The 230,686-nt window shown below is 40.4% G+C and carries 196 protein-coding genes, 1 tRNA gene, 1 other RNA gene and 5 pseudogenes (2 of these 203 running past the window's edge); 101 read left to right on the top strand and 102 right to left on the bottom strand.

Annotated elements, in window-relative coordinates:
- A protein-coding gene (locus IPJ09_04825) for a hypothetical protein (GenBank protein MBK7370756.1) crosses the window boundary here: on the top strand, positions 1 to 545 show its 3' portion. It extends 10 nt beyond the left edge of the window; only the last 545 of its 555 coding nucleotides appear in the window; the start codon falls outside the window, past its left edge; it ends in the stop codon at positions 543 to 545.
- Positions 546 to 553: 8 nt separating this feature from the next.
- Here the strand turns inward: IPJ09_04825 and IPJ09_04820 are convergent, their stop codons facing one another.
- Entirely contained in the window at positions 554 to 1,984 is a 1,431-nt protein-coding gene (locus IPJ09_04820; GenBank protein ID MBK7370755.1) for an amino acid decarboxylase, read from the bottom strand.
- Between the two features lie 106 nt (positions 1,985 to 2,090).
- Between IPJ09_04820 and coaD the strand changes: the two genes are divergently transcribed.
- Genes coaD through IPJ09_04800 form a run of 4 tightly spaced genes read left to right on the top strand, consistent with a single transcriptional unit; the run spans position 2,091 to position 5,544 of the window.
- Positions 2,091 to 2,555 carry a pantetheine-phosphate adenylyltransferase gene (gene coaD, locus IPJ09_04815; protein MBK7370754.1) on the top strand — a complete coding sequence of 155 codons (465 nt, stop codon included), beginning with the start codon at positions 2,091 to 2,093 and terminating at the stop codon, positions 2,553 to 2,555.
- Between the two features lie 4 nt (positions 2,556 to 2,559).
- Positions 2,560 to 4,188, top strand: coding sequence for an L-glutamate gamma-semialdehyde dehydrogenase (pruA, locus tag IPJ09_04810; GenBank protein ID MBK7370753.1), 1,629 nt, complete (start codon positions 2,560 to 2,562; stop codon positions 4,186 to 4,188).
- Positions 4,189 to 4,195: 7 nt separating this feature from the next.
- Positions 4,196 to 4,744 (top strand): cob(I)yrinic acid a,c-diamide adenosyltransferase, encoded by a 549-nt coding sequence (locus tag IPJ09_04805; GenBank protein MBK7370752.1) that lies wholly within the window; start codon positions 4,196 to 4,198, stop codon positions 4,742 to 4,744.
- Positions 4,723 to 5,544, top strand: a complete 822-nt coding sequence (locus IPJ09_04800) for a GNAT family N-acetyltransferase (GenBank protein ID MBK7370751.1) — start codon at positions 4,723 to 4,725, stop codon at positions 5,542 to 5,544. Before IPJ09_04805 ends, IPJ09_04800 begins: the two co-directional genes overlap by 22 nt.
- 217 nt (positions 5,545 to 5,761) lie before the next feature.
- On the opposite strand, the gene IPJ09_04795 is transcribed toward IPJ09_04800, so the two are convergent.
- Positions 5,762 to 6,337, bottom strand: a complete 576-nt coding sequence (locus IPJ09_04795) for a hypothetical protein (protein ID MBK7370750.1) — start codon at positions 6,335 to 6,337, stop codon at positions 5,762 to 5,764.
- A gap of 56 nt (positions 6,338 to 6,393) precedes the next feature.
- Between IPJ09_04795 and IPJ09_04790 the strand changes: the two genes are divergently transcribed.
- A complete protein-coding gene (locus tag IPJ09_04790) occupies positions 6,394 to 6,909 on the top strand; it encodes a GNAT family N-acetyltransferase (GenBank protein MBK7370749.1) in 516 nt (171 codons plus the stop codon).
- 82 nt (positions 6,910 to 6,991) lie between these two features.
- Entirely contained in the window at positions 6,992 to 8,836 is a 1,845-nt protein-coding gene (locus tag IPJ09_04785) for a M1 family metallopeptidase (protein MBK7370748.1), read from the top strand.
- Positions 8,837 to 9,228: 392 nt separating this feature from the next.
- On the opposite strand, the gene IPJ09_04780 is transcribed toward IPJ09_04785, so the two are convergent.
- The 3 genes from IPJ09_04780 to IPJ09_04770 form a co-directional block, all read right to left on the bottom strand.
- The gene (locus tag IPJ09_04780; GenBank protein ID MBK7370747.1) at positions 9,229 to 10,074 is read right to left on the bottom strand and encodes a cyclase family protein; all 846 of its coding nucleotides are present in this window, start codon (positions 10,072 to 10,074) and stop codon (positions 9,229 to 9,231) included.
- A gap of 115 nt (positions 10,075 to 10,189) precedes the next feature.
- Positions 10,190 to 11,392, bottom strand: a complete 1,203-nt coding sequence (locus IPJ09_04775) for a redoxin domain-containing protein (GenBank protein MBK7370746.1) — start codon at positions 11,390 to 11,392, stop codon at positions 10,190 to 10,192.
- Between the two features lie 131 nt (positions 11,393 to 11,523).
- A complete protein-coding gene (locus tag IPJ09_04770) occupies positions 11,524 to 11,889 on the bottom strand; it encodes a T9SS type A sorting domain-containing protein (protein ID MBK7370745.1) in 366 nt (121 codons plus the stop codon).
- Between the two features lie 146 nt (positions 11,890 to 12,035).
- Between IPJ09_04770 and lipB the strand changes: the two genes are divergently transcribed.
- Positions 12,036 to 12,746: a lipoyl(octanoyl) transferase LipB gene (lipB, locus tag IPJ09_04765; protein MBK7370744.1), complete on the top strand. Its 711-nt coding sequence runs from the start codon at positions 12,036 to 12,038 to the stop codon at positions 12,744 to 12,746.
- Complete coding sequence (locus tag IPJ09_04760) at positions 12,739 to 13,272, top strand: acyl-CoA thioesterase (protein MBK7370743.1); 534 nt, start codon at positions 12,739 to 12,741, stop codon at positions 13,270 to 13,272. Before lipB ends, IPJ09_04760 begins: the two co-directional genes overlap by 8 nt.
- 16 nt (positions 13,273 to 13,288) lie before the next feature.
- Here the strand turns inward: IPJ09_04760 and IPJ09_04755 are convergent, their stop codons facing one another.
- Positions 13,289 to 13,696 (bottom strand): rhodanese-like domain-containing protein, encoded by a 408-nt coding sequence (locus tag IPJ09_04755; protein ID MBK7370742.1) that lies wholly within the window; start codon positions 13,694 to 13,696, stop codon positions 13,289 to 13,291.
- 1 nt (position 13,697) lies between these two features.
- Positions 13,698 to 14,228, bottom strand: a complete 531-nt coding sequence (locus IPJ09_04750; GenBank protein MBK7370741.1) for a putative metal-dependent hydrolase — start codon at positions 14,226 to 14,228, stop codon at positions 13,698 to 13,700.
- A gap of 110 nt (positions 14,229 to 14,338) precedes the next feature.
- Here IPJ09_04750 and IPJ09_04745 point away from each other — a divergent pair, with 110 nt between their 5' ends.
- Positions 14,339 to 15,016 carry a metal-dependent hydrolase gene (locus IPJ09_04745; protein ID MBK7370740.1) on the top strand — a complete coding sequence of 226 codons (678 nt, stop codon included), beginning with the start codon at positions 14,339 to 14,341 and terminating at the stop codon, positions 15,014 to 15,016.
- A gap of 168 nt (positions 15,017 to 15,184) precedes the next feature.
- A complete protein-coding gene (locus IPJ09_04740) occupies positions 15,185 to 15,526 on the top strand; it encodes a cytochrome C (GenBank protein MBK7370739.1) in 342 nt (113 codons plus the stop codon).
- 72 nt (positions 15,527 to 15,598) lie between these two features.
- On the opposite strand, the gene IPJ09_04735 is transcribed toward IPJ09_04740, so the two are convergent.
- From IPJ09_04735 to IPJ09_04725, 3 genes are all read right to left on the bottom strand, one after another.
- Positions 15,599 to 17,440, bottom strand: a complete 1,842-nt coding sequence (locus IPJ09_04735) for a M1 family metallopeptidase (GenBank protein ID MBK7370738.1) — start codon at positions 17,438 to 17,440, stop codon at positions 15,599 to 15,601.
- 82 nt (positions 17,441 to 17,522) lie between these two features.
- Positions 17,523 to 18,818: a Gfo/Idh/MocA family oxidoreductase gene (locus tag IPJ09_04730; GenBank protein MBK7370737.1), complete on the bottom strand. Its 1,296-nt coding sequence runs from the start codon at positions 18,816 to 18,818 to the stop codon at positions 17,523 to 17,525.
- A gap of 34 nt (positions 18,819 to 18,852) precedes the next feature.
- The gene (locus tag IPJ09_04725) at positions 18,853 to 19,623 is read right to left on the bottom strand and encodes a 3-ketoacyl-ACP reductase (protein ID MBK7370736.1); all 771 of its coding nucleotides are present in this window, start codon (positions 19,621 to 19,623) and stop codon (positions 18,853 to 18,855) included.
- Between the two features lie 177 nt (positions 19,624 to 19,800).
- Between IPJ09_04725 and IPJ09_04720 the strand changes: the two genes are divergently transcribed.
- Positions 19,801 to 25,836, top strand: coding sequence for a hypothetical protein (locus IPJ09_04720; protein MBK7370735.1), 6,036 nt, complete (start codon positions 19,801 to 19,803; stop codon positions 25,834 to 25,836).
- 11 nt (positions 25,837 to 25,847) lie between these two features.
- Here the strand turns inward: IPJ09_04720 and IPJ09_04715 are convergent, their stop codons facing one another.
- On the bottom strand, positions 25,848 to 26,558 hold the full coding sequence (locus IPJ09_04715) for a pirin family protein (protein MBK7370734.1): 711 nt from the start codon (positions 26,556 to 26,558) through the stop codon (positions 25,848 to 25,850).
- 212 nt (positions 26,559 to 26,770) lie between these two features.
- Here IPJ09_04715 and IPJ09_04710 point away from each other — a divergent pair, with 212 nt between their 5' ends.
- Positions 26,771 to 27,397: a DUF697 domain-containing protein gene (locus tag IPJ09_04710; protein MBK7370733.1), complete on the top strand. Its 627-nt coding sequence runs from the start codon at positions 26,771 to 26,773 to the stop codon at positions 27,395 to 27,397.
- 5 nt (positions 27,398 to 27,402) lie between these two features.
- Here IPJ09_04710 and IPJ09_04705 read toward each other — a convergent pair whose 3' ends face one another.
- The 6 genes from IPJ09_04705 to ppk1 are packed head-to-tail and all read right to left on the bottom strand — an operon-like array spanning position 27,403 to position 34,127.
- A complete protein-coding gene (locus tag IPJ09_04705; protein ID MBK7370732.1) occupies positions 27,403 to 27,867 on the bottom strand; it encodes a sterol desaturase family protein in 465 nt (154 codons plus the stop codon).
- On the bottom strand, positions 27,864 to 28,322 hold the full coding sequence (locus IPJ09_04700; protein ID MBK7370731.1) for an SRPBCC family protein: 459 nt from the start codon (positions 28,320 to 28,322) through the stop codon (positions 27,864 to 27,866). Before IPJ09_04700 ends, IPJ09_04705 begins: the two co-directional genes overlap by 4 nt.
- Positions 28,319 to 29,164 (bottom strand): phytoene/squalene synthase family protein, encoded by an 846-nt coding sequence (locus IPJ09_04695; protein ID MBK7370730.1) that lies wholly within the window; start codon positions 29,162 to 29,164, stop codon positions 28,319 to 28,321. Before IPJ09_04695 ends, IPJ09_04700 begins: the two co-directional genes overlap by 4 nt.
- The gene (gene crtI, locus IPJ09_04690; GenBank protein MBK7370729.1) at positions 29,161 to 30,639 is read right to left on the bottom strand and encodes a phytoene desaturase; all 1,479 of its coding nucleotides are present in this window, start codon (positions 30,637 to 30,639) and stop codon (positions 29,161 to 29,163) included. The genes IPJ09_04695 and crtI overlap by 4 nt, the downstream gene beginning before the upstream one ends.
- A 50-nt stretch (positions 30,640 to 30,689) precedes the next feature.
- Positions 30,690 to 32,021, bottom strand: a complete 1,332-nt coding sequence (gene purB, locus IPJ09_04685; GenBank protein MBK7370728.1) for an adenylosuccinate lyase — start codon at positions 32,019 to 32,021, stop codon at positions 30,690 to 30,692.
- A gap of 27 nt (positions 32,022 to 32,048) precedes the next feature.
- Positions 32,049 to 34,127, bottom strand: a complete 2,079-nt coding sequence (ppk1, locus tag IPJ09_04680; protein ID MBK7370727.1) for a polyphosphate kinase 1 — start codon at positions 34,125 to 34,127, stop codon at positions 32,049 to 32,051.
- 217 nt (positions 34,128 to 34,344) lie between these two features.
- Here ppk1 and IPJ09_04675 point away from each other — a divergent pair, with 217 nt between their 5' ends.
- On the top strand, positions 34,345 to 35,097 hold the full coding sequence (locus tag IPJ09_04675) for a triose-phosphate isomerase (protein MBK7370726.1): 753 nt from the start codon (positions 34,345 to 34,347) through the stop codon (positions 35,095 to 35,097).
- A 55-nt stretch (positions 35,098 to 35,152) separates the two neighbouring features.
- Here IPJ09_04675 and trxA read toward each other — a convergent pair whose 3' ends face one another.
- A complete protein-coding gene (trxA, locus tag IPJ09_04670) occupies positions 35,153 to 35,473 on the bottom strand; it encodes a thioredoxin (protein MBK7370725.1) in 321 nt (106 codons plus the stop codon).
- Between the two features lie 83 nt (positions 35,474 to 35,556).
- Here trxA and IPJ09_04665 point away from each other — a divergent pair, with 83 nt between their 5' ends.
- On the top strand, positions 35,557 to 36,600 hold the full coding sequence (locus IPJ09_04665) for a DUF3810 family protein (GenBank protein ID MBK7370724.1): 1,044 nt from the start codon (positions 35,557 to 35,559) through the stop codon (positions 36,598 to 36,600).
- Here the strand turns inward: IPJ09_04665 and IPJ09_04660 are convergent.
- From IPJ09_04660 to IPJ09_04650, 3 genes are read right to left on the bottom strand one after another with little or no spacing between them, the layout of a single operon-like run.
- Complete coding sequence (locus IPJ09_04660; GenBank protein MBK7370723.1) at positions 36,594 to 37,583, bottom strand: D-alanine--D-alanine ligase; 990 nt, start codon at positions 37,581 to 37,583, stop codon at positions 36,594 to 36,596. The two genes, IPJ09_04665 and IPJ09_04660, sit on opposite strands and share 7 nt — an antisense overlap.
- 45 nt (positions 37,584 to 37,628) lie before the next feature.
- Complete coding sequence (gene mqnB, locus IPJ09_04655; protein MBK7370722.1) at positions 37,629 to 38,258, bottom strand: futalosine hydrolase; 630 nt, start codon at positions 38,256 to 38,258, stop codon at positions 37,629 to 37,631.
- Positions 38,255 to 39,109, bottom strand: coding sequence for a hypothetical protein (locus IPJ09_04650; GenBank protein MBK7370721.1), 855 nt, complete (start codon positions 39,107 to 39,109; stop codon positions 38,255 to 38,257). Before IPJ09_04650 ends, mqnB begins: the two co-directional genes overlap by 4 nt.
- Positions 39,110 to 39,229: 120 nt before the next feature.
- Between IPJ09_04650 and IPJ09_04645 the strand changes: the two genes are divergently transcribed.
- Positions 39,230 to 40,183: a DNA/RNA non-specific endonuclease gene (locus IPJ09_04645; protein ID MBK7370720.1), complete on the top strand. Its 954-nt coding sequence runs from the start codon at positions 39,230 to 39,232 to the stop codon at positions 40,181 to 40,183.
- Positions 40,184 to 40,792: 609 nt separating this feature from the next.
- Positions 40,793 to 42,361 carry a DUF853 family protein gene (locus IPJ09_04640; protein ID MBK7370719.1) on the top strand — a complete coding sequence of 523 codons (1,569 nt, stop codon included), beginning with the start codon at positions 40,793 to 40,795 and terminating at the stop codon, positions 42,359 to 42,361.
- Positions 42,362 to 42,377: 16 nt separating this feature from the next.
- Here IPJ09_04640 and IPJ09_04635 read toward each other — a convergent pair whose 3' ends face one another.
- From IPJ09_04635 to glmM, 4 genes are all read right to left on the bottom strand, one after another.
- Positions 42,378 to 42,995: a thioredoxin family protein gene (locus IPJ09_04635; GenBank protein ID MBK7370718.1), complete on the bottom strand. Its 618-nt coding sequence runs from the start codon at positions 42,993 to 42,995 to the stop codon at positions 42,378 to 42,380.
- A 175-nt stretch (positions 42,996 to 43,170) separates the two neighbouring features.
- Positions 43,171 to 44,193, bottom strand: a complete 1,023-nt coding sequence (gene ribD / locus IPJ09_04630) for a bifunctional diaminohydroxyphosphoribosylaminopyrimidine deaminase/5-amino-6-(5-phosphoribosylamino)uracil reductase RibD (protein ID MBK7370717.1) — start codon at positions 44,191 to 44,193, stop codon at positions 43,171 to 43,173.
- 14 nt (positions 44,194 to 44,207) lie between these two features.
- Complete coding sequence (locus tag IPJ09_04625; GenBank protein ID MBK7370716.1) at positions 44,208 to 45,344, bottom strand: cysteine desulfurase; 1,137 nt, start codon at positions 45,342 to 45,344, stop codon at positions 44,208 to 44,210.
- A gap of 22 nt (positions 45,345 to 45,366) precedes the next feature.
- Positions 45,367 to 46,755 (bottom strand): phosphoglucosamine mutase, encoded by a 1,389-nt coding sequence (gene glmM, locus IPJ09_04620; GenBank protein ID MBK7370715.1) that lies wholly within the window; start codon positions 46,753 to 46,755, stop codon positions 45,367 to 45,369.
- 133 nt (positions 46,756 to 46,888) lie between these two features.
- On the opposite strand from glmM, the gene IPJ09_04615 reads away from it, so the two are divergent.
- Together IPJ09_04615 and IPJ09_04610 are read left to right on the top strand one after the other, a co-directional pair.
- Positions 46,889 to 48,040, top strand: a complete 1,152-nt coding sequence (locus IPJ09_04615) for a hypothetical protein (GenBank protein ID MBK7370714.1) — start codon at positions 46,889 to 46,891, stop codon at positions 48,038 to 48,040.
- Positions 48,037 to 49,284, top strand: a complete 1,248-nt coding sequence (locus tag IPJ09_04610) for a hypothetical protein (protein MBK7370713.1) — start codon at positions 48,037 to 48,039, stop codon at positions 49,282 to 49,284. The genes IPJ09_04615 and IPJ09_04610 overlap by 4 nt, the downstream gene beginning before the upstream one ends.
- 61 nt (positions 49,285 to 49,345) lie before the next feature.
- Here IPJ09_04610 and mazG read toward each other — a convergent pair whose 3' ends face one another.
- Positions 49,346 to 50,152 (bottom strand): nucleoside triphosphate pyrophosphohydrolase, encoded by an 807-nt coding sequence (gene mazG / locus IPJ09_04605; GenBank protein ID MBK7370712.1) that lies wholly within the window; start codon positions 50,150 to 50,152, stop codon positions 49,346 to 49,348.
- A 46-nt stretch (positions 50,153 to 50,198) separates the two neighbouring features.
- Between mazG and IPJ09_04600 the strand changes: the two genes are divergently transcribed.
- Together IPJ09_04600 and IPJ09_04595 are read left to right on the top strand one after the other, a co-directional pair.
- Positions 50,199 to 50,405 (top strand): hypothetical protein, encoded by a 207-nt coding sequence (locus IPJ09_04600; protein ID MBK7370711.1) that lies wholly within the window; start codon positions 50,199 to 50,201, stop codon positions 50,403 to 50,405.
- 405 nt (positions 50,406 to 50,810) lie between these two features.
- Positions 50,811 to 52,532, top strand: a complete 1,722-nt coding sequence (locus IPJ09_04595; protein MBK7370710.1) for a CocE/NonD family hydrolase — start codon at positions 50,811 to 50,813, stop codon at positions 52,530 to 52,532.
- Between the two features lie 10 nt (positions 52,533 to 52,542).
- Here the strand turns inward: IPJ09_04595 and IPJ09_04590 are convergent, their stop codons facing one another.
- From IPJ09_04590 to IPJ09_04570, 5 genes are all read right to left on the bottom strand, one after another.
- The gene (locus tag IPJ09_04590; GenBank protein ID MBK7370709.1) at positions 52,543 to 55,209 is read right to left on the bottom strand and encodes a glucosidase; all 2,667 of its coding nucleotides are present in this window, start codon (positions 55,207 to 55,209) and stop codon (positions 52,543 to 52,545) included.
- A 226-nt stretch (positions 55,210 to 55,435) separates the two neighbouring features.
- Positions 55,436 to 56,086, bottom strand: a complete 651-nt coding sequence (locus IPJ09_04585) for a hypothetical protein (GenBank protein ID MBK7370708.1) — start codon at positions 56,084 to 56,086, stop codon at positions 55,436 to 55,438.
- Between the two features lie 3 nt (positions 56,087 to 56,089).
- The gene (locus tag IPJ09_04580; GenBank protein MBK7370707.1) at positions 56,090 to 56,605 is read right to left on the bottom strand and encodes a sigma-70 family RNA polymerase sigma factor; all 516 of its coding nucleotides are present in this window, start codon (positions 56,603 to 56,605) and stop codon (positions 56,090 to 56,092) included.
- A 189-nt stretch (positions 56,606 to 56,794) separates the two neighbouring features.
- Positions 56,795 to 58,327, bottom strand: coding sequence for an arylsulfatase (locus tag IPJ09_04575; protein ID MBK7370706.1), 1,533 nt, complete (start codon positions 58,325 to 58,327; stop codon positions 56,795 to 56,797).
- 168 nt (positions 58,328 to 58,495) lie between these two features.
- A complete protein-coding gene (locus tag IPJ09_04570) occupies positions 58,496 to 60,130 on the bottom strand; it encodes a sulfatase (protein MBK7370705.1) in 1,635 nt (544 codons plus the stop codon).
- Between the two features lie 293 nt (positions 60,131 to 60,423).
- Between IPJ09_04570 and IPJ09_04565 the strand changes: the two genes are divergently transcribed.
- Positions 60,424 to 61,971, top strand: coding sequence for a sialate O-acetylesterase (locus IPJ09_04565; protein MBK7370704.1), 1,548 nt, complete (start codon positions 60,424 to 60,426; stop codon positions 61,969 to 61,971).
- A 33-nt stretch (positions 61,972 to 62,004) separates the two neighbouring features.
- On the opposite strand, the gene IPJ09_04560 is transcribed toward IPJ09_04565, so the two are convergent.
- The gene (locus IPJ09_04560; GenBank protein MBK7370703.1) at positions 62,005 to 63,246 is read right to left on the bottom strand and encodes an aminopeptidase P N-terminal domain-containing protein; all 1,242 of its coding nucleotides are present in this window, start codon (positions 63,244 to 63,246) and stop codon (positions 62,005 to 62,007) included.
- 56 nt (positions 63,247 to 63,302) lie between these two features.
- Positions 63,303 to 64,892: an amidohydrolase family protein gene (locus IPJ09_04555; GenBank protein ID MBK7370702.1), complete on the bottom strand. Its 1,590-nt coding sequence runs from the start codon at positions 64,890 to 64,892 to the stop codon at positions 63,303 to 63,305.
- Positions 64,893 to 65,158: 266 nt separating this feature from the next.
- Here IPJ09_04555 and IPJ09_04550 point away from each other — a divergent pair, with 266 nt between their 5' ends.
- Both IPJ09_04550 and IPJ09_04545 read left to right on the top strand, forming a co-directional pair.
- Entirely contained in the window at positions 65,159 to 65,533 is a 375-nt protein-coding gene (locus tag IPJ09_04550; GenBank protein MBK7370701.1) for a hypothetical protein, read from the top strand.
- Between the two features lie 56 nt (positions 65,534 to 65,589).
- Complete coding sequence (locus tag IPJ09_04545; GenBank protein MBK7370700.1) at positions 65,590 to 66,027, top strand: hypothetical protein; 438 nt, start codon at positions 65,590 to 65,592, stop codon at positions 66,025 to 66,027.
- 9 nt (positions 66,028 to 66,036) lie between these two features.
- Here IPJ09_04545 and IPJ09_04540 read toward each other — a convergent pair whose 3' ends face one another.
- Positions 66,037 to 67,263: a nucleoside permease gene (locus IPJ09_04540; protein MBK7370699.1), complete on the bottom strand. Its 1,227-nt coding sequence runs from the start codon at positions 67,261 to 67,263 to the stop codon at positions 66,037 to 66,039.
- A 121-nt stretch (positions 67,264 to 67,384) separates the two neighbouring features.
- Between IPJ09_04540 and IPJ09_04535 the strand changes: the two genes are divergently transcribed.
- The 5 genes from IPJ09_04535 to IPJ09_04515 all read left to right on the top strand — a co-directional run bounded on the left by IPJ09_04535 (position 67,385) and on the right by IPJ09_04515 (position 71,441).
- The gene (locus IPJ09_04535) at positions 67,385 to 68,011 is read left to right on the top strand and encodes a zeta toxin family protein (protein ID MBK7370698.1); all 627 of its coding nucleotides are present in this window, start codon (positions 67,385 to 67,387) and stop codon (positions 68,009 to 68,011) included.
- Between the two features lie 60 nt (positions 68,012 to 68,071).
- Positions 68,072 to 69,280 (top strand): NAD(P)/FAD-dependent oxidoreductase, encoded by a 1,209-nt coding sequence (locus tag IPJ09_04530; protein MBK7370697.1) that lies wholly within the window; start codon positions 68,072 to 68,074, stop codon positions 69,278 to 69,280.
- A 147-nt stretch (positions 69,281 to 69,427) separates the two neighbouring features.
- Positions 69,428 to 70,771: an MATE family efflux transporter gene (locus tag IPJ09_04525; GenBank protein ID MBK7370696.1), complete on the top strand. Its 1,344-nt coding sequence runs from the start codon at positions 69,428 to 69,430 to the stop codon at positions 70,769 to 70,771.
- 79 nt (positions 70,772 to 70,850) lie between these two features.
- Positions 70,851 to 71,234: a transfer-messenger RNA gene (gene ssrA, locus IPJ09_04520) on the top strand.
- A gap of 45 nt (positions 71,235 to 71,279) precedes the next feature.
- On the top strand, positions 71,280 to 71,441 hold the full coding sequence (locus IPJ09_04515; GenBank protein ID MBK7370695.1) for a Txe/YoeB family addiction module toxin: 162 nt from the start codon (positions 71,280 to 71,282) through the stop codon (positions 71,439 to 71,441).
- An 8-nt stretch (positions 71,442 to 71,449) separates the two neighbouring features.
- Here the strand turns inward: IPJ09_04515 and IPJ09_04510 are convergent, their stop codons facing one another.
- Genes IPJ09_04510 through IPJ09_04500 form a run of 3 tightly spaced genes read right to left on the bottom strand, consistent with a single transcriptional unit; the run spans position 71,450 to position 73,421 of the window.
- Entirely contained in the window at positions 71,450 to 71,608 is a 159-nt protein-coding gene (locus tag IPJ09_04510; GenBank protein MBK7370694.1) for a hypothetical protein, read from the bottom strand.
- Entirely contained in the window at positions 71,593 to 72,129 is a 537-nt protein-coding gene (locus IPJ09_04505) for a PD40 domain-containing protein (protein MBK7370693.1), read from the bottom strand. The genes IPJ09_04510 and IPJ09_04505 overlap by 16 nt, the downstream gene beginning before the upstream one ends.
- 2 nt (positions 72,130 to 72,131) lie before the next feature.
- The gene (locus IPJ09_04500; protein ID MBK7370692.1) at positions 72,132 to 73,421 is read right to left on the bottom strand and encodes a sugar MFS transporter; all 1,290 of its coding nucleotides are present in this window, start codon (positions 73,419 to 73,421) and stop codon (positions 72,132 to 72,134) included.
- Between the two features lie 93 nt (positions 73,422 to 73,514).
- On the opposite strand from IPJ09_04500, the gene IPJ09_04495 reads away from it, so the two are divergent.
- Together IPJ09_04495 and IPJ09_04490 are read left to right on the top strand one after the other, a co-directional pair.
- Positions 73,515 to 74,426 carry a nucleotidyltransferase gene (locus IPJ09_04495; protein MBK7370691.1) on the top strand — a complete coding sequence of 304 codons (912 nt, stop codon included), beginning with the start codon at positions 73,515 to 73,517 and terminating at the stop codon, positions 74,424 to 74,426.
- Positions 74,423 to 75,472 (top strand): aminoglycoside phosphotransferase family protein, encoded by a 1,050-nt coding sequence (locus IPJ09_04490; protein ID MBK7370690.1) that lies wholly within the window; start codon positions 74,423 to 74,425, stop codon positions 75,470 to 75,472. The genes IPJ09_04495 and IPJ09_04490 overlap by 4 nt, the downstream gene beginning before the upstream one ends.
- Here IPJ09_04490 and IPJ09_04485 read toward each other — a convergent pair.
- Complete coding sequence (locus IPJ09_04485; GenBank protein ID MBK7370689.1) at positions 75,469 to 76,794, bottom strand: Nramp family divalent metal transporter; 1,326 nt, start codon at positions 76,792 to 76,794, stop codon at positions 75,469 to 75,471. The two genes, IPJ09_04490 and IPJ09_04485, sit on opposite strands and share 4 nt — an antisense overlap.
- A 31-nt stretch (positions 76,795 to 76,825) precedes the next feature.
- Positions 76,826 to 80,539, bottom strand: coding sequence for a hydantoinase B/oxoprolinase family protein (locus tag IPJ09_04480; protein ID MBK7370688.1), 3,714 nt, complete (start codon positions 80,537 to 80,539; stop codon positions 76,826 to 76,828).
- A gap of 24 nt (positions 80,540 to 80,563) precedes the next feature.
- Between IPJ09_04480 and IPJ09_04475 the strand changes: the two genes are divergently transcribed.
- The 7 genes and pseudogenes from IPJ09_04475 to IPJ09_04445 all read left to right on the top strand — a co-directional run bounded on the left by IPJ09_04475 (position 80,564) and on the right by IPJ09_04445 (position 88,255).
- Entirely contained in the window at positions 80,564 to 80,794 is a 231-nt protein-coding gene (locus tag IPJ09_04475) for a DUF2905 domain-containing protein (protein MBK7370687.1), read from the top strand.
- 120 nt (positions 80,795 to 80,914) lie between these two features.
- On the top strand, positions 80,915 to 81,640 hold the full coding sequence (locus IPJ09_04470; GenBank protein ID MBK7370686.1) for a class I SAM-dependent methyltransferase: 726 nt from the start codon (positions 80,915 to 80,917) through the stop codon (positions 81,638 to 81,640).
- Positions 81,641 to 81,858: 218 nt separating this feature from the next.
- Positions 81,859 to 82,515, top strand: coding sequence for an FkbM family methyltransferase (locus IPJ09_04465; GenBank protein MBK7370685.1), 657 nt, complete (start codon positions 81,859 to 81,861; stop codon positions 82,513 to 82,515).
- Positions 82,516 to 82,541: 26 nt separating this feature from the next.
- Entirely contained in the window at positions 82,542 to 84,035 is a 1,494-nt protein-coding gene (locus IPJ09_04460) for a polysaccharide biosynthesis C-terminal domain-containing protein (protein MBK7370684.1), read from the top strand.
- Between the two features lie 85 nt (positions 84,036 to 84,120).
- Entirely contained in the window at positions 84,121 to 86,604 is a 2,484-nt protein-coding gene (locus IPJ09_04455) for a hypothetical protein (protein MBK7370683.1), read from the top strand.
- A gap of 230 nt (positions 86,605 to 86,834) precedes the next feature.
- Positions 86,835 to 87,886, top strand: a pseudogene (locus IPJ09_04450) (NAD-dependent epimerase/dehydratase family protein).
- 87 nt (positions 87,887 to 87,973) lie between these two features.
- A complete protein-coding gene (locus IPJ09_04445) occupies positions 87,974 to 88,255 on the top strand; it encodes a glycosyltransferase family 2 protein (GenBank protein MBK7370682.1) in 282 nt (93 codons plus the stop codon).
- A gap of 2,427 nt (positions 88,256 to 90,682) precedes the next feature.
- On the opposite strand, the gene IPJ09_04440 is transcribed toward IPJ09_04445, so the two are convergent.
- The 5 genes from IPJ09_04440 to IPJ09_04420 all read right to left on the bottom strand — a co-directional run bounded on the left by IPJ09_04440 (position 90,683) and on the right by IPJ09_04420 (position 93,943).
- Entirely contained in the window at positions 90,683 to 91,600 is a 918-nt protein-coding gene (locus tag IPJ09_04440) for a transposase (protein ID MBK7370681.1), read from the bottom strand.
- On the bottom strand, positions 91,582 to 91,908 hold the full coding sequence (locus tag IPJ09_04435) for a transposase (GenBank protein ID MBK7370680.1): 327 nt from the start codon (positions 91,906 to 91,908) through the stop codon (positions 91,582 to 91,584). The genes IPJ09_04440 and IPJ09_04435 overlap by 19 nt, the downstream gene beginning before the upstream one ends.
- Before the next feature lie 177 nt (positions 91,909 to 92,085).
- Positions 92,086 to 92,865 (bottom strand): class I SAM-dependent methyltransferase, encoded by a 780-nt coding sequence (locus IPJ09_04430; protein MBK7370679.1) that lies wholly within the window; start codon positions 92,863 to 92,865, stop codon positions 92,086 to 92,088.
- A 124-nt stretch (positions 92,866 to 92,989) separates the two neighbouring features.
- Positions 92,990 to 93,424 carry a hypothetical protein gene (locus IPJ09_04425; GenBank protein MBK7370678.1) on the bottom strand — a complete coding sequence of 145 codons (435 nt, stop codon included), beginning with the start codon at positions 93,422 to 93,424 and terminating at the stop codon, positions 92,990 to 92,992.
- A gap of 126 nt (positions 93,425 to 93,550) precedes the next feature.
- On the bottom strand, positions 93,551 to 93,943 hold the full coding sequence (locus tag IPJ09_04420; protein MBK7370677.1) for a hypothetical protein: 393 nt from the start codon (positions 93,941 to 93,943) through the stop codon (positions 93,551 to 93,553).
- A 557-nt stretch (positions 93,944 to 94,500) separates the two neighbouring features.
- Between IPJ09_04420 and IPJ09_04415 the strand changes: the two genes are divergently transcribed.
- Together IPJ09_04415 and IPJ09_04410 are read left to right on the top strand one after the other, a co-directional pair.
- Entirely contained in the window at positions 94,501 to 94,767 is a 267-nt protein-coding gene (locus tag IPJ09_04415) for a hypothetical protein (protein ID MBK7370676.1), read from the top strand.
- 833 nt (positions 94,768 to 95,600) lie between these two features.
- Positions 95,601 to 95,759 (top strand): hypothetical protein, encoded by a 159-nt coding sequence (locus IPJ09_04410; GenBank protein ID MBK7370675.1) that lies wholly within the window; start codon positions 95,601 to 95,603, stop codon positions 95,757 to 95,759.
- Between the two features lie 602 nt (positions 95,760 to 96,361).
- On the opposite strand, the gene IPJ09_04405 is transcribed toward IPJ09_04410, so the two are convergent.
- Genes IPJ09_04405 through IPJ09_04385 form a run of 5 tightly spaced genes read right to left on the bottom strand, consistent with a single transcriptional unit; the run spans position 96,362 to position 99,985 of the window.
- Complete coding sequence (locus IPJ09_04405; GenBank protein MBK7370674.1) at positions 96,362 to 96,649, bottom strand: T9SS type A sorting domain-containing protein; 288 nt, start codon at positions 96,647 to 96,649, stop codon at positions 96,362 to 96,364.
- A gap of 51 nt (positions 96,650 to 96,700) precedes the next feature.
- Positions 96,701 to 97,579 carry a discoidin domain-containing protein gene (locus IPJ09_04400; GenBank protein MBK7370673.1) on the bottom strand — a complete coding sequence of 293 codons (879 nt, stop codon included), beginning with the start codon at positions 97,577 to 97,579 and terminating at the stop codon, positions 96,701 to 96,703.
- Positions 97,536 to 97,940, bottom strand: coding sequence for a discoidin domain-containing protein (locus IPJ09_04395; protein MBK7370672.1), 405 nt, complete (start codon positions 97,938 to 97,940; stop codon positions 97,536 to 97,538). Before IPJ09_04395 ends, IPJ09_04400 begins: the two co-directional genes overlap by 44 nt.
- Positions 97,941 to 97,968: 28 nt before the next feature.
- Positions 97,969 to 98,367: a hypothetical protein gene (locus IPJ09_04390; GenBank protein MBK7370671.1), complete on the bottom strand. Its 399-nt coding sequence runs from the start codon at positions 98,365 to 98,367 to the stop codon at positions 97,969 to 97,971.
- A 10-nt stretch (positions 98,368 to 98,377) separates the two neighbouring features.
- On the bottom strand, positions 98,378 to 99,985 hold the full coding sequence (locus IPJ09_04385; protein ID MBK7370670.1) for a hypothetical protein: 1,608 nt from the start codon (positions 99,983 to 99,985) through the stop codon (positions 98,378 to 98,380).
- A 294-nt stretch (positions 99,986 to 100,279) separates the two neighbouring features.
- Here IPJ09_04385 and IPJ09_04380 point away from each other — a divergent pair, with 294 nt between their 5' ends.
- From IPJ09_04380 to IPJ09_04355, 6 genes and pseudogenes are all read left to right on the top strand, one after another.
- On the top strand, positions 100,280 to 101,284 hold the full coding sequence (locus IPJ09_04380) for an NAD(P)/FAD-dependent oxidoreductase (protein MBK7370669.1): 1,005 nt from the start codon (positions 100,280 to 100,282) through the stop codon (positions 101,282 to 101,284).
- Positions 101,285 to 101,290: 6 nt separating this feature from the next.
- Entirely contained in the window at positions 101,291 to 101,986 is a 696-nt protein-coding gene (locus IPJ09_04375; protein MBK7370668.1) for a glycosyltransferase, read from the top strand.
- A 253-nt stretch (positions 101,987 to 102,239) separates the two neighbouring features.
- Positions 102,240 to 102,758 carry a glycosyltransferase family 2 protein gene (locus IPJ09_04370; protein ID MBK7370667.1) on the top strand — a complete coding sequence of 173 codons (519 nt, stop codon included), beginning with the start codon at positions 102,240 to 102,242 and terminating at the stop codon, positions 102,756 to 102,758.
- Entirely contained in the window at positions 102,695 to 103,156 is a 462-nt protein-coding gene (locus IPJ09_04365) for a hypothetical protein (GenBank protein ID MBK7370666.1), read from the top strand. Before IPJ09_04370 ends, IPJ09_04365 begins: the two co-directional genes overlap by 64 nt.
- Before the next feature lie 65 nt (positions 103,157 to 103,221).
- Positions 103,222 to 104,166 carry an SDR family NAD(P)-dependent oxidoreductase gene (locus tag IPJ09_04360; GenBank protein ID MBK7370665.1) on the top strand — a complete coding sequence of 315 codons (945 nt, stop codon included), beginning with the start codon at positions 103,222 to 103,224 and terminating at the stop codon, positions 104,164 to 104,166.
- A 22-nt stretch (positions 104,167 to 104,188) separates the two neighbouring features.
- Positions 104,189 to 104,841 (top strand): annotated as a pseudogene (locus IPJ09_04355) (NDP-sugar synthase).
- 57 nt (positions 104,842 to 104,898) lie between these two features.
- On the opposite strand, the gene IPJ09_04350 reads toward IPJ09_04355, so the two are convergent.
- The 3 genes from IPJ09_04350 to IPJ09_04340 all read right to left on the bottom strand — a co-directional run bounded on the left by IPJ09_04350 (position 104,899) and on the right by IPJ09_04340 (position 106,280).
- Positions 104,899 to 105,795 carry a tetratricopeptide repeat protein gene (locus IPJ09_04350; protein ID MBK7370664.1) on the bottom strand — a complete coding sequence of 299 codons (897 nt, stop codon included), beginning with the start codon at positions 105,793 to 105,795 and terminating at the stop codon, positions 104,899 to 104,901.
- An 83-nt stretch (positions 105,796 to 105,878) separates the two neighbouring features.
- Positions 105,879 to 105,952: transfer RNA gene (locus tag IPJ09_04345), tRNA-Arg, on the bottom strand.
- Positions 105,953 to 106,010: 58 nt separating this feature from the next.
- Positions 106,011 to 106,280, bottom strand: coding sequence for a GIY-YIG nuclease family protein (locus IPJ09_04340; GenBank protein MBK7370663.1), 270 nt, complete (start codon positions 106,278 to 106,280; stop codon positions 106,011 to 106,013).
- A 634-nt stretch (positions 106,281 to 106,914) separates the two neighbouring features.
- On the opposite strand from IPJ09_04340, the gene IPJ09_04335 reads away from it, so the two are divergent.
- The 11 genes from IPJ09_04335 to IPJ09_04285 all read left to right on the top strand — a co-directional run bounded on the left by IPJ09_04335 (position 106,915) and on the right by IPJ09_04285 (position 116,656).
- Positions 106,915 to 107,652 (top strand): hypothetical protein, encoded by a 738-nt coding sequence (locus IPJ09_04335; GenBank protein ID MBK7370662.1) that lies wholly within the window; start codon positions 106,915 to 106,917, stop codon positions 107,650 to 107,652.
- An 11-nt stretch (positions 107,653 to 107,663) separates the two neighbouring features.
- Positions 107,664 to 108,056 carry a hypothetical protein gene (locus IPJ09_04330; GenBank protein ID MBK7370661.1) on the top strand — a complete coding sequence of 131 codons (393 nt, stop codon included), beginning with the start codon at positions 107,664 to 107,666 and terminating at the stop codon, positions 108,054 to 108,056.
- A gap of 10 nt (positions 108,057 to 108,066) precedes the next feature.
- Positions 108,067 to 108,480, top strand: coding sequence for a hypothetical protein (locus IPJ09_04325; GenBank protein MBK7370660.1), 414 nt, complete (start codon positions 108,067 to 108,069; stop codon positions 108,478 to 108,480).
- Between the two features lie 9 nt (positions 108,481 to 108,489).
- Entirely contained in the window at positions 108,490 to 109,053 is a 564-nt protein-coding gene (locus IPJ09_04320) for a YceI family protein (protein ID MBK7370659.1), read from the top strand.
- Positions 109,054 to 109,086: 33 nt separating this feature from the next.
- The gene (locus IPJ09_04315) at positions 109,087 to 109,971 is read left to right on the top strand and encodes a porin (GenBank protein ID MBK7370658.1); all 885 of its coding nucleotides are present in this window, start codon (positions 109,087 to 109,089) and stop codon (positions 109,969 to 109,971) included.
- Positions 109,972 to 110,033: 62 nt separating this feature from the next.
- Positions 110,034 to 110,591, top strand: a complete 558-nt coding sequence (locus IPJ09_04310; protein MBK7370657.1) for a DUF1599 domain-containing protein — start codon at positions 110,034 to 110,036, stop codon at positions 110,589 to 110,591.
- Positions 110,591 to 112,066 carry a DoxX family protein gene (locus tag IPJ09_04305; protein MBK7370656.1) on the top strand — a complete coding sequence of 492 codons (1,476 nt, stop codon included), beginning with the start codon at positions 110,591 to 110,593 and terminating at the stop codon, positions 112,064 to 112,066. The genes IPJ09_04310 and IPJ09_04305 overlap by 1 nt, the downstream gene beginning before the upstream one ends.
- 162 nt (positions 112,067 to 112,228) lie before the next feature.
- The gene (gene nusB / locus IPJ09_04300; protein ID MBK7370655.1) at positions 112,229 to 113,131 is read left to right on the top strand and encodes a transcription antitermination factor NusB; all 903 of its coding nucleotides are present in this window, start codon (positions 112,229 to 112,231) and stop codon (positions 113,129 to 113,131) included.
- 1 nt (position 113,132) lies between these two features.
- Entirely contained in the window at positions 113,133 to 114,665 is a 1,533-nt protein-coding gene (gene guaA, locus IPJ09_04295) for a glutamine-hydrolyzing GMP synthase (GenBank protein ID MBK7370654.1), read from the top strand.
- Complete coding sequence (locus tag IPJ09_04290) at positions 114,622 to 116,010, top strand: hypothetical protein (protein ID MBK7370653.1); 1,389 nt, start codon at positions 114,622 to 114,624, stop codon at positions 116,008 to 116,010. Before guaA ends, IPJ09_04290 begins: the two co-directional genes overlap by 44 nt.
- A 7-nt stretch (positions 116,011 to 116,017) precedes the next feature.
- Entirely contained in the window at positions 116,018 to 116,656 is a 639-nt protein-coding gene (locus IPJ09_04285) for an RNA methyltransferase (GenBank protein ID MBK7370652.1), read from the top strand.
- Here the strand turns inward: IPJ09_04285 and IPJ09_04280 are convergent.
- The 6 genes from IPJ09_04280 to ligD all read right to left on the bottom strand — a co-directional run bounded on the left by IPJ09_04280 (position 116,653) and on the right by ligD (position 123,448).
- On the bottom strand, positions 116,653 to 117,489 hold the full coding sequence (locus IPJ09_04280; GenBank protein ID MBK7370651.1) for an MBL fold metallo-hydrolase: 837 nt from the start codon (positions 117,487 to 117,489) through the stop codon (positions 116,653 to 116,655). The two genes, IPJ09_04285 and IPJ09_04280, sit on opposite strands and share 4 nt — an antisense overlap.
- A 2-nt stretch (positions 117,490 to 117,491) precedes the next feature.
- Positions 117,492 to 117,884, bottom strand: a complete 393-nt coding sequence (locus tag IPJ09_04275) for a PAS domain-containing protein (protein MBK7370650.1) — start codon at positions 117,882 to 117,884, stop codon at positions 117,492 to 117,494.
- A gap of 178 nt (positions 117,885 to 118,062) precedes the next feature.
- Positions 118,063 to 118,665, bottom strand: a complete 603-nt coding sequence (locus tag IPJ09_04270) for a tetratricopeptide repeat protein (GenBank protein MBK7370649.1) — start codon at positions 118,663 to 118,665, stop codon at positions 118,063 to 118,065.
- Between the two features lie 82 nt (positions 118,666 to 118,747).
- Positions 118,748 to 120,097, bottom strand: a complete 1,350-nt coding sequence (locus tag IPJ09_04265; GenBank protein ID MBK7370648.1) for a hypothetical protein — start codon at positions 120,095 to 120,097, stop codon at positions 118,748 to 118,750.
- A gap of 99 nt (positions 120,098 to 120,196) precedes the next feature.
- Positions 120,197 to 121,045, bottom strand: coding sequence for a Ku protein (locus tag IPJ09_04260; protein ID MBK7370647.1), 849 nt, complete (start codon positions 121,043 to 121,045; stop codon positions 120,197 to 120,199).
- Between the two features lie 63 nt (positions 121,046 to 121,108).
- Positions 121,109 to 123,448, bottom strand: coding sequence for a non-homologous end-joining DNA ligase (ligD, locus tag IPJ09_04255; GenBank protein MBK7370646.1), 2,340 nt, complete (start codon positions 123,446 to 123,448; stop codon positions 121,109 to 121,111).
- 201 nt (positions 123,449 to 123,649) lie between these two features.
- Between ligD and IPJ09_04250 the strand changes: the two genes are divergently transcribed.
- The 5 genes from IPJ09_04250 to nth all read left to right on the top strand — a co-directional run bounded on the left by IPJ09_04250 (position 123,650) and on the right by nth (position 128,821).
- Positions 123,650 to 125,479, top strand: a complete 1,830-nt coding sequence (locus tag IPJ09_04250) for an ABC transporter ATP-binding protein (protein ID MBK7370645.1) — start codon at positions 123,650 to 123,652, stop codon at positions 125,477 to 125,479.
- A 90-nt stretch (positions 125,480 to 125,569) separates the two neighbouring features.
- Positions 125,570 to 126,073: a metallophosphoesterase family protein gene (locus IPJ09_04245; protein MBK7370644.1), complete on the top strand. Its 504-nt coding sequence runs from the start codon at positions 125,570 to 125,572 to the stop codon at positions 126,071 to 126,073.
- A 47-nt stretch (positions 126,074 to 126,120) separates the two neighbouring features.
- Positions 126,121 to 127,182 (top strand): RluA family pseudouridine synthase, encoded by a 1,062-nt coding sequence (locus IPJ09_04240; protein MBK7370643.1) that lies wholly within the window; start codon positions 126,121 to 126,123, stop codon positions 127,180 to 127,182.
- A complete protein-coding gene (locus IPJ09_04235; GenBank protein MBK7370642.1) occupies positions 127,179 to 128,192 on the top strand; it encodes an acyl-CoA reductase in 1,014 nt (337 codons plus the stop codon). Before IPJ09_04240 ends, IPJ09_04235 begins: the two co-directional genes overlap by 4 nt.
- Positions 128,189 to 128,821, top strand: coding sequence for an endonuclease III (gene nth, locus IPJ09_04230; GenBank protein MBK7370641.1), 633 nt, complete (start codon positions 128,189 to 128,191; stop codon positions 128,819 to 128,821). The genes IPJ09_04235 and nth overlap by 4 nt, the downstream gene beginning before the upstream one ends.
- 97 nt (positions 128,822 to 128,918) lie before the next feature.
- Here nth and IPJ09_04225 read toward each other — a convergent pair whose 3' ends face one another.
- Complete coding sequence (locus IPJ09_04225; GenBank protein MBK7370640.1) at positions 128,919 to 131,354, bottom strand: BamA/TamA family outer membrane protein; 2,436 nt, start codon at positions 131,352 to 131,354, stop codon at positions 128,919 to 128,921.
- Here IPJ09_04225 and IPJ09_04220 point away from each other — a divergent pair.
- Positions 131,353 to 132,009 carry an RNA methyltransferase gene (locus IPJ09_04220; GenBank protein ID MBK7370639.1) on the top strand — a complete coding sequence of 219 codons (657 nt, stop codon included), beginning with the start codon at positions 131,353 to 131,355 and terminating at the stop codon, positions 132,007 to 132,009. The two genes, IPJ09_04225 and IPJ09_04220, sit on opposite strands and share 2 nt — an antisense overlap.
- A 117-nt stretch (positions 132,010 to 132,126) precedes the next feature.
- Here the strand turns inward: IPJ09_04220 and IPJ09_04215 are convergent, their stop codons facing one another.
- The 7 genes from IPJ09_04215 to IPJ09_04185 all read right to left on the bottom strand — a co-directional run bounded on the left by IPJ09_04215 (position 132,127) and on the right by IPJ09_04185 (position 143,280).
- On the bottom strand, positions 132,127 to 133,218 hold the full coding sequence (locus IPJ09_04215; protein ID MBK7370638.1) for a bifunctional 3-deoxy-7-phosphoheptulonate synthase/chorismate mutase type II: 1,092 nt from the start codon (positions 133,216 to 133,218) through the stop codon (positions 132,127 to 132,129).
- Positions 133,219 to 133,253: 35 nt separating this feature from the next.
- Positions 133,254 to 134,099: a prephenate dehydrogenase gene (locus tag IPJ09_04210; GenBank protein ID MBK7370637.1), complete on the bottom strand. Its 846-nt coding sequence runs from the start codon at positions 134,097 to 134,099 to the stop codon at positions 133,254 to 133,256.
- Between the two features lie 8 nt (positions 134,100 to 134,107).
- A complete protein-coding gene (locus tag IPJ09_04205; GenBank protein ID MBK7370636.1) occupies positions 134,108 to 135,277 on the bottom strand; it encodes an aminotransferase class I/II-fold pyridoxal phosphate-dependent enzyme in 1,170 nt (389 codons plus the stop codon).
- Complete coding sequence (locus IPJ09_04200) at positions 135,267 to 136,157, bottom strand: prephenate dehydratase (GenBank protein ID MBK7370635.1); 891 nt, start codon at positions 136,155 to 136,157, stop codon at positions 135,267 to 135,269. The genes IPJ09_04205 and IPJ09_04200 overlap by 11 nt, the downstream gene beginning before the upstream one ends.
- 280 nt (positions 136,158 to 136,437) lie before the next feature.
- Complete coding sequence (locus IPJ09_04195; protein ID MBK7370634.1) at positions 136,438 to 137,304, bottom strand: transglutaminase family protein; 867 nt, start codon at positions 137,302 to 137,304, stop codon at positions 136,438 to 136,440.
- Entirely contained in the window at positions 137,294 to 139,861 is a 2,568-nt protein-coding gene (locus IPJ09_04190) for a circularly permuted type 2 ATP-grasp protein (GenBank protein ID MBK7370633.1), read from the bottom strand. Before IPJ09_04190 ends, IPJ09_04195 begins: the two co-directional genes overlap by 11 nt.
- A gap of 56 nt (positions 139,862 to 139,917) precedes the next feature.
- Complete coding sequence (locus tag IPJ09_04185; protein ID MBK7370632.1) at positions 139,918 to 143,280, bottom strand: transglutaminase family protein; 3,363 nt, start codon at positions 143,278 to 143,280, stop codon at positions 139,918 to 139,920.
- Between the two features lie 250 nt (positions 143,281 to 143,530).
- Between IPJ09_04185 and IPJ09_04180 the strand changes: the two genes are divergently transcribed.
- On the top strand, positions 143,531 to 143,713 hold the full coding sequence (locus IPJ09_04180) for a hypothetical protein (protein MBK7370631.1): 183 nt from the start codon (positions 143,531 to 143,533) through the stop codon (positions 143,711 to 143,713).
- 23 nt (positions 143,714 to 143,736) lie between these two features.
- Here IPJ09_04180 and IPJ09_04175 read toward each other — a convergent pair whose 3' ends face one another.
- A complete protein-coding gene (locus tag IPJ09_04175) occupies positions 143,737 to 145,899 on the bottom strand; it encodes a S9 family peptidase (GenBank protein MBK7370630.1) in 2,163 nt (720 codons plus the stop codon).
- Between the two features lie 18 nt (positions 145,900 to 145,917).
- Positions 145,918 to 146,547 carry a deoxynucleoside kinase gene (locus IPJ09_04170; protein ID MBK7370629.1) on the bottom strand — a complete coding sequence of 210 codons (630 nt, stop codon included), beginning with the start codon at positions 146,545 to 146,547 and terminating at the stop codon, positions 145,918 to 145,920.
- A gap of 161 nt (positions 146,548 to 146,708) precedes the next feature.
- Between IPJ09_04170 and gatC the strand changes: the two genes are divergently transcribed.
- Entirely contained in the window at positions 146,709 to 146,999 is a 291-nt protein-coding gene (gene gatC / locus IPJ09_04165; protein MBK7370628.1) for an Asp-tRNA(Asn)/Glu-tRNA(Gln) amidotransferase subunit GatC, read from the top strand.
- A complete protein-coding gene (locus IPJ09_04160) occupies positions 146,996 to 147,718 on the top strand; it encodes an ABC transporter ATP-binding protein (GenBank protein MBK7370627.1) in 723 nt (240 codons plus the stop codon). The genes gatC and IPJ09_04160 overlap by 4 nt, the downstream gene beginning before the upstream one ends.
- Before the next feature lie 11 nt (positions 147,719 to 147,729).
- Here the strand turns inward: IPJ09_04160 and IPJ09_04155 are convergent, their stop codons facing one another.
- From IPJ09_04155 to IPJ09_04135, 5 genes are all read right to left on the bottom strand, one after another.
- A complete protein-coding gene (locus IPJ09_04155) occupies positions 147,730 to 148,347 on the bottom strand; it encodes a rhomboid family intramembrane serine protease (GenBank protein MBK7370626.1) in 618 nt (205 codons plus the stop codon).
- Positions 148,348 to 148,369: 22 nt separating this feature from the next.
- Complete coding sequence (locus IPJ09_04150) at positions 148,370 to 148,843, bottom strand: 23S rRNA (pseudouridine(1915)-N(3))-methyltransferase RlmH (GenBank protein ID MBK7370625.1); 474 nt, start codon at positions 148,841 to 148,843, stop codon at positions 148,370 to 148,372.
- 2 nt (positions 148,844 to 148,845) lie between these two features.
- Entirely contained in the window at positions 148,846 to 150,237 is a 1,392-nt protein-coding gene (locus tag IPJ09_04145) for an alpha-amylase (GenBank protein ID MBK7370624.1), read from the bottom strand.
- A 72-nt stretch (positions 150,238 to 150,309) separates the two neighbouring features.
- Positions 150,310 to 151,944 (bottom strand): hypothetical protein, encoded by a 1,635-nt coding sequence (locus tag IPJ09_04140; protein MBK7370623.1) that lies wholly within the window; start codon positions 151,942 to 151,944, stop codon positions 150,310 to 150,312.
- A gap of 86 nt (positions 151,945 to 152,030) precedes the next feature.
- Positions 152,031 to 153,704, bottom strand: a complete 1,674-nt coding sequence (locus IPJ09_04135; GenBank protein ID MBK7370622.1) for a S8 family serine peptidase — start codon at positions 153,702 to 153,704, stop codon at positions 152,031 to 152,033.
- Between the two features lie 135 nt (positions 153,705 to 153,839).
- Here IPJ09_04135 and IPJ09_04130 point away from each other — a divergent pair, with 135 nt between their 5' ends.
- Genes IPJ09_04130 through IPJ09_04120 form a run of 3 tightly spaced genes read left to right on the top strand, consistent with a single transcriptional unit; the run spans position 153,840 to position 157,613 of the window.
- The gene (locus IPJ09_04130) at positions 153,840 to 154,508 is read left to right on the top strand and encodes an outer membrane beta-barrel protein (protein MBK7370621.1); all 669 of its coding nucleotides are present in this window, start codon (positions 153,840 to 153,842) and stop codon (positions 154,506 to 154,508) included.
- A gap of 41 nt (positions 154,509 to 154,549) precedes the next feature.
- The gene (locus IPJ09_04125) at positions 154,550 to 156,457 is read left to right on the top strand and encodes a RecQ family ATP-dependent DNA helicase (protein ID MBK7370620.1); all 1,908 of its coding nucleotides are present in this window, start codon (positions 154,550 to 154,552) and stop codon (positions 156,455 to 156,457) included.
- A gap of 52 nt (positions 156,458 to 156,509) precedes the next feature.
- Positions 156,510 to 157,613, top strand: coding sequence for a glycosyltransferase (locus tag IPJ09_04120; GenBank protein ID MBK7370619.1), 1,104 nt, complete (start codon positions 156,510 to 156,512; stop codon positions 157,611 to 157,613).
- Here the strand turns inward: IPJ09_04120 and IPJ09_04115 are convergent.
- The 3 genes from IPJ09_04115 to IPJ09_04105 are packed head-to-tail and all read right to left on the bottom strand — an operon-like array spanning position 157,600 to position 160,235.
- Entirely contained in the window at positions 157,600 to 158,397 is a 798-nt protein-coding gene (locus tag IPJ09_04115) for a PhzF family phenazine biosynthesis protein (protein MBK7370618.1), read from the bottom strand. The genes IPJ09_04120 and IPJ09_04115 overlap by 14 nt on opposite strands.
- Positions 158,394 to 159,815 (bottom strand): pyridoxal-dependent decarboxylase, encoded by a 1,422-nt coding sequence (locus tag IPJ09_04110; GenBank protein MBK7370617.1) that lies wholly within the window; start codon positions 159,813 to 159,815, stop codon positions 158,394 to 158,396. Before IPJ09_04110 ends, IPJ09_04115 begins: the two co-directional genes overlap by 4 nt.
- 30 nt (positions 159,816 to 159,845) lie before the next feature.
- Positions 159,846 to 160,235, bottom strand: coding sequence for a hypothetical protein (locus IPJ09_04105; protein ID MBK7370616.1), 390 nt, complete (start codon positions 160,233 to 160,235; stop codon positions 159,846 to 159,848).
- 178 nt (positions 160,236 to 160,413) lie between these two features.
- On the opposite strand from IPJ09_04105, the gene IPJ09_04100 reads away from it, so the two are divergent.
- On the top strand, positions 160,414 to 161,751 hold the full coding sequence (locus IPJ09_04100) for an MATE family efflux transporter (protein ID MBK7370615.1): 1,338 nt from the start codon (positions 160,414 to 160,416) through the stop codon (positions 161,749 to 161,751).
- Positions 161,752 to 161,783: 32 nt separating this feature from the next.
- Positions 161,784 to 162,968 (top strand): phosphoribosylformylglycinamidine cyclo-ligase, encoded by a 1,185-nt coding sequence (locus IPJ09_04095; GenBank protein MBK7370614.1) that lies wholly within the window; start codon positions 161,784 to 161,786, stop codon positions 162,966 to 162,968.
- A 12-nt stretch (positions 162,969 to 162,980) separates the two neighbouring features.
- Here IPJ09_04095 and IPJ09_04090 read toward each other — a convergent pair whose 3' ends face one another.
- A complete protein-coding gene (locus tag IPJ09_04090; GenBank protein ID MBK7370613.1) occupies positions 162,981 to 163,586 on the bottom strand; it encodes a hypothetical protein in 606 nt (201 codons plus the stop codon).
- Between the two features lie 138 nt (positions 163,587 to 163,724).
- Between IPJ09_04090 and IPJ09_04085 the strand changes: the two genes are divergently transcribed.
- On the top strand, positions 163,725 to 165,371 hold the full coding sequence (locus tag IPJ09_04085) for a DNA polymerase/3'-5' exonuclease PolX (GenBank protein MBK7370612.1): 1,647 nt from the start codon (positions 163,725 to 163,727) through the stop codon (positions 165,369 to 165,371).
- A 12-nt stretch (positions 165,372 to 165,383) separates the two neighbouring features.
- Here IPJ09_04085 and IPJ09_04080 read toward each other — a convergent pair whose 3' ends face one another.
- Positions 165,384 to 165,791 (bottom strand): hypothetical protein, encoded by a 408-nt coding sequence (locus tag IPJ09_04080; GenBank protein MBK7370611.1) that lies wholly within the window; start codon positions 165,789 to 165,791, stop codon positions 165,384 to 165,386.
- Between the two features lie 73 nt (positions 165,792 to 165,864).
- Positions 165,865 to 167,250, bottom strand: a complete 1,386-nt coding sequence (locus IPJ09_04075) for an amidohydrolase (protein MBK7370610.1) — start codon at positions 167,248 to 167,250, stop codon at positions 165,865 to 165,867.
- Positions 167,251 to 167,282: 32 nt separating this feature from the next.
- Here IPJ09_04075 and IPJ09_04070 point away from each other — a divergent pair, with 32 nt between their 5' ends.
- Both IPJ09_04070 and IPJ09_04065 read left to right on the top strand, forming a co-directional pair.
- The gene (locus IPJ09_04070; protein MBK7370609.1) at positions 167,283 to 167,720 is read left to right on the top strand and encodes a GNAT family N-acetyltransferase; all 438 of its coding nucleotides are present in this window, start codon (positions 167,283 to 167,285) and stop codon (positions 167,718 to 167,720) included.
- Between the two features lie 94 nt (positions 167,721 to 167,814).
- A complete protein-coding gene (locus IPJ09_04065; GenBank protein ID MBK7370608.1) occupies positions 167,815 to 169,512 on the top strand; it encodes a GMC family oxidoreductase in 1,698 nt (565 codons plus the stop codon).
- 51 nt (positions 169,513 to 169,563) lie between these two features.
- Here IPJ09_04065 and IPJ09_04060 read toward each other — a convergent pair whose 3' ends face one another.
- Positions 169,564 to 171,219 carry a dynamin family protein gene (locus IPJ09_04060; protein ID MBK7370607.1) on the bottom strand — a complete coding sequence of 552 codons (1,656 nt, stop codon included), beginning with the start codon at positions 171,217 to 171,219 and terminating at the stop codon, positions 169,564 to 169,566.
- 126 nt (positions 171,220 to 171,345) lie between these two features.
- Entirely contained in the window at positions 171,346 to 171,948 is a 603-nt protein-coding gene (locus IPJ09_04055; GenBank protein ID MBK7370606.1) for a WbqC family protein, read from the bottom strand.
- Between the two features lie 92 nt (positions 171,949 to 172,040).
- Between IPJ09_04055 and IPJ09_04050 the strand changes: the two genes are divergently transcribed.
- From IPJ09_04050 to IPJ09_04035, 4 genes are all read left to right on the top strand, one after another.
- A complete protein-coding gene (locus IPJ09_04050) occupies positions 172,041 to 173,303 on the top strand; it encodes a HAMP domain-containing histidine kinase (GenBank protein MBK7370605.1) in 1,263 nt (420 codons plus the stop codon).
- Positions 173,304 to 173,308: 5 nt separating this feature from the next.
- Positions 173,309 to 173,998 (top strand): response regulator transcription factor, encoded by a 690-nt coding sequence (locus IPJ09_04045; protein ID MBK7370604.1) that lies wholly within the window; start codon positions 173,309 to 173,311, stop codon positions 173,996 to 173,998.
- Entirely contained in the window at positions 173,995 to 175,233 is a 1,239-nt protein-coding gene (locus IPJ09_04040) for a hypothetical protein (protein ID MBK7370603.1), read from the top strand. Before IPJ09_04045 ends, IPJ09_04040 begins: the two co-directional genes overlap by 4 nt.
- Positions 175,234 to 175,491: 258 nt before the next feature.
- Entirely contained in the window at positions 175,492 to 175,899 is a 408-nt protein-coding gene (locus IPJ09_04035) for a hypothetical protein (protein MBK7370602.1), read from the top strand.
- On the opposite strand, the gene IPJ09_04030 is transcribed toward IPJ09_04035, so the two are convergent.
- Positions 175,883 to 176,293, bottom strand: coding sequence for a hypothetical protein (locus tag IPJ09_04030; protein ID MBK7370601.1), 411 nt, complete (start codon positions 176,291 to 176,293; stop codon positions 175,883 to 175,885). The genes IPJ09_04035 and IPJ09_04030 overlap by 17 nt on opposite strands.
- Before the next feature lie 308 nt (positions 176,294 to 176,601).
- Positions 176,602 to 177,357 (bottom strand): hypothetical protein, encoded by a 756-nt coding sequence (locus IPJ09_04025; GenBank protein MBK7370600.1) that lies wholly within the window; start codon positions 177,355 to 177,357, stop codon positions 176,602 to 176,604.
- A gap of 53 nt (positions 177,358 to 177,410) precedes the next feature.
- Here IPJ09_04025 and IPJ09_04020 point away from each other — a divergent pair, with 53 nt between their 5' ends.
- From IPJ09_04020 to IPJ09_04010, 3 genes are read left to right on the top strand one after another with little or no spacing between them, the layout of a single operon-like run.
- A complete protein-coding gene (locus tag IPJ09_04020) occupies positions 177,411 to 177,950 on the top strand; it encodes a TrmH family RNA methyltransferase (GenBank protein MBK7370599.1) in 540 nt (179 codons plus the stop codon).
- Positions 177,947 to 178,771: a ThuA domain-containing protein gene (locus tag IPJ09_04015; protein ID MBK7370598.1), complete on the top strand. Its 825-nt coding sequence runs from the start codon at positions 177,947 to 177,949 to the stop codon at positions 178,769 to 178,771. Before IPJ09_04020 ends, IPJ09_04015 begins: the two co-directional genes overlap by 4 nt.
- 11 nt (positions 178,772 to 178,782) lie before the next feature.
- Positions 178,783 to 180,609 carry a family 16 glycosylhydrolase gene (locus IPJ09_04010; protein MBK7370597.1) on the top strand — a complete coding sequence of 609 codons (1,827 nt, stop codon included), beginning with the start codon at positions 178,783 to 178,785 and terminating at the stop codon, positions 180,607 to 180,609.
- Positions 180,610 to 180,633: 24 nt separating this feature from the next.
- Here IPJ09_04010 and IPJ09_04005 read toward each other — a convergent pair.
- A pseudogene (locus IPJ09_04005) lies at positions 180,634 to 182,720 on the bottom strand (S9 family peptidase).
- A 217-nt stretch (positions 182,721 to 182,937) separates the two neighbouring features.
- Here IPJ09_04005 and IPJ09_04000 point away from each other — a divergent pair.
- The 4 genes and pseudogenes from IPJ09_04000 to IPJ09_03985 all read left to right on the top strand — a co-directional run bounded on the left by IPJ09_04000 (position 182,938) and on the right by IPJ09_03985 (position 186,626).
- Entirely contained in the window at positions 182,938 to 183,321 is a 384-nt protein-coding gene (locus tag IPJ09_04000; GenBank protein ID MBK7370596.1) for a DUF2461 family protein, read from the top strand.
- A 279-nt stretch (positions 183,322 to 183,600) separates the two neighbouring features.
- Positions 183,601 to 183,987: a DUF1573 domain-containing protein gene (locus IPJ09_03995; GenBank protein MBK7370595.1), complete on the top strand. Its 387-nt coding sequence runs from the start codon at positions 183,601 to 183,603 to the stop codon at positions 183,985 to 183,987.
- A gap of 216 nt (positions 183,988 to 184,203) precedes the next feature.
- Positions 184,204 to 185,063 (top strand): annotated as a pseudogene (locus IPJ09_03990) (UbiA family prenyltransferase).
- A 45-nt stretch (positions 185,064 to 185,108) separates the two neighbouring features.
- Complete coding sequence (locus IPJ09_03985) at positions 185,109 to 186,626, top strand: amidohydrolase family protein (protein MBK7370594.1); 1,518 nt, start codon at positions 185,109 to 185,111, stop codon at positions 186,624 to 186,626.
- On the opposite strand, the gene rdgB is transcribed toward IPJ09_03985, so the two are convergent.
- The 3 genes and pseudogenes from rdgB to IPJ09_03970 all read right to left on the bottom strand — a co-directional run bounded on the left by rdgB (position 186,617) and on the right by IPJ09_03970 (position 190,074).
- Positions 186,617 to 187,198 (bottom strand): RdgB/HAM1 family non-canonical purine NTP pyrophosphatase, encoded by a 582-nt coding sequence (gene rdgB, locus IPJ09_03980; GenBank protein MBK7370593.1) that lies wholly within the window; start codon positions 187,196 to 187,198, stop codon positions 186,617 to 186,619. The genes IPJ09_03985 and rdgB overlap by 10 nt on opposite strands.
- A 33-nt stretch (positions 187,199 to 187,231) precedes the next feature.
- Positions 187,232 to 188,014, bottom strand: a pseudogene (locus IPJ09_03975) (class I tRNA ligase family protein).
- Complete coding sequence (locus IPJ09_03970) at positions 187,933 to 190,074, bottom strand: leucine--tRNA ligase (GenBank protein MBK7370592.1); 2,142 nt, start codon at positions 190,072 to 190,074, stop codon at positions 187,933 to 187,935. The pseudogene IPJ09_03975 and the gene IPJ09_03970 overlap by 82 nt, the downstream one beginning before the upstream one ends.
- A gap of 203 nt (positions 190,075 to 190,277) precedes the next feature.
- Here IPJ09_03970 and IPJ09_03965 point away from each other — a divergent pair, with 203 nt between their 5' ends.
- Both IPJ09_03965 and IPJ09_03960 read left to right on the top strand, forming a co-directional pair.
- Positions 190,278 to 190,925 carry a hypothetical protein gene (locus tag IPJ09_03965; protein MBK7370591.1) on the top strand — a complete coding sequence of 216 codons (648 nt, stop codon included), beginning with the start codon at positions 190,278 to 190,280 and terminating at the stop codon, positions 190,923 to 190,925.
- A 157-nt stretch (positions 190,926 to 191,082) separates the two neighbouring features.
- Positions 191,083 to 191,403, top strand: a complete 321-nt coding sequence (locus IPJ09_03960) for a hypothetical protein (protein MBK7370590.1) — start codon at positions 191,083 to 191,085, stop codon at positions 191,401 to 191,403.
- A 44-nt stretch (positions 191,404 to 191,447) separates the two neighbouring features.
- On the opposite strand, the gene IPJ09_03955 is transcribed toward IPJ09_03960, so the two are convergent.
- The 5 genes from IPJ09_03955 to mutS all read right to left on the bottom strand — a co-directional run bounded on the left by IPJ09_03955 (position 191,448) and on the right by mutS (position 198,064).
- Positions 191,448 to 191,807 carry a hypothetical protein gene (locus tag IPJ09_03955; protein MBK7370589.1) on the bottom strand — a complete coding sequence of 120 codons (360 nt, stop codon included), beginning with the start codon at positions 191,805 to 191,807 and terminating at the stop codon, positions 191,448 to 191,450.
- Between the two features lie 487 nt (positions 191,808 to 192,294).
- Positions 192,295 to 193,098: a sterol desaturase family protein gene (locus IPJ09_03950; GenBank protein MBK7370588.1), complete on the bottom strand. Its 804-nt coding sequence runs from the start codon at positions 193,096 to 193,098 to the stop codon at positions 192,295 to 192,297.
- Positions 193,099 to 193,168: 70 nt separating this feature from the next.
- Positions 193,169 to 194,212, bottom strand: coding sequence for a nucleoside hydrolase (locus tag IPJ09_03945; GenBank protein ID MBK7370587.1), 1,044 nt, complete (start codon positions 194,210 to 194,212; stop codon positions 193,169 to 193,171).
- 160 nt (positions 194,213 to 194,372) lie between these two features.
- Complete coding sequence (locus tag IPJ09_03940) at positions 194,373 to 195,293, bottom strand: RNA polymerase sigma factor (protein MBK7370586.1); 921 nt, start codon at positions 195,291 to 195,293, stop codon at positions 194,373 to 194,375.
- A gap of 197 nt (positions 195,294 to 195,490) precedes the next feature.
- Entirely contained in the window at positions 195,491 to 198,064 is a 2,574-nt protein-coding gene (gene mutS / locus IPJ09_03935) for a DNA mismatch repair protein MutS (protein MBK7370585.1), read from the bottom strand.
- 545 nt (positions 198,065 to 198,609) lie between these two features.
- Here mutS and IPJ09_03930 point away from each other — a divergent pair.
- Positions 198,610 to 200,097, top strand: coding sequence for a pyruvate kinase (locus IPJ09_03930; protein ID MBK7370584.1), 1,488 nt, complete (start codon positions 198,610 to 198,612; stop codon positions 200,095 to 200,097).
- A 31-nt stretch (positions 200,098 to 200,128) separates the two neighbouring features.
- Here the strand turns inward: IPJ09_03930 and IPJ09_03925 are convergent, their stop codons facing one another.
- Positions 200,129 to 201,541, bottom strand: coding sequence for a sulfatase-like hydrolase/transferase (locus tag IPJ09_03925; GenBank protein ID MBK7370583.1), 1,413 nt, complete (start codon positions 201,539 to 201,541; stop codon positions 200,129 to 200,131).
- A gap of 119 nt (positions 201,542 to 201,660) precedes the next feature.
- On the opposite strand from IPJ09_03925, the gene IPJ09_03920 reads away from it, so the two are divergent.
- Positions 201,661 to 202,515 (top strand): hydroxymethylglutaryl-CoA lyase, encoded by an 855-nt coding sequence (locus tag IPJ09_03920; GenBank protein ID MBK7370582.1) that lies wholly within the window; start codon positions 201,661 to 201,663, stop codon positions 202,513 to 202,515.
- Here the strand turns inward: IPJ09_03920 and IPJ09_03915 are convergent.
- Positions 202,503 to 203,360 carry an aminotransferase class IV gene (locus IPJ09_03915; GenBank protein ID MBK7370581.1) on the bottom strand — a complete coding sequence of 286 codons (858 nt, stop codon included), beginning with the start codon at positions 203,358 to 203,360 and terminating at the stop codon, positions 202,503 to 202,505. The two genes, IPJ09_03920 and IPJ09_03915, sit on opposite strands and share 13 nt — an antisense overlap.
- Positions 203,361 to 203,362: 2 nt before the next feature.
- On the bottom strand, positions 203,363 to 204,808 hold the full coding sequence (locus IPJ09_03910; protein MBK7370580.1) for an ATP-grasp domain-containing protein: 1,446 nt from the start codon (positions 204,806 to 204,808) through the stop codon (positions 203,363 to 203,365).
- A gap of 33 nt (positions 204,809 to 204,841) precedes the next feature.
- Here IPJ09_03910 and IPJ09_03905 point away from each other — a divergent pair, with 33 nt between their 5' ends.
- Positions 204,842 to 206,731, top strand: coding sequence for an acetoacetate--CoA ligase (locus IPJ09_03905; protein MBK7370579.1), 1,890 nt, complete (start codon positions 204,842 to 204,844; stop codon positions 206,729 to 206,731).
- 249 nt (positions 206,732 to 206,980) lie between these two features.
- Here the strand turns inward: IPJ09_03905 and IPJ09_03900 are convergent, their stop codons facing one another.
- Positions 206,981 to 207,616 carry a hypothetical protein gene (locus tag IPJ09_03900; GenBank protein MBK7370578.1) on the bottom strand — a complete coding sequence of 212 codons (636 nt, stop codon included), beginning with the start codon at positions 207,614 to 207,616 and terminating at the stop codon, positions 206,981 to 206,983.
- Between the two features lie 115 nt (positions 207,617 to 207,731).
- Here IPJ09_03900 and IPJ09_03895 point away from each other — a divergent pair, with 115 nt between their 5' ends.
- From IPJ09_03895 to IPJ09_03865, 7 genes are all read left to right on the top strand, one after another.
- Positions 207,732 to 208,346 carry a YihA family ribosome biogenesis GTP-binding protein gene (locus IPJ09_03895; protein MBK7370577.1) on the top strand — a complete coding sequence of 205 codons (615 nt, stop codon included), beginning with the start codon at positions 207,732 to 207,734 and terminating at the stop codon, positions 208,344 to 208,346.
- A gap of 30 nt (positions 208,347 to 208,376) precedes the next feature.
- Complete coding sequence (locus IPJ09_03890) at positions 208,377 to 210,086, top strand: 1-acyl-sn-glycerol-3-phosphate acyltransferase (protein ID MBK7370576.1); 1,710 nt, start codon at positions 208,377 to 208,379, stop codon at positions 210,084 to 210,086.
- 256 nt (positions 210,087 to 210,342) lie between these two features.
- Entirely contained in the window at positions 210,343 to 212,931 is a 2,589-nt protein-coding gene (locus IPJ09_03885) for a hypothetical protein (GenBank protein ID MBK7370575.1), read from the top strand.
- A 71-nt stretch (positions 212,932 to 213,002) separates the two neighbouring features.
- Entirely contained in the window at positions 213,003 to 215,789 is a 2,787-nt protein-coding gene (locus IPJ09_03880; protein ID MBK7370574.1) for a T9SS type A sorting domain-containing protein, read from the top strand.
- Between the two features lie 226 nt (positions 215,790 to 216,015).
- Positions 216,016 to 217,137 (top strand): DUF5009 domain-containing protein, encoded by a 1,122-nt coding sequence (locus IPJ09_03875; GenBank protein ID MBK7370573.1) that lies wholly within the window; start codon positions 216,016 to 216,018, stop codon positions 217,135 to 217,137.
- A 79-nt stretch (positions 217,138 to 217,216) separates the two neighbouring features.
- Positions 217,217 to 217,771: an exonuclease domain-containing protein gene (locus IPJ09_03870; GenBank protein MBK7370572.1), complete on the top strand. Its 555-nt coding sequence runs from the start codon at positions 217,217 to 217,219 to the stop codon at positions 217,769 to 217,771.
- A gap of 112 nt (positions 217,772 to 217,883) precedes the next feature.
- A complete protein-coding gene (locus tag IPJ09_03865; protein MBK7370571.1) occupies positions 217,884 to 218,669 on the top strand; it encodes a hypothetical protein in 786 nt (261 codons plus the stop codon).
- A 4-nt stretch (positions 218,670 to 218,673) separates the two neighbouring features.
- Here IPJ09_03865 and IPJ09_03860 read toward each other — a convergent pair whose 3' ends face one another.
- Positions 218,674 to 222,255: a tetratricopeptide repeat protein gene (locus tag IPJ09_03860; GenBank protein MBK7370570.1), complete on the bottom strand. Its 3,582-nt coding sequence runs from the start codon at positions 222,253 to 222,255 to the stop codon at positions 218,674 to 218,676.
- A gap of 233 nt (positions 222,256 to 222,488) precedes the next feature.
- Between IPJ09_03860 and IPJ09_03855 the strand changes: the two genes are divergently transcribed.
- On the top strand, positions 222,489 to 225,596 hold the full coding sequence (locus tag IPJ09_03855) for a hypothetical protein (GenBank protein ID MBK7370569.1): 3,108 nt from the start codon (positions 222,489 to 222,491) through the stop codon (positions 225,594 to 225,596).
- 10 nt (positions 225,597 to 225,606) lie between these two features.
- Positions 225,607 to 226,263 carry a M23 family metallopeptidase gene (locus IPJ09_03850; GenBank protein ID MBK7370568.1) on the top strand — a complete coding sequence of 219 codons (657 nt, stop codon included), beginning with the start codon at positions 225,607 to 225,609 and terminating at the stop codon, positions 226,261 to 226,263.
- Here IPJ09_03850 and IPJ09_03845 read toward each other — a convergent pair.
- The 3 genes from IPJ09_03845 to IPJ09_03835 are packed head-to-tail and all read right to left on the bottom strand — an operon-like array spanning position 226,260 to position 229,260.
- Positions 226,260 to 227,333 (bottom strand): dipeptidase, encoded by a 1,074-nt coding sequence (locus tag IPJ09_03845; protein ID MBK7370567.1) that lies wholly within the window; start codon positions 227,331 to 227,333, stop codon positions 226,260 to 226,262. The two genes, IPJ09_03850 and IPJ09_03845, sit on opposite strands and share 4 nt — an antisense overlap.
- 18 nt (positions 227,334 to 227,351) lie before the next feature.
- Positions 227,352 to 228,452: a D-TA family PLP-dependent enzyme gene (locus tag IPJ09_03840; GenBank protein MBK7370566.1), complete on the bottom strand. Its 1,101-nt coding sequence runs from the start codon at positions 228,450 to 228,452 to the stop codon at positions 227,352 to 227,354.
- Between the two features lie 19 nt (positions 228,453 to 228,471).
- The gene (locus IPJ09_03835; GenBank protein ID MBK7370565.1) at positions 228,472 to 229,260 is read right to left on the bottom strand and encodes an enoyl-CoA hydratase/isomerase family protein; all 789 of its coding nucleotides are present in this window, start codon (positions 229,258 to 229,260) and stop codon (positions 228,472 to 228,474) included.
- 22 nt (positions 229,261 to 229,282) lie between these two features.
- On the opposite strand from IPJ09_03835, the gene IPJ09_03830 reads away from it, so the two are divergent.
- Positions 229,283 to 229,477 carry a hypothetical protein gene (locus IPJ09_03830; GenBank protein ID MBK7370564.1) on the top strand — a complete coding sequence of 65 codons (195 nt, stop codon included), beginning with the start codon at positions 229,283 to 229,285 and terminating at the stop codon, positions 229,475 to 229,477.
- A gap of 124 nt (positions 229,478 to 229,601) precedes the next feature.
- Positions 229,602 to 229,919 carry an SCP2 sterol-binding domain-containing protein gene (locus IPJ09_03825; protein ID MBK7370563.1) on the top strand — a complete coding sequence of 106 codons (318 nt, stop codon included), beginning with the start codon at positions 229,602 to 229,604 and terminating at the stop codon, positions 229,917 to 229,919.
- Here IPJ09_03825 and IPJ09_03820 read toward each other — a convergent pair.
- Together IPJ09_03820 and IPJ09_03815 are read right to left on the bottom strand one after the other, a co-directional pair.
- Positions 229,911 to 230,489: a hypothetical protein gene (locus tag IPJ09_03820; protein MBK7370562.1), complete on the bottom strand. Its 579-nt coding sequence runs from the start codon at positions 230,487 to 230,489 to the stop codon at positions 229,911 to 229,913. The genes IPJ09_03825 and IPJ09_03820 overlap by 9 nt on opposite strands.
- A protein-coding gene (locus IPJ09_03815; GenBank protein ID MBK7370561.1) for a ParB/RepB/Spo0J family partition protein crosses the window boundary here: on the bottom strand, positions 230,486 to 230,686 show its 3' portion. Its footprint extends 684 nt past the window's final position; the window shows 201 of its 885 coding nt (coding positions 685-885); its start codon lies beyond the right edge, outside the window; its stop codon occupies positions 230,486 to 230,488. Before IPJ09_03815 ends, IPJ09_03820 begins: the two co-directional genes overlap by 4 nt.

Below are 230,686 nucleotides of genomic sequence, written 5' to 3'. Positions count from 1 at the left end.
AGACAAAAATATTAGCAATCCTGATATTATCCGGAATAAGCTCAAGTTTCCTCCCATTAGCTTTGTATGCTCAATCCGGGGTCATCGTCAGTGAAGGCAATTTTAAAGTATTGATGCCGGAAGATTACCTTTCAACTATAGACACCATCTCCACAGAAATAGGTCCGGTGATGTACCATACTCTCCATGCGAGAGACAGCTTCATGACCTATCAAATATCTTTTTGTGATTATCCTGAAGGCACGGTGCATTCGGATTCCGCTGACTTGTTAAAAGAATTTTTCCAATCGACCATCGAAGAGTCTGTGGCCAGCGTCCATGGAACCAAAAAATATGAATCGGAGATCACACAGTTTGGGTATCCGGGCTGGTTTTGGAAGATCGAATTTGGAAAAAATAAATTCCTCAAAACCAAAGCTTTCGTGGCGGGCAATCGATTTTACAGTCTTATTGTAGCAGGTGATCTTCGAAAAGATGACGATCTCAGGACTTTTGCTTTTTTGGACTCATTCCAATTTTTAGAATTGAGTAGGGTGAGGAAGTGAGGTAAGTTTTACTTCAGTTTAAGTAAGATATCCTGCAACATAGCCAAGCCTTTGTCCATCGTTATTTTGTGAGTTCTGAATCCCAGCACAGCGCATCGAATCCACACCTGGTCATTGATCCACGTGGAGGAAAAGAATACTCTCCCATCCGCTCGCACAGCTTCCATCAATCTTTCATTAAATTCATTGGGGTCTTTGTCTTTAGGGTTAAATCTGAAAATGACGATACTCAACATGGGCGGAGGGCCTACTTCAAACCCTAATTCCTGCACCCGATCATAAAAATATTGGGCTAAGAGTATTTTTTCTTCCAGCGCAGCTTTGAATGGGGCCAGGCCGTGTAAATGGAGTGGCACCCACATGCGTGGACCCCTAAAGTGTTTGGTAAGTTCTGGTGAAAGATCACAGGGATTCCATTCATCAAAATCAGTATCAAATGCGTCCTTCATATAATTCGCACGGTAATGGTGGCTCTGCAGGACCGCCTGAGGATTTTTAAACAATACTGTACCGATACCATATGGCAAAAACAGTCCTTTATGCGGGTCTATGGCGATAGACTGGCTACGCTCGATGCCTTTCAAAAGTGGTTTGCATTGGTCCAACAAATTAAAAAATCCACCATAGGCTGCATCTATATGAAACCAGATATCATGTTGATCGCAAAGGTCGGCGATGGCATCCAAAGGATCGATGGACCCGGTATCTGTAGTTCCGGCCGAAGCTATGACCATAAATGGAGTTAATCCTGCCTGAATATCAGACAGGATCAGACTTTTTAAAGCGGTTATATCCATTTTATATTGATCATCCATAGGGACGGTGCGGGCTATTGATTCTCTTAAGCCTGCGATTCTCACCGCTTTATGAACACAATGGTGTATCTGTCCTGTAGTGTATATGACCGCCTGATGCAGATTGAGCCGGTGTAGTCCCTTAGAGTCCCTGGCACTCACTATACCGATCAGGTTGGCAATAGATCCCCCGGAAGTGATATTGCCATGAGCTGTCTCTGGGTAACCCATCACCTCGCACATCCATCGTATGAGTTGGTTTTCCATAATCACTGCTCCGGGATTAGAAAAAAATATTCCGGCATATCGATTGCTGACAGCAGCCATCATATCTCCCAGGCTACTGGCATAGATCCCTCCTCCTGGAATATACCCAAGGTGTCCTCCGGAGGCTGGGTTGATACCAAAGTGATTCACTTCGGTTTTGAAGATATTCAATAATGTATGAAGGGACTTAGGCGCTTCAGATACCTTAAATTCTTTGAGTTGGGAGATTTGGCCTTCGACGAAGGTGGGCTTGTCTTCCATTTCATCCATAAAATCATTTAAATAATTATGCCAGGAATCTAACCATTCATTGCGCAACTCGCGCGAAGGCTCCAGAGCAGCTGATGCAAGCTCTAATTGATGCAATCTTTCTAACATGCCGATAAATATAGATTTTACTTCTGAATCCAGGTCCGGAAAGAGATTGGATGAATAATAATTATTTTTGGGTTATCATTGAGGTTGAATAAAACTTGATTTAAGTATGCGAATAGCTGTATTTCCGGGTTCTTTCGACCCTATCACGATAGGTCATGTAGATATTGTCTATAAAGCATTACCGCTTTTTGACCGGTTTATCATAGCCATCGGCACCAACACGCAGAAAAAATCGCTGTACAGCCTGGAAGATCGTATGCAGTGGATCAGAGATGTTTTTGAGGGGGAACCCAAGATTGTAGTAGATTTTTTTGATGGACTGACTGCGGAATATGCTCAAAAGATTTCTGCAGACTATTTGGTCAGAGGACTGAGGAATGGAAGCGATTTTGATTACGAGAAAACCATCTCTCAAGTCAATCAGACCCTGGCAAAAGGATTGGAAACAATATTCTTTATCAGTAGCCCGGAAGTAGCCCATATCAGCAGTACTATCGTGCGTGAAATCATCAGTGGAGGCGGAGATGCCAGTCCATTCATTCCTAAGGAAGTTCATTTAAAAATACGTTAATCTTATGCAAGGCAATTATATTTTACCCCCGGTCACTAATGAGCCAATCCTGGCTTATACCCCTGGATCAAAGGAAAGAGAAGATATCAAATCTGCCCTCGACCTGGCTTTGTCTACTACTAAAGAAGTTAAGATGAGCATTGGTACTCAAAAACTGGCTTATGGGACGCCTGTTCCAATGCGATCGCCTCATGACCATCAGCAAATCCTTGGATACCACTACCTGGGGACCAAAGACCATGTATCAAAAGCAATCAAATCAGCTTTGCAAGCAAAAAACGATTGGGAACGCATGCCCTGGTATGATCGGGCAGCCATATTTCTCAAAGCTGCTGACCTACTCAGTGGCCCATACCGCCAAAAAATGAATGCAGCCACCATGCTGTGTCAATCCAAAAACATCTATCAGTCGGAGATCGATGCTGTAGCGGAACTCGCTGATTTTCTTCGTTTTAACGTTAGGTACATGAAGGAAATTTATGAGGTACAACCTTCCAGTGCCCCTGGCATTTGGAACAGGCTGGAATATCGACCATTGGAGGGTTTTGTAGTAGCCATCACCCCTTTCAATTTTACTTCTATAGCAGGCAATCTGCCTTGTGCCCCGGCGCTCCTGGGTAATACAGTCGTCTGGAAACCGGCGGAAACTCAACTGTATTCGGCCAGCATTATCATGGAAGTTTTAGAAGCAGCAGGCTTGCCTCCGGGAGTTATCAATATGGTGACTGTTGATGGCCCTTCGCTGGGTGCTGTAGTTTTTGCCCATCCTGATTTTGCAGGGCTTCATTTTACAGGAAGTACCCAGGTATTCCAATATTTGTGGAAAACTATTGGGGCCAATATCTCTAATTACAGATCTTATCCGCGGATTGTGGGAGAGACCGGAGGTAAAGATTTTGTACTGGCACACCCTTCTGCTGACCCAAGAGCGGTAGCAGTGGCCCTGGCTCGTGGTGCGTTTGAGTACCAGGGTCAAAAATGTTCAGCCGCCTCCAGGGCTTATCTACCAGCTTCGCTGTGGAAATCAATCAAAAAATATTTATTGGAAGATGTGGAGAGTATGATGATGGGTTCGCCGCTGGATTTTTCCAATTTTGTCAATGCCGTGATTGATGAAAAAGCTTTTGACAAGATCACCGGCTATATCAAACATGCGAAGCGCTCTTCGCAAGCTTCCATCATATCTGGAGGTACCTTTGACAAAACTGAAGGTTATTTTATCAAGCCTACTATCATTCAAACCACTGCCCCCCAGTACAAAACCATGGTCGAAGAGATCTTCGGACCTGTGCTTACAATATATGTATATGAGGATAAAGCCTACGATCAGACCCTGGAACTGGTAGACAAAACATCACCTTATGCTTTGACAGGGGCTGTCTTTGCCAGGGACAAAAATGTCATCATCGACGCCACTCACAGGCTACGCCATGCCGCAGGTAATTTTTATTTAAATGACAAGCCTACCGGTGCTGTTGTGGATCAACAACCATTTGGAGGAGCACGAGCCAGTGGCACCAATGATAAGGCAGGTTCTATCCTCAATCTGCTGCGATGGGTGTCACCGCGTACTATCAAGGAAAATTTCAACCCGCCTCACGATTATCGATATCCCTGGATGGCCAAAGATTAGCAAAACCATGAAAATTTATACCAAGACCGGAGATCAGGGCATGACCTCACTCTATGGTGGAGCCAGGCTACCCAAACACCATATCCGCATAGAAGCCTATGGTACCGTAGACGAGCTCAATGCCTGGGTCGGGCTCTTGAGGGACGGCTTGATGGTCGAAAATCATCGCACCATGTTGAAAGAAATTCAGGATAGATTATTTACGATTGGAGCCAATCTCGCTTCAGAGCCCGGCCAAAACATGCCTACTCCGGATATTACTCCTGCAGATATATCCAGACTCGAATTGGAGATCGATCTGCTGACCAATGAATTGGAGCCCTTAAAACATTTTGTATTGCCTGGAGGTCATAGACTGGTCAGTGAGGCGCATATCACCAGGACCATATGCCGTAGGGCCGAGCGCCGGATAATGGCTTTGCATGAGCAGGAGGCCGTAGAAATATTGATCATCACCTATATCAACAGGCTCTCTGATTATTTCTTTGTACTGAGTCGCTGGATAGCTAAAGATCAGGTAGTAAAAGAAATAAAATGGCAGCCCAGGAGCAGCTAGGAGGGGCTGTAATAGTGCCCATGACGGATGCAGATTTGGTTTGGGTGGCTGACTTTCAACCAACAGATTGGCCTGACATAAAGACTGCATATAAGCTTTACACAACATGGTGGTTTAGTCATCCTATGAAATTAGTCCTCCAAAACCAGGTCATTGGGATTGGCAATGTCATTTTATTTCAAAATTCTGCCTGGTTAACTCAAATTATCATTAGGTCCACCCATCAAAATCAAGGCTTTGGGACCGCGCTTACCCAGGCGCTGATAGATTTGGTCCGGGATAAAGTCACAGGTATTTCATTGCTGGCCACGGAGATGGGTTTTCCGGTTTATAAAAAGTTGGGATTTAAGATTCAGGGAGAGTACTCTTTTTATAAATGGGATGACTTTATGGCGGAGGCATCTTCATTACTATTATCACCATATCACACTGATTATCATTGCGCTATGTTGGATTTTGACAGACAAGTTACAGGGGAAAACCGCGCCAGGTTATTGCAAAATTATTTGCCCGAGGCGCAGATCATGGTAGAAAAAAATAAATTAATAGCGATGTCCATACCTTCATTAGGTGATGGGTGGATCATCAGCAAATCCTCAGCCATTGGACTGGAATTGATGAATAATCATATTCAGAAAAATAATCGGCTTGTGCTTCCAGATGATAATACCTTCGCTCATGATTATCTCTCGAAAATAAATAAATCGCCTTACAGAAAAGCATACAGGATGGTTCTGGGAAAACCACCAGCGTATAGGCCGGAGTGGATATTTGGAAGAGTTGGGGGTAATTTGGGGTAAAGATCTTCCGCCTAGTTAAAAATTTCTTTGCTGCTCCCGAGGCTTTGGGAGCTCGCCCACACCACGTGAGCATAGTTCGGAGTGGATAAAAATTTCTTTGCGCCTTCCTGCCATTAAGCAAGTATTAGCGTCTCCCGAGGCTTCGGGAGCGCCTGTGTACTCCTCAAACCACTTTAGTAAAATACGGGATGAATAAAAATCCTTTGCTTGCCCCTTATCAACTCTCAGCTACAAGATTTGTCCCCCTTTCAGATACATACGCATAAACCCCAAATATCAGACCACTAAAAATCAAATCCCCGGCCAGCGTATTCCAAAAATAAGGCACTGCAAAAGCATAACATCCTACTAATCCCGCACCGGTCTGTGGCCATACAAGGCTATGATACCAAACACCAAAATTAGAGAGCAGGAAAAAAACGACAGAAGAGAGTAAGCTGCCAACAAATATATTTTGAAAACCGATTTTTTTGATCGATAATCTACCAATCCCAACGATCAAAGCAAACCCAATATAAACCCAGATATTGCCCATCCACACCCAACCGGTATAAGACTCAGGATACATATTTTTATACATCCCGTTATTGAGAAAAAGATCAGACAACCAAAGAATCATTAAGGGTAAGGCCATTGACAACCATCCTGGTCTCAACATGGCTCCGGCAAATAAAGCTGTAGCGCCAACTGCCGTAAAGTTGGGTACGTGTGGGATCATCCTGCTAAAAATGCCTGCGAGCAAGAGGCCGGTGATCAGATTGAGCGAAGAAATATTTTTAAGCTGTGTTTTCAATGAATTAAATATTAAATATTGTGTAAAATTACTTTAAAATTAGCATTTAACCACAGATGGACTATTCTATCATCAAGGCATCCATGACCGATTATGAATCCATTCTGCATTTGTATAAAAAATGCACTCGCCATTTAGAGAGCATCGGCATTCACCAATGGGATGATAATTATCCTTCGCCAGGGATGTTGCGAAATAATATTAGAGATGGCGTGACCTGGGTCATCCGGGTCCAAGAGGTCGTCATCGCTACGGTCACGCTCGATAGTGATCAGGATGAAAAGTTCAATGCTATTCACTGGGCGTATCCATCCGATAGGGTATTGGTCATCCACCGACTCTGTGTGGATCCGGATCATCAGGGTCGGGGCTTGGCCAGGTACATGATTGCTTTTTCAGAAAAGTATGCTGAAGATCATGGCTATGAAGTCATCCGGCTGGATGCTTTTTTAGGCAATACTTATTCACAAAAATTGTATCGAAAACTTCATTATCACGAAGCGATAGGCTATTGTTATTATCCTCCTGATGATATCATGTGCAATTGTTTTGAGAAAAAAATTTGTCTCTGATTTCCGCATGGACAACACGATTTTCTGGACAGATTTATAGAGGGGGATATATTATTTTGCAATGATTGGTATATTTGAATCCATGACTAGACTTTTAATTGTTTTTTTTACGGCAATGAATGTAATTTCTATTGCTCAGCCTGATCGGTGGCAGCAACGCATCAGCTACCAAATGGAGATTGACTTTGATGCGAATCTGCATCAGTTTACCGGCACTCAGAAAATAGTGTATTATAATAATTCGCCGGAGACCCTGGACAAAATCTATTACCACTTATATTACAATGCATTCCAGCCTGGTAGCAGTATGGATGTACGATCTTTAAATCTGCCCGATCCTGATGGTCGCGTGAGAGACCGGATATCCAAACTCAAGCCGGATGAAATAGGCTACCAGCAGATCCTTTCACTCACACAAAACGGAATCCCGTTAAAATACCAGGTCGAAGGTACCATCCTTGAAGTCCAACTGGCAGCCCCTATCAAAGGCAAGTCAAAAACCAGGCTTGACATGAAGTTTAAAGCCCAGGTCCCCATCCAAATCAGAAGGACCGGTAGAAACAACCGTGAAGGCATCGCTTATTCCATGAGTCAATGGTATCCCAAGCTGTGTGAATATGATTACCAGGGATGGCACGCCAATCCCTATGTAGCCCGCGAATTTTATGGTGTCTGGGGTGATTTCGATGTCAAGATCCATATGGACAAAAAATATCTCATAGCGGCAGGTGGATACATTCAAAATGCCAAAGAAGTCGGGTATGGTTACGAAAACCCTGGTGACAAACTCAAACTCCCGTCTGGTGAAAAGCTCCTATGGCATTTTAAAGCGCCCAATGTGCATGATTTTATGTGGGCTGCCGATCCAGAATACAAGCACACCAAACTAGTCAATGATGGTGGCATCGAGATGAATTTTTTCTTCCAGGAAAATGACAAGACCAGGGATACCTGGGCTCAGCTGCCCCAGGTCATGAACCAGGTTTTCAAAATTGCGGATAGGTCTTTTGGCCAATACCCTTATAAATATTATGCTTTCGTACAGGGAGGCGATGGAGGAATGGAATATCCTATGGCCACGCTCATCATGGGTGAAGGCACCTTGGGTGGCCTGGTAGGAGTAGCCACCCATGAGCTTATGCATAGCTGGTACCAGATGGTGTTGGGTACCAATGAAAGTCTTTATCCATGGATGGATGAAGGATTTACCAGCTACGCTGAAGACAAAATCACTGCTGAATTGAATGCCCCCGGAAGTACAGAGCTCTACGGCACAGATGCCTATGCAGGAGGCGGGTATGCAGGATATTTTGGCCTGGCCAAAAGTGGTAAAGAAGAACCCCTCAGCACCCATTCAGACCACTATGCGACCAATTTTGCCTATGGCAGAGCTGCTTATTCTAAAGGCGAAGTCTTCTTGCACCAACTGGAGTACATTATTGGTAAGCCGGTGTTTGAAAAATGCCTGCTGGACTATTTTAATACCTGGAAATTCAAACATCCCAATGTCAACGACTTTATCCGGATTTTCGAGAAGGGTAGTGGCCTAGAGCTCGACTGGTACAAAGAATATTATGTCAATAGTACCAAGCAAATAGATCTGGCTATTGACTCTGTATACCAGGATGGTAATCAAACCAAAATCAGGATCAATAAAGTCCAGCCCTTTATCATGCCTGTAGACCTCACAGTCACGTATACGGATGGTACCAGGGCCTATGAGTATATACCCCTGGATTTGATGCGCGGGGAGAAAAAATCGGAATGGCCAGGGATGAGCCTTCATGTACAACCTGACTGGACCTGGACTTATCCAAAATATACGATGACCCTGGACAAACCTCTGAGCATGATCCAATCCATTGCGATCGATCCTAGCAAAAGATTAGCCGATGTAAATGGGGCTAATAATGTGTGGTCAAGGTAGTTTCCCTTAGTAGGTAAGTGATTTAAAAACGACATTCTGATAAGCTCAACCGGGCAGGTTTGGTTCACCCCAGGCTTTGTTCGATAAAGAGGTTTCGTTCACCGCAGGTTGACCAATAATGCGATCAAATCCACCAATGAGCCAAAATGTAACTTCTATGAGTAGAATTTGATATTGGACACACTAGTAAGTTCGATTTTTTTAACTAATAGGGTCAACTGGCAGCATTATTATCTCGATTCCCATTAAAAAAGCATCCTCATTACTTAAGAGTCACTACGAACAAATTTTCGGAACTCATAAGTATCTACGATATTTAGATTGCACCATTAATTGAAAGCGGAACTATAGGTTTCATTAACTAAGTCGGAGTATATCTACTGCCCTGCATTTTACATGCCAGCTACAATACGAAGCGGCCCACCACTTCCACCTCCTATCTTCATCGGCAATGCGATTACCAGTAGTCCAGTGGCAGGCAAAAGTTCAAGTTGATTCAGATTTTCAAATCCTGGCAAATTTTCTGCCATTAGAATTCGATGGGTCAGAAAATCCTTTGACTGTCCATAATCAAGGCTGGGAGTGTCTAAACCTACCGCCTTTACTTTACGATTTGATATCAGCCATTTTGCTGCTGCCGGATCTATCCCGGGAAAATGCAATAAAGGGATCGCATCCGGACCTTTTTGATCGGTGCCAAAATATTCTTTTCGATTTGGATAGAATTTTCCATACCCGGTTTGAAATAAAACAATGGTGTGATCAGGGATTTGGCCAAAAGTATTCTCCCATGATTCAATATCGCTTATAGAGATCAAATAATCACGATTGGCTAGTGCGTGGGCAGAGATATCGATTTTTACAGCAGGGCCTATCAAAGAAGTTAAAGGGATTTGGTCCACAGTATATTTATTCTCTGCAAAATGCACCGGTGCATCTATATGGGTACCCCCGTGCTCTGGAGTACATATCGAATAACTTGAGTAAAAATATCCACCTTCAGTAGTCCCTTTGGATTCTGTGGTGAGTTTAAAATTGTTGACATTATTAGGCCAATACAAGGTGGAACTATCAAATGAGTGCGTAAGATCTATCCAATGTATACCGGATAGATCCGGCAAGGCTGTAGGTGAGTCTATTGGCCCAGGAGGTTTAGATCCAATATTGTTACAGCCTCCTAAGATAAAAACGAGCACGACAACAGTCGCCAAAGTTGGAGACACCTTTGAGAAGACCATGCTCAGAAAAATATTAATTTTTTGGTAAGTCATCCCATAAATATAATAAACACCAGGTTTTTGCCTGTTTCAAGGTCTTATATTTAAGCTTTTGACAAAAGAATGGTCTACTATATTAATTTACATTTCCAATCTTGACTACCTGAATGTCAAATGACTTTCCACTCAATGATTTTAAGTCAGAATAAGAAATTGGTCCAGAACTATTGCGAATTAAGTTGTTAGGGCTCTGCCAGATAAACTGTACTGATGGTGAATTAGGTAGTTTGTCGGTCAGCCCCAGGATGAGCTTACGAAGCTCAAGCAAATCGATCACATTGATATCCCCATTGGAGTCGACATCTGCAGCTAGCAATTGTTTGTAGTCTGAAAACCTGAGCACTCCCAGGATATGTTTTTGTATCAATATCAGGTCACTGGTAGATACGCCTGCAGTATAATCCTGGTTATAAGCAATAGTCAACATTGCAGATCCTGAATTTTTAAAAGTATCCACAAGGTCAATTTTAAATTTTCCGATGATATCGGTTGAAAAATTATAACTTTTTTCATTCCAGATTAAGTTCATTTTGACAAGGCCGAGAGTGGTACTATTCAAACTTAATTTTCCTGATAGATGGAGAGTGTCAACTAACTTGGGAATGGTAGGTGGCACCGGTTTTGGAGTAGTAGTATCTACTGGAGTAGGTATAGGAGGAGGTGGAGTTGGTTTAGTGGTATCTACCGGAGTAGGAATTGGAGGAGGAGGAGTTGGCTTGGTAGTGTCTACCGGTGTAGGAGGTGGGGGTGTAGGGATTGAAAGTGATTTAACTGCCTCCGCCAAAGCTGCATCTAATTTGGCTATTGTCTCATTTCTCGTGATTCCGCGAGGATCCCAGGTTACGGTACCATCAGGTCGTATGATGATAAAAGTGGGCGTGCCAAAAAAAGGCCCAAAATAATTATCAGAATAAAGGTTACTGGCTTCGACACTGCCCCCATCATTGCTTACGCCAGGAAAAGGAAGGTCATATTTGAGTTTATATCCAATCACTCCTGCATCGAAGTCCCAGGTTTTATTTGAAAGCTCAATGAACTCCACATTTTGAGTGCGATATTGTTTGTATAGATTACTAATCGAAGGTGCGATATCATTGCAAGGTGGACAATCCACAAAAAATATTTTGAGCATGACGATTTTGCCCTTGTTTAAATAATCCTTGTACAATTCGATGGATTTTTTGTCGGTCGTAGTGACCTTAAAATCTCTTGCTTTTTTCTGAGCAAATAGCCCTGAAGTCACTAACAGAATCAAACAAATTGTACCAAACGATCTCATAATCAGGTAGATATTAACTGATAAAGGTAGCAGAATTCATGCCAATTGTCAATGATGACTGGACTTTAACTAGGCATGACCACCAAAGTCCGATGGATAGAAACAAAAAATAAGAAAAATAATTAAATGAGCTAACGCGGGGACACCGCTACCCGGATGGTTTTGATTATATCACCATTGATGCTTAATCTGATAAAATATGTTCCCCGCTCCAATTGGTCTGCTGAGAACTGAATGGATTGCCTGCCTTGATTTCTGGTTTCATTGACCAGGTTTCTCACCTGGGCGCCAAGGATATTGAGCAAAGTCACCTGAACTCTGGACGGCTCTAACAATTTGAACTCCAGAACTGCATTGGAAACTACCGGATTTGGATATACTTTTAATGACTGATAAGTGACATCAAAAGGCGTTTCATTATTGTTGCCTGATGAGGGTTGCTGCGCAAAAGCAGTCAATCCACTAAACAGAAAAAATAAAGCAACTACGATCCTCATGGGTTTTAATTCTAGGTCAAAAATAGTCTTAACCAAGGTATGCTTTTCTCAAGGATATCTTAAGAGCGGTTAATTTTGCGTTAAATACGTTTTTTGAGTAATAAAGAGGTTATCCTCGCATTGTTGAAGGTCGGTAAGAGAAAAAGATGGATAAAAGATCAGTGATCATAGAAGATTGGGGTAGGACAGATTACCAGCAAGCGTGGGATCGCCAGACTGAATTGCAAAAAGCGATCATCGCTAAAAAAATTTCAAAAGAAGCCTATTCCGGCCCATATCACCTGGTTTTTTGCGAGCACCACAAGGTCTTTACATTGGGAAGATCTGGCAAAGAAGCTAATTTATTGATTAATCCTGAGTATTTAAAAACTCAAGGAATAGACTTTTATAAAATCAACCGGGGGGGAGACATTACTTATCACGGCCCTGGTCAAATAGTCCTGTACCCTATATTGGACATGGAATCATTTTTTACAGATGTCCATAAATATGTGCGAAAATTGGAGGAGATCATCATCCGGACATTACAAACTTATAATATCAACGCCTATCGCAATCCTGCATACACAGGCGTATGGGTCACTTCTATGCAAGACCGACTGCCTAAAAAAATATGCGCTATAGGGGTTCATATGAGTCGATGGGTCACTTTACACGGACTTGCTTTTAATGTAACTACTGATTTGCAACCATTTGACTATATCGTCCCCTGTGGTATCCGTGATCCGGACAAGGGTATTACTTCATTGCATTTGGAAACCGACCAACCCATTGATATGGAGCATATTCGTTCGATGATTAAATATTATTTTGCAGAAGAATTTGATTGTCAATATATATTAACACCGCATGCCTAAAATCAAAACCGTCCTGGATTCTAAATCTATCATGACCGAGATGATCATGCCCAATGATACCAATCCTCTGGGCAATCTTATGGGGGGTAATCTGATGCGATGGATGGACATTGCTGCCGCCATTTGTGCCAACAGGCATGCAGAAGCTTTTTGTGTCACTGTATCTGTAGACCATATCTCCTTTTATAAATCTATCAAACTCGGACAGGTCATCACAGTTGAATCCACTATAACCAGAGCCTTTAATACCTCTATGGAAGTATATGTGCAGGTATTTGCAAGTGATAGCCGCAAAAAAGAAGGAGAATTGGCCAATCATGCTTTTTTCTCTTTTGTGGCCCTGGATGAGCATACTTTAAAACCGATGGAAGTTCCTCAAATTAAGCCTGCCAATGCAGAGGAAGAGCAGCTATTTAACAGTGCCATGGCTCGAAGAGAGATGAGATTGCTACTCAGCGGCAGATTAGAGGCCAAGAATGCTAAAGTTTTGAGAGAAATTTTAGAAGGTAAACGTGTTTTCTTCTAGCTAAAATAAGGAAGAGTTATTTGCCGGTCATTTTGGTATAAGCCTCATAACCACCCACCAGGTTGTACACCCGGTTAAATCCCATTGTTTTCATTTTGTCCATGCACTTCTTGCTACGGCCACCTTGTTGACAATAGATATAATAGCTTTTGTTTTTATCCAACATCCCCAATTGTTTATCAAGATCGTCATCTAAAAAATTTATCATTACAGCACCATTGATATATCCATCGTTAAATTCCGGAGGCGTGCGTACATCGATCAACATGGCACTGTCCTTCCTTTCCCGACCATAAGCACTCATGAACTGCTCTATACTTAGGTCTTTAAATTCGGTAACCTTATTTTCTGATGACTTGACATTTTCTTTGCACGAAATAAATGCGCAAGCTATCAAAAGAAAAAAGCAGGATAATCGGTTCATATTAAATGGAGTTTTTAGCATTGCGGATATGAGCAAGGTGATGTCTGCAATGCCAGGCGTATAAAGCTGTAGCCTCTGACAGTTCTACCAATCTGTTTTTCTCTGGATGAATATATCCATTTGAAAAATCAGCCTCTGACATATGATCCAATAAATATCCCCAACGGATATGCAGAGCAGTCAGGATAGCCAATGAATGGTGGGGTTCCAAAGTCTTATTGTCTGCCATCTCACCCCATCGATTCTCGAGGTAAGGTTTGATCACCGGATGTTCTTCAGTCAAAGCAAGCTTGTACCTGATAAAACTATTCATATGACTATCCGCCAGGTGGTGTATCACCTGCGTGATGGTCCAGCCATCCGGGCGATATGTTTTGAGTAGATCTTGCGGTGGCAGGCCTCGCAATTCCACTTCGATCAATCCTGGAAGATCTTTGATCTCCTCAATCCAGGATTTGATTTGAAAGTTGGTGATGATCTCAGGCTTCATAAATTTGCCTACCGGGTACTTTAATTGATCGATGTCTGCCATAAAGATTTAATTGAAATAAGTTGAGCAAATATATTAAAAATCTATATGTAAAAATTATTACCCGGTAAATGGATGTTCAAATTTGTAAGTTTGTATTAAAATAAAGGACGATGAGAGTAACATATTTTGGCCATTCTTGTTTTGGTGTTGAGCTAGGTGGTAAAAACATTCTATTTGATCCTTTTATTGAAGGCAATGAACTAGCAGCCCATATTGATATCGCATCTATCAAAGCGGATTATATCTTGCTGAGCCATGGTCATAGTGATCATACTGCTGATGCCATTTCAATTGCAAAAGCAAATGGGGCAACCGTAGTCGCCTCTTATGAAGTGGCGGTTTGGGCTGGCAACCAAGGTGTCGCATATCATCCTATGAATACAGGCGGTAAGTGGCATTTTGACTTTGGTACAGTAAAATGTGTATCCGCTGTACATTCTTCATCACTCCCTGATGGGACTTATGGCGGCAACCCAATGGGCTTTATCATTGAAAGTGGCCATCAATCTATGTATTACAGCGGAGATACTGCCCTGACATTAGATATGCAGTTAATCCCAAAATTTGCCAACATAACCTGGGCAGCGTTGCCTATAGGTGACAATTTTACGATGGGTATACAAGATGCCATATTAGCAGCTAAAATGGTGGAATGCACGAAAGTCATGGGCGTCCATTATGACACCTTTGGTTACATTAAAATAGATAAAAACTCAGCCGTTGCGCAATTCAAATTGGCAGGAATAGATCTATTTTTGCCTGGTATCGGAGATACTTTAGACCTCTAATCTGTCAAGAAAACGTTAGAAACCCTTCAAAACGATATAAGTTGTAACTTTTTCGATAAACTTGCGTCTAAAAATTTGAGATACTAATTCAAAAAACTTAGTTTTCTTTGGCTCCTCAAAATAAAATAAACAGTAGTGAATAAAAAAATGAATTCAAGTCGTCTTTTAATGAGATTACGGTTGACCAGAGCAGGATTGATAGTTGGTCTGATGTCTTGTATGACGCTCGGATTTGGTCAAACTGAAATACCTAAAGCAATTAATGAATTACTGACCAAACACACTTGCTATACCTGTCACAAACCTGATGTGAAGCTTATCGGCCCATCCTGGATAGCTATATCTGGCAAAGGATTAAAAAAAGCTGAATTTGTCCAATCAGTATATACACCGGATGCTACTAAATGGCCAGGCTATCCTCCAATGATGCCCATGCCTCAGGTGCCTAAAAAGGATTTGGAGAAAATTGCAGACTGGGTATTAAAAATAAAACCGGTTGCTTCTAAGTAGACTGAATCCTTTATTTATTGGTAGGAACTAACTGTGGGATAAAAGCCTACGACACGGCCCACTGCCAAAAAATCACTCTTTGAGTAAGAGATCCACGCTATTTACGGAGACAGAATGATAATTAGGCCTTGCCTGAGCATATATTTTTCTGGCAGTTTCTATTTGCCCTGTAGTCTTAAAGGCCTTATACAGCGGCATTATATATTTTCGCCTGCCAATTTGAACTAAAAAAGCTTCTATTTTATCCAGGATTTCCTTAGAATAGCCGGATTTGATGGCTTTTTCAAACCAGATGTCGAGAATTTCACAATTCCCACTGGTGGTAAATTTGAATGCCAGGTCCAAGTTTTTGAGAAGTTGAACTGAAGCATCTTCAGGTAAAAGGCTGATGAAATGGATCCACTCATGGCTGGACCAGTCTTTGGTTAGTTTGGTATCATAAATTCCTGTTGAATTCATTTTTACAAAGGCTGCTTCTACTTTATTAAATCTGTCAGAAGCAGGTATCGGTGTATCTGCAGGAATACCCGGGCGATATATCCATGATGCCAAATCAATCTGCAGGCTATCCAGGGGTAGATGGGTATTCATATACTCGATCAGTTTTTCACTGTCCATTGATTGAAAAGCGTGGGCAGCGAAGTAGTTTTTGAGGAATACATCAAATCGTTCACGACCAATTTTTTCTTCCAACATTCTCAATAAGAAGGAGCCCTTTTCATATGCTATATTCGTCATGCCATCATCCGGGTTTCTATGGATGAGATCCAAATGAAGGTAGGTATCCTTGCTGGTATCACCCATCTCAAGGACCAAATCCTTCCATTCTTGCAGTGCCAGGGAAGCTAACATCTCAGAATAATCGCGACCATATAATGACTCCATGATTCTTCGCTCAAAATAGGTAGTAAACCCTTCATTGATCCAGAAGTCATTCCAATTACTATTGGTCACATAATTGCCGCTCCACGAATGGGCGAGTTCGTGTGCGATGAGTGAGACCAATGATCTGTCACCAGCGATGACGGTAGGTGTCACAAAAGTCAACCTTGGATTTTCCATGCCTCCAAACGGAAAGCTCGGAGGTAACACCAACAAATCATATCGGTCCCAGGCATAAGGACCATATAAATTTTCAGCTGCGGTGATCATATGTTCAGTGTCCACAAACTCATTGGCTGCTTTTTCAAGCACAGATGGTTCCGCATATACACCAGTCCTGGGTCCAAGGATTTTAAATGATAGATCCCCGACAGCAATAGCTATCAGGTAGGCCGGAACTGGTTGCGGCATAGTAAAGTGATAAATACCGTTCGTATTTTTTGTTTGCACGTTGGTAGCGCTCATTACTGCCATAAGTTCTGCAGGTACATGTAACGTTGCTTCGTAGGTAAATCTGATCCCCGGGCTGTCTTGAATAGGGATCCAGGTCCTCGTCAGTATGGCCTCACCCTGTGAAAACATAAATGGATGTTTTTTGCCTGAGGTCTGCATTGGGCTCAACCATTGCAAAGCAGCAGCATCGGACTGCGTCTTGTAGTGAACTGAAATTTTCTTAGAATCAAAATGGATCGGTATCCGAAGAGCTTGTCCAAGGATGGGGTCCTGCTCACCGAGCCTGTATTCAACCTCTTGATCATCCACTGTGATCTGGTCAATTTCAGGACCTTGTATATCCAGCGTAATATGGTCAGCTCCATTTGGCAGGATGTCGTAAGTCGCGGATCCTTCTATGATGTTTTTTTCAAAATCTACAATCAAATCCAGATTTAAATGGTGGATCTGACTCAATTCAGCATAACTGTGCACATCCGGACGATCAACAATCACCTCTTTCATTGGTTTAGGGTTTTGGCAGGAAGCCAATAATGTAAATACGAAAGACAAAGCTTTCGCCTGCGATTTTTTGCTCATGTCTGTAACCATTCTGGTAACTATTAGATAACCCTACTTGATGTAATGGCACTTGATTTTTATATGCGGAAAAAATAATTACCTACAAGGAAGCCGGGAATGAAAATGGAGCCCTGTACTCGCGAGTCAACATAGCATCTGCTTCTTTGTCATTGATAAATTTCTCTTTCACAGGATCAAAATTAAGCTTCCTGCCCGTGCGATAAGCGATATTACCCAGATGGGCCATCCCTGCAGATACGTGACCTGTCTCGATAGGCCCATTTAGCAATGATTTATCCTTAGCCCGCACCGCATCTATAAAATTCTGATAATGATTGCCTCCAGCTTTTCTGGCTGGTCCAGGAGTTCTTTCTTTTCCTAAAAAAGTTTTATAATCGTCATACCAGTTGACAATCATATAACCTTTGTCCCCATAAAAGATATTCCCTACTTCCAATCCATCTTCCTGGTTGGTCATCCAGGGACGCACCTCAAATTCGATCATCTTATTTTGCTTGGCGTACTTATAGGTGACATTTAGTAATTCAGGAGTTTCTTTACAGTCTTTCCAAAGAAACTTGCCACCGGCCGCAGTGATTTCGTCTGGAAATCCTACATCCAATCCCCAGGTGCATAGATCCATCTCATGGACTCCCTGGTTACATATATCTCCATTGCCGTAGTTCCAAAACCAATGCCAATTATAATGTACATAGTTTGCGGAAAATTCCGTTTCTTTAGCAGGACCCTGCCACATATTCCAGTCTAATCCGGCCGGCACTGGCGAGGTACCTTTGTCGCCTATGTCTGGTCTCCATTTATATACCAACCCTTTAGCTAAGTAGACATTTCCCAACAAACCGTCTCTTATATGTTGAATGGCTTCCTGTATCGCAACTGAGCTGCGCAATTGAACTCCATGGGATACGATTCTATTGTATTTATTTGCAGCATCGATCAGGACCCGGCCTTCATTAAAATCATGCGATGCAGGTTTTTCTACGTATACATCTTTACCTGCCTGGCAAGCCCATAAAGTGGCCAGTGCATGCCAATGATTAGGAGTCGCTATACTAACGGCGTCTATGTTTTTATCATCAAACACCTTGCGCATGTCTGTAGCGGTGGTTACTTTTTTGCCTGTCGTTTTTTCAAATTCGGCTGCACCTTTTTTGTTGACCTCATCATCCACATCACAAAGAGTAGCGAGTTCCACATTAGCCAGTTTCATAAAGTTTTGGATATGATTTTTGCCCCTGCCATGGTGACCGATGACGGCTACCCTGATGCGATCATTTGCTCCAAATACTGATCTTGGGATGATAGTGGGCATGCTTAATACCATGGCCCCTGGTACCAGGCTTTTAAGAGTTTCCCTACGGCTTATTTTTTTCATATTATCATATAATTAATTAAAACATTGAAAATAACTAAAATCTTGCAACTGTAAGTCCACCATCTACCAAAAACACCTGGCCGGTGGAGTAGGGGAAGGATCCTTGAGCCAATGCCAGCACTGCTTTACCTACATCTTCAGGTGTACCCCAGCGACGCTGCAATGTAAGGCCATTGGCAATCAATTCATCATATTTAGACTGTACAGTTGAAGTCATATCAGACTTGATGACGCCCGGTCTGATTTCATAAACGGGTATATCATATTCGCTGAGTCTTATGGCAAATACCTGGCTCATCATCGCCACACCAGCTTTTGAAATGCAATATTCTGCTCGCGCAGCTGAAGCGACTGAGGCAGAGACCGAGCTTACATTGATGATGGCAGCCTGATAAGCCGGGTTGTTTTGCTTTTGATCTATCATCCAATGGCTTATCTGTTGGGTCAAAAACAAAGGCCCTTTGAGATTAATATCCATCACTCGCTCAAAACTTTCTATGGACATTTTAAGCAAATCTTCCCGAACCAAAGGGGCGACACCAGCATTATTGACCAAAACATGGAGCGCTCCATACTCACTTTTTATTTTATGTATAATGGCGGCTCTATCCTCAGTCAATGCGACATTGCCCTGACAATAAATGACTCTAATATTTTTGGATCGCAACAAGTCAAGGGAATGGATCACCTCCGATTCCGGTCTCACCCCATTTATGGCGAGATGATATCCTGCTGAAGCCAATTGAAGGGCAATCCCCAAACCAATACCTCTGCTGCCTCCTGTTATTAATGCGTATTTATTCATTAGTGATATTTGCGTTAAAAATATTGAGATAACCTGAATTCTACATCATTCAATTTTAAGTGAAATTATCTGCCGGTAAAAAACGTTTACAGACTGTGTTAATACTCAGTTAATCTGCAAAATACCACTAACTTCCAGATCACAAGATGCATCTCCTAATCAATAAATCCGTTTCGCATGAAAATACTCCCGTTTTCCATACTCCTGACTTTTATTTCAATTGGGTTGATACATTGTGCAGGTTCTAAAACAAATACTAAAAGCGAGCAACCGGCTATGAGTACCTATGAAGAATATTGGCAAAAGGTAAGTGAGAAAGAAAAAGAAGGTCTGCCACTCTCCGGTCTGGGAATTGTAGACAGCATTTACGAAAAAGCCAGGGCAGAAGGAAATGGGGTGCAACAAATCAAAGCCCTGATCTATAAAGCTAAATACACCTCGCAACTGGATGAAGATGGTGTGGTCAAAGGCATTGAACTATTCGAAAATGATCTGCTGGTAGCTACTGATCCTGTGGTAAAATCTTTAAATCATTCTTTGCTGGCTCAGCTATATTCAAATTATTTCCAGATGCATATTTGGGAGATAAGGGATAGAACCAAGATGGCTGGTCCTACCGATGAAAGTATAACAACGTGGAGTAAAGAGGATTTTTTAGGAAATATCAGGACTCACTACCTGGAGTCGGTCAAAGAACCATTTTTAAAAACTACTCCGATATTGGCCTACCTTCCTATCCTGACAGAAGGCAATCATTCCGACTCCCTGAGACCCTTTGTCTACGACATCTTGGCTCACAGGGCTATAGAATATTTTATGAATGGACAGGCTGATGCTGATCTTGTAGCGGAATCCTTTTTGATCAATGATCCGCTGCTCTTCAGCCATACAGATCAGTTTGTAACATATCCTAATAATCACAGCGAAGACACTATATCCTTTGGGCGACAGATCATCAGTTTGTTTCAAGACCTGGAAAGGTTTCACCGACATGATCCTCTACCGGACGCATGGGTAGATGTCGTGAAAAAGAGGCTTAAATACATGTATGATCATTTTATTGGCTCTGAAAAAACGCAGCTTTATGAATCTGCCTTGAATCAATGGATACAGGTGTTCGCCAATACTTCTTATGCAGCGCCTTTCGAATTGTCGAAGGCTCAATTATTTGAGACGCTTGGGAGACAATATCAGGCTGGAAGTCAAGACAGCATATATCAACAATACCTGGTCAAAGCAAGTGCTTTATACCAGGGTATTCTGTCAAAATACAAAAACACGGATGAAGCCAGCCTGGCCAAAAATCAATTGAATGAATTATTAAAACCTTCCCTGGATGGTCAGGTAGAAAAAGTGAATCTCCCACAAAAACCATTTAGAATTCTGGCCGGTTATCAAAATGTATCCAAGATTTTTATTAAAGTGATCCCCATATCTCTCGAGCTTAGATCAACGATCTTGTCTGATTATAGGGACAATGTGCTGCAGCAGGTGCTGGCTGTCAAATCGATTCGAGCTTTTTCGCAGGATGTCCCTGGTGCTGAGGATATGCAATCTCATAAAGTAGAGATTAAAATAGATGCACTTCCTCCGGGAATGTATGGGTTGGTACTATGCAACAGTGAGTCTTTTAAAATTGGAGAGAATATGCTTTCCCTGATGTTTACTCATGTTTCGCAATTGGCTTATTTGCATTCATTTAACCAGTACTATAATGCATCGAAGGATTCAGATTTTTCAAAAGAGTTAGTGGTCGTCGACAGAGCTACTGGTGCACCAATGGCTGCCGTGGAGGCTACTTTTTATGAAAATAATTATAACCAAAGTCGGCAACGCAACGAGTGGATAGAAAAGAGCAAAGCATCTTCTGATAGAGATGGCAAAATAATCCCTTCACTATCTGCAAATAAATCTTTTACAGTCAAGCTTCAAAAAAACAATGATTATCTGTGGTTGGATGAAGCGTTTTCCAATTCGTCCTATCAGCCTCAACCGGCCCAGGAGACGCTGGATGCGTTATACTTTCTTGACCGGTCAATCTATAGACCTGGTCAGACTATCTATTTTAAGTTGCTTGCATTGCGGCGCAATCCTTCAGGTGTTCCTGACATTCTTAAAAATAAACATGTAGTAATAACACTTAATGATGCGAATGGTCAATTGATGTCCAAGCAAAGTTTTACGACTAATGATTACGGGACTATAAACGGTTCATTTGTTGCACCGGTGAATGGTCTGAGTGGTACCATGACCCTGGTCTCGGACCTCAATTATGCATCGACCAGCTTTCAGGTAGAAGAATATAAAAGACCAAAATTTGAAATCACTTTCGATTCAAATCAGGTGGTCAATAAATTTAACCAGGCGATTACGGTGACAGGTCAAGCAAAAAACTATGCCGGAAATGCAGTGGATCAAGCCAAAGTACAATATAAGATAACGAGAGCGAGATGGTACCGGCCTATGCCCTGGTGGTGGGGTTGGAAATCATACTATCCAATGCGATCCAACCCCCAGATCATCAGTCAAGGTACCACGACTACAGATGGGTCTGGCAAATTCAGCATCCCATTTACCGCAATACCTTATCCCACAGTAGATCTGAGTGAAGCGGATGTTAGTTTTACATATTCTGTAGAGATAGAATTGACTGATTTTACAGGAGAAACCAGGTCCTCCAGCATCAGTTACCGGGTCGGCAATACCAATTTAGTATTATCAACCTCCCTGGGACAGTTTGAGTCCACTGATAGCCTCAAGGAAATCAAATTGATCGTAACCGATCTGAATGAATCGCCAATAGTAGCTCAGGGGCGATTGACTATTTTTAAATTAAAAGCACCTTCGACTTATTATCGACCATCTTATTGGGCCAAACCGGATCAGTCCATTTATTCTTCAGAAGTTTTTCACCAATGGTTTCCCACTGATGAGTATAAACAAGAGAATGATGTGACAACCTGGAAAACAGAATCGACAGTGATCAATGCGGATTATGTCAGCAATGCATCCATTAAACTTGCCAAAAAATTGAGTCCGGGCATCTACAAATTGGAGATGTCAGCCAAAGACAATTTGAATCAAAGCAATAAATACGAACAGTACTTTTGGGTAAATGATGAAGCAAATGGACAGTTTCCGGTTAATCAATTTATGGTAGCATACCAGGACAAAACCATGTTGGAACCCGGCCAACAATTGAACTTTAAGTTGAGGACACAAGCACCAATAAAATATTTGCTACAGTCGTCCACCAGTGTTTTAAAATGTGAATGGGTGCAGTCATTTGGCTTGATCTCAGAAGCCAGATCCCTGACCGAAAAAGACAGAGGTACAACTCATCATATCCAATGGTACACAGTGTATGACAACAGGGTATACCATCAAAATATAACTTATAGCATGCCCTGGTCTAATAAAGAACTGGAATTCGAGACTATCAGTTTTAGAGATAAAATCGTACCAGGAGGGAATGAAGAATGGTCGTTGAAAATAAAAGGTAAAAACAAGGATAAAGTCGTCGCAGAAATAGTAGCCAGTATGTATGACCAATCTTTGGATGCACTATATCCTCACAATTGGAGAACAGATTTATTCTTTATGAATGAACTTCCACTATACGGATACACCGCTACAGGATTTGCTGCAGTGGGTACTCAGTATATGAGTCAAAAAAATATCGCCTACGAAGAAATTGAGTATCCTGTCTACAGGGATTTGGACTGGTTTGGATTTGACCTGTACGGAAGGCTTTATTATACACGAGGAGGTGTGATGATGAAATCCAGCAGAAATGCTATGCCACAGGCTGATGGAGTAATGTTGGAGACTGCTGCTAGTCCTGCTTCGCCGCCAAACGCAAATGATATGAATCTAGAGGAGGTGGCAGCCCCTAAACCTGACCCAACAATCTCTGTGCGAAAGAATCTAAATGAAACAGTCTTTTTTTACCCCTCGATCAAATCAGATACCGAAGGCAATTTCGTGCTCAAATTTAAAATGAATGAAGCGCTGACACGATGGCGCCTTATGCTTTTTGGTCACACTCCTGACTTGCGTAATGCCTATCTTGAAAAAGAAGTGATTACCCAGAAAGACCTTATGGTATTTCCTAATGGTCCCAGATTTTTAAGACAAGGTGATCTAATGATATTTCCGGCCAAGGTATCCAATCTTTCTTCAGCAGCTTTGAGTGGGGTAGGCAGGCTGGAGCTTTTTGATCCTATGAATGGGAGTAATCTCAACCACCGATTCAGTCTGGAGAAGGATCGGGTTCCTTTTAGAATGGAGGCTGGCCAATCCTATCCTTTAGAATGGAAAATTACAGTACCAGCAGACTACATTGGGCTGTTAGGTTACAGGATTATTGCTGAATCCGGGAATACCTCCGACGGGGAAGAGAATGTTATCCCTGTATTGACCAATAGAATGCTGGTGACAGAAACATTTCCATTCCAGGTCAGGGCTCAAGGACAAAAGGCCTTTGTGTTTAAAGATATGCTGGCCAAAATGCAAAGCACTACACTCCAGAATCATACTTTTACCTTAGAAGGCACCTCCAATCCTACCTGGTATGCCATCCAGGCTTTGCCATTTGTGATGGAACATCAATTCGAATGCACAGAACAAATAGTCAATCGATATTTTGCCAACGCATTGGGCACTAAAATCGTAGAGTCAAACCCAACAATTAAAACAGTTTTTGACCAATGGATTAAAAAAGATGTGCTAAAAAGCCCATTGAATAAAAACGAGGATTTAAAAACTGCCGTCCTGGCAGAGACGCCATGGGTCGCCGATGCTATGCATGAAGAAGAACAACAAAAAATGATAGCACTTCTATTTGATGTCAATAAAATGGCCAATGAGAAAAATCAGGCTATTCAGTTGCTCATAGAAAAACAGATGTCCAACGGAGGTTTTCCCTGGTTTGAAGGGCGAGACGATTGGTATATCACGCAATATATAGTAGAGACACTGGGTCATTTAAAAAAACTTGGTGGGTTAGGTCATGAACTGGATGAGGTATTGCAAAAGGCAGCACTTTATTGTGATCGCGAATTGTTGAAATATTATAATGAAATGCGGAGGTTATCTAAAAAGGACGATATTGGTCTGACAGAGATGGCCATCCACTACCTTTATGCCAGATCTTTTTTTACAGATCTGCCTTTTGAGGATAAGACTGCTTTTGAATATTTTCTCAAACAAGCTGAAGCAAAATGGCTCTCCCAATCTTTGTATGGCCAGGGCATGATCGCTCTGGCAGTGAATCGCTGGGATGCCACTTCCTCAGTGCCTGATAAAATTGTTGCCTCTTTGAATGAAAAAGCACAGCACAGTGATGAGCTGGGTATGTACTGGAAGTTTGATGCAGGATATCGCTTTTTTGAGATGCCGATCGAAACCCAAGCTATGTTGATAGAAGCTTATGCAGAAGTCAGTAAACAAGGTTCTGCGATCGATGAGATGAGGCTATGGTTATTAAAAAACAAGCAAACCAATCGCTGGCACAATACCAAGGCCACTGCTGCCGCCATCTATTCTTTACTATTGTTTGGTGATTCATGGCTGGAGGAGACTAAGCTTCCGGCTATTACCCTGGACAATAAGAATATAATGATTGCAAAGGAGCAGACGACCCCGGGATTAGGATATTTTAAAATTAATAAATCTTCCTCTGAGATTACGACCGGTCTGGCTAATTTTAAAATTGAGAATCCTAATAGCCAGGTCATGTGGGGTGCAGCTTACTGGCAATACTTTGAAGATATTGATAAAATCACCTCCTTCAGAAGCACACCTTTATCAATCAAAAAACAGATCATGGTTGAACGTGTGCAAAACAATAAGACCGTTCTGATGCCTGCGACTAACCTCGAGGTGGGCGACAAGGTGGTCATGCGCATGGAGCTTAAGACAGATCGTCCTATGGACTATATCCACCTAAAAGATATGCGGGCCGCAGGACTGGAGCCCATCAATGTCATCAGTCAATATAAATATCAGGGGGGGCTAGGCTATTATGAAAGCACAAAAGATCTGGCTACCCATTTCTTTTTTGATCACATAGTGCCGGGCACTTACGTATTTGAGTATGCTATGAGAGTGGCTCAGAAAGGAGACTTCTCCAATGGGATTAGCACGCTGGAGTGTATGTATGCTCCTGAGTTTAGCAGTCATACTTCTGGTGCAACAGTCAGTATTAAATAAGGATGATCGTTTTAAAGTTGCATGGGGACATCAATCATTAATATTCTTGAAGATTCGAGGATTTGGATTACGATATTCTCTGTGTCAGTGATACCTATGGCATCTCTCGAATTTAACTCTAGATTATTAACCAGGATTTTGCCAGATAGCAGGAATAAATAGGCGCCATTACCATCCAGTTTTTTTGAATAGGCAGCTTCGAGACCTCGATCAAAGCTTCCAATATGTAACCAGGCTTGCTGATGTATCCATACTCCCTCATCCGACGGATCAGGTGATACGATGAGATGAAATTTGTTAGGTTCTAATATGCCTAAAGTGATTTGGTCATACCGCGGCTTTACATTTTGACGAGAAGGGACGATCCAGATCTGTAAAAACTTCACAGGTTCAGTCTTGCTTTGATTGTATTCGCTGTGCACGATACCTGTACCTGCAGACATGACCTGTACATCACCGCTTCGGATCACTGCCTGACTGCCAAGGCTGTCTTTGTGCTCTAAGTCTCCTTCAAGTGGAATAGATATAATCTCCATATTGTCATGAGGATGAAAACCAAATCCTCTGCCTCCTATGACCACATCATCGTTGAGCACTCTCAGAGCCCCAAAATGAATTTTTTCTGGGTCATAATAATTGCCAAAACTAAATGAATGGTAGCTGTCAAGCCATCCAAAATCAGCATGGCCGCGTTGATTTGCTTTGTGTATGACTGTATTCATAATTGGGTATTAAACATTTTGGGCCTTTGAAGGTTTGCAAAACTACCTAAAAACAGAAACTAATTATATTGTACAATTCTATAGCCAGGCATTTAGCAGGGTAGTAATGTCCCTAATTCGGATAGGACCCTGATCGTTATAACTCTGGGATTAGTCGATCATTTTTGTTTAGGACGACATAAATAGTTCAATTTTGGTGTAAATTCGCTGATATGGATAATACTATAGAGTTCGAAAAAAATCACCGCGATCAGGAAGCAGATGCTGTCATCAGAAACCATTTGGTTTGGGCTATGGGAGCAGGTTTTATTCCTGTACCGATAGCTGATTTTTTTGCAGTAGGTGCTATTCAGCTTGATATGGTGAGACAGCTATGCAGAGTCTATGAAATAGAATTTAAAGAAACTGAGGGCAAAGCCATCATTTCTTCGATTACCTCCTCTGGTCTGGCTAGACTGGCAGCCAGGACCGTAGTAAAATTTATCCCTGGTGCAGGGAGCTTTATAGGTGGTATGGCCGTCTCTGTGATGTCTGGTGCTTCTTCTTATGCCCTGGGCCAGGCATTTAAAAAGCATTTTGAAACTGGTGGTACCTTCCTGGATTTTGACCTTTCCAGGTTGAAAAAGATCTATGATGAGATGTTTGAAAAAGGAAAAGAAGTTGCAGAAAATATACGTGAGGAAGAGATTCATCTCAAAGAGACTATGCACAAAGCAAGTACCGGCGCTACAGCGGAAGTAATAAATAAAATTGCTGAACTCGGAAGGTTAAAAGAAAATGGATTGATTACAGAAGCAGAATTTATGAAAATGAAAGAAAAACTGCTGGCAGATATCTAATCACACTATTTTGCTTTTGCGGCTTCTCTAAAATACTTCAACGGGACCCACAACATCCCAAAACATTCACCATCTTCTTTGCTCAAATGTTTGTGATGGACTTTGTGTGCTTTCCTGATAGCTCTGAAATAGATAGAGTCAGAATTGCGCAGCCATTTAAAACGCTGATGAATGAATACATCGTGCACCAAAAAATAACAGAATCCATATATAAGAATCCCAAGACCAATGAATGTAAAGAAACTATACGGGGACAAAAGTCCACTCAAAAAGCAGAAAAAACTGGGTATAGCAAATACCAGAAAGAACCGGTCATTTTTTTCGAAAAATTGATGTGATCTGGCTTGAGGGTCGTGGTGATCATGATGCCAGGACCATAGCTGACCATGCATAAGATATTTATGTGCTGACCAGGCTACTCCTTCCATAGCGACAAAGGTGATAGCTGTAACCAAAATATTGCTCATCATTTGAAAAGTTCTTTTAGGATTTTTTCTCTATATGCAAAGATACCGTCTATCTTCTGATGCACAAAAAGTTGATTGACTGCCTGGCCCAGCATACCCAATGGCAGGGCATAATGTAAAATATCTGTCATCTTGACTCCTTGACCATCTGATTCAAAGTGATGCTCGTGATGCCACAAAGCATAAGGGCCTGACCGTTGCTCATCTACAAAATATTCATGTTTTTTGATATGAGTGATCTCCGTAGACCACCTCATAGGAATGTCCCATACGGGCTTGACCGTATAATGGATCATCATGCCTTCATACATGTCCGTTGAGGATATGTCATTTAAGATCTGGAACTGCATTTCCGGGGGTGTGATTTTGCCAAGATTTTCAGGCCTGGAAAAAAATATCCACGCCTTTTCTATGGAGATAGGCAGGTTTAAATACCACTTTTTGGTATAGACTTTCATTGTACCTGGTTGAGTTTTACTTTTAAGCCGGCATAAAATAGCAACAGTAGTTTAAGGGCATTATTGATGCGGATTCTTGAATTCATGAGTTTGTTACTCGGAGTTTGGCCTATTTTGAGTAAAAGAGCTTTGTAATACACATATGCAGCATATACTCCTGATTTGCAACAAGATGGCAGCATGCAGATGCCTACTCTAGCAGACTTAAAGTCTTCTTTTATTTCTGCGAGTATATTTTTTTTGATCTCGTCATCAAATGGCTGACCATCCTGCCATTGTGGGAAGTAGTTTCTTCCCAATCCTTCTTTATCAGCTTGCAGATCTCTTAAAAAATTTACTTTTTGAAAAGCTGCGCCTAATCGCCTGGCATATGGAGCTAGCTGCATATACTCAGTTTTATCACCCTTGCAAAAAACTTGCAGGCACATCAGACCTACTACTTCAGCGGATCCCACTATATATTTTTCATAGGACGCTCTGTCATGTTGGTTGCAGTCCAGGTCCATACACATACTTTGTAAAAACGCTTCGACCAGGTCATGATCGATCCGGTAACGATTAACTGTGTGCTGGAATTGATTTAAGACAGGATTTAAGCTTATTTTTTGATCGATTGCTTGATAGGTTTGTTTGATAAAATCTTCTAAAAGAGCTTTTTTATCATAATCGTGAAAAGTATCCACTATTTCATCGGCAAACCGAACGTAGGCATAAATCGAATATATATCAGCTCGAATGGATTTGTGGAGTAAAGCAATCCCTATAGAAAAGGATGTACTATAGGACTTAGTCACCTTTCTGCTGAATGCTGCTCCTAACCGATCAAACATTTCTTTACTCATGCAAGGATTTTTCGGTGAACAAATCTAGCGACAATTTCGCCACTGATGATTGATGGAGGCAAGCCAGGACCCGGTACGGTCAATTGGCCACAATAAAATAGGTTCGGGATTTTTTTGCTTTGTATTTTAGGTCTAAGAGGGCCGGTTTGCATCAGCGTATTGGCAAGTCCATACGCATTACCCTTAAAAGAATGAAACTCCCGGATAAAATCTCTTTGAGCATATGATTTTTGAAATATCAGATGTTGCCGCGCAGGGATACCCGTGTGTTTTGATAATCGCTCTAAAATGATGTCCAGGTAACGTGCTTTCACTTCTTCAGTATCCTCCAGTGAAGTGGAAACGGGGATGAGGGCTACCAAATTATGATAACCAGCAGGTGCGCAATCCGGGTCTGTCAGGCTACTCGAATTGGTATAAAACAAGGGATCCTTTGGCCATGCCGGTTCATCATAGATTTCCCTTGCATGATAGTCAAAAGAAGCATCAAAAAACAGGCTATGATGTTCCAGGTTGGGTAATACGGTATCAAATCCGAGAAAGTAAAGAAGGGCAGAAGGAGCCAATGCTCTGCTGTCCCAATACTTAGGGGTATAAGATTGCAGGTTTTTGGACAAAAGCTTCGCTTCAGTATGTTGGTAATCGGCACCGGAAATCACATAATCAAATGAATCACTTTCATTATTTTGAAAATGGAGGTCCACTTTGTTATTTTTATTAGGATTGATGTGGATCACTTCACTGGCAAAATGATATTGAACTCCCTGATCTACACCTACCTGGTACATTGCTTTAGAGACCTCATACATCCCTCCAATCGGATACCAGGTCCCTAAGGTGATATCTGCGTAATTCATTAAACTATATAGTGCAGGAGTATCTTGTGGCTTTGCCCCTAAAAACAATACTGGAAACTCTAAGATTTGCCTTAAATAATCATTCTTGAAGTGACTCGCTATATGTTTTGAGATAGAGGTAAACAAGTCTAACCTAAAAGCTTCTTTCAACAATCTGATATCAACATATTCTGTAAGGGACATGGAGGGCATGTATACAAAATCACCCATCCCGACCTCATATTTTATTTTAGCCTCGTCGAGATAGGACTTCAACTTCATTCCGGCACCGGATTCAATAGATTCGAATAAGCTGATTACTGCTGCCTGGTCTGCAGGCATGGAGATAGGGGGTCTGTCAGCCCAAAATATTTTATAAGAGGGATCCAGGCGTTTTAGCTGGTAAAAGTCGGAGGCTGACTTGTCGAATTGGTTGAAAAATCTTTCAAACACATCTGGCATCCAATAAAAGCTGGGGCCTTTGTCGAATATAAAGCCTTCTTCACGGATTTGACCTGCTCTACCACCAGGACTATCATTTTTTTCAAATACAGATACTTCATGGCCATAGCTACCCAATATAGCTGCCGCTGTCATACCAGCATAACCTGCTCCAATTACGGCAATTCTCTTCTGCACATAGATTAAATAAAAAATAATCGTTTTTGTTCACAATCACCGATGATAAATTACCTGATTTGTCCGATATAGTTAGCAGGATGGATGGCTGATAACTCATTTTTTATGGTGTCAGGGACACTGAGGTTGCTTATAAATAATTGAAAATCTGCTTTGGTGATTTCTGCTTTGCCCCTGGAAAAATCTTTGAGTAATTCATAAGAATCCTTGATTCCTTCTCTTCGCAATATGGTTTGGATGGCTTCTGCTATGACAGCCCAATTTGCAGTTAAATCAGCGTCGATGACTAATTTATTGATCTCAATTTTGCCTAAACCTTTGAGCAGCGATTGTATAGCAATTAAGGTGTGTCCGATAGGCACACCAGAATTTCGCAATACGGTACTGTCAGTAAGGTCACGTTGCAGCCTGGATATAGGCAGTTTTTCAGCAAAATGGGAGAATAGGGCGTTGGCAATTCCCAGGTTACCTTCGGCATTTTCAAAGTCTATTGGATTGACCTTATGAGGCATAGCGGATGACCCGACTTCAGTAGCTATAGTTTTTTGTTTGAGGTAATGTCGGGAAATATACATCCAGATATCTCTACAAAGATCTATGCATATCGTGTTGATTCTTATGATATTATGACAATAGGCTGCAAAATAATCATAGGGCTCGATCTGAGTGGTCCATCTGATTCTTTGGAGTCCCAGGCTATAGACAAATTGATCCCCAAAAGTATGCCAGTCCCGATCAGGATAAGCCACGGCATGGGCATTGAAATTGCCAGTAGCGCCACCAAATTTAGCAGTGATCGGACATGCTTGTAGTGAAGTAAATTGGCCACGTAATCTTTCTGCAAAGACTTTGATTTCTTTGCCCAAAGTAGTGGGACTGGCTGGCTGCCCATGAGTATAAGCCAACATAGGTTCGTCCATCCACAGTTCAGCCTTTTCGATCAATGCGTGAATTAGCTTAGTGATTAATGGATATAGGACGGTAGTATTACACTCTGACAAAGCCAGCGGTTGTGCCGTATTATTGATGTCCTGAGAGGTGAGGCCAAAATGAATAAACTCTGACCATGGTGCAAGAGCGGTATGGTCGATTTTTTGTTTAATAAAGTATTCTACTGCTTTGACATCATGGTTGGTGATAGATTCTATCCTTTTAATTTCAAGAGCATCTTGTTCACTGAAGGCAGTGACGATGGCTCTCAGGATAGGTATATGAGGGATAGCGCCGACCAATTGAGGCAAACCTGCATGACATAGTGCCTCAAAATATTTTATTTCAATTAGTACTCTATATCGGATCAGTGCATACTCCGAAAAGTAATCTGCCAGGGGGCTGGTGACCTTAGCATATCTGCCATCGATCGGGGATATAGATTTTAGCATAGAATTTACAGATCTAAAGATACCAATCTATTCACCTTTTTGTAACCTGGTTAGATTTTTAAAATAATTGTATGTCTCCAGTTGCGAACGGATAGATATGGTGCTGCTAATTTTACGATATGTATTTAAATGCTGATTGTTGAGCGTCCTGGCTTTTACATTGTCACGCCATTGTAGGTCCATCAGATATAATATTTGCTCTTTAATATCTTTGTCATATAGAGGAAATGCTGTCTCTATCCTAAAACTGAGATTTCGCTCCATCAGGTCTGCTGATGAACAATAAATTTTTTTATTGCCCCCATTGTGAAAAATAAATATTCGAGCATGTTCCAGAAACCGGTCTACGATACTGATAGCTTCTATATTTTCACTTAGATCTTTACGGCCAGGCAAAATACACGTGATACCTCTTATAATCAATTTAACCTTGACACCTGTATCCGAAGCGCGATAGAGCAATTTGATCATCTCTTTGTCCTCAAGACTATTGAGTTTCATAAAGATTTCTGCGGGTTTACCTTTTTTTGCATGATCGATTTCAGTCAAAATCATCCTGCTCAGCTCTTCCCTTAAATTATTTTTACCTACTAATAAGTGGTGGAAAGGGGATTTAGGTTTGATGCCGGTTTCCAGGAAGTCAAACACTTTTTTCACTTCATTGGTTAGCCTTTTATCAGCAGTAAAAAGACCATAATCTGAGTAAATGAGGGCTGTATCTTCATTAAAATTGCCTGTACTCAAATAGGCATAAGTACGGTAATTATTTTTTTCTTTTCTGCGAATCCAGGCGATTTTGGAGTGCACCTTCAAGCCAGGAAAACTATACATCACTTTTGCACCTGCTTTTTCCAATTTTTCTCCCCATCGCAGATTGGCTTCTTCATCAAACCTGGCTTTGACTTCTATGAAAACACTTACCGACTTGCCGGCGCGGGCTGCATCGATCAATGCATCCATAATTCTAGATTCTTTCGCCACTCTGTATTGCACTGCTTTGATGTGAGTGACATTATCGTCTTTCGAAGCTTCTTCAAATAATTTGATCACGGACTCATATTTTTGATATGGTACATGAATCATGCGGTCTTTTCTGGAGATGGTTTCGAAGATATCTTCTGAGTTTTCGATAGGTTCATAGGTCAGGGGCTCCAGGACAGGCTCTTTTAAAAAGGATTTACCAAAGTCAGGAAACTTGAAGAAATCAAAATTGTTATGATATTTTCCTTCGGGGATCGTATCAACCTGCATGATGTCAAAGGTCTTTTTTAATAGCTTCATCATATTGGCAGGCATAGAACGATCATATACCAATCTGGACACTGGGCCTACACTTCTTTTTATGAGACTTTTTTTGATTTTGGCGACCAGATCACCTTGATATTCATCATCGATATATAGCTCTGAATCTCGGGTCAATTTGATAGAGTAGGCATTTTTAAGTATATAGCCCGGAAATAAATATTTGACTGACATCCTGACTATGTCGTCAAGAAACATGAGATGATGCTCGCCTTTTTTTGACTCAGGCAGAATAATGAACCTGGGCAGTTGATCAGAAGGTAGCCTCACGATCGCATAATGGTCGGTGGCTTTATTTTTTTTTTTGTCGAATAAATGCAGGTATAAATAAAGTGCCCCACTATGTAAAAATGGTTTGACCTTAGAATCTACTAATAAGATAGGTTGAATATATGCCTGGAGGTATTCGTGAAAATAATTATCAACAAAATTTAATTGAGCCTGGCTAAGCATCTCGGGCCCAAGAATATGAATACCATGTGACCTTAGATCCGGCAATAGTTGTTTGTTAAACACATTGCTCAGCTCTTTTTGATGCGAATTAACCAACTTGAGTATGGATCTTAATAATAATTCCGGTTCGAAATCGAGCTGTTTTCTTGTACTTCTACCAGCCCGGATCAAGTTTCTCAATTGAGCTACCCGGACTTTAAAAAACTCCTCCAGGTTAGAGGAGTAGATAGCCATAAACTTTAACCTATCCAGTAAAGGGACACTCAAGTCTTTTACTTCCTGAAGTACCCTGTGATTGAATGATAACCAACTGATATCCCTCTCGAATAAAGGTGTTTTTCTCTGAACCATATAAGTCGTAGCCCACAAAATAAGTTTAAAAACAGGATTTTAAGGAACTTCTGATATTAATTTTAAAAAGTGCTCCTATGGGTTTGGAAAACAACATTCTATACATTTTTTATTTTAAGTTTGCGCGATAGCCCATCAAAAACCGAGGAAATCAATAGTCTGCCATTGGCGATTTTTTTAACTTCGCCCCCTTTAAAATCAATACTTAATTAATATCATGAGTAGAACTAAAATAGTCGCTGGTAACTGGAAGATGAATACCTCACTCGAAGATGGGATCAGCCTGGCAGAAAATCTAGCTGCAAACCATACAAGTAACCATCCTTTGATGATCGTCATTCCTCCATTTACGCATCTAATGCCAGTAAAATCTGTCTTAATAGGTTCTTCTATTCAAATTGGTGCCCAAAATTGTCATCAGGAGGCTAAAGGGGCTTATACCGGTGAGGTTTCTGCTCCAATGTTAAAATCTTGCGGCATACCTTATGTTATTTTGGGACACTCTGAGCGTCGTCAATATTTTAACGAAACGGATGAATTACTGGCACTCAAAGTAGATGCCGCTTTGGCGCAGGACTTGACTCCGATTTTTTGCGTGGGAGAGTCCTTAGAGGTGCGTAACGAGAATAAACAAAACGACTTTGTGCTGAATCAGTTGACCAAAGGACTATTTCATTTGTCATCATCGGAATTCTCTAAAATAATAATTGCATACGAGCCGATTTGGGCCATTGGTACGGGAGTGACCGCGAGTCCTCTCCAGGCTCAGGAAATGCACGAATTTATTAGAACACAAATTGAAGTGAAATATGATCTTGCTGTTGCTGCAGCATGTTCCATACTGTATGGTGGTAGTGTCAAAGGAGCAAATGCACGAGAGATATTTTCACAAGCTGATGTAGACGGTGCCCTGGTGGGAGGAGCTTCTTTGGATGCTGTAGATTTTTTAAAGATAGCTTCAGGATTTTGATCAAAAAAAAGCCCTCTTGTCAACAAGAAGGCTTTTTTTATAATTGGTAAACAGGTTAAGCCATCAAAGCTTCCAATTTATCAGTCAATACTTTTTTGCTGGTAGCTCCTACATGTCTATCGACCAACTCGCCATCTTTAAAAAATAACAGGGTTGGGATTGAGCGAACACCAAACTCCATAGTGACTTCGGCATTGTCGTCTACATTCACTTTTCCTATTGTGGCCTTGTCTTTATATTCTGAAGACAGTTCTTCGACTATAGGACCGATCATACGGCATGGTCCGCACCATTCTGCCCAAAAGTCTATGAGCGCTACACCTTTTTTGTCTTTGATTTCTGACTTAAAATTGCTGTCAGTAATAGTTTGTGCCATAATTTTTATTTTATTAGTTGGATATAATAACACCTTAATTTGCAGGAAAGTTTAAGAGGGATCAAATATCGTGCTTTTTTAATATGTCTTTGAAAAATACTTATAAAAATTATGGCCTGCTTGGATTGTTATTGGTCAGTTTGAGCTTGTTTTTAATCCCTCATTCTTATGTCGAATTGATCTATGGCAAGGGGATATTTTCTATTATTAGGTTGATAATCAGCCCTTTAGTTTGGTTGCCATTTCCATTAATCTATTTCTTAACCTTAGGAGTAGTGATTATGGTCTTAAGGTTATTTTTTATCAGAAGGCCACTTTTGTCAAAAATTAAACGCCTTGCTATTGGACTGTCGACTTTTATATTACTTTTTTATTGGCTGTGGGCCTATAACTATCGAAGAATAGATTTTGATTCGAGGTACCCGTTGATCCCCACAGCCGCTTTAGATAGTACCTCTTTATTAGAAGAACTTCAATCCGCTACCGATGAAATGCTCCTGTCCAGACCTTTAAACCCATCGACGGTGTATAGGGCAGCTCAGTTAGAGGACATGATCAGGCCTTATGTAAAGGATGCCACGCAACAATTTGGATACATGACGGCGGGATTGGTTCGGGTAAAAGAATTGTTACCAGCGGGCATATTACTAAGAATCAAAACTGCGGGATTCTATCTGCCTTATGTAGGCGAAGCTTATATCGATGCAGGTTTGCATCCACTGCAAAAACCATTTACCATGGCCCATGAGATGAGTCATGGATTTGGTGTGACTGATGAAGGTGCTTGTAATTTCCTCGCTTATTTAGCCACCTTTCATCATCCTGATTCGAGCATTCGATATAGTGCTGCTATGGGATATTACAGATACGTGGCTGGCGAATATCGATGGAGATATCCCAATCATTATAGTGAGTTAAGAGCTGCTTTGCCAGCAACCATTCAGCATGATTTGGATGATATAAATCGACAAATGTTGAAATATCCTGATATTTTCCCCAAAGTCAGAGATCAGATTTACAATAAATATCTGACCGTCCAGGGTGTAAAGGAAGGCTTGGCCAGTTATGACAAAATCATTGATTATGTGAGGCAGGCCAGAGCACAGGGACTTTTAGATACTCATTGATTAGGCAGACAGGACAAGATAAGGGCGGTATAAAATGATTTTAAGCTGTCGCCACTAGCACGCACTTGTTGAGGTACTATGCTGTTAGCACTCTGTCCTGGCACTGTATTGATCTCAAGCATAAAGGCTTTCTTTGATTCCGTATCGTAAATAAAATCTATACGCACTACACCTTTGCAGTCAAAAATATGGTACAGTTTCGCGGCTTGTGTTCTGATCAAAGCGGCGATATCTTCAGCTACAGGAGCGGGGGTGATTTCTTCAGCCATTCCGGTGGTATACTTGGCTTCATAATCAAAAAAATCTTTTTTACTGCGAATTTCTGTGATGGGCAGCGTGATGATATCATGATTCCGTTTATAAACCCCTATGGTAAGCTCGGTACCAGATATAAACTCTTCTATCAAAATCTGTGCATCCTCTTTAAATGCTTTTTGGATGGCATCGGCCAACGTGGATGCATTTGAAACTTTGCTCATACCGATACTGGAACCTCCGTTATTAGGTTTTACGAATACAGGCAATGTAAGTTGTGATAATATATCTTCAATGTCTAACTGATCCTCTTTAAAAAAATGCAGAGATTTGGCAACAGGTATTCCCGAAAAGGCTGCCACAGCTACGGTGTATCGCTTATTGAAAGTAATACTGGATGAGGCCACACTACAAGCGGTGTAAGGCAGGCCTAATAGATCAAAATATCCCTGAAGTTTGCCATCCTCGCCCGGTGTGCCATGAATGCCACAAAGTACGGCGTCAAAGGTGACTTTTCGACCATCATGAGTGATGCTAAAATCGTTTTTATCCACTGGCAAAAATGAATCGGGATTTGGGTTGTAAAACCAACCATCGTGTCGGATATCAATTCTGTACAAGTCAAATAAATCCTGATCTACATTAGCTTCAATCGTCTTGGCACTCTCATAAGAAATAACTGACTCCCCGGATAAGCCTCCAGTTACGAAGGCGATTTGTTTCTTCATGGTGCAAATTTAAGATTAAGTCCACTTAATGAAACCGCAAAATGATCAATCCAGGTGCAATTTGGGCAATATTCTTTCGACTTCCTGATGCAGTCTGTGTATAGCCAGCGGGATATTCCAATTTGATTTATTTCTAGGTTCGACCAGGTTAGATATAGCCCTGATTTGGAGACAAGGAATGCCAGCAGTCATGCAAGCTGCGAAAAAGGGCGCACCTTCCATTGATTCTATCTCTGCAGGATATTTCGAGATGACTTTGTCGATGGATTGTCGATTTCCATGGGTGGTATTGACAGTAATAGCCGTGACTACCGGCAGATCCAGCTGGCTGATCAACTGATCTTCAGGCTGGATCCAGAGTCGATCAAATGCATTTTGAGTATCGAGTGCTAAGGCTTCTGTAATATGCACAAATCGATCATGGTCTTCTACTCCCAAATCTGCAAAACAATCTTTTTGGACAGCTACTACGCTCCCAATCTCAAGGTCTGGATTGAAAGTCCCGGCTATACCAATTTGCAGGCAAAGATCTACCGAAGTATTTGCCAGAAAAGCCCCTAAAGTAAAAGCTGTATGAGCTATACCGATACCCGTGATGACACGATCTACTTCTGATCCAGGGAAAGCGGAATGAAACATCTCCATCGGCGTAGCGGCACAGAGTAATATTTTCATTGAGTGGGCAGCGCATTATCTTTAAAAAAATATCGAAGGCCCAACGAAGGACTTACCCCCAAATGCTGGTAAAAAATCGTAGAAATATCAATATCCAATCTCTTTGATACGCGGGTACCGACTCCAAAACAAAAAGAAGCAGGTCCATTAGTCACTCCTGCACGAAGTGCAAGTTCTGGAATCAATTGATATTCTGTAGCAAATTTGAGATAGGCGTCGAAGTCGCCCTCTTTTTCGACTTCAACATACAGCCGCACCAGATCAGACAATTCATATCTCATTCCTGCCAACCAAATGGGAGCCTGATACTGTCCTTGATCTGCCTCACCAGTTAGTGGGTGAAAATAACTGAATGCAAAACCAACTTTCTTGAAATCATATTGAGTGCCAACTGGTACCACACCGATAGAAAAAGGATCCCGCTGGCTGGTATGATACGAGATATATTCTAAAGAGGAACCGATGGACCACTGGTCTGATAATTTCCTGCCATAACCAATCTTATAGACTTGCTGATTGTATTCTGGTACTCCGTAAAATTCACCTCCAAATCCTAATCCTCCGATATTTTTTATTGGCAGTACACACAGAAAAGAAGATCCATGAATTCCGGTCCCAATAATTCTACTTTCCCCAAACAAAGAAACTGAGGGAAGCGTGATTTGACCTAATGCCGCAGCATTGCTTACAGCTGCATCTACTCCTTTCAACGCCACGCTTTGGTTGGAGAGTGCGTTGCTTCGTGCTCCTTTGATCTGATTATAAGGGCCTTGAGCATAGGAGGCAGAAATATTGAAGCCAACAAAGTAAGCCAATATGGTTAAGCACGCATATCCTGAATACAGGTTCATAAAGACATAAAAATATTTCTTTTGGGTCAAACTTTAATTTATGTTTTTGGATGAAACAATGTTTTCGGATGAATTTGTCATTTGAACCTATTTTTAAGCTCAAATTGTACAAGGTTATCAATGGCGAAATTTAATTCCAATCACTCAAGTCGATCCAGATCGAAGGGAGGCTTTTACATCATAAGATTATTGGTGTATGGGATAGTCCTGATGCTATTGCTTTGGAAACTATTACAATTCGTTAAAAATTATCATGCGACACCTTCCGGAGAACCCGAAGGAAGTACACAAACACAAACGCCCCTTGTTCCACCCAGTGAATGGAATGACACGGTAGATATAACTCCCAATCTACCTAATGTGAATGGCAATAATCAATTAATAAGTCATAAATATTATACGCTGTCCTATTCTGAAAACCATGAAGAAGCTGAGTGGGTAGCTTACTCACTGACCAGAGATCAGCTCAATGCTCCAAAACAAAATAGATTTGACTATTTTGCTCAGGATCTTTCCATCCCCACACGATCTGCTTTGCATAGAGATTATACTGGATCAGGCTATACCCGGGGGCATCTGGCTCCGGCAGCGGATATGAGTTTTGATCCAACAGCTGCAGAAGAGTGCTTTTATATGAGCAATATTTCGCCCCAGGAAAAATACTTTAACCAGGGTATTTGGAGAGAGCTCGAGGAATGCGTCCGTGATTGGTCCAGGAAAAACATGAAACTCTATATAGTGACAGGTCCAATATTGTCCACTGGTATCGTTAAAAAAATAGGCAATAGCCGTGTCAGTGTACCATCGTTATTTTATAAAGTACTGTTAGACCTGGAGGGTCCCGAAATGAAGGGCATAGGATTCATTGTGCCGAATGCATCCAGTGATCAACCCCTCGAAAATTATATGACCACCATAGACAGTGTAGAAAATCTGTCTGGAATAAATTTTTTTAATGCAGTCAGTAAAAATAAGCTGATCGAATCCTTAGAGCAAAAGGTGGACAAATCCCTATGGAAGGTAGATCAGAACAGATATCGCCGTCGAGTAGAGGATTGGAATAAAAGGGAATGAGTTGATTCGTTCATTCCCTTCTTATGAAATTCAGGCGATTTAGGTTTAGACTTTGATACTTTTTCTTTAACTACCACTTCAAGCGTAGGCGTTGCTGTGGTTTTTTGGTCTTACAGTAATTTTTAGGCTCGGCTTTTTGGGCTATTGCTTTTATTGCCTTGGGTTATTGGGGAGCTTAGCCTTAGGAGCAGCTTTTTTGGCTATAGATATTGCTACCTTGGGCTTTTCAGCAGCTTTAACTTTAGGCGCAGCATTTTTAGCAATGGCTTTGACTGCTTTAGGTTTGACCTTGATTTGGAGGCAGGATTGGCGGCAGACTCAGCTTTGGATTTTTTAGCAAGGTCTGCGCGATGAGCGCTCTCCTAGGTTTGGATGTCCTTAAACTTACCGTCTGAATATCATGGAACATGCAGTTTTTTACATGTCGAAGTTCGATTTGTTGTTCTTTTGGTTGCCATTATCTTTTAATGGTTTATGTAAAAAAAACAAAAATCTTGAGCTAAAAGGTATTTTTTTAATATTTCCATATTAGCGGTGTGTATGTTAAATGATAATTGGGTTGTTGGATTATTTTTTATCTAAGTTTGCAGCGTCAAAATCTAACATTTTATGTCAAATCAATTGGATGAATTTCTAGAAACCATCAAGTCAGGATACACCTTCGATGGTGAGACCATGATACTTGGGGCATCGATGTATAATAAAGAGGCGATTAAAGACTCCTTTGTCAGGCTGCCGCTTAAGATGATGAACCGACATGGATTGATCGCTGGTGCCACGGGTACCGGCAAAACTAAAACCCTGCAATTGCTAGCAGAAAATTTATCTGCTCATGGTGTGCCATGTCTGTTGATGGATATTAAAGGTGATTTGAGCGGCATTGCCACGGAAGGGATGACAAATTCAAAAATAGAAGCACGAAGTACGCTCATTGGAATGCCATTCATACCATCCCATTCACCCGTGGAGTTTTTAAGTTTATCTTCTGAAAAAGGCATACAATTAAGAGCTACTGTTTCAGAATTTGGTCCAGTATTATTTTCCAAAATATTGGGTCTCAATGAAACGCAAGGTGGAGTCATGGCCTTGATCTTTAAATATTGCGATGATCAGAATCTTCCTCTGCTAGATCTGGATGATGTAAAAAAAGTATTGACTTTCCTTTCAAATGAAGGAAAAGCGGATATCGAAAAGGAATATGGCCGAATCTCCACCGCCAGCGTAGGCACGATCATCAGAAATATTATTGAATTGGAACAACAGGGAGCTGAGCAGTTTTTTGGCGAACGATCTTTTGATGTCAATGATTTAGTGAGGTTTGATGAAAAGGGTAGAGGTATGGTCTCCATTCTCAGGCTGACGGACATACAAAACAAACCCAAACTCTTTTCAAGTTTCATGCTTCAGATGTTAGCAGAAGTATATGCCTCCTTTCCTGAAGAAGGTGATTTAGAAAAACCTAAACTTTGTTTATTTATAGATGAAGCTCATTTGATCTTTGACGAAGCTTCCGATGTATTGCTGGACCAGATAGAAACGATGATCAAACTGATTAGATCTAAAGGAGTAGGCATCTTTTTTATAACTCAAAGCCCCAGGGATATACCTGCATCTGTGCTCAGTCAGCTGGGATTAAAAGTTCAACATGCACTGAGAGCATTTACGGCGGCAGATCGAAAAGCTATCAAGCAGGCAGCCGAAAACTATCCTCTGACAGATTTTTACGATATAGATCAGCTGATCACCGAGCTGGGTATTGGGGAAGCTTTTGTTACCACCCTTAACGAAAAGGGAATCCCAACTCCCCTGGTTCAGGTAATGCTTCGACCACCTGCTTCCAGAATGGATGTTTTGACTAATGAAGAAATTGATCGTATCGTCAGCAGATCTGAAAAAGTGGGGTATTATAACGAAAAGATCAATAGAGAAAGTGCTTATGAAATACTAACTGCCATATTGAACGAAGCTGGCGATGAAGATCAACGCAATAAAATGCAAAAGCAACGCCAACGGGAGCGTCCTGAAAAAAGTACCATGGAGAAGATTATGGACAGTACAGTGACCCGACAGGTAGGAAGGACAGTCGCCAGAGAGCTCACAAGAGGATTGTTAGGGGTATTGGGTGTAAGAACCACTGCAAGGAAAAAGGCAAAATCGACTGGATTTAAATGGTTCTAAGGCAGAAATAGAAAGGTCAATTCTTTTTTTTGACAGTCTCAATATCCTTGTTTTCAAAAGGATTAGGCATATTCGCCCTTGGTTTGGTATTAGAGGGTTTGTAATGTTGTACAAACTCATTCCAGGGAGTGGTCTTATACATGTCATTGGCAAAATAAAACATGATGCGTTCCAATTCATCCACTGTCTGATAACCAGAGATGGGTTGGATGATTTGGTTGGCTTCATCCAGAAAAACAAGGGTGGGTACACCTAAATCTCCCATACTTAAAGCTATCGCCAATTCATGATATCCACTTTTGTCCAGCTTAAAAAGCTGATCATTAAAAACGACATCTTTTTTATGTTGAGCATTAAATCGAATTGGATAAAAATTTTCGTTGAGGTAGTGTGAAATAAATTCATTTTGAAAGGTCGAGAGATCCATCTTTTTACACCATCCACAATTATCGGTATACAAGTCTACCATGATTTTCTTAGGACTCTTTTCCGTTTTTTCCGATTGTTCTGCCTGTTCAAAACTGAGCCATTTGATCTTAGGGGAATACAGATTTTGACCAAACACGGAAAGACTTCCCATGGTAAAGACTGCAAGCAAAGAGAGATAAATTGGTTGACTTATTCTTCTTATCATACTTTATTCAAAAGATCGATATTCAAAAATACTACCATATCAACAAATCGAGCCTCGTAAATGGTATATTCCAATCATATTTAAAACAACTTTAACGAATATGTGAAATATGACCCATATTTAACTGGTACTCATAGGATTTTCTATTTAAAAAATGAATATAAGGATCTTTTTTTTATTCGATTGGAAGGTCAATAATTGGTCTGTAAACCTCCAGGCAGTCATCATGGATGTAAAACCGATTAGTAAGAATACCATTGAAGTGGGGAGGCTTGGTTCCTGACCCTATGGTTTTAACTCCAGTAGTTTGCCACAGCTCATCCCAGGTATGGAGATCAATAAATGATTGCAAGGTGCGCGCACCACCTTCTACCAATAAGGAACCGATACCTTCCATATATAGCCAGGTCAGTAGTTTTCTGATATCGTCAATCCAGGGGATCACCCTCACATTGGAGGGATAGGAGTGGTTTGTTTTATTAGTTATCAACCAGGTTGGAAGACCATCTGACAATACGTGAAAATGATCAGGAATTCTGCCAGATTGATCCAGAACGATTCTAATCGGGCTTTTGCCATAATACAACCTATTGGTCAATCGTGGATTGTCTATCAAGGCTGTATTGGTACCAATTAAAATAGCTTCTACCTGATGTCGGATCTTATGGACCAGGTATCTGGACCAAAGATTAGATATCTGCACCTGACCTTCAGAATTGCCAATGAAATGATCGATACTTTTAGCAAATTTAAGGATGACATATGGTCGACCTTCATTGATGTTTTTGAAAAATACTTTATTGAGATCGATAGCCTCGGATTGGAGAGAAGACAGGATGACTTCTACTCCATGTGCACGTAGCCTCCGGATGCCTTCACCATTGACTTTTGGGTTTGGGTCCAGGCATCCGACGACCACCTTTTTAATGCCCTGATTTATGATCTCGTCAGCGCAAGGTGGTGTTTTGCCATGATGGCTGCAAGGTTCAAGATTGACATACAATGTGCTTTGAGGGATTAAATCCCGATCCTTAAAATCTACTGACTTGAGTGCTTGAATTTCCCCATGATCCTGGCCATAAGTCCGATGGTATCCTTCTCCAATGATTCGATCACCATGTACGATGATAGCACCGACCAAAGGATTTTTAAGGGTAAACCCTAATCCCAACCTGGCCAGTTGAAAGCATCTGTTCATAAAAGCGGCTTCATTCATAATGCCTCTACTGGGTACCACGAATGAATGAGCTGTAGTACCTGGTCTATTTCTTCAAAGGTATTGAGATGCGAAAAAGAAAATCGAATCGTCTTTCTATCCAAAGGATGATTGATGCCCTGTAGCACGTGAGAAGCAGCTTCTGCACCTGATGAACAGGCGCTGCCCCCGGAAGCACTGACCCCTGCCATATCCAGTTGCATTAATAATAATTCTGATTTGGGACCTGCAGGAAAGGATACACTTAATACGGTGTAAAGCGATAAATCGGGGGGGCCATTAAACCTTATGTCAGGATGCAGGCCGGCTAGTTGATTTTTAAAATAAGTTTTTAACGATTGAATGTACCTCGATCGGCTATCTAGTTCATGGATCGCTGTATCTAGAGCTGTAGCAAGGCCTATAATATTATGAATCGCCTCGGTGCCCCCGCGCATATTTCTCTCCTGTCCTCCTCCATCCAGCAGCGGTTTAATGTGTACCCCTTGCCTTATATAAAGTATACCTACACCTTTAGGTCCATGAAACTTGTGAGCACTTGCTGATAAAAAATGTACTTTAATATTTTGTAGATCTAATGGCAGGTGGCCCACAGTCTGGACAGCGTCTGTATGCATATAAGCACCATATTTTTCTGCGATATCAGCTATCTGGACAATGTCATTGATGGTTCCGATTTCATTATTGGCATGCATGATACTCACCAATGTTTTTTCGGGTGAGTTTTTTAAAAAATCCTCCAGTTGCGCCAATTCTATTTGTCCAAATTCGTCGAGCGAAAGGTAGATTGCCTGGACACCACTTTTCTGCAAAGCAGAAACACTGTGAGTAATAGCGTGGTGTTCAATACTGGTAGTAATGATGCGGGTGATACCCAGATCTCGGACAGCGCATTTGAGAGCAGTATTGTTTGACTCTGTTCCACCTGAGGTAAAAAATATCTCCCCAATGGATGCATTAAAGTGGCGGGCTATTTTTTTTCTTGATTCTTCTATTTTAGATCTGGCAGTCCTGCCTTCAGCATGGATCGAAGAGGGATTTCCATAAAAGTCGGACATCGCTTTTTGCACAGCATCTAAAACTTCTGGGGTCATTGGGGTAGAAGCGGCATTGTCCAGGTATATTCTTTTCATACTGTAGTAATTTAAATTTTATTCACTCCTTGAGTTCTTGTTGAATCTGGCGAATATCGTTAATTATTTTTTTTGCCAGATTGTCAGCTACTACTTTGCTATTGCTTTCTGCATAAATTCTAATGATTGGTTCAGTATTGGACTGCCTGAGATGAATCCAATCCTGGCCGATATCTATTCGGACTCCGTCCTCCGTATTGACCGGATGCTGGCTATATTTTTCTTTCAATCGTGCTAAAATAGTGTCCATATCCTTTTTATAGGTCAATTCAATTTTGTTTTTAGAGATTTCGTAGTTAGGATACTCCGATCTGAGGAAACTACATGTTTTTCCATATTCTGCAAGGTGGGTCAAAAATAAAGCGATGCCTACCATTGCATCTCTGCCATAATGTAGTGCAGGATAAATAATGCCTCCATTGCCCTCACCACCTATGACTGCTTCCACTTGTTTCATTTTTTCAACCACATTGACTTCGCCTACAGCAGATGGAAAATACTGACCTCCGTGTTTGAGGGTGATGTCCTTTAAAGCCTGGGTCGAAGACAAGTTGGATACGGTGTTACCTTTCTGTTTTGAGGTGATATAATCAGCTACGGCCACCAGCGTGTATTCTTCCCCAAACGGTTCGCCGTCCTCACATACAAATGCGAGCCTATCGACATCTGGATCTACAACTATGCCCAGGTTGGCTTTGTGTTTTAAGACAGCTTTGGACAAGGATGCAAGATGTTCGGGCAGGGGTTCGGGGTTATGAGCAAATGAGCCATTAATCTCTCCATTGATCAGAATACATTCACATCCAAGTTTTTCGAGTAGGGGCGGTACGGCAATGGACCCGGTGCTGTTAATGGCATCTACTACGATGACAAACTTTTTGGATTTTACCAACGCGGTATCAACCAATGGAAGTTTAAGTATAGCTTGGATATGTCCTGCTATCGAGTCTTTGAGGGGGATTATAGACCCAATGTGGTCAGATACCACATATTCAATAGGGTTTGAACTTAATCTTAATACTTCCTGCCCAGTAGCATTATCGATGAATTCACCCTCACCATTCATAAATTTAAGGGCATTCCATTCCATGGGATTATGACTGGCAGTCACCATCACCCCTCCATGAGCTTTTTGGTGCATGATCGCCATTGCCAGAGAAGGAGTCGTAGTGAGGTCTGCGTCCAATACATTTATACCCATAGCTATGAGTGTGGCATTGACCAAAGATTGCACCATCAGCCCGGAATTGCGACCGTCGCGGCCTGTAATGATAGTAGCACTGGCATATCTCGATTTAATAATTTGGGCAAACCCCGCTGTAAAGGCTACGATATCATTTGGTGTTAGATTTTCGCCTGATTTGCCACCAAGCGTACCCCTGATGCCGGAAATTGATTTGATTAAGGTCAAAACGTTTGTATTTAAAAGTAATTGCAAAATTAGAACTTTATCCATTAATCAATCATAACAAGCTTTACTCAAACAGGTCAATTCAAGTTTGACGCATTAGGGTGGTGCATATCGGTGCATTATCTTTGATGTCTTGCATATACCACAAGACATATGGACGAAGGTCAGTAGCATTATTTTATGGGTGTTTTTGCTATTCACCCCATATTCTATAGCCATTCACTCTATTAGCCTTGGATTGATGGTGCTGGTGATCTGCGGTTGGTATGGGTATAATCACACATGGCTTCAGTCGATCAGGATGGACGCCGTTTTGACCTGGTGTCTGATCCCCATCGCATATTTGCTCTCTTTGTTTTATACCCATGACTTTATGCGCGGCTGGCATCAATGGACTAATATGACCCCATTGTTGATCTTGCCATTATTTTTTAAATTTCTAATTAGAGAGGAAGAAAAACCCAAATTAATCATCGGCTTTGCTATAGCGTGCAGTACATCTGTCCTTTTACATTTTTGGGCCCATCATGGACTGCATTTATTCTCTTGGCATTCTACCTCTCCGCTGACCCTCTTTTACACAGCGAGTAAAAATGCCTGGATATGGTGGTCGGCATTGGTCCTGCTGATCTTATATAAAAGAACCTGGTTACATATCATACTCATGCTTATTTTAGGGATTGGGCTAATGTATCTCGGCTATCTCAGCTTGCTGATTTCTGCCGGCATATGGTATATCATCTCTGACCGAAAAAGGCTGGGTGCAGGTCCAAATGATCTTTGGGTCAAGCTTGGAGTTTTTCTACCAACAATTTTTTTTAGTGCCTGGGTTTTGTTTGATGCATCACATTCCACTTTGTTAATGTGGTATGAGACCGGATTAAGTTTTTATACCAAATCAAATATGCCTTTGATGGCCGAAGCATACTTTCAGGATGCCCATTTTTCTATAAACCAATGGTGGATGCATCCTTTTAACGGCGTCGGTTTGGGAGATTATATCCATGCCATGTGGAATGAATATAATACCCATGGTCTGCAGGTGCCAGATAGTCCAGCTCAAGGTTTTTTGCATTTCGCAGTAAGTTGTGGCATGATAGCGGTGGTGGCTTTGGTGATGATTTACAAATCGTATAATGATCATCACAAAACGGCCTTGCCATTAGCGATTTTTTTAATTCTACACTTTGTAGTTTTTGTGCCTTTGATATCAACAATCAGTGCGGCTGTGCTTTTACTTCCAATTTTATTGTCACCTTCCTTTCAAACTGAACCTGTGACATGAACGCTGAAAAAAAACATCAATATTTCTTCATGCTTGGACATGTGGTCCTGTTGTTGGGACTTTTGTGTTCGAAAGCGATGATCAGTATAGGATCTGTGTTCATCATTGGTTCGGCAGTATGGCAGATAGTCCTTAATCCAGGTCTGATAGCATCTCCTCCAAAACCGATTGTAGGGTTTTTACTGCTTTTTTTTATTCCATTTTTATCTTTTTTCTGGTCTGAAAACATGCATGACTGGCTGGAGGTGGTGCTCAATAAAGTGATGCTTCCAGCACTTGCCTGGTCCTATTGGCTTGCTCCCAAATTGGACAAAAGGGAATATTTCTGGTTGAGTGTAACCAATATTGGTTTGGTATTGGCAGGTACCGTATATAGTATCGGGCATTACCTATTTAGTGCTGACTACGTGAACGAGAGTTATCTCAGAGCAAAGACGCTCAAAGTAATGTATTTAGATGACCACCTGCATTTTAGTCTTTGGATCATTATCACACTAGGGCTGATGCTCTATGATTGGCAGGTATTAATATCGTATTGGAGAAAATATAGCAAGTTTGTTTTTGGGGCAATTGCGCTTTGGTTTATGCTATTTCTTCATGTATTGGGAGCAAAGACCGGCTTGATTTTATTATATGCCGGTTTGTTTTATTTGTTTTTTCAAAAAGGAATAGGCAAAATTTCAAGTTTTTATAAAATTATGATCCTTCCGCTGACCTTGGGTCTATTATTCCTTTCCTATATTTTTATACCAACTTTTAAAAACAGGTTGCATTATACGCTGTATGATTTTAATCAGTATGCACAAGGAAGTTTTATCAATGGACTGACAGATGGAGCCAGGGTGTTGTCATGGAAAGCAGGAGCTGAGATCGCCCATACTCATCCTATTCTGGGGGTTGGTTTTGGAGATTTACATGATGTGTTTGATGATTGGCACGAGACTCACTCAGCTCACCTGGAGACTTATAATTGGCTACAACCTTCTAACGAATGGCTGATGTACTGGTGTGGGAGCGGTTGGCTGGGCATGATCTTATTAAGCATTGGTCTCTGGTGGATTTATAGATATTCTGGAATGAAAGATGACCGAGTATTTGCATACTTATTTTTAGCTCAAGTACTTATGATGTGGTATGAAGTCAACCTTTCCAATCAAATGGGTATCACTTTGTTTGTTTTTTCATGGAGTTGGCTTCAACTGGGCAATCGTGCCAAACTTTTTGAATCTGATAGTATTGGATAATCCTTGCCTCGTATTGGATAAAAAAAAAGCCAATCCTTGTCAAAAAAAGTTAAGGACCAATCTATTCAAAGTTTAATTTTTTCGCCTGGTTCCAAAGCATATTCATCTCATCCAGAGTCATGTCTGAAAGAGGCTTGGTTGCCTGCTGTTCAATATATTCAAAACGAAATTTAAATTTTTTATTGACTCTTTCCAGGGCAGTCTCGGCTTCCACACCTATGAATCTTCCGTAATTAATAAGGGCAAATAGTACATCTCCAAATTCTTCTTCTATATGATCTTGATTGTCAGGATCTTGGAGGCTAGATTTTAGTTCTTCAATCTCTTCTTCTACTTTGGCCCAGACCTGATCAGCGTGTTCCCATTCAAAACCAACCTGCTTGGTCTTCTCTTGCATTCGGTAAGCTTTGACCATAGCCGGTAGGGAAATAGGCACACCACCTAGCACAGACTTTTTATGCTGCCCGGCTAATCCTTTTGATGACTTAGTTTCTGTCAGTTTGAGTTTTTCCCAGTTTTGTTTGACTTCCTGATCGTCTGCCACTACGATATCTCCATATACATGCGGGTGACGGTGAATCAGCTTTTCGCACACGCCTTGAATAGCCTCGCTCAGCGTAAATTCATTTTGTTCAGCAGCTATTCGAGCATAAAACACCAGGTGAAGCATCACATCACCGATTTCTTCTTTGATGCCTTCATAATCAGAGTCCATGATCGCATCGGCCAACTCATAGGTCTCTTCAATGGTGAGGTTGCGGAGAGTGTGGATAGTCTGTTTTTTATCCCAGGGGCATTTTTCTCTGAGATCGTTCATGATCCCGACCAATCGCATAAAAGCTGCACTAGTATCAGTACCTGTATTCATCTTCTTTAATTCACTTATCTTTGTGTGAAGTTAAAGATCTTATACCATGTCACAATTTTTTTACACACTGACTATCATCTTTGGATGTTTCTTTTTGTCAATTATGTTGATCAATCTTCGCTACTGGATGATTGGAAAAGAATTCAGAGGTACTTGTGCCAATGCAAGCTCCCAGCTAAAAAGTCAAATTGGTGAATGTGTGGTTTGTGGTAGAAAGCCTGGAGAAGATTGTGCTGCGCCGGCTACCCATTAAGGCCGAAATCAAAGTCTCAAATCTTTCGGCCAATCATTTTGGCAAAACCATAAAGACACAAACAGAGCAAGGAGGCTCCAAATATAATCGTGAGTATCAGCATTTTTAGTTATCGGTTGGTATAAATAAATTGGTAGGCCAAATATCGAAAAACAAGCTTAACATTCCTATAATTTCTTAAAAAAGAATGCATTTTTTTTAGAATTATTTATTGAGCGCTGATGCAGAGCTTATTTCTAACAATTAAAAATTTAGTCTAAGTTGATTATTTTAAAAAAATCCTTTATGAGATTATTCCATAGACCGGTGTGGTGCATCATTATACTTTTTAATTCCTGGGCAAGCCTGGGTCAAACAGTTACTGCTCCAGTTGAGTCTTTTCAAAAAATTGATACGCTGATACCCATGCGCGATGGCAAGATGCTTTATACTGTAATCTACATACCCAGGGATACCAATCAGTCTTATCCGATCCTCATGCAGCGCACTCCTTACTCTGCCGGACCTTATGGAAACCAAAATTATCCAGCTTCTCCAGGGTCAAACCATAAACTACTCTATTCTGGATATATTCTTGTATTTCAGGATGTTAGAGGTAGGTATATGAGTGAGGGCGTTCATCTTGAAGTCACTCCGCACCTTCAGATGAAGACTTCAGGCCAAATGGTAGATGAAAGTTCAGACACTTATGACACGATAGAATTTCTCTTAAAGATGCTTAAGAATCACAACGGCAGAGTGGGATTGAGAGGCATTTCTTACCCTGGATTTTATGCCTCGGCAGCACTGCCTCAAGCTCATCCGGCCTTGAAAGCAGTAAGCCCCCAGGCACCTGTCACAGACGAATTCATCGGTGACGATGTCAATCACAATGGTGCTTTTTTCCTGATGGATAATTTTTCATTTATGAATTATTTTGGTGCTCCGCGCTCAGGACCTGTGATGGATTATACAAAACCGGTATTTGACACCACCTTTGATGATGCTTACCGCTTTTTTCTGGAATTAGGGCCTTTGAGTAATACCCAGACTAAATCATTGTTTGACCATAAAAGTTATATCTGGGACGAATACCTGGCCCATGACACCAATGACGATTATTGGCAAGCCCGGAATATCAGGCCTTTTCTAAAAAATATTACTATTCCAACCTTAGTGGTAGGGGGGTGGTTTGATGCAGAAGATTGTTTTGGTACCCTTAAAACCTATCAAGCAATAGAAACCCAGAGTAGTGGCAATTCCAATTTTTTAGTGGTTGGCCCGTGGACCCATGGAGCCTGGGCCAGTAAAGAATGGAGTCATTGGGGACCATATCGTTTTGATCAAAACACGAGCATTTATTTTCAAGATTCGATAGAGACCCCATTTTTTGATCATTTTTTAAAAGACAAAGGACGATATGGAATGCCGGAAGCCAAAGTATTTGAGACAGGAAGCAATCTATGGAAGTCTTATAATCATTGGCCACCGATGGAGTTGAATCAAAAATCATATTATCTGACTAAAGAAGGAACGTTATCTGGGGTAAAAAGTAAGAAAAACAAAGCGTATCAATCGTATATCAGCGACCCAACTCATCCGGTGCCATACTCCTCCAAGACGGATGAGCATAGAAATAATCTTTATATGGTTGAGGATCAGCGTTTTGCCTCCTCCAGGCCTGATGTATTGTCCTGGACATCTGAACCCCTGGACCGGAATATGTTGTGCTCAGGTCCTGTCTCTGCCGAGATATGGGTCTCTACTTCGGGCACCGATATGGACTTGGTAGTGAAAGTCATCGATGAGGTACCCAAAGATGCCGGTGAAAATGCTGGTGCTCAACTATTGGTACGTGCGGAGGTCATCCGAGGAAAATTTCGAAATGATTATGTTCATCCTGAACCTTTCAAACCCAATATAGCTTCGTTGATTAAGTATACACTACCTGATATCAACCATTTGTTTAAAAAAGGTCATAAGGTGATGATCCAGGTGCAAAGTAGTTGGTTTCCTTTGGTTGATCGCAACCCTCACCAGTTTATAAATATTCCAACTGCGCAGGCGAGTGATTATAAAAAAGCAGAGATCAGGATATACAGTGATAAGAAGCATCCTTCAAAAATTGAGATGGGAGAGGTTAAATAGGGGTTAGCTACTACTCTTCATTTAAAAACTTCGCTTTATACTCAGCTGTTTCTGCAATTAAGTTGGCTACTAATCCTGTCCAGCCTGTCTGGTGTGAGGCCCCTAACCCTTGACCAGAATCACCATGAAAGTACTCATAGAAATGGTAATAATCCTTCATATCCGGATGCTTGTCAAAGATCCTGGACTCAGCATTATATGGTTTTTCATCATCATCGTTTTTACGAAATATATCTATGAGCTTTTGAGAAATTCTATAAGCAGCCTCTCTGATAGTGACGATGTGGCCAGAACCAGCCGGATACTCTACTTCGTAGGCATCCCCGTAATAATAAGAGTATTGATGCAAGCTGTCTATGATCAGGTAATTTATGGGAAACCAAATCGGTCCTCTCCAGTTTGAATTGCCCCCCATCATGGTAAGATCGGATTCACCCGGGGTATAAGTCACAGTCAGCCTTTGCCCCTGGAGATTGAAATTGTACGGATGGTCAAGATAATGCTTTGAAAGAGAGCGAATACCGTAATCAGACAAAAATTCATTTTGGTCAAACAATCTACTAAAAACCATCCGCATCCTGTGTCCTCGTAATAGGGATAACAAATGCGAATTGCCCTTGCCCTCTTCATGCCACCTTGAAATCAAAGAGGCCAGGTCAGGTCGGTTTTTTAGTATCCACTCCAGTCGTCTCTTGAAATCAGGCAGTTTGGCCAATAATTGGTCGTCGATGACTACCACAGCACACAACGGAATCAGGCCCACCAGGGATCTTAATTTAAGAAACACAGTATTGGATTCAGGAGTGTGAATTTTGTCATAGTAAAACTGATCCTCCTCATCCCAAAGACCCATTCCTTTTTCATCCAGTGGTTTGTTGATAGCGGCAGCGATGTATAAAAAGTGTTCAAAAAACTTAGAAGCCATATCCTGGTAGGCAGAGCGCTCAAGGGAAATTTCACATGCGATTTTAAGCATATTGAGGGTATAGATGGCCATCCAACCGGTAGCATCTGCTTGTTTCAGTTTGATACCAGGCATTTGATCATTGCGGTCGAACACGCCGATATTGTCCAAACCTAAAAAGCCACCACCAAAAATATTGTTTCCATCCTCATCTTTTTGATTGACCCACCAGGTGAAATTGAGGAGCAGTTTGTGGAAAATTCTTTCAAGAAATCTCAAATCACCCACTCCGCCATTTTGCTCTTTCTCGATCTCATATACTTTTAATGCTGCCCATGCATGCACCGGCGGATTTACATCTGAAAAATTCCATTCATAAGCAGGCATCTGGCCATTGGGGTGCATATAATATTCCCTTAGAACCACCGCCAGTTGCCTTTTGGCGAAATCAGGATCTACCATAGCAATAGTCACTGTGTGAAAGGCAAGATCCCAAGCTGCAAACCAGGGATATTCCCACTTATCCGGCATCGAAAGGATATTGGCCATATAAGCATGTTTCCAGGCTTTGTTTCTAACCCAATGGCGCGATTCAAAGTTGTGGGGCATGATTGGATCACCTTCTGACCATTGCTCCACATTAAAATAATAAAACTGCTTGTTCCACATCATGCCGGCAAGGGCCTGCCTTTGGATGTTTTTTTCTTCCTGAGATTGGATCTTTCGCTGAATGGTAGCATAAAATTCATCAGCTTCAGCTATTCGTAATTTAAATATTTCCTCAAACTCCTTAAATGGCGAGTTCAGGTAAATCAGGTCGGTAAATCGTAAACGCACAACGACCGTTTCTTGAGGCTGAAGATTTTTGCGAAAAACTGCTGATGCCTTGGTGCCGGATTTTTTGGGATTGATGCAAGTATCATCCTTTAAAGTGATGTAATCGTTGATCCCATCTTTAGGATATCCATTTTCCGAATCTTGATTAAATACCTTTTTGATATTAGTTTCGTTTTCACAAAATATCAGTTCATCAGCACCATCACAATAAAGATGTAGTCTATCAAAATACATGTGTTGTAAGGAGATCGTTTGGTCTGTCACTGCGTGGAGATTTGGTTTGGCTTTTAGGTCTTCATATCCCCAGGACCAATAGTTTCTAAACCACAGCGTGGGCAAAAACACCAGTGGGGCAGGGGCTTCACTTTTGTTGGTGGCGGTGATTTTGATGCATATATCATTAATATCGCCTTTGGCGTATTCTATATAAATATCAAAGTATTCATTGTTTTTAAACATTTCCGTCTGGTGCATCTCATATTCACTATGGGTGGTATTCCTTGTCTCATTATGCTCGATGAACTCATCGTAAGGAAATTCTTTGGTCGGGTATTTATACAGCATCTTCATGTAAGAATGTGTGGGTGTACTGTCAAGGTAATAATAGACCTCTTTTACATCTTCGCCATGGTTGCCCTGGATATTCGTCAGTCCAAATAACCTTTCTTTTATGATTTTATCTTCATGGTTCCAAAAAGCACACGCAAAACATACGAATTGTTTATTGTCCGAGATGCCTCCGATACCATCTTCGCCCCAGCGATAGGCGCGGGACCTGGCCAGGTCATGGGAAAAGTAATTCCAGGCGTCTCCATGAGCACTATAATCTTCTCTTACTGTACCCCATTGTCTTTCAGATAGATAAGGGCCCCATTTTTTCCAACCTTTATTATCAATTCGTTCTGCGAGTCTTTTTCGTTCTTTAGTATGGTGCATGCCCTGGTGTTTGGTTTGAATGGCGGTAAAATAAACATCTTACATCTTGGTCCCTACATTCAGGGGGTCGCAAAATATCACAAAATTGGACAGAGATATTGGTTTCCAAAGTCACTTAGGAATAATAAAGTTCGTAATCAATTGATTGATAAATAGTTACAATGCGTTCTTTAAAGGGATTGGAGCTTAAAAATCTTATAACTAGGCACAAAGACTTCAAATAGAATTATCGTTCATCTTTAAAATCTTCCACCTCTTCTAAAAGTTTTATCGACTCAGCAACCGGATTCCAACCGGCACCGGAAAATAATAGTTTGAACCAGCTTTTATCTTTGTTTTCGTATTTGATATTGAAAAAAAGCCATAATGCCAGGTAAGTGCCGGAGATAGTTATTAAAATTTGAAGTGTCCATAGTAGAGCATTACCATTTTCAAACATTTGTGAATTCCAATAAAAAATTGTCCAAAATGGAATTTGGAGAAATAGTATACGAGCAATCCAAATAGTACTTGATTTTAATCTGGCCAACTTGTCTTGAGTTGAAATGACCGGAGCGTCAATGTTTACCTCGGAGATAAGTGCCATCTGATAAATATAAATCCCAATGGCTAGCTTATTGAGCAGAGAAACCAAGCCTGCTGAAATCAATAAGAATGGACTTGCAAAATGGAAAAGAACTACAATTAAACTGTCTAGAAATACCACCCATAAGATACCCAGTACAATTGTAAACATTTTGAGAGGTTTCATAGACAGGAGGTGCGACTTTAGTTTTAATTTGGTGATTTCGAAGGTATTCTGCCTATTGATGGCCAGGTTTTCTTCTAACTTTTTGTCATAGGATTTCCAAAGTTGGATTAGGTCTGTGTCTTGCATCTATTATAAAGTTTTAATGGTGGAGAATTTTTCTTTTAGTGCCGCTTTGATTCTATTGATTTTAGTACCTACGTTGGTCTCTGAAATACCCATGATGAGGGCAATGTCTTTGTAACTATTTTCTTCAAGATATAGTATCATTAGTGCTTTATCCAATGGTTTTAACTCTGAGATCGAATGATGTAAATAGTTGATTTTTGCTTCAAGAGTATTAGATGTATTTTCTTCACTCATCCAAAGTATGTCATCCGTTATCGCACCATAAACCTGTTTTCTGCGATTGGCCTTTCTGAAATAGGTTATAGATACGTTTAAAGCAATACGATAGATCCAGGTAGAAAACTTAAAGTGGCTATCGTAACGGTCAAATGATTTCCAGAGCTGAATGATTATTTCCTGCAATAGATCCTTTCTGTCTTCAGCATTTTTGCAATAAGAATTGGTTATTTTAAAAAGGATGCCTTTGTGCGCCTCTATAACTGAAACAAATAATTCGGATTTTTCTGCTGAATGTACCATCAAGTGTATTATGCATTATTATTCGAACCAGGATCCTAAAAATCACAAATATTTGAATAAATTTATTTTTATTCATTATAGAAATTGGCATTCAACTGTAATACATGTATACTCAGCCTTTATTGATGATGGATTAGCAGCTTGCTTCTTTATAGGTACAATGTATTTTGAATCAGTAATGGCTTTTTCTTATTTTACTTCCAACTGGTCAGAATTTGAATAGGCTTTGCCCCTCAATTTTTCAAACAGGGCTATCATTTCATTTAATTTTTCAGGATGCTTAGCAGCCTGATTTTCCTGTTGACCTTTGTCCGTCTTCAAATTGTACAGTGCATATTCCAGAAAATTTCCGAGTTCTATATTGACGAACTCATTGATCGTAGGGCCATTGTATGGAGGTATAAGAGCCCAATCACCTGCTCTCAAAGCAGTTCTTGAAGTAGCTTCCAGTACCAAGGCTGATCTACCGACAGTATCTTTTCCCAATAGTGTCTCCAGCAAATTTTCGCTATCCTGAGTAGATTCTTTGCTACCTACCAGTTTGGCTAGTGAAGCGTAAAGATCGAGTTGAGAAATCAAAGCATCGGACACTTTAGGAGCGATCTTGTTTTTCCAATACACCACAAATGGGACCCGGGTACCAGCATCAAAAAGACTGTATTTTCCACCCCGCAGACCTCCAGCTGGTTGATGATGGCCATTTTTTTCAACTGCATCATCATAATATCCATCGTTTAAGACAGGTCCGTTATCACTGGACAGGATAATCAATGTATTGTCCAATAGTTTTTCTTTTTCCAACGTACTGTACAATTCTCCAATGTCCCAATCGGCTTCTGCGATAGCGTCGCCACGTGGCCCTAACCCGGTAGCACCAACGAATCTTGGATGCGGGGTCCTGGGGACATGCGGCTGTTGCAAAGCATAATATAGAAAGAACGGCTGCTTTTTATTTTTAACGATATAGTTTTGGGCTTCTTTCAAAAAAGTATCTGCCATGTCTTCATCGATCCATTTAGCTGCTTGACCTCCTTTCATAAAACCAATCCTGGAGATGCCATTTATGATGCTATTATTATGTCCATGATGCCACTTCATTTTTAATAATTCCGGATTTTCAAGACCGGTTTTTTCACCTTCAAAATTTTTATCATAATTGATCTCAATTGGATCGGAGGGGTCCAGATTGACTACTGAGCCATTTTGTATATATACTGTAGGCACGCGGTCCTGTGTAGCTGCCATGATATAGGAATAATCAAAACCAACTTCATTGGGTCCCGGACTGATATGTTGATTCCAGTCCGTGTCACCTGCTCCTAAACCCAAATGCCATTTGCCTACAATCCCTGTTGTATAGCCTGCACTTTTTAGCATTTTAGGAACAGTACTGATCGAAGTATCAATAATTAATGGTGCAGAGCCAGGCAAAATTTTAGCTTGTTGGTTTCTCCATGGATATATGCCGGTCAATAAACCATACCGACTAGGGGTGCAGGTAGCTGAAGTCGCATACCCATTTGTGAATTTTACACCACCACGCACCAATCTATCCATGTTGGGTGTTTTAAAGTCAGTGGCACCATAAGCGCTGATATCACCATAGCCCAAATCGTCTGAGTAAATAATGATAATGTTAGGAAGTTTGGGGGCGTTAGATAAAGACTGACAGGAAGATAATAGTACGAGGAGGGCAAAAAATGATATTGCTTTTATTGACATATGCTTAGAAATTTTTTTGGACCTAAATCAAGAATAAATAGACACAATCAAGTAATTAATAATTCCCCGGAACATTTAAATTGAAAGCAGCTTACTCATTCAAAGGTTTGGATGATCAATTAGTTTACCATCGTATTTTAAAAAGGGAATAAGGATTAAAGGCCTTCTTTATTTTCGATTGAGGCGATTATACCATCCATTCTCTTTATAAATATTAATAAAGTGCTGATCTAATTCCTTTGAATCTTTGTATTTTATTCTGAGATCTGCCAGCTTTGCAGTCATATTTTTGACGATGTCGGCATAGGCAGGATCAGCGTATACATTATTCATTTCCTGCGGATCTTTTTTGCGATCATACAATTCCCATTCGTCGACATCATCATAAAAGTGCACCAATTTATACTCTTTCGTCACAGCACCGTAATGTCGTTTTACCATATGTACTGCCGGATATTCATAGTAGTGGTAATACACCGCATCCCGGGTCCAGGCGGTATCATTGCCCTTCAACAAAGGCACCAGGCTTTCTCCTTGCATATCCTTGGGAGCTACGATGCCTGCTATTTCTAAAAAAGTCTGAGCAAAATCTAAGTTTTGAACCATTTCGTCATTGGTGGTGCCAGGTTTTATCATATGTGGCCATCTAATCAGAAGAGGAGTTTTAAATGATTCATCATAGATAAATCTTTTGTCAAACCAGCCATGCTCTTCTAAATAAAATCCCTGGTCAGAAGTATACACGACAAGGGTGTTTTCTGCCAACCCACTTTCGTCTAAATAGTCAAGTACCCTGCCAACATTGTCATCAACTGAAGAAATACAAGCCAGGTAATCCTGCATGTACCTCTGATACTTCCATTGCATTTTCTCTTTATCATTCATCTTGGGCCATCTGGCTTTAAATGAAGCATTGATCGAATCGATAATAGGATCGTATAAGGCTTTTTGATCAGCATTAGCACGATTGTAGGGACCAGTAAAACCATCTTTAATCATTGGCATATCCGGGAGCACTTTGCCCATTGATGCCAAAGTTTCTGGCCTGATTTTGCTATCGTGTGTATACATCATGTGCCTGAATATGTTCATTTCCGCTGACTTAGCTGCAGTACCCCGGTTTTTATAATCATCAAATAAAGTAGCGGGCTCTGGAAAGGTTTTCGTAGAAAATTCAGCCATTTTATCAGGCCTTGGCCACCAGGGTCGGTGAGGTGCTTTATGCAGATACATCATCATGAATGGCCTGGTAGTATCTCTTTTCTTTGAAAGCCAGTCCAAAGTGAGATCGGTGATAATGTCTGTCGCGTAACCCGTTATGGTAGTATCTCCACGTGAAGTATTAAAAGAAGGGTTGATATAATCTCCTTGTCCAGGCAAAATCATAAACTCATCTACGCCTTTGGGATTGTTGCCAAAGTGCAATTTGCCGAACATGGCAGTCTGATACCCTGCTTGCTGGAATAATTGCGGAAAAGTGAGCTGAGTAGTATCAAAAGGCAGATTATTGTCAATTTTTCCATTAAGGTGATTAAACTTTCCCGTCAAAATGGTAGCACGGGAAGGTGCACAAATCGAATTGGTGACACAGGCATTTGAAAACAACATGCCTCCTTTTGCGATCCGATCGATATTAGGCGTTTTGATCAAATGATCGCTGTAAGCACTGATCGCCTGATAGGCATGATCATCTGCCATGATAAACAGGATATTCGTTTTTTTTGGTGTACGGCTTTCTTCTTTTTTGGTGCAAGCACTTATAAAAAAAAGACAAGTTGCTAAAAAGAAAACGATTGATTTCATATGATGTAAAATGAATTAATATGTGGAAAGATAATATTTAACTTTATAAATCGAATGCTAGTTGTAATGTTTAGTTTTTAATAATTTGAGATAATTTTTTTTTCTGAATGCACTTTTTATTTTCTCGACATTCTTAGGAGAGCTTTGAAGAGGGGTTTTTATGTTTTTCTTGTGAGCAGCATCATGGATAAATGGGATTCAATTGACAAAATTTATAATTACTTTGACAATAGGGCAAGTCATGTTATCTTGGTAAGGCATAATTGATGCAAATTTTAAAAATATATCTAGCAATGATTAATAAAATAATGTTCACTTGTTGTTTTGCGATACTGGGTCTGCAAATGTCGATAGCCCAACTCCGACTGCCAGCCATATTCGGTGACCATATGGTATTGCAACAAAAACAAATCAATCCAGTATGGGGATGGGCTACTCCCGGCGAAACGATTACAGTAGAGATTAATGGTCAGAGCCAAACTACAAAATCCGATCTTAAAGGTAATTGGAAAGTAAAACTAATGCCCCTGCCGGTTGGTGGTCCATACCGATTAAATATAGCCGGAGAAAAATCAAAATTTTTTTTCGACGATGTGCTTGTAGGCGAAGTATGGATTTGTTCCGGTCAATCGAATATGGAATGGCCTGTTAAAAATACCAATAGTGCAGAGTTGGCTATATTGACTGCCAATGCGCCAAATATTCGGTTGATCACGGTGCCTAGGGTCGGCACTGATCAAATTAAAAACGATTTTGAGGGTGCCTGGACTGCTTGCACTCCTGAGTCTGTAAAAGACTTTTCTGCGATTGGATATTTTTTTGGTCGTCGTTTGTGCGATGCCTTAAATGTACCCATAGGACTGATAGATGATTCCTGGGGAGGGTCTGCTGCTGAAGCCTGGGTCAATAAAGATATATTGTTAAAAGACCCTAAGTATAATGACCTCATGGCTTGGTGGAAAGACAAGGAACTACACTATAATTACGAATTGGAAGTCACTAATTGGAAGAAATCTTTGGAAGCATGGGAAGCCTTGCCATCCGGCCTGCGAAACACACCCAGGCCTCAGCGACCAGGTGATTTAATGTCAGGCAATCAGCGACCAGCCAATATATACAATGGGGTATTACACCCGACTATAGGCTATGGTATAAAAGGAGTAATTTGGTACCAGGGAGAATCCAACGCAGGTCGGGCATATCAATATCGGGATCTTTTCCCTTTGATGATTCAAAATTGGCGCGAGGAGTGGGGTCAAGGCGACTTTCCGTTTTATTATGTACAATTGGCTGATTTTCAAAAAGAGGCCGATATGACTGGTGAAAGCAGCTGGGCAGAATTGCGCGAAGCGCAGACGATGACCATGGATAGATTGTCCAATACAGGACAGGCTGTCATCATCGATTTGGGTGAGGGGCGGGACATTCATCCACGACACAAACAAACTGTAGCTGATAGGTTGGCTAGATGGGCCTTGGCCAAAGATTACAATAAAGGAATATTGTTTAGCGGGCCCACTTATCAAACAATGCAAATCGACAAGGGCAAAATCATTCTTACTTTTAATAATGTGGGACAAGGGCTTTACGCTTTTGATACACCTGAGCCCAAAGGTTTTGCGATCGCAGGTGAGGATAAACGATTTGAATGGGCTGAAGCTAAAATCATTAGTTCAACGCAGATGGAGGTTTGGAGTGACCACATCTCCAATCCAGTGGCTATTAGATATGCCTGGGCTGACAATCCTGTATGCAATATGTATAGTCGCGATGGTTTGCCTATGATTCCTTTTCGCACCGATGATTGGCCAGGCATCACTTTTGGTAAAACCAGTAGATAAGGTTGATGAACGAAGTTCGGCTTTTATTTCAACTTATAATTCATACTCTTCCATCAAATCGATACAACCTTCTGTGGTAATTAAAAGGTCGTTTTCCAGTCTGATGCCAATGCTTTCTTCAGTAATATAGATCCCGGGTTCACAGGTGATGATCATTCCAGGTTGCAGCTCGGTATATCTATCACCATAATCGTGTACATCCATACCCAGGAAGTGAGCTACGCCATGAGGAAAATACTTTTTAATTTTTTGTTTCTCAGCTATCTCTGATGAGGGTACCAGCCCAAGTTGCAATAATGATTCGCCCATTTTTTCCTCCGCTATATCATTCAATTCTGCAATCGTTAAACCGGCTTTGACCACTTGTTTGACATTAAGGAAGACACTAAGCACTTGATCATAGACTTCAAACTGTCTTTTATTCATAGTCCCATCTATTGCTTTGCACCTGGTCATATCGGCAGCATAGCCATTGAGCTCCGCTCCAAAATCTACCAGGATAAGATCATCTTTCGCTAAAATCTGATGATTGGATTTATAATGTAAAGCGCACGCTGACGAGCCACTGGCTACAATGGGTTCGAATGCATGTATAGCTCCTTGTTTTTCAAATTGGTAGCTGATCTCTGCAGCGATTTCATATTCATGCATCCCTGGTTTGATCAGTGCATCGATGATTTTCCAGGTATCACCGGTGAGCTTGATAGCAGTTTTGATGGCTTGTATTTCTTCTTTTGTTTTGACTAAACTTAAATTTTTTAAAATGGGCTGCAGCCTATGGAATTGATGGAATGGGAATTGCGACATCAGGTGTTTACCATATCGTTCATTCCGATTTTCTATGATTAAAGGATAAGCTGCTTTTTCATTGCTATTAAGATAGACATTTTTGGCCCTGACAATGAGTGGATAGACTATGGACTCAAACTGATCAAACCAATAAATGTTTTTTACGCCTGATACTGATTCCGCCTGAGCTTTATCCAGGCAGGTACCTTCCCAGATTCTGATATGGTCGTCTGTCCTTCTGATGAACAACAATTCTCTTTTATGCTGATCCGGATGATCAGGAAATAGTACGAGGGCAGTGTCCTCCTGGTAGATACCACACAATCTCAACAAATCCTTATTTTGCCGAAAAGGGTAATATTGGTCCCCTGTAGATGGCATCTTATCATTGCTGTGGAAGATGGCAATACTGTCGGGTGCCAGATGTTCTATAACCTGGATTCTTGTTTTTTTGTAAAAGGAAACACTCTGTGGCGTAAAAATCATTTATAGGATTTTAAAGCTTGACTACCTTGGTACTCTGGATTGGAGGAATGGTTAGGTTATGATTTCTTAATTATTCCTGGTTGAGTAATAGGTTCACCTGAATCCTTTTTAGATTCAGCCACCATGTTTCTTACATCCTCCAATAGTTTTTTGGCATCATACACTATACCATCTTTAATCGTATAGAGTACTCCGCCAATTCTTTTTACCTGATTAGAATCATCCAGGGCGACTGCACCTGTACCATATAAGACTTGAAGGTTTTTTAGAGGATTTTCTTTAATGATAACCAGGTCAGCTAATTTGCCTGGTTCTACCGTCCCCAATTCTTTATCTATGCCTAAAGCCTGAGCTCCGTAAAGAGTAGCACTTCGGATGATTTCTAAAGGATGAAATCCTGCTTCTCTCAACAGTTCAAGTTCTCGGGGATATGAAAAACCATACAACTGATAGATGAATCCTGAGTCTGTACCTACAGTTACTCTGCCTCCCCGGTTTTTATACTCATTCACAAACATCATCCAAATTCGATAGTTTTCTTTCCATTCAACTTCTTGCTCCGTGCCCCAGCTATGCCAATAGGAACCATGCGAAATCCTACTGGGTGCATAAAATTTCCAAAGACTGGGCATGGTGTAGTCCTGGTGCCATTCTTGGAGCCTTGCCCTGGCGAGATCTCTATTGGCTTCATAGATGTTAAAAGTAGGGTCAAGGGTAAAGTCAAGGGACAATAATTCGTCCATAACCGCATTCCATTTTGGAGAACCTGGTTTGGCAGCCTGGAGCCATAATTTGCCAGCTTGGCCAAACCGATCCTGTTCATTGGCATAATTATAGTCAGGAGGATAGTCCTGTACGGTACGGGTATCGAATAAGGCTTCAGGAAGACCATACCAATGTTCCATCGTGGTGAGGCCAGCTCTGGCAGAGTTGAGCACATTCCATTGGGCTACATTCATTTGAGCATGATGGCAGGCAGACCGCAAGCCCAACCTTTTGTTTTCTTCGAGTGCGGCCTGCATGATATCAGGATTGGCTCCAAAAAATTTGATCCCGTCAGCTCCTTTTGCTGCATTTTCTCTCACCCAAAGGCGTGCTTGTTCGGGCGTGGTGATCGGCTCTTTTGCACCCATACCGAAGGCAGTATAGGCGAAAATGCGTGGTGCTGTGATTAGATTTTGAGCAGATTTCTTTTTTTCTTCCAATACCCAGTCCAAACCATTGCCTGCACTTGGGTCTCTTACGGTCGTGATGCCGTGAGCCATCCAAAGCTTAAAGACATACTCCGCATCAGCCCCCTGCGCATTGCCTCCGATATGTCCATGCATTTCTACAAATCCCGGCAACACATATTGACCTTCTGCCTGAATTTCCTTGCCACCAGGCAATAATTTGGGTCTGCCTGCTGAATCTATAGCTATACCCGGATATCCCACCTGTGTGACACTTTTGATCCTGTTATTTTCTACCACGATGTCAACAGGGCCGATTGGAGGTGCTCCATTGCCGTTGATTAGCGTTGCTCCTCGTATAATAAGTTGAGGATATGGCCCTGATCCATCTTTAACTTCTGGAGCTTTTATTACCTGGCTCCACCCCATAATAAAAGGTAAAAGCAATATGCCTACAATTGCAGCTCGATTCATCATGAAAATTTTGATAAAATTACCCTAAAATTTCATTTATTAACTATCCTAAGCCTTTAACTTGTTCAGGACAACAGCATCGTGCATTTAAATGGGTAAAGAGTCCTTATAAAACATAAAAAGTAATACCTTTAACCCCAGTTGAACGTGCATAATAGTTCACTAAATAATTTCTGAACTTATTGATTATCGTGTCCCTGAATTTGGTCAATCTTACTTTATACAGTTACTTAATAAATGTTGATACTTAAAATGGAACTGGTCAAGTGAACAGATATTTAATTCTTATACTTTTGCTCTTCAATGGTAGCAAAAATAGTATTGCTCAAAATATAATTGTAGGTGGTGGTCCCACGATTAGCACCTATTTTGGAGATCTGGCTCCTTACAATTTAAAGCAAAGTTTTTCTCAACTAAAGCCAGGTATTGGTTTATATTTTTCAAAAAGAGTATTAGATCCTGTGTATGTTGAATTAGATTTTGAAAAAAGCAGTGTGTCAGCCGATGACAAAGACCAAACTTCGGAAGGTCGAAAGGCAAGGAACTTATCTTTTAAATCCCCTTTAACTAGTTTGTCAGGCTTGTTAGGTTTTAGACTTGGGTTGTTAAAAAAAAAAGGGCTGGTATTACCGGAGGAGTAGGTATCACTGGATTTAATTTTGATCCACAAGCCAAGATAGATAACCATTGGGTTCGGTTGCATCCACTTCGTACGGAAGGTCAAGGATTGCCGGGTAGTGCCGCTAAGGCTTATTCACTTACCCAGGTTGCTTTATCTATTCAAGGTGGAATTTTTATTCGGATTAGCGAGAAATTTTATTTCGATATCGAGTTGACTCAATATTTTACTTCTACAGATTACCTGGACGATGTCAGTGGTGTCTATTATGACAACGATCTTTTGCGTCAATATAGGGGTGACCTGGCAGCCAGGTTGGCAGATAGACATACCGAATTGTTGCCTCCCGGTTCACCAAATTTTTCAGCAGGTACACCCAGAGGTAACCCCACTAAAAACGACCAGTTTGCTTATTTGAAATTTGGCATTTCAATCGCTTTGGATAGAAAACAAGGACAAGTTAGAAATTCAAATGTCAAATGTCCTCAAATCAGCAAAGACTGGTTCGAAAAATAATATATCTGCTTAGATTGCTTTCGGATCGTGCTTATACTTGAATATGAATGGGAATACCATACCGAGGACTAAAGCATACAGCGCAAAACTATTCCATATCTTGCCCCAATCTTTGATGCCACCAGTGGTGAAATAATCGACAGCATAGCCTGATATCCAGGTACCAAGAAAGGCCCCAATACCGTTCGTCATGAGCATAAACAAACCTTGAGCACTGGCCCGGATATTGACATTGGCTTCTTTTTCTACAAATAACGAACCAGAGATATTGAAAAAATCAAAGGCCATCCCATAGATGATCATAGACAATACCAGGAGTGGTAGACCACTGCCCGGATTGCCAATAGCAAACAAGCCAAATCTAAATACCCAGGCAAAGATGCTGATCAGCATCACTTTTTTGATGCCAAATCGTTGAAGGAAAAAGGGAATAGCCAGAATAAAAAGTGTCTCGGAGATCTGTGAGATTGACAAAAGCAGGTTAGGATGTTTGACTCCAAATGAATCAGGATAACTGGATTTAAAATCATCTAGGTAGGCGCCGCCCAGCGCATTTGTGATCTGTAGTGCAGCACCTAAAAGCATGGAGAAAATAAAAAAGATCAACATCTTATTATTCTTGAAGAGGACAAATGCATCCAGTCCCATAGCGGATATGAAACCTCTTTTTTCCTGGGTTTTAGCTGGGGGACAAGCTGGCATGGTAAAAGCATAAAGGCCTAATAGTAAAGCTGCCCCTGCACTTATATATAATTGCAGAGGGCTTTTGGTCCAGCCTGCAAAATCGATCACCCACATAGCCGCAATGAATCCTATAGTGCCCCAAAACCGAATAGGGGGGAAGGCTTTGACGATATTGTACCCTTTCTGCTCCAGGATGATGTAAGAGACCGTGTTGTTTAGTGCCAATGTCGGCATGTAGACCATACAATTAAGTAACATAATCGTATGCAGCGTGGGGTAGTCAGTCACTTTGGACGCCCAGATCAACAAACCAGCTCCCAGGAGGTGACATAGTCCGAGTACGCGCTCTGCATTGATCCATCTATCGGCTACTATACCCAAAAGAGCCGGCATAAACAAGGAAGCCAGTCCCATAGTACCATATATACTTCCCACTTGTACACCACTGAAGTGCAATACATTAAACAGGTATGCTCCCAGAGAAATCAACCATGAACCCCAGATGAAAAACTGTAAAAAATTCATCACCACTATCCTGATCTTGATATTCATGAAGTATGCTTTTTCTTGAAAATTAAGTGAGAAAGATAGTTAAATGATTCAAATTATCATCTGGTCGATTTGAGGGATTTATAGATTCGGCACCGATCAATATATTTCCTAAATTAGCACGGTGAAAAAGCGAAGACCATTTCTGATCGGGATCACAGGGGGTAGTGGTTCTGGCAAAACCTCTTTTATCAAAGAATTGAGATCAAAATATAACAATCAACAGGTTTGCATTATCTCTCAGGATGATTTTTACCATCCACGACAACATCAAAAAAAAGATGAGCAGGGCGTGGTCAATTTTGACCTTCCCACCTCACTTGACCTTAAAAAATTTGCCAATAGTGTCAAGGATCTCACGCTCGGCCACACTATTAACCTGGAAGAATATACCTTTAATAATAAAAAAATCAAACCTAAAATTCTAACTTTTTATTCTGCCCCGATCATCATCGTCGAAGGCCTATTTGTGTTCTCTGTCCCTATGATTCGTAAGATGCTTGACTTGAAAATATATATAGAAGCTAAAGAAAATCTGAAGGTAATCCGACGGATAAAAAGAGACCAAATTGAGCGCAATTATCCCCTGGAGGATGTGTTGTACCGATATGAAAAGCACGTGCTACCCGCTTTTGAAAGATATATCCTGCCGCATAAAGATGAAGTAGACATCATCGTCAATAATAATGACTCTTTTAAGCCGGCTTTGGCCATGATATCTGGTTATATTGACCATTTATTGTCCTCCTGATTGTTTACAAATAGCCAGTGCCATTAATGATCATATCTTTCTAATAAACTATACTAAAAAATATTTACGCTGAAAATAGCTATAATAGGAGGGGGTGCAGCCGGTTTTTTTGCTGCCATCAGGCATAAAGAAACATTTCCTGAACATGAGGTGACAGTGTTCGAAAAGACCACTAAAGTACTCGGGAAAGTAAAAATTTCCGGAGGAGGTAGATGCAATGTCACCCACGCTTGTTTTAACGTAAAAGATTTAATTCAATATTATCCAAGAGGGGGAAAAGAATTGCAAGGCGCTTTTTACAGGTTCCAGCCATCTGATACCATTCAATGGTTTGAGGCTAGGGGAGTCCTACTTAAAACCGAAGAGGATGGCAGGATGTTTCCGATAACCAACAAGTCTGAAACTATTATGGATTGTCTGACCACCACAGCGCAAGCACTTGGGGTTAGGCTACTTATGAGCCACTCCTTGTCAACTATTTTATGTGTTGGTACACAGTTTGAACTGAAGTTTTCCAATGATCAACAATATTTGATGGATCAATTGATCCTAACTTCCGGCTCCGGCCAATTGATCTGGGATGAATTGAAAAAACTTGGACATCATATTTGTGCTCCGGTCCCGTCCTTGTTCACTTTTAATATTTCGGATAAAAGATTATTCGGATTGCCTGGTATCTCCTGGCCTCTGGTCGAGATCACACTGCCTTCCTTAGGAATCAAGAGTACCGGCCCTTTATTGATTACCCACTGGGGACTCAGCGGGCCAGCCATCCTAAAACTTTCTGCATTTGGAGCTGTAGCTCTTCATGATATTGATTACAAATTTGAGATGGAGGTCAATTATGCATACCCTTTGTCAGCGAATGAGCTAAAGGAGAGCTTATTGTCGCTTAAAGAAAAAAATAAAAATAAACTTGTGATCAATACGCCTATCCCGGGATTTACATCCAGAGTATGGCAGATATGGATGTCACAAATTGGTATGGGTGAAAAACTCTGGCAATCAGTTTCCTTGAAAGATATATCGTCGATGATAGATACAGTTACTTCTATGAAGTTCAAGGTGGATGGGAAAAGTACGTTTAAAGAAGAATTTGTGACTTGTGGTGGAGTGGATTTGAAAGAAGTGGATATGAGATCTATGCAGAGCAAGCTCATACCTGGGCTTTATTTTGCAGGAGAAGTGTTGAATATAGATGCTTTGACAGGCGGTTTTAATTTTCAGGCTGCATGGACCACAGGATGGCTGGCTGGTAGCAACGGTTAAGGAAGTGTCTGGAAAATTAGCCTGTCACTAATTATACCCGTTCAGGAATGGGTGACAAAGTATAGATGCTGTGCATTTAGTCCTCAGAAGGTTAAAAATGATGTGACTATTCAATAACTGCAAAAATATGATCTTTGCATCCCTTTTATGTCGACCCTTCAGATCAAGACATCTTTTGCTGATATTTTTCGGTTTGCTTTGCCGATTTCAGTTTCAATATTGATACCACAAGTCAATTTTATCACCAACAATGTATTTCTAAGCAGACTTGGAGAGACCGAGTTAGGCACGGCTGGTATCACAGGAGTATATTATCTGATATTTACAGTCATAGGATTTGGTTTCAATAATGGACTTCAATCCTTAATGTCTCGTAGTGCAGGAGGAGGAAATCAGGCAGAGATTGGCAGATATCTGGCCCAGGCTATAAAGGTCATTTGCTTTCTGAGCATAGCCGGAGTCGTTTTTACTTATTTATTTGCCCCATACATTATGAAGTCCCAGTTACAGAACGGGGAAGTATTGGATTTAGCAGTGTCCTTCGTCAAAATTAGAATCCTGGGGTTACCATTTTTATTCCTTTACCAGATTGGAAATTCATTCCTGATCTCTACCAACAATACCCGATTTTTAATGATCGGATCGATAGCAGAGGCTGCCACCAATATCATTCTCGACTATATCCTGATTTTTGGCCACTTTGGTTTCAGACCCATGGGCTTTGAGGGTGCAGCCTGGGCTTCTATCATCGCTGAAGCTGTCGGTATGGTCGTAGTGCATAGTTTTTTGTGGTATAAAAAGCTGCCCCAGGAGTTTCGGGTATTAAGCTTTAAAGGGTGGGATAGATCAGCTACCTACAATATTTTTGACCGGTCAGCTCCTTTGATTTTCCAGTATCTGATCAGTATCGTAAGTTGGTTTTTATTTTATTTATGGATAGAAGATCTTGGTCCACGGGCATTGGCTATATCCAACACGATGCGCAATGTGTTTGGAGTGATCGGAGTATTTATCTGGGCATTTGCGGCTACCAGTAACAATATGGTGAGTAATATTATCGGGCAGGGCCATTTGGATCAAGTGATTCCATTGATAAAGCGTATTGCTTCCCTCAGCTTTTTCCTGGTATTACCCTGTTGTATTGCGCTTAATTTGTTTCCAGAGGTCTTTTTTAAACTGTATTCAGCATCTGATGCGTTTAACCATGAGGCTATCCCTGTCATCAGGGTAGTTACTGTAGCCATTTTAATTATGTCACAAGGGTCCATCTGGCTCAATGCCATCCTCGGCACCGGACTGACGAGAATCAACCTGGCCATTGAATTTGTCACCGTAGGGGTCTATGTGCTCTATACTTATACGGTAATCAAAATCAAGCACTTATCATTGCCTTGGGCCTGGGGCTCCGAGTTTTTTTATTGGAGCATACTATGGTTTGGCTCCTGGCTGTTTTTCCGGTTCTTTCCCTGGAGAGAAAGGTATAAGCGTTAGATTTGAATTTCTCCGAAAGGAATTATATTGAACTTTTAAGACCTTTGAAAGGTTTAAAGATAAGTTCTTTGAAAATAATGGGGCTGACTGGAATCGACAGGAGGGTCTGCTGGTTAGTAAGCATGTCGGAGCATGAGAGGTTACTCCGTAAAAAATAACTTTCAACCTTTAAGTGGCAACACTTATGCTATCGCTGCCTAATTCATAGAATTAGACCGGCTTTATGCCGTCGATCTGACACCTGATACAGGATCTACCGCATTCAAACCCGCTCTTAGGAGTGCTCAGGTTAGTTTTATCTCGACGCCACCGGAGATAGAGCGAAATTAATCGGAAGCTGCTTGATGAACATGGGAGTGTCTCTATCCTACCTCATCACTAAGACTCAAATAGAAGAATAAACATGTAGAAAGCTAATGAGTGCTTTGTCTGGACGGGAGTTCGAATCTCCCCAGCTCCACTTTTAAATTTTCGCGAGGCAAGCTTCCGATGGCGATTTTAGCTCGCCATCCGAAGAACTCCTTTTACTGGTAAAGGAAAACCAGAAGCTCTTAATTATAAATTGAGTGGCTTGTGGAGCAGAAGGATCACTGAGAAGCATCGTTTAATTTATTTAATTTCCAATTTGGATGAAATAGTCATAATAAGTTGTAAAGGACATTATGACTAAAGATATTACTAACTTTTAGGCATTACCCCCATGACATATTTATCATACCATTGTCCATATCGCTCGAATCTGTCTTTGATATAGGATGGTTTTGTTAGGCCATGGTATTGACCAGGATAGATTATCAGCTCTGTCGGTGTGCCGATCGATCTTAGAGCCTGGTACATTTAAACTGATATCGATCGATCACGAAAGGTTGGCCAGCTTTCTGAGTACTATCTAATGGATCTTTTACCGTAAGTAAGATTTTTTTACTATCGGGACTCCAATCATAATCACTTAGCTCCCCTTTAATATCAGTCAGTTTGATCGCTTCGCCACCCAATCGATTTAAAAGAAAAATTTGGTTTTTACCACCATTTCTGGATGCAGTAAACGAAATAAATTTACCATCCGGGCTCCATTTTGGATTGTTTTCCCCTTCAGGAGTATTGGTCAGTTGAACAGAGTTGGTGCCATCCCAGGATGTCATCCATATATCTGAGTTTCTGTTATCTTTTGCTGAATCAGTGGTGGTAAGGGTATACAAAAGCCAATGTCCTTCAGGTGAAATTTCCGGATTCCCTACAGTTTTCAATTTATAAATATCCCCCGGAGTGAGTTTTTTGGTTTGCTCCTGGGCAAGCTGTGGTGTTGAAGCAAAAAGACTTATAAGTAGAACCAATCCGATAAACGACCTTGTATTCATTTTTACTTTGAAGTTACAGTCTTGCCAATTTTATGTCCATAAGTAGCAAAATACAATACGAACAAATAGCAGGGGATAAGAATAACAAAAGCAGATTTTAAACCGATGGATTCACCTAGAATTGCCCATACCCTGGGAATGATAGCTCCTCCAGCAATGCCAACGATAAGTAGAGCCGAACCTGTACGCGTAAATTTGCCCAATCCTTCAATGGCTAATGGCCAAATTGCGGGCCAAATCAAAGCATTGGCCAATCCCAGCAAGGCAATGAATAGGACTGACATGTATCCGTCTGTAAACATGGCAAGGGCACTAAATATCAAACCCAATACAGCAGATCCTTTGAGCGCGGTAGATTGAGAAAGGTATTTAGGGATGGTAAAAATCCCAATGATATAACCAGTCAATAATCCAATCATCGTGTAAGTTGTGAAATACTTTGCAATGTCAAGAGGGATACCGAGGCTATTGCCATAGATCTGAATGATATCACCTGATAATACCTCTGCTCCAACATAAAGAAATAAGGTGATAAATCCCAACCAGAGATAAGGATAGTCAAATATACTTTTGCGGTTGATTGTGTTAGGGCCCTGGTCGTCTTCACCTTCTGCCCTGATCTCAGGAATGCTTGATTTATATATAAAAATTGATAATAAGATCAATGCTATAGCGATGGACACATAGGGCATGACCACTTTTGATGCTAATAATTCCAGTTCTGCCGTTTTTGCCGCTGCTTCCATCGTAGCAAGCCTAGCTTGTAGAGCACTTGAATCTTTCAAAATGATCGCACCCAGCACAATGGGTGCCAAAGCACCGGCAGCCTTATTAAACACACCCATGATACTGATTCTTTTAGCGGCACTTTCTATCGGACCCAGGATGGTGATATATGGATTGGAAGCAGTTTGCAATAAAGCCATACCTCCACCGATCACAAATAAGCCAAATAAAAACAAATCGAAGGATCTGGCTGAAGCCGCTGGTATAAAGACCAAAGCACCTAATGCCATGACCAATAATCCAACCACCATCCCATTCTTGTATCCGGTTTTTTTAAGTACCCAGGCGGAAGGGAAAGCCATAAAAGCATAAGAAATGTAGAAGGCGAAAGTGACCAAGATGGCCTGCGAAGTCGTCAATTCACAAGCTATTTTAAGGTAAGGGATCAACGAACTATTGGCCCAGGTGATAAACCCGAAAATAAAGAACAGGATGCCGATAATGATGATAGGGCCAAAGCTGTTTTTCTGTGTGTTAGTAGTAATCTGATTTTGAGTTGATTCCATTTGATATTTTAGATTAGGTAAAACAAGATACAAATAGTCAGAGTCTTGCAGTAAGTTTTATACTTTTGGGTTTCTAAATAATAATATTGAATGATGAAACCTTCTTTGATCATTTTGGCAGCTGGCATGGGTAGCAGATACGGAGGCTTGAAACAGTTAGACCAGTTTGGTCCCAATGGGGAAGCGATCATCGATTATTCTCTTTTCGATGCACTCAAGGCGGGTTTTGGAAAGATTATATTTATCATTCGTGAAAGCTTCAAATCTGATATGATCAAAGCTTTTGCACACAAATTGGAGGGTAGGGTTGAGTACCATTTTGTCAACCAGGATATTGCCATGGTACCTTCTGGTATTCCGATACATCCAGACAGGACGAAGCCCTGGGGCACTGCCCATGCGGTCTGGGTGGCCAAAGATTTTATCCGGGAGCCTTTTGGGGTGATCAATGCTGATGATTTTTATGGAGCAGAATCATATATCACGTTGGCCAATTTTTTGAATAAGCTGGCGCCAAATGACCAATCTTCTTATTGTACTGTAGGATATTATCTTAGAAATACCTTGTCAGAGCATGGTACCGTCAATCGTGGAATTTGTACTGTCGATGAGCACAACTTTCTGGTTGCAGTAAACGAACGGACAAAAATCAGGCGATTTGAGGATGGTATTATTCGATATGATAGCGAATCGGAGCATCCTATGCCCCTAAATGATGATGATTTTGCTTCCATGAATATGTGGGGCTGTGTGCCTCATTATTTTAATGTTATGGATCGCCATTTTAAAACCTTTCTCCAAGAATATGGTTTAGACCCAAAATCAGAATATTATATCCCCACCTTAATGGATTATATGATCGAACATAATTTAGCCACCGTAGAAGTGCTGCCATCTGAATCGACCTGGTTTGGAGTGACCTATCCTGAAGACAAGCCTGCGGTCATGCTAGCTTTGCAGTCATTATTAGATAAAGGAGTCTATCCAGAGAATTTATGGGCATGATCCCCGATGAACTATTTTTAGCTTATGGGTTAGATCCTGCTGCAGACATCGCTAAGTTTGGCGATGGGCTCATACACGATACTTATCTATATGTACTTGGTGAAGTAAAACTGGTCATACAACGATTGAATCATCATGTTTTTAAGGACATCCGGTCGTTGATGAAAAATATCGGTAAAGTTGAAGATCATATCAGGATAGCGCATCCTCATGCAGTATTTGTATCATTCCTTACTACTGCTTCCGGTGAAAATGCAATAGAATTTGATGGGTATTTCTGGCGAATCATGCATTATATAAAAAATAGCCACAGTTATGAAAGATTGACCCATCCTGATCAAGCTATCGAAGCAGGCAAGATGGTGGGTGAATTTCATTCTCAGTTAGCAGGTATGAATCCCGGGACACTGGTAGATACCATTCCTTCTTTTCATGACTTATCTGTCAGATATCAAAAATTTATTACAGTGGTAGAAGAGGATCCTTGTAATAGATTAGCAGGATGCAGCGAGGAAGTTGAATTTTTAAAAAATAATGGTGAAGATGTTTTACAGTGGCAAATTGAAATAAAATTGCCCAAAAGAGTGACTCATAATGATACCAAGTTGAACAATATGCTCTTTGATGATCTGGGCAAAGGCATTTGTATGGTTGACCTGGACACCATGATGTCTGGGGAGATCATTTTTGATACTGGTGATGTGCTGCGGACGATGTGCAATCCTTCAGGTGAAGATGGCAGAATGGGCCCGGTAGGATTTGACACTCTGGTTTATCATAATTTTATCAAAGGTTACCTCTCTGCTACCACAGGAACGCTGACTCATCGCGAATTGTTGGCGATACCTGATTCTATGGTCAGAATGGCCTTAGAGCAGGCGATTAGGTTTTTGACGGACCACCTTGAAGGCGATATATATTACAAACAACCCTATGCCGGATTTAATCTGGTTAGTGTACAAACCCAGATTGCATTTATCAAATTGGTGAGTAGACACCTACCGCTCTTGCGAGAAGAGCTCAGTGATAAACTTCTTAAAGCTTAATTATTATTTTTTTGATGTGATTGTGTACGATGATCCTGCTGTAAAATTATAGTCAATGCAAGGCTCAGCAATACGGATAGCAAAATAATACGCGATTCTTGAAATGACTTTATGGCAAACATATTCAGGATGGCATGCTGCACATTGTAAATGCCCAACATAGTAATGATCCAGATAATGAAAAGATATACATAGTTCCATCGAGGATGGTGTCTATATGCACGTGAAAGCAAATTTTGATCATGAACTGCCAGATACAAAGCGATGCACACAAGTGGTAACAACAGACCATTGATGCCTTGAGCAGCTATAATGGCTGGTATTGGTTTGATTTGCAATAACCCAAACAGTGCTCCTATACTAAGAATTGTGATCCAGGTATACTTATATATATTGGCATCATTATTTTTACTTTTAGCTACGCTATTGACAAATAATGACTTGCCACAAACGGCAGCAGCCAGAGGTGCTGTAATCGAGCTACTAAATCCTGCTGCAAACAATCCAAAAGCAAAAAAGTTAGCACCCGTAGTGCCTGCTTTATGCTCAATGGCTTCATACATAGACTGGTAGGAGAAGGTGCCATGTACAGAAACAGAGCTTAATAAAATAGCGATACTGATCAAACCTCCCAGACCTATGGCCAGGACCAAGCCCAACCTCATTTGAAATATGGACTGATCAAATTTTAAGCCCGAGGCCAGAAAAAGATTGTAAGGGACGATCGTAGTCCCGATCAAGGCTATTATTAGGCTGCCTCCAGAAGTAGGTATCCTTGGTTGAAGCCCCGCCAGTATTTCTTTTATGTCAATAGAAGAAGTCATCGCCAGGTAACAAAACAACAATCCCATGATAAATACAACGACCCCCATGATTTTAGATACCTGTGAAATACTACCTCGGGAAAGTAAAAAATAGCATAGAGTGACAATGATCAAAGTGTAGACAGCAGTGGGCAGGGGATAGATCAAACGAAGACCTGACACAGCACCGAGGATATTACCAGATTCATAGGCAGCACATCCAAAAGCGATGGCAAAAAACAGTAATTTGGATATATTTAAAGAATGATTTGACTGATATTTTATGGATAATATGTCACCGATATTTTTACCTGTCGCCATACTGACTCTTGCTACCAGCTCTTGTAAGAGGATAGTAGCTAAGGTGGAAAATACCAATGCCCAGATCAGTTGAGTGCCATATTGTGCGCCAGCTTTGGCACAGGTAGTCACAGTTCCTGGACCAATAAATGCTGCTGAGATCACTGACCAGACCAGTACACTACTCAATCCATTTTTAAAGGAGATGAATTTTGACATGGCCGCAAAATTATACCAATTATATTATATTTTATTTTAATGTGTTTTTCGATGTTTTTTTGCCCCAACCCCCACCGCCAGGTGTTTTTATCAAAATCGAATCCCCAACCTCCACCGATAAAGATTGATTGCTGTCTAATGCGATTGCAGTGTTGCCTCGAATCAAAAATTGCTGACCACACTGACCATGATCACCTCCCCTAAGCCCATAGGGTGGCTGGATGCGATGCTGAGCAAGGATGGTTACCGTCATGGGTTTTAAGAAAGTAATTTTTCTTGAGATCCCATTTCCTCCACAATATTGACCTTCCCCTCCTGATTGTTCCAGTATGCTAAAATGATCCAGGATGACAGGGTATTTTACTTCCAATTCTTCAGGATCGGTGATTTTGGTGTTGGTCATATGCTGATGGACCGCAGATCGCCCTTCAAAACCAGGCCCGGCTCCTACACCTCCACCGATGGTTTCGTAATAACTGTGGGATTCATCACCAAATAAAAAATTGTTCATGGTACCCTGGCTGCATGCCGCCAATTCCAATGCTTTGATCAGGGTATCCGTCAATCGTTGGCTTACCTCAGTATTGCCTCCAACTACTGCGGGGCATTTTGCGGGATCTTTTGGAAAAAATGGGGATAAAAAGCCAGTAGGCAGGAGCAATTTGACATTCCGGGTGAGTCCTTCATTCAGATTAATATCTTTTTCGCAGAGCAGTCTGAGTACATACAGGACTACACTCCAGACGATAGATGGATTGGCATTGAGGTTGCCAGGGTGTACTGGTCCTGTCCCTGCAAAGTCAATGATCATCAGGGGATATACCATATTAATTGATACTTTGATTTTACGACCATCATCCATTTTTTCGATCGCCGTAAACCTTTTGCCATCGTGCTTTTTGATATATTTTTGAATCTCTGAAGTACCCTGGTTTAGAAGGCGACTCATCTGTAAATGAGTATACTTCAGCCCGTAATTTTTTACCATCTCTTTCAGCCTAAGTTCACCTGCATGGAGTGCTGCCATGGCTGCTTTTAAGTCGAATATATTGGCAGATACATCCCTGGTAGGGTAGGTAGCAGATTGTAGCATTTTCCGGATCATAGGCCAGTTGGATTTTCCATTTTTTTGGATATAAGTCGGAGCAAATACCACCCCTTCCTGCTCCAGGTTTGTGGCAAACGGAGGCATAGAACCGGGGGTCATCCCCCCGATCTCGTCAGGATGTGCGCGATTTATTACGTAGCCGATCAGCTGATGATTTGTATCAAAGACGCCTTTTAAGAGGGTGAGGTCTGGTAAATGAGAACCACCATAAAGCGGGTGATTACAAAGGATGATATCCCCTTCTTGGATGGAATACTTTTTTAAAATCAATCTCGCAGAAATGCCCAGGCTGCCCAGGTGTACAGGGATGTGGGGTGCATTGGCGAGCAATCTGCCTTTAGGATCGAGCAGCGCACATGAAAAATCCAATCTTTCTTTTACATTGACAGAAAAAGCACTGTGCTGAAGTTGTACTCCCATTTGCTCCGCAATGGATTTAAACCGATTTCCAAATAAAGCAGATTCTATCTCCGGGCTCCAGGTCAAGATGGATTGTGACTTCTTTTTTCTACTGAGGATAAGGTCTTTATTTGCTTGTACACTAGCGCTCCAATCTGGCTCTAAATATACGGTCGCCTGATGATGATAGATGATAGCTGGCCCGGAGATAGATTTTCCCGTTGACAACGAAGACCAATCCACACTTTTTTCTTTGATAGTCAATTTGTTATGCAATATTGGAGCCTGGGTTTTATGGCGCTTTTTTCTTTTGTGCTGTGTGGTGATCGATATTTTGTCAACCTCTATGGTTTGATTAAGACAAAATCCGAATTGTTGCTTATAAGCTTTTTCAAAAGTCTTTTTCAAATCCACACCCGGGATCCAATCCACCTCTATGGTGTGATTTTGACCTAAATATTTTAAGTAAATTTTTTTGCTCACCAAAGCATAGTCATTCGAACGATGCGTAGCATATAATTCTCTTATTCTCCGCGGCAAGGATCGCGCACATTGCGATAGCGGCAGATTTATTTGTTTGATATATATATTTTCAATCGGGGCTATTCCTATTCCTGTAGCACTGAATATGCCTGCAGTATAAGGTATTATAATCGTAGAGATGTTCAAAATATCCGCCAAAGCGCACGCATGCAGCCCTCCGGCACCTCCATAGACTAGTAAGTTATATTGGCTGGGATTATGACCTTTTGCCATGGTCACTTTTCTGATCGCTTCGGCCATTTTTTCATTGGCTATTTGAGCGATGCCATATAAAATTTTATTCTTATCTGTGGAGTCAGCCAGGATATTTGCTTTGGAGAGTAGCTCGTCGAATCTAATCATCGCATGCTCTTTGAATATTGGTATACTCATCGCTCCTTCTACCAGTCTACTTAACAACAAATTTAAATCAGTGATCGTAAAAGGACCTCCTTTACCATAACAAGCCGGGCCAGGATCAGCCCCGGCACTTTTAGGACCTACTAAAAACCTGCCATCTTCAAAATCTATGATGCTTCCTCCTCCTGCAGCGACTGTCTCGATCTCATAGGAAGGAGATGCAATCTCAATATCACCTACCCGGGTGTTAAATTTGATTTGAGCTCTGTCTTCCACCCTCGCTGTATCAGTGGAAGTGCCTCCCATATCAAAGGTGATCAGTTTGTTGATGCCATAATATTGAGCTAAGTTTTCTGCTGCTTTGATTCCGCCTGCAGGTCCGCTTAAAAGACTATCCTTCGGATGAAATAATTTTGAGGGCATAGCCTGGCCTGCGGAAGAAATCATGTACAAAGATGGAGGCCTTGCCCCTGATTGGATAGCATCGACAAATCGGTGAAGTATTGGACTTAGATAAGCATTGCACACCGCAGTTTCACTCCTGGGCAAAAAATGAATGATGGGCAACAATTCTGACGAAACAGAAACAAATGTATATCCCGCATGCCTGAGTTTTTTCTTCAATATCCTTTCATGCTCCGGGTATTGGTAGGAGTGCATTAAAGAGATGGCAAGGGGAGTATTTTTGTCTTTCGGCAGATCCTTTTTTATTCTCTCCCATTCTTTCTTGTTCATTGCTTGGAGCTCCAGGCCGTTAGCATCTACTCGTGCTTTAGTTTCTATGACCTGATTATGCAGGAGGTTTGGTTCAGGGATATTAAGCTGGAACAGGTCAGGCCTTTGTTGAGTTTTGATATACAGCAGATCTTTAAATCCTTCGTTTGTGATCCAAACACATGGCGCCCCCCTCAATTCAAGTAGCGCGTTCGTGCCTTTCGTAGTCCCTATTCTGAGTTCAATATTTTTTAGAGGGCTATTCATCGGTATACCTGTCAATAAATGTGCAGCAAACACCGGAGCTTCTGCATTTGTACCAATATCAATCACCTCACCCACATATATCTGGTGTTTTTTGTAAAAATGCAGGGTTTGTGCTATAGGATCATAGGTCTTTATATCAATAGGAATACCATTGGCTTGAAAACAAATACAATCTTGAAGTATCTGAGGGTAGGGTAGAGACCACGACTCTTTTATACAAACCGTCCAGGCATCGGATATGCTAAGGATCGTGGCTCTCAATCTACTATTGCTCAATATTTTAAGACTGCTTACCTTATCACCGTTCACATAGCTGGCATCACAAAATGTCCCACCTACATCTACACTGACCAATTGACTTTTTGTTATCTTCATTTGCTGATTCAAATCATCTTAAAAATGAATTCATTAAGCCCCAAAATATTAATACTTATAGGATTTATCATCATGGTGGTAGGACTGTCCTGGATGTATGCAGGAAAATATTTTCAATGGCTAGGCAAGTTACCTGGAGATATAAAGATCGAAAAAGAGCACTTTAGGTTTTATTTCCCTCTTACGACGATGGTTTTGGTGAGTTTATTTTTTTCCTTGGTAGTAAAATTATTGAAATGGATGGGGCTATTATAATTATATCGTCATAATAGCCAACTGTATAAACATTATAAAAGGTTATCATTTTTAATCCAAAAATTAAGCAATTGATTTTAGAAGAGGTACCTTTGGCGCACTTAAATTTTATACATTTTGATGCATCAATTATTACCGCTCATTCGCAAAATCAAACCGCTTTGGATTAAATATAGGATCGATAGATTAGTCAAACCATTTTCTGCTGGTTTGAGAAATATAGTCAACCTATCCTTAATGGCAGAGTGGATCTCTAATCAAAAGAAGCCGGCGTTTAATGATTTTTACAGTTCAAAATTTGATTATACTAAAAGAATTGGATTGTATGAATTTATCCTGAAAGAATATTGTGGGCGGGAGGCCATTACCTACCTGGAGTTTGGAGTAGCTGGAGGTCAATCCTTCGAGTGGTGGGTAAAGCATCAAAATCACCAGGATTCAAAATTTTACGGCTTTGATACCTTTGAAGGGCTGCCTGAGCGATGGGGTCATCTCGCTGCAGGTTCTATGACCGCCCATGGAAATGTTCCTGCTATTCAAGATGGTCGTGCCGGGTTTATTAAAGGACTATTTCAGGACACGCTGCCAGGTTTTCTGCATGGAAAAGATTTTACATCGAGGACGGTTATCCATATGGATGCTGATCTATATACCTCCACGTTGTATGTCTTGACGATGCTCGCTCCATTGCTTAAGCCTGGTGATATCATCTTCTTTGATGAGTTTTCAGTCCCATCTCACGAATTTTTAGCCTGGAAAAACTTTACAGATAGTTATTATCTCAAATATGAGATGATTGGAGCTGCCAATAATTATGTATTTGCAGCGTTTAAATTGACCCAGTAGCTTCAGTATTGATATAGTGGAATTCCAGCGAATCCTCACATCTAATAAACTGCTGCCGCGCCATGGTATATAATCGAGACATATTAATCATTTTGATAATTTGATTATCTTTGAGCTACATAATTTTAGCTAAAAAAATGAATCTACACCAGTCCGTTAAGAGTAAGGTATGGTATAATGTCTTCAGGAATTTATTTTTTGATTTTTATTATAAATTGTTGAGCATCAAGTATCTTTTTCTTCCGAAGAAAGGGGTGCTTTTATATCTCGGCCTCAACTATGGTAAAGGGTTTGACAAGCTACACTGGCAGTATACCAAAGCGATAGGTATTGAGGCTAACCCTGACCTTTATGCGATGTTACAAAAAAGGTACCGGTATAATAAGCATATTCAATTAGTGCATGCTGCCGCTACTACTTTTAATGGGGAGGTGACATTTAATATCAGTGACAATCATGGACTCAGTAGCAGCCTGGGCCAATTAAAAGAAGCATTTGGCGGCATCAAGATGGTCAAATCTGTGACAGTACCAGCCATCAACTTATACGACTATGTGCGAAAAGAAAATATCGAATTTATTACAGACTATGTCAGTGATATCCAGGGTAATGACTTAGCTGTTTTGAAAACAATGCAGCCTTATATCGAACAAGGAAAAATCATGAGGATTACCTCTGAAGTAGCAAAAGACAAATATAAAAACTCTTATATGGACCTACCGGATAATTCCGAATCCGGATTTGACGAATTGTTGAGCAAAAACTATCAATTGGTGAGTAAAGGCTGGGAGAATCTGAAAGAAAACCATTTTCAGGAGGTGCCTGAGGATTGGTGGGAAATGGATTGTATGTGGAAGTTAAAATTAAATCAATAACTGTTCAGCTTATTTAGGACGACACTATGGGTCAAATCAGACGCCAGACTTTAATTTCTTCCCTGATAATATATAGCGGTTTTTTGCTGGGTGCATTTAATCTGATATATGTATTACCTAGACTTCTGCCGGTTGAATATATTGGACTCACGAGGTTAATTCAGGATTTTGCGGCCATGCTGACCGCTTTTGCAGGCTTGGGATTTGCGGGCCCTTTTTACAGATTTGGACCCTATTTTGAAAAATATTCTAAACCGGGTGGTAATGACCTTTTACAACTCTTCCTTATTGTTACGCATATTGGGGTGCTGGTAGTGTTTTGCGTTTGTTACCTATTCAGGGCTGACATCATAGCCAATTTTCAGGTCAAATCACCTTTGTTTTCCACCTACTTTTATGCCACCTTTTTATTTGCTTACTTTTTCATCATCTACAACTTGTTGGAGTTGTATTTGTTTTCAAAAGGCCAGGCTATTCTGCAATCGTTCACCAGGGAGATACTGATCAGGATCATCGTTTTAGCGCTGACACTGCTAACATTTTATTTTGTCTCGCTTCGTCAATTTGTGTGGTTATATGCTGGCCACTACCTGATCCCGGTCATCATTTTAGTGATAGCGATTTACAAAAAATACCCTTCCCCAATTGGAGTCGGAATTACCAGGACCACCAAAAGACTGCTTCCTTTTATGTCCAAAATGGCATCCTGGGGAATAGTCCAAACTATTGTAACTACCGGAGTGCCTGTATTGGATACTTTGGTCATCGGAGGGATCATCGGGCTTAAAGGAGTGGCCGAATATCAGATCATGAGTTATGTGTCTACACTGGTCCAGGTTCCGGTACGGGCTACCATATCTATCCTGGGTGCTCAAATTTCACAGTTGTGGATGCAAAGTAATTTAAGTGGAATTCAAAATGTCTATCAACGGACCAGTACCAATTACCTGGCTTTTGGTCTCCTGGCGGTAGGGGTTATTCTTCCTAATCTGGATTTATTAAACAAGATAACCGGTAAAAATATTGATATTGATTTTTCTATTATTGCTGTTTTGATCACCGCCAGGGTCTTTGAACTCAGTACTGGTTTGTCCAATGTTATTATTGCGTACTCAAAAAAATGGAGGTATGAAAACATCATTTCAATTATCAACATAGTATTGGCGATTCCGCTTAATATTTTTATGGTCAATAGATTTGGTATGATAGGAGCAGCGTATACCACTTTAATATTGTTGGTGACCATGTTTGTGATCCGAATGATCATTCTATACCGCTCCTACAATCTTTTTCCCTTTTCAGTACCTACCCTCTATTTATTAGGGATGTTTGCAGTTTTATTTGGGATTTTATTGTGGCTCTGTAACATTCAATCTGGATGGTATTATAGACTAATTTTGTCCGGTTGTTTTGCTTTAGTTTTTATTATTGCCGTGGTGAAGCTTCGAATATCGAAAGACATAAATATTGTTGTTGAGACGATTTTATCTAAACTTCTTGGTATAAATATTAAAACATAAAACATAAGGTGGACTTAGACGGGACATTATATGTACAAGAGCTTATATTGCTAAATTTTATATATTTGTTTTTCAATAATTTATCATGAATTCATATTTCAAAAGACTTTTGCCTTACTTTATTGGAGTCGGGATTATTGTAATAGTATGTATGGTTTTTTTAGCCCCCCAACTTTCTGGCAAAGTGATCCAGGGTGAAGGAGCTCAGAATGCAGGAATGATTCAGGAAGCTAAAAAATATTATGAGGAGCATAAGGAATATACTTTTTGGACCAATTCCATGTTTGGAGGCATGCCTACTTATGCCATGTATGGTGGTCCTAAAGCAGGGGTAGCAAATTATATAGCCTCAGCCTTGATGCTTTTCAGAAATGATTCTTTGGGCTACCTCCTGGTTTTTGCTCTATCCTCGTTTCTGGGACTAATATTTCTGGGTGTAGGGCCATGGATTGCTTTGCTAGGCGCACTTGCTGCTACTTTCGCTACTACTCATATCGGGGTCTTAGAAGCTGGGCATAACTCCAAACTTGCCAGTGCGGGATTTTCTATGCTTATCCTGGCGGGTATTTACCGATTATTTTTAAAAGATTATGTCTTAGGTGGATTAGCTTTTACTTTAGGTATAGCGTTAAGTTTGGGATTGGGCCATCCCCAAATGACCTATTATAGCATGTTGGCTGCCGGGGTAGTTGCCTTGTTTCTTGCTTTCCGAGCTTTACAAGAGAAATCGATAAAATCTTTAGGAATGGTTGCTATCATAGGATTAGCAGGTATCCTTATGGCTTTAGGAGCCAATCTTTACCAGTCATACACCATGCGCAAGTACGCAGCGGATACTATGCGAGGCGGTAGTATTCTCACTTCCCATCCTGCTACAAACAGCCGTTCTGTTAGTAGTGACAATGGACTAGGATTTGAATATGCCATGGGCTGGAGTGATGGTGTTAGGGATCTTCTGGCATTTGTTATTCCTGGTGCAGTCGGTGGATCAAATGCAGAAAAAGTAAAGGGGAATCAAAAAATTAGTCAACTCCTCAGAAAGAGTGGACTACAGCCTCAACCTGTATTGCCACTTTATTGGGGCGACCTGGCATTTACAGCTTCGCCTGATTATGTCGGTGGAGTGATCATATTGTTATTCTTACTGGGATTGTTTTACATAAAAGGTCCTTTAAAATGGGGCCTGGTGAGTGCCACCTTACTGTTGATCCTGATGTCCTTAGGCAAAAATTTTGAAGTTCTGAATCGGTTTTTGTTCGATTATCTGCCGATGTTAAATAAGTTCAGAACGCCTAATTCCATTCACAATGTGAGTGTTTGTCTTATCGCACTTTTTGCTATGTTGGGTTTAAAGAATTTTCTTGATACGCCGGATCATAAAAAGGCATCTAATCTGGTTTTAAAAGTAGGCGGAGGATTATTAGCATTTATTTTCGTTTTTGGACTGGGAGGGGGTATGTTTTTTGATTTTACTTCAGTCTCTGATGGTCGGTATGATCCTAAAATAGCCTCCATATTTAGAGAAGCAAGAAGTATTTATTTATCGCAGGATTCTATTCGCACCTTGATTTTTGTCGCACTGGGGCTGCTCGTTTTATATTTTTACCAAAAAGAAAAACTTAAAAAGAACCTTGCAGTCGGATTATTGACCTTGATTACGCTGGTAGATTTATTTGGAGTAGCAAGGAGATATATCAGTACGGAAGATTGGAAGCCGGCCAGTGCCTTGTCCAATCCAATCACAGCCAGATCTTGCGATCAGCAGATACTATTAGACAAAACTTTGCATTATAGAGTTTATGATTTAAGTACCGGCGATCCATTTCAAAGTGCAGCCTCAGCCTATTTTCATAAAATGGTTGGAGGGTATAGTCCAGCCAAGCTAAGGAGATACCAGGATATAATAGACGCTTACCTGGTTAAAGGGGATGAAAAAGTACTGAATATGCTGAATACAAAGTATATCATCGATCAGCAAGAACAAGTCATTCCAAGACCAGAAGCATTCGGCAATGCCTGGTTGGTGAATAATATTAAAGTAGTCAATTCTCCTGACGAGGAGATTGCCAGTATAGAGCAAATAGATCCGTTGCAAACTGCTGCTGTATTGGACGCTGAGTTTCCAGGATATATTGCAGCCGGCACTTCTTATACAAAGTCAGGAAATATAGACCTCGTAAAATATAGCCCGAATGCCTTGCAATATACGACCAATGTTCAGGGAGATCAGTTTGCCGTGTTTTCAGAGATTTGGTATGGGTCAGGCCGAGGATGGCAGTCATACGTGGATGGAAAACCAGTAGAGCATATTAGGGTGGATTACATACTTAGAGGATTAAAAATACCGAGTGGGCAGCATACCATTGATTTTAAGTTTGAACCTAAGCAGATGCTGACAGCGATGAATATGGGCTGGTGGATAAATAATTTGGTGGGTTTGATATTGTTGGGTGGAATAGGGTGGTGGTTGTATGAGGATTATAAGAGGAATAAGTTGATGTCACCCAAAGAAAAACAAATGTACCCATTAGAAATGATAAAGCTACTGCAAGTAAATTTAAAGATATGAAGTTAAGAAAATGAGTTGCTCCAATATAATATCTTAAATTTGAGAAAAAATAATTTCAAAATCTCACTGAAAGGCATTATTTTTTAATGAACGATTTAATCAGTTTTTATTATATAACCTTGATTTAGTATAATATTTTTTAAAAGGAAGGATGAGTAAAAGAGGAATTTATCAAGAATAAAGTACAAGTTTTAATAAACGATTCACAAGATTTATATATTCACATTTTTATGAAATTAAATAAAATTCTAATCACCGGTGCAGGCGGTCTTATAGGAAGTGAAACTGCTTCATTTTTTGCAAAAAAGGACTTTCTGTCATAGGCATTGACAATAACATGAGGGCTGATTTTTTGGTCCAAAAGGTGACACTACTTGGAATTTGAAAAGGATGCTGGAAACTTACAATAATTTTAGGTCTTTTAATATTGATATTAGAGATCGATTTACCGTTGTAGATTTTGGTAAAGAACAAAAATTTGACGCAATCATTCACACAGCGGCCCAACCGAGTCATGACTTAGCTGCCTCGAGGCCTTTTGATGATTTTTGATGTAAATGCAGTAGGAACACTTAATTTGTTGGAAGCAAATAGACAATCTGGTAAAAATGCTCCATTTGTTCATTTATCAACAAATAAGGTATATGGAGATGCCCCAAATCAATTACAATTAATTGAATTAAACTCAAGGTATGATTTTGTAGGAGATGAATATAAAAATGGCATTGCAGAGAATTTTACAATTGATCAATCAAAACACTCTTTGTTTGGGGCCTCAAAGTTAGCAGGTGATATTTTGGTACAGGAGTACGGTCGATATTTTGATATGCCTACATGTTGCTTGAGAGGTGGTTGTTTAACTGGGCCATCCCATAGCGGAGTCGAATTACATGGTTTTTTGAGTTATTTAATTAAATGCAATTTAGAAAAAATAAAATACACTATTTTTGGTTATAAAGGGAAGCAAGTCCGTGATAATATTCATTCATATGATGTTGCCAATTTTATTTATGAGTTTTTGAAATTTCCCAGGATCGCCGAAGTTTACAATATTGGTGGGGGGCGTGAAAATTCAGTTTCTATTCTGGAGGCTTTTAATATTATATCATCTTTATCTAATATCGATATGTTATACGAATATTCGCCCCAAAACAGGCAAGGTGATCATATATGCTATATTTCAGATTTGTCTAAAATTAAATCACATTATCCAAATTGGTCAATCACCAAGGATCTAAATGTTACTTTTCAAGAAATTTTTGAATCATGGAAAATAGGTTAAAATAACTTAAAATACGAATATTTAAAATGGCGACTATTAGTGTTGTTACTATTTGTTTTAATAATTTAATAATTAAAACTTACGTGTTTGTCTGTTGATAAACAATCTAAACATCCTGATGAACATTTGATTGTAAATGGTTCTAATACATCAGAAATATATGATTGGTTGCTAAATAATAAGCAACCTAAATATCGTCGATGGATAAACGTGGAAAATAAGCATATTGCGGGTAATTTTAATCATGGGATTGAAAATGCTTCCTTTCAATTCATTCATTTGTTAAATTCTGGCGACGAATATGTAGACGAAGAAGTTCTATCTGATGTATATACATTTCTTGGTGAGCACCCGAAGCTAATTGGATAAGTGGTAAAATTAATACAATCCGAGGTGGTATATTGGTATCCGTTGGCAAACCTTTTGAAAAAAGCAAACTTTATCGAGGCATGCGAAGTGTTTTTCATCCAAGCTGGTTTGTAAATAGAGCAATTTATCAGAAATTAGGAAATTATAATACATTATATAGAATTGCAATGGATTATGAAATGATGTGTAGAATTCAAGATGAACCTTATACATTTTTTAATCGTGTTATTGCTTATTTTGACAATACTGGCATAAGTTCAGTTAAATATGAAAGTTCCTTAGAAGAACAGATTAAAGTATGCGAATCTTTATTTGGTTTTCTATCAAATGTCGAGTTGTAAATGAATTTAAAGCTTAAACATAAGATGTTAAAAAGTGTGTATGGTAATTGGCTTTATGGAATTAAACATTCTCTTGGATTTTAAAGATTTATGGATCAGCCCCTATTAATCAGACAATAATTAGGGAGATTCGGGAGTAAGACACAATTTTTGATCCCCAAATTATATACTGTAAATGCGTATAATAATTCACTTCTAACAAAGTGCAAGAACAAGTACAGCGCACTATTGGGCTTTTTTGGGACTATGATGTAAATGTGAATAAACCTGTTGATAAGGCATAGAATCCCTTGTTGCCCAAAAGGTGCAAATATTATTCTATGCAGCTTGTTGTAGCTAATATTCTTTGGTATTTTCTCGATGACCCGGCAGAGATTAGCTATATGGACCCCAAAGAAAAGCTTTCGTTTGTGCAGTGCGGGCCATAATACGCCTGAGTCCATAGTGATTCTTTCTGTGCCAAAGCTTCCTTCCATTCGAGTAGATCTGTCTTTCGCCAATAATTTTTGCATTTTTACTTCTTTGATCTTCTGAAGGCCTGCCTGCCTTTTCGAACAAAGAAGTATGAATGTTTTCCTTTGAGCAATAAGATCTGTTTTTATTGGAGCGTAAATAGCATCAGCCCCTACATGGGTACATTTACCTGTATACTTTCGAACTAGAAATATTGCGCTTGTAAGTTTTCTTCGGTACATTCATTGAATGCTTCATAGCTGAAGTGCTCAATGAAATTTAATCCATCGATTTGAACCATATGTACTTTGGCGCCAAATTCTACCGGTTTGTTTTCTTTTCCCTCTCACGATAGGTTGTACGTATGATTTATGTATACCGACTATTCTATTTTTGAACTTATCGTCCCCCTCAAACAAATGTTCTTGTTGTAAATACACTTCATGTACGTCCAATATCGTTTCTTGTAAGACGGATCAAGGTCATGTATCCTATTCCTTGATTTGTCAACACTGCTTCGTGAAGGTAAGTTTTTAGCTTATTCAATAAATACAACAAACTCCGCTCCTCTTCCTGGCCATTTTATATGTCTTTTTCGACTTTTTGATAAGCTAAATACTTTGTTTTTTGCTCTTTAAATTTCATGCGAGGTTGAGGAATACCCAAAGTTCCATACCACCATACTAGTTTTTATGCATCCATTCGCAGCACTCCCATAATAGTTTTACTCTGTTGGATATCGCAAATTACTTTCATAAGCTGTCGCATCCATATGTGCTATATGGGGATGAATCATGTACGGCTTCCAGCTCGGCAAATATCTCTTGGAATTTTGATATCCTTCTGCTTCCAATATTTTTGCTAACTCACATCTAATCGTACTTACTACTTTAAAGTTAGATGCTTTCTTGGCCTTAATACGCCGCAAAACATTTGCAATTTCCAGTCACTATTCAATCGATTGATCAAATCCTGATCACTACAATTGCAATAATTCTTTAAAAACATCAGTGCCACTTTTCCCCTTATATCGAACATCGAGGCAGGGCCTTTCTTTCTCCTTCTACTTAGTTTTCCGAATTGTTCGAACAATTTCACCTAGGTATTGCGGCGTAAGTATCTTCCCTAATTCACTTCTCCTAAAAGTTTTCTTCGTATTCGCCATTTGATCCTGATTACTTAAAAATGGCGGTTGGGGAAATATTATTCCCGCATCTCGATTAACTTTGTCATACAATTTTGGGTTTCTTTTACCCCGAATTTACACTTAAAGTAGTGTTTTCGGGGTTTTATATGACTTTTTTTGTAATATATGCTTAGCCTTCAGCTATTTACGGTTCTCCCGAATCTCCCGAATTACAAGGTTAATAAAATAATTTCAAATATTCAATAGATTTGGCATGGCGAGGATCAATCGACGGTGAAGTTTATACCGGAGTTGATTTATTAACAATTGTGCAGGCCTGCCAATTCTTTCTATTTTAATTTTCAACCCATTGAGGATTGAAAATTAAGGCAAGGATCTCTCAGGCTCGGTTTGACCGGTATTGATATTTTCTGATATCCGGTAAACTGAGGATCTCCTGGTAAGCTACTTTTAGCCTTACCTTAATTTCATTGTGTTGTATGGGTATTACTTGAATTTTACCCATGTCGTAAAGTGCCCAATATTTTGCAGGGGTATTCCTTTTGTACCACTATGACTTCTATCGTTCACATAACAGGAATAGAATCGATCAAGTCTTGTTTCCAGTTCACTTATTCGATTAAACTTATCCCTTGAAATAGCTTTAGTCAAAATACTGTGGAAGCTTTCTACATGTCCGTTTTCTTCAGGTGTATAGGGATGAGTAAATACATGATTGATATGGTTTTCTGTAAAAAACTCCCGTATTATTTTGGCTTCAAATTGTTTGCCGTTGTCTGTCCTCACTTCTACTTCCAGTTCATTAAGTGCCATCTTTTGAGGTTGAAAGTATTCAGCTACAACAAATTCCCAAGCCTGCTTTATTTGTTCACCCTTCATGGAATAGCCCACAGACCAAAGTAAAACATATCTAGTAAATGTATCAATGATGGTCAATACAAATGCATATTTCTTTTCTTCGTATACCCATACATATTTGATATCCATTTCGATAATTTGGAGAGGTCGTATCGGTGCTACTCTCCTGTATTTGACATAATCCTTACCTCTAACTTTAACCTCATCTTCTAATAAAAGATGTTCAAACATTAAGCGGTACACTTTTTTATGATTTATATAAAAGCCTTGTATTTTAAGAGTAATAGTTATCATTTGATACCAGTTAGCATGATCTGGATCCAACTTTATGGCTACGACCTTCTTTACTACCTCCTGATTATCTACTTGATGTACAATATAAGTCTCTGGATTTCGCCAGGCTGTAGTCAGTGTTGAAGATTTGCCAGGTCTCGTTCCTTTTGCCAGATAATAAAATTGATTTTTACTCAAACCTACTATCTCCAAACATTGGTCTCTTAATAACCCCTGTCCCATATAGTCCCGCACTAAGTTCTCCTTTTCCATTCGGGATACTTTTTCTTTATTATCTCATCTTTCATTTTGCTTTCCAGCTCTTTTTCAGCCAATAGTAGCTTCAGCTGCTCATTTTGCTTTTCAAGCCGTCTAATCTTCGCCTCTCGATCCCTTGAAGTCCTGGGAGCTAAGCCTTCTTCCCCATACACGACATACTTGCGCTTCCAATAATAATAGGTTGCCGGAAACAGGTCATACTTGGCCAAGGTCACTTTGAGGCCACGCTGTTTGACTTCTTTAATGATCGAAAGCTTTTCAGCTGAAGTGAACTTTTTAATCCCTTTTTCGGTCTTTTTCATGTCCATAATTACAAATTTTTTTTCGTAATTATGTCTGATCTCTTAGGGGGCTAAAACACCTTCCACTACCTGATTTATAATTCTTCAAATTCACATCGTTTACATTCAATAAATTGCAAAGGTGTTTTTGTAGTCAGATCTGATTAATTATTTGGAGGTTAATAAATAAGTAATATGTTAAAGCTTCAAGATGATTGCATGACCATTTAAATTATGAATTACAAATCTATCATTATACTCCATTTGCTCATTTACAAACTTGGTAATTCCGTCGCAACCAAAAAAGCCATAATCGTCAAAAACTATAACACCACAGGGAACCATCTTGTCCCAAATCCATTCGACTACATCTTTAGCTGATTGATAAACATCTACATCAATATGACAGAATCTGAATTGCATCCCTTCCACTTGATGACCTGTCTGATCAGGGAAGATACCTTCTAATAACTCGACATTGTCCAAATTCATTTGCTTGAGAAGCAAGTTTGATACAGCTTGAAGACTTGTATCAGCATGTTCCCCGTTTCTGTAAGTAGAATCTTTTTCTCCCGCTTTTACAACGCCTGTAAATGTATCACATAGGTAAACCTTGTCTCTAATTTTACACTTCTTGGCTTTCTTCGCAATGATCGCTCCTGTTCCACCACGCCAAACCCCGACCTCAATTAGGTTACCATTTTTCAATTTTGATGTTTGTTCAATAAGTTTCCAAAGCTCAAAGCACCTATATTTGTCTACTAAAGTGAATCCTTGCACAGAAGCAATCACTTCTTGAAACAAATCGTCCTTATTCCAAGGACTGTAAGTTGCGAATGGACGCACCGGCTCATATTCCAAATCTAAGGAAGATCCTTTTGGGATCCTAGATATTTCAAACCCAAATTGATTGGCAGTCCGAATGGTTGAGCTTTTTAAAAATTCCAATATTTTCGATGACAAAATTTTAATATTCATAAGCTTTCTAATTTTATTTTAATTACACTAAATTGATAGCAACTTCACTGAGGCGCGTTAAAATGACGGGTAATTACTTTTATTACTTTTTCAGAATTCACTTCATTATAACTTCCATATGAGACTATGGAATTATTGTTTTGCAATTGAATGTCAACATTTGAGGATAAATAGAATACATATTTTTGTTCATTATTTTCGGATAAGGTGCAAAGCGACCATAACGTTCTCCGTTAAATATTCCAAAACAAGTAACATTGCAAGCTGCAGCAAGGTGTATAGCTCCTGTATCAATTGATACTATGCAGGTTGCATTTTGTAAAATGGAAATCAACTGAGAGAAATTTGCCTTACCGCATAAATCTATAACGGGATATTTGAGTGTGTTGATAATGTTATTGAGCATAAATTTCATCGCTTTGCTGCCACAAAGGCAAATATCTAAGGTATATTCTTTGCTTAAAAAATCTGCCACTTTGCAAAAGTGATCTGTTTTCCATATTCTGCTCGGATTGCCTGAACCAGGAAAAATTACTGCATATCGGGTATTAATTAATATATTAGAAGGGTCACCCTATTCTGAATGCTTAATATAGGGATAGGCAATGATTTGCGCATTAAGTTCTCCAAAAACTTATGATGTTTCAAAAAGTCATGTAATTGATAGGGTACATCTATAAGTATGTCATAGTTTATTGCCAAAATATTTTTTCAAAATGTGTACTACATTTTCACCATCTCCCAAATAGCCAATCTTTGTCGTGGCAGAAGATGCACTTAATATAGCGTCATCGATCCTTAGCGATCTTGAGTATACAAAGTTAATTGCTATTTCAACATTTAACCGGTTTATCCCTTGTAGAAACTTATACCGGTAAAGCATTTCACGCTTAAATCTTTTCTTATTTATCCAGTATGTTGTGATTATTTTTGGCCTGTCATCAAATTCAATGAAGAACTCTCTCCAAAGATCATTTCCAATCAGGATAATTTTTTTGTCAAATGCAAATGTGTCACAAAATAATTGAATATAATTCCTGAAAAGTATATAATCACCCAATTCGTCAGTTTTTACCAATAAGATAGTATTTTTATCCAAAGATTGTCTATTGCGTCTAATTTTGGAAATAAACAATACTACTTCATAAACTAAATACTTTAAATTATTTAACATATTGAGAATGAATTCTTTTATTTGTTAGCAAATATACCGCTAGGTTATTATATTTAGGGTGTCTTAAAATCAAATTTAAAATTAGTATGCAAACAGATGATAAAATCAAAGAATCTCAGTACTTTTACAGTAATGGAATGTGATACTTGATTTATTAGATGCCAGTTTTTATAAAGTTATAAGATACCAAAATATCTTTTTGGGAGGTACTTCCCAAAGATACAAAATCTAATATTTTGGATATCGATGGTGTGGGCTTGGTCACTTTTAAACGAGCTTAGAAAATTGAAAAGGATATATTAATATTCACGGAATAGATATATCCCCCAACGCCAAAAAAAAAAAAACCGGATGAATCACGGGGGTTGAAGCCTGTAAAGCAAAAAGGAATCTTTATAACTAAAATTGATACTATAGAAATTTGCTGAAAATAGTTTAATAAAAAATATGACTTTATAACCATGAGTCACGTATTAGAACATATTGAAAAAATTAATATAATAGATACTTTGATCACAATCAAATCATACTTATTAGCAGAAAGCGGGTCATTTGTTGTTATGGTACCAAATGCTCAATCCGTCACAGGTGCCTACTGGATGTATGAAGATTTTACACATACTACATTATTTACATCTGGAAGTATTTACTACGTATTAAAAAGTCAGCCAAAAAATGGGTTTCAAAAAAATATCCTTTTTTTAGAATCAAAAAACTTATGGTACTAATAATTTGTCGTTTTTAAAGAAAATAATAATAAAGCCCCCCCAAGAACTCTTCTTCATTTTTTATAAGCTAAATGGCGGGAAAAAAAAAAAGGACTTCTGGAGAAGGAGTAACCGTAACCCCCCCAAAAAAAAAGTTCTTTTCATAGACCTAGCCCTAGAATTTATACTTATGAGTTAAAGGTATTATCAAAATTTATTTAAATTTAAAAAAATTCAATTTAAATGAATTGTAAAATTTAATGATAGTCTAACAACATTTAGATTTAAACATTTACAGTTTGTATAAATTGATGAAGCTAAGTACTATCAATGTCAGAATTGTAATTTTATGTTTGTACAGAAAACCCAACTTCCTGAAAAAGTTGCAAGAATCATATAACAGTGCTATAAATATTGAGGGATACCCCAAAAAAAAAAAAAGGGATTCTTTCCCCGCAATTTCCCCCCCCCCCGGGGGTTTATTTTATTCAAAGAAACTTAGATTTTTTGTTACTAGTACTTTTTTCTAAAAAAGCCAAATTTCTTGATTACGGTGCGGTGGTTATGGAATTTTTACAAAGTTAATGAGAGATTATGGATTTGACTACTATTGGTCAGATAATTACCCTTGCCCCAGAATTTATTCCCCCCCGGGAGCGAGAGGGGTTCGCAAGCAAAGCCAAAAAAAAAAAAAAAAAAAAAAAAAAAAAAAAAAAAAAAAAAAAAAAAAAAAAAAAAAAAAAAAAAAAAAACAAAATAGACACCCCGGGGGGGGGGGGGGGGGGGGGGGGGGGGGGGGGGGGGGGGAAAAAAAAAAAAAAAAAAAAATTAAATTGAAAAAATAAAAAAAAATTTTGAAAAAAAAAAAAAAAAAAAAAAAAAAAAAAAAAAAAAAAAAAAAAAAAAAAAAAAGGGATGAATGTTTGATAGCAATTACTGCCTTTGAACTATTTGAGCATATTTTAAATCCATTGGAAGAGGTAAAAAAATGCTTTCTATTTCAAGAAATATAATATTTACTACTGAATTAATTCCTTCCCGAATTTCTTTCTTTTTGTTTAGAGTAAAGACTAATTCTGGTGGTAATACCCGGATTTTCCCCCAAAAGCACTTTTGGAAAATCCAACATTTTTTTTTTTTTTTTTTTTTTTTTTTTTTTTTTTTTTTTTTTTTTTTTTTTTTTTTTTTTTTTTTTTTTTTATTTCATTTATTCAAAATCAAGTCTTGAATTAATAGCAAAAAAATATGGATTGTTTTTATACACAAATAAAAGAAACTTGCATATTTTTAGAAATATTAATAATATTTTAATATAAATAGAAGGACGCTTTTTATCTGTCCTTATTTTTCATTTATAAATAAATTAATTGGAATGAAATCCTAAAATACCTAATGATGCCAAATGTCTTGCTAAACTGCGATTTAGCCAATCTGAATTGGGGCCAATGCAATAAGTATATCCTAAAATTCTAATTTTTCAAGGTCCATATTTTTATCTCTAAATCGAATAAACAAATATTCTCTAAGGTGGTTTAGAGCAAATATTTATATATAGATCTGTAGGAGTTTACCATAGGTTGAAATATATGAATCATTTTTTCTTAGAATATTTTCTTTATTTACTTTTAATAAATTTTTTAATAATAATATTATTTTCAATTACCATTTTTATATAATAAGAACCCGGTGACAAATCAGTGATAAAAATTACATTATTCGTATTAAAATTCTTTAGTATCGTTCGCCCATAAATATCGATAATTGAAACTTCTTTTAGGAAAATACTTTGGTTTTCAAATTTTATATTTATAAAATTTATTGCTGGATTTGGGAAAAGTTTAACTTTAATATCCCCGAATAGATTTTGTATTTCTGTTTGATCAGTGTTAAAGTTTTTACTCAAATTTGCCCCTATGTTTGAACAACCGTAAACTTTAACTGAAAGTGTTAGAGGCTAGGTAGTAGCTCCATTATCAACACAGATAGAAACGTATCTGCCACTAACATTTAAATTTATAATGTCCTGAACATAACCCACAGGCATTCCGGAAGAATTATTATATTCAAAGACATTGCCGATAGCATTAAAATCGGTCACTGGGGCGTTAGAAACAAAGACTCTGAATTTTTTGATAATATTCCCACAACAATCAGATCTATTATTAATGATAATGCTGGAAATATTGAAATTGTTTTGAAGGTCAATTTGTAACCAAGGATTTGTCGAAGGTCCTGTGTGATTATAGGTTTGGTTAGAACCATCTAGAACTTTATCCCCGGCATAATATGATGAATTATTATAGGTACTAATTTGGGTGACAGGTTTATTACTGCTTAACTTTGTTAAAGTTGTACAGCTATTATTACACGGGCCACACGTACCTCCGCAATCTATTCCTGTTTCATCTCCATTTTGAAATCCATCTGTACAGCTATTAGTTGTCGAAATATTTAATATCTGAGAAGTTGTAATTGCTCCACAGTTGTCTAGTGCTTTGGCCGTAAAACTATAAGTGGCAGCAGAAGCGCTGTTTATCGTTAATGTATAAGGTGCGGAAGTAATCACCCCTAATGATGTACTGCCGTTAAAAAATTCAACAGAACTAATAGTTCCATCTGGATCATTTGCTGAAGCTGACACAGTAAAATTACTTTTTTCAGGATATGAAGCAGAATTGGATTGAACTGATACAGTGGGTGATTGATTATTCGCACAAATGTTAGGAGTAGATGTACATTCAAAGGCTCTTAATTCGGCAATATGTAAATAATTAGCTCCAGCACTAAAATCACATTGAATTCTTACATATCTTCCAGTTGGAGTTATGTTCATGCTTACTGTCCTGACCATCACCAAGGACTGAAGAGTGGGTATATACAATATCGCTATTCGAAGGTGTAGGTGAATTAGAAACAAAAATTTTAAATTTTTCAAGTCTTTTTTGAGTGACACATCCTGGGCATCCTACTCGATTTACAACTTCAATTTTGCCAATTGTTTTAACTGAACCTATGTCAACTTGCCACCAAGGACTAGTTTCTATTGAAGTATGATTAAATGTTGAGAGATTTCCATCATTGGCAGCTGGTGCTGGATAGGAATTAGAATATGTACTAGATTGACTTACAGTAATTCTTCCTTGACTTAAGTTTGAGCCAAGTGTACATCCACCACCACCTCCTCCACAAGCCACACAACTACCCCCACAATCAATTCCTGTCTCAGCTCCATTTTGAAATCCATCCGGTTAAAAAATTCAACAGAACTAATAGTTCCATCTGGATCATTGACGAAGCTGACACAGTAAAATTACTTTTTTCAGGATATGAAGCAGAAGAGGAAACTGATACAGTGGGTGATTGATTATTCGCACAAATGTTAGGAGTAGATGTACATTCAAAGGCTCTTAATTCAGCAATATGTAAATAATTAGCTCCAGCACTAAAATCACATTGAATTCTTACATATCTTCCAGGTGTTGGAGTAATGTTCATGCTTACGGTCTGACCATCACCAATGATTGAAGAATTGGTATATACAATATCGCTATTCGAAGGTGTAGGTGAGTTAGAAACAAAAATTTTAAATTTTTCAAGTCTTTTTGAACGACAATCAGGCATCCTACTCGATTTACAACTTCATTTTGCCAATTGTTTTAACTGAACCTATGTCAACTTGCCACCAAGGACTAGTTTCTATTGAAGTATGATTAAATGTTGAGAGATTTCCATCATTGGCAGCTGGTGCTGGATAGGAATTAGAATATGTACTAGATTGACTTACAGTAATTCTTCCTTGACTTAAGTTTGAGCCAAGTGTACATCCACCACCTCCCCCACAAGCCACACAACTCCCCCCACAATCCACACCCGTCTCATCCCCATTCTGTATCCCATCACTACAAGTTGGCGTCGGCGTCACTATCCCACTACAGCTAGTCGACTTACAGGTCGCAGCTACAAAATTATTATAGATTTCTGTGTGTGGTAGTGGACCAAAGCCATTGGACATTGGATAATTGGTATTGAGGTGACAATAAGACATGATGGTTCCCCCATTGACAGGAGCAGGTCCTGGTGAGCAGGTGCCTTCAACAGCATAACAATTGTCTATGGGACCTCCTGTCCATCCACACCATTGAGTATGATGAGACCCGAAATTGTGGCCGATCTCATGGGCTATCGATCCGATGTCCCATTGATAAGTAGAAGGAAAAGTACTCCAGGTAGTGTACTGGTACAACCGCGTAGTGCCAAACCTGTAAGTGCGTGAACACAATACATCTACATAAGCCACACCACTAATCCCTACACTTTGTGATACGTATCCCAAAACAAGATGATGAAGATTGCCTGTAAAACTAGGGTCATTCTGCCTGGAGGCCATCACCTGGTCTAAAGCTGTGCCTACAGTAGAACTATAAGGGTCTGCGGTGGTCCAGATATATAGACTTTTAATGGTGATCTCGATTTGCTCATTAGCATAGATGGTCTTGATATGATTAAATAAAGAAGTAAACCAGTTGGTGACAGTGGTAATATTGCTGCCAAAATCCTTATAAATTTCGTCATCAAATTCAAAATCTACCGAGATACATCCCGCAGCACGTTCTTCCAGGTGTTGTTCGACCTGGGATCTTATTTTATTTAGTTTTGTATCATTATCCTGGTTGAGGCATTCAAATTTGTCTGGTGTCCCGGTAAGGTCATTGTCGCTAAATACCATGTATTCATCCTCAGCAGAGGTAGTCTTTACCAATGCGATATCTCCAAGCTCGGGCAAGGAAAAAATCCCATTTACTTCGCCCTCAAATATAGAAAAGCTCACCAGAGATTTGGGATCATTTTTGACATGGCCGGAATAAAATAGCCCCGGAGTGACAGGGTAGGGGTCATTGCGGTCACTGGTCCTGACCTTAAAATCATCTGCAAATAGATTGACCTGGTGCAATTCTACCTGGATGATTTGATTTTGAAAAGGAATATCGAGCTCTAATTTAAAACTTTTAGCATCTTTTATTTCATGGAGCCTGCTACTATCTATCTGAAGGATGGTGCCTCTTTTCAGTTGGCCAGCAAACTGGTTGGATCGCAGATTGGATTGTTTTACCTTAAATAAAGGATGTTCTGGAGTACCTTCTTTATGCTGCGTGAAGGTAGTACTGTAATAGTTGCGGTTAGGATAAAAGCTTAATAAATTGGCCAGGACAACAAGTAAAGTAATCGGTATAAACTTCATGTAGTTTGGTTAAATTTTCAGGGTTTAACAAAAGTAATTTTTCTGGGGATATAATTTGTCCGACTAACTTTTCAGTTTAACGATAGTTTAACGTTGATATTGCCATGCAAAATTAATAAATTAAGACTTTAACATAGCTGAATCTCGGATTAAAAATAGAAAGAATGTTCAAAAGGACAAACATCTTTATAAGATTTGGTTGGAAATGGAGCATATATTTTTAAAAATGGCAAAAATCATATAATCAGAATCGTATGGTCCTTGACATCATCTAATTATCTTTGCGCGCTTTATATGATTACAACAGACATTATAATAATAGGTGCGGGACCCTGTGGCTTGTTTGCAGTGTTTGAGGCTGGCTTGCTCCAATTAAGATGCCATTTGATTGATGTTTTGCCCCAGGCAGGTGGCCAGTTGGTAGAGATTTATCCTAAAAAGCCAATTTATGATATCCCGGGTTGCCCGAAAATATTGGCGGGTGACCTGGTGACCAACCTTTTAAAACAAATAGAACCTTTTAAACCGGGCTTCACACTGGGCGAGCGGGCTGAGACAATAATTAAAAGCGAGACCGGTAGCTTTATTGTAATCACCAACAAAGACACAAAAATAACAGCTCCGGTCATCGTCATCGCCGGAGGATTGGGTTGTTTTGAGCCACGTAAGCCACCCATAGACAACATAGATAGGTTAGCGGATAAGGGAATCGATTATTTTATTAAAGATCCATCGAAATATGCAGACAAAAATTTGGTGATTGCTGGCGGAGGTGATTCAGCATTAGATTGGGCTATATTTTTAGCCGAGCAAGCTGCTTCGCTGACTTTGATCCACCGAAGAACAGAGTTTAGAGGGGCACCAGACTCTGTAGAAAAAGTAATGCAACTCCATAAATCCGGCAAAATCAAGCTGGTGACTCAGGCCCAGGTCATTGATGTAATTGGCAATGAAAAATTGACTTCTGTTCTTGTTAAACACGATGTGGATGGAGATATGGCTATACCGGCTGATTATTTTTTACCGCTTTTTGGGCTTACCCCAAAACTTGGGCCGATCGCTGAATGGGGCCTCCAGCTCGATCATCAAGCTATTTCTGTGAATACGCTGGATTATAGTACCAATATTCCCGGGATATACGCGATCGGTGATATCAATATCTATCCGGGCAAACTAAAACTTATATTATGCGGTTTTCATGAAGCGACCCTGATGTGCCAATCGGCTTTTCAGTATATCTATCCTGATAAAAAATTGTCGTTCAAGTACACGACAGTGACTGGGATCAAAGGGTTGTAAATTGATATGGACAATAAATTAGGCATAACATTTTGTGACTTTTGGCCTGAACTAAACATGGAGGACAATATATTCATCAATTGTCTAAGGAAAATAACTCAAGTTCAGATCGACCACGAACACCCTGACCTGGTGTTTTATTCATACTATGGTAATGGTCACTTTAAATATCGTTGTCCAAAAATATTTTATACCGGTGAAAACATCCGACCGGATTATGATGCCTGTGACTTTTCTTTGTCCTTTGATTACCCGGTCAGCGAAAAAAATTATCGTTTTCCACTGTATGCATTATACGGAGATGTACATCAATTATGCTTTCCAAAGGACCCACAGGAAATTTTGATTTCCAAAACCAAATTTTGCAATTTTGTAGTGTCCAATCCCCAGGGCAAGGAAAGAAACAAGTTTTTTAATCTTCTTAATAAATACAAAAAAGTTGATTCGGGCGGGAGATTCAAAAACAATATTGGTCATCTGGTGGAAGATAAAAACACGTTTGTAAGGGATTATAAATTTACTTTGGCTTTTGAAAACAGCAGTTTTCCCGGATATACCACAGAAAAGATTTTTCAACCTATGATGATGCATAGTCTGCCCATATATTGGGGGAACCCTCTGGTAGGTCGGGACTTTAATACTAAAGCTTTATCAATATCCACGATTTTCCAGACTTCCATGCAGCCATCAATCATATCATAGATGTAGACAATAATGATGATCTCTATCTTCAATATTTAAATGAACCATACTTTCTGAATAACGAACCGAATGAGTTTGTAAAAGAGGAGAATTTAACGGCATTTTTAGCCAATATTGTGAAAAGTTTGCCGACACTCCACGCTGTGTCAAGTTACAGGAGTCATAGGCTATTGGGACAATGGCATTATTACCAACGGAAAACATTTGAATTGACTGACTTTACTATTAGAAATATCAGAAGAATTTTAAATTCATGATCAGGGATATCAGTTTTGCGATCAGTAGCTACAATAGGGCAGATGATCTGCTCGATCTATTACATAATATTATGGCCCTGGACGATTTTGAAGAGTTTATCGAAGATGTAATTATTATCAACAATGGGTCTACCTCCAGTTATGCTGTAGTGGAAGACTTTGTTGCCCAACTAGACAATCCTCGTGTAAAATATCACCTTCTTCCAACCAATCTTGGTGCGACCGGTGGTAAGAATAAAGCGTTTGAGTTATGCAAAGGCAGATATGTGGTCATGCCCGATGATGATTGTTTAATGGAAGACAAAAATTGCTTGTCATCAATCGTTCGTGAATTTGAAAGAACGGATACTGACCGAGAAATAGCTATTGTAGTATTTAAATTGGTTTATCACATCAACCACCAGATACAATGGTCAGGCTTTCCCCATAAAAATTTTAAAAATACGGTGGATTGTCCTCATTTCAAACCTATTTTTTCCCTGGAGGAGCATGTGCACTCAAGAGGTCCTGTATAGAAAAGACCGGATTTTATACCACAGATATTTCATTTGCCCAGGAGGAATATGACTTAGCTTTAAAGTTGATCGGCGCTGGATACTGTTTTATATACACGGATAAGGTGACTGTATTACATAAAGAGTCTCCTTTGGAGCGTTTCCCACCGCCAAAGCGATCCATGTTAAATTGGGTCAATAAATCCCGCATTAGTTATAAGTATCTCCCTAAAAAGTACTATTACTCTACAGCTTTTTTTTGGGCTATGCAGCACTTGAGGGAATCGAAAGGAGACTATAGTTACTTTATACCAGGTATCAAACAAATAATGAGAATACCTTCAACTACGGTGCGAGCACCCTTATCCAAAGAGGCCTTCGCTTACTTAAAAAAGGTCGAAGCCAGACTTTGGTATTGAAAATCTAGATTTGGTCTATGCCTCGATATTAAAAATATTCAGATATTAGGTTATTTTTGCATATGATGGAGAAAATCCTAATCACAGGAGGAACCGGTTTTTTAGGTCGGGCGCTGGCTATAAAACTAAAAAGCAATTACCAAGTATATCTGTGTGGTAGAAATAATACACAAAATTCTTTCGCTCAAATGACGACAGGGTGTCAGGCTATACCGGCTGATATCTCCTCGATGGAGTCGATTCGAGATGCTTTTAATCAGGTAAAGCCTGATATAGTCATACATGCCGGAGCCACCAAATTTGTCGATATCTCAGAGCGAGAGCCTTTCGAAGCCATTGATATCAATGTCAATGGATCCGCCAATGTAGCCAGGCTTGCTATTGATCAAGGTTGTAAAATGGTCATCGGTATTTCAACAGATAAGGCCGCACCACCGATATCCAATACCTATGCACTGACCAAGGCCCTCATGGAGCGATTATTTAGCGCTTCTGACACCCGGTCAGATACTCGCTTTGCTTGCGTTCGTTTTGGCAATATTGCCTGGTCTAGTGGCTCTGTATTCCCGATTTGGAAAAAAATGGTCCAATTGAATGGTAAAATCCAATCAACCGGTCCTCATATGAGGCGGTACCTTATTAGTGTAGAAAAAGCGGCTGATCTGGTCATAAGAGCTATCAATCATATCGACCTCATCAGAGGCGGCATCTTGATACCCGATATGAAGGCAGTGCTTATAAAAGATATTCTGGATTTGTTTGCTGAGCAAAAACATGTCAGTTGGGAGCAGATAGCTGCTCGCCCCGGAGAACGTGTAGATGAATATCTGCTTGGAGATTCGGAATTGGAGTATAGCGAAAGAATAGAGCTGGATGGACTTGTACACTATTTGTTTACACCTAACAGGAGACCGGATCACCCTGTTGTAGACCACCTCATCTCTTCTTCCGCACCACAATTTTCTAAAGAAGAATTATTAGAATTTATAAATCGCGAACCCACCGTATAATTCTATTCAACACGCGCTGATCATGGCCGCCGGCCGGGTATGCGTATGATGCCATTGACAGATTCTGTACCCAAGCCAATGGTGACACTTTATGGACATAGCCTGATCTCTCATGGCATTAACTTCCTCAAACAACATATCGCTAACATCCACATCACTGTAGGATATAAAGGTAATATGGTTGCCGAACATACAGTCCAGCAAGGAATTAGCACTATTTTTAATACTGATGGGAAAGGAAATGCCTGGTGGATTTATAATACTTTATTGCAATATCTTGATGCACCTTTGTTGGTACTGACTTGTGATAATATAGTAGAATTAGATTTGGATTTATTATATAAAGAATATATTAATTTGGGTTCACCTGCATGTTTATTAGTGCCTGTGGTCCCTGTTCCGGGCCTGGAGGGTGACTATATATTGCATGAGAATAATAGAGTCACCCAGTTATCCCGTGAAATCACCACCAATTTATATTGCTCTGGTATACAGATAGTTAATCCATGTATGCTCAATAAAATATCCAGGCCGACTGAAAGTTTTTATGATGTATGGAACGATGCCAAACAGGAAGGTCAATTATTTTGTTCGGATATCTATCCTTCTAGATGGACAGCAATTGATACCATTGATCAACTTAATCTGCTCAATGTATCCAATATAAACCTTTAAGTACTGATAAATAAGGTATTATAGAAATGCTTTCTTGTACCGAAAAAAAAACGGCATTTACTTCTTTTCCCCCTGGATGCTCTGCAGAAACTCCTGGTCAGACTTACCCAGGTTGTCCATCAATACTTTAGCATCATCAGCAAAATCATTGGTAGGGTAGCGTTTGATAAATTCTTCATAATAGAATTTTGCGTTTTCAATGTCATGAAGTTCGTTGTCAAAAGTAAACGCTTTTAAAAATAAAGCTTGTGATGCCAGTTTGCTCGTAGGGTATTTTTCTATCACCCAATCATACAAAGAGATTGCTTTATTGAAGGTTTTTAAGGAGCGGGCTGTCTCGGCTGCTTTGTTTAATAAATCGGGACTTTCGGGATCATCAGGATTGATCAATACATAGGCTTCTGTAGCGTCAACATATTGAGTAGCAGCCAGTTCGTTGAATTGGTGTAAAGTATCGTCATACATCTTGCCAGCCAGGTTTTGAATCATTGTTTTTAAAGGCAGGTGTTGGTCGCCAATGATTTTTTGTACTTCCGGTGATTTGGGGTGTTGAGGATATTTGTCCAGAAATCCGGTATATAAAGTGTTAGCTGCATTCTCATTGCGGATGACATTTTTCATAAGATCAGCCAATTGTAAGATTCTATCAGGATTTTTGGCTGATTCCGGATCTTCTTTTATCAAGGTGTTGAGAAAAGTAACTGATTCGAAATATCTATTATTTGAAGCACTTAATTTTTCAGCCTTTTCCAGGATTTCTATTTTTTGCGCTTTATCACCAGCATTGCCTGTGACGAAGTTGATGTATTCCGCCAGTAAAGATTCGAGGGTCTTAGGGTCCTTATTTTTGTCATATTCCTGTTCCAGTCTATCGATGGCCTGTAATGCTTGAGGGACATTCTTTTTACATGAAAATGCAAAAACACAGGTAAGCAAGAAAAGGTATTTATTCATGAAATTTATAAAATTGGGATAAAATTAATAGTATCTCAGGTAAGATAAGTTATTTAAAAATTCCTTAGTTTAAACTATAAAAGTGATCCGGACTGGATTCGAACCAGTGACCTACTGCTTAGAAGGCAGTTGCTCTATCCAGCTGAGCTACCGGACCAAAATTTCAATAAAGCGGTGCAAATTTAATCAAAAAGAATCAATACAGTGAAAAGCATTCAATCTGAAATACCGGCGTTTGAGTCTAAATTGATAACTCTTTTAAGAAATTCCTTGCCAGAACCTGATTTTAGATATTTTTCACGATTTCTGGCTGATATTCGATCTGGATATTCTTCCAGATATACCAATTTCCAGGGACGGTAAAATTGTGTTGAAGGAGTCAATCCTTTGTTATGTTCTTCAATCCGTTTTTCAACATTCCCTGTCATCCCAACATAGAGTCTGAAGTCTTTTGAACTTTGAATTACATAAACAAATGTTTGCATAACCTACTGCTTAGAAGGCAGTTGCTTATCCCTGCCTCGCCGGCAGGCAGGCCTGCCCCTCGCCTGCAGGCAGGCAGCTGAGCTACCGGACCAAAATTTCAATAAAGCGGTGCAAATTTAATCAAAAAGAATCAATACAGTGAAAAGCATTCAATCTGAAATACCGGCGTTTGAGTCTAAATTGATAACTCTTTTAAGAAATTCCTTTCCAGAACCTGATTTTAGATATTTTTCACGATTTCTGGCTGATATTCGATCTGGATATTCTTAGAGACTGGCATTCAAACCTCAACCAATATCATTCTTAAAGCTCGCATATACACCTGTGTTTTGAAAAAATGAGATTGTGTTCAGGTGGCAACAGTAATTTTATATGCCTGACATGCAACCATTCTGTCAATCTGATACCTAAATTTATTGTAAGAGGCTATATGCTCATTATGCTTTAGTTTTTTATAGAGAGTGAGCCAACTTAACCAGCTAATATTTCGTATCATGTATATTATAGCTTAACTACATATTTACAATTTTTTTGAATACGTTATGAGTAATGATTGGGTGGTTCAAAACAATGTTAATCATAGATTCGTTTCCAACAGGTATTCTGATAATTGAATAGATTCTACTTTAAAAAATGAAAAACAGCACTTTATCTATATTTTTATCCGTTGCTATTATCATTAGCTTGATTATTTTGACATTTTCTTCTTGTACTCACGATCCATTTAGTCTTGCAGTGGAGCCAGATCCTGTAGATACTACCACTTTTCCTGGTTCTGACTCAGGATGTGATACAAGCATAATTTATTTTAATAGAGATATACTGCCTATTTTCAGGAATTCATGTGCCATTACAGGCTGCCATGATGCCAGATCTGCCAAAGAAGGATATGTCCTTACAGATTATGCACATATTGTTAAAAAGGGGCTGATATCAGGCAAACCGAAGAATAGTAATATATATAGTGTCATTACAGCCAGCAAAGCTAAAGATGTGATGCCGCCTGCTCCTTACAATAGGTTGACTAGCAAACAAATAAGTCTAATTAATCGTTGGATCACCGGAGGGCTCACCAACGATTCCTGCGTTGCAGTATCGACATGCGACACTACCAACATAACTTTTACAAAGAACATTTTACCCATATTTGAAGGCTATTGCACAGGATGTCATGGTTCTATCACCAGTTATTCCGGAATTAGATTGGACGGCTATAAGTATGTGGTAGATGCTTTGAAAACAGGTAGGTTACTCGGATCGCTGAAATGGGAGCCTGGTTATATCAGGATGCCATTGGATTTACCACAATTGATTGGCTGTGACATAAAAAAGATCGAAATTTGGGTTCGAAATGGATCAGTGAACAACTAATGGAAAAAATTATGATTTTTTTTAGACTGTCAGGGATGAATAAAGAGTCTGTTGTAAAAAAGATATTGATACTTGGGCTTGTGTTGACGATGACCAGATGTTATTATGATAATGAAGAGACTTTATATCCAGGGATATGTAACAGTGAAAATGTTACCTATAAGGGATTTGTAAGACCGTTTTTGGATGTTAATTGCACCTGTCATGTGAAAGGAAGTAAAAATGGAAATATAAGTTTAGATAACTATGCTGAGACACAGACTTATATCTCCAACGGGCAGATGTTGAGAAGTATTAAACATGAATCTGGGGTTTCGCCAATGCCACCTTCTACTCCAAGAAGATCATCCTGCGATATCAGCAAATTAGAATCCTGGGTGGCTGGAGGAGCCCAGGATAATTAAATAGATTATTATGAAATCAAAGATTCTTTTAACGATTGTTTTCCTTGGCATCATTGGGGCCTTCATTGGCTACAAAATATATAACAAGCCGCACACAGATATGACTTCTGCAGAATCTCAAACCAGTATAAATGCTACTGATCTCATGGCCGATTTTAACAAAAATGAAGCTGCTGCAAATGAAAAGCACCTTGATAAAGTAATTACTGTCAGTGGTAAAATCGGAGAAATAAAAAAAGAAGGGGAGCAGACGATAGTTATGTTGGAAACTGCCGATCCACTTTCTTCTGTTATCTGCAATTTGGACCCTTTTTCTGCACATGAAGATCATCTTTTTACAATTGGAGATGAAGTTCGTTTCAAAGGTATCTGCTCGGGATATCTCGCAGATGTAGTTATTGACCGATGTGTTTTAATCAAGTAATCAAAAAAAATGAAAAAAATAAGTTTTATAAGCCTTGCTTTAGTCTTCATTGGCCTGATACCCCTTCACGGGCAGATCTATTACACGAAAACCGGGGTCGTTAATTTTGAAGCCAGTTCTCCATTAGAAAAAATCGAAGCTGTAGCGAAATCTGCAAACTGTGTTCTCAATGCAGAAACTGGAGCAGTAGAGATGGCCGTACTCATCAAATCATTCAATTTCGACAAAGCCCTGATGCAGGAACATTTTAATGAAAATTATTTGGAATCAACCAAATTTCCCAAAGCTATATTTAAGGGAACCATTTCAAATATCAAAGAAGTACAATTTTTAAAAGATGGCAAGTATAAAGGCAATTTTGAAGGAAAAATAACGATTCATGGCGTCACCAAGTCTGTTGACAATGTGGTCAATTTCAGGGTGAGTGGAGGTAAAATTACAGCCGATACTGATTTTAATCTTACAGTAGGTGACTTTGATATCTCGATACCTTCACTCGTTAGTGATAAAGTGGCCAAAACTGCCAAAGTCACCATTCAAGTTGAACTTCAAGAACTCAAGAAATCTCAATAACCTATCTTAGTACTTTTATTTTTATCCAATTTTATGAACCGATTCATACTACTCCTTTTTTGCAGCTTTGTTTCCATCTCATTATATAGTCAGGAAGATCTCCTTTCACTTTTGAATGACTCTCTTGATGCAAAAGTCAAAGAACCTGTAACAGCCACCTTCAAGACCACCCGAGTCATCAACTTACCCTCCATAGAGCAAACTGCTGCTGGGGTTTTTGACTTTAAGATTTCCCACAGATTCGGGTTCCTCAGCAGTGGGGTCAGAGAGTTTTTCGGCCTGGATCAGGCTTCCATCAGAATAGGGGGAGAATATGGTATCTCCAAAGGGTTAATGATTGGTGTTGGACGAAGCTCCTTTGAAAAAACAGTAGATGGTTATTTTAAATGGCGCTTGTTTAAACAGACTTCCGGCTACAAGTCTTTTCCTTTGACTGTGAGTGTGTTCGGTGGATCTGCGATTAAAACGGTCAACACCACACCTGATCGTACCAATTTTTTCGTCAATAACCTGTTTTACACCGGTCAGTTAATCATAGGCTCAAAACTCACTGAGGGACTTTCATTGCAAATATCCCCGACAGTGGTTCACAGGAATCTAACCCTTACTACCAATGAAAAAAATGATGTATTAGCCGTCGGAGCTGGAGGGCGAATAAAACTGTCCAAAAGAACTTCTCTGAATGCCGAATATATTTATCTTCTGCCTAATCAAATCTCCTCAGAATATAAACCTTCATTGTCCATAGGTTTCGATATAGAGACCGGAGGTCATGTCTTTCAATTGCACGCTTCCAATTCGACTTCCATGATAGAAAAAGGGTATATCGCTGAAACGGTAGGTGATTGGGGACAGGGCGATATCCATTTTGGGTTTAATATCTCCCGAGTATTTACGATCAGGAAACCAAAGAATTAGATCGGCTCATGATTGGGTCGGCCCCTTGCTCAGCCAATTCTTGATATTTGTATATTTGCGGCATGAGTGAAACTCCCCGGCAATTTACTGCTGTATTAAACGAATGTCGAGAACTTTTTTTCAAAAAAAACCACGATTACGGGACAGCCTGGAGGGTTTTAAGGTCATCCTCTATTACTGACCAGATCTATATCAAAGCTGCCCGGATCAGATCTATTGATACCAAAAAGGATCAAAAAATACAGGATAGCATTGAAAATGAGTTCATTGGGATTGTCAATTATTGTATTATGGCCCTCATACAGCTGGACAGGGAGAATGGAATCATTGCAGATGAACTGCGTAAATCCAATGTGGTCGGTTTTTATGACGAAAAAGCTGAAAAGGTTTATCAATTGATGCTGGCGAAAAACCACGATTATGATGAGGTCTGGAGATCCATGAGAATTAGCTCCATGACTGACCTTATACTGATGAAAATAATCCGGATCAAAGAAATAGAAGATAAAAAAGGGAATACCCTCGTATCTGAAGGGGTAGACTCCAATTTTATGGACATCATGAATTACGCTATTTTTGCACTGATCTTGATAAACCAATCACTAAATCCCAATTTCTGATGACGCTGAGTACATTAATATTTGCTTTTGCCACCATTGGCCTGCTTTTGACTTATATTTTTGGCAAATGGGTGAAGAAACCTGATCATTGGTGGTTATCCTTTTTAAAGAATTTTGTAGGGGTCTGGTTTATCTTTTCAGGTTTTGTCAAGGCGGTGGATCCGATGGGCACTGCCTTTAAAATGGAACAGTATTTCGCAGCATTTCAGCAAACATTTGAAGCGACTAAGGCCAGCTTCCTGGTGCCTTTATTTTCCAGTTTATCTCACTATACAGTATCGTTTTCGATTTTTATGATCTTGTTGGAGATACTTTTGGGAGTAGCCCTCATCATTGGATATGCTCCTAAACTCACCGCTTGGATATTGCTTATATTATTGATCTTTTTTACGAAACTCACCGGTTTTACTTATTTGACCGGATATGTTCCGTCCAATTCCAATTTTTTTGATTTTAGTGCCTGGGGAGACTACGAACCTCTTCAAATGAGGGTATCAGATTGTGGTTGTTTCGGTGACTTTCTCAAGTTGGATCCTAAAGTTTCCTTTTTTAAGGATCTATTCTTGTTGATCCCCGGTGTCCTATTTGTGATTTGGGCTAAAGCTAAGCATCAACTCTGGACTGTAGGTGTTAGACGAGGCATTATGGTAATAAGTCTGTTGGTTAGTTTGTTGTTTTGTTCGTACAATACTTTTATGAATGAACCAATTTGGGATTTTAGACCATTTAGAAATGGCGCCGATATAGCGACTACCCGTAAGATGGAACTTGATGCTGCACAGGCCGTACAGATTGAAAAGGCGCAAGTGAAAAATAAAAAGTCCGGCGAAATCCTCAGTGTGCCATATGCCACCTATATGAAAGAATTTAAGAAATATCCTAAAGAAGATTGGGATACCAAGTTTGTATATGGTGAGTCCACTGTCACTAAAACTAAAGTCAGTGAATTTCAGATACTAGACGAGCATGGGACTGATGTTACATTGGATATTTTAAATAACGAGGGATATTCGCTGATGGTCAATGCTTATAAAATACATGGTAATACTATAACTGTAGATAAAGTACAGACAGACAGTATATTTATTGACTCTTTGGTAATCCAAAATAAGGACACCGTGCGATTGAAAATCTTTGCAGGAACGAACCAAGTCACAAATAAAGTGGACCAATTTGAACCTACCAAAGCAGATTTTGACATTTTTGATCAGCAGATCAATCCGCTGGTGAATGTGCTCACAAAGGAAGGAATAAAGACTTTTGCGGTAACTGGCGGATTAGGGTCTAGCCATATGAATGATTTTGCACAAAAGATTAATGCAGCTTACCCAATTTATCAGGCAGATGATATCCTTTTAAAGACAATTATGCGATCTAATCCAGGTCTGATCTTATGGAAAAACGGAAAAATAATTCAAAAATGGCACTATAAACAATTGCCGAGCCTGGAAGAGCTTCGTGCGTTGATGAAATAACCCTTCTTAAGTTTAAAAAGTATAGATCTGTTTTTGGGAACAGGAAAGACTTCATTGAACTATGAATTAATAAATTGGATATAGTATAATTCATTATATTTGTGCCATCAGAAGTGACGACAACAGCCCATGTTAAGTAGGAGAAATTTAAGAGTCAAGGTTATGCAGATCTTGTTTGCCAAAAACAGAGATCCTTACCTGCTAGAAACACACCTTCCCAAAATTTTTGATCAGTCGATCCAAAATTCTTTTAATCTGTATTTGTTTCAATTGTACCTGGTTCAGCATATCTGCAAACAGGCCAAAAATGTAGCAGACAAAATCCAAAATAAATATTTGCCGTCTGTGGACGATAAAAACTTTGTTCCCGTTCTATATGAAAACGAATTGATCCAGAGCCTGGTGCAGAACAAGAAGCTTCAAAAATTATTTGACAAAGGCGGTTTTGTACAATGGGTTGACGAAGATGTACTTAAGAATATTTACAGTGAGTTTGCCAAATTAGATTGGTACAAGGCTTATGCAGATAAGGCTACAGAAGATAAAAACCACCTTGAGACCCTTCTTGAACTCTACCGTTTTCTGAGAAAAAATGTGTTATTCAATGAGACTGTCGAAGATCAACTTTATAATTGGGAAGATGATGATTCGCTCATCATCGGCGCTATCAAAAAAACGCTGAAGTCATTGCCAGCCAAAGATGAATTTTATAAAGAGTATATGCTGACGGAGACTGATACTCTGGCATTTGGCAAGTCCCTTTTGCATGCGGTTGTCGAAAACGATGAAGAATATGCTGCGATCATCAAGCCAACTCTTAGAAACTGGGAAGCTGAAAGGGTTGCAGTGGTAGACATGATATTACTTAAAATGGCTATTGCAGAATTTCTCAATTTTGAATCGATCCCTACCAATGCCACGCTCAATGAATATGTAGAGCTTTCAAAAATTTATTCCACCCCCAAAAGCAAAGAGTTCATCAATGGAGTATTGGATAAGATCATGAAAGATCTCCTTCAAAAGAATTTAATTAAAAAGTCCGGCAGAGGGTTACTCGCAGAATAATATGCACGAACAAGTATTAATTCTTGATTTTGGCTCTCAGTACACCCAGCTCATTGCCCGTAGAATTAGGGAGCTTAATATTTATTGTGAAATCAAACCATTTTCTCAATATCAAATCAATGAGCATACTAAGGCTGTCATCCTTTCCGGCAGCCCTTGTTCTGTCAAGGATGAAAACCCCTTACGAATTCCGTTGGAAGACCTATTGGGGAAGGTACCGGTTTTAGCCATTTGTTATGGGGCTCAATTATTGGCTGATAGCTTAGGTGGTGAAGTGGTCAAATCAGACCATAGAGAATATGGCAAAGCCCAATTAAACCTGGTGGGAACGGCTGACCGCTTTTTTGATGGGGTCAAGGCGGGGTCTCAAATTTGGATGTCTCATGCAGATACCATCAAAAAAATACCTTCCAATTTTACCTTGCTTGCTTCGACTGAATCTATTCCGGTAGCGGCTTTTAAATCTGAAGCTTACATGGCTCCAGTATATGCTATTCAGTTTCATCCTGAAGTGACTCACTCTCTGCAAGGAAAAAAGATACTAGAGAACTTTCTTATCCATATCGCCGGCTTTAAGGGCGATTGGACTCCCGCTGTTTTTATTGAAGAACAAGTAGCAAAAATTAAAGAGGCTGTAGGTGATGAGCATGTTTTGCTCGCTATTTCCGGAGGAGTGGATAGTACGGTAGCTGCAGCGCTGATACACCGTGCTATTGGAAAAAACCTACATGGGGTGTATATCGACCATGGTTTGATGCGGAAAGGCGAGACAGCCCAGGTCATGAAGGTTTACGAGGAACATGGTTTTAATGTCAAATCGATCAATGCATCGACTCATTTCCTCGAAGCACTCAAAGGGGTCTCTGATCCTGAGCAAAAGCGCAAGATTATTGGAAAAGCTTTTATAGATGTGTTTGAAAAAGAAGCTACCTCCCTGAGTGAGGTCAAATGGCTTGCACAAGGGACCATCTATCCGGATGTGATCGAATCCGTTTCTGTACATGGCCCGACGGTGACGATAAAGTCACATCACAATGTTGGGGGATTACCTGAAAAATTGCACTTAAAAGTACTTGAGCCGTTGAGAATGTTGTTTAAGGATGAAGTCAGAAAGATAGGTCATGAATTGGGCATACCCGATTCTATATTGAAGCGTCATCCTTTTCCGGGTCCTGGTCTAGCTATCAGGATATTGGGCGATATCAGCCAGGACAAAATAGATATTCTTCAAAAAGCTGATGAGATCTACATATCACTGTTGAAAAAATATGAACTCTACGACGCTGTCTGGCAGGCTGGCGCTATACTCCTGCCCGTGCGTTCAGTCGGAGTGATGGGCGATGAAAGGACTTATGAATTTACCCTGGCATTGCGTGCGGTAAATTCGATGGATGGCATGACCGCTGAATGGAGTAAATTGCCTTATGAATTTTTGGCGGAAGTCTCCAATGAAATAATAAATAAAGTTAAAGGGATAAATAGAGTAGTTTATGATATCAGCACAAAACCGCCAGCTACCATTGAGTGGGAATAATTGGGGTACAGTCATAGCCTCCATCAGCCTGCTTTTAATGTTTGCTTGTTCCGGTCCGACCAAAGTAGTCGCACCAGTTAAGCCGGAGGTGGTGACTTCTAAGCCTGAGGTTTATAATCCCAAAACCGGCAAGTTTGAACCTGCCAACGCCCAAAATACCCATATTGATACAGTAGTCTGGAAAGAATCTACTCAAGGCCCATTAATCAAAGATGAGGCCATTTCTGAGGATAAGCTAAACAATGCATTAAAGAAAGAATACCATGTAGCCGTATTGCTGCCGGTCTCGGAGGATGACCTGGGACGCGATCTCGCCAGCGAGGGAACTGAGAAGTTTTTTCACTATTATGCTGGGATGAAAATGGGAGCTGCCGGATGGTTGGATACCTCAGTTAAAATGAATATTGATGTCATCGATGTCAAAGCAGCCCCGGATGCTATCATTCCGATATTAAAAGGATCTACAATGGCTAATGCCGATTTGGTAATAGGCCCTTTGCGTAGAGACCACCTCAGTGAAACAGCCAAATGGTCCAAAGAAATGAATGTGCCTATGGTTGCACCATGGAATTCTTTCAGGACGCTCGAAAACATCAGTGAAAATTATGTGTTGTTAAAAGCATCTTTGCCGACCCACTGTGAAGAGCTCAGCAAATTTATAATGTCTAAGTTTAAACCGTCGGATATCTGTGTAGTGGGTCGTGAGAGGTCAAAAGCTTTGATGGCTTATTTTGAAAACGAACTTCAAAAATTATCGGGCTCAGAAAAAATAAACCTTCCTCAAAGCATTGTTAAGGATGACTTCAAATTTGAAGAGGGCTACAAGTATATGGACACTACTAAATCGGTGTACATCGTAACCGAATTTGACGACCCCAATATTGTGTTTAACTTTTTGAGACATATCAATGTGATGCGGAAACAGCGTGCTGTGACAGTGATTGGGATGCCATCCTGGCTGGACTATCCCAGGGATTTTTATAGTTTATTTTCGCAGTTAAATGTAATAATTACTACTTCTTCTTTCGCTGATATTAATTCCTCAGAAGTGGCCTCCTTTAAAAAGTCGTTTTTTCAAGCGTATCAAACTTTTCCTATGAGAGAAGCCTATGAAGGATACGATGCTATACGATATTTGGCAAAAATGTTGGCTACCTATGGTCGAAAATTCCCAATTTATGGCGATATAAGTACCCAATATGGATTAGCTTCAGGATTTAGATTGGAGAAAATCATAGACGCTTCTAAACCGATTGATGACCGATTGTTGAATATCCAATGCATTGAAAACAAAGCTTTATTTATAGTTCAATTTGACCAGTTCCGATTCAATAAAGTCCAATAATCAGCATATGCTGGAGAAAAGACAAGATAAGATCAAAAGACTTATCAGGCAGCGACAATCGCATTTTACTGTCATATTAGAGAATGTAAGGGATCCACATAATATTGGTGCAGTCATGCGGACTTGTGATGCAGTAGGTATTCGTGAAATTTTTCTAATCTATAGCCACGCCGAAGAACATCAACAATTCATATTGGGCAAAAGAGCATCTTCAGGTGCCAGAAAGTGGGTTGAAGTATATGAATTTGATGATATCAAAACAGGGATGGATTATGTCCGCAGCAAAGGATATGAGAAAATATGGGCGACTAAAATTTTGCCCGGCAGTAAAGGATTATATGAAATTGACTTTACGGAGAAAATAGCGCTCTTGTTTGGAAACGAACATTTTGGTGTAAGCGATGAAGCACTGTCTTATGTAGATGGCAATTTTATTATACCTCAGGTAGGAATGGTTCAAAGCCTGAATATATCGGTAGCCTGTGCCGTCACTTTGTACGAAGGGTATCGCCAGCGAAAATTAAAGGGATATTATGATGAGCCTACACTGTCATCTCAAGAACAGGAAGAACTCTTTGACCACTATGCTCAGAGAGAACTTTTAAGGATAAAAGGCAAAAACTCCATCAAAATTCAAAAAGGCTAGCCTAATTCTATGGTATCTGATTCTTTGGCTAGTTTGGCTTCAAACGGAAGATCCTCAGGCACATATATTTTATGCATCTCCTGTAACCTTTGATCAGAGTGCATGGGATCGTGGTGAAAAAAATACAACTTTTTTACTTTGGCTTCACGTGCAAACTGAATCGTCTGCGGAAATGAACTATGTCCCCAACCTACTTTTTCAAGGTATTGATTATGATCGTATTGAGCATCATGGATCAGCACATCCGCTTGATGAGCTAAATCAAATCCGGAGGTCCAATCATGCGTTTTGGGTGTATCTCCGGTGCCTAGTGAGACTTCATGATCCGGTATATAGGTGACCGTATGTTTTTCATCGTTGATTCGATATCCGAGAGTAGGCCCGGGATGACAAACAAAAGCGGATTCAATCTCAAGGTGACCTATTTTTAAACTTCTTCGAGGCATTGCGAAAAACTGTAATTCGGCTTTAAAATCCCTAATCCGGACAGGAAAAAGAGGTGGAGAAAGATATTTGGTGAGGGTCATGATCAATTCATCCGAATTGGAGGCTGGCCCGTAAATGTTGATTTTGTTTTTGGGATTAAAAAACGGTGTGAAAAAACCCAGCCCCTGAATATGATCAAAATGCATATGGGTGAGTAAAATATGAAATTCATGGAAAAATTTGATATAATTGCTATCCGCAAGAATCTTGACTCCTGAACCGGCGTCAAGGATGACCATGACACCATCATCGACTATAGTCACACAGGAGGTATTGCCACCAAAAGTCTGGGTATCATTATTAAAAGTTGGGATGGAGCCACGGGTACCCCAAAATCGTATGGTCATGGTTATCGTTGGATCAGGTTAAAATAAATGATGGCCCCTAACTCCCTTTGAGCGAGCCCGACCAGAGGTATACAAATAACAAGGAGTTTTTGTTCTATTTCTTCAAAATTGCGCATCCAGTATTCGCCTTGCATGATACTCCTGCTACTTAATACTTTTACAAAAGGCAGGTCGAGTATTTTGATGGTCAGGCCATGTTGCTCGTCTTCGTAAAACCTGTCGTCCCAGTCCCGGGATTCAATTTCACCGGATTCATTAAATTTTCTTCCCAGTAAAAATTCTGCAGATTCATTGTAATAAATCATTTTGCCGTCGTGATCCACTAAGGCGATGGGGGTAGACAGATATTCTGATAATTGGCGGGCTAATATAAATTCAACATTTTGGGCAGGCATCTTTATAGGCTTTATCTCACCTCCAAATTAGGATATTTTTACTAAAACGCGTTTATTAAAATTGATCAATATTAGTATTTGAAGGCGTAAAATGTGCTTTGGCGATCTCATCTGTCCGGGTACCTCCTCATTGCCTGATGTTCCAGGAGATTACTTTGAGCTTCATTTAATTCAAGGCTTAAATGAGGGAAGCAAGTGACTGCAATAGGAGGTTGATATGATCAGTATGTTGGTCTGGCTTTAGATCTTTGTAATTCTGGAAAGCAATATTGGCAGCTTTGAGGTCTTCGATTTCCAAAAAGGCAAGACCAAGATTAAAATAGACATCTGCAAAATTAGGAGCAATTTGAATAACCAATTGGAAATGTAAAATAGCGAGTCTAAACTGTCCAAGTGAAAAGTAGGCATTGGCCAGGTTAAAATGAGACTCAAAATGTCTTGGATCTTCTATCAAGGCCTTGGTAAAAAAATCTAAGGCCTCCACCATTTTCTGTTTATGAGCTGCGATCACTCCGAGATTGCACAAGGAGGGAGCCGTATTTTCATTGTTTTCTATTGAGCGGAGATAATAATCTTCCGCAGTAGGGTCATTACGCAGATCAAGCTTGAGAGCGAAATCAAAGACATTTTCAGATAGGGGCAGGGTATTGTTTTCGATCGATGGAATAGGGGGGGCAAATAGATTTAGCTGTCCAGCAGGCCCAGTGCTCATAAGATCATCAGCACGAATAAAATCTATAGGCTGAAAGCGTCGCTTTTGATAAGGAATGATCTTTGCCACAATGTGAAATTATAAAAATTTCAATCAACAAATTAGCGAAAAAGTTAATTCGTTTTTTTAAACAACAGTTACAATGGAAGATTTATTTACAGCCCATATCTGACCTCGACAAAGGGTCATTATTAGGGAAACAATTTCCTGACATAATCCGTACCGAAGCATAACGCTGCAAGTTCGAATCAAAAAGACCATTAGCCAAGAAGTCTGTCAATTGATCTATCTCGGTTTCAGTCAAGCCAAGTGGTCGTATTAATTCCGAAATTCTGTTTGGGCTTACATTTGGGTTTTCTGGAATGCCTTTATTAAAGTATTCGACTACTTCTCTAAGTGAATTTTTACTGGCACCATGGAAATAAAACCCGACATCCTTAAGATTATACAATTGAGGTACTTTAAATTTAAACATATCTTCATCACGGTAAGTAAAACCACCTCTGCCTAGATTCCTTTTATCATTGGCATTTGTAGCGAATGGTGTATTCTCAGATTGGTACAAATCTTTTACACCAATGGCCTGGAATTCCATTGAATTAAACGAAGGGCTTTTATGGCAATTGACACAGCCGGCTTTACCAAAAAACAACATTGCACCATTCATTTGATTGGTGGTCAATGCAAGATCATCGCCTTTGAGCCATTTTTGGAACGGAGCCTGATTGGTCAATACAGTCCTGAAATACGCTGCTATCGCTAATCCTCCAGTTTCTCTGGAATATCTTTTGGCTACAGGAAATTCTGGAAAGGCTGCGTCAAATAAAGGAGTGTATCCTAGTCTGTCCATCGTAGGTTTGTCTACTACCTGTCTATGCACGATCAGTGCTCTTTGATTATTAGCTTCCAGACCTTCGAAAATCTTTGTGTTTATTTCAATAAGTGTATCTTGCTTCCATACAGATTCCGTGCCAATATTGACACCGGTGCTACCAAAAGAACCTGCCCACAATGCATTGGTCACATAAGTAAGATTAATGGTAGGGAGTGGTCTGGCACCTTGAGCATCAACTTCATTCCCATCATAAAGATCAATCTTTTTTCTTCCTTCACCAGATTTACCAAATCCGATGGCACCATCAGCAATCCCCTGGAATCTGCCGGCGGTAAATCCAACGGATGGAATATGGCAACTACTACATGAATAAGTATTTAAGGAGATGTCATGCTTAGCTCCTAATGCAAGACCAGTCTCAAAAAATAAAAGCTGGCCGAGGGCTACTTTAGATTCTGTGACCGGATTTTTTTTGTCCTGGTTGGGTAAATGATGAAGATCATAACTCTCTGGCATCACAAAATAACTTAGGTCGTTGGTAGGACTGTGAGAGGCCACTAAAGTCTTTAAATCTTGCTCTAATACAGTATCAGGTTTAACTTCATGCTCACATGAAATAAAAACAAAAAATACAAATACAAGCAAAAGGGTAGAACAAAACTTCATAGGCTATATTGCTTTGTGCCGTAAATTTAGGATTATTTACGACTTCAAGGCAGGTTTGCCAATTATTTTTTTTTAATTAATTTGCTAAAAATCTGTCGTTTAGGCTGATTTTTTCTTTTTTGCGGCTGTGGTTGATTCTTCTTGTTCACCGGTAGCTTTGACCATAGGTTTGATGTCCGCTTTGGCCTGATTGATGCTTTCCTTCAGGGCGGTCATGATATCTACGATTGGGGTTTCTTCTTCTTTGACTGAGACGATTTCTTTGCCGGCTATCTTGGCCTGAATGATCTCCATCAACGATTCGAAGTAACGATCTTTCAACTCCAGGTCGCCAAATGACTTAGACATGGTCTCTACCAGCACATTGGCCAATTTTAGCTGAGCTTCGTCAATCTGGGCATTTCCTTCCAACTGAGGGACAGATTCGATATTTCGCAATTCATTGGGATATCGTAGCATATACATCATCAGTCCAGGACCGCTGGGCGCAATCAGTACCACTTCTTCTTTTTCCCTTAGTACGACTCTGCCTACTGCCAATCTGTTAGACTGGTCGAGACAAGATTTCAGCAGGGCATATGCTTTAGTGGCCACCTCTCCATCAGGACCTGCAAAATAGGGAGTATCAAATAATGCAGGATGGACTTCAGATTTATCCACAAAGGCTTCAATATCAATGATTTTTGTGCTTTTAAGCCTGATTTTTTCCAGATCTGCAGACTCCATCAGGACATATTGATCCGGAGCATACTCGTATCCTTTGACGATATCTTCTGATTTTACACTCTCACCACAAGATTTACATTTCTTATCATAGCCGATTGGGCTCATATCTTTTTTGTGCAACTGCCTGAAGCTCACTGATTGAGAGGTTTCGATTGCATTGTATAATCTTATCGGTATAGTCACCAATGAAAACCTGATATGACCTTTCCAAACTGATCTCATAAGCTTAAAATTTTGCTGATCAAAGAGGGAAGTATACAAATATCGTTCCAAGGTGGCCTGATTTTAATCCAGGTCTGGCCTGAACTGCACAAACACAGGTTCACGAAGTGTCTCATTTGGTGTAATGGAAGCGTATTGTATCTCGCAGTGGCGCTCTGGCTTTAACCAAACAGTATTTTTTTCTTCTTCCATTTGTATTTCTACCTGTTTGGAGCTGGTTACAATAGGGTCTAATACATTTTTTCTAATCTCCAGGAGCATGGCTTCGTCGAATCCGGACCCAACCCTCCCTCGATAAGTGTAAGTGCCATCTTCCCCCTTTGATACAAGTTGCAGCGAGCCAAAATGTTTTTCACGATCACCTTTACCGTAGGTATACCCTACTATAAGGCATTCCATGGTGGTTCTGAATTTTATTTTTAGCCAATCAGAACTTCTCTTGCCGGGTGTATAAATACTGTCTTTTCTTTTTGCCATCACGCCTTCTAATTTCAATTGTTCTGCCGCCTTCCACAATTTAGGGCCGTCTGTAAAAACATCGCTTGATCTAAAGACAGTTTTGGACTTGATGATATCTTTTATCCATTCTTGCCGCCTCATCAATGGTTCTCTGAGCAAATGCCTGCCATCCAGGTACATAATATCAAAAATGTAACAAAAGGCAGGCTTAGATTTCCTGACGGTATCGATGGCAAAGCTTCCAGCATGCATTCTTGAGATCACATCTTTAAACACAGGTATTCCTTTGGCATCAAGACATACTATCTCCGCATCTAAGATTGCCACCGTGACATTGAGATTATCCCTGGCTTTGACCATCTCTGGAAATTGAGCAGTGATGTCTCTGCCGGACCTGGACAAAATTTTGATTCCTTCTTCGTCAATGTACAAAATCACCCTGATGCCATCCCATTTGACCTCATAAAGATATTGGTCTGAAGAGGCCGGTATTTCACTGGCAGCAGTAGCGAGCATTGGTTCTATAAGTGTCTTTCTATCCCATTGGCTACGATCTACACGCTCTAGCAACCATTCTTTGCCTTTGGTATTGTGCATTCTGAATTCACCCTCCAATTCTGCACTATACAATCTAAAATAAAAGCCATCTTTTTTGGGTTTGGTGATTTCAAAACGACCCTGGGCAAATATCCACATGGGGCCTCCGCCATATTCACCTTTCGGTATGACCCCTTCAAAATGTAGGTATTGGATGGGATGTGGTTCGGTTTCGACTGCCATTCTTTTGATACCTGGTTGATCCGGCATTCCACGTGGTACGGCCCAGCATCGCAATACTCCATCTATTTGCAAGCGAAGATCATAATGAAGTCGTGATGCATGATGTCGATGGATCACGAAGGCGTTAGGCGTGTTGTACTCATTTGGCAATTCTCCTTTAGGCTCAGGACTTACTTCGAAATCTCTTTTCTCCTGGTAGGAAGCTAATTGCTCTGGACTTTTATGTTTGATTCCTTCAGGATTGGCTGGAATAGTCTTTTTAGGGGTCAGCTTGCGAAAAGGATGGAGCTCGGTTGCTTTGCTATAAAATCCATCCCAGGCGTCACCTTGTTGTTTTACCAGGTCTACGACATTGTGAATATTAAATTGTTTACCACTTTCTATTTTAGCTAAAGATTTCCACTCAAAAGGCATGGATACTGGAGCTGTTGGTTTGCCTCGAAGGGAATAGGGTGCAATGATGGTCTGAGAAGCATGATTGCGTTGGATATCGATAAATATTTTTTCCGTTCTTTGGTTTTTGCGGATATTGAGTGTACAGGTGTCTTTATGAGCGGCCACAAATTCTTCTACGATTTTTTTTAAAATTTCGATGACGATTTCATATTCATGGGAGGGATCGATAGGCACAAATAGATGCAATCCTTTGTTGCCACTCGTTTTCACGAAAGGTGTATATCCCAGGAGTTCCAAAAACTCTTTTAAGGATAGGGCTATAGTCTTGGTTTGATCCCACCATCCTTCTTCGGGCGGATCGAGGTCAAAAACCAGCACATCCGGTTTGGTGAAATTGGGTCGACGGCAATTGGCGATGTGCAATTCTAATCCAGCCAGGTTGGCGATCCACACCAGTGTAGCTTCTTCATCAGCGATGATATAATGTTTGGTTTCTTCTTTTCCCAAGGGCACGCTATCTATCCATTCAGGCGTCCAGTCTGGTTTGTTTTTTTGATAAAATACTTCTCCTTCTATACCATCAGGATATCTGATGAGGCTCAGTGGGCGTCCTTTGATATATTTTAGAATGGTTGGCGCAATTTGCAGATAATATTGAATAACCTCTGCTTTGAGAATACCTTCTTTTTTGTAAATACTTTTTTCAAGATTGCTGAGTTTTAGCAATCTCTTGCCGATCTGTGCGTTGTGAAATGTCGATTTAGCCATTAGATATTAAACCCGGGAGCTCACAAAAGGATAAAATTACATAGAACCATTCTAAAATAATCTCATTTTGCAAATCCACCTGTTCAAATAGCACTTAACGACCGGATGCAGGGTTAATGAAGTATTACATCATCTGATACTTATCCTAAAAAATCAGCTATCAGCTTGAGGTATCAAGTTCAGGTGAATATGGGCATAAATATGAATTCGCATTCCAGCCGATACAAACCAGGTGATTTTGATAAGCTGACCCGGCTTATACTCCAATTATTAAAACCTTATTATTTGTGGATGTTGGTGATTGTAGCAGCGATGCTGACAGAAACGGTGATGGGTTTAGCAGCCCCCTGGCCTTTAAAGATCATCATCGATAATGTCATCGGAGGCCGGGCTTTGCCCGAATGGTTGACATGGGCTCAGAATATATCCCTCGGATCAACGGCCCTATCACTCGCTCTCCTGTCTGGTATAGCCTTGGTTATGTTGACCGTTCTCGATGGATTGGCTGCCTACCTGGATAATTATTTTACAGAGAGGGTGGCACAAAATATTGCCAGTGATCTTCGACGCAAGATATACCATCATCTGCATCGGTTATCCCTGGCTTTTTACGACACCCACCAGATAGGAAAATTGGTAAGTACGATTATGGAAGATGTGAACACGTTCCAGGTTTTTATTTCTTCTACATTGGTGACCATATTGATCGACGCACTGAGTATTGTGGGCATGTTCTCATTGATGTTTTATCTTAAATGGGATTTTGCATTGATAGCAATGAGTGTGGCCCCCTTTCTGTTGATATTTGTCATTCGATTCAAAAGTGTAGTGAAGACAGTGACTCATGAAGTACGCGCAGATCAGGCAGAGATGTTAACGATCATTCAAGAGGGATTGGAATCGATGAAAGCAGTAAATGCTTTCGGAAGGGAAGAATTAGAAGAAAATAAACTCCAGCAAATTAGTTTAGACACATTGCAGGCTGCTCTTAAAGCCAGAAAGCTTAAGTCAGTTATCTCTCCGGTCTTCACCTTAGCCGTGTCCGTGTGCACTGCTTTTGTTCTTTGGAGAGGAGCCACCCTTGTCATCTCGGATGTAATGAGCATAGGTGCCCTGACCGTGTTTTTAGCCTATCTCAATAAATTTTTTAATCCTGTTAAAGACCTGGCAAAAATGACTGTAAATATCGCTCAAGCGATAGTGGCTTTAGAGCGAATACAACAGATCCTGGATGCGGATATGATAATTCCCGAAAAGCCTAATGCTATAAACCCAGCTACTCTTACTGGTGATATCGAATTTCATCACGTATATTTTTCTTATAATCAGGACAAGCCTGTTTTAAAGGATATCAACCTCCATATTCACCCAGGTCAGAAGATCGGCATCTGCGGCCCTACCGGCAGTGGCAAGTCCACTCTGATCCATCTTATCCCAAGATTATACGAAGCTACCTCCGGTCGAATCAACATCGATGACAGGGATATTACCGATTACACCCTGCATGGGTTACGGAGTCACATCTCACTGGTGTTGCAGGAGACCTTGATTTTTTATGGTACTATTCGGGACAATATAGCTTATGGCAAACCGGATGCGACAGAATATGAAATCGTAGAAGCGTCTAAAATCGCTCAGTTGCATGAATTCATTTCAAGTTTACCTCGAGGTTACCAAACCTTTGTTGGCGAAAGAGGTATTACCTTGTCAGGTGGTGAGCGACGAAGAATAGGAATAGCCAGGGCGATCTTGCGCAACACGCCTATACTACTTTTGGACGAACCAACTGCATCTCTGGATATAGAATCTGAAATGAAGGTCTGCAAGGCGCTCGATAAGCTGAAGATGGACCGAACGGTGATCACTATTTCGCATAAACTGTATACAATCGTTAACTCAGACCATATATTTGTCCTTAAGGACGGTCGAGTAGTAGAGGAAGGAACACACGAAACTTTACAGACACAAGGAGGTGTGTATGCAGACTTGATTCGATTGAATGAGGTGGAATACGGTGAAAACCAACCTTGAGCCGTCCAAGTGTCAGTCAAAACAAGGTATCCTCTTATGACTATTCTAAACCAAAATATTTTTATTTCTTTATGCCCAAAATGAATACCTATGAAAATTGGCCTTCTATCAGATACCCATTCTTTTTTGGATCCATCCTTATTGGAATTATTTGAAGACAGGGACGAGATATGGCATGGGGGAGATTTTGGATCCCAGGAAGTTATCGATCAACTTAAGGCATTCAAGCCGCTGCGAGGAGTGTTTGGAAACATAGATTCCCAAGAGATCCAACGACAGTTTCCACTGGATCTATACTGGAATATCGGAGCTTTCAAAGTATATATGACTCATATAGCAGGATATCCGGGCAAGTACGCGGCCAGGGTAAAAAAACAATTTTTGGCCAACCCGGTAGATCTGTTTATTTGTGGGCATTCGCATATCCTCAAGATCATCAAAGATCCTATCTACAACCACCTGCACATCAATCCTGGAGCCTGTGGGCACGAAGGATTTCACGCTGTACGCACAGCTACGAGGTTTGAAATCAAAGACCATAAACTGATAGATCTGGAAATCATCGAATTGGGACCAAGAGGTAGCCTGAGCTAATCATAAATAAATGATTGGATGCCCATCAATGTCTAACTTTGCTATCCATGTCTATCGATCCTACAGAAGAAGCTCCCACCCTTGAAAATGATGACTTACAAGAAGAACTCATCATCACTATTGATAAAAAACAATCGCCGGTGCGGATTGACAGTTTTCTTACTGAAAAAATTAAAAATGTGTCCAGGACCAGAATTCAAAATGGTCTTAGAGCTGGGTCCATCACCGTAGATGGCAAAGCTGTCAAGCCCAATTATAAAGTCATGCCACTGAATGCAATCAAAGTAATATTGCCTCATCATGAAAACTATGATATCGTCGCCGAAGATATTCCATTGGATATCATCTATGAAGACGAAGACTTGCTCGTGGTCAACAAACCTTCAGGTATGGTCGTGCATCCGGCCATAGGCAATCCACGAGGCACTTTATTAAATGCACTTTCATTTTATCTTGATTTTAGCCCCGATAGCAGCACAAAATCGAGTCCGAATTTTGAAAGATTGGGTCTGGTGCATCGAATAGATAAAGAGACTTCAGGATTATTGGTTATAGCTAAAAATGAATATGCCTTGTCGCATTTGGCCCGGCAGTTTTATGATCATACTACATCGAGAGAATATGTAGCCCTGGTATGGGGATCGCCAGAAGACGATGCAGGATCGGTAGACCTACCTATTGGCAGACATCCCCGCCACCGTCAGTTGTATACAACCTTTCCTGAACGGGATGCGGGAAAACATGCGGTGACTCATTGGGAGTTGATGGAGCGTATGTATTATGTCTCGCTGATAAAATGTAAGTTGGAGACAGGTCGTACGCATCAGATCAGGGTACATATGCAGTCACTGGGTCATCCTGTTTTTAATGACGAAAGATATGGGGGCAATAGAATAGTAAAAGGCACCGTCTACTCAAAGTATAAACAATTTGTGGACAATGTGTTTGCCGGTTTCCCAAGACATGCACTGCATGCCAGGACCCTTGGATTTGTGCATCCGACTACAGGCAAAGCGCTATCATTTGATTCTCCTCTACCAGCAGAAATGGAGGAGGTAGTACAGAAATGGCGTCATTATGTCGAACATCAGAAACTATTAAAAACATGAATTTAACTGATCGGATAAGGGCATGTGCCCAACTGGGACAAAAATTAATCACAGATCTTCCATTACAGCTGGATCTGTTACAAAAAGTCAAGAATGAAAATATATGGTTTGACCAGGAGCAAGTCCTATTCGCCGTTCAAAATATAGTTGAAGGTTTTCTCACAGAAGACTTGCTTTCCTCATGGATACAGCCCTATCATTTAAAAGATGGACAGCCCAAAAGGATCGGTATCATCATGGCTGGCAACTTGCCTTTGGTAGGATTTCATGATGTCTTGTCCGTGTTCATGGCCGGACATTACAGTAAAATCAAGCTTTCTCATAAAGACAGCCTCCTCTGGCCTTATGTGATTGGGCTTCTAAGTCAAATAGATGTTCGCACCGGACCTTTTTTTGAACTGGTCGAAAAGTTGAATGATATAGATGCACTGATCGCTACTGGCAGTGATAATTCTGCCCGTTATTTTCACTATTATTTTGCACATCATCCTCATATCATTAGGAATAACAGGGTAGGGGTGGCAGTGATTACTGGCAGAGAATCTGACTATGACCTTCTGATGCTGGGGCAAGATGTATTTCAGTATTATGGTCTTGGGTGTAGAAATGTGTCCTCCTTAATGGTGCCGGAGGGATATGACATCACCAGACTATGTAAATCATGGGACCAATATGCCGCTGCCAGGGATAATCGAGCATACTCCAATAATTACGATTACAATATGGCGATCTACATGATGAATAAAGTACCTTTTTTAGTCAATGATGCTATTTTGTTTGTAGAAAGTGAGGAGATAGTATCCCGACTGGCTGTGATCCACTATACCTATTATAAGGACCTGTCAGAAGTGATCACCAGGTATGAGAGCAACAAAGATAAGATCCAGGTGATGGTGTGTCATGAGCCCCTGCCTGGTGTGCCGATTTTGTCACCGGGTCAGGCACAATGCCCTTCCCTGGAGGATTATGCGGATCAGGTTGATACCCTACAATTTCTTCAAAGGCTATGACCCGAAAAGAAAAAGCGGTTCGGATATTGGATATCCTGGAAGATTTGTTTCCCAAAGTGGAAGTGCCTTTGCAGCACAAAGATCCCTACACCTTGATGATAGCGGTGCTGCTCTCTGCGCAGTGCACCGATCTCAGGGTAAACCAGGTGACGCCACAATTATTTGCTCTGGCTGACAATCCGAAGGATATGGCTAAACTTACCCCGGGCCAAATCGAAAAAATAATCAAGCCCTGTGGACTGGGGCCAGCCAAATCAAAAGCAATTTATGCTACTTCTAAAATACTCCTGGAAAAATTCAATGGTGAGGTGCCCGCTGATTTGGCAGCACTCGAAACTCTGCCAGGTGTGGGTCATAAGACTGCTTCAGTCGTGATGTGTCAGGCATTTAATATTCCTGCGTTTCCTGTAGATACTCATATCCATCGGTTGGCGTACCGATGGGGTCTCAGTGATGGCTCCAGCGTAAAACGTACTGAAGAAGATTTGAAAAAATTGATTCCGCAATCCCGTTGGATCAAGTGCCATCTTCAAATCATCTTGTTTGGAAGAAAATATTGCCCGGCCCGTGGGCATGTGCAGGAGAAGTGTCCGATTTGTTCGGTTTATGGGTTGAAGAATAGGATGTGATTTTTACCATAGCGATAGTGTAGTTACATCCATAAAAATACCTATCAATATATGTACTTAGTCGCCTAAGGTTAAGTTTAATAATCTGTTTAGAAGATTAGAAAGGCAAGCCCAAAGAAAGATTAAACTGCAGGTCGTTGAGTTTTCTGAAAGTAGGGGTGTGGGTGCCATTTTCCTGAAGGTAAGGCGTGCGCAATTTTAAACCAGCATCAAACCGGATCAAAAAATAACCAAAATCCAAACGAATACCGGCTCCTGAACTCAGATACACTTGAGAAAGAAATTTGGATGACAGCTCACCACCTTCGAGCAAAGGATCTTTTTTCAATAACCAAACATTGCCTCCATCAAATAAAAATGCCCCTTTTAAAACGGAAAAGATATCAAATCTATACTCAGAACCGAATTCGAGCTTAAAATTGCCGGTTTGGTAAAAACTAAAACGATTATTTTGGATATCATTTTTGACGATACCTGGACCAATTTCCCGAATAGCCCAGCCCCGGATACTGTTGGGGCCACCAACATAAAACTGCCTGATAAAAGGTATACTGTTGTCTGAGGATCCAAAGGGTAGGGCTATACCCGTGGCAAGACGAAAGCCAAATTGATCTGTGCCAGACAATCTCCAAGTAAATCGGCCATCGATGTCCAATCTACCAAACCTGGAGACTTTGGGTAACACTGGATTTTTAGTAAATATACTGACCAATCCGGTCTCTATGCCGGAGGACTCAAAACTGAGTAATACTCTTGAAAAATTTTGATTGGCATACTGATTATTAATGTCCATGGTGATCTCTTTGAGCACCAATCCTGCGAGGAGCCTGTCTTCAAAACTTTTTTTGAGAAATTCAGGGGCTACCTTAAGAAATCCTGCTGACAGATCATAATTGAGATAATCAAAGCCTACAGGATTAAAGCGGTAAAATATCCTGTTGTCTTTGGTAAATTCATAACCAAAACTAATCTTGGATTCCCGCTGGACAGAAGGTTCAGTAATCCCCTCAAATGAATTAAAAAACAAGTCATAGACATTAGCGACATTGATGCGTGTACGAGAACCATTTTTTATATCTGAATATAATTTATCTGAGATTAATCTGGCTTGTCGTGCCATCCTTACAAACCCAATTTCCAAAAAACGAGGCAAAGCCAGGCTCAGCTGTGTATTGAGTCCTCTTGGTATCAGCAGTTGCCCTTCGACCAACTGGAATCCAATATTAGGAATCACAGAGGCTGTAAATTGCTCTCCACCTTTGAAGAGGTTTCTATGTCTATATTGCAATGCCAGTCTGAGATCCAGGAGCTTGTTACCCCCCACTTGGGTTTTGTTAGTGACATAGCTGGTCTCCAGATCGACCTGCACGTATTTTTTTTTGACAGCCGGCATGTATAGATTGATCGCCAGGCTGTCTGAGGCAGTCACTTCAGGAATAATGCTGACACTTCTATATATACCGAGATTCTGAAAAGTGTTGCGGGTACGTTGCAATGCGCTGAGATTAAATAATTCTCCTTGCCGGATATCTATGTATTTCTCAAAAATAGCAGGCTTCAGTATGGGGTTTCTGCTGCCAGAAGCATAGTGAATATTATTTATCACCGTATCAAATTGGGCGGCTGGATCGGTCAGACGATCATATGAATATACATTGATCTGTGAGATATGGTATTGTTTAAAATCGTTCTGTCCTTCTAAAGGTGACACAGTGCATTTAAGGTCGATAGATTGATGAGTCGAGTCGGAATAATAGTAGTCAAAACTGGATTTGCTGATTTGGTAATAACCTGCGTCTTGAAGGGCCTGAATGATTTTTGCCTGATCGGGGATAAGCACCTGCTCGTCAAGGGCATTACCTACGGCCAAACTGAGTTCAGATTGGATAGAATCAAGGATATGTTGTATGATGGCATTGTCTGAAATATATTCAATACTGCTAACCCTCAGTGGTACACCAGGAGCTACTGTATAAACGACACTAGCTTTTTTGTCATTTTGCTTTACTTTGTAGGTTACTTCCCCTTGGTAATAACCCGAAGCATTGAGATGTTTTATCAGATCTTCTTTGGTTTGCTCAGCCCCTTCGGGAGTATACCACATCGGTTTTTCGGAAAGTTTTTTGAGTACAAATCGATCCCACCAAGAGGTATCCTGCGGATCGGAGTGTTTAAAATAAACATTTAAATACCCTTTACCTAGACCATATCTGGGTTTGGGTACCACATATTTAATCCGGTCTCGATCAAGCTGGCGCCGGGTGAGCTCTGATTTTTTGAGCTTGACCTGGTTATTGATCAATAAGACTTTATCATCCGGTATAAATTTATTGATAGCACAGCCTGATGAAAGTACGAGAAACAAGAGGATGGCAGCAAGTGGTATATATTGGTTTATCTGTTTGATATAGTTATTTTTACCTTTAATGATTTCCCAAAGTAATGCAAAATTAATACGTTCGCTCAGCCACAAAAAGTATCGAAACAAATACAATTTTTTTATAGCTGAAGGAAGAAAAACGGTACTGGACATGTTGAAGGCAGGTTTTGACAAAATCTATACGATCTATGTGTCCGAGGAAATTTTAAACGAACATATTAATTTACTTACAAAGGTAAAAGATAAGTTAGTCCTGATAGGAACAAAAGATTTTGAGCAGATTTCTAACCTGGAATCTATCCCGGATATCATACTCATAGGTCATATTTCGGCTAAACCATCACCAGATCCCAGTTTGCTTCATTCAGGAATTCATCTATACCTCGACCAGATACAAGACCCAGGCAATATGGGCACTATCCTCCGTACTGCAGAATGGTTTAATGTCAAGTCAATAGGCATCAGTGAAGGATGTGCCGATATCTACCATCCAAAAGTCATTCAGTCCTCCATGGGAAGCTTTATCCGGGTCCATACCTGGTATGGCGAACTTTCAATGCCAAACTTGATACCTGGCATTCCAATCATTGGGGCTGATTTGAGTGGCACCTCATTATATACGGTTAAGCTGCCCGCTCATGGTGTCCTGGTCATTGGCAATGAAGGGCAGGGCATTTCAGCTCCAATCAGAGCCCTGATCACCAGTAGTATCAAAATACCTGCATATTCAACAAATATAGAATCGCTCAATGCGGCCAATGCGACGGCAATTGTCCTTTCAGAATGGCGTCGACAATTAAGGGGCTGATGGGGAAAGTCGTTTCAAAACTTTGATTAAATATAAAAGCACGGAAAATTTATTATGAATTCTTCCGTGCTTCTAATTATGTGGAGTGGATATTAAAAAGCGTGTCGCTGAATACCACTATGACTCATTCATCACTCTCTCCTGATGGTCTATCGACTCTTCGTGAATAGCACTAAGGATTTTGCTGATGAACTCTTCGCCAAGGCCTAATTTTTTTCCTTGGTCCTGGGTCTTTTCGATGATTTCATTCCATCGGCCAGATTGAAGAATACTGATATTATTGAGTTTTTTAAACATACCAATTTTGTCAGCCAGTTTCATTCTTTCGCCAAGCATATTGAGCAATTCTGCATCGACCACATCTATCTGATGACGGATATCTTCGATATTGTCCAAAAACTTTGGATCGGTAGATTGTTCGTCGCGCACTACTAGTCGACCCAGAATGTTTTTGAGGCCTTCGCCAGTGACTTGTTGGGCAGCATCACTCCAGGCAACATCAGGATTGCAATGGGTCTCTATCATCAGCCCATCATAATTGAGGTCGAGCGCTTTTTGAGCTACTTCCCACAGACCCGGTCTGTTGCCACAGATATGGCTGGCATCACAGATAATGAAAAGGTCAGGATATTGCCTGATCAATTCTATAGGGATCTCCCAGCGCGGAGTGTTTCGATAGATCGATTTGCCAAAAGCTGAAAACCCTCGATGGATGACACCTAACCGGGTGATTCCTGCTTTTTTCAGGCGTTCCAAAGCTCCGATCCATAAGGACATATCAGGGTTGATCGGATTTTTAATCAGGACAGGGATATCTACTCCCACCAGGGCATCAGCAATCTCCTGAACTGAAAAAGGATTGACAGTGGTACGAGCACCTACCCACAGTACATCGACTCCTGCTTTGAGGGCATCAAACACATGCTGCGTATTGGCTACTTCTGTGGCAGTCTTCCAGCCATATTCTTCTTTGACTTTTTTGAGCCAGGAAAGACCCGGACGGCCAATGCCTTCAAAACTTCCAGGTCTGGTACGTGGTTTCCAAATACCTGCTCTGAATAGGTCGGGTATGATCCCCTGAGCATGAATTTGAGCCGCTGTGGCCAATACTTGCTCCTCTGTCTCAGCACTGCAAGGTCCTGCGATGAGGTATGGCCTTTTAAATCCGGATTCTACGAATGGCCGTGTGGATAATGTTGCTGTTTCCATAATTTAAATGTAAAATTAATGAGATGATAGTTATTTCAATTTTTTAATATTTTTTTGATCTGATTGGCTTCTTCTATTAGGGATCTGAAGGTTTTAAAATCCTTTTTGATCAATAGACTTCTGAATCTGGAGAGGGTATTAATGTGTTCGTCGAGTACATCCAGGACATTGTCTTTATTTTGCTCAAAGATGGGGATCCACATATCAGGATTACTTTTTGCCAGCCTCACGGTGGAGCTAAAACCACCACTGGCTAATTCAAATATGGCATTTTCGTCTTTCTCTTTGGCCAAAACAGTCAGTGCCAAGGCAAAAGAACTGATATGGGATATATGCGATACATAGGCTACATGTACATCGTGTGACTTGGCATCGAGATACACGAGTTTGACACCTATCGCAGTAAGTAAAGACTCCAGTTGGCTTACTTTGGCCGGATCACTGTCTTTAATATCTATAAGTACACAGGTTTTTCCAAAAAACAAATCAGCTTCGGCTGCTTCGGGACCTGAAAATTCTGTACCGGCCATCGGGTGGGTAGCTATGAAGTTTTTTCTATTAGGATGATGCTCGATGGTTTTTAAGATTGCTTCTTTAGTCGAACCAACATCAATAACGGTTTGATGTGTCACCAGGTCCAATACCTGGGGCAATAAATGCTGAATGACATTAACCGGCACAGCTACTACGATCAGATCTGATACATTTATAGCCTCAGCCATCGGCATAGCCTGATCAATAATTTTTAATTGAAGTGCCTGATCGAGGTGACTGGCATTGAGATCTACACCAATCACCGTTCCGATGAGTCCTGTTTTTTTGGAAGCCAATGCAAAAGAGCCGCCTATATGTCCTACTCCGATCACGGTCATCGTCTTCATACTTTTTATTACGATTGTTTGTGTTGTGATTCAATTCTATTATAAGCCTGGTCAAAAATGTCCGTCGTAGTACATAAAGATATTCTCACGTAGTGTAATCCATTTTTACCAAAGATGCCACCGGGAGTAATAAATACGTGGTGGTCCGCGAGGATACGATCACTCAGTTCATAACCATCTTTGATATTATCAGGAACCTTAGCCCATAGAAACATACCTTTTTGATCTGCCTGGTAAGTACAACCAAGAAAGTCCAAAATGCGACAGGCATGCCGTTTACGCTCATAATAGATCAGATTGAGCTGTTGATACCAATCATCACCCAATTGTAAAGCTTTGACGGCAGCCATCTGCATAGGTAAAAACATGCCACTATCCATATTGCTTTTAAACCGCAGGATGTAGTCGATCCAGGTCTTATTGGTAGCGACCATGCCAACTCTCCACCCAGCCATATTCTGGGCCTTACTCATTGAGTTGAGTTCTATGGCCTGGTCTTTGGCGCCTTCGATCGATAAGAGGGAGATATAGTCCTCATTGAGTACAAAACTGTATGGATTGTCATTACACAGAATGATATTTTTTTGTCTGGCCCAGGCCAATAATTTTTCGAGAAAAGGTTTATCTGCAGATTGGCCCGTAGGCATATGTGGATAATTGATCCACATCATTTTGTATTCACCGGGTTGTACATGGGCCAGGTCATCCAGATCTAATCGCCATTCTTTGTCAGGTGACAGATCGTAATATATAGGTGTGGCACCTGCCAGTTTGATGGCGGCACTATAAGTCGGATAACCAGGGTCAGGCACCAATACTTTATCGCCAGGATTGAGAAACGCCATGCAGATGTGCATGATACCTTCTTTGGATCCAATCAGAGGTAGTATCTCCGAGTCTGGATTTAGCTCAGTATGGAAATATTTTTTGTAAAAATCGGCCATGGCTTTGCGTAACTCAGGTCTGCCTTGATAACTCTGATAGCCATGAGCATCGGGCTTATGAGCCCAGGTATTCAAAGTCTCGATCACCTCAGGGTGTGGTGGCAGATCCGGAGACCCTATACCCAGGTTGATAATCTCAGCCCCTTGCGCGCGCATCTGCGCGATCTGCTTGAGTTTGGTCGAAAAATAGTATTCTTCGACGGTAGCGATTCTATGAGAAGGTTCAATGATCATAGTGTTTTCCTTTTGGGTATAGGCCTAAGATTTTAACTTCGTGGGACAAGGATCTTACACTGTCTATGGCTTCGTTGAGATGCTTTTGATCTTCCCCTACCAGGTCTATCCAAAAAGCATACTCAAAAGGTTTGCCTAAGATGGGGATAGATTGGATTTTAGTGAGATTAGCTTTGCGAATCGCCAGTTCGGACAGGACTTTGTGAAGGCTACCGAACTGATCCAGTACTGTCAGAATGATGGATGCTTTGTTAGAACCAGGCTCAGGAGCAGCTTTAGATTTTTTCTCGAGGATTAAAAAACGGGTAAAGTTTTTCTTGTTGGTTTCTATAGCTGGGGCCAAAATATCGAGGCCATACAAATCTGCTGCAAGTGAGCTTCCTATAGCCCCTTTGGTTTTGATTCTTTTTTCTTTCACTTCACGGACACTTAAGGCTGTATCGACACTTTCGATAAGTTTGATATGAGGATAGGCTTTGAAATACGCTCTGCATTGTTCGATAGCAATGGGATGGGAATAGACTTCTTTTAAATCTTCTACACGTGTTCCAGGCCAGCCTATCAGGTTTTGTTTGATGCGCAGGTAGACTTCTCCATCTATAAATATATTGGACCTATTGAGTAGATTAAAATTGGGCATCAACATGCCATATATTGTATTTTCAATCGCCATGGCACCAAAATGTACCTCACGATGCTTGACCATGTCGACGACTTTGTCAAAGGTGTCTATTTCCATCACTTCGATGTCATGGTCTCCAAAGTATTTTCGCACAGCGATGTCATGAAAAGCACCTTTATATCCCTGTATAGCAACTCTCAGCACGCCGTTGAGTGGAGAGGGCTGAGGTTTCTTCGTATCCGTATTTTCTTTACTCATAAAGTATTAGTCAATGCATAAAAAAAATGAAGGGAGCCTCGATTTTTCAAGGACTCCCTTCAGTTTATTTCTTTTGATGGTATCAGATCAAACTTTGGTCATCCTACTATGTATAAAATAGTAGCTAAAATAAAAACCAAAATAAGATTGTTTCATCACGGGCACAAATATAGAAGATTTGTTGAAATTAGTTTCGCTAGTGAAATATTTTTATTTATAATATACGAATATTGGAAATAACAAAAAGGCAGGAGTGATGTAAATGGTGGACAAACCGTAATTACAAGGGTAGGACATCTACTTCCACTTTTATTTTTTGGTCACCTGCACCAAAATAAATGCCTTTTACAGGAGCGATGTCACTATAATCCCTGCCAAAGCCGGTCCTGATATGTCGGTCAGTCGGAATCAAATTATTGGTTGGATCAAATTCTATCCATCCCATATCCGGGATATAGACTGCCAGCCAGGCATGAGAAGCATCAGTACCCTGGAGTTTTTCTTTGCCTGGAGGCGGTTTGGTTTCGAGATACCCGCTCACGTATTTGGCAGCCAGCCCCAAGCTCCTGAGACATGCTATAGCCAGATGAGTAAAGTCCTGGCAAACACCTTTTTTCTCCCGGAGAATAGTCTCTATCGGTGTATTTATCGTGGAGAATCCGGATTTAAACTCAAATTCAGTGAAAATTTTCTGGCACAAGCTTCTGGCGCCTTCATACAATGTAACATCAGTGGGAAAGCAGGAATGGGCAAATGCGATAACATCTTCGTTCCATTGGGTGAATCTTGAAGGAAGCATAAATTGGAGCAATTCTATTCTTAATGCAGTATCCTGCTGGAACAAACCTTTGGCATCAAGATAGGAAATGGAATTGATCAACAAGGGGGGCATAGAGATGACCTCCACCTCACTAATAGAGGTCACTTCCAGTTTTTTATGCGCTTCATGCAATGAAAAATAATGTTTAGTGTTTCCAAAATAATCCGACCTGGATGTAATCGAGTTGGGAATAGGATTGACCAGCAATTGAAAAGAATGGCAGATTTGATTTTTTAAATTGAGGGGCTGAAGGCAAAACACACCATGGTAATTGTCTACGGGGTGATCATAAGTGTAAGTAGTAAGGTGTTTTAATTTATATCGCATCTGTCTCTGAGATATCCTCCGACTCCATGGAAGTATGGTGAAAAGTAGAATGATTAAAATACTGACTAGTCAGTTGATTTGTAACAGCAGATATAAGACTATAAACTTTTGAGAGCAATTTATCCAGGGCTGGCCTGTACTCAGAGATCTCTTCGTATTGGATCAATAAGTCAATGTCAGATAATTTGATCAAGGTATTGGCTTCGAGTACATTTTTCTCCGCCTTACTGAGCCCGTATTCATCTTTGTTTTTAGGCAGCTTGGAGAGGCAATCAGCTAACATGTCCAATTGATAAGAAAGGGTGAATGGCAAGTGACTATCGAGCAATATCATTCTGAGGCTCGTAGAAAGACTGAGATGGGATTTATAGAGATTTCGATAGTGGGCTATAAGATGATGATTTTCTAAGACCACTTCTACTAATTCATGCTCAGCGGCATCTGATTGTTTGAAGCTAAATGAAGATCTGATGACAGATATCAAGCCCTGGATCCTTTCGATGTAAATTCCTGTCTCCAGCAAATAAAAACCATGATCTCTCAAAAAAGTGGATGATATATTGCCATAAAAAGCCAGTAATCGAATATTTAGTTTTTCAAGACTGTGAGTCAATTTATTCATATTGGCAGGGTTTGCTCTCAGAAGATACTGAAGCGTATCTCTCAGCAAAGCAATGATCCTGCTGGAATCGTTATTCCATTTATCACTCACCACATGGATGGTTTCGATCAACGACCTCAAATCATAACTAACAGAGCCGGATCTTCGCTGATCGGTGATCAATGAAAAAATTTCATTAAAAGGTTGGAGTTGTATCTCTGAATCTTCATCTGTAAAACCCGGGTAAGTATTGGACAGGTGAGTAACTGCTTTTAAAATAAGGGTGATATATTCTGATTGATGCTCTGATTGATAATTTGCATTATTAAGCCGATCTATGACTATCCGTAGAAAATTGGTAAAAGCTAACGTACGTTCATACAATCTACCAACCCAAAACAAATTTTCAGCAGTCCTGCTCGGTAACGCGTGGATTTGTTCTTTGATAAGCGATGTCTTCGACACACTGTGATCCAAAACGGAAGATGCCTGGTCAGTCACCACCCAGGTATCTTTTGACAGACCACCCAATTGATTGGAGATGACAAATTTGTCTTGCACCGGTGAGCTTCGGGTAAGTCCTCCTTGCATTACCTTATAATCCTGACCATCAAATACTGCATACGAACGCAAAGCAGCCAGTCGCGGCACTATTTTGCCATCAATAAGGGAAGGGGTAGTGGATAGACTGACTTCTTCCTGAGCCACATACTCGGTTGGATGCTGACGAAGCATAGAGGCTAATTTTGAAAGCTCATCTTTTGAAAGTGTACGACCGTAAATGGATTTAAATCCTTTTTTTCTATTAACTTTTTTGATAATCAGCCGGTGCAGGTTGGCAACGACGAAGTCTAATTCTTTTTCCTGACCACACCACCAGGTCGCTATCGAATTCATCAATAATGGCTCGTTAAGGAAGTGCTTGCATGCATTTTCCATAAACGCCAGCAAACCGTGATTTTCCAATACCCCTGCACCAATAGGATTGATCACAGATACTTTGCCGGACCTCACCACCTGGAGCAAGCCGGGAATACCCAACAGCGAGTCTTCTCTGAGCTCCAGTGGGTCACACCAGGCATCATCCACTCTTCTTATGATGACATCCACCCGGGAGAGTTTTTCAATGGTTTTAAGCCAAACATATCCATCCCGCACAAGGAGATCTGATCCTTGCACCAGGGTATATCCCAGGTAAGTAGACAAATATACGTGCTCAAAATAAGTTTCATTGCCAGGACCAGGAGTCAGGAAGACAGTATGAGCATTTTCACTGGCAGGCCCCTCAAAATTACTGATGGAGTGTTGTAATTGATTGAAAAACGGGGCCAGACTTTGCTTAAACGTATTGGCATGAATATCTGGAAATATCTGACTAATCACCGTTCTATTTTCCAAAGTGTACCCTGTGCCTGAAGGTGACGAAGTACGGTTGTCTAATAACCACATATTATGATCAGGTCCTCGAGCCATATCACAACCATACAGCGAAAGTCTGGGAGATTGTTTCGCATTTTTATTAAAACAAGGCAGCAAATAGCCCGCATTGTCAAATACCAATTCCGGAGGGATAATCGAGTTTTTGACCAATGATTGTGGTCCATAAATGTCCTTTAAAATCAAATCAAGCAAGTGTGCCCTTTGGATGATGGCTGCTTCAATTTTATGCCATTCCTGTTGGTGAACCAGAAAAGGGATTGGATCCAGTTTCCAGGGTCGGTTCATGCCATTTTCAGCATCATATACATTGTAGGTGACGCCGTTTTCTTTGAGCTTTTCGACGATCTCCTGGTTTCGAAGGCCAAGTTCCTGGAGTCCAATGAGGTCTAACTTATCAAAATACGATTTCCAATATGGTTTTACATCACCGTTTTGATCGATGACTTCGTCATAAGTTGAAAGATTGGCTACATAATCAGTGAGCAATCGGGTCGATATTTTTTCTGCAAATTGGATAGCTGTTAGTTTTTATTTTAATGCAAACAAAAATAATCTAATTTATTGCTTTGACCCTACAATTGAGGAGGATGAGCTAACCAATAACGCCTTAGATCCAGGGTGTTGGGATACTCTGGATTGATGATCTCTAAGGGTGTCCCTGCTTTGAGATTGGTTTTGTTTTCTGCCACAAATCTCGATACGCCGGGTGTAAAAATCACTGGAGCTGTTTGTTCCAGAGAGGATGATGGGGTCTGCCCAAATTCCCAAAAGCGACTGATTTTTCTGGACTCTGCTTCATAACTGTTGATTGGATAGGTATCAAAACTCCGTCCTCCCGGATGACTAACAAAATATTTGCAACCTCCTATGATTTTATTATTCCACAGATCGAGGATGTCAAATGTCAGCGGGGCATCTACACCAATCTTAGGATGAAGTGCAGATGGAGGATTCCAGGCTTTGTATCGGACACCAGCTACATACTCGCCTTTGATACCTGTAGTTCTAAGTGGCGTACGGCATCCATTGCAAAGTAATATATGTCTGCCAGGCACCATGCCTGATATTTTGACCTGGATCCTTTCAAGGGAGGAATCTACAAATCGGGCAGTCCCGGCATTGGAGAGCTCTTCGCCGAGCACATGCCAGGGTTCGATACCAAGACGGATTTCCAGATGAATGCCGTCCACGGTGATGCTACCATAATGCGGAAATCTAAATTCGAAAAAAGGGTCAAACCAGGAGATGTCAAAAGCGTATCCTGCATCTTTAAGATCATTGACCACATCAATCATGTCGATATAGGCAAAATGCGGCAATAGGAATTTGTCGTGCAATTCTGTACCCCATCGGATGAGTTTTTTCTTATAGGGATTTTTCCAAAATTTGGCCACCAGTGCTCTGACCATCAAGGTTTGCACCAGGCTCATCTGTTTGTGCGGGGGCATATCAAATGCACGCATTTCCAGTATACCCAATCTGCCTGTATTGGAATCAGGCGAATACAGCTTATCAATACAAAACTCAGCCCGATGAGTATTGCCTGTGATATCAACCAATAAGTTTCGAAAAATCCTGTCAACCAACCAGAAAGGGACTGGTCCATGGTCAGGAATCTGCTCAAAAGCGATCTCCAGTTCATATAATCTTTCGTCACGGCCTTCGTCAACCCTGGGTGCCTGGCTGGTAGGACCTATAAATGGACCTGCGAATAAATAGCTCAAAGCGGGGTGGTGCTGCCAGTAAGTAATCAAACTTCGCAACAGGTCAGGTCTACGCAAAAAAGGGCTGTCGGCAGGAGTGATTCCACCTAATGTCACATGATTGCCTCCACCTGTGCCTGTATGTCGACCATCCACCATAAATTTTTCTGTACCAAGTCTTGCCAAAAATGCTTCTTCGTATAAGGCGGTGGTATTATCAACCAGTTGTTGCCAGGTTTGGGTAGGATGCACATTTACTTCTATGACTCCGGGGTCTGGAGTCACCATTAATTTCTCCAATCTATTATCAGCAGGAGGTGTGTAGCCTTCGATTCTAACCGGCATGGATAATCTACTGGATATGTGTTCAATATGCGCTATCAGTTCAAGATATTGTTCAAGATGATCTACCGGTGGCAAGAACACGTATATTATGCCTTGTCTTTCCTGGATGCACAATGCCATGGTGAAAGTTTCGACTATTTCACTGGAAGTTAAATCCGGCTCATCGATGGCTGCAACGTTGCTTTTGATTAAAAGAGATAGAGCAAGATCAGGTACTTCTTCGAAAGGGCTTCTGGGTAAAATGATTTGAGCAGTTTTGGTTGTGGTTTTGGGAAGAGACTCCAGGGGTAGCCTTAAACCTAAAGGAGAATTGCCAGGGATAAGGAAACAATTTTTTCGCCGGAAAGTCCATGCACAAGAGTTCCATTTGGCCTCTTCTAAACTCCATTTTAAGGGTAATATAAATCCTGCTGGATTGTTCAAGCCTTTCTCCAATATTTGAGCGAGCGTATGCCTTTGAATGGAGTCTTTCAGATTCGTTTTCAGAGGGTCAACCTCGGGAGGGAGTTTACCTTCTTCAAGTGCCCAATAAATAGGATCTTCGTAAGCAGGCAGTGTAAACGAAGGTGCAATATCGAGCTGGCTGGTCAATTCCTGGATGAATATTTCAGCATGTTGAAACGTATAGGGGGTTTGACCCTCTTTTGCCACCAGGGCTTCGTTATTCCAGATAGGCAATCCATCTTTCCTCCAATAAAGCCCATATTGCCACCTTGGCAAAAGCTCCCCGGGATACCATTTTCCTTGGCCAAAATGCAACAAACCGCCATGAGCAAATCGGGATTTTAATCGATTGGCCAGATCATAAGCAAGCTTTCTTTTTAGTGGGCCATCAGCTTCAGTATTCCACTCAGCAGATTCCAAATCATCTATAGATACAAATGTTGGTTCACCTCCCATAGTAAGCCTTACCTCGTGGTCAACCAGGTCTTGCTCTACGACTGCTCCCACCGACATGACTTTGGCCCATTGATCATCGTTATATGGTTTGGTGACGCGAGGATCTTCATAAATACGAGTGACCCGATTTTCAAACTCAAATTTTACATCGCAGATATCTGTTGCGCCGGTCACTGGAGCAGCATTGGCATAATCGGGGTTACAACTCAATGGGATATGTCCTTCGCCGGCAAAAAGACCAGAAGTAGGATCTAATCCAACCCAACCAGCCCCAGGAATGTATACTTCTGTCCATGCATGAAGGTCTGTAAAATCTTTTTCAGGACCAGAAGGACCATCTAAAGATTTGATATCGGGCGTTAATTGGATCAAATAGCCAGAAACAAAACGGGCTGCCAATCCATAATTTCGGAGTACTTGCACCAATAACCAGGCAAAATCCCGACAGGAACCACTCCCTTTATACAAAGTTTCGTCACAAGATTGCACTCCGGTCTCCATGCGAATATTATAGCTGAGTGCCTGGTACACCTGCCGGTTGATATCTACCAGAAAATCAATAGTTTTGAGTGGAGAGATTGGCCGGCATCGCTCGATAAATTTTTGGGTGGTGGGACCGATCATCTCCAACTCGAGGTAAGGATTTAATTCTTTTTTCTGCCTATCATCGTAAATGAATGGAAACATGTCCGCCGATTCTTCGACAAAAAAGTCAAAAGGATTGATGACCTGCATCCTGGCGATCAGCTCGACTTCTATCTGAAGGAAGGTAGATTTTTCGGGAAAAACCACTCTTGCCTGGAAATTACCAAAAGGATCTTGTTGCCAATTGATGAAATGATCTTCAGGTGTGATCTTGAAGGAATAAGTTTCGATTGGAGTTCTTGAATGTGCTGCAGGCCTTAGTCTGAAAATATGAGGATAAAGTTTTACCGCCCGGTCAAAGTGATATATTGTTTTGTGGTAGATGCTGATTTTTGTAGCCATAGTCGATCATCGTGTCAGTAGAAAATAAATTGTTTTGAGCTGACAATTCCTGTCAAGGTAGTTGAAAACCATGGTTTTAAAGGCATAACTACCTCCATTTTCGACAGATGTTTCCAAGAAGAATAACAAAAAATTGTAGATTTCAAAAACATTATGAATGAGGTGTGGGCTTGTTTCCCGCTTTAATTATTTAACCAATCATTAATACCGTGAACACTACTTTGGCACGTTTTTTACTCAAATAATATATATGAAACCATCTGATAGAAATGAGAAAAAGGATCGAGCTACTGCCATGGTAGTAACTATTTTGATTCATGCCATTATCCTGGCAGCTTTGTTTTTTGTCGGTATGCCTGATAAAAAGGCCAAACCTGCCACTGAAAAGATCGAAAATCAATCATTGGCAGACAAACTAAAGCCAAAAGCTTAATATCATGCCCTACTAGGTATAAGTCAATTTTTAATTCCAGCATCCTGAATGCCAAGAAGACCTAACATAAAGGAATATTCTGCAGCACGCTCATGTAACCTCTGAAACCTGCCTGAGGACCCACCATGTGAGCCTGACATATTGGTTTTTAACACCAAAGTATTATGGTCGGTCTTCAATTTTCGAAGCTTGGCGACATATTTGGCAGGCTCAAAATATTGAACTTGTGAATCATTTAAAGAAGTAAACACATAGATATTGGGATATTCTTTTGTCTCAATATTGTCATATGGCGAATATTTTTTCATATAGTCATATTCAGCTTTAATATTGGGATTGCCCCATTCGGTATATTCTCCGGTAGTCAAAGGAATGGAAGGATCCGACATCGTCGTCAATACATCTACAAAAGGTACTCCGGTGATAATTCCTTTAAATAAGTCTGGTCTTAAATTGGTGATAGCGCCCATCAGCAAGCCTCCCGCACTTCTTCCTGTCGCAAATAATCTGTCTTTTGAAGTAAATTTTTGATCCACCAACCATTGACCGCAATCTATAAAATCGGTAAAAGTGTTCATCTTATTCATCATCTTACCTTGCTCATACCACTTAAAGCCCATCTCCATGCCTCCTCTTATATGGGCTATCCCACACACAAATCCCCGATCAAGCAGACTGATCCAATTGCTATTAAAATCTGGATCATAGGTGGATCCATATGATCCATAGCCCACCAGGTAACAAGGTGCTGTGCCATCTTTTTTGAATCCCTTGCGGTAGACCAGGGACATAGGGATTTTGGTCTTATCTTGACCTTCAACCCATACAAACGCTGTCTCATAATTATCCGAAGAGAAACCGTTTAGTATTGGCTGGACTTTTTTGATCTCCTTTGTTTTAGTTGCCAGATTATAATCAATCGTGGAAGGAGGTGTTTTGAAAGAATTGAAGACATACCGCAATACATCGGTGTCAAACTCAGGATTTTCTCCAAAACCAGCCGAATAGGTGGGTTCTCCAAAGTCGATATAGTGTTCAGCACCATCAGACCAATTTCTGACCAACATCTGATTCAACCCATTTTTTCTTTCTTGTACGACGAGATAGTTTTTAAAAATTTCAAAATGTTCGATCAGTACATTTTCATCATGAGGTATGACATCTATCCAGTGATCGACACTTACCTTCGATACGGGCGTCTTCATGAGTTTAAAATTTTTCGCGCCGTCCTTATTGGTCAAGATATAAAACTCATCCCCGAAATGATCCACAGAATAATAAAAGTCTTTTGTCCTTGGTTTTATCACATCAAATGATCCTTTGGACTCGTCTGCCGACATGACATGGGTTTCGACATTTTGTGTATATCCATGATTGAGGAAAATATATTTATCTGACTTGGATTTTGATATACTGCAGTAGGCTGTTTCGTCAATTTCGTTGAAGAGCAATTCATCTTTTATTCCGCCCAGGGTATGACGCCAGATTTTATCAGACCTTAATGTGACAGGGTCTTTGGTATCATAAATGATGGTCTTAGAATCATTGATCCATTCCAAGCCACCAGCTGTTTCAAACTGATCTGGCAACAAGGAACCTGTCTGCAGATCTTTGACATAAGCAGTAAAAAGATTGCGACCTGTGGAGTCTACTACATACATCATATATCGGTCATCAGGACTCACATTGATACCACCTGCCAGCATATATTGGTGGCCTTCAGCCAACTGATTGACATTGAGCAGGATAAGTTCGGGTGATTCCAAACTGCCTTTTTTACGACAAAATATGGGATATTCTTTGCCCGTCTCAAACCTGGTATAATAAAAGTAGCCATGCTTAAAATAAGGAACCGAACTGTCATCCTCTTTGATCCTGGCCTTTAATTCATTGAATAAGTCTGCTTTCAATGTTTTGACGGGACTGAGCACACTGTCTGTGTATGCATTTTCATCATTGAGGTATTGGATGACTTCCGCATTATCTCGTTCGTTGAGCCAGTAATATGGATCCTGACGGGTATCCACGCCCACAGTCAAAGATTTGGGTTTTTCGGCGGCAGTAGGAGCTATATATTTTTCAGGTGTAAAAAGATTGATAGAGTTGGTCATATTTTTTTGATCAGATTTAGGTATGCAAGCATTCATTGAAAAAATAACCAAGAGTAAGACCCAATTTTTTTTCATCAGATGAAGATTAAAATTTCAGGAAAATAAGCCATGAATTTTGCCATCGATCATATTGACGATTTTTCCTAAATCTTCGGATCGATTGATAAAATCAAGGTCGTCTATAGGTACTATGAGCAATTGTGATTGATAGCCATCGATCCATTCGTCATACTTTTTATTCAGTTTTTTGAGGTAATCAAGACTCATATTGCCTTCATAATCTCTTCCTCTTGTTTGGATATGATCCACCAAAGTGGAGATATTGCCTTTAAGGTAAATCAATAGATCAGGGGGATCTATTTGTGAAGACATCGTGTGAAATAAGTGCTGGTAAGAGTCAAAATCACGCTTGGTCATAAGCCCCATTTCATAGAGGTTGGGAGCAAAGATATTGGCATCTTCATAAATAGTACGATCCTGGATCACAGGCATTTCTCCTGCACGGATAGCCAATATCTGCTTGTACCGGCTGTGTAAAAAATGGATCTGAAGATTAAAAGACCATCTGCTCATATCAAAATAAAAATCTGAGAGATAAGGATTGTCGGAGGCATCTTCAAACATAACATCCCAGCTATAATGTTTCGACAGTTGCGCCGCCAGGCTGGTTTTGCCGGCTCCGATATTGCCTGCTACGGCTATGTGCTTGATTGCTGTACTCATTTAATATGTCGCAAGATAAGACATGGAACAGAAAAATCTAAACCCACTATGTTGAATTGCCTCCTTTTAAATCTGACCAAGGCAAAAGGAGGAGCTCAATCATAAATGCCTAAAAACGTACCTTTGGCGATCAAATCCAAGCACTTATCTAAATAAACCTTATGCAAGTCTCTGATCAGTTAATTTTAAAGCTAGAAATGTTAGCCCAACTCGAACTGGATTCCACCGAACGTGCCTTGCTGCAAAAAGACCTTCAGAATATCATCGGCATGGTCAATAAACTGCAATCTATCGATACTACCGATTTAGAACCACTGGTCCACCTGGGTGCAACTGAGTCTGCTTTGAGGGACGATATACCCGGGGGCCAATTGGACAGGAAAGCTGCCTTGTCCAATGCAACTCAAAAAGATGAATATTTTTTTCTGGTACCTAAAGTAATTGAAAAATGAGTGCTTTAATCGAAATACAGGGTTTGACAAAAACCTATATTATGGGTGCTGATACCGTGCAGGCCTTGAGGGGCGTAGACCTTTCAATATTTAAGAACGAATACACCGCATTGATGGGACCTTCGGGCAGTGGCAAGTCTACTTTAATGAACCTGCTTGGCTGCCTGGATACACCCACCAGCGGAACCTATATGCTTAACGGCAACGATGTCAGCAGTATGAATGATTCTGAACTGGCTGAGATCAGAAATAAAGAAATTGGGTTCGTCTTCCAGACTTTCAACTTACTTCCCAGGTTGAGTGCACTTGACAATGTTGCACTTCCCTTAATCTATGCAGGCATGAGTAAATCAGCGAGAATAGAGCGTGCCTCCCATGTGCTTGAAATAACTGGATTGGGTGATCGTATGACCCACAAACCCAATGAGTTGTCGGGTGGTCAGCGCCAACGGGTCGCTATCGCCAGAGCTTTGGTCAACAATCCCAGTATCATATTGGCTGATGAGCCGACAGGCAACCTGGATTCAAAGACCAGTGATGAGATCATGCGCATCTTCGAGGAAATCCATAGCCAGGGCAATACCATCATATTAGTCACACACGAACCTGATGTGTCATTACATGCACATCGAATCGTAAGATTAAAAGATGGAGCGATTGAATCTGATACCATCAACGAAAATCCAGTGAAATATGGCATTCCAGTAGGCGTGCATTAACCCCTGCTTCGTTAAAATTTATCACTGACCATCTGAATGAAGTCAGTCCAAAGGGTTGGTCTGAACAAAATGGTCAATGCAAAACCTGTCACTGCTCCCCAAAGATGGGCAGTATGATCTATGATACCTCCTCCCTTTCTAGCTGAATAAGTAGAGTAAATCAGATAGAGTACAGCGGCGATCACCCCTGGAATAGGAATCACATAAAACAATAGTAATTGGACCCAGGGGTAGAAAATAATGAACGAAAACATGATACCTGATACGGATCCTGAAGCGCCAACACTGGCGAATTGAGGATTATCATTTTTCTGAAAATAGGTCATCAAATTGGCCAAAATACCACTGACGAGATAAAGTACCACGTAGAACACCCGGCCATTGAGCTGGCCAAATACTTCCTGAAACTGGTATTCTAAAATGGTGCCAAAGCTATATAGGGCATACATATTAAAAGCCAGATGCATCCAATCTCCATGTACAAAAGTACCTGAGAGGATCCGGTAGTACTCCGAATTTTTCTTTTCAGCAAAGGGCCAATGCTTGAGCTTTTGCAACAAATCATGATTCTGGAATGCTTGCCAGGAGATCAATACATTGAGGATGATGATAACGATGGTGACGCTCATAGTTTAAGTTATTAATAAAAAGTCAATCGTGGTGATAAGGTTCGTTTTTTAATATGGTACAGGCTCGATATACCTGTTCTAAAAGAATTAATCGAACCATATCATGTGAAAATGTCATGTTGGATAGAGAAATTTTAGCCTTGGACCGATCATAGATCGATGGGTGAAACCCAAATGCTCCCCCTATGAGAAATATGATCCGTTTAGAGCTTTGGAGCATCCATTTATTGATTTGAGATGCAAACTGCTTGGATGTAAAAGGTGCACCTTGCTCGTCCAATAAGATCAAATAATCTTCAGAGGTAATTTTGCTTATGATATAGTCGGCCTGCAATTTTAAGGACTTTTCTTTATCAGCAGTGCGGGCTGCTTTAGGCTCCGGCCATTCCACATATTCTACAGGAATGTAATGTTTGAGTTTTTTGCAATATAATTCTATTCCATTCTGGAGGTAAGAATGGGCACACTTACCGATCGCCCAAATTTCAAATTTCATACTTATCGGGTCGAATACACCCGATATTCCCAGGGTTTTAGAGTGATTTTTTGATCTTTTTTATAGCTGGCAGCTTGCAAGGTGAAAATATCCTGCATGGCAGGTATATCCTTAGTGATCATAGCGGTCTGAGGTTTGGCAGACAGATTGAGCATAACGATAACTCTATCACCGTCTTTGTTTTTTTCAAAAGCATAAACATCTTTATGTACTGCTATTTTTTCAAGTGGGACACCGGCAGAACCATTACCCAGGGCTTTATTTCGCTGTTTTAGATCAAACAAAGTTTTAAAAAAATCTGCATACGCATAGTTCTTCCAGGGTATTGAATCTTTTTCAAAAAATTCCAGCCGTTTTTTGAGTGGTTCTTCCTGTCCACTGTAGAGTAACGGCATGCCATCGAAAGTGAAGGCCAGTACATCCATGATTTTATCAGCAGCACCCATGCGCTCAAATTCAGTACCTGACCAGGAGTTTTCATCGTGATTGGAAGTAAAATAGATATGATAACCTTTAAGGTTTTTAATGCGATCATTTACCAGCAGTGAATCAATAGCCGAAGCATGTTGTTTACCTTTAGCAATATCATTGAATAGATGATGGAAATCCCATCCATAGTCTACATCCAAAGCGCCGTCATTTCGAAATTGAGGAATCTCACTTTCACCCAATAAAAGGATAGATTTCATCGATCGCAGACTGTCGGATACGGTGCGCCAAAAATCAGCAGGTACATTGTGGGCCACATCATATCTGAACCCATCCACATCAAAATCGGTGAGCCAATACTGCATGGCATCAATCTGAGCCTGACGCATAGCCTGATTGTCATAATTGAGGTCTGCGACATCAGTCCATCCCCAGGACTTCCCCGTCTCAGGGTCTATTGGATCGATGATTTGGCCCATAGAATCCTGGGTATAGTATTCTGGATGAGCTTTAAGCCAAACATGGCCCCAGCCGGTATGATTAGGCACCCAATCGATGATGACCTTCATGCCAGCATGATGTATTTTATCCACCAGGTTTTTAAAATCCTGTTTAGTACCAAACTCAGGATTGGTCTCCATAAAATCTGAGACACTATAATAACTACCGAGGGTTCCTTTTCTTTTCTCTTCACTGATTGGGAAGATTGGCATTAGCCATAAAATATCCACGCCCATCTTAGCCAATCGATCTACGTGATTGCCAAACGCATCGAAAGTGCCCTCCGGAGTATACTGTCGCAGATTGACTTCGTACATGACAGCCTGATCATCCCATTCAGGATTGCCAGTGATCTCTACCGGTTTGCTCGTCACAGGTACAGCACTTTGTTTGTCAGTAGGAGACGATTGGCGACATGCTGTGAATAATAAGATAGTCAGGAAAATGATAGAAAATATTTTCATAAAAAAGGAGATATAAAGTTTAATAACGACAACGATTAAAGTAGTTTTAATTCAGCTTGTAAAAATAGATGTTTATAATCTTTCGGAAAGACTGGTGTGGTCTTGAAAGGTCTTTTTTAGCCATTTTTGAAGCTGATCTGCCAAGGAATGTGCTTTTACCATGTGTAAATAGGCCAATATGTTTTGAATTTTTACTGCTGGGGTAGGGCCAACATGGGTTTCTAAATATTGGGTAAATATCTTTTTATAACCCTGTTCCAACCATTCCGGAGCAATCACTATCAATCTTTGAGTATACGATTTCAATAGGTCTAGGCTCAAATGATCTGAAAGTATAACCAGGGCTTCTTCTGTCTGACCTTCTTCAATAAAATAATTGGCCAACAGCAGTTTACTTTTTGGATGCTTGGATTGTGTCAGCGACTTGACGATCAGGTCTTTACTTATTTTGTGTTCGGTCAGATATTTTAAATATTTTTCTTCAGCGTTTTTCTCCAGAAGTGTGAGTGCATATTTGATAGAAGAAGGTTCGTCAGGAAACAGCGTCCAGATACGGTCCAAAATTTTATTTTTCCAAAATTCATCCGGAGCTATTTTGGTCAACCATTTCCCGAGGGTTTTAGCAGAATCACGCTGTTGATTATTGAGCAGATCCATGGTAGATAACCATCTCGAATAGTCACTGTTTATTTCAAAAGCCTGATACAACATAGATTCTTGTTGTAGCTTCATTGCAGTTTTTACCAAGGCCAATAAAGGAATGGGATTGAGCTCTTTTCGTGCAATTTTTTTAATAATATATTCATGAATTTTTACCTGAGTATCCAGGTCGGATTTATAGATAAGGAGCTCATATAAATTATGCGGAGAATGAATCATAGGGTAGGCGGGGTCGCTAAACAACTCCGTCAATTTTTGTTCAACTTCGGCTCTGAAATCGGGAGCAAGCCTCATGTCCAGAATACTTTTGAGTTTTTGATGTATAAGGATCCAATACTTTTCAAATTCTCCAAAATAAAGCTCCATCTTACGGTAGATCGAATGAAATTTTTCCATCAATTCAATGCAAATCGCAAATGCTTCTATAGGATTCTCCATAGCAATAAGATCATCTACCTGCAGCAGCAGTTCTTCACTGATCCAAAAAAGTGATTGCAATGCATGTTTCGCTATTTTTCCCATGGAGTTAGGCGTCAGGCGAGTCATACTTTTAATCAAATCATGATACTTCTGCTGTGGCGAATTGACCTGGATACGGCTGGCAAAATGCAATTTTACGGCCTGGGCAAATTGTTTGTTCATGCGCGCATATCGTTGCAAAAACCTGTCGAGGTCTTCTTTGGGGATTTGCTGTAAAATCGTGGGGATAGAAATACGGGAAGGCAACATTATTTCCCTGGAGGCAGGTGTAAGGTCTTGATCCTTTTCGGTGACTCGCCTGTGGAGGATGATGGCGGCAATCAAATGAATACAAATTTTTTTGCCTGCTGCTCCACAAGTACAGTTGGATTTTTTGATATATTTCCTGCCAAAACTGATCTCCGTAGAAAGTTCTTCCGTTGAATCTGACCACTCGAGGGTATATAAGCCCAATTCACCTTTAGTGAGTTTTACTTGATCGCCATATTGCTCCACCAGGTCATATGCTTTTTGGAACAAGTCAGGGTCAACAAAATTTTCGATATATCTCCAATCCGGCTTTTGCATTACTATAACCAACAAAGTTAGCCTAAATGCGGGGATATTTATAAAGGAAAACTCGCAGTATCATCCGCTGCGCCAAATCGAGGTACTTAGGCTTTAGGTTTGACTACACTGGAAGTAACAGGTCGATTGCCTTTCATTTTAGAGGCTGCCTCAATGGCCTTAAATGCATTTACATAAGATCCTGAAATACATAATTCGCTCAACGGTACTGAATCGCTGGTACCCGGCTTGATCACTTTACCGTTATATGCATTGCCATTTTTAATAATAGCTTTACGTACTTGCTTGGCACTGAGTTTAGGGTAATAAGATCTGATCACAGCAGCGACACCTGCCATCACAGGGGATGCCATACTGGTACCATCAGCAAACTCATATTTATTTTCAGGAGTGGTACTATAAATTCGTACACCTGGGGAGAATATGTCGACTGATTTTTTGCCATAGTTCGAAAATGAAGCTACCAGATCTTCATCTTTGGTAAAAGAAGATGCGCCTATATCTAACCAACCTTTAATCTCCTTTTTACAAAAAAGGCATTTCCTATCCAGTTTGTTTACTGGAAAGTGGAGGGTAGCATCATTGTCCTCACCGGCATTACCTGCTGCATGCACCAGGAGCACATCGTGTTTGGCAGCATATAGTATCGCATCATCAATCGCTTTTTTATATGGAGATTCGCCTTTACCAAAACTCATATTGATGACTTTGGCACCATTATCCACAGCATATCGAATACCATTGGCGATGTCTTTGTCTCGTTCGTCACCATCGGGTACTACTCTGACAGCCATAATCTTTACGTTAGTGGCGATGCCATCTATACCCAAGCCATTGTTTCGAACTGCAGCAATAATCCCGGACACATGGGTCCCGTGAAATGCATCCGGACCTTTGACATCATTGTTGCCATAATACTTTTCATATGGGTCATCATAATGGTCGCCTACAATCGTACGCGAGTCGTAGTCAGCATTGTATTGATATAAAAACTTCGCTTCAAGATCGGCCCGGGGAGCACTGTATTCGGTTTTAATAGATTGATTGATTTGGTCAAAAGAATTAATATAAGATTGTTCTTGAAGTATCTGAGTCAGTATTTTGGTGCCAATATTGATATATACATTTTTATTGGTGTCGACTTTCTCAAGTGTTTTCAGACTGAGCGGTTGGGAACCAATTTCCTGGGCTACAGCATCGATGACTTGTAATAGCAATCCTTCATTTCTTTTGAGTTCCTCCCATTGTGTTTCAGCATTCTTTCTTTTCCCTTCTATATCAAGCTCCAGATCCTGATATCGTTTAAATTCTACCTGCTGTTCTTTCGGCACGGATTCAGGTTTGGTGTTTTTGTACTTTTTTCTAAGGGTGGCCAGGGTCCTGGTTGTTTCATAGGAGTCATATTGTACATTGGCTCCAGAGGCATTCCCAATAAAATTCCAACCATAGACATCATCTACATAACCATTGCCATCATCATCCTTATTATTGCCTGGTATTTCTTTAGGATTGACCCAGATGTTTTGCTTGAGATCTTCATGATTGATGTCGACACCACCGTCTAAAACAGCAACGATGACCTCATGACCAGCCTTATTTTTGAGCAGTTTTTTATAGACATCTTCTATTCCAGTACCGGGTATCTTGCCATCAGCGTTTCGCAGCTGCCAGTTAATTAGATCATTTTCAGACAGTTGAGCGAAGTTTGGAGAACAAATAGCGAGTATCAAGATCGCAACTAAAACAAATTTCAATTTCATAATACAAAGAACACTTTAATTGCCACAAGGTCAGGACAATTTTTGTCTTTTAACACAAAATTCACTACATCATTATAGAAAATAAAAGAGAAGCTATAAAATACTTCATTTAGTTTTGCAGTTGATTGTAAATCCATGAAGTTTAGTAATTACCTGGTACTCTTTTTAATATTATATAGTCTGGATAGTAAGGCTCAGGATGTTCAAGTCGGCTTAATCGGTGGCATGACTATCTACCAGGGTGATTTTCCCTCCTATCGACTGAAGGATACTTTGACCATCCTTGCTAATCCAGGTTTTGGCATATTTCTACGTAAACCGATCGGGGAAAAACTGGCAGTCAAAGGGTCGATTTATTTTTCACAATTTGAAGGGGATGACAGCCTTGATCCTTCTTTGCTGGGCTTTCGAAACCCCTCTTTTTTTAAATATCCTATGTCTGAATTTACGATCACTGCCGATTACAGACTTTTTGCAATTAACCAATACAAGCGACCTATTGAGTTTTTTGTCCTTGGTGGCTTTGGTTTTTCAAAATCCACTGTTTCTAACCAGGATATAGCTGCTGATTGTCCGATCCTGAATCTTATTCTTCCACTAGGCGCAGGGATTCGAACCAGGATCAATGACAATATATATTTGTCTTTACATTTTGAGCAGGTACTGACCAATTCTGATTGTCTGGATGGTTTTAAAGGATTGAATTCAGCCAAAGACACATATTCTTCTCTAAAAGTGGGTATTTCTTACTCATTTGCCCCAGCTACAGGTAATAGCAAAAATATAGGTTGTCCAACGTTTTAAGATTATTCAGTAAATACCCTGATCTTTGGCGCTAGAAGCCAATGAATTATCTATCTCCATATGATGTCTTGCGTGAATACTGGGGTTTTGAAACTTTCAGGGTACGCCAGGAGACGATCATCCGATCTGTGATGGAAGGTGTGGATACCCTGGCTTTATTGCCAACCGGAGGAGGCAAATCCTTATGTTATCAGATCCCAGCTCTATGCATGCCTGGAATTTGTTTGGTGTTTTCCCCTTTAATTTCTTTGATGAACGACCAGGTCATGCATCTTAAAAAAAGAAATATCTCTGCAGAACTACTTCATTCAGGCCTTAACAATAGGGATATAGACCGGATATTGGACAATTGTACCTACGGACAAGTAAAGCTGCTTTATTTATCACCAGAGAGGCTGTCCTCTGAGAAAGCTATGTCGAGATTGATCAGAATGAATGTCAATCTGCTAGCTGTAGACGAAGCCCATTGTATAAGTCAGTGGGGTTATGATTTCAGGCCTGCCTACCTTGAAATAGCCAGGATCAGGGAATGGATGCCCAAAGTGCCGGTTTTGGCGCTTACTGCCACAGCAACTACAGAAGTCACTAATGATATCCAGCAAAAACTGCTTTTCGCGCAAAACAATGTCATCAAATCAAGTTTTGCCCGAAGCAACCTTTCTTATATCGTGCTGAAGGAAGAAGACAAATTGAGTAAGATGGGCTCAATTCTACAAAAATCAGCAGGCAGTGCTATCGTATATGTCAGGAACAGAAAGTCTGCCAAAGTAAGCAGTGATTATTTGACACAAATTGGGATAAGTGCTACCTTTTATCATGCCGGATTAAGCCAGGAGCAGCGTATAGACAGGGAATCCAAGTGGAAAGCCAATCAGGTCAGAGTCATTTGTGCTACCAATGCTTTTGGTATGGGGATAGACAAACCTGATGTGCGAACAGTAGTCCATCTGGATCTACCTAACAGTATGGAAGCCTATTTCCAGGAAGCTGGCAGAGCTGGCAGAGATGGGGCCAAAGCCTATGCTGTCGTACTCATCGGCCCCGGTGACAAACAGATGATGGTCTCCCGGTTTGAAGCTAACTTTCCAAGTCTTGACTATATCAGGCAGCTATATAAAACCTTGAGTGTGCATTATCAAATCGCTACCGGCAGCATGAGCAGTCAAGCATTTAATTTTGATGTAGTAGCATTTTGTGAGCAATACAGACTTGAGATACTGCCCACCCTTGAAGGGCTTAAAGTGCTTGAGCATGGAGGTTTTATCGTCTTGAATGATTCAATTTATCAGCCATCAGAGCTGGAAGTATTAGCTGATAAAGAGACTTTGTATCGATATCAGGTCAAACATGCGGAAGAAGATGCCCTCATCAAATTGATCTTGAGATCTTATGAAGGGGTATTTTTTAATCCAGTCAAGATATCCGAATACAAGCTAAGTCGGCAACTAGAAATTAGTGAGGACGATGTGGTCTATTTTTTGCAAAGCCTGCACCTTTCCGGCATCATCCGTTATCAACCAAGAAGTGATCTTCCTAAAATTATATTTAAAGGTTCACGTGTCAGGAGTGACACTCTAGAAATCGATCAAAAATGGTATGACTTTCGAAAACAGCGTGCTCTACATCAAATTCAAAACGTATGGAAATATGTGGAAGCGGATCATTGCCGCAGTATGGCTATGCAGCGATATTTTGGTGAACATGATGCAGACGAATGTGGCATCTGCGACCTTTGTCTTAAAAGAAAAAAAAGTGATCCTGAGATATTTATTGAATACAAAAAAAATATTTTAAACGCCGTCAAAGGTCAATCGCCGATAAAACTGAAGGATCTGCTCAATATGTTTTCCGCTATACAAAAGGACGCTGTGCTGGTAGCTTTAAAAGAATTAGAAGGGGAATTGCAGCTGACCATAGATCATGAGCTTATTTATGCCATTCCTGATTGACCCATACTGAGCTCTTTATTTTCGATTGGTTGTCGTTGAGTACATTTGGGCTGTGAAATCCATTTGCATTTTTGTATCTAATGATTTGGCCACCGATCAACGAATGATCCGAATATCTGAGTGGTTGGTACATCATGAATGGAAAGTTCATCTTGTCGGCACGCTTAAACCTGGTAGTTTAGCTTTTAGCGGAAATGGGTATACCATAGAGCGGTTGGATATACGGCCCCGGAATGGAATCTTTTTTTATTTAATCCTCAATGTTATATTTTTTACAAAGACGATCTTTTCGTCTTACCAGGCATATCTGGCTGTTGATCTTGATACGTTGCCAGGTATCAGATTAGCTACCTGGATTAGCAGGAAAAAATTAATTTGGGACTGTCATGAGATATATCCTTCGATTCCTGAACTATACAGCAAACCACTAATCAGGGGATTCTGGAATCGAGTAGAGCGACTTTTTTTACCGGGATTAAAACAAATCATTGCCGTAAACATTGGGGTCTGTGATCATCTTAAAAAATTTGGATTGAGCCCTCAGATCGTGCACAACTATCCTGTTATGAGACAATTGATCGGCACTATTCGGGAAAGGTTTGATAGCAAGATCATCCTTTTTCAAGGGCATCTTAACGAAGGCAGATGCCTGGATACCTTGATTTTAATGGTTGGAAATTTGCCCCCGGCTTTTACGCTCTGCATAGCAGGTGATGGACATTTGAAAAATCAACTGATGACTTTGACTGACAAAGCATGGCTCCAAGATCGGGTCCGCTTCCTCGGTATGTTGGCGCCTGATGATTTATTCGAGGTGACTTCCAGAGCATTTTTGGGTATAAGCTTACTCGAAGGAAGGCATGAAAACTCCAGAATATCGCTGGCTAACAAGAACCTGGACTATATCATGGCAGGATTGCCAAGCATAACAATGAATTTTCCTGAGTATCGCCTGATCAATAATCGATGGGAGGTATCCATTTTACTGGACGATCCTGTTCAATCTGCTTATTTGGAAAGTGAAATCATAAAATTATCAGAGGATTATGACCGCTATGTAAAAATGCATTTTGCCTGTCTGCAAGCAAGAGAGGTTTTAAATTGGGGTCATGAATCTGACAAGCTTTCGGTTATTTTTGAGTCTATGCAGGCTTGACAAAGATGTGGCCCTCCAAATATAGTACCGCATGACCTCCGATCAGTACCCGATCCCCCTTGAGGACGCAATACAAGTCACCACCACGTGACGATACCTGCCTGGCGACAAAATCCGTTTTGCCCAATTTTGAAGCCCAGAAAGGGGTTAGCGTAGTATGAGCACTGCCTGTCACAGGATCCTCATCTATCCCACTCTGCGGAAAAAAGCATCTGGACACGAAATCTATTGTGTCTCCGGGTGCGGTGACAATCAACCCTCTGGTAGGCAGTCTTTTGATTAGGCTAAAATCCGGCTTCATAGAAACCAAAGTACTTTCATTTATTATTCTGACCAGATAATCGCTCTTGCCTTTAATACTTTCTATTATTGTACACCCCAAAGCGGCTTCGATAAGGTCTGGAGTTGTGACAGGGTAGAAGACATCAGCAGGAAAGTCCAGCTCCAGGGTGTTGTCAGCTTTCTGAGTGACAAACAAAGGCCCACTCCTCGAGTCAAATTTGATCATTGAACCCTCGGCTCGATGTAGACTGAATATGACATATGCTGCGGCCAGGGTGGCGTGTCCGCAAAGGTCCACCTCAATAGTCGGTGTGAACCACCTTATTTTAAAACCTTCCCTTGTCTGCCATACGTAGGCAGTCTCTGCAAGATTGTTTTCTGCAGCAATAGATTGAAGGACCTGATCAGGTAAGTCAAAATCCATCATGCAGATTGCAGCAGGATTACCTGAGAACAATGCTTCTGTGAATGCATCCACTTGGTAGATAGAGATAGGGGTCATAATCTTAGAGGATCCAGACTTTTGATGAGGGCTAATAATTTCTTTAAGTGATCAAGGGTGGTAGCAGGATTCATCAGGCTGGTACGGAGATAAGTTTTATGATCTATCACGGTCTGAACCAAATAAAACTTGCCGGTAGCCAGTATATTTTTACGAATCACGCGATTTAATTCATCACATTGTTCATCATCGACTTCCTTTGGTTTATATCTAAAACAGACAATATTAGAAGCAGGATAGGTCGCCAATTCAAATGAAGAGTCCATTCTGATCAAGTCTGCAAATTGTTTTGCAAGATCATATCGATAATCGATATCCAGGCCCAGTCTTTTTATGCCTAACTGATGTATCAAGGTATAAGCTTTGAGCACCATCATGTTTTTGGTACATTCGAATGTCCGTTTGCCCAATTGATACCATTCCTGGTCTTTTTGTTCGTAAAGGTATTGTGCTCCCTGTGTGAAAGTCTGGTAGGAAGACTGATAGGATTTATACAATAATGCAGTACTTAAGATAGGAGTCTGTAGTAATTTATGAAAGTCCAAAATCATGGAATCCGCTTCTTCAATTCCTTTAATCAGGTGTCTATAAGTATCACTAAAACAGACTGCTCCACCGTGAGCACCATCTACATGCAACCAAATCTTTTTTGGCTTAGCAAATAGGGCAAAAGCTTCAATATCATCGTAGGATCCGGTCGCCGTGCTCCCTGCATTAGCTATGATAGCAAATATTTTGAAGCCCCGATCGACGGCTTGCAGATATAAATCTTCCAGTACAGATACATCAGCTTGAAAATCATCGTTGGTCGGAATGGATATGATCGCATCCTGGCCTAGTCCCATAATTTTAATAGCTCTTTCGACGCTATAATGGGCTTCTTTAGATACCATGATGGCGTATTTAGAATTCCGATGACCACTATTCCAATAGGTTCCACCAGAGCCTATTTCCCTGGCAGTGAGCAATGCAGTAAGATTGGCCAAGGTGCCTCCTGAAGTAAAAAATCCGGTTGATGTCTTTGGCCAGGATACCAAGGAGGTAAGGATTTCACAAACAGCACGTTCCATGGCCACAGAGACCTGCCCCATTTCATAGACTGCCATGCCATTATTAAGTAATCCCGCTGATAAATCTGACAGCAAAGCAAAAGGATGACTGTTGGCCACCTGATGCCCTACATAGCCTGGGTGGTGCAGGTGTATAGAGTCTGAAATGATTTTTGAACTTAATTGGGAGACAGACAAAGTAGGGTGAATCAATTCCTCCAGCCAGGTATGGTAAGAATCTTCCGGGTCGATCAATTGGGTGACCCGTATATGCTCATTGCTGCAATCGGTCAAATAGTTAGCGATAAAATCTATAAGAAGGTGTCCATGCTTCCTGAATAGCTCAATAGGATCGTCCGGATCAGTCAATCAATGTAAATGGAAGGTGATAAAATCTCATTAGTAATTGTCGTCTTCACTAAATGAGTTTTCTGCATTTTCGATATCATCCAGTGAAACATCTCCAGAGTCATCACTTTCTTCATCATCTGCAAATATTTCATCATCGCCTTCGGAGGAGCCTTCGGTATCCAGATCAGCCTCAAGATCAGGGTCTACCTTTGCTGGCTTGGCCTTTCTCTCGACCCATCGGATGAGATAATAAATTTCATCGGTTTCGAAAGGAATGGCAGAAACTCTCTTGCCATCACGATCGAAGAATGATATCATCGCACCATCAAATCCATTTGGATAAGCAGCATGCATCAACGAAAGCAGCTCAGGTGAAAGATTTTCGTAGTCTTTGACTACACGTTTTTTGTTTGCCTTAGGATCTTCTTTTTTTTTCATACAAGAGTTTGTTAAATCTTGGTGATATTTATTTTTAGTTTACTTACAGCGACAAATTTATACGCTGTTCTGTTTTTTCCTCAATTTATTTCAATAAATTTTTGAAATATTTTATCTGCCAGTGTTTAAGAAAAAATGACTTTCTTCGCAAGGGTAAATTAATTTTGCCATATCCAATGTGAATCTAAGCACCTCTTACCGCAATATACTTAAGATTTCAGCTCCGATTATGATTGGTGGAGCATCTCAAAACATCATAGCGCTCACAGATAGTATATTTTTATATCATTATGATCAGCTGATGTTTGCTGCAATGGGCTTTGTCGGAGTGTATTATCTGATCATTGCCGCTATTGGATATGGTTTTTCCAGAGGCGGGCAGATCCTGATAGCCAGGAAAATGGGGGAGAAAAATAAAGTAGCGATCGGTCAAATAGTACATATGATGGTTTTATTTGAATTGGTGATGGCTACTGTCATGTTTTTTTTCATGAGGTATGGCAGTGAATGGCTTTTTACCAAATTAGCCTCTTCGGAGACCATCATCCAACATAGTCTGTCTTACATCAAGTATAGGTCTGTAGGTGCTTTTTTTAGTTACCTGGGGGTGGTCTATATTGCTTTGTATGCAGGGGTAGCTCGAACTGCAGTGATTGGCTATCAGACCTTTGTGTTGATTATTATTAACTTGATACTTAATTATGGGTTTATATTCGGCCATTTTGGCTTGCCTTCAATGGGAATAGGCGGGGCAGCCCTGGCCAGTACTTTGGCGGAGGCAATCACGCTGATCATATTTACTTTTTTTATTTTTCTGGACAATAAAAAATACCAATATCATATTTTTAACCTGCATCCTATCAATTGGAAAATCATCCGTCAGATCATCCAGGTTTCAGTACCTTTTGTAGTACAATCTATCGTGGGTTTAGGATCTTGGTTTTTGCTATTTTCCTGGATTGAGAATATGGGCGAAAAAGAGCTCGCCATCTCTAACCTTGGCCGAATCGTCTACCTAATCCTCAGTGTGCCGATCTGGGGTTATGCTGCCGGTATCCAGACTTTGGTAAGTGGCTATATCGGCAAGGACCGGTTAAATGCGGTGATCCCAATCATCAAAAAAACTGCCGTGCTAGCTTTTATCACCACAGCCATCATAGCTGTTCCGGCTTTACTGCTCCCAGAATATCTATTTTATCCGATCCTTGGAGCTGATGATATGCAGCTGGTGTACGATACGAAGCCTATTTTTCAAATCATACTCATATTGTTGCTCATGTTTTCTGTAGCGACGATTTTCTTTAATGGGTTGAGCGGCACAGGTGCATCTCTGCAAGCATTGATAATACAAATAGCTTGTACTATTTTTTATATGGTAGTAGCATTTTATATTATCAAAATAAAACAAATGGGACTGAATTGGGCCTGGGGATCAGAGAGCATCTATTGGGTGATTATCTTTCTTTCGTCGGCCTATGCTTTGTACGGTCGCAAATGGAAAACTATCTTTGATTAAAATTTTTACTCAATAATCAATCTTAAACCGTGGTGACAGATAATTCTAGGTATGAGTCCAGGGGAGTATCCAGTGATAAAAGTGATGTGCATCAAGCAATCCGTAAGCTGGATCATGGCCTCTATAAAGATACCTTCTGCAAAATATTGGCCGATCCGTTTTCAAATAATGCTGAAGATAATATCATTTTGCATGCCGATACTGCAGGAACCAAAACCATTCTCGCCTATTTATACTGGAAGGAGACAGGTGATCTCAATGTATGGAAGGGGATTGCCCAGGATGCTTTGGTGATGAATGTGGATGATATGGCCTGTAGCGGAGCAGTCGAAAGGTTTATCATATCCAATACGATCCTCCGCAACAAAAAATTGATTCCCGTCGAAGTACTTGAAGCTATAATAGAAGGTACTTTGGAGTTTGCCCATGTGCTTAAGCCTCTTGGCATAGACATTATACACGCTGGTGGGGAGACTGCAGATGTAGGGGATGTGATCCGGACTATTGATGTTGGATACACCGCCTATACCCGCTTGAATGCCAAAAAGGTGTTTGTCAATCAAATTCAGGCTGGAGATTTGATTTTAGGCCTTGGCTCTGCCGGACAGACCAGTTACGAGTCTACTTATAATAGTGGTATCAGTTGTAATGGACTGACGAGTGCTCGTCACGATGTCTTATCGAAATACTATCTCTCCAATTATCCAGAATCTTTTGACTCAAGCATAGATTCCTCTTTGGTATACAGCGGAAAATACCGGATGACTGATCAAATAGACTTGGGCCCAAATGTCAAAAAGACTATTGGTGAATTATTATTGTCCCCTACCCGAACTTTTCTGCCCCTTTTACATCAAATGATGCGAGCAGACATGGAGGGTATTCATGGGATCATCCATGGGACAGGTGGCGCGCATAGCAAGGTGTTGAAATTTGTTGAAGGGGTGCACATCATTAAGGACCATATGCCGGAAGCTCCAGTTATATTTCAAATAATTAAAGAATGCAGTCAAGCTTCTGTCGAGGAAATGTATAAAGTATTTAATATGGGCATCCGGTTGGAAATATATGGTTCGGCATCAGCTTTGGAGCGGGTACAAATTATGGCAGAAGCATTAAATATCCCTAATCAAATTATAGGTAGAGTAGAAGGTCAGGAAAGTCCTGTCCCCACCATCACGATGCAGGTAGACCAGCAGAAGTGGAGCTACCAATGATAAACTATATCACTAAACTTTGTCTTCAGGCTTGGCACTCTCAGGATCAGCCAGATCCTCTCCTGTAGTCTGATTACCCAGGCCCTCTTCAGCTTTGCTACTGATTTTGGAACCTATATTGGTAGCAAGGTCCTCAGCTTTATCCACGGCCTTGTCCATCGCATCCTCTGCTTGGTCAGCGAGCTTAGATCCCAGGTCCTTTGCATCCTGAACGAGGTCACTTGCTTTATCTTTGGCTTGGTCCCAGACATCGTCTGCCTTTTCAGCTACTTTATGGCTAAGATCTTTTGCGTCATCTACCAGGTCAGCAGCTTTATCCTTGGCTTTTTGGATCACCGATTTAAGTTTTGGGTCATCCAAAATGTCTTCAGCTTTGTCTTTGGCTTTGTCCCAAACATCATCTGCCTTTTCAGCTACTTTATGGCCAAGGTCTTTGGCATCTTCTACCAGGTCATGGGCCTTTTCTTTGGCTTTGGCTAATGCAGATTGGACCTTAGGATCATCCATCAAATCTTCAGCTTTATCTTTGGCTGCTTCAAAAGCATCTTCTGCTTTATCAGCTATCTGTTCTCCGACTTGTTTGGCTTTTCCGAATAATTTGCTTAGAAAATTTTTCATGCTTTATTTAAATTATATATCAAAAATACAAATGCATATCCATTATAAGTTAAAAAAAATTACCCCAATTACTACTCTGATACAAAATTCAACTTGAATTTGCCAGTATTTGAAATCCAAAAAAATTACTTTTGAGCTGTGAGTAATAAAGAAATAGCCAATGCTTTTGATCTACTAGCCAAAATCATGGAATTGCACAATGAAAATCCATTCAAGATCAGATCCTACCAAAATGCCTATCTAACTCTTCGAAAATTAGATACACCGCTGGCGGATTTTGGCATGGAACAATTGATGGAAATTAAAGGTATTGGCGAAGCCATTGCTGAAAAAATCCAAAGCCTGGTGAAGACCGGCAGCATGCCTACTTTGGAAAAATACCTGGTTAAAACACCGCCCGGAGTGGTGGAAATGTTGAAAATAAACGGCCTGGGACCAAAAAAAGTAGCTACGCTCTGGCATGAACATGGATTTGCCTCACCAGGCGAATTACTATATGCCTGCAATGAAAACAGGCTCATTGAGCTTAAAGGTTTTGGTGAGAAGACTCAAAGTGCGATCATCAAAGCCATTGGATTTCTACAGTCAAGTGAAGGAAAATATCTCCACCATTTGGTCACTTATCATGCCAATGAAATCATTAACATGCTTGGCCTAGCCGTACCTGGTTCGGTCACCATCCTCACTGGCTCACTTCGTCGTGGTGTACCAATCGTAGAGACAATGGAATTATTGACGACCTGCTCCAGGGTGCAGCTTGAAAAGTTTATGAAAAATCAACCTTTTGAGTGGGATTTGCCTTCAAAAAACAATGACAAAGGTATGTGGCAAGAATTTTTGCCAATACATTTTTATTTTACGACCGGACATGATTTGATTCATGACCTGGTGAGCACGACAGGGCCTCGGTCGTTTGCACAACATGTACTCGATAGCCCTGACAAATCCTTTAACACAGAAACTGAATTATTCAAATCCAAGCACCTGCCTTATATCAGTCCTGAATTAAGGGACATCCAGCACATCGAAAAATGGTCTCAAAAAGAACTTGATTTGCTGATCAACCACCAATATATCAAAGGAATCATACATTGTCACTCTACTTACAGTGATGGCATTCATTCTTTAGAAGCTATGGCGACCGAAGCTCAAGTGTGTGGCTATGAGTATCTGGTCATTACGGATCATTCACAGGCTGCAGCATACGCCAATGGACTAAAGTTAGAGCAGCTGGAAGCACAGTGGCTGGAGATCGACCATCTAAACCAAAAACTACATCCATTCAAAATACTCAAGGGGATAGAATGTGATATCCTTGCACATGGTGACCTGGATTACAATGAAGAGATTTTATCCAGGTTTGAACTCATCATCGGATCCATCCACAGTGTGTTTAATATGGATGAGACTAAGGCTACCCATCGGCTTATAAGAGCCATCGAAAACCCTTTTACCAATATCATCGGCCATCCATCCGGACGATTGCTATTGAGCAGAGAGGGGTATCCACTTGATTATGCCAGAATTTTAGACGCATGTAAAGCCAATCAGGTGGCTATAGAGCTGAATGCCAACCCCCAAAGACTGGACATCGATGCCAGTCATATCACTAAGTGTGTAGAGTCAGGAGTGTATGTAGCTATCAATCCAGATGCGCATAATAAAACTTCTATCAAGGATATTAATTATGGTCTGATATCGGCCAGACGAGGAGCTTTGCCTGCATCATTGTGTCTCAATACCATGACAGCAAATGAATTGATCTCGTTTTGCAAAAAGCGTTAAAAATAAATACGGTTAGTTGACCGTCCTCGAAAATTCGTAACTGTACAAGTCACAGCAAGGTTCTGTCAGCACCAATTTATTTTTGTCTATCACAATGCCTTTGGCAGTGATATTTAAGAAAAAATCTGCATCCGTCGGAGCGCTCGTAATCTTAAGGGAATCCTGAGTGACTGCATTAGGTTGCAGAATGTAAGCCCCATTATAAATGCTGGCTTTGTTTTTTAATAAATCAAAACTGGTGTCATCAAATCTTATGGCATCAAATTTTGCTGCATAGCCTTGACCGGTGATACCCCCACTGACGGCCACAAGGTTCCAGGTACCTGTTATTCCAGTAGCATTTTCTGTATTTGAAGATTTTTCACATGCCATCCAACTAAAGGAGGCCATTGCAATTACGATTATTAATATGTTTTTCATACATATAAAGACGAAGTGCGTCATTATTGAGTTGGCAAAACTACTTTTTTTAACTTTTGCTTAATGGTCAAGACTACTTTTGAGGGTTGACCGACATCAGTCCATTTGCAGACTTCCACTGATCAGCATAATCGATCGCCAAATTGCAGAGTGCTCTGATCCCGGTCTTCATCCCTTTATCATCAACATAAAAATCAGGTGTATGATGAGAAGGTGCCAGGTTAATGTCATTACCCGCCGGCATACCACCTACAAATAGAAACAAGCCAGGCACTTTTAGCGCATATTTGGAAAAATCCTCTGCACCGGTGACTGCCTTGATCAGGTGAGTATTTTTTTCTCCGGTTACCCGCTTGATAGTGGGTAACATGAGATCAGTTAAAGCAGGGTCATTAAATGTGACCGGGTAGCCCATAATGATTTCAGTTTCAGCTTCGGCACCCATGCTCTCCGCGATGTTGGCTACAATAAGTCTGATTTTTTGATGAATGATGCGCTGCATGCCAGTATCCAGAGTGCGGATAGTGCCAGTTAGTTCTGCATCCTCCGGGATAATATTATTACGTACCCCGGCGTGAAAAGTAGCTACCGTCACTACTGCAGCTTCTTTGGTGAGATCTACCTGACGGCTTATAATGGTCTGGAGTGCCATGACTATCTCTGATCCGATGACTACAGGGTCGACACTTTTCCAGGGGGTAGACCCATGGGATTGTACCCCTTTGATCGTGATTTTAAGTTGGTCTGCTGCTGCCATAATACCGGCTGGTTTATAATTGATATGTCCTACCGGGGTGAGTGAATTGACATGGAGCCCGAAGGCAACATCCACTGCAGGATTGTTCATAAGTCCTTCTTGGATCATCAATCCGGCTCCTCCTTCTTCTCCTGCAGGAGCGCCTTCTTCCGCTGGTTGGAAAACAAGTTTTATATTGCCTTTGAGCTGATCTTTCATAGAATTAAGAATTTTGGCTGCACCAAGCAACATTGCGATATGTGTATCATGCCCGCATGCATGCATGACCCCGACAGACATACCCTGGTACACGGCTTTGTTGACTGACTTCCAGGGGAGATCGACTCGTTCAGTCACTGGCAATCCATCTATATCTGCTCTCAATAAGATCGTGGGGCCGGGTTTGGCACCCCGTATAAGGCCAACTACCCCTGTCTTAGCGATACCGGTTTGGGTTTCAATACCCATGGACTTTAAGGTTTCAGCTATGCGCTCACTTGTCTTAAATTCACGATTACTGAGTTCTGCATTTTGATGAAACCAATGCCTCTGAATGCAAACTTCGGCATCTATTTCATCTGCCATCTTGTCTATGACTGATCTCATATCGACGGCCGCCGTGGTCGTGACTTTAGATTTTGAAGTGGATTTGGTTTTTGACTGTGCTATAAGCCCTATCGTCCACATCACAACTATAAAAAACAATATTGATTTCTTTATCATTTCTATATTTTTGATCATAAAAATAATCATTCATGCTCTATTGCCCTATACAGTTTGCCACACCAGCCTATGACGAAGCGGTCAAACTTAGATATGAGGTATTAAAAGAACCCCTGGGTTTAGATTTTACGGTCGAGGCGCTGTCAGAAGAATTTAATCAGTTTCATTTAGCTGCTTACGCCGGAGATGGTGGGCTGACTGCCTACTTATTACTTACACCCTTAGAAAATAAAGTGATTCAGATGCGGCAAGTAGTTGTAAAACCAGCCTTTCAAAGAAAAGGCATTGGTAAAGGACTAGTGATGTATAGTGAGGCATGGTCCAGGCATCATGGTTACTCCGAAATGGTACTCCATGCGAGGAAGGAGGCTGTTGCTTTTTACGAAAAACTGGGATATTCAAGGACCGGCAAATCCTTTGAAGAGGTAGGGATTCCTCATTGGCTGATGAAGAAAAAATTATCAGCTTGATTGACTGGCCCACAGAAATAAAAATTACTATTACTCCTTTTTAAGATATAGACCTCTCAGCTAATTTATATCTTTAAGTCATTATATGGATACAATAAATATAAACAGCGGGTTAAAGGAGCAAAATACTTTTGATGCCATAGTCATTGGTTCAGGTATCAGTGGAGGCTGGGCTGCCAAGGAACTTTGTGAAAAAGGATTAAAAGTGTTAATGCTTGAGCGTGGGGGGCCTCTATTACATCCCAATTACCCAACGGCATCCACCTCACCCTGGGATTTTGAACATCACAATAGGCTGACTCAGGAAGATCGGGAGAAATATTATGTACAAACCAGGCATTATTCAATAGGAGAAGACAATAAACACTTTTATATAGTGGACAAAGACAATCCCTATATTGAAACTAAAAGATATGATTGGGTCAGAGCCAATGTAGTCGGAGGAAGGTCCTTATTGTGGGCTCGTATGACCTGGCGATGGTCAGATTTGGATTTTAAAGCCAATGCCAAAGACGGGCATGGGGTCGATTGGCCTATCAGATATAAGGACATTGAACCGTGGTATACTTATGTTGAAAAATTCATTGGGGTGAATGGCAATAAGGATGGTCTTGCCATCGTACCTGATGGTCACTTTCAGAAACCAATGGAGATGAACTGTGTTGAAAAAGATTTCACCCGGATCATCAATGATAAAATGAAGAGACCAGTTATTATGGGTCGTTGCGCTAACCTCACGGAGCCGGTCAAAGGCAGAGGTGTATGCCAGTATCGAAATCTATGTCATCGAGGCTGTCCATACGGAGCCTATTTTAGCACGAATGCGTCAACCTTGCCAGCAGCTTTTGAAACAGGCAATCTCACTTTAAGGCCGCATTCACTGGCCAATCAAATTCTGTATGACGAAAAAAGCCAAAAAGCTTCTGGGGTTGAAGTCATAGACACTGAGACAAAAAATGTTGTACAGTATTATGCTAAACTGATATTTGTCAATGCAGCAACCCTCGCTACTGCTCAAATACTATTAAACTCAACCTCCAACCGATTTCCGAATGGGTTGGGCAATGACAGCGATCAGGTAGGCAGAAACATTATGGATCATCACAAATTTGCCAGTGCGTCAGCGCAGGTTGAAGGGTATGAAGATAAATATTATTATGGTCGTCGTCCAAACGGTATTTATGTACCCCGGTTTAGGAATATTCACGAGCAGAGGCCTGACTATATTCGAGGGTTTGGCATGCAGGGTGGGGCATCCAGGAGTGGCTGGAACAATGGTGATCATGTAAAAAATCACGGTTTTGGCGAAGAACTCAAAGCGGCGGTAGCACAGCCAGGAGGGTGGACGATCAGTCTCGGTGCTTTTGGGGAATGCCTGCCTTACTCAGAAAATCGAGTGACCATCAACAAGGATAAAAAAGATCCATGGGGAATGAATATGTTGGAAGCCAATGTAGAATTTCGAGAAAACGAAAAAGCGATGAGTAAAGATATGACAGATTCGGCAGCTGAAATGCTTGAGGCTGCAGGGTATAAAAATGTCAAACCTAATTATGCTATCTCCTTTCCGGGGAATGCTAATCATGAAATGGGTTCTGTCAGGATGGGGCGAGATACCAAAACTTCTGTGCTCAATGGCTTTAATCAAATGCATTCAGTGAAAAACGTTTTTGTTACGGATGGATCCTTTATGGCTTCCAGCAGTTGTGTCAATCCCTCCCTGACTTATATGGCCATGACAGCCCGGGCATGTGCGTATGCTGTAGAAGAATTAAAGAAACGGAATATTTAAAGAGGAAATGGAACAACAATGACTTTTGACATAGTCAAATGAGCCTGCGATTTATACCAAATCATACTGCTTTAACTCTCCTTCGAGCTTATGGAGATCAATTTTTATTTTTTCATGACTGACATCCAGTTTTTTCAATTGGGCTTCTTCATATTGAAGTAAGCCGTCAAAATCATTAAATGAGCTCTCTATTTTCTTACGGATATTGACGATATAATCATTGAGTTTGACTCGTACATCAGATTCCAGGCTGAGTCTGCCTTTGGCGATTTCTTTCCTGAAAGCATCCATGAACTTTCGTTTTTGGAAAAATGCCAAAGCTCCGGCAAATAAAAATCCTAATCCGGAGATTACTCCTCCGGTCACATCGAAAATAGCCCCTTTGGTAATTGCCGCCAATACGATACCTACTATACCCATTCCGGTACCTCCTGCGATTTGGGGGGAGATTGATTCTTGCCCGGGAAACATTTCTGCCTGGCTAAAATTTTCAGACTTATTGAGGAAGTTATTGAACGATTCCTGCAGATCTCTAAATACATTGGCTCTTCGCTCAGCGATCTCTGCAAATAATTCGTGATTGTCTTTTAAAATGGTGCGACTGTTTCGGATTTTGAGGTCGATGATTTTTCCCATCTGCTGCACATTGTCCGCAATGTCTGCAATGCCTCCTGACAATTTACTTTGCAACTCTATCTGTAGATCTTTTTCCAGGCCATTGAGCAAGACGGTCAACCATTCTTTTACCGATTGACTTTTACTGAAGACGGAGACAATAGACCTTTTAAATAAAGAAAATATACCCAAGCCTTCCTCGAGCTCTTTTTCTGTTTTCATCGTAGCCCGATCATACGCTGCCAGCAGGTTTTCTACCAGGTTTTCAACTTGATTTTTAGATTTATACTCCTGCTCATCAAGGCTGGTCCTGATATCATTTCTAAAGTTGACATCATAGATATATTGTTCTTTCCTGTCAATGATCCCTTTGAAGATGCGTTCATTGATGTTTTGGGCAGTAGAGATATTATTATACAATTTGATAAAAGGTGCTTTTCCTTTCAGTATATGATCATTGATGTAGGCACGGAGCTCAACAAAACCACTTTCGTTTTCCTTGCCCTCTAGTTCCAGTTTGGCAGACACCGAAAATATTTTTATATCAGACATACCCTTTTTGTGAGCATATTCTGCCAGGCCCTTTTCATTGATCCCCAGATCTTCAGCATTCATCAGGTCTTTTTGCTGAAGGACGAAAATCACTTTTTTGCGCCATTCTTCTTTTATATAGTCAAAAAAATCCCAGGCAGACTGCCGATATGGATTTTTTGATTCAAAGACGAAGACAATAAGATCAGAAGATGGGATGAATCTTTCAGTAATTTCCTGGTGATGTGCTACTATCGTATTAGTGCCTGGAGTATCGACGATCGCTATCTCTTTTAATATGTCAGCGGCGACAAATATTCGCTTAAAATGCGGATTGATAAATACCTCCATCTCTTCCGGACCGTATAGTATCTGTTGGATCGTATCTGTCATTGGCATTGGAGCTACTTTGCAGATTTCGCGGTCAGCTTTGAGCAAAGCATTGATAAAACTGCTTTTGCCAGCTTTGACTTCACCGACGACTACAAACATAAATGGATCCCTAACCCGACCTCTTAATTCTGAGACTGTCTCCATCAGTTCTTTGTGTCTAATATCCATCGTCAAGTCATGAAGGTTTTTGACAGACTCATCGATTAGGCTTTGATAGACTTCCAGCTTAGGGTCGAATTTAAATAAGTTCACGTGATTCTATTTTTTTATAAATATCCGATAATATGATGGTATTTAATTTCTTGCAGATAGATATTTTAATTGCGGCCCGATACAGAACATCAAATCCAGCGTGCTCAATCCTCCTATGAAGCCGTTTTTGTCTTGAAACAATTGTGGATAGACTAAATGATCATTCAGTTCGAGAGGATCCTTTTCCCTGGAAGGTACAAAATCAAGCGCATAGGCAATATCTGGATTCCAATGAAAACAACTACATATATAATGCAATAAGTCCCAATTCAGATCCAATAAAAAAGTTTGTTTTCTGCCCAAAATAGCTTCAATATCTCCGAAAAAGTGATCAAAGAATGGAGCTCTCTTATAATAATTGGATATAGTCCTGAGGTGGTTGGAGACCCAGGGTAGATGATGGGCTATTCTGACCTCCCTGATTGCAAGTTGCTGGTGTTTGCCCTTACACAGTGGCACTGACAACATGATTTTTCCAGTACTGGATGCGAGGTAACACCGATTTCGGAGGCTGTTTTTCTGATAGGTTTCAGCAGCTTCTATCAGCACCACCTGGCTTGAAAACATGTGTCTAAGTGTCGGAATATCAGGAAAATATTGTGTAGTAAATCGGGTATGGATTGATGATATAGTCGATTGCTCCATAAAAACTAAAAATTATAAACTCGAGGATGGCATCCCATGTTTAATTGCCAGAGGCGAAGTTATAGCCAACTAATGTTAATTTTGTACAATTCATGAGATCCAGTGTCATAGCCAGATTGATCATCCTGGGCTCGATAGCCATCTTATCGACCCTATTTATTCAGTTTTATATCATCAGACAGCAGCAAAGTTCTGAAGAAAAGGCTTTTAGAAATAAAGCGCTCACAGCTCTGTATAATGTCGCACGCAAGTTAGCAAAATCTGAAAAACAACTCCCTGCCAACGATCAGCTCATAAAAATACCTGAATCAAATTACTTTGTAGTCAATATCAATGACCATATCAATGTCAATACTTTGGATGCCTATCTCAAAGCAGAATTCCGTAGCATCGGACTTCGCGAAAATTTTGAATATGGTATCTATGATTGTGACAAAGACAATATGGTGTTTAATCAGTCCGTAAGCTATGAGGAAAATGAATCTTCTTCAAAAAAAATGGCCAAATTGCCCACCTACAGGGATTTTACTTATTATTTTGGAGTGAGATTTGTTGACAGGAAAGTCAACCCTTTTTATACCTATACCTGGGCCAGCCTGGGGCTTTTGTTACTCACTTTGATATTTTTTGCTTATAGTTTATGGATCATATTGAAGCAAAGGACCCTGGCAGAGATGCAGAAGGATTTTATCAATAATCTTACACATGAGTTTAAGACACCGATAGCCGCAGTCATGATCTCTTCTGATGTGTTACTTCAGAATGAAACAATCAGCCAAAACCCCAGATTAAAGCAATATGCCCAAATTATTAAAAATCAAAACCAACTTCTCAACACCCAGGTCGAAAGAGTGCTGCAGGTAGCTCAAATGGAGAAAACTGATTTCCAGATCAATCCTGAGCCTGTGGATACCCATCAGATTATCACTGACCTGGTATCGAGCATGGAGCCGAGGATCAAAGCCCGGCATGGCGAAATCACGATGGATTTGAAGGCATTGGCCCCGGTAGTAAAAGCAGATCCAATTCATTTTATCCACATCACTCAGAATATCCTGGACAATGCTATTAAATATTCTACAGATGGGAATGTTAAAATTGAAATTTCCACTTACGACGAAGCCGATAAAATGGTCATTAAATGTATGGATCATGGCCAGGGAATACCCAAAGAATATTTAAGAAAAATATTTTCAAGATTCTACCGAGTACCTACCGGCAATGTGCATAATGTCAAAGGATTTGGATTGGGATTACATTATGTATACCAGATTTGCAAAGCACATGGGTGGAAAATAAAAGTAGAAAGTAAATTAGGAGTTGGAACAAATTTGTACATTGAGATTCCCAAATAATAAAAATGAACAAGTCAAAAATACTACTAGCCGAAGACGACGAGACCCTTGCCTTTGTAACCGCAGACAATCTAAATGCTAAAGGTTATAATGTCATCCTGGTCAATAATGGGGTAGAGGCTGTCAAAGCATTTGAATTAGAAAAGCCTGACTTGTGTATCCTCGATGTCATGATGCCGGAGAAAGATGGTTTTGAAGCCGCTCGGGAGATCCGGGCTAAAAGCAAGGAGGTTCCTATCCTTTTTCTTACTGCCAAATCTATGAAAGAAGACCGTATTGAGGGACTTTCTTTAGGCGCTGATGATTATATTACTAAACCTTTCAGTATAGAGGAATTGGTGCTTCGGATTGAGATTTTTCTTCGCAGAAGATTTGTAGATCCAAACCGGACTTCTGGCATTATCAACCTGGGACAGTATTCTTTTGATCCGGAAAACTATCAGATCACCGGCCCTGACGGCAAGCAAGACATGACTCAACGGGAAGCAGAGCTTTTGTTGTACTTTTTTAAACATAAAAATCAACTGAGTAAAAGATCGGATATCCTGATAGCTGTATGGGGCAAGGATGATTATTTCCTGGGCAGAAGTATGGATGTATTCGTCTCCAGGTTGAGAAAATTTTTTGAAAAGGACCCTTCTATAAAAATCGAAAACGTGCATGGTGTAGGGTATAGATTTACCGCTGCTGAATGAGTTCTATCAAGGACTATCTTCGAAAAACAAATTTTAAACCAAGACTGTCTGCCGATCCAGTTGACCACTTAAAATTCATTGTAGTCATACCCTGTCATGACGAACCAGATCTGGAAATTACGCTTCAATCTTTGGAGTTGGCCGCAAGACCTTATCATGGCGCAGTAGAGATCATCGTTGTGATCAATGATGCAATACACCAGCAGCCAGAGGTGATAATACGAAATAAGCAAACCGTCGAATACCTGGAGACAAGGAAAAATGAAGTGCCAGCCCACTTCATTTATGAAACGGGTATTCTTTCCAAAAAAGCAGGAGTGGGATACGCCAGAAAAATTGGCATGGATGAAGGAATTTACCGTTTTGACCTGATGGGAATGACTGATGGTATCTTATGCAGTATGGATGCAGATACGATCGTGGAAGCCAACTATTTTACCGCTATTGCTGAAGCCTATGCACAAAACAATCGCCCGTGTAAAACTATTTATTTTGAGCATGATCTGGCTTTGACCTTTGGCTCGGCGCATCTTCAAGCCATCACTCACTATGAGCTCCACTTGCGATATTATATAAATGCTTTGCGTTTTGCCGGATTTCCGCATGCTTATCAAACATTAGGGTCTGCTTTTTGTGTTCAGGCAAATGCTTACGCCGCACTGGGCGGTATGCCTCAGCGACAGGCTGGTGAAGATTTTTATTTTATCCATAAGTTTTCTATCAACGACCAGGTTTCAGAGATTAATAGTACTACAGTCAAACCATCTTCAAGGCGATCACACAGAGTACCGTTTGGTACAGGCCGGGCTGTGGAGCAAGCACTGTCGCATAAATCTGAATTAACATTGACTTATCCTCTAAAGGCTTTTGAAGATCTTAAGCGATTATTGAGTGAACTTCCGTCGATGTATCAGGACGAATATTGGTCTCCCCGGTCATTAGATGAAAGCACCCAGGCTTTTTTGACTTCTATTGAATTTGATAGAATCCTGAAAGAGCTTAAGTCGAATACAAGTAATTTCAAGAGCTTCGTTAAACGATTTTATCAAAAAATAGATGCATTCATGATGATGAAATACGTACATTTTCTGAGAGATAATTTTTACGGTACTGACGACTTGGTGAAAGCATCAGAAAGATTATTGAATCTTTTAAAAAACCCGTCATTTAATGACTTTGACCCCCTGATTATTTTAGATGAATATAGAAGATTAGATCGGGGGGATGGATTATAATCTGGAAGCATTTTGGTGATTTTTTCATATATTTTAAATTGTTTATTTTTAATTTTGACTGGGATTTTGGTTAATGGTTAATACTACTTAGAAATCATCATTTTTTCTACTCTTACAGTTTTATTATCAACAGAAGTCTGTAAAAAATAAATGCCTGTCATGGGAAAAATAGAGGAGGGATCCCCTATTCTAAAATTAATTCCTTTTTGAAGTATCCTTCCTACTGCACGGTCAGCTGCCTCCAATATAGTCAAAGGCTTGCTCGAACACTCCCGTAAAGCCACCGGCATCAAAGAACCAACCTATATCAATGCCCTCTGCGAAGAATATATCAAACCGGCCTACCAATCTATGCGAGCCAAAGACCCCAAATTTAATTGCGAAATAAAAATTGAGCTGGATCCTGATTTACACAAAGTAAATGTCATCGCTCAGGATTTAGGCCGCGTAATATTAAATCTGGTGAATAATGCATTTCAGGCATGGAGCGGTGAATTAATTCGCCGGAATTCAACCGAATTTATTGGCAGTAATACAGGCCGAAACAGAATACCATCCGGAAATAAAGATTACAACAAAACTTTCTCCCATCAATCAAAAAGATTTACAACCCCAGCATGTGGTAATTACTATTTCCGACAACGGCTCTTTACAATTTTTCAATAGAATAATGTCCGCTCTGGCCAGATTTAAAAACAATGAAAGTGATACCTCTTGATTTAAATTCTGCCTTATCCTCAGATGTGAGTCTGAATAAGTGATCGTTGGCTTTAAGATAAATACTATTAAGGCCCCCCCTGTCATCCAAAGAAATACCATACACTTTTGATATTCTTTGCCACCAATCTCCCAGGCAAACTCCATTGTGGGGAAGCGCTTTCCAATCTACATAAGTGGAACGTTCGGCATAATATTTAAATGCTGTAAAGTCCGGAGGCACCAGGAACACCTCATTCTGATTACTCAGGATTTTGGCGTTTTGTGCAGTTTTTTCATCTTCGCTCCTTTGGCTCCAGGGTAACTGATATAAAGGGCTGTCGGTCCAATAATTCTTTATCACTTTTGTAACACAGAACAGTATAATCAGTCCAAATAAAATGAAATGGGGCTTAATCGAATAGCTCATGATCGAGCCATTTGGCAATCCTTTAATCCAATTAATTGTGGCTACAACACAAAAGAATTTTAACCAAATAGTTGTTTTAAACCACTGTGTCATGATCACATATTTGGGCATCATCAGAATCCCCAATGAATAAAAGAGACAGCCTACCATAATTACAGTTAACATCATTGCCATCCTCTTGTCAATTATCCAAAATCTATATGTACCAAACAAGAAAAATGGTGCAAGAAGGATATAATTGATCAGACCAAAACTGGCAGGAAAAAATGATGTGCATTGCGGACAAACATGATATCGCTAAAAAGTGATGCCGATATCGACTCATCAAGATGTATAAATAAACTCAGCAGATACGGTAATATCAATGCCAAAGAAATAAATGCAAGTCTAATATTCTGGCCAGGAGGTGATAAGATCATAGATAGGGTAAAGACCTGGGCACCTACTATGGGATGAAAATAGGTACATAAGGCGATAAGGACCGAAGATGGCCCCGTTTTGCCCTTAAACGCATACCAAAGTGCCCAGATCGCAAAAGCTTTGGCCAGGTTACTAGCTGTCAACATATTGTAATACAATTCGTTGCCGCCGAGATTGCGATGGTATAATACGATCAGCGTGATGAGTATAGCTGTCCATTGGGCTGCCGATGAACTTACAAAATGAGCTGCCCATTTTTTCATACCCGCCATCAAAAGCACTGTACATCCAAAGTGAACAGATAGAAAAAAGCCTGGCCATACACCATGCGGGATCAATGCTATTAAATGCCCTAATAACCAGCGCTCGTTGAATTGTTGACTAATGCAATTGATATAAAAGTCGGATGTATATAAGCTTGGATCCTGGAGGTGCCGTGCATAAGGCATAAAATCCATTTGGTCATTGGATCCAAAAAGATAACCATGTTCCAAAAGCAGTAGCATGTAGACCGCTACATACGGCCACCCTTGCTCAAAATACTTCCTGGTGATCTCCACGGCTCCAATATACACCATGATTTATTTCTGGCGAATGATATCTTTGCGATATGTCCTTGTACAAAAAATCTATGGCTGACCTGCATCGGGCTATACCAGGTGCAAATACTCAGGAAAAAATGCCCGTGATTGTAGTACTGGAAGACATCAGATCAGGACTCAATATAGGGTCGGTATTTCGCACGGCAGATGCTTTTAATGTGGAGGAAATCATATTGGCCGGATATAGTGTCACACCTCCTCACAGGGAAATTCTAAAAACTGCACTTGATGCCACGCTGTCGGTTAAATGGTCACAAACGCTTGTGCTGGAAGCCAGATTGAAGGAGTTAAAAAACAATGGATATAAGATAGCTGCTGTGGAGCAGGTAGAGGGCAGCATATATCTACAGGATTTTAAAAGTGTGGATTATTTGCCGCTGGTACTCCTATTTGGTAATGAAGTACATGGTGTGTCTGATCAGACTCTTTCACTTTGTGACTTTGGTATTGAAGTGCCCCAATCAGGTATAAAACATTCTCTGAATATAGCTGTATGTGCTGGGGTAGTGCTCTGGCAATGTTATCAACAGATTTCAATAAGCAATTACACTAAATCAAAAATTTTATGAAAAATATTTTACTCAGCCTCTTAGTAATGACATTTTGGGTGACCACTTCGGGACAATCCTTAAAACACAAAGATATTTTGTTCTATACCCGCAATGGCAAAGGATATATCCATAACAATATCCCGGCAGCGGTAAATTGCTTTGATTCATTGTCTAAGGTTTATGGCTTTAACTTAGTTAAGAGTGCTGAATCGGAAATATTTACTCAAAGCCGATTACAGGATTTCGATCTGATCATATTCGCCAGTACAAACAACGATGTATTTGATACGGATGCCCAGCGACTGGCGTTTCGGCATTATATCGAAGCAGGAGGTAAGTTTTTTGGCATACATTCTGTCATGGGCACAGAGCGAAATTGGACCTGGTTCAAACAAATGCTTGGAGGCACTTTCGCCTGGCATCCTAAATTCAGACCCTTTGACTTGGTGAAAATGGACGCCAGTCATCCAACATTGAGCGTGTTGCCCGACCTATGGACAAAAGAAGATGAATGTTATTTTGCAAAAGAATTGTATCCTGGAATTACCGGATTATTGTCCGTAGACCTTGAATCATTGCATCCGGATACTACCGATCTTAAGCGAATAATTTTAAACAAAGGCACCTATGATCGATATTATCCGATATCCTGGGAACAGAACTATGATGGAGGGGCCATTTACATCACGACCCTTGGTCATGCGATTTCGGATTATCAAGGTGGAACTTTTGTCAACTACCTGGTAGATTGCATGAAATACATGATTGGCAAAAAACAGAAAAAGGATTTTTCTAAAGCCTACGCAACGAATATTCAGGATGCTGTAAAACAGTATTAATCGATTAAAAGATGAAATATATATTAGGGTGTATCTTTCTTTTGCAATTTTATTTATTGGGGGCTCAATGTCCCAAACTCATTTGGTCCGACGAATTTGACGGAACCGAACTCAACAAAGACAAATGGTCCTTTCAGCTTGGGGATGGATGTGATATCAATCTCTGCCAATGGGGTAACAACGAATTGCAATGGTATACCTCCAGCAAGGAAAATCTCGAAGTTTCAGACGGTACCTTAAAACTGATAGCACGAAAACAAAACGTTCAGAATAGGTCGTACACTTCAGCCCGGATCAGAAGTCTTCAAAAAGGAGATTTTAAATTTGGCCGGATAGAAGCCAGGATGAGACTGCCAGTGGGACAGGGCATCTGGCCTGCATTCTGGATGTTACCCACTGACAATGTATATGGCGATTGGCCTCAGAGTGGCGAATTAGATATCATGGAATATTTAGGTCATGAGCCGAATACAGTACATGGCACGCTGCACTATGGAAACCCCTGGCCAAATAATGCTTCCACTACCAAAGATTTTACAAATACCCTGACTGGATTCGATCAAGACTTTCATGTGTTTGCTATTGAGTGGTCTATCAATACAATCAAATGGTTTGTAGATGGATACCTTTACTCAACCAAGTCCACCAATGATCTTAATGGACTACGATGGCCTTTTGATCAAAAATTTCATATTTTATTTAAACTTGCTGTAGGCGGAAACTGGCCGGGCAATCCCAATTCAAGTACCACTTTTCCGCAGATTTTCGAAGTTGATTATGTGCGCGTGTACGAGGATCTTGATCAGCCTTCTATTGCGGGAGTCACCAGTATCAAGGCAGGAGATCGGCAGACTTATCAGATTCTAAACCTGCCCACGAATGCAAAAGTGGATTGGATCGTACCTCCATTGGTTAAAATATTGTCAGGTCAAGGTACCGATCATCTCCAGGTAGAATGGGGTAGTGGACCTGGGAGGATCATGGTCAATCTTACAACTGATTGCATTCAATCGAAGCTATTGCAGCTGGAGATCTCTATCAAACCCGAATTGTCGCGAAGTATCATATTGGAAAATTTTGATCAATCTCCGCGGATTAAAAAGATTTCTTCTACCGGCATGTTGTCAAGGGATATTCCCAACCCAGGTACCAATTCAATCAATGCTTCCAACCTTTGCGGTAAATATGTGCGAAGTGCTACACAACAATATGATGTGCTCGCCTATGATATCGAAGACATTAAATCCGCTGCAGATTTTATCTCAAGTACATCCAAGTTTTACCTGGATCTTTATACTGATGCCCCCATTGGTACACAAGTACTTTTACAACTGGAAAACAAAAATCAAGCTTTGCCAGCCAATTATCCTATAGGTAGACATAGCCGATACATGGTCACCACCACAAAACAAAACGAATGGGAACGACTCGCATTCCATTTTTTAGATAAACCAGGCAATACGGTTAGTGATTTTGGGGTCAATCAGCTGATTCTTTTATTTGCTTCCAACAGTTTTACCGGCCATACCTATTATTTCGACAATTTTGATATCTACACTTTGTCCAACACGGTTGGAATCCAGTCAATAGATATTCCCAAAGCTTTAAAAATATTTCCCAACCCGATTGTAGATCAACTTTCATTGAACTGGGATAGCAATGAGACCCTGCTAAGTGCACAACTATATGATACTACTGGAAAACAAATTAGAAATGTATTTCCGAGAGCAAAAAGACTTTATACCTGGACACTCGCTGATTTATCTAAAGGCAGTTATATCATCAAATTGATCTTTGATGACGGCTCCCATTTTAGTTCAAAGATTATTAAAGATTGAGCAGCCGCTTTTCTTTTGCCCCATTTAGCCTTTGATATACTTCACAGGACTATTGGTATTGTAGAAAAAGAAAGACCAAATATCTGTCTGTTCATCAATAATTTTAGAAGTGGGTTTGCCGGCTCCGTGACCAGCATCCGTCTCAATGCGTATAAGCACCGGATTATCTCCAATATGGTTTTTCTGTAGCGTAGCAGCAAACTTAAATGAATGTGCAGGCACTACCCGGTCATCATGATCAGCGGTAGTAATCATCGTCGAAGGATAAAGTGTATTGGGTTTGAGGTTATGCAAGGGAGAATATTTTGAGAGGTACTTAAATTGTTCCGGATGGTCACTGGATCCATACTCGACAGCCCAGGCATGACCAATGGTAAACTTATGGTATCTCAGCATATCCATCACACCAACTGCTGGAAAGGCCACAGCAAACAGGTCAGGTCTCTGGGTCATGCAGGCACCAACCAACAATCCACCATTCGAGCCTCCGGAGATAGCCAACTTTTCTTTCGAAGTATATTTTTCTTTGATCAAAAACTCTGCAGCCGCGATGAAATCATCAAACACATTTTGTTTCTTTTCCAGCATTCCGGCTTTATGCCAATCTTCACCAAACTCGCCACCTCCTCTAAGGTTAGGCATGGCATAGATACCTCCATTTTCCAATAAAATCAGCCTGGACGCGCTGAATGTCGGAGTCAAAGAAATATTAAATCCACCATAAGCATAGAGATAACAGGGATTGTTGCCATCCATAGCTATTCCTTTTTTATGAACAATAAACATGGGTACAGAGGTACCATCTTTGCTTTTGTACCAAACCTGTTTTTGCACATAATCCATCGGATCAAATTTGAGCTCTGTTTGAAAAAAGTATTCGACTTTTGAGCTACAATATCATATTCGTATATCGAACCGGGATCAGTAAAAGATGTGAAAAAGTAAAATAAGGTTTGATCATTTTCCTTCCCGTCAAGTCCACTTATACTGCCCAATCCAGGCAAAGGTATTTCTACTTTTTGGGTGCCATCGTAATCATATTGATACACCTTGGAGGAAGCATTTTCCAAATAAGCTGTAAATAGTTTTTTACCTCCCGTCGAAACATTGCTCAACAAATGCTTTGATTCAGGAATAATCGTTTTCCATTGGGCTTCATCGGGATTTTTAGGATCTATTTCTACGATTTTGATATTAGGAGCATGAACATTGGTGGAGGCTAAGAATTTGTCACCAATATTAGTAATCACTGTACTTTCATTATCATATCCTTTGAAGAGTATTTTAAATGGTGCCTGGATGTCCTTAACCAGTCTGTACCTGGTTTCAAATCCTGAAGTGCCTGCCGAAGCATACAATATCAAATATCGACCATCCTCCGTCACACCTGCATTGTGATTCATGAGTGGCTGACTTAGATCTTCAAATATCTTGCGGTCCTGAGTTTGGGGTGTACCTACTTTGTGATAGTATACTGAATGATATTTATTGGCATTAGATAGCTCCATACCTGGCTCAGGCATCGGATAACGACTGTAATAAAACCCAGCTTCGTCCCAACTAGCTCCGCTAAATTTTACCCATTTTACCACATCGTCCAATTCCCGATTGGTACTGACTTCTCTAACATGTATTTCTTGCCAATCTGAGCCGGCGTCTTGTCGTGCATAGGCAATATATTTATCATCCTGAGACGCTCCCAGCAAATTGATGGAAGCAGTGCCTTTGTCAGAAAGGGTATTTGGGTCTATAAATACTTCCGGTTTTCCCTCATGGCCTTTCTGGAAATAAATAACTGCTTGGTTTTGAAGACCGTCATTTTTATAATAGAAATAATAATCACCCACTTTTCGGGGAGAAGAGACTTTAGTATAATTAAAAAGGTCTGAATATCTCTTGCGGATGTCTTCTCTAAATGGAATTTTACTTAAATATTCATTGGTAGTTTCATTTTCTTTTTTTACCCATGCCTCCACCCTGGCAGCGGTATCTTGTTCCAGCCATCGGTAAGGGTCAGCTACTGTAGTCCCATGATAGTCTTCGATAGTCTGGTCGGTATCAGTCACAGGGTAACTGACAGGAATAATAGCATTAGAGGTAGCAGATTGCATTGCAGCGTCGTTTTTGCACGATAAAATGTGCAAAGCACAGATCATCATTATGGAGGTTAAAATCTTCATTTGAATTTATAACTTAGCGGATAAAAGTAAATAGATATGGCTTATTTTGATGAAAACTTTTTAAAATTCTTCAAGTCTTTGAACAAAAACAATCATAAAGAATGGTTTGACAGTTTCGGCCGTGATATGCCATGGAGGAAGAAAAAATATGACCAATCCGGGTTTGTACCTGGAGCTGGCACCTGGCAACCTGTCGATCTATGGAGGAGTATACCAGCCTGATAAAGAGCAGCTTAGTAAAATCAGAACTGCGATAGCCACATCACCCAAAGAAATTAAAAAATTAAAAGCAGATAAAAAGTTTTCTGAGACTTTCGGTCATATTAAAGGTGAGGTCAATAAAGTGTTACCTCCTGAGTTTAAAGAGGCTGCCAAAGTCGAATCTTTGATAGCAAACAAACAATTTTATTTCAACGCTACTTATAACAATGATCAATTGATCCTTGCCGATGATCTCGTGCCCTTTATTATGAAGCATTATGCCATTGGGCTGCCGTGGTCAAATTTTCTAAGTAACGCGTTAAGAGGGTAGTGCTACCCTAATGTTAAGACTCCCGACACCTTGTTATTAGTAATTATTAACAATTCATTGGCATATAAATCAAGCCTTTATACAATCAACAATTTACTTTTGTAGAGAATTTATAACTCAATTCATTAAACTAAAAAAACAACCAGTACATGAAAAACTTTTTTCTTATTTGCTGTAGGATTTGGATTATTATCTGCCTGCAAGAATGAAAATAGCGCCGTTCGTGATGAAGCTCGTGCTGCCATCGAAAGCGCTACTCCGGCAACTACTGACCCTAGTATGGCTGACCCTAGTGCAGTTTCAGCAACTGTTCCTTCAGGACCTACTACAACCATGCAATTTATGGAAGAAGAATACAATTTCGGCACGATCAATCAAGGCGAAGTAGTTTCTCACACTTTCAAGTTCAAAAATACAGGCTCTGAGCCTTTAATCATCACAGATGCTAAAGCTACTTGTGGATGTACTATTCCTAAGAAACCTACTGAACCAATCGCTCCTGGCGAAACTGGCGAATTAGTAGTTGAATTTAACAGCGCCGGTAAATCAGGTGCTCAGACTAAACAAGTAACTGTCACAGCAAACACCAATCCTCCACAATCATTTATCAGAATCGTTTCTGATGTGACTGTAAAAGATGCTGCTGCAGGAGCTGCTGCTCATTAATATCAGCACCAAAAGAATCATTGAATAATCGGGCTTCACTTGTGGAGCCCGACTTCAAAAACCAAGGCCGGCTCTCTCAGGGTTGGCTTTTGTGTTTTTAGTCCTGACCTTGCACTGTCGAAAAACAGTCGTCCGTTTCATTTTACTTGTTCTTATTTTCGAATTGAGAAAAAACGCTTTCCGAAACGTTAGGAATCTATCTACTTTTGCCAGCTGATGAAAGCCTATCTCTCTTTAATTAAGTTTAGTCATACCGTTTTTGCGCTCCCATTTGCCATGATTGGAGCAGTATTAGGTTTTAAAGACGGCTATCCGCTTCCGGTCACTTTGTTTTTTAAAATCATCCTATGTATGATTTTTGCACGTAGTGCTGCGATGGCTTTTAATCGATGGGCCGATGCTCGCTTTGATGTGCTCAATCCACGGACTGCGGTAAGGGAGATTCCGGCCGGTGTGATCAGCAGTCGATCCGCAGTATTGTTTGTACTGGTTAGTTGTATCGCATTTGTTATTACCACCTTTTTTATCAATCGAATTTGTTTTTACCTCTCTCCGGTTGCCTTATTGACGATTTTAGGTTATAGTCTGACCAAGAGATGGACTGCAATCTGTCATTTGATCCTGGGCACCGGTTTAGCATTGGCGCCTATTGGTGCTTACCTGGCAGTTACCAGTCATTTTTCAGTTATTCCACTTTTGTTTTCCGGCATCGTCTTTTATTGGGTGAGTGGGTTTGACATTATTTATTCGCTCCAGGATGAAGAATTTGACAAAACCCATCGATTGTATTCTATTCCAGCAAAATTGGGTAAATCTAAAGCATTGTTGGTGAGTAGATTATTACATGTCCTGTGTGCTCTCCTTATTCTGTTTTGCAGTCAACTGTTAGCCTCAAATATGATTCCGCCAGCATATTGATTTGGGTGAGTGCAGCCTTTTTTATCGGCATGTTGATGTATCAGCAAAGTCTGGTCTCTCCCGGCGACCTGAGCAGAATCAATTTAGCCTTTTTCACCATCAATGGCATTGCAAGTGTGATCTATGGGCTGTTGATAGGGTTTGATCTCCTGTTCTGAAAAAAAACTTAAGCAAAATAGACTGTCTTGGCTTATTTTGCTCTCATGAAATCATGTCTTAGATGGTTACTTGTTGGCATGCTGCACCTGATGAATGCAGATCATCTTGCCGCCCAAAGCATATTGATCAAAAATGGGGTTGTGTACGATGGCAGTATTGATCACAAGCCCGGTAAGCAAGATATTCTCATTAATGATGCAGGACAGATCGTTAAAATTAAAAAGCACCTTAAGTCGAAACAAAGCAGGATCATAGATGCCGCCGGCAAGATAGTGACCCCGGGTTTTATCGATACACATGCCCACGGGGACCCGATAGCCGCACCAGAATTTAAAAACTTTATCGCTATGGGCGTCACCTCCATTGTGCTTGGACAAGACGGTGATGGACCTATGTACCAGGACCTTTCATCCTGGTATACTGAAGTGATGAAAGCGAGGCCTGGCGTAAACATTGCGGTGTTAGGCGGACATGGGACTCTAAGGTTTTTAACCGGAGTCAAATTTAAAAGGGTCCCTGATTCTTTAGAAATACATAAAATGGTCTCACAACTGGAGGATTGGATGCGTGCAGGTAGTTTTGGTATGAGCACTGGACTCGAATATGTCCCAGGCACTTATGCTCAAGCCGCCGAACTACTGGCACTGGCAAAAGTAGTTGGGCAATATGACGGTATCCTCATGTCCCATATGCGTAATGAAGATGATGAGGCACTGGAATCTTCCATTAATGAATTACTCGATCAGGGTCGATATTGTAAAGTGCACATCGCTCATTTTAAAGATGTATATGGCAAAGGCGTCGAAAGAGCTGAGCAATTGTTACAACTTATTGAACGACATCCTAATGCCATGCAACTCAGCGCAGATCTCTATCCGTATACTGCCAGTTACACAGGCATCGGCATCGTATTTCCATCCTGGGCACTTGCCCCGGTAGATTATGACAGTATACGACTGACCAGGAGATCCGAATTATTAGATTATGTAACTGCGAAAGTCAATAAAAGAAATGGTCCGGAGGCTACTTTGTTTGGCACGGGTAAGTATGCCGGCAAAAGCCTGGCTGAAGTGGCTTTGGCCCAATACAAACCGTTCGCTGAAATATTGGTAGATGAGATCGGTCCCGAAGGAGCCAGTGGCGCTTATTTTGTCATGAATGAAGAATTACAACAGCGGCTCCTGCAGTCTTCAAAAGTAATGGTATGTTCGGATGGAAGTCCGGGGATGAGACACCCAAGAGGTTATGGCACTTTTGCGAAAATCATTGAAGAATTTGTCTTTAAAAGAAAAGCGATTTCATTGCAGGAAGCCATTTATAAAATGACAGGATTGTCAGCTAGGACCCTTGGACTGAAAGACAGAGGATTTTTAAAACCAGGCTTTGTAGCAGACCTTCTTATATTCGATCCCACAAAAGTGAAGGCAAATGCTACCTACGAAAATCCTTACCAACTGGCTAGCGGATTTGACCTGGTGATGATCAATGGCAGAATTGCCAAGGAGGGAGATATGATATCAGAAGTAAGGTACGGAAGGGTATTAAAGAAAAATCAGGATTGATTCTTTAGCCAGGATATGAATTTTCTAACCGCGATGCCACGATGACTCATTAGTTTTTTTTGATCAAGATGCATCTCCCCAAAGCTGAGCTCGTAGCCATCGGGTCGGAAAATAGGATCATATCCAAATCCCTCCTGACCCTGGCAATCCCTTAATATTTGTCCATCAATTCTTCCATCAAAAAAATAGGTTTTAACTCCATCATAAAATGCGATGATCGCGATAAAATAGGCTTGACGATCAGTTTTTTCAGTTAGTTCTTTCAATACACGATCGATATTATCCTTCGGATTTTTTTGTTCTCCTGCATAACGTGCACTCATCACCCCCGGTCGGCCGTCTAAAGCTTCAATCACCAGTCCTGCGTCTTCTGCAAAACAGGGCAGACCGAATATATCATACCCTTGCCTGGCTTTGACAGCTGCATTTTCTTCAAAAGTGTCAAAAGGTTCCATCAGTTCACCCTTAAAACCTACTTCGTCTAACGACTTGATGATATACAGACCTTGCAAAGCAGCTTGTATCTCCAGTACTTTGTTTTGATTCTGTGTTGCGAATAATAATGATTTCATGTAGCTAAAAATTCGTTTTTCAACTAGCAGCTTTTACATCACTATATTGATCATTTTTCCTGGTACTACGATTACTTTTTTTAGGTGTGTTGCCTTCTAACCATTTCTGAACGAAATCAAGTTGCAGGGTCATGTTCTCGAGGGCCTTTGGGTCCGCATCAGCCGGATATTCTGAAGTGCCCCGTTTTTTACCGTTGACACAGATAGGATAGGTGATGCTGCTTTCGACAAGGTATGCTGCTTCTGCTTGAGGAAAGCCGGCCAAATGCACTGAAGTTCCATGCCCCAGGCTCTCCCAAAGCTCTTCTGCGATGAAAGGTGCAAAAGTGCAATCAATCGGACCAATGGATCTAATATCTCCCGCTTATTGCAATTACTTGATTTGAGCTCATTGAGTACGATCATAAACTGGGACACACAGGTATTGAACGAGAACCGTTCGATATCATCCGAGATTCTTTTGATACCCTTATGTAATATTTTCAGTTCATCCATTGAAGCAGGGTCGTCAGAGACAGTCAAGATACCTTCGGTGTAAAACATAGCCCAAAGACGCCGTACAAATTTGCCCACACCATCTATACTCCTTGTGTCCCAGGGTTTGGATTGCTCCAGTGGCCCGAGAAACATTTCAAACAACCGAAAGCAGTCAGCACCATACTCTGCCACGACCGCATCAGGGTTGATCACATTGTAGAGTGATTTGGACATTTTGGCAAGTTCTCCAAGTGTATTCATTTTGGCATCCGCTGGAAAATCAAGCGCGGTATAATCACCTGAACCAGTTCTAAAGAGTGCGCTTGCATAAGCGGGCATAAACTCAATATATTTTTGATGCCGGAAGCATTTAAAAAAGATTTCATGCTGCCATAATCCTGCACAAAGTCTATTGGTACAGGAAGCGTGATAAAATCCTTATCTTCAGGATCAATCACCAATTCTTTTGAATAGAAAACATGCAGACCATTTTCCAAATCTTTCTTTTTATAAATTGATTCTGAAATACCCTGAATTTTGCCTTGGTTTAATAATCTTTTATACGGCTCTTTAGTGACCGTATAGCCCAGGTCAAATAGAAACTTGTGCCAAAACCTTGAATATAAAAGATGTCCAACAGCATGCTCCGTGCCACCCACATACAGATCTACATCCTGCCAGTATTGTATAGCTTCCCTGCTGGCAAAAGCATCTGCGTTGTGTGGGTCCATATACCTTAAAAAATACCACGAAGATCCTGCAAAGCCCGGCATGGTGTCAGTCTCCCGGGTATATCCATTGGCTAGGTGAGTCCAGTCGTGCAGTTTGGCTAGTGGAGCTTTTCCATTCGTCGTAGGTTTAAAATCGTCCAGGTCTGGGAGGAGCAGTGGCAAGTCTTTTTCTTCCAAAGTATATGGTATGCCGTCCTTATCGTAGATGATCGGGAAAGGTTCGCCCCAATATCGCTGGCGGGAATAGTTGGCATCTCTCATTTTATAGTTGATCTGCTTTTTGCCGATGCCCATTTTTTCCAATCTACCATTGATCTCGTCGATAGCATCCATCACTTCCATGCCATTGAGAAAATCTGAATTAATCATTTTTCCTAGCTTGTCTTCAATCGTTGCGCCGGGGTACATTGATTTATCGATGATCTCGACTATAGGTAATTGAAACTTTTTGGCGAAAGCCATATCCCTCGAATCATCGGCTGGCACTGCCATGATCGCACCGGTACCATAATCTTTTAGTACATACTCTGCTATCCAGATGGGTATCTTTTCCTGGTTAAAAGGATTGATGGCATAAGCTCCCGTAAAAGCCCCACTGACTTCCTTGACCTCAGCCATTCGATCTCTTTCTGATCTGGACCCCACATATTTTAAGTACGCATCGATGTCAGTTCGTTGCTCCCGAGTGGTGATTTGAGGTACCAGGTCATGTTCTGGAGCGATGACCATAAAGGTGGCTCCATAGATAGTATCCGCCCTGGTCGTATAAATCTCCAGATGATCTTCGTGTCCGTCTATTTTGAAAAATACTTGGGCTCCAGTGGACTTGCCGATCCAATTAGACTGCATGATTTTCATGGAGTCACTAAAGTCAACCTCCTGCAGGTCATTGAGCAATCGCGCGGCATAGGCAGTGATCCTTAAAAACCATTGAGTCATAGGTCTCTTTTCCACGGGATGGCCTCCGCGTTCGGAGACTCCGTCTTTGATCTCATCATTGGCCAGTACGGTACCCAGGGCCTCACACCAATTGACAAAAGCCTCTTTGCGATAGGCCAAGCGATAATTCATCAGGACATCACTCTGTGTCTTTTTAGAGTAGGCATTCCATTCATCATTGGAAAAATTGGCTATCGGAGAATGCGCGGTATTGATTTTGAGATTGCCTGACTCTGAAAATATTTTCTGCAATTCTGATATTGGCCTGGCAGTATTAGTATTCTGATCATACCAATGCTCAAACAGCTGGATAAATATCCATTGCGTCCATTTATAAAAAGTCGGATCACTGGTGCTCACTTGCCTGCTCCAATCATAACTAAACCCGATATTGTCAAGTTGCTGGCGATATCGTTTGATGTTTTCATTGGTCGACAATGCCGGATGAATCCCTGTTTGAATTGCATACTGTTCTGCAGGCAAACCAAATGAATCAAAGCCCATTGGGTGCAATACCTCAAATCCCTGCATCCGTTTGTATCTGGAGAAAATATCAGAAGCAATATAACCCAGGGGGTGCCCCACATGCAAGCCTGCACCTGAAGGATAAGGAAACATGTCCAATACATAGTATTTTGGTTTGTTTCTACCATTGGGTACTTTATAAATTTGGTTCTTTTCCCAATAAGAACGCCATTTCTTTTCTATTTCAGCCGAATTAAATTCCATATCGTGCAAAGGTAAGAAAAGGCTTGAGCAAATTCGAGAATTCAGGTTTGTCATGCATTAGTTCACAGTGAGAGAGTGACTGGTCCGCAACCTTAGTTGTCTATTGATATCAATGATCTGTCTATTAAACAAACCAGATCATCTTTTGGATTAAACTAACCGCGGTTTGTCTCGTCTATCAGGTATAACAAATAAATAAAAAAATGAAAAACAAATTTTTAAACTCAATGGCTTTGATGACCCTCTTTTCCTTGGCGCTATATGCTCCAATGATGGCGCAGAGCAATGATCAGGCTGGCAAGACTGCAAAAAAAGATAAATTAGAACAAAGAAGCCAAAACAAGTCAGATCAATCCAATGACCATACAGGGGCTGACCGCTTTGGTCGCCGTGGGGATAGCACCCGTCCGCATTTCGGAGGTAAACAAAGCTTTCAAGGAAGATCTTTCCACGGTGGCGACTTCAAGGGACCTCAGAACTTTAGAGACAGCTATATGTACCGTCAAGGTTTTAAAGCAGGACGCTTCAGCCAGGGATATCATGGTCAGCGATTTGAAAATAATTTCCAAGGCCAGGGTCGCAGAGGCAACCAATGGAACAGACCAGGAGCTGGAGGCAATCAATTTGAAGGTAGAGGTTTTCAGCATCAGGGCGCTCAGGGTCGGGGCATGCGACAGCCAAATCCTGAGCTTAAGGCGCTCAAAGAGCAGATCTGGAAAGATGGTGTCATGGATCTTAAAGAAAAAGAAATGCTTCAGAATAAAATGAAATCATTTCGAAGTCAAAGACCAGATGCTATGCCGCACAAACAAAATGAAAAACTTCAAAAATCTCCTGAGGAGAAGAAGTAAATAATCATACTTTCTGCATTTAATTGTGCCCTGGTCACTAATCGTGTTCAGGGCTTTTTTTGTTAATTTAATTAATTGCCTTTAACCTGGCATTAAAATACAGCTGGTACATATTCACCTAACTTTATTTTTTTAACCAAAAATTTATTTATAGCCTATGTATCTAAAACAAACACTTGGTATCTCACTCATTGCTTTCTACTGTACTTTGATCCCCATGGCCAGCAACGGCCAGGCTTATTACCGAAATGATCGTCTGGAACAACGGCATCCTAATCGCTATACTCCGCATCGCGGACATGTGTATCATAATGACTCCCGACACCATTACAATGATAGAGATGGGGATAGGTACAGAAATGATCGATACAAATCGAGACGGCCTGAATATCGTAGAAATGAGTGTGATCGCAATGATCATCACAGGTACAGACGACATCGACACAAAAGTCTTCTCGGTATCATCTTGAGATTGTAAGAAAAGATAGGAGAGTGGTATCCTCCAAAAAGGATAATATTACTTTAATTGAGAGTAAATGGGGGAAAAAGTATGCCTTTGCGGGCATCATAGTCTACCCGAATGCCAGATTGGTGGAGCTCTATTTTCTCAGGTTCTTTACGACCATCGATAATAAACACTTTACAACCCTGGGCCATTTCCAGCTCGGGGTTGTTATCTTTCCAGCAGTGGGCTAGTTCGTACACCGTAGCAGAATAGTTATTATGCCACCGGCTCCCAAAAATGACTTCCAGGTAAAATATTCCATTGTTAAAATCTAACAACCTGGATTTCAACCCATAACCTACACGGTACAGACAGTCCGTCTTAATGATATGTTTCCGATTAATAGCTTCTATGTTTACCACGAATCCGTGTATCACAGAAATTGTGCCAAATTTTAACTTTTTGGGTTTTATGCTATAGCAAATCGCCTAATTTGCAATTTTAGATTGAAAGGGATGACAGAAGATCAATCCTTTCGATACAACTTTTGATCACCGAATTAAATTGAGGAGGCCATGATACCAGCTGACCAGGATTTATTCACGGGAAGGCTAGAAAATTTAAACCAATCTATTTTTTATAAACAAATTTATAAACGCTTATACAAATTCATGGTTTATAAGCATTAGCGAAAACTGTAAAATGATATCATAAAATTGACTATCAATACCTTGTGCTAATTAATCCAATCCTGTACCAAATAAGCAAATCATTAAATTGGCCGAATCCACACCCCTAATATAAGTTGATTTAGTAAGCGTAGATATAGTTAAAATATGCGCCAATTATTTATATAAATGGCTATTCTCCTAAGAATGTACATAAGGTTCGAATTTGAAGCAGGATTAATAGTTATAAACCCCTTTAATCACTATTTCCTGGTGATGCCATATCCATAAATGGTGATCTAAGCAAATAACCAACCCGTTGACTTTTAACACCATCAAATTCTGTAAGACCATACTTTATCTCTTCAGGAGTTTTTTTGTGCCAGGTGCCAAATATCCTGTCCCAAAAGGTGAAAATGTCTCCATAATGGCTGTCGGTAAGATACTGTTCGTTTGAATGGTGAATTTTATGCCAGCCCGGAGTAGAAAATATATATCGGCCATATCTTTCTATCCAATTTGGAAATTTGAGGTTGGCGTGTTGAATAATGACAAATACCAGCCCCAGGGTGCTATAGAGAATAAATGAAGTCATCGAGACGCCAAATACTACGATCGCAATGCAAACATAGATTCCTTGAGAATAGATCACCTCTAATGGATGAAATCGTAGGGATGACGAGGTATTGAGACCTGGATCGGAATGATGTACCCTGTGAATACGCCAAAGGAAGGGGACCCTATGTAACAAATGATGGTTGAGGTAGCTGCCAAAGTCTAAGAGCAGGATGCTCCCCAAAATTTCGATTGGTGCGGGTAAAAAAATTTGATTATATAACCCTAATTGATGATCTGATGTATAGATTACTGTGGATATAACCGCTATTCCAACTAAACCATTCACTACAATGGATATTATGGTCAGGATAAAATTGTGGATATCGTGTTGCTTTTTGTTGGCTGGTTTTGCCAGATATGGGATAAGATTTTCAATGCTGTAGAATGTAATCAACAACCCAAATAATATGATGGGTTGAAGATCAGCTAATGTTTGTATCATAAACTATAGTTTGAGTGTTTAAAAAAAAAGAATCATTTTTTTTGGGAAGACCATAAGCCCTGGTTTTTAATCATTTTATTATTGTGATAGGGTCGATACCGGTCAAAAAACTTGAATCATGATCATCTTGCTGTTTAGGAGGGGGACAAATTAATAACTTTAGAATTTCAGCCTTCATGCCTGTCAGAGTCTCTGCGCAAAAATCAACCTTATGCGAAGACGGTAGGCCTGAAGCAGCAAGTAAATATTTTTTTTCAGGCTTAAACAATCGCCAGGGAGTATCATTTTTCATGACCGTTATGTGTACTGGTACTTGTGATTGAGTGAGTGTCAACTCGGGATATAAAAAACACCCCATGGTGACTGCATCAAATGGTATAAATCCTGATTTGGAATTTAAAAATATAGACCAGAGATTTTGCCAACTTTTTAGTTGCTGATAGACCCATTGATCACCTGGATACGTGCTTGTTTTGAGCGGTAGTATGTCCTCAGCTGACAGATAGATATTTTCAGCAGCCTCATAACCTGCTAAAATCACAGGCACACCAGTGTTTATTACTACCTGAGCTGCAGCATCGTCATGATCAAAATTACAATCACAGACAGAAACCTTCCCGGAACCAGGCTTAAAATGTGTATTCGGAGATCTTCCACCACACCAGATGATTTTTATGATGTTGGATTTTAATTCAGAATGTGCTATTAATAGATGGGAGATATTAGTCAAGGGGCCTAGCGCAATAATGGTCATTTTTTCATGGCTCAATGCCTCCGCCATTGACCTGACTGCTTGATTTTCAGTCTCTGAATCGTCTGAATTCCGGGCGCCTTTACAAACAGGGATTTTTATAGGTGAGTCATGATACCATTGAATTAGTCGCATGCAGATCTTATATCCATAATCAGTGTTCCCTACCAGGCTGATACCCCGGATATCAACCTTTGGAGATTTTAACGCCATGATAAGTGCTATGCCGTCATCGACATCTTTATTTAATTTACCAATTCCTATATCTGTGTCAATCCAAATTGGATCGGGTTGACTCTGAAATTCCATGCCAACGCTGGCTATTAAAATACATTGTATGAAGAGTATTTGTGTAAAATTCATAGTTAATAATTAGATGTTTTTTATTCAAACCCGGGTGACCATAATTTTCAATTAAAAAAAGAATAGATCCGCATAAGTTGCTATCTGTCGACTGAACCAAAAGTTCATTTCATATATTGAGACAGAACCCAACGAAAAAGTTCGAAATCAGCTAAAAATATTATTTCAAAGAATTGTACAAATGAATCTGGGAGACTGTCTGACCAAGACGCGACAAGACAAATACCGTAGTTTCAGGACATCGGTCGGGAAACTCTACTGAGTTGATATTACGTGCCTCCAATACGGTAATGTTTTCACTGGATACTACATTCAAAGCCCCAAAGGTGGTGCCATACGACAGGTCATCGGCTATCTCTTGTTCAACATTCATTCGTCCAAAATTTATTTTACCGCCGGCTATAATTTTCAAATCTTTAGTCAAATGGTTGATAAAAGTATTCCTGGCTTGCTGGGAATGATGTAGATTACCAAAATATTCTTTGTAGAAACCATTCCATTCTTCACCAAGTAATAAGGGCCTTTCATTGATATGATCCTCTATGTTCCAGTATTCATACATTTTGTATTTAGCTTGATTTAACCGGCTGCGGACAGTGCCAATCGGGATTGATAATATTTTGGAGATCTCTTCATAAGACTGACAGTCTGTATAATATCTCAACAACATGGTACTGCGTAAGTCCTCGGGTAATTTAGCAAGTACATCGAATATTTGTGTCTGTTGGGTACAAACATTCAACTTCTTTTCAAATTCATTTTCCCACCAGGAGTCACTGATAGAGGCAATGGGAATGTTTTTCGTAAAGTGCCGATTAATTTTGTGGGATCTATAACAACTGTGAATACAAATTTTTTTAATCCAGGGTAGAAAAGTTGAAGGATCTTTTAATTGGGTCAATTTTAAATACGCTATCAACAATGCATCCTGGACTGCATCTTTAGCTTCAGGAGTATTGCCACAGATATGCAGGGCCATATTGAGTAAATGAGGATGTACATATTTGAAAATATAATTCCAGGCTGATTGATCTCCAGCTTTTGATGCCTTCACCCAGTATTCAAGACTAGATTTATCCATCTTTTGTGCCTGAAATAATGATCAGGAAGCTATGAAATTAATTAATATTTATGAAATCTTTCCGCATGACCTAAGAAAGAGTGTGGGACAAATTGCACTTTTAATTTGATGGTCTCCCTTCAGGGATGGGGTAAAAGCATAGAATTCAGTGCAATTTGTCCTACACCCCCTAGGAAAGAATAGTTGGTGAGTTTATTTTATGATCTGAGTATTCCTTTGATCTCATGTAGTTTCATCAGACTTTCTATCGGACTCAACCGATCCAGATCTGTTTCTTCCAACATCCTGATCACTGCCTGGGCTCGAGGGTCTGCACTTTCAAATATGTTGAGCTGTAGATTGGCTGGGATTGATTTTACTTTTTGCCCCAGGTTGTGCTGATCAGCTGCTTCTATTGATTTTTGTTCAAGATGTTTTAATATATCCTGCGCCCGAAGGACGATACTCGAAGGCATGCCTGCCATACGGGCTACATGGATCCCAAAACTGTGTCTGACTCCACCTGCTCTTAAGAGTCGAAGGAAGATGACCTTGTTGCCTATTTCTTTGGTGGCTACATGAAAGTTTTTGATGCGGCTATGTTTATCGGCCAATTCGTTGAGTTCGTGATAGTGAGTAGCAAACAATGTCTTGGGGGCTCCCGGGTCGTGATCATGCAGGTGCTCGGCGATGGCCCAGGCAATGGACAAGCCGTCATAAGTGCTCGTGCCACGACCAATTTCATCCAATAAGATCAGGCTTCTGGCAGAAGTATTATTGAGTATAAGCGCAGTTTCGTTCATCTCTACCATAAAGGTGGATTCACCACTTGATATATTGTCTGAAGCTCCCACCCGTGTAAAAATTTTATCTATCAAGCCAAGTGAAGCGGCTTCTGCCGGAACAAAGCTGCCCATCTGTGCCATGAGGCAGATGAGTGCTGTCTGACGAAGGATGGCTGACTTTCCGGACATATTCGGCCCGGTGATCATCAGGATCTGTTGGGTTTCATTGTCCAGGTAAAGATCATTGGGTATATATTGTTCCCCGGGTTTTAGATTTTTTTCGATGACCGGGTGCCGGCCCTGTTTGATCTCTATGCTGAATCCTTCATGGATAGTAGCCCGATGATATTTGTTTTGCACCGCGATCTTAGCAAAAGACAATAAACAATCTATCCTGGCGATCAAGGCAGCATTGTGTTGGATGGGTTGCACAAATTCTTTGATCTGTATCACCAACTCCCTGAATAATTTTTCTTCGAGGTCATTGATTTTTTCTTCGGCCCCAAGTATCTGACCTTCCAGCTTTTTGAGATCGTCCGTGAGAAATCTTTCTGCATTGGCCAGGGTTTGTTTTCTAATCCATTCGGGAGGTACCTGGTCTTTGTATTTATTAGTGACTTCCAAATAGTACCCAAAGACACTGTTAAATCCGATTTTAACCGGTATACCAGTGCGCTCTGATTCCTTTTGTTGCAGTTGGATCAATAGTGTTTGAGCATTTTGCACCACAAATCGGTGAGTGTCCAGGTCTCCATTAGCTCCATCCTTAAATATGCCGCCTTTATTGGCAAAAGCCGGTGCGTCTTCATGAAGCTGGTTTTCAATGACCTGGTAGATAGCATCGCAAGGTAGCATCGCTACACTAAGTTGTGTCAGTTCACTATGATCGGTCTGGACCAGGATACTTTTAAGTCGCGGTAGCGCTGACAGAGCTCTTTTGAGTTGTACTGTTTCACGAGGTGTGATCCGATCCATGGAGGCCTTATTGATGAGTCGCTCAAGATCTCCAAACTGGACAAGAGTAGTATCCAAAGATTCAAACAGGTCATGATGCAGCACCAGGTATTCAACCACCGCAGCACGTTTATTGATTTTCACTGGATCGATCAGAGGCAATATAACCCATTTGTACATCAATCGTGAGCCCATGGGAGTGACCGTATGATCCAAAACCTGAATGAAGGATTTGCCCTGGTCCCGATTATTGTCCAGCAATTCGAGGTTTTGAATAGTGAATCTATCAAGCCAAATATACTCTTGCTCCGGGATCCGCTGAATGTTCTGAATATGTTCGATTTGGTGTTCTGTATTCTTTAAATAGTGAATGGCAGCTCCTGCGGCGACCTGGCAAAGCAACATTTCTTCAATTCCAAAACCCTTCAAACTATGTACATCAAATTTGGCCAAAAGTTGCTCCCTGGCAAAATCGTACTGGACAATCCAGTCATCAATGTTATACGTATAAAATTTGTTACCAAACTTAGAATCAAATATTTTCTTTGTATTCTTTGCAAGGATGACTTCAGCCGGGTTAAAACTCTGCAACAATTTGTCCATATATCCCATATCACCCTCTGCTACCAAAAACTCTCCGGTAGATATATCGATCAGCGCTATACCCAAAAGGTCTTTTGCTCCAAAATGGACGCAGGCAAGGAAATTATTCTTCTTGACATCCAGCATTTGATCCCCGGTGATGATCCCAGGAGTGATCATCTCTGTCACTGCCCGACGGACTATCCTGCCTGGAACCGGCTTTTCCATTTGATCACAGACAGCGACACGGTATCCTGCTTTGACAAGTTTAGGCAGATATATATTAAGTGAATGGTGTGGAAATCCAGCCAATTCTATGGCACTTGACCCATTATTGCGTTTTGTCTGTACGATGCCCAGCACCCTTGCTGCTGTGATGGCATCTTCTCCAAAGGTCTCATAGAAGTCACCTACTCTAAACAGGAGGATGGCATCAGGATATTTGCTTTTGATTTGGGCATATTGGCCCATCAGGGGAGTCGCCTGGGCATCATCCCCCCCTTGTGGGAACTTATTTTTTCCTGATTTAGCCAAAAAGGTTGATTTTTTTTTTCAAAGGTATTTAGACTCCAACGAATAGAAGAATTCTATTGCAATGAAGGTAAAAATTCTAAATTATTTCGAGATTATTTAAGGATTTAATATATCATAAATATCTGACATTTATTTATTTATATGTGTAAAATTACTATATAAATAAAACATTAACTTACTGAATATTTTATATATAAAATATTATTCTGAACGACCCAATGGTATGAAAGTTAAAATAGTACCACTTTTGACACTCTACTGCTTGAAAGGAATGGCGACGGTCGTGATGCCAAGTTTTTGCTCCATCCAAATCTGGGCTACAGATCTTGATAGAGCTTCTAAAATCCTATATCTAAAATATTAAAGGCCTTTCAGTGTAAAGCCCTTAATATTTTATAAAACCAATAAAAATCAGTCCCTCAAAAGATTAAAGTCATTCTTATCATTGTTTTTTAGCTTCAACTTAGCTGAAATATTTTATTATGGAGGTAGATCTGAAGCGATTGGCCCTCGAATTGGATGGCATTGATTCACTCATGTTAGATTCAGAATTTTCTTTCAAGCATTTGTTGAAGGCTGCACATCCTTTTAACAAAAAGACGGCCAAAAACCTGTTGCATTATCTTATTCTTAGAAGTCTGGATATCAGAGAATTACAAGATAGATTGCATACGGGTGGGCTCTCATCCATGGCTAGTTCTGAGAGCCATATCCGGGGCCAGTTAGTGGCTATTACTCAAAGACTAGATGAGAAAAAATTAACTCCCAAAGGAGTATTCAATTATAAAACAGGGAAAAAATCCTTAGCTGATAGGTCATCAGGTCTTTTTGGTTCTAAAAAAACTGACACAATTCCTTATATCATGATCACTCTTGATCGTGATGCAGCCCGAGAGTACGCCAAAGTCAAAAACTTGATTCAATCAGGTATGAACATCGCCAGAATCAATTGTGCCCATGATGATGAAAATATATGGCTACAGATGATCCTGCATATCAAACGAGCTGTGAAGGCCACTGGTTTAAGCTGTAAAATTTATATGGATTTGGCTGGTCCAAAAATCAGGACAATTTTAAAAAATAAATCCCATTTGAAGGTTTTTGAAGGTAAAAGTTTTTACATGACTGATGCCCAACACTTAAAGGATGATCCGAAGTTATTGGGATGCTCTGTAGCGGGCATTTCTGATCAAATACATAAGGGGGAGAAGGTATTATTCGATGATGGCCTTATCGAGGCGATTGTTCAAAATATAGAAGGTGCTATCATCAAGCTTAAAGTGATACGTATTTCTTCAAAAAAACCATTTATAAAAAATGAAAAAGGTATAAATTTCCCTGAAAGTCACCTGACTATACCTGCCATTAGTGAATATGACTTACAATGCCTTCCATTTATTCTAAAACATGCTGATTTGGTTGGCTATTCTTTTGTAAAAAATGAAAAAGATGTGCTTCAATTACAGGAAATGCTAGATACTCACAAGGATTTATCGCTCATTTTAAAAATTGAAACCCTTGAAGCAGTAAATAATCTACCTGACCTGCTATTTGCCGGCATGCGGAATAAAAATTTCGGAGTAATGATAGCCAGAGGAGATCTGGCCATAGAAATAGGTTTTGAAAGAATGAGTGAGATCCAGGAAGAAATACTCTGGATTTGCGAAGCAGCGCACGTACCCGTCATTTGGGCCACACAAGTTTTAGAAACACTCAATAAATCAGGACTGGCTACCAGATCTGAAATCACGGATGCAGCACACGCAGCCATGGCAGATTGTGTGATGATCAATAAAGGAAACCATATCCTTCAAACCATAGAGACGCTTCAAGATATTTTACAGCGTAGCGGAGGCCATCACGTAAAAAAACGATTTACCTTCCGACCATTGACCATAGCCTCCAACTTTGTCTCGTCAAAAACCTCCTTTTCTAACCTCCAGAATCCAAGTCTCCCTATATCTTGCTAATTACTAATTGCCTCCCGAGACTTCGGGATGCCTATTGCCTATTCCCTGTACCCCAATCATCAATCCTTAAATCCAGGAAATCATGATACTTATTCGCTTCACGGATCAATTTCTTTTGCATAGCCTTCAGCTTTCTTTTTTCACTTAAAACAAGGTTTTGGGTCTCATAAGGATCCACTTTCAGATTGAATAACTGATGAGTAGCGATGCCACCTACCTGGTATCGGATATATTTCCAATTGTCTTCTGTGCGTACCGCCCGCTGAATGTCACGATAAGCGAAGTATACATTTTTGCGTCCGTTTTTATGAGGATGTTGAAAATAATTAAAGAGACTTTCGCTGGAGAGATTGGGCTTCTTGCGATGAAGAATATCCAGCACTGTAGGAAAAACATCTGACAAATAACATAGTTGATCTATTCGTAAACCCTGAGGAAGGGCAGGGTGCGAAAAAATAAGCGGTACACGCATACTGTGATCATATAGATTTTGTTTGCCCAAAAGTCCATGACTGCCTACAGCCAAACCATTATCGCCGGCAAACACAATCAAAGTATTTTCAAATTGACCATTTTCTTGTAAAGATTTTATAATCCTTCCAATTTGATCATCAAGTTCTGATATCATCCCATAATACAAAGCCAACTCTCGTTTTACCATTTCTTCACTCATCGGCCTGGGCAATAATACTTCATCACGGACGGAGAGTTCACCATTGTCAAATGGGTGTTGAGGTAAAAAGTTTGCAGGCAAAGAGATATTTCGCCAATTATACATTTCCCTATATTTTAAAGGAGGTGTGCGTGGATCATGAGGGGAGGTAAATGCTACATAACAAAGAAATGGCTCCTGCGAGTCTTTTTTACTTTTCAGAAAATCAATGGCTGCATCAGCATAAAACTCTGATGAAAACTTATCTGCTTTTTGATTGGGTGTATCGTACTTTCCTGAAGGATCATAATTTCTATATTGCGGATGTTCCTGACCACCATCTATTTGAAAATGCATACCGCCAAAATATATCGCAGCTCCATTTTGAAAAGCTCTGTTAAATGCAACTTTGTCGTTATGCCATTTACCGATACCATAAGTCTTATAACCTAGAGTCTGTAAGTATTCAGGTAGCATGATGTGCTCAGGAGGTATACTATCTCCACTTTTTTTAAGTTCGTGAAGATATTTGGCAGTATGGAGCATAGCTCTGCTCGGAGCACAGAGTGCACCATGCATACCACCCATAGTATGCGCCCTGGTCATCGACACACCATGTTGCACCAAAAAATCCAGATTGGGGGTTTGTATCTCATTGTTTCCCAATGCATGAATCGTATTATATCTTTGATCATCGGAAAACAAAATCAATACATTTTTCGGGACCGCCTGAGCAATTAACCCTTGCGTTAATATTGAAAATACCAGGATCCTTAAGTGATGATTTGCCATGCTAAAAATGAATAAGGTATTAGCACTAAAGCTAGTTAATTCAATTTAATACTTCAAGTCTTGCTTCATCAATTAATTTCTAAAACAAATAGCTGCAAATTACCTGATCTTTGCATACAATGGTAAAGTTGATAGAGTGTCCCAGAGACGCTATGCAGGGCATTAAAGAGTTTATTCCTACGCAGATGAAGGTTGACTACATCAATCAACTGCTCAAGGTAGGTTTTGATACCATAGATTTTGGAAGTTTTGTATCTCCAAAAGCTATTCCTCAAATGGCCGATACTCATGAGGTAATTCAATCTTTAAACACGCTGGATACTAAATCTAAATTACTGGCAATAGTAGCTAATAGAAGGGGAGCAATAGAAGCATGTGAGTATGCTCCAATTCAATACCTGGGATACCCATTTTCTATCTCAGAGACTTTCCAGCTGCGCAATACCAATAGTACGATTGCGGAAGCATTGGAGACCGTCAAAGAGATCCAGGAGATCTGTTCCTCAAAAAATAAGAAATTAGTCATCTATGTTTCTATGGGTTTTGGCAATCCTTATGGTGACCCTTGGAATGTTCATATCGCTCAAAAATGGGTAGATGAACTGGCTGAGTTTGGTATTCGAATTATTTCTCTGTCCGATACGATAGGGGTGTCTACTCCAGAATCAATTCATTATTTATTTTCCAATCTTATTCCTCCTTATCCTGATGTGGAATTTGGAGCTCATTTGCACACCACGCCCAAAACATGGCGTGAAAAGGTACAGGCTGCCTGGCGAGGTGGCTGCAAAAGATTTGATGGTGCGATGAAGGGCATGGGCGGCTGCCCGATGGCCAAAGACGAACTTACAGGCAATATGCCGACAGAACAAATGATCAGTTTTTTTGACGAAATCGATGCAGGTCTTGATATTGATTGGAAAGAACTCAGCAGATCTATGATGATGGCGGATACTTTATTTCAAATCCACTGAGTTTTATGTTTTTGGATAAAATTATTTTCCAAAGCATAGAAATCATCAAATAATTTTCCTGATAGCTCCCCACGTTTTCCTTCTCCAATCAGGCACTCATCAATACCAACCACCGGCATGACTTGTTTAGTGGTACTGGTGAGAAATATTTCTTTACAGGTCAATGCTTCTTTCAAACTGATTTCTCTTTCTTCAACAGGCATTTCTTTTGCCAGCTCCAGAATGTATTTTCTGGTGATACCAGGGAGTATATTTTTATTTGGTGTAACTAGTTTTTCATCCTGAGTTATAAAAAATATATTTGCTCTGGAGGTTTCCGATATCAATCCATCTTTGACATATAACACATCATCAAACTGCCCTGCTGTAACTTCATTCCAGTGCATCATCGGTATGAGATAGTTCAAAGTCTTTACGGTGGGCGTCTCTCTGACATAATCTAAAGTTTTCAACCGCATGGTTTTGACCTTATCATATTCTGAATAAATTTCAAAACTTAATTTTCCTGCTAAAATCATCAAGCCGGGGTCGCCATCCATTGTAAATCCATTTGAAGATACACCTCCGGTGAGCACCATTTTAAAGGTGCCATCGACCATTTCATTTTTTTTAATTAATTGATAGATGACTTCTTTTAACTCAGTTCTACTATATGCTATTGTCAAATGAAGTAATCTTGCCGAATTAAAAAATCGATCGATATGATCATCCATAAAGACAGGCACTCCTGCATGTACTTTAAAAAAATCAAATGCGCCATATCCCCTGAGCAATCCCAGGTCAAATACCGAGATAGTGGCTTCAGCCTGATGGACGATTTTATTCAGAATGAAATGGTATTGCATGACTATATATTATGAGGGATAGACAGATTTTTTAATTCTTCAAGATACAAATGCAAAGCTAAGGCAGCTGCTGCTTTTAAATGGTTTTCCTGCTGTTTTCCTTTTAAAATTTCTTCCAGATGAAGTTCTAAAAAATTAACCCCATAATGTCCGGCTACTATATCCGGATGATCCAGCAGCTGCAGCCCAAATGGAATGGAAGTAGATATACCTTCTATATCAAAAGCATTTAGTGCCCCTTTTAATCTCTGGATGGCATCAGGTCGATCTACCCCCCAACAAATCAATTTTGCAATCAGCGGGTCATAGAGCACCGGAACATTTTTATTTTGCTCATACCCTGAGTCTATCCTTACATGGGCTTGAACCGGTGTAGTGTAATGCGTAATGTGTCCTGAAGAAGGAGCGAAATTTTGCAAAGGATCTTCCGCATTTATCCTCCATTGGATGGCATGCCCTGAAACATGAATGTCTTCTTGTTTTATATGCAATGGCATTCTCGAAGCTACTTCGAGTTGCATATCGACCAGGTCCAGACCAGTGACCATCTCTGACACAGTATGCTCTACCTGAAGCCGGGTATTCATTTCAAGGAAAAAATAATTACCCTTTTGATCTACCATAAACTCGACTGTCCCGGTACTGTAATAGCCACAGGATTTAGCCAGATTCACAGCATCCTGGCTCATCGATTGTCGCAGGGTATCTGGCAAGAAATTGGCCGGCGATTCTTCCATTAGTTTTTGGTGTCGCCGTTGTAAGCTACATTCTCTCTCCGGAAGGAATAGGACATTGCCTTGTTGATCACCAATGATTTGTATTTCTATATGCCGGGGTGAGTGAATGTATTGTTCTAAAAATATAATATCGTTGCCAAAAGAAGCTTGAGCTTCAGCTTTCGCTCTATCCAATGAATCACTGAGGTCTTCGGCATTATGGATCACTCTCATGCCTTTTCCTCCACCACCTGCTGCTGCTTTAACCATCACAGGATACCCAATTTTGTCGGCTTGTTCTAAAGCCTCTTCTATTCCATTGATACCTGCTATGATTCCCCGCACCATGGGTATGCCAAGCTCAGCAGCGGTTTGTTTAGCAGATATTTTATCTCCTAAATGCCTCATGGCATTTGCCGATGGACCTACAAACACGATCCCAGTTTTTTCAACAGCCTCGGCAAAGGCCGCCGACTCACTCAAAAATCCATACCCTGGATGAATAAAATCCACTTTTGCATGAATAGCTATATCTATGACCTTTTCAATATGGAGATAGGTCTGACTGGCAGGACCTGGCCCAAGAGCATATACCTCATCTGCAAAATCCAGATGCAGGCTGTTTTGATCAGCTTCTGAATACACTGCCACGCAGGTCCAACCCTTTTTTTTAGCGGTCTTAAAGATCCGTATGGCTATCTCACCTCTGTTGGCAACTAATAATTTTGGCATCAAAACCTCAAAATACGATAACTTTCAAAAATTATGAATTCCTATCCCGCTTCGCCTATTTTTTCGCCATCCAATGAGGATATTGAGTCATCACACCTTTTTCATTTTTTACAATGGGTCAATAAAAAATATCTGCTCGAATTGGAGGACTATGATGCCTTGTGGAGATGGTCTGTAGAACATAAAGAGGCTTTTTGGTCGGATCTCCTTCATTATTTTAAGGTCAGCTATCAAGGTGCTTATTTAAATGTTACTAATTCTGATGCAATGCCCGGAGTTAGGTGGTTTGATGGGATCACTTTAAATTATGCGGAGCATCTGCTGCGGAATAAACTTCCCGATGACATAGCCCTCATAGCGTGTGATGAGTCTGCGACTCCCAGATATGTGTATTGGAAGGATGTGGAAAGTCAAGCAGCGACATTACAAAAATGGTTATTGTCAAAAAAATTGGCAATGGGAGATAGGGTAGTGGCTTATTTGCCCAATATCCCAGAAGCTACTATCAGCCTGCTTTCAACGATCTCAACTGGCCTAGTATGGTCTTCCTGCTCCCCTGATTTTGGCAGTGCAAGTGTAATAAATCGCTTCAGACAGATAGAGCCAAAAGTTTTGATTGCAGTGGCAAAATATACGTATGGTGGTAAACAATTTAATAGAATACAAGAGTTAAAAGACATTATCCAGTCAATACCCTCTTTGGAAGTGGTGGTTCTCGTCAATGGAGATCAAGGCATGCAGCATGATTTTTCAAGTGATTTGCCAGTATATACTTGGGAAAACATCATGGCGGATGATCGGGAGGAAAATCTTGAATTCAAACAAGTGCCGTTCAATCATCCCATGTGGATCCTTTACTCATCCGGTACAACCGGCTTGCCAAAAGCGATCACACACAGTCACGGCGGTATGTTACTTGAACACCTCAAGTATGTTCACTTTCACAATGATGTAAAATCACGGGAAGTATTTTTTTGGTACACTACAACAGGATGGATGATGTGGAATTACCTGCACGCCACCTGGCTGGCTGGGGCGGTCATCATCTTGTATGACGGTCATCCGACTTACCCGGATTCGGGACATTTATGGAGTCTGGCTGAGTCGCTGGGTATCAATCATTTTGGTACAAGTGCGCCTTTTATCCATGCTTGTATCAAAGATGAACTCAAACTCCCGGCACTGGAAAATCTGAGGAGTATCAACAGCACAGGCTCCCCCTTGAGTGCTGAAGCATATCAATGGCTGTATCATTCTGTATCACATGGTTTTTATCTATGGTCCATGAGCGGCGGGACAGACATGTGTACAGCCTTCGTAGGTGGATGTCCAATCAAACCTATTTATATCGGGGAGATTCAATGCAGAGCCTTGGGGTGTGACCTTAAAGTTTTTGATGACCATGGCCATGAATTATTCAATAAAGAAGGCGAGCTCGTCATAGTAAGTCCTATGCCTTGTATGCCGATATATTTTTGGAATGACCCTACTGGAGAAAAGTATAAAGCTTCGTATTTTGATTATTTTCCCGGCATCTGGCGACATGGCGATTGGATCACGCTCACTCCTCACCAGGGACTGATCATCAGCGGCCGATCAGACACTACTCTAAAACGATATGGAGTACGCATTGGAACAGCGGAGATCTATGCAGCAGTAGACCTTTTACCCAATATTGAAGATTCCCTTATTATTCATATTGACTCAGACCAGGGAGAACCGTTTATGCCTCTTTTTGTAAAACTTGCTGGTGGGGTAGCTTTAAATGAAGACTTAAGGACAACCATAAAAAAAACAATTCGCACCCATTGCTCTCCCCGACATGTGCCCGATGAAATTTATGCTGTAAAAGATATACCCTATACCCTGAGCGGTAAAAAAATGGAAGCTCCCATAAAAAGCTATTTAAAGGAATCACCCTGATTGAACTTATAGAAAAGGAATCACTGGCAGTATGAGAAATCCTGATGTTTTGCAAGAATATGAAATGCTTGCCTCCAAAAATTAGGTAATCAAAAAAAATATCCTACCCACACCCATAATCCTATGCGACTTCCCTACACAGGTATTTTGGGCGAAATACTCGGTTCCTTTGCGTCTTTGCGCGAATTACCCAGGCCCTTTGCGACTCTGCGTCTTTGTGCGAAATCCATCCGACTCACCCCAAATTCCTCAGAAAGCAATCCCTATACTCCCAATCAACCTCGATGGTGACTTGTCAAAACTATATTGATGCCCAAAAAACTCAATATGATCACCATATTTTGAAAAATTCCCTTCATGGCGTACATCTATATATAGTTTGCCTATCACCAACGCAGCATTTGCCTGGTAGCCATAAGTAAATTCTTTAAATTTCTGAGTATAACCTTGTATGTCAAACAGTTCTGAAGTACTGTTGAGGAAAAAATGCCCTACTGGGCCTAAGCCTAGTTGTAAAGGACCGAGTTTTACACCGACCAGTATCGGCACATCTACATATTGATAACTTTCCCTTTTGATGATTTCCAGTGGATCGGCAGTGACATCACTGATCTTATAATCTGCACTATTGGAGTTAAACATCACTTCTGGTTGGATGAATATGCCCGCTATTTTTACCTGGGTAAATATGCCTGCGTGCACCCCGTAATTGGCTTGTTTTAGCGATAGTTTAAAATCACTGAAATCTGATTGGCCGGGAATATTTAATGGAGTCGTCAACAAATTATTGCTGGAAGCTCCAAACTTCAATCCAACTCTCAATTGAGCGTGAATCTGAGTCGATACAGACACCCAAATGGCTAAGAACACGATTATTTTTTTCATCTTGCAGACTTGTTTTGATCTGATAACGATAAAATCGTGCCAATTATATTAAACAATTGTTTAATATGAATGGAATTAACCTCCAATTAATATCAGTGTTAACACAATTAAACTTATGATGAAATCCAAATCTTCTAAAGCACATCATTGGATTGCCACCTACGTAGGCAGTTATGTCGATGCTAGTCAATTACCTGCTGATCAAAGACCAACTGTAGCGGTCATCGGAAGATCCAATGTCGGAAAATCTTCTTTTATCAATGCATTGTGCAACCAAAAAGGGCTGGCAAGGATATCAGCCAACCCCGGCAAGACTCAGACACTTAATTATTATATAGTAGACCAGCAGTTTTACCTGGTTGATATGCCAGGCTATGGTTTTGCCAAAGTATCCAAAGAGTTGCGTGGCAAATGGACTGATATGACCAATAAATTTTTGTCCGGATGTGATAATCTCGTTAGTGTCATTATCCTGGTAGATGCCAACATCTCTCCCCAGGACTTAGACTTAGAATTTATCAACTGGTGTGGTGAGCAAGGTATCCCATTCGTCATCGTCAGGACCAAATGTGACAGGACCAAACCTCTTAAGTTGCAAGCCCTGGAAGACGAGTTTTCCCAAAAATTGCTAGAATCCTGGGAAGAACTGCCACCAATCCTAAGACACTCTGCTGTCAAACTGACAGGCAATCAGGAAGTTAGATCTCTGATCGAAGACATGTGTAAGTAATCCAGATTTCGATTAGCTTTACACTTTTACATGGAGTTACCTATCAAATCCCTACCACACGTAATAGAAAAGATCGATGACTGGCCTATACATCAGCTCTATGATCATAGACCCAAGCTCATAGAAGAGATTAATAAATCTGCGATCAACAGCCTTAAGACAAAATATGTAGGCAAATTGGACAAAGTACTCGCTCGGACGATTTACATGGAAAAGATCCGGATGAAAGAAGAGCCCTGGAGCGCTGATCCTCAAAACGAGCCCTTATTTTGGAAAAAAATCCAAAAATCGCTCCCTGACAACAATGCTGATGTACATGAAATCCAGGGTCGTAGTGAATATCTGTTAAAAAAGATCGTTGAACGGTATGCAGAAGAAGTAGCCGGCGGCTTTAAAACGAAAACATTCCTTTTTGCCAGAAGGTTTTTGTCCTTTTTTTTTCGAAGATTGCTCAATGCTGCCAATGCCAAAAACATTTTCTATATTTTTCGATCCAAATTCCAGATTCATGAGCGAATTAAATTGTTTGGGCCAATAGCAAAAATCAGAGAGCTCTCCAAAGATGGGGTCCTGGTTATAGTACCCACCCACTCATCAAATATGGACAGTATTATGATTGGGTATGCCTTGGACGAAATAGCTGGATTGCCGGCCTTTTCATATGGAGCAGGTCTCAATCTCTACAATTCAGAGTTAATGGGGTATTTTATGAATAGGCTGGGAGCGTATCGGGTAGATCGACGCAAAAAAAATCCGGTTTATCTTGAAGTGCTCAAGGCCATGTCCAATATCTCTCTTCAATGGGGTACCAACACGTTGTTTTTTCCGGGTGGTACCAGGTCACGGTCAGGCAGTCTGGAGACAAAGCTTAAGTTAGGCCTGCTTGGTACAGCAGTAGAGGCTCAACGAGAGATTTTGCGCTCTGGATCAAAGTTCAGGAAAATATATGTGGTACCCATGGTGCTCAATTATCATTGTGTCCTGGAAGCCAGATTTTTAATCGAACAACACCTCAGAGCCACCGGTAAAGATGCTTATATGGCAGGAGGCAGAGATGAGTTTAAAAGTATCAAAAATGTATTTGTCTTCCTGTACAGATTGTTGTCCAAAAGCTCCGAGATAGCACTTTCTTTTGGTGAACCGCTGGATGTCATAGGCAATAATGTAAACGATCAAGGTGAAAGCATCGATCCCAAAAATCATTTATTGAATCTCCAGGATTATTTTGGATCTGCAGACCAATCTGAGGAAAATGTACATCAGCGGGACAATGTGTACACCTCTATTCTAGCGGAGAAAATCGTTGAAAGTTATCATTGTCATAACATCGTATTCAGTACTAACCTGGTGTCCTATTGTACCTTCAAATATATGCAGGCCACACACCCTTTGTTAGATGTTTTTGCACTACTAAGGATGGATCCGTCGGAGATTGAAATTCCAATCGATGACATTTCCCTGAAACTAGGCGAAGTACAAGAACTGTTAATTTCTAAAGCCGCCGAAGGTCTGATAAGATTAGATGCTTCAGCCCTCCTGCCGCCAAAAGAGTGTATTGCAGATGCTATCAATAAATTAGGTGTCTTTCACTCCGTCAAACCTTTAAAATATACCAAAGCCGGTGATATTATAAGTGGTAGCCTCAAGATATTATACTTCTATCACAATAGGCTGGACAGTTATGAATTTCTGAGCGATCATTGGAAGTCGAAGACCATCCTTGCAGGTTCAATAAGCTAATCAATTACATTTGTCTATTGCATTGATTTATAATTAGTTGCACACAATAGAAGGTACTCCAAAGATCTTTAGGCTCAAAATTTTGTATGACCAATTAGCTATTAAAATTTGAAGATTAATCCTATTGATTAGCTCAAGTGTGAACTCAAAACCAAATAAAAAGTTAAAAAAAATCTAATTAATTGATTGATTTTCATCTTAGTTTATTACTTTTAGACCGAATTTTTACTTTTTACTGACCCAAAAAAAATTACACATGAAAAAGTTTTTACTTTTTTCTGCTTTATTTACTTTAAGCATTTTTTCAAAACTCACAGCACAATGTGTCCTAGTATGTAATGATCATGTTCATGCCAGCATGAATGCAGATGATTGTTACCGGGATTTTATAGCAGATGACTTTTTAGAAAATCCTGGAGATTGTGGATATGAAGTGGTCTTGTCTTATCCATTTCAGGTGGCACCATGCATACCACCAACCAGGGCAAATAGAGATCTGTTAGGTTATACTGTAGTCTATCAAGTAAAGGATCCAGCCACTAATAATAGCTGTTGGGGATATGTAACGATCGAAGACAAAACCGGTCCTCTCGTCCCCTGCAAAAGCACCACCATCAGTTGCTTCCAACTTGCTGCTATCAATCAGGTGACTGCAGAAGCAAAAGACAATTGCTCCGATGTAAGCAATGTCATCTCCAACATCACCTGGAAAGATTATGGATGCGATAGTGTAGGTATTTTAGGTCTGGCGATTCGCAATATTCAAACTAGTGATGCCTGGGGTAACGGAAATACTTGTACAGATACCCTGACCATAAGAAAAAATGTGCTGGATAGTGTATGTTGCGCCAGCATGATTAATTTGCCATGCAGGATGTATTGCCTCAATGGAACAAAACTATTTGCAACCGGTGGTAACCTGAACCCATCTTCAATATTAAATGTCAAATATTGGGATTTAGTAACTTTTTCTAAAGATCCCAAAAGCCCAAATTATCCATCACCAGAATTTTTGTTAAAATTGCAGGGCAAGGGAGATCCAATGGTTGAACTTGGAGCTTTTCCAGCGCGTTGGGGAGGCACCAAAGTTTTGTTTGATAATTTAATTCTTCCTAACCTGGTTTTTGGAAGTAATGAAAATTTCTGCATAAATCCGGATAGTCTGGTAGTGCCCTATTTGTCAGACTCCGTGCTGGATCTGCAAAAGACCCTGGTTCAAATTGAATTAAATGATGATGGTTTTGAAATAGTTAAAAAGCCAAATGAAGCATTTTGTACCATTATAAAGGACAAAACGCCAATGTATCCACAACTCGGTGGTGTTTGCAAGATCATAGTAAGTTATGTGGATAAGCCGCTGGACATCTGCGGAGCAGGATTTAAGATTCGACGGGAATGGCGTATCTATGACTGGTGTACCGGCGAAGAAAAAATCTGTGTTCAGTATATCACCATCGAAGACAAAGTTGATCCGAGTATAGTGGTTGCTGGTTCCCAGAATGTACCAGGCCCGATCACTCAAATTGTCACTGGTCTAAAAGACACTGTTGGTTATTTAAGATCAGTAGGACCTCACGACTGTTATGCCAATTTTAACATTAATCGAATGAATGTATGGGATTGTAGTGATGTAAAACAATCATATACTTTCGTCTACGCAGATCCAGGTCATCCTGGCAAAACAGTAGTGCTGACTAAAGATCTTGGCCCTACCGGAGCTCCGATCTCTTTGCCGGTAGGTATACATATTGGTAAAATGAGTCTTACGGATGCTTGTTATAATACCTGCAATTTCCCCTTGGTGGTTTTTGTGGAAGATATGACGCCGCCTACCCCTAATTGTATAGAGACCACTCAGGTGACGGTTGATCCCGCTACCTGTTGGGCCAGGGTATATGCCAAAGATCTTAACACTAGTAGTAAAGACAATTGTTGTGACAATCTGCATTATGCTGTTGCGGATATGGACTCTGTAGATTATTATAGAAAAGCGTATACTGATCATCTTAAACTCATCTGTGGCTGGGCCAATTATGAAAAGATGAAGACTTCTTTTGAATTTATTGTAGAGGAATACCTCAGCACCTATGTATTTAAGGATTATGTAGACCTGACCGAGTGTGGTGAAAGACAAGTGGTATTGAGGGTATTTGATAATTGTAAGACCGCTTTGTATGACCCCCATATCACCAAGCTAACAGAACATAAATGGTATATGGCCCAGATCTATGGCTATTACTTTACCTTTTACCATGTTTTTGATCCGAATAGTTTGTTATTGAAACAGTTGGAGAAAGTACTGGCCCCGGAAGCTTATGCACAACTTGACTCCTTCAAGGTCCACAATAAAACTGAAGCTGACTGCCAGCGGTTGGTTACCCTCAAAGTATTGTCTGTTTTCAGGCAGTTTGTTAGACAATTTGTACCTGGATTTTTACCATTGAATCCTTCCAATCCTAATTTAACGGTCATCATCGATTTGATAGAAGGTATCCAGGAAGAAGGTATCGGAAGTTTCTGTATACCAGAGTTTAAGATTTCGATTCCATTTGAGGGGGATGCTATCCAGACCTATCTTGAACAACATGTGGGTGAAGATATAACGGCAGCAGTGGCAGCCACAGGATTTGTGCCTTTTGCACTGGCGCTCTGCAAATCGATCTATAATGATTGTATGATCAATATTTTAGTGGATGACAAAACTCCACCTGTTTGCGAGACTCCGGAGGATATCTTCTGGTACTGTGATGGGGTAAGCAGCAAAAAGATAGAGATTATGAGTATGCTCGGGCCGCTTGTGATGATACTGGATATACATACGATGATGATAAAGACAATGCATTAGACTTTACCTGCCGTGATTTTTACGGCAAACCTTACAACAATATCGAATGTAAAAAAGAAAATGATAGTGACTTGTCAGACACCTTAGATGGAACCGGAGTAAAATCCTTTGGATGGTACGGTTGCAGCATTTATGGCCCCGTTCATCAGGACGAACATGGTGGAGAGATAGACCCTTGTGTGAGTCGAGATTATGGCAGTGGCCGTGTTCCCAACTCAACTGAATCCAACCGCAAGGATCTTAATTCATGGTCGCCAATCTATTGCCATACCTGGCTTTGCCTTGACAAAACAGATCAGGCTGGCAAACTCAATCCCAAAGATTATTTCTCCAAACCCATTTTGTTGAGTGGTGGTCCTAATGGCACTCCACTTGCAGGTTATGAGAAAGGAGACTTTAAGATCTGGGACAATTGCTGGATTGGTGGTGCACCGACAGTTGTAGATCAAGAGTATATTGACAATTGTGGTAATGGCTGGATCAGCCGCACCTGGACAGTTGGAGACAAATGTATGACCTCGAGTGTCTCCTGCACGCAAAAGATTATCATGAAGCATCGATCTGACTTTGAGGTAATGTTCCCTGAAGATGTAGTCGCTGTATGTGGAGGTGGAACGGCTCTGGATCCTGATGCTACCGGCAGACCCATGATCATGGATGATGATTGTGAGTTAGTAGGGGTACAATACGATGATGAACGATTTGACATCGTACCGGATGCTTGTTATAAAATCATTCGTACCTGGAAGTTAATCGACTGGTGTAAATACGATCCAAACGCACACGACCATGATCCGGATGTGATCGTAGACGACCGGTTTGTAGCCAGTGCAGATAGATATTGTGTGTACAGAAAATTAAAAGATGATGGTGATGGTTTTGTGACCTACACCCAGATCATCAAAGTGATCGATACCATCGCTCCTGAAGTAACTTGCCGTGATACAACCTTCTGTTTTTATGACGGTTACACCGGAGCCGGTGCAGAGCCAGATCCAATGTGCAGTGTACCTGTATACATAGGCCCTGACTTTGTGGCAACGGATAATTGCACAGAAACATCCTTGATCAGCTTCAGGTATGAAGTCAATTTAAATGCATCTACCAGTGATTACGACGGCAAGAAGTACAACGTAACTTCTATTGACTTCAAAAGCGGACCTAATCAAAAACGATTCACTTCAGCAGCTTTCCCATCAACCTTGAAGCTTACTGCCGGCAAGCACTTGCTGACGATTATAGCGGAAGACAATTGTGGTAAAGAAGACACTACTACCTGCAAGATAGAAGTGAAAGATTGTAAGAAACCAACTCCTTACTGTTATAATGGTATTGCTACAGTCATCATGCCTTCCACCGGTTCTGTTATTGTTTGGGCAACTGATCTAAATGCCGGCAGCTATGACAACTGTACCAAAAAGGCTGATTTGAAGTTTAGCTTTGACGCCGATGGCAAACAATTGAGCGATACATTTACTTGTGCAGATGTGCCGGGCGGACAAAGTGCGATCAATGAAGTTAATATCTACGTTTGGGATGCAGCAGGCAATAAAGACCATTGTTTGACTTATCTCAATATCCAGGATGGTAGCGGCAATATCTGTCCAGACCTGGCTGGAGTAGTAGCCGATGTATCAGGTAAAGTAATGACTGAAAGCACTGAGGCAGTGGAAAACGTGACTTTACAGACTATTGATACCAAGCCCCTGCCGGCTTATAAAACCGATGCCAAAGGCACCTATGCTTTTTCAGATCTACCGATGTATCATGATTATGCTATCGTACCTAAACGCAATGATGATCCTACAAATGGTGTCACCACCATTGACTTGATATTAATGCAAAAGCATATCCTCGGCGAAGAACTTATCACTTCACCTTATAAGCTGATTGCAGCGGATGTGGATAAGAGCAATGATATCAGTGCCATCGATTTGGTAGAACTTAGAAAATTGATACTAACGGTTTATGATAAGATGCCAAATACAGAGTCCTGGAGGTTTGTACCCAAAGATTATGTATTCAGCAATCCTGCTAGTCCATGGGGTTTTCCTGAGAAAATTAACCTCGCTAACCTGAACCAAGATGAAATCAATCGTGACTTTATCGGTATCAAAGTGGGTGATCTCAACAGCTCTGTTGTACCTCATAGTTTATTGGGTGCTGAAAGCCGTGGAGCAGCGGATGTATTGCGTTTCAAAATCATCGATCAATCACTTAAAGCAGGTGAGGAGACAGTAGTAGAATTTACTGCTGAAAACTTCCGCCAGATCGAGGGTTATCAATTTACCCTGGCGATGAATGGTTTGGAATTAAAATCAATTGAGCCTGGATTATTGAAGATTAGTAATAATAATTTTGGTTTGACCAAACTCGGTCAGGGTTATATCACGACCTCCTGGAATGACAATACTGGGATCAATGCTTCATCGACCGATGTACTCTTCAGCATCAAAGTGAAAGCTGCCAGAGACATTACCTTGAGTGAAAGTATGTTTATCAATTCTAAGTATACGCACGCTGAAGCATACAAATCAACAGCGGTGTCAGGATCCAGTTTAGGGGTGACCCTCGAAGTAGGCAGCCGGTCTACTTTAGGATATGCTTTGCATCAAAATACACCTAATCCTTTCTCTTCCTCCACCATGATTGCATACGAACTGGCTAAAGCTGACAAAGTGACTTTAAAAATCACAGACATCACTGGTAGGGTAGTGCGGGTCTATCATCAGGATGGAGTAAAGGGTTATAACCAACTCAAAATATCCAAGTCTGATATACCTGGTACCGGATTGATGTATTATACTCTGGAAACTAAGGACTTTAGCGCAACTAAGAAAATGATCATGCTTCAATAGATTTTGAGGTCATATCGATAAGAATAAAGTTTCAAAAAACCCTCTCAGCTTGCTGGGAGGGTTTTTTGTTAATACTCTTTTTGTTTAGACAAGTAACGCCTTGTAAGAACTGTTCTCCTGTACGGGCATGAGATAAAACATGACCATTTTGTGCCTTGTTATAAACATCATTCTTCCCATTTTGATTTTAAAAAAGTTTTAGCTTTAGCTTGTAATTATTTTTAAAATGGAATCTAACAAAGACGATGCTCCAGTATCCCGCCTACAATCTATAGACGCTCTTCGGGGATTCGATATGCTTATGATCTCAGGAGCAGGTGCTTTTATATATTCTTTAAAAGACAAAACTGGTTGGTCTTGGGTGGATCATGTCGCCATACAATTTGAACACACTACCTGGCATGGTTTTACTTTTTATGATTTTATTTTCCCTCTATTCCTTTTTATCGCTGGAGTATCCATCCCATTTTCATTAAACAAAGGACTTCAACAAGGAAGGTCAAAACAAAGTTTATACAAAAAGGCTTTCAGACGCATGTTGATATTAATCGCCCTTGGAATTCTTGAAAAAAACCTGCCATTTCCTTTTTTTGAGTGGTCTCAGATTCGACTAGGAGGCGTTTTGCAAAGAATTGGTATAGCAGGATTTATTACAACGATCCTTTATCTGAATTTTAGTTTTAAAAGTAGAGCATATTGGGTCGCCGGTATTTTGCTGTTTTATTACGCTTGTATGTTCTTGATACCTGTACCGGGATTTGGCGCTGGAGATCTTTCATTCGAGGGCAATCTGCATGGATGGATCGACAGGACTTTTTTACCCGGGCGATTGATTCAAGGCACCTTTGATGAAAACGGATTGTTTACGACATTGCCTGCATTATGCCTGACAGTGTTAGGGAGCTTCGCGGGAGATATATTTCAAAACAAAGCATTTACAGAATATGGCAAACTTAAAAGGATACTGATACTCGGTGTCCTTTGTATAGGGATTGGGCTTTTATGGAGTCTTCATTTCCCCATAAACAAACGGCTGTGGTCCAGTTCCTTTATCCTGTTCACCGGCGGTATGTCTTTTTTAATGTTAGGTTTATTTTATTGGATCATCGACATTTTGAAATACAAAAAATGGTCCTTCTTTTTTGTGGTCATAGGCATGAACAGCATAACGATCTACCTGGTGTATCATTTTATTGATTTTGGCTATACCTCCAGATTGCTTTTTGAAGGGCTATACATCAATGCTCCTGAGCGCTTACATTCTATTTTTCAAAACCTGGGGGCTTTGATCCTGGTATGGTTTTTCTTATATGCTTTGTACCGGTATAAAATATTTTTAAAGATTTAATACACTTGATTGTCTGCCGTTTTAGACTCTATCTGGTGCCTCGTAAAGGTCCTTTAAAAGATGCCTATATTTGAAAGTCATGAATTATATTGTATTTGACCTCGAATTGACTTGTTGGGAAGGAGATATGGCCGGCAGGTTTCAGGAAATCATAGAAATAGGAGCATACAAAATAGATCCTTATGGCCATATCCAAAGTCAGTTCAGCAAATTTGTCAAGCCGGTGATGTATCCGATATTATCACCATTTTGCTCCAAGCTCACCAGCATCACACAAGAGATGATCACACAAGCCAAGCCTTTCAAACAAGTGATTAAAGAATTTATGGATTGGGCTGAGATAGATATTGAACCACATTATTTGATAGCCTGGGGAGATAAGGACCTGGATTATTTAAAAGCAGACTGCCTATTACACAAAATAGATACCGAATGGATCTCCTCATATACCGATCTTAAAAAACAGTATCAAAAAGTGAAAAAATTATATGAGCCAAAAGGATTAAAACATGCCACAGAATCAGAAGGACTTGAATTTGAAGGCACCCTGCATCGGGCGATAGATGATGCTTATAATCTTACAAGAATTTTTACCAAATATTTTGGGGAATGGAATCTGCATAAAATTAATTAGAAAAAATTTAAACATAGTTGTCGACCGGTGCAGAAAAAGTAAAGCAAGATGGAGCTGATCGCATATATTAACTTAATTTTTTAACTTAGCAAATGATATAAACCAACCAACCATGCATTCAAAAAAAATCCTTACACTGTTCATTCTGTTTTCTTCATCGCTATGCTTAATCGCGCAAAGTGTTACCTCCTTAAATTTAAAAATCCCTACCGATCTTTATTTTGCAAAGGACCCTGCAAGTGGCAAGTCTATAAGATTTAATGTTCAGACTAAACTAGATGCTATCTCCATGCTATCCAGCGATAATAGAAATAGTGAGGGAATAGGCCCGGGCCAGCACCGAACCATGGGAAAAGGTAGAAAATCATTTTTAATGGCTATTCCAATGTTATACAATGTGATATCAGCTGCCGGATCTGGTAATTATTTGTTTGGTAAAGATGGGGGAGAAGGGGATGTAGATGATGCTGTAGTGACTATAGCTTTTAATAACGCGGCAGGTAGCCCGGAACTAGACAGCAAAGGTCCACCCATCTTATTAAAAATAGCAACCCCGGAAATATTGACAGTCAATTCGACAAATGTAGGAACCGCTGTAAGTAGCCAAAAGTATCTCAAAGTGGAGCCTGACAGGTCAATGAGTACTACAATCAGTATCACCAGAGAGGATCGCCGGGGCCACGTTATGATCTGCATATTTAATGCTAAGAATGGCTTCTTGCTGGGTTTGCTCAATCCTAAACAGAATGCAACTGAAAGTTTTACTACGACCAAAGATGTCTATGTGATTCCAATGATTAAGCCTGACAAATCGTTAGGTGGTGCCGGGGTGGACCAGATCCTATTTGCAGTGGGAGACCCTAAAACAAACGGTTCAGCCAGTGCAGAGGAAGAATAAGCAATTATTTTTCAGCCATGATCTCAACTCCGGTCCAATTGATCGGCTCTTCCATGGCCAGGTATTTTAATGATCGGGTCAAAAAATATCGGGCAACCGAATCTTTGGAATACTCATCAATCATTTTTTGAAAAATGACGCTTGCCTGTGCAAACTCACCATCCTGAAAAAATTTCATTGCCCGGTTATGAAGTTCGAGTGTTTTTAACTTTGCTTGATATATGTCCCCTCTCTCAGCATCAAGACATTCATACACCGTGATAGATCGTGACTTTCCTTTGAGTTGAATCTTTCCTAAAGATCGGAAGGAGTATCTATTTTTATCAACCAATTGCAAGTATACTTCGTGACTGATCAATATTTTTACACCAAAATATTTAGTCAGGCCTTCGATTCTGGAAGCAATGTTTACTGTGTCAGCCAGTGTGGCAGGATCTGCTCTTTCCTGGTCGCCAATGATCCCCATGATGAGAGGTCCTGTATGAATGCCCATACCAACTTCGATAGAGGCCCGTTCCTTTGAGCTTCGATCCACATTGTAATCATGTATAGTATGATGCATTTCGATCGAAGCATCCAATGCAAACTCTACGGCTGCAGGGAAAATCGACATGATAGCATCACCAAGATATTGATTGACAAATCCTTGATGTTTTTTAATGATCGGACCCATGCGTCCCACAAACCCATTGATAAATTTAAAGTTTTGTTCGGGACTCAGATTTTCTGCTAATCCGGTATAATTGCGAATATCAGAAAACACTATAGTAAACTGGCCATTGGTAAAATCACCGATCTTAGCTTCGGTGATCGAGTTTCGTCCTATGGCATTCAGAAACTCAATTGGAACAAACTTATCAGATGCTTTGTAAAAATCTTTCAGTCGAAGGTGGGTGTGAATTCGTGACAAGAGTTCATCCTTAGAGAATGGTTTTGTCAGATAGTCATTGACACCTACTTCAAATCCTTTTAGCAGATCAGAGATGGTGTTTTTAGCAGTGAGCATGATCACCGGTAGTTTATTCATTAAATGAGTCTCCCTGATTTTTTTGCATACTTCAAAGCCAGACATATTGGGCATCATCACATCGAGGATCACAAGGTCATAAATTTGAGTTTGAAGCTTAAGCAAAGCCTCCTGTCCATTAAAAGCTTTATGTACCTGGTACCCGCGCAAACTCAGATGATTTTCTAACACCTGGATATTTACTGCTTCATCATCTACTATCAGAATCGAGGCGGATGATTCTATGGTACCTGATGTGGTCTGTTCCCCAGTCAATAGATCCGGTGGTGCTTCCTCCGTCTCTATGGTATTGATTTTCATCAAAGTTTCAGAGTGTTCTACCAACTCATCCCGATGTAACTGGCTGATAGGCAATTCAAACGAAAAAACTGATCCCTCTCCCGGAATAGAGTGTACCCCGATCGATCCACCGTGCAGTTCAACCAATTGTTTAGTAACCGCCAAACCCAACCCTGTACCACCATAAGATCTTGTCTCGGTCCCATCCAATTGTTCAAAGGATTTAAAAATGAGATCCAGTTTGTCATTGGGTATACCGATCCCCGTGTCCGACACATTAAAAAGGATCGTTTTTTCCTTTTTCTCAGCGGTAAGGGTTATTTTACCCTGGTCAGTAAACTTGATGGCATTGCCAATAAGATTGTATAAAATCTGTTGAAACCTGTTTTCATCAGCATCGATAAGTGGTATATCATGAGGCATTTTATTCTGCAATAAGATGGATCTTTTGCCGATAAGGATATTGGAAGATTGTATGACCAGATCAGCTACCACATAAGGGTCGACAGGCTTTAATTCCAGGTTAAGATCTTTGTTTTTAGCTTTTGAAAAATCGAGAATGTCATTGACCAGGCTTGAAAGTCGCTTTCCGCTGGAGGAGATTAGCTGAAGGTTGTGGATGGTCTTTGGGGCTAATTGACCTGTGACCCCGTCGATCAATGAATCAGCTAAGCCAATAATACCATTTAAAGGTGTTCTCAATTCATGTGAAGTATTGGCCAGAAACTGATCTTTAATTTGATCAATGTGTTGCAATTGGCGGGTCTTTAATTTTTCAAATTGAATTTGTTTTCTGTGTTGCCTCAATCTGAGAAACAAATACATCCCTGATAAGGTAAGCAAAAGGAGTAGGGAAGTGCCTACTATGATATTCTGATTGCGCTTTTGTTCGCTGATTTTAAGTTCTTTATTTATTTGATCAGCATACAATTTTTGAATTTCAGCTTTATCCTTTTCCTGATCGTAGCGTGATTGCACTTCTGCGATCTCTTTAGATTTCTGAACATTATCGAGACTATCCTGCACCAGCGTATAGCTAGTGTAGTATTCATAGGCTTGTTTATACTGGCCCATAAGGTTACTGGCATTGGCCAATGCCTTTAATGCAGCAGCTTCGACTGGCAGGTAATGATTGTTTTGAGCTGTTTTCAAAGCGCCGGCGAGTTGAGCGAGAGCAGCTGGATAGTTTTTTCTTTTAATCATACACCTCGCGATTTCTACATCTACATTGGCTATATCTTTTCCATATTTTAATGACGAGAACACTTCTCTGGCTTGTCGCAAATAGGCTAGGGCCTCCTCCGTGGACCCATGATCACACAGACTTACTCCCAGGTTAAGGTACATATCAGCTACACCGTTTGGATTGCCGTTGGCTTGTTCGATCGCGAGTCCCTTTTTTAAATACTCAATATTTTTGTCATAAGCCCCCAACTCTTGTTCTACCTTGCCAAGGTTCATATATAATTTAGGTAGCAGGTCTTTAAAATTATTGGATTCAGATAAAAACAGGCTTTTATCGAAATACTCAATAGCCTTATTGTGATTTTTCTGCTCGCTGTGGATGATGCCAATATTGTTGAAAGTAGCAGCCTGACCCCAGGCATTTTGTGTTTCTTCGTAATACTTAAGTGCTTTAAAATAATACTCTATTGCTTTGTCATACAGGCCCATAGCCAGGTGCAGTTCACCAAAATTATTAAGCGAATTGGCCAACCTGTCCTTATCACTTCCTAGTTGTTCTTTTATGGTGAGACTTTTTTCATAGTATTCCCGGGCATTGGTAAAATCGCCGATGTCCTGGTAGAGGATGCCCATATTATTATAAGTACTGGAGAGTCCTTCCTGGTCGTTGAGTTGAGCTTTAACGCGGATGCTGGATAAATAATGGTCAATGGCTTGAGGCATTAGCCCCAGGTTTTTGTGGATCAATCCCAAAAAATTATAAGCCCAGGCTTGCTCAGGAAGATTTTGGTTTGCTTGAGCTGATCTAAGGTATTTTTCTCCGTAGATCGCTGCAGTATCGCGTTTGCCGTCGTAATAATATACCCGGGTAAGTGATTTAAGTACCTGTACATACAAAGTATCCAAGTCATCTGCGGGCATCATATCCAATAACCGTATGGCTTGGGCCGCTGCCAAGGGATATTCTTTCTTAGATTCAGATGATTTTAAGGAGTCGTAGAGATTTTTGAAAGCGCTGGAGGTCGACTGTGCTGTAGCTGATGAACTTATGGTGAGCTGAACAGAAAGAATAAAGAATAAACAAGAATATCTCAAATCTCTGCAAGTTAAATAATAATGTAAATTGCACTTGAACATCAAATTAGAAGATGGTTTTTTTAGTGAGTATTGAAGACCACTTAAAGGTATAGAATTCTAAAGTCAATATTTTCTAACTACTTAACATAATATTAATTATGGGAAATAATTATTGCCCAATTTAGCTATTCTGTATAATTATCAAACTGATTATCAATCGTTTAATATAAAAAGGCTAATTTTGTGTATTGATGAAAAAATGGATCAAAATCATTGGATTTTCTTTTATGGGTTTGTTTATAGCAGCCCTGCTTTTCCCTTTATTATTTAAGAACAAAGCCAAAGAAATTTTAAAAACTGAAGTTTCGAAAGTTTCAGGAATTAAGGTTGACTTCAAAGATTTGTCCATCTCGATCATCAGCAGTTTTCCTGACCTGGGGTTGAAAATTGATAGTTTGAGTTTAAAGGACAGCATGAAGGAAGTTTTATTTGACGCCAAAGAAGTCGCGCTTGATTTTGATTTAATCAAACTGATCCGCTCGGGTTTTAAATCATTTGAATTGAACAAACTGTCTTTGGACCAACCAACCGTCAATATTTTATATTCAAAATCTGGAGCTTCAAACTTAGATGGTTTGACCAAAACTGATTCAACCGCAGCCACCAGGACTCAATCTCCGTTGACATTTAAGATTGAGCAGACGAGGATCAAAAACGGCACATTCAGATACAGGGATTCCAGTGCGGAGACATATGTCTACTTGACCAATTTGAATCACGATGGTGGTGTGCGGTATGACTTAAATGATTTGACCATCCTCCAAACCAGCACTTTTGATAGTCTTAATTTTTTGTCCAGGTCTACAAAGTATCTGGCCGATGTACAAGGAAAGTTGGATGGTACTATGGTATACCATCTTGATTCCAATAAGTTAGATCTCATCGAAAACGCCATCTTATTAAATCTACTGAAAGCAGATATCGAAGGTTCTTTGACATTTAATGAACTCAATACTGAACTGAACTTACACCTAAAGACACCTAAAAATGATTTGACCCAATTGGTATCTCTTATTCCGGGAGCCTATCAACATCATTTTGATCAGCTTACGACCCAGGGATCCTTTTTACTCGACAGCAAAATCGCAGGGCAGTACAACAGCAATGGAAGAAGGCCTTCCGTGGATCTATCCATGCATATCAAAGATGGCCAGGTAAAATACAGTCACTTGCCCTACCCCATCGACCACATTGCCCTCGATTACACTTTTAAGACCCTTGATACCACTTTTACAGCTTACGAACTGAAGGTGCCCAAGTATCACTTCCAGGTGTTAGATGATGCCGTGGAAGGTCATCTTGAAGTAAGATCCAACCAAAAAAACATCGTAATTAACGGAAAATCTGAAGGTCGTGTCGATCTACATAGTCTTGAGCTTGCTCTGCCCATAGATTCATTGAAGATGACCGGACATTTGAATTTTGATGCAACTTACGCTTTCGACAATGAGCACATTTTAAAAAACAAGCTAGACCAGGTGACCCTGGATGGTCGGTTGCAAGGAGATAAAATATTTGTTCATTTATTACCTTACAAACCCTTCAGGGCGGGGAAAATTACTGCCACCCTAAATCCAGTAAAAAGCATTTTCCAATTGGATTCGGTCTATTATGGGCAAACTGATATGCGAGGCAGCGTCGAAATCAAGAATCCCCTGGCATTGACAACTGCGCAGCCATCTCTTAGCCAATATATAGTCTCCATTCAAAGTAATTTGATGGATATAGATGAACTTAGCAGTGGAGCGAGTGGTTCGACCAATAATTCCCGCTTGAGTGAAACAGATTTTGCGTTTCAGACCAATATCCTGTTCAATGCAGTCATCCAAAAAATGCTGTATAAAGATTATGAGATTGGTCATGTCACTGGGTCCGGTAAATATCTGAAAGACACCCTCATTTTAAGTAGCTTAAGCATGCTGCTCAATCAATCCGAGATCAACACCCAAGGACAACTTAATGATCCATACAGATGGAGCAATGATGCCGGCACACTCTCCGGGAATATCCATCTGCAATCTAAATTATTTGAGGTGGATCCATGGATGTCCAATGACGCTGGCAATGGCACCATAAGTGATTCTCTATTCATTAAAAATCTACCGCCATCGACCAATCTAATCGTCAGTGCAAAACTGGATCAGGCAAAGTATGATGGTTGGGTGCTCAAAGGTGTCAACTTCGCTGGTGTCTTAAAAGATCAGGTCCTTGAAATACAAGAAGGTAAGTCATCGCTGTTTGGAGGTGAAATCAATCTCAGTGGAGTGTATAGTGAGCATGATCTATCCCCGGATTTTAACCTCAAATTGGATCTCGCCAAACTGCGCATAGAGGACATGTTCAAAACTTCTAAGGTATTTGCCCAAATTGCCCCGGTAGCCGCCTTTTTGGAAGGCTTGTTTTCTTCCTCTCTGATCATGCAAGGTGGATTGAATAAAGATATGGAACCGATATGGAGTGAATTTGATGCTGCAGGTGTATTGGAGACGGTCAATGGTTTATTCTCAAAATTTAAGCCCCTTGAAGAAATCAGCAAAAAAATCCAGCTTCCCATTCTCAATTTTTTTAAATGGGAAAAATCGAAAAACTGGTTTGAAATTGAAAACGGAAAAATTACGATCAAACCTTTCACCATAAAACAGGATGATATATTGCTGACCATCAGCGGATCGCAACAAATAGATCAGCTGATGGATTATAATGTAGTGATGTCAATCCCGAGAAAAACATTTGACAAATATAAAGTAGGCTTGAGTACGAATGCTACGTTGGATTGGCTAAGAAATCAGGCCGCTTCCAAAGGGCTCAACATTACCGCTTTGGATACCATATTTGTATCATTTAATCTTCAAGGCACTTTTAGTCAACCATCCTACACGCTGAATCTTGCAGAAAATCCTGCAGGAAAATCTCTGGCACAACAAATCCAAGAGGATATAACCACTTCTATTAAACAAAAAACAGATTCAATCAAAGATGCTGCCGAGGCTAAAATGCAATCAACTAAAGACAGTATCATCGATTTGATTAAAGGTGAAGTATCTCAAAGGAAAGAACAATTAGACAGCCTGACCAAAGTAGTAGAAGATTCTTTAAAAAAAATGGCTGAAAAGCAGACTAAGATCTTGTTGGATTCTATCATAAAAAAAGAAACTACCAAAGTCCTGGATTCCGCCATTCAAACTCAATTGGATACACTGCTTTCAAAGAAAGCCAAAGAAGAGATTGAGATCATCAATGAAAAATTAAAAAACTGGAATCCTTTTAAAAAGAAACCTACAAAAGAAAATCAGCAGTAATTTTGCATTAATGTTTCCGTGTAGAAGGTTATATTTATTTTTCTCCAGCGTCTTGGTTTTCAGTAGCTGTTATGCACCGCGAACCGCTCAGCAAGCCGAAGCCCGACTTTATCAAAATCATACCTTACAGGAAGATACCAGCACACTTTATCAAATGCCTTTTGCACCAGATACAAGGCATAGGATGATCCAGGGGTATTATAGCAGGCATACCCATAAGCATAAAGCCGCCATAGATTTTAAAATGAAAGTAGGTACTCCCGTGTACGCATCTCGCAGTGGAAAAGTCATTTCCACAAAAAGTGATTCTGACAAGGGCGGGTTTAATAAAAAATATCGACCTGATGCAAATTATGTGATGATCGAACATGAGGACAGTACAAGAGCAAGTTATCGTCATTTGCGCTTTGAAGGAGTAACCGTGACTCAGGGGCAATACATCTATGCAGGTCAACAGATCGGATACAGTGGCAATACCGGGTATACGGTTATGCCGCATTTGCATTTTTCTGTCGCAAGATTTATAGATGGAAGATGGGTTTCGATTCCAACCCGATTTCAGTCAAGCAAAACAGCCGGATATCTCAGACCTTTGTATCTCTATACATCTATTAACAAGACTCCAGACCTGGAAACTCCTGTAGACATTCATGTGTTAGCCAATTAACCAAGGTTCCTTTCCAAAAAATCCAACCAATTCTTTGACATTATTTTTGCTATATCCTGACTTGTAAATGCCCTGGCAGCCAATCTTCCTGGTATAGTTTGGTGATCTGCAATGCTCTGTATGTCATATGGGCTTTGTTCCGTGCCAAATCCTCCATCTAAGTCTGATCCAATACCAACATGATCTACATTGCCCGCAAGATCGCAAATATGAACGATGTGGTCTATCAGCCTATCAAGATTACATCCTAATGCTCTCGAATCTGATTTGCCTCTTACCCAATCGGGTACGATCATCCAACTATCAAATGCAGCCCCAATCACCGCCTTCCTGGATATCAACTCCTTCAATTGATCATCGGAAAACTGCCTGTTGTGATTCACGATGCTTCTGCAATTATTATGACTGGCCCACACAGGACCATTAAATATCTCCAAGGCATCCCAGAAGGCCAGATCGCAAAGATGTGTAGCATCCAAAATGATATTTAATTTTTCCATTTCTCTGATAAGGGCCTTGCCATCAGCATTTAATGGACTTGAAGCATCTGTACCATGCGCATATCTGCCAGGACCATAATGTGCCGGCCCCAGTGCCCTGAGGCCATATTGATGAGCTGTGTGTAAATAAGACAAGTCGATCATGGAGTCAGCTCCTTCGAGAGACAATATGTATCCAATTGCTTTCTGGCTTTGATCTTTGGAGTCTTCATTCCAATATGAAATATGCGCAGCCAACTCAGTTTTATTCCTGATCATTCGCAACTCACCCTGGGCTTCCATCGCTTTATACCAAGCCAGTTGTCCTTGCGTATGAGCCCATGCCTGCGCGGGTGAATGCCAGCCTGGTAGCGGATTATCTGCGGCAACATACCTGGCTATTTGTGTCGCTACCACTAAACCTATATTACCTTTTCTGAGTTCTTCAAAGCAAACCGTATTATTGCCACGATCCGCTTTGTCTTTCATGTTTTTTTCTCTTGCTCTAATGTCAGCAAGAGATTGGGTGAGGTCACGGTTCCATTCGGTGGCATTCATCGATAGGTCCAGGTGTGCGTCTACTATAAACATAAACTGAAATTATTTTGATTAAATATTGATTTTTCGATCTCTGGCTATATTGAACCATTCACCTGCAAGTCCATTGTCTTCCACACTGTAGACGCGTTCGTACAAGGCTACCGTGGGACAGATATGGTGTGGAATACCATATAATACATCACCAATATGAAACTCGTTGGGTGCGGCATGATGAAGGACCAAATGTTCTTCACTTTGACCTATTGGCTTTAGATCTTTTGCGTTTAAGAAATAAATCCTATGGTTAATATCATTTTCAGATGCCACTGATTTGTGCCCCAGGTCTGTACAAATATGATTAGCTCCAACAGAAATCACTCGTGTGATCAATACAGCGGCAGGTTGAAAAGTCTTGCCTTCGTATAATTCACCATATCCCTGATCCCAGTAAATAAAAGTACCCGGACTGCATACTACGAAGAATCTTCCAGCGTGAATTGGAAATGTAGGTGATCCTCCGCATATTAAATCATACGTAAGATGTGAATGACCTTGCATATGCTCCAATAGTTTATAAACAGGCAGGATAGCTTCATCCGCATGTTGTTTTCTCAGTTCAAGATCTGAATCCCGAATATGCCCATCATAGGCATGTAATCCTTTCACGCTGATGCCGGGGTTTTGATTACATAATTCAAAAAGAGAATAAGCAGACTCTGGAAGGATACCGGTGCGATGCATTCCTACATCGATATCAAGATATACATTGACGGTACTATTTGTTTTTGAAGCGATATTGGAAATGGCCAACACAGCATCCGGATGATCTACCAGACAGGAGTACTGAGTCAATGGATATCGCTCTATGAGGCTAAAAAGTCTGTCTACTTTAGGCCCGACAGGTTGATAGGCTAGCAATACATCGGGTGCATCCAGCATTCCCAGGAGCTCAGCCTCAGCAATGGTGGCACATTTAAATTTTGTGATACCGGCATCCAACATCATTTGGGCGGCTTCCAATGATTTGTGGGTCTTGATATGGGGTCTCAACCTGGCAGGATCTCCTACCATACTAATCGCTGCCGCGATATTGGACTTCATCCTCGATGGATATACCAGCAAAGCAGGCGAATCTATATTCGAAATATCTTTTAGTTCAAACCATTCCATCTTTTATTTATGGTGTTTTTTATTTACCGGTAAAATGTGCTTTCCTTTTTTCCAAAAATGCAAGAGTACCTTCTTTAAAATCGTGACTGTCTGCAAGAGCTGTAAATTGATCTCCTTCAAACCCGATTCCCTGGTGAAGGTCTGCATCATAATAATTCACTGAAGCAATGATTTTTTCCACGGCAAGCGGAGCCTTATCCGCGATAGACAAAATAATTTCTTTAGCCTTAGCCAATTCGCCGCCAGCCGGCACCACATGATTGACCAATCCTAAGGATTTGGCCTGATCTGCACCTATGATCTCTCCAGTGAGGATCATTTCCAGTGCTCTACCCTTACCGATTAATTGTGGAAGCCGTTGTGTACCACCATACCCAGGCAGGATCCCCAGATTGACTTCAGGCAGTCCAAACTTAGCTCCCTCCCCGGCTATTCTCATATGACAAGCCATGGCCAGCTCACATCCGCCCCCCAATGCATAACCATTGACCGCTGCAATCACTAGCTTATGATATCCTTCGATTTTATTCATCACTCTGTTGCCGGTGGATAAAAATGCTTTTGCTCCTCCAGGCGGGATAGATGAAAATTCTGAAATATCGGCTCCGGCTACAAACGATTTTTGCCCTCCTCCCGTAATAATGACTCCTTTAAGCTCATCATATTCTTTGAGTGCATCCAGGGCTTGCTCCAATTGCATAAAGACTTTAAGATTCAATGCATTTAAGGCTGAAGGTCTATCGATCGTAATGATATAGATACCATGATCTTCTTCTATTCGGATATCGTCGTACGTTAATGAACTCATCACTGTTTTTGACCTAAATATCGTGTTTTTAGCCGCTAAATCTAATCAGATACAAGATCTTAGGCTAATTTGTATTAATTCACAACTGACCAGGGTGGCGGGCATGATGCAGCAGAACCCAGGTTTGATGCCCGAATTGGATTCACTCACCGATTCAAGGGGCCTGGATAGCCTCAATTATGACCACCAGTTTCAGAATGGTACCCTGGTCGAATGAAATTCTAGTTGGCCTTTAGTAAAATATTTAATCCTCACTTATATTGATCATACCCTTTGAATGGTACATGGAGTCTGGAAATATTCTACTATACCATTGAAGGATAAATCCTTATTTTTATATCATGACAGCAGCAGATTTTTTAAAAGACTTACCTTCTAAAGTTAAACCTGAATTACTGGAAGGAATAGATACCATCTTTCATTTTGATCTTACCGGAGAAGGCGGAGGCCAATTCACCGTATATGTAAAAGATGGGCAGGTTGTAGTAGATCAGGGTCTGTGTGACGAGCCCAAATGTGTGGTCAAAGCTTCTACAGAGACCTTGATGGGTATCGTATCCAAAGACATCAATCCAATGATGGCGGTCATGACCGGTAAAATAAAAATCAGTAATCCGTCAGAACTCATCAAATATGCCAAGATCTTTGGCCTAATGTAAATTATAGGCCAGGCCAAATGATCTTGTCTCGGGGAAAGTTTTGAACGAAAGATCTTCGTCCATACTAAAACTCTTAAGATGTGAGTCTACAAATGCTTCCAAAGAGGCCAATAAATGGACACCAATGGTCATAAAAATAGCTACATCTTTTTTATCTCTGAAGCGGTCACGATACACTTTTATTTGTTTGGCATTAAAGGATATATCGGGCCTGACTAATACCGGCATATTGGTCCGCAAGGCTTCTGTGTAATAACCATTCCATTCTGCATAATTATCCCGGCTATATTTTATATTGTATAAGGCGGCACCATAGGCCCCGTAAACGAGAGGCAGCTTCCACCACCTCTTATTATAAATCTGACCCGCACCCGGAATAGCCAGTCCATACCAAAAGGCCAAACCTGGTTTTTTAGGTTTGCTGGTGGAATCGGGATCGGCACTGCGTATCGCTTTATTAACGATAGTAGCTGATTGGATGGTAATACTGTCTGCTTGTCCTGCCACAGTCCCGATCACGAGTATAATCAGGAGCGTTGAAAAAAGGGTTCTTTCAAAACTAAAGATCATACAGAAATCCGGTCGAGAAGTTCATTCAATTCGTCAAGGCTGGTGAAAGGCACGGTGAGCGAGCCTCTTCCTTTTTTGTCACTTTTGATGATGGTTTTCCTTCCAAATATAGCGTTGGCTTTATCCGTATAAGGCTTGATAAAATGATCAGCAGGTTTGGAGTCTTTTTCTTGTCTGTTGCTGGTTTTGGTCCCCTC

Source organism: Saprospiraceae bacterium (assembly GCA_016709995.1).
Classification (GTDB): Bacteria; Bacteroidota; Bacteroidia; order Chitinophagales; family Saprospiraceae; genus JADJLQ01.
This window is presented reverse-complemented; position numbering and strand designations above follow the sequence as displayed.

What these genes read in the sequence shown, in the direction of transcription:
- IPJ09_04375 (MBK7370668.1), top strand. Translation starts at nt 101,291, where the DNA reads ATGGACAATAAATTAGGCATAACATTTTGTGACTTTTGGCCTGAACTA.
- IPJ09_03875 (MBK7370573.1), top strand. Translation starts at nt 216,016, where the DNA reads ATGGAATCTAACAAAGACGATGCTCCAGTATCCCGCCTACAATCTATA.
- IPJ09_04775 (MBK7370746.1), bottom strand. Translation starts at nt 11,392, where the DNA reads ATGAGATCGTTTGGTACAATTTGTTTGATTCTGTTAGTGACTTCAGGG.
- IPJ09_04135 (MBK7370622.1), bottom strand. Translation starts at nt 153,704, where the DNA reads ATGAAATTGAAATTTGTTTTAGTTGCGATCTTGATACTCGCTATTTGT.
- trxA (MBK7370725.1), bottom strand. Translation starts at nt 35,473, where the DNA reads ATGGCACAAACTATTACTGACAGCAATTTTAAGTCAGAAATCAAAGAC.
- IPJ09_04245 (MBK7370644.1), top strand. Translation starts at nt 125,570, where the DNA reads ATGAAAATTGGCCTTCTATCAGATACCCATTCTTTTTTGGATCCATCC.
- IPJ09_04265 (MBK7370648.1), bottom strand. Translation starts at nt 120,097, where the DNA reads ATGAAGTTTTGTTCTACCCTTTTGCTTGTATTTGTATTTTTTGTTTTT.
- IPJ09_03940 (MBK7370586.1), bottom strand. Translation starts at nt 195,293, where the DNA reads ATGGATAAATCTAGTCTTGAATACTGGGTGAAGGCATCAAAAGCTGGA.
- IPJ09_04140 (MBK7370623.1), bottom strand. Translation starts at nt 151,944, where the DNA reads ATGCAAAAGCCGGATTGGAGATATATCGAAAATTTTGTTGACCCTGAC.
- IPJ09_04180 (MBK7370631.1), top strand. Translation starts at nt 143,531, where the DNA reads ATGAAACCATCTGATAGAAATGAGAAAAAGGATCGAGCTACTGCCATG.
- IPJ09_03920 (MBK7370582.1), top strand. Translation starts at nt 201,661, where the DNA reads ATGGTAAAGTTGATAGAGTGTCCCAGAGACGCTATGCAGGGCATTAAA.
- IPJ09_04475 (MBK7370687.1), top strand. Translation starts at nt 80,564, where the DNA reads ATGAATTCATTAAGCCCCAAAATATTAATACTTATAGGATTTATCATC.
- IPJ09_04510 (MBK7370694.1), bottom strand. Translation starts at nt 71,608, where the DNA reads ATGTACCAGGCTCTAAGATCGATCGGCACACCGACAGAGCTGATAATC.
- IPJ09_03905 (MBK7370579.1), top strand. Translation starts at nt 204,842, where the DNA reads ATGAATTCCTATCCCGCTTCGCCTATTTTTTCGCCATCCAATGAGGAT.
- IPJ09_04370 (MBK7370667.1), top strand. Translation starts at nt 102,240, where the DNA reads ATGATCAGGGATATCAGTTTTGCGATCAGTAGCTACAATAGGGCAGAT.
- IPJ09_04555 (MBK7370702.1), bottom strand. Translation starts at nt 64,892, where the DNA reads ATGAATCGAGCTGCAATTGTAGGCATATTGCTTTTACCTTTTATTATG.
- IPJ09_04625 (MBK7370716.1), bottom strand. Translation starts at nt 45,344, where the DNA reads ATGAAAAGAATATACCTGGACAATGCCGCTTCTACCCCAATGACCCCA.
- IPJ09_04440 (MBK7370681.1), bottom strand. Translation starts at nt 91,600, where the DNA reads ATGGAAAAGGAGAACTTAGTGCGGGACTATATGGGACAGGGGTTATTA.
- IPJ09_04025 (MBK7370600.1), bottom strand. Translation starts at nt 177,357, where the DNA reads ATGGTGTATATTGGAGCCGTGGAGATCACCAGGAAGTATTTTGAGCAA.
- IPJ09_04755 (MBK7370742.1), bottom strand. Translation starts at nt 13,696, where the DNA reads ATGAACCGATTATCCTGCTTTTTTCTTTTGATAGCTTGCGCATTTATT.
- IPJ09_04785 (MBK7370748.1), top strand. Translation starts at nt 6,992, where the DNA reads ATGACTAGACTTTTAATTGTTTTTTTTACGGCAATGAATGTAATTTCT.
- IPJ09_04715 (MBK7370734.1), bottom strand. Translation starts at nt 26,558, where the DNA reads ATGAATACAGTCATACACAAAGCAAATCAACGCGGCCATGCTGATTTT.
- IPJ09_04380 (MBK7370669.1), top strand. Translation starts at nt 100,280, where the DNA reads ATGATTACAACAGACATTATAATAATAGGTGCGGGACCCTGTGGCTTG.
- IPJ09_03995 (MBK7370595.1), top strand. Translation starts at nt 183,601, where the DNA reads ATGGCTGACCCTAGTGCAGTTTCAGCAACTGTTCCTTCAGGACCTACT.
- IPJ09_04015 (MBK7370598.1), top strand. Translation starts at nt 177,947, where the DNA reads ATGAAAAATATTTTACTCAGCCTCTTAGTAATGACATTTTGGGTGACC.
- IPJ09_04240 (MBK7370643.1), top strand. Translation starts at nt 126,121, where the DNA reads ATGTCTATCGATCCTACAGAAGAAGCTCCCACCCTTGAAAATGATGAC.
- IPJ09_03945 (MBK7370587.1), bottom strand. Translation starts at nt 194,212, where the DNA reads ATGAATTTTACACAAATACTCTTCATACAATGTATTTTAATAGCCAGC.
- pruA (MBK7370753.1), top strand. Translation starts at nt 2,560, where the DNA reads ATGCAAGGCAATTATATTTTACCCCCGGTCACTAATGAGCCAATCCTG.
- IPJ09_04505 (MBK7370693.1), bottom strand. Translation starts at nt 72,129, where the DNA reads ATGAATACAAGGTCGTTTATCGGATTGGTTCTACTTATAAGTCTTTTT.
- IPJ09_03910 (MBK7370580.1), bottom strand. Translation starts at nt 204,808, where the DNA reads ATGCCAAAATTATTAGTTGCCAACAGAGGTGAGATAGCCATACGGATC.
- IPJ09_04275 (MBK7370650.1), bottom strand. Translation starts at nt 117,884, where the DNA reads ATGCCTGCCCAAAATGTTGAATTTATATTAGCCCGCCAATTATCAGAA.
- IPJ09_04060 (MBK7370607.1), bottom strand. Translation starts at nt 171,219, where the DNA reads ATGGATATTAGACACAAAGAACTGATGGAGACAGTCTCAGAATTAAGA.
- IPJ09_04490 (MBK7370690.1), top strand. Translation starts at nt 74,423, where the DNA reads ATGATCCCCGATGAACTATTTTTAGCTTATGGGTTAGATCCTGCTGCA.
- IPJ09_04385 (MBK7370670.1), bottom strand. Translation starts at nt 99,985, where the DNA reads ATGAAGTTTATACCGATTACTTTACTTGTTGTCCTGGCCAATTTATTA.
- IPJ09_04470 (MBK7370686.1), top strand. Translation starts at nt 80,915, where the DNA reads ATGCATCAATTATTACCGCTCATTCGCAAAATCAAACCGCTTTGGATT.
- IPJ09_04485 (MBK7370689.1), bottom strand. Translation starts at nt 76,794, where the DNA reads ATGTCAAAATTCATCTCCTTTAAAAATGGATTGAGTAGTGTACTGGTC.
- IPJ09_03885 (MBK7370575.1), top strand. Translation starts at nt 210,343, where the DNA reads ATGAAAAAGTTTTTACTTTTTTCTGCTTTATTTACTTTAAGCATTTTT.
- IPJ09_04170 (MBK7370629.1), bottom strand. Translation starts at nt 146,547, where the DNA reads ATGAGTACAGCAATCAAGCACATAGCCGTAGCAGGCAATATCGGAGCC.
- IPJ09_04075 (MBK7370610.1), bottom strand. Translation starts at nt 167,250, where the DNA reads ATGATAAAGAAATCAATATTGTTTTTTATAGTTGTGATGTGGACGATA.
- IPJ09_03840 (MBK7370566.1), bottom strand. Translation starts at nt 228,452, where the DNA reads ATGGAATGGTTTGAACTAAAAGATATTTCGAATATAGATTCGCCTGCT.
- IPJ09_04280 (MBK7370651.1), bottom strand. Translation starts at nt 117,489, where the DNA reads ATGACCATACGATTTTGGGGTACCCGTGGCTCCATCCCAACTTTTAAT.
- IPJ09_04585 (MBK7370708.1), bottom strand. Translation starts at nt 56,086, where the DNA reads ATGCAAGACACAGACCTAATCCAACTTTGGAAATCCTATGACAAAAAG.
- IPJ09_04730 (MBK7370737.1), bottom strand. Translation starts at nt 18,818, where the DNA reads ATGAAAAAAATAAGCCGTAGGGAAACTCTTAAAAGCCTGGTACCAGGG.
- IPJ09_04360 (MBK7370665.1), top strand. Translation starts at nt 103,222, where the DNA reads ATGGAGAAAATCCTAATCACAGGAGGAACCGGTTTTTTAGGTCGGGCG.
- IPJ09_04160 (MBK7370627.1), top strand. Translation starts at nt 146,996, where the DNA reads ATGAGTGCTTTAATCGAAATACAGGGTTTGACAAAAACCTATATTATG.
- IPJ09_04390 (MBK7370671.1), bottom strand. Translation starts at nt 98,367, where the DNA reads ATGCCTGATTGTCGTTCAAAAAGACTTGAAAAATTTAAAATTTTTGTT.
- IPJ09_04645 (MBK7370720.1), top strand. Translation starts at nt 39,230, where the DNA reads ATGGCGAAATTTAATTCCAATCACTCAAGTCGATCCAGATCGAAGGGA.
- rdgB (MBK7370593.1), bottom strand. Translation starts at nt 187,198, where the DNA reads ATGAAATCATTATTATTCGCAACACAGAATCAAAACAAAGTACTGGAG.
- IPJ09_03930 (MBK7370584.1), top strand. Translation starts at nt 198,610, where the DNA reads ATGGAGGTAGATCTGAAGCGATTGGCCCTCGAATTGGATGGCATTGAT.
- IPJ09_04050 (MBK7370605.1), top strand. Translation starts at nt 172,041, where the DNA reads ATGAGATCCAGTGTCATAGCCAGATTGATCATCCTGGGCTCGATAGCC.
- IPJ09_03845 (MBK7370567.1), bottom strand. Translation starts at nt 227,333, where the DNA reads ATGTTTATAGTAGACGCACACCTGGACCTATCGATGAATGCCACCGAA.
- IPJ09_04130 (MBK7370621.1), top strand. Translation starts at nt 153,840, where the DNA reads ATGAAGTTTAGTAATTACCTGGTACTCTTTTTAATATTATATAGTCTG.
- IPJ09_04705 (MBK7370732.1), bottom strand. Translation starts at nt 27,867, where the DNA reads ATGATGAGCAATATTTTGGTTACAGCTATCACCTTTGTCGCTATGGAA.
- IPJ09_04070 (MBK7370609.1), top strand. Translation starts at nt 167,283, where the DNA reads ATGCTCTATTGCCCTATACAGTTTGCCACACCAGCCTATGACGAAGCG.
- IPJ09_03820 (MBK7370562.1), bottom strand. Translation starts at nt 230,489, where the DNA reads ATGATCTTTAGTTTTGAAAGAACCCTTTTTTCAACGCTCCTGATTATA.
- mutS (MBK7370585.1), bottom strand. Translation starts at nt 198,064, where the DNA reads ATGGGCCAATATGCCCAAATCAAAAGCAAATATCCTGATGCCATCCTC.
- IPJ09_04560 (MBK7370703.1), bottom strand. Translation starts at nt 63,246, where the DNA reads ATGATTTTTACGCCACAGAGTGTTTCCTTTTACAAAAAAACAAGAATC.
- IPJ09_04650 (MBK7370721.1), bottom strand. Translation starts at nt 39,109, where the DNA reads ATGAACCTGTATTCAGGATATGCGTGCTTAACCATATTGGCTTACTTT.
- IPJ09_04290 (MBK7370653.1), top strand. Translation starts at nt 114,622, where the DNA reads ATGATATCAGCACAAAACCGCCAGCTACCATTGAGTGGGAATAATTGG.
- IPJ09_04595 (MBK7370710.1), top strand. Translation starts at nt 50,811, where the DNA reads ATGCGCGATGGCAAGATGCTTTATACTGTAATCTACATACCCAGGGAT.
- IPJ09_04225 (MBK7370640.1), bottom strand. Translation starts at nt 131,354, where the DNA reads ATGTCCAGTACCGTTTTTCTTCCTTCAGCTATAAAAAAATTGTATTTG.
- IPJ09_04480 (MBK7370688.1), bottom strand. Translation starts at nt 80,539, where the DNA reads ATGAAGATAACAAAAAGTCAATTGGTCAGTGTAGATGTAGGTGGGACA.
- IPJ09_04610 (MBK7370713.1), top strand. Translation starts at nt 48,037, where the DNA reads ATGAACGCTGAAAAAAAACATCAATATTTCTTCATGCTTGGACATGTG.
- IPJ09_04235 (MBK7370642.1), top strand. Translation starts at nt 127,179, where the DNA reads ATGAATTTAACTGATCGGATAAGGGCATGTGCCCAACTGGGACAAAAA.
- gatC (MBK7370628.1), top strand. Translation starts at nt 146,709, where the DNA reads ATGCAAGTCTCTGATCAGTTAATTTTAAAGCTAGAAATGTTAGCCCAA.
- IPJ09_04020 (MBK7370599.1), top strand. Translation starts at nt 177,411, where the DNA reads ATGGCTGACCTGCATCGGGCTATACCAGGTGCAAATACTCAGGAAAAA.
- IPJ09_04675 (MBK7370726.1), top strand. Translation starts at nt 34,345, where the DNA reads ATGAGTAGAACTAAAATAGTCGCTGGTAACTGGAAGATGAATACCTCA.
- IPJ09_04590 (MBK7370709.1), bottom strand. Translation starts at nt 55,209, where the DNA reads ATGCACCATACTAAAGAACGAAAAAGACTCGCAGAACGAATTGATAAT.
- guaA (MBK7370654.1), top strand. Translation starts at nt 113,133, where the DNA reads ATGCACGAACAAGTATTAATTCTTGATTTTGGCTCTCAGTACACCCAG.
- IPJ09_03870 (MBK7370572.1), top strand. Translation starts at nt 217,217, where the DNA reads ATGAATTATATTGTATTTGACCTCGAATTGACTTGTTGGGAAGGAGAT.
- IPJ09_04215 (MBK7370638.1), bottom strand. Translation starts at nt 133,218, where the DNA reads ATGGAAACAGCAACATTATCCACACGGCCATTCGTAGAATCCGGATTT.
- IPJ09_04570 (MBK7370705.1), bottom strand. Translation starts at nt 60,130, where the DNA reads ATGAAATCAATCGTTTTCTTTTTAGCAACTTGTCTTTTTTTTATAAGT.
- IPJ09_04185 (MBK7370632.1), bottom strand. Translation starts at nt 143,280, where the DNA reads ATGGCTACAAAAATCAGCATCTACCACAAAACAATATATCACTTTGAC.
- IPJ09_04220 (MBK7370639.1), top strand. Translation starts at nt 131,353, where the DNA reads ATGTTGAAGGCAGGTTTTGACAAAATCTATACGATCTATGTGTCCGAG.
- IPJ09_03915 (MBK7370581.1), bottom strand. Translation starts at nt 203,360, where the DNA reads ATGCAATACCATTTCATTCTGAATAAAATCGTCCATCAGGCTGAAGCC.
- IPJ09_03895 (MBK7370577.1), top strand. Translation starts at nt 207,732, where the DNA reads ATGATGAAATCCAAATCTTCTAAAGCACATCATTGGATTGCCACCTAC.
- IPJ09_03890 (MBK7370576.1), top strand. Translation starts at nt 208,377, where the DNA reads ATGGAGTTACCTATCAAATCCCTACCACACGTAATAGAAAAGATCGAT.
- IPJ09_04740 (MBK7370739.1), top strand. Translation starts at nt 15,185, where the DNA reads ATGAGATTACGGTTGACCAGAGCAGGATTGATAGTTGGTCTGATGTCT.
- ligD (MBK7370646.1), bottom strand. Translation starts at nt 123,448, where the DNA reads ATGGCTAAATCGACATTTCACAACGCACAGATCGGCAAGAGATTGCTA.
- IPJ09_04640 (MBK7370719.1), top strand. Translation starts at nt 40,793, where the DNA reads ATGTCAAATCAATTGGATGAATTTCTAGAAACCATCAAGTCAGGATAC.
- IPJ09_04460 (MBK7370684.1), top strand. Translation starts at nt 82,542, where the DNA reads ATGGGTCAAATCAGACGCCAGACTTTAATTTCTTCCCTGATAATATAT.
- IPJ09_04580 (MBK7370707.1), bottom strand. Translation starts at nt 56,605, where the DNA reads ATGGTACATTCAGCAGAAAAATCCGAATTATTTGTTTCAGTTATAGAG.
- IPJ09_04565 (MBK7370704.1), top strand. Translation starts at nt 60,424, where the DNA reads ATGATTAATAAAATAATGTTCACTTGTTGTTTTGCGATACTGGGTCTG.
- IPJ09_04435 (MBK7370680.1), bottom strand. Translation starts at nt 91,908, where the DNA reads ATGAAAAAGACCGAAAAAGGGATTAAAAAGTTCACTTCAGCTGAAAAG.
- IPJ09_04635 (MBK7370718.1), bottom strand. Translation starts at nt 42,995, where the DNA reads ATGATAAGAAGAATAAGTCAACCAATTTATCTCTCTTTGCTTGCAGTC.
- IPJ09_04175 (MBK7370630.1), bottom strand. Translation starts at nt 145,899, where the DNA reads ATGAAAAAAAATTGGGTCTTACTCTTGGTTATTTTTTCAATGAATGCT.
- IPJ09_04320 (MBK7370659.1), top strand. Translation starts at nt 108,490, where the DNA reads ATGAAAAAAATAAGTTTTATAAGCCTTGCTTTAGTCTTCATTGGCCTG.
- IPJ09_04430 (MBK7370679.1), bottom strand. Translation starts at nt 92,865, where the DNA reads ATGAATATTAAAATTTTGTCATCGAAAATATTGGAATTTTTAAAAAGC.
- IPJ09_04500 (MBK7370692.1), bottom strand. Translation starts at nt 73,421, where the DNA reads ATGGAATCAACTCAAAATCAGATTACTACTAACACACAGAAAAACAGC.
- IPJ09_04260 (MBK7370647.1), bottom strand. Translation starts at nt 121,045, where the DNA reads ATGAGATCAGTTTGGAAAGGTCATATCAGGTTTTCATTGGTGACTATA.
- IPJ09_04000 (MBK7370596.1), top strand. Translation starts at nt 182,938, where the DNA reads ATGACCAATCCGGGTTTGTACCTGGAGCTGGCACCTGGCAACCTGTCG.
- IPJ09_03825 (MBK7370563.1), top strand. Translation starts at nt 229,602, where the DNA reads ATGACAGCAGCAGATTTTTTAAAAGACTTACCTTCTAAAGTTAAACCT.
- lipB (MBK7370744.1), top strand. Translation starts at nt 12,036, where the DNA reads ATGGATAAAAGATCAGTGATCATAGAAGATTGGGGTAGGACAGATTAC.
- IPJ09_04770 (MBK7370745.1), bottom strand. Translation starts at nt 11,889, where the DNA reads ATGAGGATCGTAGTTGCTTTATTTTTTCTGTTTAGTGGATTGACTGCT.
- IPJ09_04700 (MBK7370731.1), bottom strand. Translation starts at nt 28,322, where the DNA reads ATGAAAGTCTATACCAAAAAGTGGTATTTAAACCTGCCTATCTCCATA.
- IPJ09_04125 (MBK7370620.1), top strand. Translation starts at nt 154,550, where the DNA reads ATGAATTATCTATCTCCATATGATGTCTTGCGTGAATACTGGGGTTTT.
- IPJ09_04660 (MBK7370723.1), bottom strand. Translation starts at nt 37,583, where the DNA reads ATGAAGAAACAAATCGCCTTCGTAACTGGAGGCTTATCCGGGGAGTCA.
- IPJ09_04105 (MBK7370616.1), bottom strand. Translation starts at nt 160,235, where the DNA reads ATGAAAAAAAAAGAAGATCCTAAGGCAAACAAAAAACGTGTAGTCAAA.
- IPJ09_03855 (MBK7370569.1), top strand. Translation starts at nt 222,489, where the DNA reads ATGAAAAAATGGATCAAAATCATTGGATTTTCTTTTATGGGTTTGTTT.
- IPJ09_04115 (MBK7370618.1), bottom strand. Translation starts at nt 158,397, where the DNA reads ATGACCCCTATCTCTATCTACCAAGTGGATGCATTCACAGAAGCATTG.
- IPJ09_04745 (MBK7370740.1), top strand. Translation starts at nt 14,339, where the DNA reads ATGAGAGTAACATATTTTGGCCATTCTTGTTTTGGTGTTGAGCTAGGT.
- IPJ09_04720 (MBK7370735.1), top strand. Translation starts at nt 19,801, where the DNA reads ATGAAAATACTCCCGTTTTCCATACTCCTGACTTTTATTTCAATTGGG.
- IPJ09_04330 (MBK7370661.1), top strand. Translation starts at nt 107,664, where the DNA reads ATGATTTTTTTTAGACTGTCAGGGATGAATAAAGAGTCTGTTGTAAAA.
- nth (MBK7370641.1), top strand. Translation starts at nt 128,189, where the DNA reads ATGACCCGAAAAGAAAAAGCGGTTCGGATATTGGATATCCTGGAAGAT.
- IPJ09_04325 (MBK7370660.1), top strand. Translation starts at nt 108,067, where the DNA reads ATGAAATCAAAGATTCTTTTAACGATTGTTTTCCTTGGCATCATTGGG.
- IPJ09_04350 (MBK7370664.1), bottom strand. Translation starts at nt 105,795, where the DNA reads ATGAATAAATACCTTTTCTTGCTTACCTGTGTTTTTGCATTTTCATGT.
- IPJ09_04600 (MBK7370711.1), top strand. Translation starts at nt 50,199, where the DNA reads ATGTCACAATTTTTTTACACACTGACTATCATCTTTGGATGTTTCTTT.
- IPJ09_04805 (MBK7370752.1), top strand. Translation starts at nt 4,196, where the DNA reads ATGAAAATTTATACCAAGACCGGAGATCAGGGCATGACCTCACTCTAT.
- IPJ09_03960 (MBK7370590.1), top strand. Translation starts at nt 191,083, where the DNA reads ATGTATCTAAAACAAACACTTGGTATCTCACTCATTGCTTTCTACTGT.
- mqnB (MBK7370722.1), bottom strand. Translation starts at nt 38,258, where the DNA reads ATGAAAATATTACTCTGTGCCGCTACGCCGATGGAGATGTTTCATTCC.
- IPJ09_03865 (MBK7370571.1), top strand. Translation starts at nt 217,884, where the DNA reads ATGCATTCAAAAAAAATCCTTACACTGTTCATTCTGTTTTCTTCATCG.
- IPJ09_04010 (MBK7370597.1), top strand. Translation starts at nt 178,783, where the DNA reads ATGAAATATATATTAGGGTGTATCTTTCTTTTGCAATTTTATTTATTG.
- mazG (MBK7370712.1), bottom strand. Translation starts at nt 50,152, where the DNA reads ATGAATACAGGTACTGATACTAGTGCAGCTTTTATGCGATTGGTCGGG.
- IPJ09_04305 (MBK7370656.1), top strand. Translation starts at nt 110,591, where the DNA reads ATGACGCTGAGTACATTAATATTTGCTTTTGCCACCATTGGCCTGCTT.
- IPJ09_03900 (MBK7370578.1), bottom strand. Translation starts at nt 207,616, where the DNA reads ATGAAAAAAATAATCGTGTTCTTAGCCATTTGGGTGTCTGTATCGACT.
- IPJ09_04250 (MBK7370645.1), top strand. Translation starts at nt 123,650, where the DNA reads ATGAATTCGCATTCCAGCCGATACAAACCAGGTGATTTTGATAAGCTG.
- IPJ09_04455 (MBK7370683.1), top strand. Translation starts at nt 84,121, where the DNA reads ATGAATTCATATTTCAAAAGACTTTTGCCTTACTTTATTGGAGTCGGG.
- IPJ09_04055 (MBK7370606.1), bottom strand. Translation starts at nt 171,948, where the DNA reads ATGGAGCAATCGACTATATCATCAATCCATACCCGATTTACTACACAA.
- IPJ09_04790 (MBK7370749.1), top strand. Translation starts at nt 6,394, where the DNA reads ATGGACTATTCTATCATCAAGGCATCCATGACCGATTATGAATCCATT.
- IPJ09_04540 (MBK7370699.1), bottom strand. Translation starts at nt 67,263, where the DNA reads ATGAATATCAAGATCAGGATAGTGGTGATGAATTTTTTACAGTTTTTC.
- IPJ09_04080 (MBK7370611.1), bottom strand. Translation starts at nt 165,791, where the DNA reads ATGAAAAACATATTAATAATCGTAATTGCAATGGCCTCCTTTAGTTGG.
- IPJ09_04145 (MBK7370624.1), bottom strand. Translation starts at nt 150,237, where the DNA reads ATGAAAATATTTTCTATCATTTTCCTGACTATCTTATTATTCACAGCA.
- IPJ09_04205 (MBK7370636.1), bottom strand. Translation starts at nt 135,277, where the DNA reads ATGATCATTGAACCTTCTCATAGAATCGCTACCGTCGAAGAATACTAT.
- ppk1 (MBK7370727.1), bottom strand. Translation starts at nt 34,127, where the DNA reads ATGGTTCAGAGAAAAACACCTTTATTCGAGAGGGATATCAGTTGGTTA.
- IPJ09_04760 (MBK7370743.1), top strand. Translation starts at nt 12,739, where the DNA reads ATGCCTAAAATCAAAACCGTCCTGGATTCTAAATCTATCATGACCGAG.
- IPJ09_04335 (MBK7370662.1), top strand. Translation starts at nt 106,915, where the DNA reads ATGAAAAACAGCACTTTATCTATATTTTTATCCGTTGCTATTATCATT.
- IPJ09_04150 (MBK7370625.1), bottom strand. Translation starts at nt 148,843, where the DNA reads ATGAAATTTGAAATTTGGGCGATCGGTAAGTGTGCCCATTCTTACCTC.
- coaD (MBK7370754.1), top strand. Translation starts at nt 2,091, where the DNA reads ATGCGAATAGCTGTATTTCCGGGTTCTTTCGACCCTATCACGATAGGT.
- IPJ09_04340 (MBK7370663.1), bottom strand. Translation starts at nt 106,280, where the DNA reads ATGCAAACATTTGTTTATGTAATTCAAAGTTCAAAAGACTTCAGACTC.
- IPJ09_04800 (MBK7370751.1), top strand. Translation starts at nt 4,723, where the DNA reads ATGGCAGCCCAGGAGCAGCTAGGAGGGGCTGTAATAGTGCCCATGACG.
- IPJ09_04310 (MBK7370657.1), top strand. Translation starts at nt 110,034, where the DNA reads ATGAGTGAAACTCCCCGGCAATTTACTGCTGTATTAAACGAATGTCGA.
- IPJ09_03835 (MBK7370565.1), bottom strand. Translation starts at nt 229,260, where the DNA reads ATGAGTTCATTAACGTACGACGATATCCGAATAGAAGAAGATCATGGT.
- IPJ09_03965 (MBK7370591.1), top strand. Translation starts at nt 190,278, where the DNA reads ATGAAAAACAAATTTTTAAACTCAATGGCTTTGATGACCCTCTTTTCC.
- purB (MBK7370728.1), bottom strand. Translation starts at nt 32,021, where the DNA reads ATGCTAAAATCTATATCCCCGATCGATGGCAGATATGCTAAGGTCACC.
- IPJ09_04415 (MBK7370676.1), top strand. Translation starts at nt 94,501, where the DNA reads ATGAGTCACGTATTAGAACATATTGAAAAAATTAATATAATAGATACT.
- IPJ09_04695 (MBK7370730.1), bottom strand. Translation starts at nt 29,164, where the DNA reads ATGAGTAAAGAAATGTTTGATCGGTTAGGAGCAGCATTCAGCAGAAAG.
- IPJ09_04400 (MBK7370673.1), bottom strand. Translation starts at nt 97,579, where the DNA reads ATGAACATAACTCCAACTGGAAGATATGTAAGAATTCAATGTGATTTT.
- IPJ09_03925 (MBK7370583.1), bottom strand. Translation starts at nt 201,541, where the DNA reads ATGGCAAATCATCACTTAAGGATCCTGGTATTTTCAATATTAACGCAA.
- IPJ09_04710 (MBK7370733.1), top strand. Translation starts at nt 26,771, where the DNA reads ATGGATAATACTATAGAGTTCGAAAAAAATCACCGCGATCAGGAAGCA.
- IPJ09_04155 (MBK7370626.1), bottom strand. Translation starts at nt 148,347, where the DNA reads ATGAGCGTCACCATCGTTATCATCATCCTCAATGTATTGATCTCCTGG.
- IPJ09_03950 (MBK7370588.1), bottom strand. Translation starts at nt 193,098, where the DNA reads ATGATACAAACATTAGCTGATCTTCAACCCATCATATTATTTGGGTTG.
- IPJ09_04665 (MBK7370724.1), top strand. Translation starts at nt 35,557, where the DNA reads ATGTCTTTGAAAAATACTTATAAAAATTATGGCCTGCTTGGATTGTTA.
- IPJ09_04210 (MBK7370637.1), bottom strand. Translation starts at nt 134,099, where the DNA reads ATGAAGACGATGACCGTGATCGGAGTAGGACATATAGGCGGCTCTTTT.
- IPJ09_04820 (MBK7370755.1), bottom strand. Translation starts at nt 1,984, where the DNA reads ATGTTAGAAAGATTGCATCAATTAGAGCTTGCATCAGCTGCTCTGGAG.
- IPJ09_04045 (MBK7370604.1), top strand. Translation starts at nt 173,309, where the DNA reads ATGAACAAGTCAAAAATACTACTAGCCGAAGACGACGAGACCCTTGCC.
- IPJ09_04525 (MBK7370696.1), top strand. Translation starts at nt 69,428, where the DNA reads ATGTCGACCCTTCAGATCAAGACATCTTTTGCTGATATTTTTCGGTTT.
- IPJ09_04040 (MBK7370603.1), top strand. Translation starts at nt 173,995, where the DNA reads ATGAGTTCTATCAAGGACTATCTTCGAAAAACAAATTTTAAACCAAGA.
- IPJ09_04725 (MBK7370736.1), bottom strand. Translation starts at nt 19,623, where the DNA reads ATGAATAAATACGCATTAATAACAGGAGGCAGCAGAGGTATTGGTTTG.
- IPJ09_03985 (MBK7370594.1), top strand. Translation starts at nt 185,109, where the DNA reads ATGAAATCATGTCTTAGATGGTTACTTGTTGGCATGCTGCACCTGATG.
- IPJ09_04735 (MBK7370738.1), bottom strand. Translation starts at nt 17,440, where the DNA reads ATGAGCAAAAAATCGCAGGCGAAAGCTTTGTCTTTCGTATTTACATTA.
- IPJ09_04315 (MBK7370658.1), top strand. Translation starts at nt 109,087, where the DNA reads ATGAACCGATTCATACTACTCCTTTTTTGCAGCTTTGTTTCCATCTCA.
- IPJ09_04780 (MBK7370747.1), bottom strand. Translation starts at nt 10,074, where the DNA reads ATGGTCTTCTCAAAGGTGTCTCCAACTTTGGCGACTGTTGTCGTGCTC.
- IPJ09_04575 (MBK7370706.1), bottom strand. Translation starts at nt 58,327, where the DNA reads ATGTCAATAAAAGCAATATCATTTTTTGCCCTCCTCGTACTATTATCT.
- IPJ09_04495 (MBK7370691.1), top strand. Translation starts at nt 73,515, where the DNA reads ATGAAACCTTCTTTGATCATTTTGGCAGCTGGCATGGGTAGCAGATAC.
- ribD (MBK7370717.1), bottom strand. Translation starts at nt 44,193, where the DNA reads ATGAACAGATGCTTTCAACTGGCCAGGTTGGGATTAGGGTTTACCCTT.
- IPJ09_04200 (MBK7370635.1), bottom strand. Translation starts at nt 136,157, where the DNA reads ATGAGTAAAGAAAATACGGATACGAAGAAACCTCAGCCCTCTCCACTC.
- IPJ09_04285 (MBK7370652.1), top strand. Translation starts at nt 116,018, where the DNA reads ATGCTGGAGAAAAGACAAGATAAGATCAAAAGACTTATCAGGCAGCGA.
- nusB (MBK7370655.1), top strand. Translation starts at nt 112,229, where the DNA reads ATGCAGATCTTGTTTGCCAAAAACAGAGATCCTTACCTGCTAGAAACA.
- IPJ09_03970 (MBK7370592.1), bottom strand. Translation starts at nt 190,074, where the DNA reads ATGGAATTTAATTCGGCTGAAATAGAAAAGAAATGGCGTTCTTATTGG.
- IPJ09_03850 (MBK7370568.1), top strand. Translation starts at nt 225,607, where the DNA reads ATGTTTCCGTGTAGAAGGTTATATTTATTTTTCTCCAGCGTCTTGGTT.
- IPJ09_04750 (MBK7370741.1), bottom strand. Translation starts at nt 14,228, where the DNA reads ATGGCAGACATCGATCAATTAAAGTACCCGGTAGGCAAATTTATGAAG.
- IPJ09_04090 (MBK7370613.1), bottom strand. Translation starts at nt 163,586, where the DNA reads ATGAAAAATTTTCTAAGCAAATTATTCGGAAAAGCCAAACAAGTCGGA.
- IPJ09_04195 (MBK7370634.1), bottom strand. Translation starts at nt 137,304, where the DNA reads ATGCGATATAAATTAAAACACCTTACTACTTACACTTATGATCACCCC.